Annotated in this window: 180 protein-coding genes, 4 tRNA genes, 2 pseudogenes and 1 riboswitch (1 of these 187 running past the window's edge); of the genes and pseudogenes, 60 read left to right on the top strand and 126 right to left on the bottom strand. The window is 69.6% G+C overall.

All coding sequences use genetic code 11. The annotated features are described in order from the left end of the window. Window positions 1-92: 92 nt before the first annotated feature. A pseudogene (locus ACIQPR_RS36260) lies at window positions 93-296 on the top strand (DNA-3-methyladenine glycosylase 2 family protein); the annotation flags it as partial. A gap of 160 nt (window positions 297-456) precedes the next feature. On the opposite strand, the gene ACIQPR_RS36255 reads toward ACIQPR_RS36260, so the two are convergent. Together ACIQPR_RS36255 and ACIQPR_RS36250 are read right to left on the bottom strand one after the other, a co-directional pair. Continuing rightward, complete coding sequence (locus ACIQPR_RS36255) at window positions 457-1,539, bottom strand: sugar phosphate nucleotidyltransferase (protein WP_403657274.1); 1,083 nt, start codon at window positions 1,537-1,539, stop codon at window positions 457-459. Between the two features lie 109 nt (window positions 1,540-1,648). Continuing rightward, entirely contained in the window at window positions 1,649-2,968 is a 1,320-nt protein-coding gene (locus tag ACIQPR_RS36250; protein WP_403657271.1) for a peptidoglycan recognition protein, read from the bottom strand. A gap of 128 nt (window positions 2,969-3,096) precedes the next feature. Here ACIQPR_RS36250 and ACIQPR_RS36245 point away from each other — a divergent pair, with 128 nt between their 5' ends. From ACIQPR_RS36245 to ACIQPR_RS36230, 4 genes are all read left to right on the top strand, one after another. Then, on the top strand, window positions 3,097-3,834 hold the full coding sequence (locus tag ACIQPR_RS36245; RefSeq protein ID WP_403657268.1) for a TIGR03089 family protein: 738 nt from the start codon (window positions 3,097-3,099) through the stop codon (window positions 3,832-3,834). 215 nt (window positions 3,835-4,049) lie between these two features. Further along, window positions 4,050-5,243 carry an LCP family protein gene (locus ACIQPR_RS36240; RefSeq protein WP_403657266.1) on the top strand — a complete coding sequence of 398 codons (1,194 nt, stop codon included), beginning with the start codon at window positions 4,050-4,052 and terminating at the stop codon, window positions 5,241-5,243. 207 nt (window positions 5,244-5,450) lie between these two features. After that, on the top strand, window positions 5,451-7,178 hold the full coding sequence (locus tag ACIQPR_RS36235) for an LCP family protein (RefSeq protein WP_403657263.1): 1,728 nt from the start codon (window positions 5,451-5,453) through the stop codon (window positions 7,176-7,178). Window positions 7,179-7,310: 132 nt separating this feature from the next. Continuing rightward, window positions 7,311-8,933 carry an LCP family protein gene (locus ACIQPR_RS36230; protein WP_403657351.1) on the top strand — a complete coding sequence of 541 codons (1,623 nt, stop codon included), beginning with the start codon at window positions 7,311-7,313 and terminating at the stop codon, window positions 8,931-8,933. Window positions 8,934-9,052: 119 nt separating this feature from the next. Here ACIQPR_RS36230 and ACIQPR_RS36225 read toward each other — a convergent pair whose 3' ends face one another. Next, a complete protein-coding gene (locus ACIQPR_RS36225; RefSeq protein ID WP_403657260.1) occupies window positions 9,053-10,087 on the bottom strand; it encodes a glycosyltransferase family 2 protein in 1,035 nt (344 codons plus the stop codon). A 126-nt stretch (window positions 10,088-10,213) separates the two neighbouring features. Between ACIQPR_RS36225 and ACIQPR_RS36220 the strand changes: the two genes are divergently transcribed. Next, window positions 10,214-11,674 carry an LCP family protein gene (locus ACIQPR_RS36220; RefSeq protein ID WP_403657258.1) on the top strand — a complete coding sequence of 487 codons (1,461 nt, stop codon included), beginning with the start codon at window positions 10,214-10,216 and terminating at the stop codon, window positions 11,672-11,674. Between the two features lie 19 nt (window positions 11,675-11,693). Here ACIQPR_RS36220 and ACIQPR_RS36215 read toward each other — a convergent pair whose 3' ends face one another. Next, a complete protein-coding gene (locus ACIQPR_RS36215) occupies window positions 11,694-12,218 on the bottom strand; it encodes an acyl-CoA thioesterase (RefSeq protein WP_403657255.1) in 525 nt (174 codons plus the stop codon). 119 nt (window positions 12,219-12,337) lie between these two features. Here ACIQPR_RS36215 and ACIQPR_RS36210 point away from each other — a divergent pair, with 119 nt between their 5' ends. Then, window positions 12,338-13,648 carry an LCP family protein gene (locus ACIQPR_RS36210; protein ID WP_403657252.1) on the top strand — a complete coding sequence of 437 codons (1,311 nt, stop codon included), beginning with the start codon at window positions 12,338-12,340 and terminating at the stop codon, window positions 13,646-13,648. Between the two features lie 17 nt (window positions 13,649-13,665). Here the strand turns inward: ACIQPR_RS36210 and ACIQPR_RS36205 are convergent, their stop codons facing one another. Then, window positions 13,666-14,523, bottom strand: coding sequence for a class I SAM-dependent methyltransferase (locus ACIQPR_RS36205; protein WP_403657348.1), 858 nt, complete (start codon window positions 14,521-14,523; stop codon window positions 13,666-13,668). A gap of 11 nt (window positions 14,524-14,534) precedes the next feature. After that, the gene (locus ACIQPR_RS36200) at window positions 14,535-14,984 is read right to left on the bottom strand and encodes an ATP-binding protein (protein WP_403657249.1); all 450 of its coding nucleotides are present in this window, start codon (window positions 14,982-14,984) and stop codon (window positions 14,535-14,537) included. A 234-nt stretch (window positions 14,985-15,218) separates the two neighbouring features. Here ACIQPR_RS36200 and ACIQPR_RS36195 point away from each other — a divergent pair, with 234 nt between their 5' ends. The 7 genes from ACIQPR_RS36195 to ACIQPR_RS36165 all read left to right on the top strand — a co-directional run bounded on the left by ACIQPR_RS36195 (window position 15,219) and on the right by ACIQPR_RS36165 (window position 19,118). After that, complete coding sequence (locus ACIQPR_RS36195; RefSeq protein ID WP_403657246.1) at window positions 15,219-16,070, top strand: DUF5753 domain-containing protein; 852 nt, start codon at window positions 15,219-15,221, stop codon at window positions 16,068-16,070. 10 nt (window positions 16,071-16,080) lie between these two features. Continuing rightward, a complete protein-coding gene (locus ACIQPR_RS36190; RefSeq protein WP_403657243.1) occupies window positions 16,081-16,254 on the top strand; it encodes a DUF397 domain-containing protein in 174 nt (57 codons plus the stop codon). Between the two features lie 100 nt (window positions 16,255-16,354). Then, window positions 16,355-16,582, top strand: coding sequence for a hypothetical protein (locus ACIQPR_RS36185; protein ID WP_403657240.1), 228 nt, complete (start codon window positions 16,355-16,357; stop codon window positions 16,580-16,582). Next, window positions 16,569-17,084, top strand: a complete 516-nt coding sequence (locus ACIQPR_RS36180) for a DUF6879 family protein (protein ID WP_403657345.1) — start codon at window positions 16,569-16,571, stop codon at window positions 17,082-17,084. Before ACIQPR_RS36185 ends, ACIQPR_RS36180 begins: the two co-directional genes overlap by 14 nt. A gap of 23 nt (window positions 17,085-17,107) precedes the next feature. After that, the gene (locus tag ACIQPR_RS36175) at window positions 17,108-17,950 is read left to right on the top strand and encodes a helix-turn-helix domain-containing protein (RefSeq protein WP_403657237.1); all 843 of its coding nucleotides are present in this window, start codon (window positions 17,108-17,110) and stop codon (window positions 17,948-17,950) included. A 381-nt stretch (window positions 17,951-18,331) separates the two neighbouring features. Further along, window positions 18,332-18,556, top strand: a complete 225-nt coding sequence (locus ACIQPR_RS36170; protein ID WP_403657234.1) for a DUF397 domain-containing protein — start codon at window positions 18,332-18,334, stop codon at window positions 18,554-18,556. A 94-nt stretch (window positions 18,557-18,650) separates the two neighbouring features. After that, window positions 18,651-19,118, top strand: a complete 468-nt coding sequence (locus ACIQPR_RS36165) for a hypothetical protein (RefSeq protein WP_403657231.1) — start codon at window positions 18,651-18,653, stop codon at window positions 19,116-19,118. Window positions 19,119-19,206: 88 nt separating this feature from the next. On the opposite strand, the gene ACIQPR_RS36160 is transcribed toward ACIQPR_RS36165, so the two are convergent. Continuing rightward, window positions 19,207-20,364 (bottom strand): acyl-CoA dehydrogenase, encoded by a 1,158-nt coding sequence (locus ACIQPR_RS36160; RefSeq protein WP_403657229.1) that lies wholly within the window; start codon window positions 20,362-20,364, stop codon window positions 19,207-19,209. Window positions 20,365-20,542: 178 nt separating this feature from the next. On the opposite strand from ACIQPR_RS36160, the gene ACIQPR_RS36155 reads away from it, so the two are divergent. After that, the gene (locus ACIQPR_RS36155; RefSeq protein WP_403657226.1) at window positions 20,543-21,886 is read left to right on the top strand and encodes a UDP-glucose dehydrogenase family protein; all 1,344 of its coding nucleotides are present in this window, start codon (window positions 20,543-20,545) and stop codon (window positions 21,884-21,886) included. Between the two features lie 415 nt (window positions 21,887-22,301). Here ACIQPR_RS36155 and ACIQPR_RS36150 read toward each other — a convergent pair whose 3' ends face one another. Then, window positions 22,302-22,802 carry a CGNR zinc finger domain-containing protein gene (locus ACIQPR_RS36150; protein WP_403657223.1) on the bottom strand — a complete coding sequence of 167 codons (501 nt, stop codon included), beginning with the start codon at window positions 22,800-22,802 and terminating at the stop codon, window positions 22,302-22,304. Window positions 22,803-22,886: 84 nt separating this feature from the next. Between ACIQPR_RS36150 and ACIQPR_RS36145 the strand changes: the two genes are divergently transcribed. Both ACIQPR_RS36145 and ACIQPR_RS36140 read left to right on the top strand, forming a co-directional pair. Beyond that, window positions 22,887-23,252, top strand: coding sequence for a VOC family protein (locus tag ACIQPR_RS36145; RefSeq protein ID WP_403657220.1), 366 nt, complete (start codon window positions 22,887-22,889; stop codon window positions 23,250-23,252). Between the two features lie 14 nt (window positions 23,253-23,266). Then, window positions 23,267-23,647, top strand: a complete 381-nt coding sequence (locus ACIQPR_RS36140) for a VOC family protein (RefSeq protein WP_403657217.1) — start codon at window positions 23,267-23,269, stop codon at window positions 23,645-23,647. A 10-nt stretch (window positions 23,648-23,657) separates the two neighbouring features. On the opposite strand, the gene ACIQPR_RS36135 is transcribed toward ACIQPR_RS36140, so the two are convergent. The 4 genes from ACIQPR_RS36135 to ACIQPR_RS36120 all read right to left on the bottom strand — a co-directional run bounded on the left by ACIQPR_RS36135 (window position 23,658) and on the right by ACIQPR_RS36120 (window position 27,905). Beyond that, the gene (locus ACIQPR_RS36135) at window positions 23,658-24,800 is read right to left on the bottom strand and encodes a dipeptidase (RefSeq protein ID WP_403657214.1); all 1,143 of its coding nucleotides are present in this window, start codon (window positions 24,798-24,800) and stop codon (window positions 23,658-23,660) included. A 233-nt stretch (window positions 24,801-25,033) separates the two neighbouring features. Further along, window positions 25,034-26,221 (bottom strand): dipeptidase, encoded by a 1,188-nt coding sequence (locus ACIQPR_RS36130; RefSeq protein ID WP_403657211.1) that lies wholly within the window; start codon window positions 26,219-26,221, stop codon window positions 25,034-25,036. Window positions 26,222-26,226: 5 nt separating this feature from the next. After that, window positions 26,227-26,769, bottom strand: coding sequence for a 5-(carboxyamino)imidazole ribonucleotide mutase (purE, locus tag ACIQPR_RS36125; protein WP_403657208.1), 543 nt, complete (start codon window positions 26,767-26,769; stop codon window positions 26,227-26,229). Then, window positions 26,766-27,905: a 5-(carboxyamino)imidazole ribonucleotide synthase gene (locus ACIQPR_RS36120; protein WP_403657205.1), complete on the bottom strand. Its 1,140-nt coding sequence runs from the start codon at window positions 27,903-27,905 to the stop codon at window positions 26,766-26,768. The genes purE and ACIQPR_RS36120 overlap by 4 nt, the downstream gene beginning before the upstream one ends. 177 nt (window positions 27,906-28,082) lie before the next feature. Between ACIQPR_RS36120 and ACIQPR_RS36115 the strand changes: the two genes are divergently transcribed. Continuing rightward, on the top strand, window positions 28,083-28,598 hold the full coding sequence (locus ACIQPR_RS36115) for a GtrA family protein (RefSeq protein ID WP_403657202.1): 516 nt from the start codon (window positions 28,083-28,085) through the stop codon (window positions 28,596-28,598). Between the two features lie 28 nt (window positions 28,599-28,626). Here ACIQPR_RS36115 and ACIQPR_RS36110 read toward each other — a convergent pair whose 3' ends face one another. Further along, a complete protein-coding gene (locus ACIQPR_RS36110; RefSeq protein ID WP_403657199.1) occupies window positions 28,627-29,904 on the bottom strand; it encodes an ATP-binding protein in 1,278 nt (425 codons plus the stop codon). Window positions 29,905-29,910: 6 nt separating this feature from the next. Continuing rightward, window positions 29,911-30,588 (bottom strand): response regulator transcription factor, encoded by a 678-nt coding sequence (locus ACIQPR_RS36105; RefSeq protein WP_174447603.1) that lies wholly within the window; start codon window positions 30,586-30,588, stop codon window positions 29,911-29,913. A gap of 332 nt (window positions 30,589-30,920) precedes the next feature. Between ACIQPR_RS36105 and ACIQPR_RS36100 the strand changes: the two genes are divergently transcribed. Beyond that, window positions 30,921-32,417 (top strand): oligopeptide:H+ symporter, encoded by a 1,497-nt coding sequence (locus ACIQPR_RS36100; protein WP_403657196.1) that lies wholly within the window; start codon window positions 30,921-30,923, stop codon window positions 32,415-32,417. 67 nt (window positions 32,418-32,484) lie between these two features. On the opposite strand, the gene ACIQPR_RS36095 is transcribed toward ACIQPR_RS36100, so the two are convergent. The 6 genes from ACIQPR_RS36095 to ACIQPR_RS36070 all read right to left on the bottom strand — a co-directional run bounded on the left by ACIQPR_RS36095 (window position 32,485) and on the right by ACIQPR_RS36070 (window position 37,716). After that, complete coding sequence (locus ACIQPR_RS36095; protein ID WP_403657193.1) at window positions 32,485-33,813, bottom strand: hypothetical protein; 1,329 nt, start codon at window positions 33,811-33,813, stop codon at window positions 32,485-32,487. Next, window positions 33,810-34,913 carry a hypothetical protein gene (locus ACIQPR_RS36090; protein WP_403657190.1) on the bottom strand — a complete coding sequence of 368 codons (1,104 nt, stop codon included), beginning with the start codon at window positions 34,911-34,913 and terminating at the stop codon, window positions 33,810-33,812. Before ACIQPR_RS36090 ends, ACIQPR_RS36095 begins: the two co-directional genes overlap by 4 nt. Beyond that, a complete protein-coding gene (locus ACIQPR_RS36085) occupies window positions 34,910-35,761 on the bottom strand; it encodes a hypothetical protein (protein ID WP_403657187.1) in 852 nt (283 codons plus the stop codon). The genes ACIQPR_RS36090 and ACIQPR_RS36085 overlap by 4 nt, the downstream gene beginning before the upstream one ends. A 31-nt stretch (window positions 35,762-35,792) precedes the next feature. After that, window positions 35,793-36,494 carry an LPXTG cell wall anchor domain-containing protein gene (locus ACIQPR_RS36080; protein ID WP_403657185.1) on the bottom strand — a complete coding sequence of 234 codons (702 nt, stop codon included), beginning with the start codon at window positions 36,492-36,494 and terminating at the stop codon, window positions 35,793-35,795. A gap of 174 nt (window positions 36,495-36,668) precedes the next feature. Beyond that, the gene (locus ACIQPR_RS36075) at window positions 36,669-37,196 is read right to left on the bottom strand and encodes an ATP-binding protein (protein WP_403657182.1); all 528 of its coding nucleotides are present in this window, start codon (window positions 37,194-37,196) and stop codon (window positions 36,669-36,671) included. A 148-nt stretch (window positions 37,197-37,344) separates the two neighbouring features. Beyond that, window positions 37,345-37,716: an STAS domain-containing protein gene (locus ACIQPR_RS36070; protein WP_403657179.1), complete on the bottom strand. Its 372-nt coding sequence runs from the start codon at window positions 37,714-37,716 to the stop codon at window positions 37,345-37,347. A gap of 268 nt (window positions 37,717-37,984) precedes the next feature. Between ACIQPR_RS36070 and ACIQPR_RS36065 the strand changes: the two genes are divergently transcribed. The 3 genes from ACIQPR_RS36065 to ACIQPR_RS36055 all read left to right on the top strand — a co-directional run bounded on the left by ACIQPR_RS36065 (window position 37,985) and on the right by ACIQPR_RS36055 (window position 41,406). Next, complete coding sequence (locus ACIQPR_RS36065; protein WP_403657176.1) at window positions 37,985-38,869, top strand: RNA polymerase sigma factor SigF; 885 nt, start codon at window positions 37,985-37,987, stop codon at window positions 38,867-38,869. Between the two features lie 200 nt (window positions 38,870-39,069). Further along, the gene (locus ACIQPR_RS36060) at window positions 39,070-40,557 is read left to right on the top strand and encodes a ricin-type beta-trefoil lectin domain protein (protein WP_403657173.1); all 1,488 of its coding nucleotides are present in this window, start codon (window positions 39,070-39,072) and stop codon (window positions 40,555-40,557) included. 90 nt (window positions 40,558-40,647) lie between these two features. Further along, on the top strand, window positions 40,648-41,406 hold the full coding sequence (locus ACIQPR_RS36055; RefSeq protein WP_403657170.1) for a DUF5995 family protein: 759 nt from the start codon (window positions 40,648-40,650) through the stop codon (window positions 41,404-41,406). Between the two features lie 47 nt (window positions 41,407-41,453). Here the strand turns inward: ACIQPR_RS36055 and glmS are convergent, their stop codons facing one another. After that, window positions 41,454-43,301: a glutamine--fructose-6-phosphate transaminase (isomerizing) gene (gene glmS / locus ACIQPR_RS36050; protein WP_403657167.1), complete on the bottom strand. Its 1,848-nt coding sequence runs from the start codon at window positions 43,299-43,301 to the stop codon at window positions 41,454-41,456. A 178-nt stretch (window positions 43,302-43,479) separates the two neighbouring features. Here glmS and coaA point away from each other — a divergent pair, with 178 nt between their 5' ends. Continuing rightward, complete coding sequence (coaA, locus tag ACIQPR_RS36045; RefSeq protein WP_403657164.1) at window positions 43,480-44,448, top strand: type I pantothenate kinase; 969 nt, start codon at window positions 43,480-43,482, stop codon at window positions 44,446-44,448. A 36-nt stretch (window positions 44,449-44,484) separates the two neighbouring features. Next, window positions 44,485-45,426 carry a DUF389 domain-containing protein gene (locus ACIQPR_RS36040; RefSeq protein ID WP_403657162.1) on the top strand — a complete coding sequence of 314 codons (942 nt, stop codon included), beginning with the start codon at window positions 44,485-44,487 and terminating at the stop codon, window positions 45,424-45,426. Here ACIQPR_RS36040 and glmM read toward each other — a convergent pair. The 3 genes from glmM to rplM form a co-directional block, all read right to left on the bottom strand. Next, window positions 45,423-46,781: a phosphoglucosamine mutase gene (gene glmM / locus ACIQPR_RS36035; protein ID WP_403657159.1), complete on the bottom strand. Its 1,359-nt coding sequence runs from the start codon at window positions 46,779-46,781 to the stop codon at window positions 45,423-45,425. The genes ACIQPR_RS36040 and glmM overlap by 4 nt on opposite strands. A gap of 376 nt (window positions 46,782-47,157) precedes the next feature. Beyond that, entirely contained in the window at window positions 47,158-47,685 is a 528-nt protein-coding gene (gene rpsI, locus ACIQPR_RS36030; RefSeq protein ID WP_403657157.1) for a 30S ribosomal protein S9, read from the bottom strand. 42 nt (window positions 47,686-47,727) lie between these two features. Then, entirely contained in the window at window positions 47,728-48,171 is a 444-nt protein-coding gene (gene rplM / locus ACIQPR_RS36025; protein WP_013001400.1) for a 50S ribosomal protein L13, read from the bottom strand. 343 nt (window positions 48,172-48,514) lie between these two features. Between rplM and ACIQPR_RS36020 the strand changes: the two genes are divergently transcribed. After that, entirely contained in the window at window positions 48,515-49,396 is an 882-nt protein-coding gene (locus ACIQPR_RS36020) for a hypothetical protein (protein ID WP_403657155.1), read from the top strand. Window positions 49,397-49,428: 32 nt separating this feature from the next. On the opposite strand, the gene ACIQPR_RS36015 is transcribed toward ACIQPR_RS36020, so the two are convergent. From ACIQPR_RS36015 to rpsJ, 35 genes are all read right to left on the bottom strand, one after another. Further along, a complete protein-coding gene (locus ACIQPR_RS36015) occupies window positions 49,429-50,199 on the bottom strand; it encodes a polyprenol monophosphomannose synthase (protein WP_403657153.1) in 771 nt (256 codons plus the stop codon). 52 nt (window positions 50,200-50,251) lie between these two features. After that, on the bottom strand, window positions 50,252-52,063 hold the full coding sequence (locus ACIQPR_RS36010) for a glycosyltransferase family 39 protein (protein WP_403657151.1): 1,812 nt from the start codon (window positions 52,061-52,063) through the stop codon (window positions 50,252-50,254). Continuing rightward, window positions 52,063-53,070 (bottom strand): glycoside hydrolase family 26 protein, encoded by a 1,008-nt coding sequence (locus ACIQPR_RS36005; protein WP_403657148.1) that lies wholly within the window; start codon window positions 53,068-53,070, stop codon window positions 52,063-52,065. Before ACIQPR_RS36005 ends, ACIQPR_RS36010 begins: the two co-directional genes overlap by 1 nt. After that, window positions 53,070-54,485, bottom strand: a complete 1,416-nt coding sequence (locus ACIQPR_RS36000) for a glycosyltransferase family 2 protein (protein ID WP_403657342.1) — start codon at window positions 54,483-54,485, stop codon at window positions 53,070-53,072. Before ACIQPR_RS36000 ends, ACIQPR_RS36005 begins: the two co-directional genes overlap by 1 nt. Window positions 54,486-54,904: 419 nt before the next feature. Next, window positions 54,905-55,771 carry a tRNA pseudouridine(38-40) synthase TruA gene (gene truA, locus ACIQPR_RS35995; protein ID WP_403657145.1) on the bottom strand — a complete coding sequence of 289 codons (867 nt, stop codon included), beginning with the start codon at window positions 55,769-55,771 and terminating at the stop codon, window positions 54,905-54,907. Window positions 55,772-55,926: 155 nt separating this feature from the next. Further along, entirely contained in the window at window positions 55,927-56,427 is a 501-nt protein-coding gene (gene rplQ / locus ACIQPR_RS35990) for a 50S ribosomal protein L17 (RefSeq protein WP_403657142.1), read from the bottom strand. A gap of 83 nt (window positions 56,428-56,510) precedes the next feature. After that, window positions 56,511-57,533, bottom strand: a complete 1,023-nt coding sequence (locus ACIQPR_RS35985; RefSeq protein ID WP_403657139.1) for a DNA-directed RNA polymerase subunit alpha — start codon at window positions 57,531-57,533, stop codon at window positions 56,511-56,513. A 120-nt stretch (window positions 57,534-57,653) separates the two neighbouring features. Then, complete coding sequence (gene rpsK / locus ACIQPR_RS35980) at window positions 57,654-58,058, bottom strand: 30S ribosomal protein S11 (RefSeq protein ID WP_003956432.1); 405 nt, start codon at window positions 58,056-58,058, stop codon at window positions 57,654-57,656. Between the two features lie 69 nt (window positions 58,059-58,127). Next, on the bottom strand, window positions 58,128-58,508 hold the full coding sequence (gene rpsM, locus ACIQPR_RS35975; protein ID WP_019055531.1) for a 30S ribosomal protein S13: 381 nt from the start codon (window positions 58,506-58,508) through the stop codon (window positions 58,128-58,130). 215 nt (window positions 58,509-58,723) lie between these two features. Further along, complete coding sequence (gene rpmJ / locus ACIQPR_RS35970) at window positions 58,724-58,837, bottom strand: 50S ribosomal protein L36 (protein ID WP_003998809.1); 114 nt, start codon at window positions 58,835-58,837, stop codon at window positions 58,724-58,726. 29 nt (window positions 58,838-58,866) lie between these two features. Next, window positions 58,867-59,088 (bottom strand): translation initiation factor IF-1, encoded by a 222-nt coding sequence (gene infA, locus ACIQPR_RS35965; RefSeq protein WP_003948620.1) that lies wholly within the window; start codon window positions 59,086-59,088, stop codon window positions 58,867-58,869. Between the two features lie 163 nt (window positions 59,089-59,251). Beyond that, window positions 59,252-60,088 carry a type I methionyl aminopeptidase gene (gene map / locus ACIQPR_RS35960; RefSeq protein ID WP_403657136.1) on the bottom strand — a complete coding sequence of 279 codons (837 nt, stop codon included), beginning with the start codon at window positions 60,086-60,088 and terminating at the stop codon, window positions 59,252-59,254. 117 nt (window positions 60,089-60,205) lie between these two features. Further along, the gene (locus ACIQPR_RS35955) at window positions 60,206-60,877 is read right to left on the bottom strand and encodes an adenylate kinase (protein ID WP_403657133.1); all 672 of its coding nucleotides are present in this window, start codon (window positions 60,875-60,877) and stop codon (window positions 60,206-60,208) included. Next, the gene (gene secY, locus ACIQPR_RS35950; protein WP_403657130.1) at window positions 60,877-62,190 is read right to left on the bottom strand and encodes a preprotein translocase subunit SecY; all 1,314 of its coding nucleotides are present in this window, start codon (window positions 62,188-62,190) and stop codon (window positions 60,877-60,879) included. Before secY ends, ACIQPR_RS35955 begins: the two co-directional genes overlap by 1 nt. 174 nt (window positions 62,191-62,364) lie before the next feature. Then, entirely contained in the window at window positions 62,365-62,820 is a 456-nt protein-coding gene (rplO, locus tag ACIQPR_RS35945; protein ID WP_019072278.1) for a 50S ribosomal protein L15, read from the bottom strand. 2 nt (window positions 62,821-62,822) lie between these two features. Then, window positions 62,823-63,005 carry a 50S ribosomal protein L30 gene (gene rpmD / locus ACIQPR_RS35940; protein ID WP_006376032.1) on the bottom strand — a complete coding sequence of 61 codons (183 nt, stop codon included), beginning with the start codon at window positions 63,003-63,005 and terminating at the stop codon, window positions 62,823-62,825. Next, complete coding sequence (gene rpsE, locus ACIQPR_RS35935) at window positions 63,005-63,610, bottom strand: 30S ribosomal protein S5 (protein ID WP_006376045.1); 606 nt, start codon at window positions 63,608-63,610, stop codon at window positions 63,005-63,007. Before rpsE ends, rpmD begins: the two co-directional genes overlap by 1 nt. Before the next feature lie 37 nt (window positions 63,611-63,647). Beyond that, window positions 63,648-64,031 carry a 50S ribosomal protein L18 gene (rplR, locus tag ACIQPR_RS35930; protein ID WP_019055526.1) on the bottom strand — a complete coding sequence of 128 codons (384 nt, stop codon included), beginning with the start codon at window positions 64,029-64,031 and terminating at the stop codon, window positions 63,648-63,650. A gap of 3 nt (window positions 64,032-64,034) precedes the next feature. Next, the gene (gene rplF, locus ACIQPR_RS35925) at window positions 64,035-64,574 is read right to left on the bottom strand and encodes a 50S ribosomal protein L6 (RefSeq protein ID WP_403657127.1); all 540 of its coding nucleotides are present in this window, start codon (window positions 64,572-64,574) and stop codon (window positions 64,035-64,037) included. 22 nt (window positions 64,575-64,596) lie between these two features. Then, complete coding sequence (gene rpsH, locus ACIQPR_RS35920) at window positions 64,597-64,995, bottom strand: 30S ribosomal protein S8 (protein WP_013001411.1); 399 nt, start codon at window positions 64,993-64,995, stop codon at window positions 64,597-64,599. Window positions 64,996-65,208: 213 nt separating this feature from the next. After that, window positions 65,209-65,394: a type Z 30S ribosomal protein S14 gene (locus tag ACIQPR_RS35915; protein ID WP_003948630.1), complete on the bottom strand. Its 186-nt coding sequence runs from the start codon at window positions 65,392-65,394 to the stop codon at window positions 65,209-65,211. Between the two features lie 5 nt (window positions 65,395-65,399). Beyond that, on the bottom strand, window positions 65,400-65,957 hold the full coding sequence (rplE, locus tag ACIQPR_RS35910) for a 50S ribosomal protein L5 (RefSeq protein ID WP_403657124.1): 558 nt from the start codon (window positions 65,955-65,957) through the stop codon (window positions 65,400-65,402). Next, entirely contained in the window at window positions 65,957-66,280 is a 324-nt protein-coding gene (gene rplX, locus ACIQPR_RS35905) for a 50S ribosomal protein L24 (RefSeq protein WP_327431001.1), read from the bottom strand. Before rplX ends, rplE begins: the two co-directional genes overlap by 1 nt. A 2-nt stretch (window positions 66,281-66,282) precedes the next feature. Further along, window positions 66,283-66,651 (bottom strand): 50S ribosomal protein L14, encoded by a 369-nt coding sequence (gene rplN, locus ACIQPR_RS35900; protein WP_003998823.1) that lies wholly within the window; start codon window positions 66,649-66,651, stop codon window positions 66,283-66,285. 107 nt (window positions 66,652-66,758) lie between these two features. Next, a complete protein-coding gene (gene rpsQ, locus ACIQPR_RS35895; protein WP_019072282.1) occupies window positions 66,759-67,046 on the bottom strand; it encodes a 30S ribosomal protein S17 in 288 nt (95 codons plus the stop codon). Beyond that, window positions 67,046-67,270: a 50S ribosomal protein L29 gene (gene rpmC / locus ACIQPR_RS35890; RefSeq protein ID WP_003998824.1), complete on the bottom strand. Its 225-nt coding sequence runs from the start codon at window positions 67,268-67,270 to the stop codon at window positions 67,046-67,048. The genes rpsQ and rpmC overlap by 1 nt, the downstream gene beginning before the upstream one ends. Then, window positions 67,270-67,689, bottom strand: a complete 420-nt coding sequence (gene rplP / locus ACIQPR_RS35885; RefSeq protein ID WP_010986348.1) for a 50S ribosomal protein L16 — start codon at window positions 67,687-67,689, stop codon at window positions 67,270-67,272. Before rplP ends, rpmC begins: the two co-directional genes overlap by 1 nt. A 5-nt stretch (window positions 67,690-67,694) precedes the next feature. Further along, window positions 67,695-68,546, bottom strand: coding sequence for a 30S ribosomal protein S3 (rpsC, locus tag ACIQPR_RS35880; RefSeq protein ID WP_019072283.1), 852 nt, complete (start codon window positions 68,544-68,546; stop codon window positions 67,695-67,697). Then, a complete protein-coding gene (gene rplV, locus ACIQPR_RS35875) occupies window positions 68,546-68,893 on the bottom strand; it encodes a 50S ribosomal protein L22 (protein ID WP_003974262.1) in 348 nt (115 codons plus the stop codon). The genes rpsC and rplV overlap by 1 nt, the downstream gene beginning before the upstream one ends. Window positions 68,894-68,933: 40 nt before the next feature. After that, window positions 68,934-69,215, bottom strand: a complete 282-nt coding sequence (gene rpsS, locus ACIQPR_RS35870) for a 30S ribosomal protein S19 (protein ID WP_019072284.1) — start codon at window positions 69,213-69,215, stop codon at window positions 68,934-68,936. Window positions 69,216-69,227: 12 nt separating this feature from the next. Then, a complete protein-coding gene (gene rplB / locus ACIQPR_RS35865; protein ID WP_362018944.1) occupies window positions 69,228-70,064 on the bottom strand; it encodes a 50S ribosomal protein L2 in 837 nt (278 codons plus the stop codon). Between the two features lie 38 nt (window positions 70,065-70,102). Beyond that, entirely contained in the window at window positions 70,103-70,522 is a 420-nt protein-coding gene (rplW, locus tag ACIQPR_RS35860; protein ID WP_019072285.1) for a 50S ribosomal protein L23, read from the bottom strand. Beyond that, window positions 70,522-71,178, bottom strand: coding sequence for a 50S ribosomal protein L4 (rplD, locus tag ACIQPR_RS35855; RefSeq protein ID WP_366324868.1), 657 nt, complete (start codon window positions 71,176-71,178; stop codon window positions 70,522-70,524). Before rplD ends, rplW begins: the two co-directional genes overlap by 1 nt. Window positions 71,179-71,183: 5 nt before the next feature. Further along, window positions 71,184-71,828 (bottom strand): 50S ribosomal protein L3, encoded by a 645-nt coding sequence (gene rplC / locus ACIQPR_RS35850; protein ID WP_403657118.1) that lies wholly within the window; start codon window positions 71,826-71,828, stop codon window positions 71,184-71,186. 17 nt (window positions 71,829-71,845) lie between these two features. Continuing rightward, window positions 71,846-72,154: a 30S ribosomal protein S10 gene (gene rpsJ, locus ACIQPR_RS35845; RefSeq protein WP_003948644.1), complete on the bottom strand. Its 309-nt coding sequence runs from the start codon at window positions 72,152-72,154 to the stop codon at window positions 71,846-71,848. Between the two features lie 599 nt (window positions 72,155-72,753). On the opposite strand from rpsJ, the gene ACIQPR_RS35840 reads away from it, so the two are divergent. Next, entirely contained in the window at window positions 72,754-73,926 is a 1,173-nt protein-coding gene (locus ACIQPR_RS35840; protein ID WP_403657115.1) for a right-handed parallel beta-helix repeat-containing protein, read from the top strand. Window positions 73,927-73,947: 21 nt separating this feature from the next. Here ACIQPR_RS35840 and ACIQPR_RS35835 read toward each other — a convergent pair whose 3' ends face one another. Together ACIQPR_RS35835 and ACIQPR_RS35830 are read right to left on the bottom strand one after the other, a co-directional pair. Beyond that, on the bottom strand, window positions 73,948-74,139 hold the full coding sequence (locus tag ACIQPR_RS35835; RefSeq protein WP_403657112.1) for a DUF397 domain-containing protein: 192 nt from the start codon (window positions 74,137-74,139) through the stop codon (window positions 73,948-73,950). Next, on the bottom strand, window positions 74,136-75,005 hold the full coding sequence (locus ACIQPR_RS35830) for a helix-turn-helix domain-containing protein (RefSeq protein WP_403657109.1): 870 nt from the start codon (window positions 75,003-75,005) through the stop codon (window positions 74,136-74,138). The genes ACIQPR_RS35835 and ACIQPR_RS35830 overlap by 4 nt, the downstream gene beginning before the upstream one ends. A gap of 140 nt (window positions 75,006-75,145) precedes the next feature. Here ACIQPR_RS35830 and ACIQPR_RS35825 point away from each other — a divergent pair, with 140 nt between their 5' ends. From ACIQPR_RS35825 to ACIQPR_RS35815, 3 genes and pseudogenes are all read left to right on the top strand, one after another. Further along, a complete protein-coding gene (locus tag ACIQPR_RS35825) occupies window positions 75,146-75,637 on the top strand; it encodes an ATP-binding protein (protein WP_403657106.1) in 492 nt (163 codons plus the stop codon). A gap of 206 nt (window positions 75,638-75,843) precedes the next feature. Further along, window positions 75,844-76,692: pseudogene (locus ACIQPR_RS35820) on the top strand (helix-turn-helix domain-containing protein); the annotation flags it as partial. A gap of 4 nt (window positions 76,693-76,696) precedes the next feature. Further along, a complete protein-coding gene (locus ACIQPR_RS35815; RefSeq protein WP_403657103.1) occupies window positions 76,697-77,287 on the top strand; it encodes a Uma2 family endonuclease in 591 nt (196 codons plus the stop codon). Window positions 77,288-77,296: 9 nt separating this feature from the next. Here the strand turns inward: ACIQPR_RS35815 and ACIQPR_RS35810 are convergent, their stop codons facing one another. Beyond that, window positions 77,297-77,650 carry a hypothetical protein gene (locus tag ACIQPR_RS35810; protein WP_403657339.1) on the bottom strand — a complete coding sequence of 118 codons (354 nt, stop codon included), beginning with the start codon at window positions 77,648-77,650 and terminating at the stop codon, window positions 77,297-77,299. A gap of 127 nt (window positions 77,651-77,777) precedes the next feature. Here ACIQPR_RS35810 and ACIQPR_RS35805 point away from each other — a divergent pair, with 127 nt between their 5' ends. The 4 genes from ACIQPR_RS35805 (at window position 77,778) to ACIQPR_RS35790 (ending at window position 80,813) form a co-directional block, all read left to right on the top strand. Further along, entirely contained in the window at window positions 77,778-78,101 is a 324-nt protein-coding gene (locus tag ACIQPR_RS35805) for a hypothetical protein (RefSeq protein ID WP_403657100.1), read from the top strand. 3 nt (window positions 78,102-78,104) lie between these two features. After that, window positions 78,105-78,851 carry a hypothetical protein gene (locus ACIQPR_RS35800; protein ID WP_403657097.1) on the top strand — a complete coding sequence of 249 codons (747 nt, stop codon included), beginning with the start codon at window positions 78,105-78,107 and terminating at the stop codon, window positions 78,849-78,851. A gap of 51 nt (window positions 78,852-78,902) precedes the next feature. Continuing rightward, entirely contained in the window at window positions 78,903-79,256 is a 354-nt protein-coding gene (locus ACIQPR_RS35795; RefSeq protein WP_403657094.1) for a hypothetical protein, read from the top strand. Window positions 79,257-79,415: 159 nt separating this feature from the next. Further along, entirely contained in the window at window positions 79,416-80,813 is a 1,398-nt protein-coding gene (locus tag ACIQPR_RS35790) for a S41 family peptidase (RefSeq protein ID WP_403657091.1), read from the top strand. Between the two features lie 115 nt (window positions 80,814-80,928). Here ACIQPR_RS35790 and ACIQPR_RS35785 read toward each other — a convergent pair whose 3' ends face one another. The 9 genes from ACIQPR_RS35785 to ACIQPR_RS35745 form a co-directional block, all read right to left on the bottom strand. Continuing rightward, window positions 80,929-81,312, bottom strand: a complete 384-nt coding sequence (locus ACIQPR_RS35785; protein WP_403657088.1) for a hypothetical protein — start codon at window positions 81,310-81,312, stop codon at window positions 80,929-80,931. A gap of 146 nt (window positions 81,313-81,458) precedes the next feature. After that, window positions 81,459-83,474: a hypothetical protein gene (locus ACIQPR_RS35780; RefSeq protein WP_403657085.1), complete on the bottom strand. Its 2,016-nt coding sequence runs from the start codon at window positions 83,472-83,474 to the stop codon at window positions 81,459-81,461. 73 nt (window positions 83,475-83,547) lie between these two features. Continuing rightward, on the bottom strand, window positions 83,548-83,958 hold the full coding sequence (locus tag ACIQPR_RS35775) for a hypothetical protein (RefSeq protein WP_403657082.1): 411 nt from the start codon (window positions 83,956-83,958) through the stop codon (window positions 83,548-83,550). A 13-nt stretch (window positions 83,959-83,971) separates the two neighbouring features. Then, window positions 83,972-87,019, bottom strand: coding sequence for a glycosyl hydrolase 115 family protein (locus ACIQPR_RS35770; RefSeq protein WP_403657079.1), 3,048 nt, complete (start codon window positions 87,017-87,019; stop codon window positions 83,972-83,974). A gap of 229 nt (window positions 87,020-87,248) precedes the next feature. Continuing rightward, window positions 87,249-88,442 (bottom strand): elongation factor Tu, encoded by a 1,194-nt coding sequence (tuf, locus tag ACIQPR_RS35765; protein WP_019072299.1) that lies wholly within the window; start codon window positions 88,440-88,442, stop codon window positions 87,249-87,251. Window positions 88,443-88,584: 142 nt separating this feature from the next. Then, complete coding sequence (gene fusA / locus ACIQPR_RS35760; RefSeq protein ID WP_403657076.1) at window positions 88,585-90,714, bottom strand: elongation factor G; 2,130 nt, start codon at window positions 90,712-90,714, stop codon at window positions 88,585-88,587. A 39-nt stretch (window positions 90,715-90,753) separates the two neighbouring features. Next, window positions 90,754-91,224, bottom strand: coding sequence for a 30S ribosomal protein S7 (gene rpsG, locus ACIQPR_RS35755; RefSeq protein WP_005481264.1), 471 nt, complete (start codon window positions 91,222-91,224; stop codon window positions 90,754-90,756). Between the two features lie 3 nt (window positions 91,225-91,227). Further along, entirely contained in the window at window positions 91,228-91,599 is a 372-nt protein-coding gene (rpsL, locus tag ACIQPR_RS35750; RefSeq protein WP_003948652.1) for a 30S ribosomal protein S12, read from the bottom strand. 1,211 nt (window positions 91,600-92,810) lie between these two features. Continuing rightward, window positions 92,811-93,356 carry a DUF1707 and DUF4190 domain-containing protein gene (locus ACIQPR_RS35745; RefSeq protein WP_403657074.1) on the bottom strand — a complete coding sequence of 182 codons (546 nt, stop codon included), beginning with the start codon at window positions 93,354-93,356 and terminating at the stop codon, window positions 92,811-92,813. A 241-nt stretch (window positions 93,357-93,597) separates the two neighbouring features. Here ACIQPR_RS35745 and ACIQPR_RS35740 point away from each other — a divergent pair, with 241 nt between their 5' ends. The 6 genes from ACIQPR_RS35740 to ACIQPR_RS35715 all read left to right on the top strand — a co-directional run bounded on the left by ACIQPR_RS35740 (window position 93,598) and on the right by ACIQPR_RS35715 (window position 101,988). Then, a complete protein-coding gene (locus ACIQPR_RS35740) occupies window positions 93,598-94,368 on the top strand; it encodes a Crp/Fnr family transcriptional regulator (protein ID WP_403657071.1) in 771 nt (256 codons plus the stop codon). 176 nt (window positions 94,369-94,544) lie between these two features. Further along, window positions 94,545-95,519, top strand: coding sequence for a hypothetical protein (locus ACIQPR_RS35735; RefSeq protein WP_403657068.1), 975 nt, complete (start codon window positions 94,545-94,547; stop codon window positions 95,517-95,519). Then, window positions 95,516-97,789 (top strand): hypothetical protein, encoded by a 2,274-nt coding sequence (locus ACIQPR_RS35730; RefSeq protein WP_403657065.1) that lies wholly within the window; start codon window positions 95,516-95,518, stop codon window positions 97,787-97,789. Before ACIQPR_RS35735 ends, ACIQPR_RS35730 begins: the two co-directional genes overlap by 4 nt. Window positions 97,790-97,843: 54 nt before the next feature. Further along, window positions 97,844-100,147 carry a hypothetical protein gene (locus ACIQPR_RS35725; RefSeq protein WP_403657062.1) on the top strand — a complete coding sequence of 768 codons (2,304 nt, stop codon included), beginning with the start codon at window positions 97,844-97,846 and terminating at the stop codon, window positions 100,145-100,147. Continuing rightward, a complete protein-coding gene (locus tag ACIQPR_RS35720; RefSeq protein WP_403657059.1) occupies window positions 100,144-100,704 on the top strand; it encodes a Pycsar system effector family protein in 561 nt (186 codons plus the stop codon). Before ACIQPR_RS35725 ends, ACIQPR_RS35720 begins: the two co-directional genes overlap by 4 nt. 45 nt (window positions 100,705-100,749) lie before the next feature. Next, entirely contained in the window at window positions 100,750-101,988 is a 1,239-nt protein-coding gene (locus tag ACIQPR_RS35715) for a M48 family metalloprotease (RefSeq protein WP_403657056.1), read from the top strand. A gap of 78 nt (window positions 101,989-102,066) precedes the next feature. Here the strand turns inward: ACIQPR_RS35715 and ACIQPR_RS35710 are convergent, their stop codons facing one another. The 11 genes from ACIQPR_RS35710 to ACIQPR_RS35660 all read right to left on the bottom strand — a co-directional run bounded on the left by ACIQPR_RS35710 (window position 102,067) and on the right by ACIQPR_RS35660 (window position 116,362). Next, the gene (locus ACIQPR_RS35710) at window positions 102,067-105,966 is read right to left on the bottom strand and encodes a DNA-directed RNA polymerase subunit beta' (protein ID WP_019072307.1); all 3,900 of its coding nucleotides are present in this window, start codon (window positions 105,964-105,966) and stop codon (window positions 102,067-102,069) included. A 94-nt stretch (window positions 105,967-106,060) separates the two neighbouring features. Then, complete coding sequence (rpoB, locus tag ACIQPR_RS35705) at window positions 106,061-109,546, bottom strand: DNA-directed RNA polymerase subunit beta (protein ID WP_403657053.1); 3,486 nt, start codon at window positions 109,544-109,546, stop codon at window positions 106,061-106,063. Window positions 109,547-110,095: 549 nt separating this feature from the next. Beyond that, window positions 110,096-110,479 (bottom strand): 50S ribosomal protein L7/L12, encoded by a 384-nt coding sequence (gene rplL, locus ACIQPR_RS35700; RefSeq protein WP_403657336.1) that lies wholly within the window; start codon window positions 110,477-110,479, stop codon window positions 110,096-110,098. A 124-nt stretch (window positions 110,480-110,603) separates the two neighbouring features. After that, window positions 110,604-111,134: a 50S ribosomal protein L10 gene (gene rplJ / locus ACIQPR_RS35695; protein ID WP_033279978.1), complete on the bottom strand. Its 531-nt coding sequence runs from the start codon at window positions 111,132-111,134 to the stop codon at window positions 110,604-110,606. Window positions 111,135-111,401: 267 nt separating this feature from the next. After that, window positions 111,402-112,259, bottom strand: a complete 858-nt coding sequence (locus ACIQPR_RS35690; RefSeq protein WP_403657050.1) for a DUF1396 domain-containing protein — start codon at window positions 112,257-112,259, stop codon at window positions 111,402-111,404. 202 nt (window positions 112,260-112,461) lie between these two features. Beyond that, window positions 112,462-113,406, bottom strand: coding sequence for a hypothetical protein (locus ACIQPR_RS35685; RefSeq protein ID WP_403657047.1), 945 nt, complete (start codon window positions 113,404-113,406; stop codon window positions 112,462-112,464). A gap of 157 nt (window positions 113,407-113,563) precedes the next feature. After that, window positions 113,564-114,289, bottom strand: coding sequence for a 50S ribosomal protein L1 (gene rplA, locus ACIQPR_RS35680; RefSeq protein ID WP_403657044.1), 726 nt, complete (start codon window positions 114,287-114,289; stop codon window positions 113,564-113,566). Between the two features lie 77 nt (window positions 114,290-114,366). Then, window positions 114,367-114,801 (bottom strand): 50S ribosomal protein L11, encoded by a 435-nt coding sequence (rplK, locus tag ACIQPR_RS35675; protein WP_019072313.1) that lies wholly within the window; start codon window positions 114,799-114,801, stop codon window positions 114,367-114,369. Between the two features lie 152 nt (window positions 114,802-114,953). Next, window positions 114,954-115,811: a transcription termination/antitermination protein NusG gene (gene nusG / locus ACIQPR_RS35670; RefSeq protein WP_403657041.1), complete on the bottom strand. Its 858-nt coding sequence runs from the start codon at window positions 115,809-115,811 to the stop codon at window positions 114,954-114,956. 77 nt (window positions 115,812-115,888) lie between these two features. Continuing rightward, complete coding sequence (gene secE / locus ACIQPR_RS35665) at window positions 115,889-116,176, bottom strand: preprotein translocase subunit SecE (RefSeq protein WP_019055477.1); 288 nt, start codon at window positions 116,174-116,176, stop codon at window positions 115,889-115,891. A 113-nt stretch (window positions 116,177-116,289) separates the two neighbouring features. After that, window positions 116,290-116,362: transfer RNA gene (locus ACIQPR_RS35660), tRNA-Trp, on the bottom strand. A 259-nt stretch (window positions 116,363-116,621) separates the two neighbouring features. Between ACIQPR_RS35660 and ACIQPR_RS35655 the strand changes: the two genes are divergently transcribed. Both ACIQPR_RS35655 and ACIQPR_RS35650 read left to right on the top strand, forming a co-directional pair. Continuing rightward, entirely contained in the window at window positions 116,622-117,848 is a 1,227-nt protein-coding gene (locus ACIQPR_RS35655; RefSeq protein WP_403657038.1) for a pyridoxal phosphate-dependent aminotransferase, read from the top strand. 141 nt (window positions 117,849-117,989) lie between these two features. Beyond that, window positions 117,990-119,030 (top strand): adenosine deaminase, encoded by a 1,041-nt coding sequence (locus tag ACIQPR_RS35650; protein ID WP_403657035.1) that lies wholly within the window; start codon window positions 117,990-117,992, stop codon window positions 119,028-119,030. Here ACIQPR_RS35650 and ACIQPR_RS35645 read toward each other — a convergent pair. After that, on the bottom strand, window positions 119,011-119,676 hold the full coding sequence (locus ACIQPR_RS35645; protein ID WP_403657032.1) for a hypothetical protein: 666 nt from the start codon (window positions 119,674-119,676) through the stop codon (window positions 119,011-119,013). The genes ACIQPR_RS35650 and ACIQPR_RS35645 overlap by 20 nt on opposite strands. A gap of 24 nt (window positions 119,677-119,700) precedes the next feature. After that, window positions 119,701-120,321: a TetR/AcrR family transcriptional regulator gene (locus ACIQPR_RS35640; RefSeq protein WP_403657029.1), complete on the bottom strand. Its 621-nt coding sequence runs from the start codon at window positions 120,319-120,321 to the stop codon at window positions 119,701-119,703. 104 nt (window positions 120,322-120,425) lie between these two features. Here ACIQPR_RS35640 and ACIQPR_RS35635 point away from each other — a divergent pair, with 104 nt between their 5' ends. Next, on the top strand, window positions 120,426-121,058 hold the full coding sequence (locus tag ACIQPR_RS35635; RefSeq protein WP_403657026.1) for an NAD(P)-dependent oxidoreductase: 633 nt from the start codon (window positions 120,426-120,428) through the stop codon (window positions 121,056-121,058). A gap of 19 nt (window positions 121,059-121,077) precedes the next feature. Here ACIQPR_RS35635 and ACIQPR_RS35630 read toward each other — a convergent pair whose 3' ends face one another. The 8 genes from ACIQPR_RS35630 to ACIQPR_RS35595 form a co-directional block, all read right to left on the bottom strand. After that, on the bottom strand, window positions 121,078-122,133 hold the full coding sequence (locus ACIQPR_RS35630) for a UDP-N-acetylmuramate dehydrogenase (protein ID WP_403657023.1): 1,056 nt from the start codon (window positions 122,131-122,133) through the stop codon (window positions 121,078-121,080). A gap of 172 nt (window positions 122,134-122,305) precedes the next feature. Beyond that, window positions 122,306-123,772: a DHA2 family efflux MFS transporter permease subunit gene (locus tag ACIQPR_RS35625; protein ID WP_403657020.1), complete on the bottom strand. Its 1,467-nt coding sequence runs from the start codon at window positions 123,770-123,772 to the stop codon at window positions 122,306-122,308. 96 nt (window positions 123,773-123,868) lie between these two features. Next, complete coding sequence (locus tag ACIQPR_RS35620) at window positions 123,869-124,441, bottom strand: TetR/AcrR family transcriptional regulator (protein ID WP_403657017.1); 573 nt, start codon at window positions 124,439-124,441, stop codon at window positions 123,869-123,871. Window positions 124,442-124,697: 256 nt separating this feature from the next. Continuing rightward, the gene (locus ACIQPR_RS35615; RefSeq protein ID WP_403657014.1) at window positions 124,698-125,126 is read right to left on the bottom strand and encodes a MaoC family dehydratase; all 429 of its coding nucleotides are present in this window, start codon (window positions 125,124-125,126) and stop codon (window positions 124,698-124,700) included. Between the two features lies 1 nt (window position 125,127). After that, window positions 125,128-125,580, bottom strand: coding sequence for a MaoC family dehydratase N-terminal domain-containing protein (locus tag ACIQPR_RS35610; protein ID WP_403657011.1), 453 nt, complete (start codon window positions 125,578-125,580; stop codon window positions 125,128-125,130). A 91-nt stretch (window positions 125,581-125,671) separates the two neighbouring features. Then, the gene (gene rpmG / locus ACIQPR_RS35605; protein ID WP_003948671.1) at window positions 125,672-125,836 is read right to left on the bottom strand and encodes a 50S ribosomal protein L33; all 165 of its coding nucleotides are present in this window, start codon (window positions 125,834-125,836) and stop codon (window positions 125,672-125,674) included. Window positions 125,837-125,924: 88 nt separating this feature from the next. Further along, a tRNA-Met gene (locus tag ACIQPR_RS35600) sits at window positions 125,925-125,997 on the bottom strand. Window positions 125,998-126,043: 46 nt separating this feature from the next. Beyond that, a tRNA-Thr gene (locus tag ACIQPR_RS35595) sits at window positions 126,044-126,116 on the bottom strand. Between the two features lie 267 nt (window positions 126,117-126,383). On the opposite strand from ACIQPR_RS35595, the gene ACIQPR_RS35590 reads away from it, so the two are divergent. Further along, on the top strand, window positions 126,384-127,661 hold the full coding sequence (locus ACIQPR_RS35590) for an amidohydrolase family protein (RefSeq protein ID WP_403657008.1): 1,278 nt from the start codon (window positions 126,384-126,386) through the stop codon (window positions 127,659-127,661). Window positions 127,662-127,928: 267 nt separating this feature from the next. Further along, window positions 127,929-128,585: an NAD(P)H-binding protein gene (locus ACIQPR_RS35585; protein ID WP_403657005.1), complete on the top strand. Its 657-nt coding sequence runs from the start codon at window positions 127,929-127,931 to the stop codon at window positions 128,583-128,585. 29 nt (window positions 128,586-128,614) lie between these two features. Here ACIQPR_RS35585 and ACIQPR_RS35580 read toward each other — a convergent pair whose 3' ends face one another. The 3 genes from ACIQPR_RS35580 to ACIQPR_RS35570 all read right to left on the bottom strand — a co-directional run bounded on the left by ACIQPR_RS35580 (window position 128,615) and on the right by ACIQPR_RS35570 (window position 129,979). Beyond that, complete coding sequence (locus ACIQPR_RS35580; protein ID WP_403657002.1) at window positions 128,615-128,827, bottom strand: hypothetical protein; 213 nt, start codon at window positions 128,825-128,827, stop codon at window positions 128,615-128,617. Between the two features lie 47 nt (window positions 128,828-128,874). Next, entirely contained in the window at window positions 128,875-129,687 is an 813-nt protein-coding gene (locus tag ACIQPR_RS35575) for a polysaccharide lyase family 7 protein (protein ID WP_403656999.1), read from the bottom strand. A 210-nt stretch (window positions 129,688-129,897) separates the two neighbouring features. After that, window positions 129,898-129,979 (bottom strand) — tRNA-Tyr (locus ACIQPR_RS35570). A 234-nt stretch (window positions 129,980-130,213) separates the two neighbouring features. On the opposite strand from ACIQPR_RS35570, the gene ACIQPR_RS35565 reads away from it, so the two are divergent. Then, window positions 130,214-130,702 carry a YajQ family cyclic di-GMP-binding protein gene (locus ACIQPR_RS35565; protein WP_019072335.1) on the top strand — a complete coding sequence of 163 codons (489 nt, stop codon included), beginning with the start codon at window positions 130,214-130,216 and terminating at the stop codon, window positions 130,700-130,702. A gap of 128 nt (window positions 130,703-130,830) precedes the next feature. Here the strand turns inward: ACIQPR_RS35565 and ACIQPR_RS35560 are convergent, their stop codons facing one another. The 15 genes from ACIQPR_RS35560 to ACIQPR_RS35490 form a co-directional block, all read right to left on the bottom strand. Next, window positions 130,831-131,097, bottom strand: a complete 267-nt coding sequence (locus tag ACIQPR_RS35560) for a GlsB/YeaQ/YmgE family stress response membrane protein (protein ID WP_403657333.1) — start codon at window positions 131,095-131,097, stop codon at window positions 130,831-130,833. 234 nt (window positions 131,098-131,331) lie between these two features. After that, window positions 131,332-131,898: an SMI1/KNR4 family protein gene (locus ACIQPR_RS35555; RefSeq protein WP_403656996.1), complete on the bottom strand. Its 567-nt coding sequence runs from the start codon at window positions 131,896-131,898 to the stop codon at window positions 131,332-131,334. 138 nt (window positions 131,899-132,036) lie between these two features. Next, window positions 132,037-133,209 (bottom strand): barstar family protein, encoded by a 1,173-nt coding sequence (locus ACIQPR_RS35550; RefSeq protein ID WP_403656993.1) that lies wholly within the window; start codon window positions 133,207-133,209, stop codon window positions 132,037-132,039. Window positions 133,210-133,223: 14 nt separating this feature from the next. Beyond that, window positions 133,224-133,616 carry a YccF domain-containing protein gene (locus ACIQPR_RS35545; protein WP_403656990.1) on the bottom strand — a complete coding sequence of 131 codons (393 nt, stop codon included), beginning with the start codon at window positions 133,614-133,616 and terminating at the stop codon, window positions 133,224-133,226. Continuing rightward, window positions 133,613-134,476, bottom strand: coding sequence for a zinc metalloprotease HtpX (gene htpX, locus ACIQPR_RS35540; RefSeq protein ID WP_403656987.1), 864 nt, complete (start codon window positions 134,474-134,476; stop codon window positions 133,613-133,615). The genes ACIQPR_RS35545 and htpX overlap by 4 nt, the downstream gene beginning before the upstream one ends. Before the next feature lie 189 nt (window positions 134,477-134,665). Continuing rightward, window positions 134,666-136,189 (bottom strand): NADH-quinone oxidoreductase subunit N, encoded by a 1,524-nt coding sequence (locus ACIQPR_RS35535; protein ID WP_403656984.1) that lies wholly within the window; start codon window positions 136,187-136,189, stop codon window positions 134,666-134,668. Continuing rightward, window positions 136,186-137,760 carry a NuoM family protein gene (locus ACIQPR_RS35530; RefSeq protein WP_403656982.1) on the bottom strand — a complete coding sequence of 525 codons (1,575 nt, stop codon included), beginning with the start codon at window positions 137,758-137,760 and terminating at the stop codon, window positions 136,186-136,188. Before ACIQPR_RS35530 ends, ACIQPR_RS35535 begins: the two co-directional genes overlap by 4 nt. Before the next feature lie 6 nt (window positions 137,761-137,766). Further along, window positions 137,767-139,761: an NADH-quinone oxidoreductase subunit L gene (locus tag ACIQPR_RS35525; RefSeq protein WP_403656979.1), complete on the bottom strand. Its 1,995-nt coding sequence runs from the start codon at window positions 139,759-139,761 to the stop codon at window positions 137,767-137,769. Next, complete coding sequence (gene nuoK, locus ACIQPR_RS35520; RefSeq protein ID WP_403656976.1) at window positions 139,758-140,189, bottom strand: NADH-quinone oxidoreductase subunit NuoK; 432 nt, start codon at window positions 140,187-140,189, stop codon at window positions 139,758-139,760. The genes ACIQPR_RS35525 and nuoK overlap by 4 nt, the downstream gene beginning before the upstream one ends. Further along, window positions 140,189-140,986, bottom strand: coding sequence for an NADH-quinone oxidoreductase subunit J (locus tag ACIQPR_RS35515; protein WP_403656973.1), 798 nt, complete (start codon window positions 140,984-140,986; stop codon window positions 140,189-140,191). Before ACIQPR_RS35515 ends, nuoK begins: the two co-directional genes overlap by 1 nt. After that, window positions 140,983-141,783, bottom strand: coding sequence for a NuoI/complex I 23 kDa subunit family protein (locus tag ACIQPR_RS35510; protein ID WP_403656970.1), 801 nt, complete (start codon window positions 141,781-141,783; stop codon window positions 140,983-140,985). Before ACIQPR_RS35510 ends, ACIQPR_RS35515 begins: the two co-directional genes overlap by 4 nt. Then, window positions 141,780-142,748, bottom strand: a complete 969-nt coding sequence (locus ACIQPR_RS35505) for an NADH-quinone oxidoreductase subunit H (protein WP_403656967.1) — start codon at window positions 142,746-142,748, stop codon at window positions 141,780-141,782. The genes ACIQPR_RS35510 and ACIQPR_RS35505 overlap by 4 nt, the downstream gene beginning before the upstream one ends. Next, window positions 142,745-143,938, bottom strand: a complete 1,194-nt coding sequence (locus ACIQPR_RS35500; protein ID WP_403656964.1) for an NADH-quinone oxidoreductase subunit C — start codon at window positions 143,936-143,938, stop codon at window positions 142,745-142,747. The genes ACIQPR_RS35505 and ACIQPR_RS35500 overlap by 4 nt, the downstream gene beginning before the upstream one ends. Next, window positions 143,935-144,711: an NADH-quinone oxidoreductase subunit B gene (locus ACIQPR_RS35495; RefSeq protein WP_403656961.1), complete on the bottom strand. Its 777-nt coding sequence runs from the start codon at window positions 144,709-144,711 to the stop codon at window positions 143,935-143,937. Before ACIQPR_RS35495 ends, ACIQPR_RS35500 begins: the two co-directional genes overlap by 4 nt. Continuing rightward, entirely contained in the window at window positions 144,702-145,136 is a 435-nt protein-coding gene (locus ACIQPR_RS35490) for an NADH-quinone oxidoreductase subunit A (RefSeq protein ID WP_403656958.1), read from the bottom strand. The genes ACIQPR_RS35495 and ACIQPR_RS35490 overlap by 10 nt, the downstream gene beginning before the upstream one ends. Window positions 145,137-145,439: 303 nt before the next feature. Here ACIQPR_RS35490 and ACIQPR_RS35485 point away from each other — a divergent pair, with 303 nt between their 5' ends. The 5 genes from ACIQPR_RS35485 to ACIQPR_RS35465 all read left to right on the top strand — a co-directional run bounded on the left by ACIQPR_RS35485 (window position 145,440) and on the right by ACIQPR_RS35465 (window position 152,526). Continuing rightward, window positions 145,440-146,657 carry a sensor histidine kinase gene (locus tag ACIQPR_RS35485; RefSeq protein ID WP_403656955.1) on the top strand — a complete coding sequence of 406 codons (1,218 nt, stop codon included), beginning with the start codon at window positions 145,440-145,442 and terminating at the stop codon, window positions 146,655-146,657. Between the two features lie 207 nt (window positions 146,658-146,864). Next, window positions 146,865-148,232 carry a sensor histidine kinase gene (locus ACIQPR_RS35480; protein WP_403656952.1) on the top strand — a complete coding sequence of 456 codons (1,368 nt, stop codon included), beginning with the start codon at window positions 146,865-146,867 and terminating at the stop codon, window positions 148,230-148,232. A 360-nt stretch (window positions 148,233-148,592) separates the two neighbouring features. After that, complete coding sequence (locus ACIQPR_RS35475) at window positions 148,593-149,252, top strand: LuxR C-terminal-related transcriptional regulator (RefSeq protein ID WP_403657330.1); 660 nt, start codon at window positions 148,593-148,595, stop codon at window positions 149,250-149,252. Between the two features lie 273 nt (window positions 149,253-149,525). Beyond that, entirely contained in the window at window positions 149,526-151,454 is a 1,929-nt protein-coding gene (locus ACIQPR_RS35470; RefSeq protein ID WP_403656949.1) for a 2-oxoacid:acceptor oxidoreductase subunit alpha, read from the top strand. Next, window positions 151,447-152,526 carry a 2-oxoacid:ferredoxin oxidoreductase subunit beta gene (locus ACIQPR_RS35465; RefSeq protein ID WP_403656946.1) on the top strand — a complete coding sequence of 360 codons (1,080 nt, stop codon included), beginning with the start codon at window positions 151,447-151,449 and terminating at the stop codon, window positions 152,524-152,526. Before ACIQPR_RS35470 ends, ACIQPR_RS35465 begins: the two co-directional genes overlap by 8 nt. A gap of 61 nt (window positions 152,527-152,587) precedes the next feature. On the opposite strand, the gene ACIQPR_RS35460 is transcribed toward ACIQPR_RS35465, so the two are convergent. The 3 genes from ACIQPR_RS35460 to ACIQPR_RS35450 form a co-directional block, all read right to left on the bottom strand. Continuing rightward, the gene (locus ACIQPR_RS35460; RefSeq protein ID WP_262063703.1) at window positions 152,588-152,788 is read right to left on the bottom strand and encodes a hypothetical protein; all 201 of its coding nucleotides are present in this window, start codon (window positions 152,786-152,788) and stop codon (window positions 152,588-152,590) included. A gap of 138 nt (window positions 152,789-152,926) precedes the next feature. Beyond that, entirely contained in the window at window positions 152,927-153,490 is a 564-nt protein-coding gene (locus ACIQPR_RS35455; protein ID WP_403656943.1) for a DUF6082 family protein, read from the bottom strand. A 236-nt stretch (window positions 153,491-153,726) separates the two neighbouring features. Continuing rightward, window positions 153,727-154,125: a winged helix-turn-helix transcriptional regulator gene (locus ACIQPR_RS35450; protein ID WP_403656940.1), complete on the bottom strand. Its 399-nt coding sequence runs from the start codon at window positions 154,123-154,125 to the stop codon at window positions 153,727-153,729. 90 nt (window positions 154,126-154,215) lie between these two features. Between ACIQPR_RS35450 and ACIQPR_RS35445 the strand changes: the two genes are divergently transcribed. The 3 genes from ACIQPR_RS35445 to ACIQPR_RS35435 all read left to right on the top strand — a co-directional run bounded on the left by ACIQPR_RS35445 (window position 154,216) and on the right by ACIQPR_RS35435 (window position 156,781). Next, entirely contained in the window at window positions 154,216-155,070 is an 855-nt protein-coding gene (locus ACIQPR_RS35445) for an SDR family oxidoreductase (protein WP_403656937.1), read from the top strand. Window positions 155,071-155,211: 141 nt separating this feature from the next. After that, window positions 155,212-156,222, top strand: coding sequence for an EamA family transporter RarD (gene rarD / locus ACIQPR_RS35440; RefSeq protein ID WP_403656934.1), 1,011 nt, complete (start codon window positions 155,212-155,214; stop codon window positions 156,220-156,222). An 88-nt stretch (window positions 156,223-156,310) separates the two neighbouring features. After that, window positions 156,311-156,781 (top strand): VOC family protein, encoded by a 471-nt coding sequence (locus tag ACIQPR_RS35435; RefSeq protein ID WP_403656931.1) that lies wholly within the window; start codon window positions 156,311-156,313, stop codon window positions 156,779-156,781. A 46-nt stretch (window positions 156,782-156,827) separates the two neighbouring features. On the opposite strand, the gene ACIQPR_RS35430 is transcribed toward ACIQPR_RS35435, so the two are convergent. Beyond that, complete coding sequence (locus ACIQPR_RS35430) at window positions 156,828-158,192, bottom strand: tetratricopeptide repeat protein (RefSeq protein ID WP_403656928.1); 1,365 nt, start codon at window positions 158,190-158,192, stop codon at window positions 156,828-156,830. Between the two features lie 207 nt (window positions 158,193-158,399). Here ACIQPR_RS35430 and ACIQPR_RS35425 point away from each other — a divergent pair, with 207 nt between their 5' ends. Beyond that, window positions 158,400-158,930 (top strand): DUF6668 family protein, encoded by a 531-nt coding sequence (locus ACIQPR_RS35425; RefSeq protein ID WP_403656925.1) that lies wholly within the window; start codon window positions 158,400-158,402, stop codon window positions 158,928-158,930. A 79-nt stretch (window positions 158,931-159,009) separates the two neighbouring features. Here the strand turns inward: ACIQPR_RS35425 and ACIQPR_RS35420 are convergent, their stop codons facing one another. Genes ACIQPR_RS35420 through ACIQPR_RS35410 form a run of 3 tightly spaced genes read right to left on the bottom strand, consistent with a single transcriptional unit; the run spans window position 159,010 to window position 162,127 of the window. Next, window positions 159,010-159,885, bottom strand: a complete 876-nt coding sequence (locus ACIQPR_RS35420) for an ABC transporter permease (protein ID WP_403656922.1) — start codon at window positions 159,883-159,885, stop codon at window positions 159,010-159,012. Then, the gene (locus ACIQPR_RS35415; RefSeq protein WP_403656919.1) at window positions 159,872-160,846 is read right to left on the bottom strand and encodes an ABC transporter ATP-binding protein; all 975 of its coding nucleotides are present in this window, start codon (window positions 160,844-160,846) and stop codon (window positions 159,872-159,874) included. Before ACIQPR_RS35415 ends, ACIQPR_RS35420 begins: the two co-directional genes overlap by 14 nt. A gap of 42 nt (window positions 160,847-160,888) precedes the next feature. Then, window positions 160,889-162,127 carry an outer membrane lipoprotein carrier protein LolA gene (locus ACIQPR_RS35410; RefSeq protein WP_403656917.1) on the bottom strand — a complete coding sequence of 413 codons (1,239 nt, stop codon included), beginning with the start codon at window positions 162,125-162,127 and terminating at the stop codon, window positions 160,889-160,891. A 314-nt stretch (window positions 162,128-162,441) separates the two neighbouring features. Between ACIQPR_RS35410 and ACIQPR_RS35405 the strand changes: the two genes are divergently transcribed. Further along, on the top strand, window positions 162,442-163,032 hold the full coding sequence (locus tag ACIQPR_RS35405; protein ID WP_403656914.1) for a hypothetical protein: 591 nt from the start codon (window positions 162,442-162,444) through the stop codon (window positions 163,030-163,032). 6 nt (window positions 163,033-163,038) lie between these two features. Here ACIQPR_RS35405 and ACIQPR_RS35400 read toward each other — a convergent pair whose 3' ends face one another. After that, window positions 163,039-164,049, bottom strand: coding sequence for a polyprenyl synthetase family protein (locus ACIQPR_RS35400; RefSeq protein ID WP_403656911.1), 1,011 nt, complete (start codon window positions 164,047-164,049; stop codon window positions 163,039-163,041). Between the two features lie 208 nt (window positions 164,050-164,257). Here ACIQPR_RS35400 and ACIQPR_RS35395 point away from each other — a divergent pair, with 208 nt between their 5' ends. From ACIQPR_RS35395 to ACIQPR_RS35385, 3 genes are all read left to right on the top strand, one after another. Beyond that, window positions 164,258-165,640, top strand: coding sequence for a peptide MFS transporter (locus ACIQPR_RS35395; RefSeq protein ID WP_403656909.1), 1,383 nt, complete (start codon window positions 164,258-164,260; stop codon window positions 165,638-165,640). A gap of 16 nt (window positions 165,641-165,656) precedes the next feature. Next, window positions 165,657-167,651: a CocE/NonD family hydrolase gene (locus ACIQPR_RS35390; protein WP_403656907.1), complete on the top strand. Its 1,995-nt coding sequence runs from the start codon at window positions 165,657-165,659 to the stop codon at window positions 167,649-167,651. A 231-nt stretch (window positions 167,652-167,882) separates the two neighbouring features. Then, a riboswitch (cyclic di-AMP (ydaO/yuaA leader) is annotated at window positions 167,883-168,086 on the top strand. A 3-nt stretch (window positions 168,087-168,089) separates the two neighbouring features. Beyond that, window positions 168,090-168,557 carry a transglycosylase SLT domain-containing protein gene (locus tag ACIQPR_RS35385; RefSeq protein ID WP_403656904.1) on the top strand — a complete coding sequence of 156 codons (468 nt, stop codon included), beginning with the start codon at window positions 168,090-168,092 and terminating at the stop codon, window positions 168,555-168,557. 24 nt (window positions 168,558-168,581) lie between these two features. Here the strand turns inward: ACIQPR_RS35385 and ACIQPR_RS35380 are convergent, their stop codons facing one another. The 6 genes from ACIQPR_RS35380 to ACIQPR_RS35355 form a co-directional block, all read right to left on the bottom strand. Then, on the bottom strand, window positions 168,582-169,481 hold the full coding sequence (locus tag ACIQPR_RS35380) for a ribosome-inactivating family protein (RefSeq protein WP_403656902.1): 900 nt from the start codon (window positions 169,479-169,481) through the stop codon (window positions 168,582-168,584). Window positions 169,482-169,629: 148 nt separating this feature from the next. Further along, window positions 169,630-170,448: an HAD family hydrolase gene (locus tag ACIQPR_RS35375; protein WP_403656899.1), complete on the bottom strand. Its 819-nt coding sequence runs from the start codon at window positions 170,446-170,448 to the stop codon at window positions 169,630-169,632. Between the two features lie 106 nt (window positions 170,449-170,554). Then, the gene (locus tag ACIQPR_RS35370; RefSeq protein WP_403656896.1) at window positions 170,555-171,571 is read right to left on the bottom strand and encodes a LacI family DNA-binding transcriptional regulator; all 1,017 of its coding nucleotides are present in this window, start codon (window positions 171,569-171,571) and stop codon (window positions 170,555-170,557) included. Then, complete coding sequence (locus ACIQPR_RS35365; RefSeq protein ID WP_403656893.1) at window positions 171,568-172,434, bottom strand: carbohydrate ABC transporter permease; 867 nt, start codon at window positions 172,432-172,434, stop codon at window positions 171,568-171,570. Before ACIQPR_RS35365 ends, ACIQPR_RS35370 begins: the two co-directional genes overlap by 4 nt. Further along, on the bottom strand, window positions 172,431-173,420 hold the full coding sequence (locus ACIQPR_RS35360) for a carbohydrate ABC transporter permease (protein ID WP_403656890.1): 990 nt from the start codon (window positions 173,418-173,420) through the stop codon (window positions 172,431-172,433). Before ACIQPR_RS35360 ends, ACIQPR_RS35365 begins: the two co-directional genes overlap by 4 nt. Continuing rightward, window positions 173,417-174,751, bottom strand: coding sequence for an ABC transporter substrate-binding protein (locus ACIQPR_RS35355; protein WP_403656887.1), 1,335 nt, complete (start codon window positions 174,749-174,751; stop codon window positions 173,417-173,419). Before ACIQPR_RS35355 ends, ACIQPR_RS35360 begins: the two co-directional genes overlap by 4 nt. 198 nt (window positions 174,752-174,949) lie before the next feature. On the opposite strand from ACIQPR_RS35355, the gene ACIQPR_RS35350 reads away from it, so the two are divergent. Both ACIQPR_RS35350 and ACIQPR_RS35345 read left to right on the top strand, forming a co-directional pair. After that, the gene (locus ACIQPR_RS35350; protein ID WP_403656884.1) at window positions 174,950-176,956 is read left to right on the top strand and encodes a beta-galactosidase; all 2,007 of its coding nucleotides are present in this window, start codon (window positions 174,950-174,952) and stop codon (window positions 176,954-176,956) included. 75 nt (window positions 176,957-177,031) lie between these two features. Continuing rightward, window positions 177,032-178,174, top strand: coding sequence for an arabinogalactan endo-beta-1,4-galactanase (locus tag ACIQPR_RS35345; protein WP_403656881.1), 1,143 nt, complete (start codon window positions 177,032-177,034; stop codon window positions 178,172-178,174). 131 nt (window positions 178,175-178,305) lie between these two features. On the opposite strand, the gene ACIQPR_RS35340 is transcribed toward ACIQPR_RS35345, so the two are convergent. After that, on the bottom strand, window positions 178,306-179,508 hold the full coding sequence (locus ACIQPR_RS35340; RefSeq protein ID WP_403656878.1) for an FAD-dependent oxidoreductase: 1,203 nt from the start codon (window positions 179,506-179,508) through the stop codon (window positions 178,306-178,308). 56 nt (window positions 179,509-179,564) lie between these two features. Next, on the bottom strand, window positions 179,565-180,164 hold the 3' end of the coding sequence (locus ACIQPR_RS35335) for an ATP-grasp domain-containing protein (protein WP_403656875.1). Its footprint extends 666 nt past the window's final position; 600 of the gene's 1,266 nt are visible here — the last part of the coding sequence; its start codon lies beyond the right edge, outside the window; it ends in the stop codon at window positions 179,565-179,567.

Raw genomic sequence — 180,164 nt, 5'->3', positions numbered from 1 at the left:
CTTGATCCTGCTCAGCGGGCGGACCCCCGCACGGCGGGCGCCGAAGATGCCGCGCGGGGACATCGGCAAGCTGTGAACCGGCGGGGCGGGCGGTGGGAGATCTGCATCTGCCCGGAATCGTCGGCTGGGCACTCGCCGGGGACCAGGACGCGGACGACACCATGATGCTGTCGCTGCTCGAACCCTACGCAGGACAGGAGCAGCGACACCGGGCGGTCCGCTTGATCCTGCTCAGCGGGCGGACCCCCGCACGGCGGGCGCCGAAGATGCCGCGCGGGGACATCGGCAAGCTGTGAACCGGCGGGGCGGGCGGTGGGGGGACCTGCATCTGCCCGGAATCGTCGGCTGGGCACTCGCCGGGGACCGGGACGCGGACGACACGATGATGCTGTCGCTGCTTGAACCCGCTGGTGGGGTGGGCGGGGCAGTTCCGCCCACCCCCGGGAGGACGCGCCGTCACTGGTCCGAGGAGAACCGCACCGCCCCCGCCGGGATCCGCGCGTCGCACCACACCCGCATGCCGTCGCGGAGTTCGTTGTCGGGGCCGATGACCGCGCCGTCGCCGATGACCGTGCCGGTGAGGACTGAGCGTTCGCCGACCCGGGCCCGGGTGCCGATGAGGGAGTCGGTGATGACGGCGCCGGGTTCGATGACCGCGCCGGGCAGGATCGTGGAGCCGAAGACCCGTGCGCCCTCCGCCACGAACGCGCCCTCGCCCACCACCGTGCCGCCGGTCAGCTTGGCGTCGGGGGCGACGCGGGCCGTGGGAAGGACGAGGCGGTCGCCGCAGCGGCCGGGCACCGCGGGGGACGGGGCGCGGCCCAGGACCAGGTCCGCGGAGCCCCGGACGAAGGCCGCGGGAGTGCCCAGGTCCAGCCAGTACGTCGAGTCCACCAGGCCCTGGAGGTGGGCTCCGGCGGCGAGGAGGTCCGGGAACGTCTCGCGTTCCACCGACACCGGGCGGCCCGCCGGAATCGTGTCGATGACCGAGCGGCGGAAGACGTACGCCCCCGCGTTGATCTGGTCGGTGACGATCTCCTCGGGTGTCTGGGGCTTCTCCAGGAAGGCCAGGACACGGCCCGTCGCGTCCGTGGGGACCAGGCCGTAGGCGCGCGGGTCCGTGACCTTGGTGAGGTGGAGGGAGACGTCCGCGCCGGTCGACTCGTGGGTGTCCACCAGCGCCCGGATGTCCAGGCCGGTCAGGATGTCGCCGTTGAAGATCAGGACCGGGTCGTCGGGGGCCGAGTGCAGCCGCGCGGCCACGTTGCGGATCGCGCCGCCCGTGCCGAGGGGCTCGTCCTCGGTGACGTACTCGATGTGGAGGCCGAGGGCCGAACCGTCACCGAAGTGCGGTTCGAACACCTCCGCCAGATAGGAAGTGGCCAGGACGATGTGCTCCACGCCCGCCGCTCTCGCCCGCGCCAGCTGATGCGTGAGGAACGGCACCCCCGCCGCCCTGACCATCGGCTTCGGGGTGTGCACCGTGAGCGGGCGCAACCGGGTTCCCTTGCCGCCGACCAGGAGGATCGCTTCTGTCACCTGTCGTCTCTGCTTCCTGCCGGGACCGGCCGAACTGTCCGTTTCGGCCGGCCAGTGTATGCGGACCGTGCACGCGTCCCGCAGACCCCTTCCCCGGCGTCCTCCGCCGTCAGCGGCCCTGGAACCGGGCCGACGTGGAGCGGGCCGAGCCGAGCTTGCCGTAGAGCTGCCGTCCTGGGCACTCCGTGGCGAACCCGTCCCGATGGCCGGAGATCGCATTGAGTCGTACGTTCTTTCCTTTTCGGTAGAGATTGCCACCCGCGGACTTCAGGTATGTCTTGCCGCGCGGGTTGACTCCGTAGAGTCCGAGTTTCCACGCGGCGAGGCGGGCGATGGCCGTGACCGCCGCCGAGGAGGGTTTGGCGGTGCCGAAGGTTCCGAGGACGGCGATCCCCATGCTGTCGGTGTTGAAACCGAGGGTGTGCGCCCCCATGACCGGCTTCGCCACTCCCCCGGCCCGGCCCTCGTAGATGTTCCCGCACTTGTCGACGAGGAAGTTGTAGCCGATGTCGCGCCAGCCGCTGCTCCTGACGTGGTAGCGGTAGATACCGCGAATGACCGAAGGCGCTTGCGAGCAGCTGTAGTTGTTGCCGGTGGCGGTGTGGTGCACGAAGACGGCCTTGACCTTCTTCGTGTACACGAAGCCCTTCTCGCGCAGCTTCTCGTCGGCGCCCCAGCCGCGCCGGGTGATGATGCGCGGGCGCGGGCCGATGTACGGCTGGGACCGGCCGTACATCGTGACCGCCTCCCGCTCGGTGGCCGCCCGGCTCAGCGCCGGGAGTTCGGTGGCGGCCAGCGGCGGGGCCGCGCGGCGGGCGGTCGCGCGGGCGGCCACGGCCGGGGCCTCCCCGCCCGGGTCCACGAGTTCGAGGTGCAGGCCGGCGGGGAGCGGGGACGGCCCGCCGCCCACGGCTCTTGTGGTGGCCGGGTCCGCCCGTACGCGGACGTCCACGCCGTCGGAGTCGCCCACCCACAGCGGGGCGGTGGAGCCGTGGACGCGGCCGGAGTCGCGTTCGGCGGTGCCGGGGTCGGCGCCGTGGTCCTCGTTGTGGGTGTCCACGTCCTGCCAGCCGGACCACTCCCCGGTGCCGGTGGCCCGGGTGCGGACCTGGACCCGGCCGCGGAGTTCGGTGCCGGGGTCGGTCCAGGTGACGCCGACGAGGGAGAAGCGGTGGACGGCGTCGCGGGTCAGGCCCTGTTCGGGGGCCGCGCCCAGGGTGCGGTCGCGGGTGGTGGGGGTCAGCGGCAGCGACTGGGTGCTGCCGGGGAGGTCCGGCGCGGCGGCGGGCGGCGCGGATCTCGCGCCGCTCGTCGACTGCGCCGCCCGGGCCGGTGCCTCGGCAGGCACGGCGGCTGCGGGCAGGGTGAGCGGGAGGGCCAGTGCGGCGGCGCAGGTGACGCCGATCGAGGAAGCAAGAAATCCACGCATGCCCCTGATCTTGAACATCGTCATACATATCTGTCTATTTGGGATTTGACGGACCGTCCGCTGCCGTTCGTCCGAACCGGTGGTCCCGCGCTCCGCGTCCGACGGCGCGCCCGCGTACGCTTTCGCGGGTGAACGCCACCGATCGCACCCCTGCCGACCTGCTGCGTTCCGCGCTCGCCGCGGATCCCGGCCGTCCCCTGGTGACCTTCTACGACGACGCCACGGGGGAACGCGTCGAATTGTCCGTGGCCACCTTCGCCAATTGGGTGGCCAAGACCGCGAATCTCCTTCAGGGGGATCTCGGGGCGGGGCCCGGCGACCGGGCCGTGCTGCTGCTGCCGGCGCACTGGCAGACGGCGGTGTGGCTGCTCGCGTGCTCGTCGGTGGGCGTGCTCGCGGACGTGGGCGGGGATCCCGCGGCGGCCGACGTGGTCGTCAGCGGACCGGAGTCGCTGGACGCGGCCCGGGCGTGCGGCGGGGAGCGGGTCGCCCTCGCACTGCGGCCCCTTGGGGGGAGGTTTCCGCAGACCCCCGCCGGGTTCGCCGACTACGCCGTCGAGGTGCCGGGCCAGGGTGACCGGTTCGTCCCGTTCTCGGCGGTGGATCCCGAGGAGCCCGCGCTGGTCGTGGGCGGGGTGGAGCTGACGGGCGCGGAGGTCGTCGAGCGGGCGCGGGCCGAAGCGGAGGCGGGGGCCCGGGTGCTGTCGGGGCTGTCGTACGACTCGTGGGAGGGGCTGAGCGCCGGGCTGTACGGGCCGCTCGCCGCCGGGGGGTCCGTGGTGTTGTGCAGGAACCCCGCTCAGCTGGGTGAGGAGTCCTTGGCCAAGCGGGTCGAGAGCGAGCGGGTGACGGTCACCCGGCTCTGAAGCAGCCGCGGGCGCGCCACCCGGCGGGTCACCCGAACGGCCCCCCACCGCCCGCCTCCCCGCCCCCATCCGCGCCATGGTCGTAGCAGCAGGACCACACGCAGGACCAGCACAGGACCAGCGCAGGACCACACGCAGGACCGGCGCAGGACCCCGCGCGGCAGCAGCGCGGGACCGCGCGCTCCCGCGACGGCCATCGAGGGGTGGAACCGCACGTGTTCGACGACACCGCAGGACGGGTTCTCGGGCCGGGTGCGGGACTGTCCGCCTCCGGGGCGGGCCTGGCGCGGCGGCGGCGCCGGCGGTGGGTGCGCGGGGCGGCCCTGGGGGTCGGGGTGGTCGTGCTCGGGGCGGTCGGGGCCGGGTGGGCCGTCTACGCGAAGCTCGACGGGAACATCACGCCGGACGACGCCGCCGCCGCCGAGCTCGCCCGCTACGACAAGGAGCGGCCGACCGCCCTGGTCAAGGGGGCGCAGAACATCCTGCTCATCGGGTCGGACTCGCGGTCCGGGGACGGGAACGCGGAGTACGGGCGGGACTCGGGCACCGAGCGGTCCGACACGACGATCCTGTTGCATCTGGCGGCCGACCGGCGCAGCGCCACCGCGGTGTCGTTGCCCAGGGACCTGATGGTGGACGTGCCGGCCTGTCTGCGGCCGGACGGGACTCGCACCGAGCCCATGTTCGCGATGTTCAACTACGCGTTCCAGGTGGGGGGTTCGGGCTGCACGATCCGGACCGTGGAGAAGCTGACGGACGTACGGATCGACCATCACATGGTGGTGGACTTCCACGGCTTCAAGGACATGGTCGACGCGGTGGACGGGGTGGAGGTCTGCCTCAAGGCGCCCATTCACGACAAGGCCGCCAGGCTGAGGCTGCCCGCGGGCAGGGTCACGCTCGACGGGGAACAGGCGCTGGGGTACGTGCGGGCCCGGAAGTCGCTGGGCAACGGCAGCGACACCGACCGGATGGACCGTCAACAGCGGTTCCTGGGCGCGCTGGTGAACAAGGTGCAGAGCGACGACGTGCTGTTCAATCCGGCGAAGTTGTATCCGGTGCTGGACGCGGCCACCTCGTCACTGACGACCGATCCGGATCTCGCGAGTCTGCGCGGTCTCTACGAACTGGTGCGCGGCGTACGGGACATCCCCACCGAACATGTGCAATTCCTTACCGTTCCGCGGGAGTCGTACATCTACAACGCGAATCGCGACCAACTGGTGGAGCCCGAGGCCGAAAAGCTGTTCGCCCGCATCAGGACGGACTCGGCGGTCGCGGTGGCCGGGGAGGTTCCCGGGGTTCCGGCGGACTCCGGGACGAACACCCTTGCCCCGGCGGCCGGTTCGGGGGCCACGCCCGCGCCGACGTTTCGCGGGAACACCGCCGCCGAGGACGGTTGCGGGTAAGTCGCGGACCGGGTCCACGAACTTCTGTTCCGGAAAATAGGACGGATTGACCGGTTGTAGGGACGTGGAATTTGTCACCGCCGTCACTTGACGCTCAACCGGCCGGATAGTGTGAGCGATCCGGTGTGCTCGCGCACCGGATGAACGAGACCCGAGCGCCTGAAGGGGGAAGGCGCCGCGTGGCCCCGACGGAGGATTCGGTAAACCGTGGACGCGCAAGGCCGTGGGCGGGCGGACAACATCGACCCCGCAGACCAGTGGGTACTCAATCCGAACACTGGTGAATACGAACTGCGACTGACCCCTTCCACACCGCAGTCGGCGGTGCCGGGGCCCCGGAGAGCCACCGCGCAGAACCGCGGTGTGGCGGCGCCGGAGCGGGAGACGGTCCCGAGGAGCCCCGGGCGTGAGGTGCCGGCGCCGCGCAGACGGCGGGGCGCGCCCGAGGAGCCGCCGGCCCGGCGCGGTCGCCGGCCGGTGAAGAAGAAGGCCAAGGGCAAGAAGATCCTGATGTGGACCGGCGGCGGTCTGGCCTTCGTGCTGGTCGCGGTCGCCGGTGGCGGCTACCTCTACATCAAGCACCTCAACGACAACATCACGGCCGTCTCCGACGACGGCGCCAGCACCGGCGGCTTCAGCAAGGGCAAGGCCATCAACCTGCTGGTGATCGGCACCGACAAGCGCACCGGCGCGGGCAACGAGGGCTACGGCGACGCCGGCAGCGTCGGCCACGCCGACACCACGATCCTGCTGCACGTGTCCAAGGACCGCTCGAACGCGACCGCGCTGAGCATCCCCCGCGACCTCATCACCGACGTCCCGGACTGTCCTACGACCCAGTCGGACGGCACGTCGAAGGTCATCCCGGGCTCGACCGGCGTCCGCTTCAACACCAGCCTGGGCCAGAGCGGCCGTACGCCCAGTTGCACCGTGCGGACGGTCACCGAGCTGACCGGGATCCAGCCCGACGACTTCATGGTGGCCGACTTCAACGCCGTGAAGACGCTGACCGACGCGGTGGGCGGGGTCGAGGTCTGTCTGGCGAAGAACATCGACGACGCCGACTCGCATCTGAAGCTGTCCAAGGGCACCCACAATCTCTCGGGCGAGCAGGCGCTGGCGTTCGTGCGGACCCGGCACTCGGTGGGCTTCGGCGGTGACCTGAGCCGGATCACGCTCCAGCAGCAGTTCCTCAGCGCGCTGATGCGGAAGCTGAAGTCCAACTCCACGCTCACCAACCCCTCGAAGATGCTGAAGCTGGCGGAGGCGGGCACCAAGGCGCTGACCGTCGACGACAACCTCGACTCCATCGGCAAGCTGAAGGACCTCGGTCTTGAGCTGGGCAAGCTCAATCCGAAGAACCTCACCTTCACCACCGTGCCGGTCGTCGACAACCCGGCGGAGAAGACCCCGGTGACGGTCGTCCTCAACGACACGACCGCCCCGCAGGTGTTCTCGCTGATCAAGAGCGACACCTCGTTCACCGCGGTCAAGCAGAAGGCCGCGCAGGAGAAGGCCGCCGTGGCCGCCCGGCTCAAGGGCACCAAGTCCGCCGCCTCCGCGGTGCGGGTGCGGATCCTCAACGGAGGGGCCGAGGCCGGCAGCGCACAGGAAACTCTTACGTGGCTGCAGAATGATGAGGGCGTGCTCAAGTCGGAGAACGCGGGCAACGCTCCGGCCGCCCTCGCGAAGACCACCCTTGAGTACGCGCCCGACCAGGCGGACCAGGCTCGTCGGCTCGCCGCCATCATGGGCCTCTCGGGGTCCGCGATGAAGCCGGGCAAGAGTGTGATCAACTCCCAGGGACTGCCGGCCATCACGCTGACCCTGGGCAAGGACTTCAAGGGTGCCGGAATTCCGCTCACCTCGACCGCGGGGTCGACGCCGGCGGGGGTGCAGAAGTCCACCGCGGACAAGGTTGAGTGCGCCAAGTAGGTGACCACACGGGTCCGTTCCGCGTCTGACAGGGCGCGGGACGGACCCGTGTGTCAGCAGGGCGCGGCGTGGAGGGGTGGGGACTTGACTCGGAGCAGCGTGCGCGGGGAGGGGCCGGCGATCGAGGACACGATGTCGCTCGCGCCGGCCGACCGGAGGAGACCGGCCGGCGGAAAGAGACCGGCGGACGGAGACGGAAAGAGACCCGCCGACGGAGCGGGACGCGAGGGCGGCGGCCCGCGCAAGGGCGGCAGACGCCGGGCGCTGCGCTGGTCGGCGATCGTCCTCGCGGTGCTCATAACCGGGACGGCCGGCGCCGGATACCTGTACTACGAGCACCTCAACCACAACATCAAGAAGGACCCCCTGAACATCGGGGACGAGAAGTACCGGGCGGCCGAGTCCAAGGCCAACGCGGCTGGGCAGAAGCCGTTGAACATCCTGCTGATCGGTTCGGACGCGCGGGACTCCGCGGAGAACCAGAAGCTCGGCGGCGCGAAGGACACCTTCAACTCCGCCCCCCGCGCCGACGTGCAGATGCTGCTGCACGTCTCGGCGGACCGCTCCAACATGTCGGTGGTGAGCATGCCGCGCGACACGCTGACGGACATCCCCAAGTGCACCGACCCGGACACCGGCAAGACGTACGCGGCGGAGACGGACGTCATCACGAACGACTCGCTGGGCCGCGGCGGCCCCGGCTGCACGGTGGCGACCTGGGAGAAGCTGACCGGCATCCACATCGACCACTTCATGATGGTCGACTTCGCGGGCGTGGTGTCGATGGCGGACGCGATCGGCGGGGTGCCGGTCTGCGTGGACGCCAACATCTACTCGCACACCTCCTCCGGCAAGGGCTCCGGCCTGAAGCTGAGGAAGGGCACGACGTCCGTGAAGGGCAAGCAGGCCCTCCAGTGGCTGCGTACGCGCTACGGCTTCGAGGACGACACCGACATCGCCCGCACCAAGGCGCAGCACCAGTACATGAACTCGATGGTCCGCCAGCTGCGCGAGAACGCCACGCTGAGCAGTCCGACCAAGCTGCGCGGCCTCGCCGAGACGGCGACGAAGGCGATCACGGTCGACAACGGTCTCGGGACGGTCGCCAAGCTCTACGACCTGAGCAAGGAACTGCGGAAGGTCCCGACCGAGCGGATCACCATGACGACGATGCCGTGGGAGTACTCGACGACGTACAGCGGCCGGGTGGTGCCCAGGCCGACCGACGCGGCGAAGCTGTTCCGGCTGGTCCGCGAGGACATCGCGCTGGACGGCAAGGACAAGAAGAAGACGACGACCGCGTCCGCGTCGGCTTCGGCGACGACGTCCACCGATCCGGCCGCCGCCGACGACAAGATCGCCGTACAGGTCGAGAACGGCACCCGCACCGACACGACGGCCGCGGTCCGGGGCCGGGCGACCGAGGTGGCCGAGCTCCTCGTCGGCAAGGGCTTCAAGGAGGCGGTCGCGGACTCGTCCACGGCCCCCAGCCTGGCCACGACGGTCGTCCGCTACCCGAGCGCCGACCTGGAGGGCGACGCCCGGCGGATCGCCAAGGCGCTGGGCATCCCGGCGAGCGCGGTGAAGAAGTCGACGGACGTCTCCGGTGTCACCCTGGTCGTCGGCGCGGACTGGAGCACCGGCACGAAGTACAAGGCACCGGCCCAGGACGACACGACACCGACGTCGGCGGACGCCCTCAACGGCTCGGACACCACGGCGTGCATGCACGTGGACCCGAACTACGTGTGGTGAGCGGGCAGTTGGGAGATTGAGGCGGGGGCACAACCCGGCTCGGGACACTGGCCGAGGCCACGATGACGCTCGTCGTCGTGGCCTCGGTGGTCGTCGGTGTCAGGGCGTGGCGGTGGCGTTCAGCTCCCGGTCGGGCTGAGCACCGCGGGCCGCCGGGACGCGATGACGCGCTTGGCCAGGGACTTGGGGCTGGTGAGGAAGCCGTAGCCCCAGGACATGTGCATGGTGGCGAGGGCCAGCGGGATCTGGAGGCGGGCCTTCAGGGACAGGCCCCGGCCCGCCGGGAGGGAGCCGAGCGCGATCGCCGCGAGGTAGCCGCCGGGGATCAGGAAACCCCACGGGGTCAGGGCCGCGCCGACCACGATCCCGGCCACGATCGCGCACACGGCGGTCGGCGGGGCGAGGTAGCGCAGGTTGATGGAGCCCTCGTGGTAGCGGGCGACGACGTGCCGCCAGCGGCCGTAGTCCTTGTACTGCTTGGCCAGGGCCTTCACGCTCGGCCGCGGGCGGTACGACACCTTCAGCTCCGGCGAGAACCAGATCAGGCCGCCCGCCTCGCGGATGCGGAAGTTCAGCTCCCAGTCCTGGGCGCGGATGAACTCCTCGTTGTAGCCGCCCTGTTGCTCCAGCGCCTCGCGGCGGAACACCCCGAGGTAGACCGTCTCGGCGGAGCCGGCCGCGCCGCCCGTGTGGAAGGCCGCGTTGCCCACGCCGATCTTCGAGGTCATCGCGGCGGCGACCGCGTCCTCCCAGGCGTTCTCGCCCTCGGCGTGCATGATGCCGCCGACGTTCTGCGCGCCGGTCTCCTCCAGGAGCCGTACGGCGGTGGCGATGTAGTTCGGCGAGAGCATGCCGTGGCCGTCGACGCGGACGACGATCGGATGGCGGGAGGCCTTGATCGCGGCGTTGAGGGCGGCGGGCGTGCGGCCGGCCGGGTTCGGGACGGTGTGCACGCGGGAGTCTTCCCGGACGAGCTCGGCCGCGATCTCGTCCGTGCGGTCCTTCGAGGGACCGAGGGCGAGGACGACCTCCATCTCGCCGGCGTACTCCTGCGCGAGGATCGCTTGGACGGCTCCGCGCAGATGCCGCTCCTCGTCGAGGACGGGCATGATCACAGAAACGGCGGGGAGCCGCACGTCGGGAATGGCGTTCATAGGGGGCTCACGTTACCGCGAACGGGGGACACGGACGCGCCCCGCCCGGGCGGCTGCGGTGGTATCAGATCGTATCGGCCTACGGTGCTCAAGATCCCACGTACGGCCCTAGCGGAGGTGTCCCCCATGCCCACGCCGCCCCGCCGCTCCCCCGCCGCCGCCCGCCCCCGCCCCCGCCCCCCGCAGCGCCGCCCACGGCCCCCCGTACGCCCCGTGCGGCCGAAGAAGCCGCGCTGGGCCATGCGGGCGGCGACGACGCTGTCCGTGGTCGTCCTCGCGTCCGCCGGGATCGGGCACGCGGTGGTCAGCAGCCTCGACGCGGACATCGCGCGCGTCGACCCCTTCAAGGACATGAAGAACCGGCCCCGGGCGGGCCACGGCATGAACGTCCTGCTCGTCGGCACCGACGGCCGCGACAAGATCACCGAGCAGGAGCGGCGCGCGTACCACCTGGGCGGCGCGCCCTGCCACTGCACCGACACGATCATGGTCGTGCACATCTCGGAGGACCGGGAGCGGGCCAGCGTGGTCAGCCTCCCGCGCGACTCCTACGCCGAGGTGCCGGCGGTCGCGGGCCGCCCCGCACACGCCATCAAGCTCAACGCGGCCTACGCGGAGGGCGGCCCCAACCTCACCGTCCGGACCGTCGAGAGCATGACCCACGTGAAGATCGACCACTACCTGGAGGTCGACTTCACCAGCTTCATGAAGACGGTGGACGTCCTGGGCGGGGTCAGGGTCTGCACCTCCGAGCCGCTGAAGGACTCGTACACGGGCCTCGACCTCCCGGCCGGATCGCACACCCTGATGGGCGGGCAGGCCCTCCAGTACGTCCGCTCGCGGCATGTCGACGGGGCCTCCGACCTGGGCCGGATGAAGCGCCAGCAGCGTTTCCTGGCCGCGCTGATCGACCAGGCGACCTCCTCGGGGGTGCTGCTGAACCCGCTGAAGTTCCGTGACGTGACCCGCGCGGTGCTCGGTTCGGTCCGCGCGGACAAGGGCTTCGGCACCGACGAACTCCTCGACCTCGGGCGCGCGATGCGCACCTTCTCGCCCTCGTCCTCGGAGTTCACCACCGTCCCGATCGGGCAGATGGGCTACGTCGTGAAGGGCATCGGCTCCACCCTGAAGTGGGACGAGCCGAAGGCGGCGAAGCTCTTCCAGGCCCTGCGCGACGACAAGCCGCTGACCGTGCGCCGGGCGCCGCACGCGAACGCCGTGAAGGTGGACGTGGCCCCGCAGCAGATCCAGGTCCAGGTGGAGAACGGCACCGCGACGCCCGGCCTCGGCAAGCAGGTCGACGCGGCCCTCGCGGCGACCGGCTTCCGCACGACGCGCCTCCCGGTGAGCGCCGCCGACCACGCCGTACGACGCACGGTCGTCGCCTACGACCCCCGCTGGGACCGCTCCGCGAAGTCCCTGGCCGCCGCGCTGCCCGGCAGCGAACTGCGGCCGGTGAAGGGGCAGGGGCCGCTGCTGAAGGTGATCGCCGGCAGCGACTTCAAGCAGGTCACGCGGGTGCGGGCGGCGGATGTGCAGCAGGGCGCGTTCGGTGTGGTGACCGGCGACGAGGTGGGCTGCTCCTGACCGGCCGATCCGCGCGAGGTCAGTCGCCGAAGCCCTCCGCCGCCCGTCGCTCGCGCAGTTCCATGATGGCGCGGCGGCGGGACAGGCGGTGGGTGCGGCGGATCTGGGCCTCCTGGTAGCGGCGCTCGTCGCGCTCGGTCTCGGGGACGACGGGCGGCACCGCGCGGGGCTTGCCGTCGGCGTCGACGGCGGCGAACACGAGATACGCCGAGCCGACCTGGGTGGCCGGGGTCGACTCGTTCCAGCGCTCGGCCAGGACCCGGACGCCGACCTCCATGGAGGTCCGGCCGGTCCAGTTGACCTGGGCCTTCACATGGACGAGGTCGCCGACGCGGACCGGTTCCAGGAACGCCATCTCGTCCATCGACGCGGTCACGGCCGGTCCGCCGCTGTGCCGCCCGGCGACGGCGCCCGCCGCGTCGTCGACCAGCTTCATGATCACCCCGCCGTGCACGGTCCCGAGCAGGTTCGTGTCGGCGTTGGTCATGATGTGGCTGAGGGTGGTCCGGGAGGCGGACGTCGGCTTGCCCGGCAGTTCTGTCATGGTCATCACCCTATGCCGACCGGACATCTGCGGACTTTGTGTTGGCTTCGCAACAGCAGTGCCCTGATTTTCCTACGACCCTTGTATCGGGCATGGTCGCTGCCTGCACACTGGGCCCCATGAACGATTGGCCCGAGGGATGGTCCGGCGGCAACCGCGGCAACGAGTACGGACGCGGCAGCGCGAACGCACAGCCGGAGAGCGCACGCGTGATGCGCCAGGTACGACGCGGCCCGCAGGCCCCGCCGTACGGCGCCGGAGTCCCGCCGCAGCCGTCGTACACGGGCGGCCAGGGCTATGACGAGGACCAGCACGGCTACGGCCAGAACGGTTACGGCCAGGGCGGCTACGACAACGGGTACGACAGCGGCTACAACACGGGCCAGGTCTACGGCGGCGGTGGCCCCGGCGGACCGGAGGGCCCGGACGGCGGGCGCGGTCCGCGACGGGCACCGAACTGGCGCCGCCGGATCAAGTGGACCGCGATCACCGTGGTCACCGTCCTGGTCGTGACCACCGTGGGCACCTACTTCTGGGCCGACTCCAAGCTGAACCGCGATGTCGACCTGTCGAAGGTCATCGACCGGCCGGCGGGCGGCGACGGCACCAACTACCTGATCGTCGGCTCGGACAGCCGCGCGGGCCTGACGGCCGCCGAGAAGAAGAAGCTGCACACCGGTTCCGCCGCGGGCAAGCGCACCGACTCGATGATGATCCTGCACGTCGGCGACAGCGGCGACACGCTGATCTCGCTGCCGCGCGACTCGAACGTGACGATCCCGTCGTACGTCGGCTCCACCTCGGGCAAGACGTACCCGAACACGGGCCGGCAGACCAAGCTCAACGCGGCGTACGCGGAGGATGGCCCGACGCTCCTCGTCCGCACCATCGAGTACAACATGGGCCTGCACATCGACCACTACGTCGAGATCGGCTTCAACGGCTTCGCGGACATCGTGGACGCGGTCGGCGGGGTCACCATCGACATCGACAAGGGCTTCAAGGACTCGTACTCGGGCGCCGACTTCAAGGCGGGCAAGCAGAAGCTGAACGGCGAGCAGGCGCTGGCCTTCGTCCGCACCCGGCACGCGTTCGCCGCCTCCGACCTCCAGCGCACCAAGAACCAGCAGAAGTTCCTGTCGGCCCTGGCCCACCAGGTCGCCACCCCGGGCACCCTCCTGAACCCCTTCAAGCTCTACCCGACCCTCGGCGCGGGCCTCGACTCCCTCTCCGTCGACAAGGACATGTCGCTGTGGGACCTGGCGTCCATGTTCTGGGCGATGAAGGGCGTCAGCGGCGGCGACGGCACCTCGATGAACATGCCGCTCTCCGGCTCCGTCGGCGGCAACCTCGTCTGGGACAAGGCCAAGGTCAAGACCCTGGTGAACGAACTGAACAACGACCAGAAGGTGACGGTGTCGGGCGACTGAGCCCGTGACTTGCTTCTTCAGGCCCAGGCCCTGCCGCACGCGAGCAACGCAATGTGCGGCAGGGCCAACTCGCCTTCCCCCACGGTGAATTCACCGGCGAGCCGTTCGTACTCCCGCCTGATCCGTACGACCGTCCCCGCCTCCTGCGAGGTGACGACCAGCCCCGCGGTGGCGACCCCGGCGGCGGCTCCGCCCCACCACTCGTCGACCGTGGTGCGGTGGTCCCACTCCAACTCGTTGGCCTCGGCGTCGATGAAGCCGGCCTCGCGAAGCAACTCCGCGAACCCGTCCGCCGTACGCGCGAAGTCCTCGGCCGGGTCGAGCCGCGGCAGGTCTGCGGGGATGACGGCTCCGGCCGCCGTGAAGGCCCGCCCGAACAACTCCTGACCGGCACCCCGCCGAGCACCCCACAGCGTCAGCGCGAGCCGACCGCCCGGCCTCAGCACCCGCCGCAACTCAGCGAGGGCGGCACGGGGACGGCCGACGTGGTTGATGACGAAGTTGCCAAGGACGGCGTCGAACTCACCGTCGCGGAAAGGCAGTTCAGGCAGTACGGCGACGCGCGCACCGATCCCCGCCACCCGCGCGGCGGCCACCATCCCGGCATCGGCGTCCACGGCACACACTCGCGCACCCCGCGCCAACGCGGCCAGGGCGGCAGTACCGGTCCCGGTGCCGACGTCGAGGACGTGGTCCCCGGCCACGATCCGCGCCGCGTCGAGCAACTCCGGTACGGGGTAGGCACAGAGCCGGGCGAAGCTCGCCGCGTAGGCATCGGCCCGGCCTGCCCACATGGCGCGTTCGGCGGTGTCGAAGGCGTCCAAGGTCGTCGGATCCGGATCACTTGAATCGGCATCGGCCGCGTTCGTGTTCATACGCATGGAGTTCAGCCTGCGCCACCCACCTCGAACCAGAGCAGCTTCCCGGCACGGTGGTCGAACAGGCCGTCTCCGAGGGCGACTCCGCCCCAGCAGTCGGCGTACTCCTGCACGAACCCCAGGCCGCGTCCCCCGTCGGCGTGCGCCGGGGCGATCGGGACGCGGTCATGGGGAGACGGGCCGAAAGGAGCGGGAACGTGAGGGTGGCTGTCCCAGACGCCGACGCGGAGGCGCCCGTCGGCGAGGGAGGTCAGCCTCAGGGATGAAGGGCCGTTCGCATGCCGATAGGCGTTGGTGACGAGTTCCGAGGTCAACAGCTCGACGGCGTCGAGGAGTTCGGGCCTGCCGTGGCTGGTCAGCACCGACCGTACGGTCATACGTGCGACCCGTGCCGCTCGGGGGTCATGGGGCAGGCGGAGGGCGTACACCCAGGTGGCGGACGGGGATACGGTGGCCATGAACGGCTCCTACGGTGGAGGGACTTGGTGCGCTCGAAGACCCGGTCGGGCGGTGGCAGTGGCGCGCGTGGGCATGGTTGCGCGGTGCGCTTCCGGCTTGTGGGCCGGGGGTTGAGCGGCTTGGGTTTCACCATAGACTTCAGATGCTGAAGGTTTTGCTGAAACTGGCAAATCATTCAGCAATACCCTCGTGTGGGTGACCACCACGTCAGGTGCAGGAAACGGAGTGAGTACATGGCGCCGAGGCCCGCCCCCACCGCGCGCCGCATCCGGATCGGCGCGGAACTGCGCCGCCTGCGGGAGCGCGCCGGCATGACCGCTGCCGCAGCAGCCACGTCTCTGGGCACGACACAGGCCCAGATCAGCAACATCGAGGCCAACCGCTTCGGCGTCAGCGCAGAGCGCGTGCACACGCTCGCCCACATCTACGGCTGTACGGACCAACCCCTGGTAGACGCCCTCGCCGACATGGCAGCCGACCGTACGCGCGGCTGGTGGGAGGAGTACCGCGACACCCTGCCACCCCGTCTCCTCGACCTGGCCGAGATGGAACACCACGCCACGGCAGTCCGCGTGACCCAGGTCATCAACATCCCCGGCCTGCTCCAGACACCGGAACACGCCCGCGCGCTGTTCCGTGAAGCGGTTCCCGCTCTGCGCCCCCACGAGATCGAGTACCGCATCTCCCACCGCATCAAGCGCCAGGCCATCCTCTACCGCGAGCAGCCACCGCCGTACACGGCGATCGTCCACGAAGCGGCCCTGCGTATGCAGTTCGGCGGACGCGAGGTGGCCAGGGCACAGTTGCACCACCTCGCCGAGATCAGCGAACAGCCCACCATTACCGTCCGCGTCATCCCCTTCAACGGCACCTCGTTTCCCACCACCGGCCACGCCGTCGACTACTTCCACGGCCCGGTCCCCGCCCTCGACACCGTCGAAGTGGACACGGCACACGGCAGCGAACTCATTGACGGGGTAGGACGGTTGGAGATGTACCGGCTCGTCCTGGACCGCATGGAGGCCGTCGCCCTTAAGCCCACGCCTTCGCTCGACCTCATCCACCGCATCACCGAAGACATCTGAGAGACGAACCATGACCGAATCGACTTGGCAGAAATCGACATACAGCGAACAAGGCTCCGCCTGCGTCGAGATAGCCCGCACACCGGCGATCGTCCGCATCCGCGACTCCAAGAACCCCACCGGTCCTCGCCTCACCATCCACCCCACCGCCTGGGCAGACTTCCTCTCACAACTCCCTGGCTGAGCCCTGACCGGGCCACGCGCAAGTTCTCGCAAGTTCCTGGCTTGCGTTGGTCGTTGGGCACAAGATCGAGCACAGAGGCCCGACGACAAGGGAGACAGCGATGGCTCTGATCAAACTTGGCCAGGATCCCGAAAGCCCGGACGGTAAGTCGCCCACGATTTACCTCGACGACGAGAAAGACACGTATCTGGTGCAGGGCTGGAAGGTGATCGACGACGACCGGCGTTCACAGCTGGACCTTCCGGGCCACGAGGACGTGATCGAGATTCCGAAGCGCATGGTGCGGTTCTTTCCGGAGGTGACGAACGGTGGCGGTGCCGACTCTTGAGGACCGGCTGAGGAACTGCACCCGTTCCGCCGTCCATCTGGAGATGCGCGACGAGTACATGCCCTCCGATCCCCGGTTCACCGCCTGGCGGAACGGAGCGCGAAACGATCCCGCCGACAGCGATCCAGAACGTCGGCCGTGGCTACGACTCGTCGCCGACCTCGTTGCCCAGGGGGTTGAGGTGCGCAGGGCTCGGATCGTCTCGGAGCCCGTGTCGGACTACATCAGGTTCGAGCACCATCTGACCGTCCCCACCGTGCGGGCGGGCGAGCAGGTGCGTTGGCTGCCTCGGCGTCGCGCATCCGGGCTGGCCCTTCCCGGTAACGACTTCTGGCTCTTCGACGGCACCTCGGTCGTCTTCCACCACTTCGCCGGTGACGGCGAACTCGCCCCAGACGACGAGGAGTTCACCGATGATCCTGTAGTCGTGAAGCTGTGCTCCGACGCCTTCGAGTCCGTCTGGCGCCAGGCGGTACCGCACGCGGACTACACGCTCGCCTGATCCACGAATCCACGATCCCCGGCGTGACTTCATCCAGCGTTCAGCAGGCACGGCAGGCCCTCGGTCGGCGTCTTCGCGAACTCCGCAAGGACGCCGGCCTCACAGCACGGGAACTCGCCAGGCTGGCCACCTGGCACGAGTCCAAGTGCTCACGGCTTGAGAACGGGCACACGCACCCGTCCGACGCCGACATTCGGACGTACACGACACTCTGTGCCGCCCAGGACCAGACCGCCGACCTGATTGCCACGACGCGTGGCATAGAAGGCGCGTACGTCCAATGGCGGCGCATGGAACGTGCGGGCCTGCGGCGCGTCCAACAGTCCGTGGCGCCCCTCTTCGAGCGCACCCGCCGCTTCCGCGTCTACCAGTCCTGGGTGATCCCCGGCCTGCTTCAGTCGGCCGCCTACACCCGCGCGGTGCTGAACACCGTGGCCCGGCTCCGAGACGTGCCCGACGACATCGACGACGCGGTGGCAGCCCGCATGGACCGGCAGCAGGTCCTTTACTCCGGCGACCACCGGTTCGCGATGCTCGTCGAGGAATGGGTCCTGCGCACGGTCATCGGCAGCGACGAAACCATGGCCGGAGCATTGGGCCATCTGATCTCTGTGGCGTCACTCCCGTCCGTCAGTCTCGGTGTCATCCCTCTCGGCACACCACGCGGCGCCGGCTGGCCCGTCGAGTCGTTCACCCTGTACGACGACGTACAGGTCAACGTGGAACTCGTCTCCGCGCACCTGACAGTCACCCAGCCCGGCGAGATAGCGGAGTACGCGAGAACCTTCGCCGAACTGTCAGCCATCGCCGTGTACGGCACAGAGGCCAGGTCGCTCATCACCGCCGCCATCGACGCCATCGGGTGATCGTCACGCAAGCTCATGCAAGTTCGTAGAGCCCGGTACTCGCCCCTTCCTACGGTCGGCACATCGACGCGGAATGGATCGGGAGAGTGAGGTGCGATGGGCGAGAAGGCGGCACGGGAGACCGAACCGGCCGACCGTCCGGACGGCGGTGAGGCTCGGCACTTCCTCTCCCGCCTCTCCGGAGCATTCGGGAGGGACGGCGTGCTCGTGGTCCGGAAAAGCAGCCCTGGTCCCGAGGGCGCCGACCTGGCGCCCAGTTCGGCTCTGCATTGGCCCCGCTGCGAGTGCGAGAGCCCGAAGTGCCCTGACTACAAAAGTCCGCCCAGCACAGGCGGAGGCGGTCACCCATGGCCGCAACCAGTCGAACAGGAAGGTGCAGTAATGCTGAACGGAAACGACCTGTACGCACTCGACATCGACTCGGCCTCGTTCGTGAGGGCATGCGGCGGTCCCTGCACGGAGGGGTGCGTGACCCTGGCCCGGATCGGTTCGGACGCCTGGGCGCTGGGCGACAGCAAGCGGCCGGGAGCACAGCCGCTGAGGTTCACCACGGCGGAGTTGGACGCGGCCGGTATCGACCCGGCGCGGTTCGGTCTGAACGTCTGATCCCGCCTCGCCCCTCGTCCCCTCCCGTCAGCCGGGCCGGAATCACCTACGACCCGTCCAGCCCGGCTGACCTCTCCCGAAACGGGTACGACCGGTGCACCACCACGGCTACCTGTGGACCGGCCCGAAAGAGCGCTTCGACAACGATGCCCTGCGGCGGCCTCCACACCCTGAACCGCCCCCGGCCGGGAGCAGGCCCGAACTGATCCAGCGCCATCGCGAGGTGGCGGCGGAGTTTCCGACCGTTGATCTGCCCCCACTCGAAACGGCGTACTGGCTGATCAAACCGCGCTCCTTGGTTCGTGGCACGTGGGACGAGCCGGAGGAAGCGGCGGCGTGGCTCGGGGAGCGGCTGGCGGAGTACGCGTCCCGGTTCGTCTCCGGTGGGGACCGTGCCGCCGAGCGTCGGACCGCACTGGTCAGCTCCATTACAGGGCGAATCGGTGGGGGCGCGGATGTCTCGCTCGGGTTCTATCTGGAGCGCCCCTCGTATCTGTCCCTTGCTGTCGTGGCCTGCTCGCCGAACCGGTCGATGCCCCAACTGCCGTGCCCGGGAAGGTAGAAGGCACCAGAAGGCAGTAGAGGCAAGCGAACAGCCCCTGGCGTCATGCCAGGGGCTGTTCCTTTTCCGCCGACCGGCGAACGCCGTGCTACGGCAGGTTGCGCGCCATCACGATCCGCTGGACCTGGTTGGTGCCCTCGTAGATCTGGGTGATCTTGGCGTCGCGCATCATGCGCTCGACCGGGTAGTCGCGGGTGTAGCCGTAGCCGCCGAGGAGCTGGACCGCGTCGACCGTGACCTCCATCGCGACGTCCGAGGCGAAGCACTTGGCCGCCGCGCCCTGGAAGGTGAGGTTCTTGTCGCCGCGTTCGGAGGCCGCCGCGGCCTGGTAGGTGAGGGCGCGGGCGGCCTCGATCTTCATGGCCATGTCGGCGAGCATGAACTGGATGCCCTGGAAGTCGGCGATCGGCTTGCCGAACTGCTTGCGCTCCTGGACGTAGCCCTTGGCGTAGTCGAGGGCGCCCTGCGCGATGCCGAGGGCCTGGGCCGCGATGGTGATGCGGGTGTGGTCCAGGGTCTTCATCGCGGTGGCGAAGCCGGTGCCCTCCGCGCCGATGAGGCGGTCGGCGGGGATGCGGACGTTGTCGAGGTACACCTCGCGGGTCGGGGAGCCCTTGATGCCGAGCTTCTTCTCCGGGGCGCCGAAGGAGACCCCGGGATCGGACTTCTCGACCACGAACGCCGAGATGCCCTTGGAGCGCTTCTCGGGGTCGGTCACCGCCATCACCGTGTAGTACTCGGAGACGCCCGCGTTGGTGATCCAGCGCTTCACTCCGTTGAGGACGTAGTGGTCGCCGTCGCGGACCGCCTTCGTCTTCATGCCGGCCGCGTCCGAGCCCGCGTCCGGCTCGGAGAGGGCGTACGAGAACATCGCGTCGCCCTTGGCGAGCGGGGTCATGTACCGCTTCTTGAGGTCCTCGGAGCCGGAGAGGATCACCGGGAGCGAGCCCAGCTTGTTCACCGCGGGGATGAGGGAGGAGGACGCGCAGACGCGGGCCACCTCCTCGATCACGATCACCGTGGCCAGCGCGTCCGCGCCGGTGCCGCCGTACTCCTCGGGAACGTGGACCGCGTGGAGGTCGTTCGCGACGAGCGCGTCGAGGGCCTCCTGCGGGAAGCGGGACTCCTCGTCCACCGCTGCGGCGTACGGCGCGATCTTCGCCTCGGCCAGTGAGCGGATCGCGTCGCGGAGCATGTCGTGCTCCTCTGACGGGCGGTACAGGTCGAAGTCAGCCGATCCGGCCAAGGTCTCTCACGCTCCAAGGACGCTGTGATCACAGTGCTAATTACCGTTAAGTAACCCAAATTTTAGGGGCCCGCCCACGGGAGTGATACGTGAGCTTGGCGACAGGGGGAAAGTTGCCCGGCGAAGCGTCCGACTATGCTCGGGCGCGCATCGCCCCCGTACCTCTTCTGGAGCATTCATGGCCCTCAAGATCACCGTGATCGGCACCGGCTATCTCGGCGCCACGCACGCCGCGGCCATGGCCGAGCTGGGTTTCGAGGTGCTGGGACTCGACGTCGTGCCCGAGAAGATCGCGATGCTCCAGCGGGGTGAGGTCCCGATGTACGAACCGGGGCTGGAGGACCTGCTGCGCAAGCACGTCGCCGGGATCGAGGGGTCCACCGGGCGGCTGCGCTTCACCATGGACTGGGCCGAGGTCGCGGAGTTCGGCGACGTCCACTTCATGTGCACCAACACCCCGCAGAAGCACGGCGAGTACGCCTGCGACATGTCGTACGTCGACCGCGCCTTCGAACTGCTCGCCCCGCACCTCACCCGGCCCGCGCTCGTCGTCGGCAAGTCCACCGTGCCGGTCGGTTCGGCGGACCGGCTGGCCGCGTACCTCGCCGCGCACGCGCCCGCCGGCGCGGACGCCGAGCTGGCCTGGAACCCGGAGTTCCTGCGGGAGGGCCTCGCCGTCGAGGACACGCTGCGGCCGGACCGGATCGTGGTCGGCGTGCGCAGCGAGCGGGCCGAGCGGCTGCTGCGCGAGGTGTACGCGGTGCCGGTCGGGGCCGGGTCGCCGTTCGTGGTGACCGACTTCCCGACCGCCGAGCTGGTGAAGACGGCCGCGAACTCCTTCCTCGCCACGAAGATCTCCTTCATCAACGCGATGGCGGAGGTGTGCGAGGCCGCGGACGGCGATGTCGTGAAGCTGGCGGAGGCGATCGGGCACGACGAGCGGATCGGGAAGAAGTTCCTGCGGGCCGGGATCGGCTTCGGCGGGGGCTGCCTGCCCAAGGACATCCGGGCGTTCATGGCGCGCGCCGGTGAACTGGGCGCGGACCAGGCACTGACCTTCCTCCGCGAGATCGACTCCATCAACATGCGGCGGCGCGGCCAGATGGTGGAGATGGCGCGCGAGGCGCTCGGCGGCGGGTCCTTCCTGGGCAAGCGGGTCGCCGTGCTCGGCGCGACCTTCAAGCCCGACTCGGACGACGTCCGCGACTCCCCCGCGCTGAACGTCGCCGGCCAGATCCACCTCCAGGGCGGCCAGGTCACGGTCTACGACCCGAAGGGCATGGACAACGCGCTGCGGCTGTTCCCGACGCTCGGCTACGCCGACACCGCGCTGGAGGCGGTCCGGGGCGCCGATGTCGTCCTGCACCTGACGGAATGGCGCGAGTTCCGCGAGCTGGACCCGGCGGCACTCGGCGAGGCCGTACGCACCCGGCTGGTCCTGGACGGCCGCAACGCACTCGACCCCCAACTCTGGCGAAAGGCCGGCTGGACGTTCCGCGCGATGGGCCGCCCCACCGCGTAACGGACGACCGGACGACCGACACGGCCCTGCACCACGGAACCGCGAGGCGGGGTATGTGGCTGGGCCGGGGAGGTGGTGGTGCGGGGCACGCGGCCGGACAGGGCGCGGCGGTGCGGCTCGGGCAGCGGGGCGAGGGTGGTCTCGCCGGGGCGGCGGGGAAACGCCGGACCCGGCCAAGGCAGCGGGGCAACGTCGGACGCGGCCTGGGCCCGATCCACGGATGGCCCCACCGCACGGCCCGCACGCCCCACCCGTGCCACCGCGCGACGCACACCCGTACGCCCACACGCCCGCACGCTCACAAAAGCGACGCCGGTCCGGCCGAGGCTCAGTCGGCCGGACCGGCGTCTGGGTGCATTCTGCACCACTGGGCTGTGCTCGGCGCCCGGACCGCTCAAGTCACGGCTGTCGGGGGCTACTTGGCCCGGTAGCGGCGCATCTTCGCGCGTGCCCCGCACACCGCCATCGAGCACCAGCGGCCGCGGCCCGCGGGGCTGCGGTCGTAGTACGCCCAGTGGCAGGTCGGTGCCTCGCAGGCCTTGAGGCGGGGCCAGGTGCCCGCGACGAGGGACTGGGCGATGGCCGACGCGACGCGTGAGAGCAGGGGTTCCGCGTCGGCGGGGGTCAGGCGCGCGGAGCCGTCGTGGGGGTCGAGCGCGAGCAACAGCGGGGCGTGCGCGAGGAGTTCGCCGAGCGGGGTGACGTCCTGGTGCGCGGGATGGCCCGCGTGGGCGAGCAGCGTCGCGCGCAGCGACTCGCGGAGTTCGCGGGCCCGCGGGACCTGGTGGGCCGTGAGTCCGAAGGGGGTCCGGCCGTCCGCCGTGTCCAGCGCGTCGGTTCCCGACTCGATGTCCAGCGTGTTCACCAGCGCCTCGATCAGGGCCAGGTCGCCGGGTGCGGGAACTCTCTCACTCATGCTTGCGACGTTACCTCCATTGGGGGAGTATGAGGTAACCGTTACCGGCTGACGCCCCATATGGGTAACCCGAAGGAGTTCGTCATGGCCATCGCCGAGCTGGGTACCGTCGTCCTGGACTGCCCGGACCCGCGCGCGCTCGCCGCGTTCTACGCGGACGTCCTGGGCGGCACCGTCAAGGACGAGGACGGCGGGGACTGGGTGGATCTGATCGTGTCCGACGGGCGGACGCTCGCGTTCCAGAAGGCGCCGGGGCACGTACCGCCGAAGTGGCCCGCGCCGGGCGACTCGCAGCAGTTCCACCTGGATCTGACCGTCGGGGACCTGGACGTCGCCGAGCGGGGCGTCCTGGCGCTGGGCGCGACCCCGCTGGACGCCGACGAGCGCTCGCGCGGCTGGCGCGTGTACGCCGACCCGGCGGGGCACCCGTTCTGTCTCTGCGCCTGCTGACTCAGGAGGTCATCGTGACTGCCGTCCGCTTCCGTTCGACCGTGATCGACTGCCCGGACCCGCTCGCGCTCGCCGGCTTCTACGCCGAGATCCTGGGCGGTACGCCCGTCGCCGACGACGAGGAGTGGGTCGTCCTCGGCATCCCGCAGGGACCGCGCATCGCCTTCCAGCGGGTGGAGCGGTACACCCCGCCGCAGTGGCCGAGCGCCGACCGCCCGCAGCAGTTCCACCTCGACTTCGACGCCGGGTCGACGTGGGAGGAGATCGAGGCGGCCGAGAAGGCCGTACTGGCGCTCGGCGCGCGGCTGTTGGAGCGGCGGGACGAGGAGGACTTCCGGGTGTACGCCGACCCGGCGGGGCATCCTTTCTGCCTCTGCCGGATCGACCACCCGTAGCACCGCCCGGCTACCCGTCCAGCTCGGCGATCTTCGCCGTCGACGGCTCGCGGCGCTGCTGGGCGGCGCGGGCCGTGAAGTCGGCGCCGCGCAGGGCGCGTTGGACGTTGCCCCAGCTGAGCAGGGCGAGGTCGGACTCGGACCAGCCGCGGTGCAGGAGCTCGGCGAAGAGGTTCGGGTAGCAGGAGGCGTCGGCGAGGTCCTGCGGGTGGGCGGTGCCGGCGTCGTAGGTGCCGGACAGGGCGACGCACTCCGGGCCCGCGACCCGGCGCACATGGTCGAGGTGGTCGGCGACGTCCCGGACGGACGGGCCGGTCTGCTCGGCGGTGAGCGGCACCATGCACAGCCCCTTGGCGGCGCCGACCGCGGCGAGCAGTTCGTCGGGGAGGTTCGCCGGGTGCGGGCGCAGGCTGCGGGCGGCGGAGCGGGTGAACAGGACCGGTGCCTTGGAGGCGGCGAGTGCCCGGCGGATGGTCTCCTCGGAGGCGCCGGAGAGGTCGGCGAGCACCCCGAGGCGGTTCATCTCGCGGATGACCTCCTCGCCGAACCGGGTCAGTCCGGCCTCGCTCGCCCAGGACACCCCGGACAGGGTGAGGACCCGTAGGCCGAGCGCGTGCAGGGAGCGCAGGATGCCCAGCGAGTCGCCGAGCGCGGGCGCTCCGGCGGGGCCGAGCAGCACGGCGATACGGCCGCAGTTGCGCACGTCGGTGGTCTGGCCGGCGGTGTACGCCAGGCGCAGGCCCTCGGGGTGGGCGCGGACCACCGTGTTCACCAGGTCCAGCTGCTCCAGGGTGGCACCGACCGCCCGGTCCCCGGCCAGCCCCTCGGGCAGGTGCAGCGACCAGAACAGCGCGCCGACATGCCCTTCCCGCAGCCGCGGCACATCGGTGTCCACGGAGCTCTCCCCCAGCTCCAGGTCGAACCACGGCAGATGCCGCAGCGCCCAGGGCAGCCCGCTGTAGCCGTCGGCGACGGGATGCGCGGCGAGGATGGCGTGCGCGCGCTCCAGCGGGGCCGCGGCCGGGTCGGAGACGGGGTCGTACGGTTGCGCGGTGTCCGGCGGGAACGGCCCGGCGGGAAAGGGCTCGTGGACCAAGTCGTCGAGCTCGCCGACCTCGGTCGTCGGGTGGGGGTGGTCCTGGAGGTCGGCCATGGCGGGCTCCGTACGTCGTTACGGCAGTACGGTCACCGTCGCACGGAGGGAAGGCGGCTTCCTGGTGGGTGGGGCGTTCGGGGGTACGCCGTGCGGTCGGCGCCGTCCCGCGCTCGGAGGAGGTCCGCTTCGACGACCTGTGCGGCGCGCGTTGGCGGGCGAACGCGGGAGGCAGCCGGTCTCCTGTCCGGCCTCGTACCGCACTGGTACGACCTTCCGGTACCGCCGGGCGGTCAGCCGTCCAACGCCTCGATCGTCGCGTTCGACGGCCCCCGCGTCGTCCGCAGGTCCCGCGCCACGTCCTCCGCCGCGCCGAGCACCCGTACCGCGTTGCGCCAGGTCAGTTTGGCGAGGTCGGTGCCGGACCAGCCGCGGTCCAGCAGCTCGGCGATCAGGTTCGGGTAGCCGGAGACGTCGTTCAGGCCGTCGGGGGTGAAGGCCGTGCCGTCGTAGTCGCCGCCGATGCCGAGGTGGTCGACGCCCGCGACCTCGCGCATGTGGTCGAGGTGGTCGGCGACCGTGGCGACGGTGGCGACCGGGCGCGGGTTGAGCTCCTCGAAGGCGCGGTGCACCTTCATCGCCTCTTCGGTGGTCTCCAGGTGGTGCAGCCCGTGCGCCCGCATGTTGTCGTCGGCGGCGGCCGTCCAGTCCACGGCGGCCTGGAGGACGAACTTCGGCACGAACGTCACCATCGCCACACCGCCGTTGCCGGGCAGCCGCTCCAGCACGTCGTCCGGGATGTTGCGCGGGTGGTCGCAGACGGCCCGCGAGGAGGAGTGCGAGAAGATCACCGGGGCGGTCGACACGTCCAGCGCGTCGCGCATCGTGGTGGCCGCCACGTGCGAGAGGTCGACGAGCATGCCCTCCCGGTTCATCTCCCGCACGACCTCACGGCCGAACGCCGACAGCCCGCCGACCCCCGGCTCGTCGGTCGCGGAGTCCGCCCACGCCACGTTGTCGTTGTGCGTGAGCGTCATGTACCGGACGCCGAGGGCGTACAGGCTGCGCAGCGTGCCGAGGGAGTCGGCGATCGAGTGCCCGCCCTCGGCCCCCATCAACGAGGCGATACGGCCCTGCGCCCGCGCCGCCTCCATGTCCGCGGCGGTCAGCGCGGGCGCCAGCGCCTGCGGATACCGGGCCAGCAACTGCCGTACGCAGTCGATCTGTTCGAGCGTCATCGGCACCGGATCGGGCAGGTCCGAGCGGACGTACACCGACCAGTACTGCGCGCCGACACCGCCCTCGCGCAGCCGCGGGAGGTCGGTGTGCAGATGCGCGTTCTGGTGTACGGCGATGTCGCGGGTGTCGAGGTCGTAGCCGACCTGCTTGCGCAGCGCCCAGGGCAGGTCGTTGTGCCCGTCGACCACGGGGAACTCGCGGAGCAGTTCGCGGGCCCGGTCGAGCGACGTCGTCCCCGTCATCCCGGTCACTTCCCGAAGCCGAAGCCGCTGCCGCCGCTCCCGCTGTCGACCTTGGCGCGCAGCCGCTTGCCCTTCTCGGTGGCCTGGTCGTTCAGCTCCTGCTGGAACTCCCGCATCCGGACGAGGAGTTCCTCGTCGTGGGTGGCCAGGATGCGGGCCGCGAGCAGCCCCGCGTTGCGCGCGCCCGCGACCGAGACGGTGGCGACGGGGACACCGGCCGGCATCTGCACGATGGACAGCAGCGAGTCCATGCCGTCGAGGTACTTCAGCGGCACGGGCACGCCGATCACCGGCAGCGGGGTCACCGAGGCGAGCATCCCCGGGAGGTGGGCGGCGCCGCCCGCGCCCGCGATGATCACCTTGAGACCGCGGCCGTCGGCCTGCTCGCCGTACGTGATCATCTCGCGGGGCATGCGGTGCGCGGAGACGACGTCGACCTCGTAGCCGATCTCGAACTCGTCGAGCGCCTTCGCGGCGGCCTCCATGACGGGCCAGTCGGAGTCCGACCCCATGACGATTCCCACGACGGGTCCTGCGACGGAGCTCATTCGGTGATCGTGCCTCTCAGATAGCCGGCCGCGTGCCGGGCGCGGTCCAGGACGTCGGCCAGGTCGGTGCCGTAGGTGTTGACGTGGCCGACCTTGCGGCCGGGCTTCACGTCCTTGCCGTACATGTGGATCTTCAGCTGGGGGTCGCGGGCCATGCAGTGCAGGTACGCGGAGTACATGTCCGGGAAGTCGCCGCCCAGGACGTTGCACATGACGGTCCAGGGGGCGCGGGCCCGCGGGTCGCCCAGCGGGAGGTCGAGGACCGCGCGGACGTGGTTGGCGAACTGGCTGGTGACCGCGCCGTCCTGGGTCCAGTGGCCGGAGTTGTGCGGGCGCATGGCGAGTTCGTTGACGAGGATGCGGCCGTCGGCGGTCTGGAACAGCTCGACGGCGAGATGGCCGACGACCCCGAGTTCCTTGGCGATGCGCAGCGCCAGCTCCTCGGCCTGGAGCGCGAGGGACTCCGCCAGGTCGGGGGCGGGCGCGATGACGGTGTCGCAGACGCCGTTGACCTGCTGGGACTCGACGACCGGGTAGGCGACGGCCTGGCCGTGCGGGGAGCGGACGACGTTGGCCGCCAGCTCCCGCACGAAGTCGACCTTCTCCTCGGCGAGGACCGGGACACCGGCCCGGAAGGGGTCGGCCGCCTCCTCCGCCGACTCGACGACCCACACGCCCTTGCCGTCGTAGCCGCCGCGCACGGTCTTGAGGACGACCGGGAAGCCCTCGCCCTCCGCCGCGAACGCGACCACGTCCGCCGGGTCGGCGACGATGCGGTGCCTGGGGCACGGCACGCCGATCTCGACGAGCTTCGCCCGCATCACGCCCTTGTCCTGGGCGTGCACGAGGGCGTCCGGGCCGGGGCGCACGGGAATCCCGTCCGCCTCCAGGGCGCGCAGATGCTCGGTGGGTACGTGTTCGTGATCGAAGGTGATCACATCGCAGCCCCGCGCGAAGTCACGCAGCGTGTCGAGGTCGCGGTAGTCGCCGATGACGACATCGCCGACGACCTGCGCCGCGGAATCCTGAGGGGTGTCACTGAGGACCTTGAACCTGATGCCGAGCGGGATGCCCGCCTCGTGTGTCATACGAGCGAGCTGCCCCCCGCCGACCATGCCGACTACCGGGAACGTCACTCCCCCAGGGTATCGGTCACGCGACGGGTGCCCGATTTCCGTACCTCTTACCGTTCTTTTCCGGGTCTCTTCCCGACCTGTGAGCGGCTTCACGGGCGGTGGGGGAAAGCGATGGTTAGCATGGCCGGGTCGACGAATCCGCGATGACACCCGAGATGAACAGGGGCCTGCACACCCATGGAACGTGGTTCCGAAGGGCCTTTCAAACGGCTCGCGCGCGAGGTCGCCAAGTTCGGCGCGGTGGGCGTGGTGGGCACCGTGGTGAACTTCGCGGTCTCCAACCTGCTGTGGCACCTCACCAGCCTCCAGGCCGTGCGCGCCAACGTGATCGCGACGATCGTCGCCATCGGGTGCAACTACGTCGGCTTCCGCTACTTCACCTACCGTGACCGCGACAAGAGCGCCCGCACCAAGGAACTCACCCTGTTCCTGGCGTTCAGCCTGGTCGGCCTGGTGATCGAGAACGGCGTCCTGTTCGCGGCGATCTACGGCCTCGGCTGGGACAGCTCGCTCCAGCGCAACGTCTTCAAGGTGCTCGGCATCGGCATCGCGACGCTGTTCCGCTTCTGGTCGTACCGCAGCTGGGTGTTCAAGGCGGTCCCGGCCGAGGAGGCGGTCGTGGACGCCGATGCTTTCCCTAAGCCGCCGTCGGAGCCGCAGCCGCTGCCCCGCGCCAAACAGCGGGTGAGCTGACCGGCCGTTCCCCTCCCTCCGCTCCGCCTCAGCGGACGGTGGGTTCCTCCTCGTCCGCCGACAGCCGCTTCGTCGGCGGTGTGCGCGACAGGAACAGGCCGAACACCGGTGGCTGCGCCTGGAGCATCTCCAGCCGGCCGCCGTCCGCCTCCGCGAGGTCACGCGCGACCGCCAGGCCGATCCCCGTGGAGTTGCGGCCGCTGATCGTCCGCTCGAAGATCCGCGCACCGAGGTCGGTCGGCACCCCGGGACCCTCGTCGGTGACCTCCACGACGGCCTGGTTGCCGGTGACGCGGGTGCGCAGCGCGACCGTTCCGCCGCCGTGCATCAGGGAGTTCTCGATCAGCGCGGCCAGCACCTGGGCCACCGCGCCCGGTGTGCCGACGGCCTGGAGATGCCGTTTGCCCGAGCTGACGATCGCGCGGCCCACACCGCGGTAGGCGGGGCGCCACTCGGCGAGCTGCTGCTGGATGACCTCGTCGAGGTCGAAGGAGACGGCCGAGCCGGTACGGGGGTCGCGCGCGTTGGTCAGCAGCCGCTCCACCACATCGGTGAGCCGCTCGACCTGCGTCAGCGCGATCGTCGCCTCCTCCTTCACCGTGTCCGGGTCGTCCGTGAGGGTGATCTCCTCAAGGCGCATGGACAGCGCGGTCAGCGGCGTACGCAGCTGGTGCGAGGCGTCGGCGGCGAGCCGGCGCTCGGCGGTGAGCATGCGGGCGATGCGCTCGGCGGAGGAGTCGAGGACATCGGCGACCCGGTCCAGCTCCGGGACGCTGTACCGCTTGTGCCGGGGCCGCGGGTCGCCGGAGCCGAGCCGCTCGGCGGTCTCCGCGAGGTCGGTGAGCGGCGAGGCGAGCCGGTTGGCCTGCCGTACCGCGAGGAGTACGGCGGCCACCACGGCGAGCAGTGCCACGGCACCGATGATCAGCAGCGTCCGCCCGACCTCGCGGGTCACGGTCGAGCGCGGCTCCATCACGGTGACCGTCTCGCCCTCCTCGCCCTTGGCGGTGGAGCGGATGACGTCGCCCGTGGGCTTGGTGCCGACCTCGATCACCGGGTCGCCCGGGATGCGGATGACGGCGTAGCGGTCCTCCGTGACCTGGGTGCGCAGCACCTCGGAGTCGACGATCTCCGCGCCGAGGATCCGGCTGTCCACGATGCTGGCCAGCCGCAGCGCCTCGGAGTCCACGCGTTCCTGGGCGCTGTTGCTGATCGTGCGGGTCTCGACGATGACCAGGGACACCCCGAACACGGCGATGACCACGAGCACCACGGCGAGCGTGGACTGGATGAGCCGACGGCGCACGGGCCGCTAGCTCTTCTCGAAGCGGAAGCCCACACCCCGCACGGTGGCGATGTACCGGGGGTTGGCGGCGTCGTCGCCGAGCTTCTTGCGCAGCCAGGAGATGTGCATGTCGAGGGTCTTGGTGGACGACCACCAGGTCGTGTCCCAGACCTCGCGCATCAGCTGGTCGCGGGTCACCACCCGGCCGGCGTCCCGCACGAGCACCCGCAGCAGGTCGAACTCCTTGGCGGTGAGCTGGAGTTCCTCGTCGCCCATCCACGCGCGGTGCGACTCGACGTCGATCCGGACGCCGTGCGTGGCGGGCGGCTGCGCGGGCTCGGCGGCGCCGCGCCGCAGCAGGGCCCGGACGCGGGCGAGCAGTTCGGCGAGCCGGAAGGGTTTGGTGACGTAGTCGTCGGCGCCCGCGTCGAGGCCCACGACGGTGTCCACCTCGTCGGCGCGCGCGGTCAGGATGAGGATGGGGACGGTGTGTCCCTCGGCGCGCAGTCGGCGGGCCACTTCCAGGCCGTCCATGCCGGGCAGGCCCAGGTCCAGGACACACAGGTCGATGCCGCCCTGGATGCCGGCATCGAGGGCGGTCGGTCCGTCCTCGCGCACCTCGACCTCGTAACCTTCCCGTCGCAAAGCGCGGGCCAGCGGCTCCGAGATGGACGCGTCGTCCTCGGCGAGCAGTACACGGGTCATGAGGTGATGGTAGTCCGCCTCGGACGGCGGTCGAGGTGTGATCGCCACGAGTGATTCTTACCATCGGGCGCGTCGGGTGTGCTCCGGTGAAGGATGTGGTCGGAACCTGTGCCTGTGGGATGCCATCCTGATATCCACCTTCGATTCGGCGCCCGCGGTTCCACTTCTCCCTGTGATCCGTGTCTCAAGTCCTTCCATATCCGGCGGTGTCCTGCCGTATGGTGACTGGACCGCTTGTAGTGGCACCGGGGACCTTTGGCGAGCATTTACTGCTGAAGGTCTTTTTTGTGTGCTGCCCCCGGCCGACAAGGCCCGACCAGCAAGGATCGACCATGGCGTCCAGCCTGACGAAGGACTCGGTGACTCCGGGCACCCCCGGTGCCGAGAAGACCTTCTTCGGCCACCCCCGCGGACTGGCCACGCTCTTCATGACCGAGATGTGGGAGCGATTCTCCTACTACGGCATGAGGGCCCTGCTCCCCCTGTACCTGGTCGCCCCCGGCGGCCTCCACCTGAGTGCGGCCACCGCCACCGCGATCTACTCGGTGTACCTGTCCCTCGTGTACCTGCTCGCCCTCCCCGGCGGCTGGTTCGCGGACCGGGTCCTGGGCCCCCGCAGGACCGTCGCGGTCGCCGGCGTGATCATCATGGTCGGCCACCTCACGCTCGCCCTGCCCACCTCCGGCACGTTCTTCGCGGGCCTCGGCCTGGTGGCGATCGGCTCGGGTCTCCTCAAGGCCAACATCTCCACGATGGTCGGCCACCTCTACGACGGCCCCGACGACCCGCGCCGCGACGGCGGCTTCACGCTCTTCTACATCGGCATCAACCTCGGCGCGTTCGCCGCGCCGCTGGTCATCGGCACCGTGGGCGAGAACGTCAACTGGCACCTCGGCTTCGCGCTCGCCGCGGTCGGCATGGCGCTCGGCCTCGCCCAGTACCTGCTCGGCACCCGCCACCTCAGCTCCCGCTCGGACGTCGTCCCCACGCCGCTGTCCGCCGAGGAGAAGGCGGCCACGCTGCGCAAGTCGGGTCTCTGGGCGGCCGTGGCGGTCGTCTTCTACGCGGTCGTCGGCTTCTCCGGCCACTACACGCTCAACTGGCTGCTGGTCCCGATCACCGTCGCCGGCCTGCTCATCCCGGTGCTGGTCATCGCCCGCATCAAGCGCGACAAGGCCCTCGACCGCGCCGAGCAGTCGAAGATGTCCGCGTACATCTGGTTCTTCGTCGCCGCGGCCGTGTTCTGGATGATCTACGACCAGGGCGGCTCGACGGTGTCCCTGTTCGCGGACTCCTCCGCGAAGAACACCGTCTTCGGCTGGGACTTCCCGGTCTCCTGGTACCAGTCCGTCAACCCCGTCCTGATCATGGCGCTCGCCCCGGTCTTCGCCTGGGCCTGGCTGGCCCTGGCCCGGCGCGGCAAGGAGCCGAGCACGGCGACGAAGTTCGCGATGGGCCTGATCCTGATCGGCGCGTCCTTCTTCCTCTTCCTGGCCCCGCTCGCCATCGCCGACGGCGGTCACAAGGCGGCGGCGATGTGGCTCGTGGCGATCTACTTCGTCCAGACCGTGGGCGAACTGACCCTCTCCCCCGTCGGCCTCTCCGTCACCACGAAGATGGCACCGGCCAAGTACGCCTCCCAGATGATGGGCGTCTGGTTCCTCGCGGTCACCGCGGGCGACGCGACGACGGGCCTGCTGTCCATCGCCGGGGTCGACCTGAACAAGACGGGCATCGTCGCGTTGCAGGCCGTGCTCGCGGTGCTCGCGGGCGTGGCGGTGTGGATGTACCGCAAGAAGGTGCGCGAGCTCATGGGGGACGTGCACTGACCCCGGAGTGCTGACGGTGCGGGCCGGCCGGCCGCTTCTTCGGAGCGGACGGCCGGCCCGCGCCCGTCTACCGCAGCCGCCTGCGGCCGGGCAGGAACGTGAACACCGCCACGCCCAGCAGGATCGCCGTACCGGAGACCAGGCCGAGGGCCTTGAGGCCCCCGTGGTCGGTGGAGCCCGTCTCGGCCAGGCCGCCGGAGGTCGACGTCGAGGTGCTGCCGCCGGACGCGCCGCTCGCCTGCTCGGTGGTGTCCAGGGTCAGCGAGACCTCGGTCTTGGTCGGTGTGCAAGTCGTCGTCGTACCCAGGGCGTTGACCGTCAGGACACCGGGTGACAGCGTCGACGAGCCGCTCGCGCCGGGCTTGTACGTGCCGGTCAGGTCCGGGATCTGGATGGGGTCGCCGGACTTGATGGCGCTGGAGTTCGTCGGGCCCTCCACATGGACCGTGCCCGTGTCGGCCCCGCCGAGGACCACCTCCATCGACGGCTTCACCGAGTCCGCCGGGATGTCCGCGGGGCTGTCCATCACCGACCCGTTGAACTTCACGGTGAGGTCGTAACTCCCGCCGTCCTTCGTGGCGTTGATCTGCACGGGCGAGGTCGCGTTCTTGTTGCCGATGGGGGTCACGCACGCGTACGGCACGTCGACCTGCTTGCCGGTGAAGTCGGTCTGGCCGCTGCCCGTGCCGTCCGAGGACGAAGCCGAGGCCGAGGCGGAGGAAGAGGCCGACTCCGAGTCCGACGGGGACGCCGAGGCCGAGTCCGACGGGGACGCCGAGGTCGTGTCCGACGGGGACGCCGACTGGCTCGGCGAACTCCCGTCCCCGGCGCTCACCTCGATGGTCGCGGCCGTCGGCACCGTCCCCGTGGGCGTGCACACGGTGTTCGTGCCGTAGGCGTTGACCGTGTACGCGCCCGGGGCCAGCGTCACCGCCCCCGCCGTCGTCAGCTTCAGCGTGCCCTTCATGTCGGACAGCACCATAGCGCCGCCCTTGGGGATCGCCGGGTTGGTGCGCGTACCGGTCATCGTCACGGAGGCGCTCTGCGCGCCGGCCGCCTTCAGCGTCCCGGTCGGCAGGACCGTGTTGGCGGGCAGGTCGATGATGTCGGGGTTCTTGGACGCGGCCTGGGTGAACTTCCACACGATGTCGACGGTGTCGCCGACCTTCGCCGTGGCGGGCGCGTCTATCTCGACCTTGGTGGTGCCGTCGACCGGGTCGGCGACCCCCGCGGGCGGCACGCAGTGGGTGGCGAAGGACACCTCGGCGGCCTGCGCGGGCCCGGCGGTCAGGCCGAGTGCGAGGCCGGCGCCGCCGAGGACCAGCGCGAACGTCGCCGCGCCCGCCCTGCGTGCACCTCCTCCGCCGGCCGGTATGACTCTCCTTGGCTTGCTCACGTGGGTCCCTTCCTGGTGGGAGTCGTCGGACTCGTCGGGCTGTCGTCGTGCGGTGCGGAGAGCCGACCGGCCGTGCCCGGGTCCGAGTCCGGGGTGAACCACGGCAGGGTCGAAGTCGGAGGGGCCGCCTCCGGTGCGGTGGGCGGGCCGAACCTCGGCATGCGCAAGGTGAGTCGAGTGGGCACCCGCAGGCTCCGGTGGCGGGCCGGGCCCGTGCTGCGGGCGGCCTTGCGCGGCCGTATCCGGTCCACCACGGCCATCCCGACGCGGAACACCGCCGCCGGTACGACCACGCAGAGCAGGATCCAGAACAGGGTGACGCCCCAGGGGCGGCCCACGCCCCACGGCTCCTCGGCGAGCACCCGGCCGCCGTATTTCACGGAGACGCTGTAGTCGCCGTGCGCCCCGGCGGAGAGTTCGACCGGGAGCCGGATCTCCGCCTTGCCGCCGGGCGCGATCGTGCCGCTGAACTCCTGGTCGTCCCACTGCGGTGCGAACACCCCGTGGGAGGTGCCGACTTGGAACACCGGGTTCTTGACCGGGGACGAGCCCGCGTTGCCCACGGTGAAGACCAGCGTGCGGGACGCGGGCGCCCCGAACCAGGTGAGCAGTCCGCTGGAACCGTCGAGGCGGGTGTCGGAGAGGACCGAGAGGCGTCCGGTCGACGGGTCGGCGGGCAGCGGTTCGACCGGGTGGCCCGCCACCTGGAAGACGGCGTCCGCCGAAGCGCTCGCCCCGGTCACGGTCGCCACGTGCACGACGCACGGGCAGGGCACGGGCGGCTCGGCCACCGGCAGTTTCTTGCTGAAGACGCCCTTGGCGTCGGTCGTGACGGCCCGGCCCTGTGCGTTGGCACAGGAGTTGGTGCCGCCGATGACTCCGCGCGCGGGCGTGGCCCGCCCGCAGATCAGCACCATCAGCAGGGCGTGCGTCCGCCAGCCGCTGCCGGAGACGGTGATCGAACCGCCGGTCCCCGCCTGTGCCGTGGAGAGCGTCACCTTCGGTCCGCCGGCCGCCGCGACCGGCGTCGCCCCCGCCAACGGCAGCACAAGCAGCGCGACCACCGCCACCAGCGCCGAGATCCGCACCTTGCCGCTCACATCACCGCTCCCGTCAACTCGGCTTCCGTGCGCGGAGGTTCGGCCGCGCGACCGTCGTCGTCCCTACGGCGCCGCCGGTGTCGTACGAGAAACAGCGCGACCCCCGCCGTCAGCGCGCCCGCGGTGGCCGCCGCCGCGGGCCGGGGCGCGAAGCGTGTCGACACCTGGGCCGTGTCCTGGGCGCCGCCCGGTGCCGTGACCGTGAGGCGGAGGCGGACCGCGTCGAGGGCGGGGTGGTGCCACGGTTCGGTGAGCTTCAGTCGGCGGCCGGGCGGGAGGCGGACCGGGAGGGTGCGCGGGGCGCGGTCGAGGCGGGTGCCGAGGACGCCGGTGGCGTGCACGGCGAGGCTCGGGGTGAGCGGGGTGGTGCCGCGGTTGACCAGGTCGTAGCTGATGCGGTCGCCGTGGACGGCGAGGTGTTCGACGGTCAGGGCGGTCAACTCGGGCCCCTTGACGCGCAGTCGGAGCCGTACGGTGGCCTCCCGGCCGTCCGGGGCGCGGGCCGCGATGGTGCCGGCGCGGTCGCCGGGCGCGGCGGTCGCGGGGACGGCCACGGTGAACGGGATGTCGGCCCGGGTGCGGGCGGGCACATGGACCGCCGTCGCCGCGAGGGTGATCGGCACGCCCGTGCCGCGCAGTCGTACGGTGACCGGCCGGGTGGTGGGGTTGGTCACGGACACCGTGTCCTGGAGGGTCGCGCCGGGCTCGCCCTCGGCGTAGCAGGCCGGGCGTCCGCCGCCCGCGGGCGCGAGGGACCAGCCCTCGGCGGCCGTCGCGGCCGGCGCCGCCGTCAGGACGGCGAGCAGGGAGAGGCAGGACAGGCGCAGGACGCGGGCGGTCGACAGCATGGGCGGCTCCACGGCGGACGTGCGGGGGCTGTCAACGGCGGGCGCGGGCCGTCTGGTTGCGCCGGGTGAGCCACAGGGTGCCGGCCGCGCCCGCGAGCAGCACCGTGCCGCCGAGCGTGCCGAGGGCGAGGACCGAGTCGTCGGGGCCGGTCTTGGGGAGCGTGCCGCCGGTGTCCGTACCGGTGTCGCTCCCGGTGGAGCCGCTGGATCCCGACGAGCCGCCGGCCGCGGTGACGTCCAGGGTGAGGGACGGGCCGGGGCTGTTGGTGGGGGTGCAGGTGGTGGTCGTGCCGAGGGCCTTGATGGTGAGGACGGCGGCGGTGAAGGTGACCTTGCCGCTGGCCTTCGGGGTGTACGTGCCGGTCAAGTCGTTGATCTTGATGGGGGTGTTGGCGGGGATCGCGGCGGCGTTGGCGGGGCCGGACACCGAGACGGTGCCGCTGTCGGCGCCGCCCACCTTGATGGTGGCGCTCGGGCTCATGGCGCCCTTGCCGAGTTCGACGGGGCTGGAGGAGACGCCCTTCTGCCAGGACATGGTGAGCTGGTAGCCGCTGCCGCTCTTGACGCCCTTGATGTCGATCGGCGAGACGGCGGTCTTGACGCCGATCGGCGTCTGGCACTTGTAGTTGACGTCGACCACGTCGGCCCGGGCTGCGGGGGCGGCCATGAATACCGCCGAGCCGGCCAGGGCCGCGACGGACGCGAGCGCTGCGGTTCGTTTCTGGTACGACACGGTCCCCTCATTCCCGACCGCCATTCCTGACGGCACATCAGATCGGCCGTCAAGGTACGCCCGGGGTCGTGAGGAGGGAAGGCAAAGCGCACGCCGGAGTTGTGACGATCCGGCGTGCGTCCGAGGTCGGGGAAACGATTTTCTTGTGGCGCCTTCGCGAGTGCCGCGTCCGCGTCAGGCAGGGGCTCCCAGCTCCGCCCACACGGTCTTTCCGGTGACTCCCGGAGTCCGTACGACCCCCCAGTCCAGGCACAGCCGCTGCACGATGAACATGCCGTGGCCGCCGGGGCGGCCGGCGCGGTGCGGGGTCCTGGGGGCGGGCTGGCCGGTGCCCCGGTCGGAGACCTCGACCCGGATCACCTTGTTCTCGCAGGTGATCCACATCTCGTCCGGGCCCTCGGCGTGCAGACAGGCGTTGGTGACCAGCTCGGAGACGACGAGGAGCACGTCCTCGGCGGCGGCCCGCCGGTCGGCGCCCTCGGCGGGCAGCCAGCCCCAGGCGTACAGGGCCTGGCGGGCGAAGTCGCGGGCCAGGGGGACGACCCCGCTCTCCCCCGCGAACCCGAGTCTGCGGGTGTGCCGGCCCACGGCCGGATCGGTGTCGTCCCCGGCGGACGGCACGGAAGCGCCCCCCGCGGGCGCCCCCGTAGCGCCACCGGGCTCCGGGCGGTCGCCCGGCGGGTAGGGCCGGGTGGTGCTCATCAGCGCTTCACCTCACCGATTCACCGGTTCACGAGTCAAGAGTCGGTACGTGTTCAAGAGTCAGTACGTGGTTCAGGGGCATTTTCGTCGCTCCGGTCGCCGACAGGTTCCGATGTTCTCCTGCCCGAGCGATCCGGCAAAACACCCCTTATTCGTCGGCGAGAGCCGCCTCAAGGGTGTCGTGGACGGCGAAGACCGCGTCCGCCCCGGTGATCTCGAAGACGCGCGCCACCGCGGGCTTCATCCCCACGAGGTGCACCCCGCCCTCCGCGGCCTCCGCCTTCAGACGTGCGCCGAGCAGTACGTTCAGCCCCGTGGAGTCGCAGAACTCCAGCCGTGAGCAGTCCACGACGAGTCGTGCGTACCCGTGGGCGAGCAGGTCCTCCAGCGGTTCGCGCAACAGACCGGCGGTGTGGTGATCCAACTCACCCGCCGGTGTCACGACGGCGCTGAGGCCCTGTTTCCGCACCTCGACCAGAAGCCGGCCAGACTGTGCGCTGCCGACCGTCCCGCGGTCCATGCCGTCTCTCTCTCCCGAGGTCGTGGCTGTTGACGTTCGCCCTGGAACACTACGCCTTCCTCACACTCTCCGACACCCGAACAACCGCCCACAAGCGGACATATGGGGGCGGAACGCACTTGCGGCGGGCTCCGGAAAACGGGTAGGGCTAGAAGAGACAACTCTTCGGACATGCCATACGACCGACACGACCGGCTTTGGAGGCGCCGCACTCCGCAGTGCACGCACCGGCTTCGGCAGCCATATGCCGAGAACGATGGAGGACACCATGTCACCCCGGCTCGACGCATCGCCTACCCCGGCAGCGACGTCGACACCCCCACCGGCACAACTGGATCCCAATCCCATCATCGAGGGGCTCCCCGAGATCCCCCCGTACGACGAGATCGGAGCCGTCGACGCGCGCGCTCTGTCCAAGACCCTCTTCGAACGGCTGGAATCCCTCGAAGAAGGGACGTACGAGTACTCCTACGTCCGCAACACGCTCGTCGAACTCAACCTCGCGCTGGTCAAGTTCGCCGCCTCCCGCTTCCGCTCGCGCAGCGAGCCGATGGAGGACATCATCCAGGTCGGCACCATCGGCCTGATCAAGGCGATCGACCGCTTCGAACTCAGCCGCGGGGTCGAGTTCCCCACCTTCGCGATGCCCACCATCGTCGGTGAGATCAAGCGCTTCTTCCGGGACACCTCGTGGTCGGTGCGCGTCCCGCGCCGGCTCCAGGAACTCCGGCTCGACCTGGCCAAGGCCGGCGACGAACTGGCCCAGCAGCTCGACCGCGCCCCCACGGTGGCCGAGCTGGCCGAACGCCTGAAGATCTCCCGCGAGGAGGTCGTCGAGGGCATGGCGGCGTCGAACGCCTACACCGCCAGCTCACTCGACGCCCAGCCCGAGGAGGACGACTCGGAGGGCGCCCTCGCGGACCGCATCGGCTACGAGGACCACGGGCTCGAAGGCATCGAGTACGTCGAGTCGTTGAAGCCGCTGATCGCCGAACTCCCGCAGCGGGACCGGCAGATCCTCTCCCTGCGCTTCGTCGCCAACATGACGCAGTCGGAGATCGGCGACGAGCTGGGCATCTCGCAGATGCATGTGTCACGGCTGCTGTCGCGGACACTGGTACGCCTGCGGAAGGGCCTGACGGTCGAGGAGTAGCCCGGCCGGCGGGTCCGCCCCGTCCGTAGTGAGCGCGGCGCGCGCGGGTGCGCCGCGCTCAGGCGTTCCCGGGCCCCGGCCCCGACCTCGGCGTTACCGGGTTACCCACAGAAACCTCTTTCCCCACCGGCCCCCTTCCACCACTATGGTCACCCGACAAACTGGCCGGTAGGTCAGGACGGGTCCGAGGAGGCGGGTCGATGGCGGGCTCCGACGAGTACGGCGGCACGCTCACCGACGCCTCCGACACACGGCTCACGGACCTGCTGCGCGCCGACACGGCCACCCTCTACCCGGCCCTCCAGGAACTCCGCGCCCGGCACCAGCCCTCCGTGCTGTCCTACGCCCGCCTGTGCACCACCAGCGAGTCCGCGGCCCGGCAGCTGGCCGCGCAGACCTTCACCCTCGCGGCCCGCGAGACGGCACGCGGTGTGGACCCGGGCGTCCCCTGGCGCCACCAACTCCTGCTGCTGACCGGGCGGGTGGCCGCGTCCTGGTCCCGGGACGACCGCTCGACCGGCCTGGACTCCGGCCTCCTGCTGCTCCTGAACACGACGGACCCGGCCCCGGCCATGCTCCCCGCGTTCCTCTCCCTCCCCTCCCGCTCCCAGGGCCTGGTCTGGTACGGCGTCGTCGAGCGGGAACCGGCGGCCGTGACCGCCGCCTTCCTCGGCCTCACCCCCGAGGACGTCGTCCACGGCACCGAACCCGCCCTCCAGGCCATGGCCCAGGCCTGTCTGAGGTCCCGGCTGGCCGCCTCCGAGGACCCGCGCTGCGGCGACTTCCGCCGCCTGATCGAGGAGTCGGTGCGCCCCGACCACCCCCGCGACAGCGCCGACCTGCACGCGCACATGGCGCACTGCGCCCACTGCACGGGCGCGTACGAGGAACTGACCGCCCTGCGCGACGCCCCGCGCGCGACGCTGGCCGAGGGCCTGCTGCCGTGGGCGGGAACGTCGTACGCGACGAGCGGTCGCGAGGAGACGCGGGGCGGCTCCCGTACGGCCGCCCCGGCCTGGTCGCCCTCGCGCCGGCTGGTGCTGGCCTCGGCCGCGCTGGGCGTGGCGCTGGTGCCGCTGCTGTTCCTCCTGCTGCGGCCGGACGGAACGGCACCGCGTCCGGGAGCGGCGGCCGGCACGGTGACGAGCCCCTCGGCCCCGGCGGAGGTGACGGTGACGGCGACGGTCCCGGTGACACCGACCCCCACCCCGACCCCGTCACCCTCCAAGTCGCCGTCCCCCAGCCGGAGTCCGAAGCCGAGCCGCTCCCCCGCCCCTACCACCCACGCGCCGAACGGCACCTACGCCCGGGTCGTGAACGTCTCCACCGGCCGCTGCCTGGACGTCCGGGACGGCGACCTGACCGAGGGCACGGATGTGATCACGGCTCCCTGCACCTCGTCCGGCACCCAGTTGTGGCGCGTGGACGCGGCCCGCGGGGTGGTGCAGTCGTCCGCCGACACCGACCTGTGCCTGGACAGCCGGGGCTCCGTGGACAAGGGCGTCGGCATCTGGGAGTGCGATTCGGTGGACGGGAGCCACGGCGACAACCTGAGGTTCACGGTGGACCCGGACGGGGTGATCCGCCCGGCCATCGCGATCCTGACCGGGATGGCACCGGCGGACGGGGACGGGGTCGCGCTGCTGCCGCTGACCGGGGGCGCCGAGCAGCGGTGGCGGGCGGGCTGAGCGGAGTGCGCGGAGTGCCGTACCGGAGCGGGTGTTGTCGGTGAGACTGGGCACCGGCCCGAACCGGGCTCCGCCACAAGGGAGTTGGGCATGACGGCACAGAACATCGACGAGGTCGTGGACGGGCTCGCGGAGATCGTGCGCGAGGCGACCCGCACGGGCGACCGGATCGGCTACTTCGCGGCCCTGTACCGACAGGTGACCGTCGAGATCCGCAAGGCCATCCACGAGGGGCGGTTCGAGGACGGCGCCCGCATGGACCGCTTCGACACACTCTTCGGCAACCGCTACTTCGAGGCCCGCGACGCCTGGCTCCGCGACCGCGGCGGCCCGCGCTGCTGGCGCGAGACCTTCGGCCTGCTCGACGACTCCGACACGGTCATCGTCCAGCACCTCGTCCTCGGCGTGAACGCGCACATCAACCTGGACCTGGCCGTGGCCGCCGCGCGGACCAGCCCCGGCGCGGACATCCACGACCTCCAGCACGACTACCTGCTGATCAACGACATCCTGGCGCGGGTGGTGCTGGCGGTGCAGGACTCGGTGGACGCCGTGTCCCCGCTCCTGTCGCTGCTGGACCGGGTGGGCGGTCGCACCGACGAGCGGATCCTCGACTTCAGCATCGTCCAGTCCCGCGCGGAGGCCTGGCACAACACGGTCCTGCTGGCCGGCCAGACCGAACCGGAACGCGCGGCCACCATCGACCGCCTCGACCTCCGCGCCGCCGTGCTGGCCCGTCTGATCGCCCGCCCCGGCGCCCTGGTCCGGCCGGCCCTGGAACTGATCCGGCACACGGAGAGCGACGACGTGGCGGCCGTCATCGCCCACCTCGACAGCGCGACGGGATGACACCCGCCCGCCCTCCTCGGCGGGTCACCGGTCCCGCCGGCCCCCGCTCACTCCACCGTCACCGACTTCGCCAGGTTCCGCGGCTGGTCCACCTCGTTGCCGCGGGCCGTGGCCAGTTCGCAGGCGAAGACCTGCAACGGGACGGTGGCGACGAGGGGTTGCAGCAGGGTCGGGGTCGCGGGGACCCGGATCAGGTGGTCGGCGTACGGCAGGACCGTCTCGTCGCCCTCCTCCGCGATCACGATGGTCATCGCGCCCCGGGCCCGGATCTCCTGGATGTTGGACACGATCTTGTCGTGCAGGACGGAACGGCCGCGCGGTGAGGGCACGACGACCACGACCGGCATGCCCTCCTCGATCAGCGCGATCGGCCCGTGCTTCAGCTCGCCCGCCGCGAAGCCCTCGGCGTGCATGTACGCCAACTCCTTGAGTTTCAGGGCGCCTTCGAGAGCGACCGGGTAGCCGACATGGCGGCCCAGGAAGAGCACGGTGTTCTTCGAGGCCACCGAGCGGGCCAACTCCCGTACGGGCTCCATGGTTTCCAGCACCCGTTCGACCTCGCCGGAGATCTGCGAGAGGTCGCGGATGACGGCCTGGATCTCGTCGCCCCACTTGGTGCCCCGCACCTGGCCGAGATAGAGGGCGACCAGGTAGCACGCCACGAGCTGGGTCAGGAACGCCTTCGTGGACGCCACGGCGACCTCGGGGCCCGCGTGCGTGTACAGCACCGCGTCCGACTCACGGGGAATCGTCGAGCCGTTGGTGTTGCAGATCGCCAGCACCTTCGAGCCCTGCTCGCGGGCGTGCCGCAGCGCCATCAGCGTGTCCATCGTCTCGCCGGACTGCGAGATCGCGATGACGAGGGAGCGCGCGCCCAGGATCGGGTCCCGGTAGCGGAACTCGCTGGCCAGCTCCACCTCGCACGGGATGCGGGTCCAGTGCTCGATGGCGTACTTGGCGATCAGCCCGGCGTGGAAGGCCGTACCGCAGGCGACGATGACGACCTTGTCGATCTCGCGCAGCTCGTGGACGGGGATGCGGACCTCGTCCAGCGTCAGCAGCCCGGCCACGTCGATCCGGCCGAGCAGCGTGTCGGCGACCGCCTTCGGCTGCTCGGCGATCTCCTTGAGCATGAAGTAGTCGTAGCCGCCCTTCTCGGCGGCGGAGGCGTCCCAGTCGACGTGGTAGGAGCGGACCTCGGCCGGGGCGCCGTCGAAACCGGTGACCGTCACCCCGTCCCGGCGCAACTCGACCACCTGGTCCTGGCCCAGCTCGATCGCGGACCGGGTGTGCGCGATGAACGCGGCGACGTCGGAGGCGAGGAAGGCCTCGCCCTCGCCCACCCCCACCACCAGCGGCGAGTTGCGGCGGGCGCCGACGACCACGTCCGGCTCGTCGGCGTGCACGGCGACCAGGGTGAACGCGCCCTCCAGGCGCCGGCACACCTGCCGCATCGCCTCCGCGAGGTCCGCGCACGCCGAGAACTCCTCGGCCAGCAGATGCGCGACCACCTCGGTGTCCGTGTCGGAGGCCAGGTCGTGGCCGCGCTCGGTCAGCTCGGCCCGCAGACAGGCGAAGTTCTCGATGATGCCGTTGTGCACGACGGCGACCCGGCCCGCGTTGTCGAGATGCGGATGCGCGTTGGCGTCGGTCGGCCCGCCGTGCGTGGCCCAGCGGGTGTGCCCGATGCCCGTCGACCCCGCCGGCAGCGGCCGGTCGACGAGTTCCTTCTCCAGATTGACGAGTTTCCCGGCCCGCTTGGCCGCCGCCAGCCCGCCGTCCGCGAGCACGGCGACCCCGGACGAGTCGTACCCCCGGTACTCCAGCCGCTTCAGTCCGGCCATCACCACATCGAGCGCCGACTGCGACCCCACGTATCCCACGATTCCGCACATGCGCGGCAGCCTAGGCGCCGAAGCCCTCCCGAACACGGCACTTCGCGCCCGATTCCGGAAATTCCGGCCACCGGCCGAAGCGCCTGATACGGCATCCGGACACCCGGCGTGACGCACCCCACCCGCCACCCCGTTCAAACTCCGTTAACAATGGACTGTGATCTCTCCGGTCTCCCCGATGCCCCGGAGCGCCCACCGGCACAGGCCGGAGGCGACTCCCTACGTCGACCTCACCCGGGCCGAGTGGAGCGCGCTGCGCGACAAGACGCCGCTGCCGCTCACCGCCGACGAGGTCGAGAGACTGCGCGGCCTCGGCGATGTCATCGACCTCGACGAGGTGCGGGACATCTACCTCCCGCTGTCCAGACTCCTCAACCTCTACGTCGGCGCCACGGACGGCCTGCGGAACGCGCTGAACACCTTCCTCGGCGAGCAGGGCTCGCAGTCGGGCACCCCGTTCGTGATAGGGATCGCCGGTTCCGTGGCGGGCGGCAAGTCGACCGTGGCCCGTCTGCTCCAGGCGCTGCTGTCCCGCTGGCCCGAGCACCCGCGCGTGGAGCGGGTGACCACCGACGGCTTCCTGCTGCCGACCAAGGAGCTCCAGGCCCGCGGCCTGATGTCGCGCAAGGGATTCCCCGAGTCGTACGACCGCCGGGCGTTGACCCGGTTCGTCGCCGACATCAAGGCGGGCAAGGACGAGGTCACCGCCCCCGTCTACTCCCACCTGATCTACGACATCGTCCCCGGCGAGAAGCTCGTCGTACGGCGGCCCGACATCCTGATCGTCGAGGGCCTCAACGTCCTCCAGCCCGCCCTGCCCGGCAGCGACGGCCGCACCCGGGTCGGTCTCGCCGACTACTTCGACTTCAGCGTGTACGTCGACGCGCACGCCGAGGACGTCGAGGGCTGGTACCTCAACCGGTTCAGGAAGCTGCGCGCGACCGCCTTCCAGAACCCGGACTCCTACTTCCGCAAGTACACCCAGGTGTCCGAGGAGGAGGCCCTCGCCTACGCCCGCACCCAGTGGCGGACGATCAACAAGCCCAACCTGGTGGAGAACATCGCGCCCACCCGGGGCCGCGCCACCCTGGTGCTGCGCAAGGGCCCGGACCACAAGGTCCAGCGACTGCGGCTGCGCAAGCTGTAGAACGGCGGCCCGGCGGAAGCCTGATAGAAGAGCGTCATGCTGCACCTACGCCTGATCACCCCGCCCGACAGCACCGACGACGTGGTCCGGCTGATCGGGTCGACCGTCGGGACCGCGCACCTGGTCGTCCTGCCGGGCGCCGCCCGCGACCCGGCCGGCGATGTCGTCCTGTGCGATGTCGCCCGTGAGGCCGGTGACGAACTCATCGGCGGGCTGCGGGAGTTGGGGATCGACCGGACCGGCTCCATCGCCGTCGGCGCCATCGACCTGTCGCTGTCGCGGCGGGCGGACCGGGCCGAGGAGGAGGCGCCGGGCGAGGGCGCGGACGCGGTGCTGTGGGAGCACCTGGTGGACGCGACGCACGAGGAGTCGACGCTCACCGTCACCTACGTCGCGTTCCTGACCGTCGCCACCATGCTCGCGGCCTGCGGTGTGATGCTGGACAACGCGATCCTGATCGTGGGCGCGATGGCCGTGGGACCGGAGTTCGGCCCGCTCGCCGGCATCTCCACGGCGCTGGTGCGGCGGGCGCCGCGGCTGGTGGGGCGGTCGCTGTGGGCGCTGCTCGCCGGGTTCGCGGCGGCCATGGTGCTGACGGTGGGTTTCAGCTGGCTGCTGGACGCCTTCGGACTGTTCGAGAAGTCGATGGTGCAGGCGGCCCGGCCGAACACCGCGTTCATCTGGAAGCCGGACTGGATGTCCTTCGTGGTGGCCTTCCTCGCGGGCATCGCGGGCACCCTGTCCCTGACCTCCGCGAAGTCCGGCGCCCTGATCGGGGTGGCGATCTCGGTGACGACCGTCCCGGCCGCCGCGAACGCCGCCGTGGCCTTCAGCTACCGGGACTACTCCCAGACATGGGGCTCCACCTGGCAGCTGCTCGCCAACCTCGGCGGCATCGTCGCGGCGGGCACGCTCACACTGCTGGCCCAGAAGGCCTTCTGGACCTGGCAGCGCGAGCGCGCCCCGCAACTCCCTTAACCGAGAGCCGACTTCACGGCATCGGCCAACCGTCCCGCCACCGACCGCGCCTGGTCGATGTCGGCGGCCTCCACCATCACCCGCACCAGCGGCTCGGTGCCGGACGGCCGCAGCAGCACCCGTCCCGTGGAGCCGAGTTCACGCTCCGCCTCGGCGACCGCGGCGGCCAGGTCCGCGGAGGTGCCGACCCGGGTGCGGTCCACGTCCGGCACGTTGACCAGGACCTGCGGCAGCCGCGTCATCACGGCCGCGAGGTCCCGGAGCGTACGACCCGTTTCGGCGACCCGCGCCGCCAGCATCAGCCCGGTCAGCGTGCCGTCACCCGTGGTCGCGTGGTCCAGGATGATGACGTGGCCGGACTGCTCGCCGCCGAGCGCGTAGCCGTGCTCCTTCATCTCCTCCAGGACGTAGCGGTCGCCGACCGCGGTCTGGACGAGCGTCAGCCCCTCCCGCTCCATGGCCAGTTTGAAGCCGAGGTTCGACATGACGGTCGCGACGACGGTGTCGGAGCGCAGTGCGGAACGCTCCCGCATCGCCAGCGCGAGCACGGCCATGATCTGGTCCCCGTCGACCTCCTCGCCGGTGTGGTCCACGGCCAGGCAGCGGTCGGCGTCCCCGTCGTGCGCGATGCCGAAGTCCGCGCCGTGCTCGACGACGGCGGCCTTGAGCAGACCGAGGTGGGTCGAACCGCACCCCTCGTTGATGTTCAGCCCGTTGGGGTCCGCGCCGATCGTGACGACCTCGGCACCGGCCCGCGAGAACGCCTCCGGCGAGACCCGCGCGGCGGCGCCGTGCGCCTCGTCGAGGACGATCTTCAGCCCGTCGAGCCGGTTCGGGAGCACGCCGATGAGATGGGCGACGTACTGGTCGAAGCCTTCGTTGTAGTGCCGGACCCGGCCGACGCCCGCGCCGGTCGGGCGGTCCCAGGGGGCGCCGGTGCGGTGCTCCTCGTAGACCTTCTCGATCCGGTCCTCCAGCTCGTCGTCGAGCTTGTGGCCGCCGCGCGCCAGGAACTTCAGGCCGTTGTCGGGCATGGCGTTGTGGCTCGCGGAGAGCATCACACCGAGGTCGGCGCCCAGCACACCGGTGAGATACGCCACCGCGGGGGTGGGCAGCACACCGACGAGCAGTACGTCCACTCCCGAGCTGGCCAGGCCCGCGACCACCGCGGCCTCCAGGAACTCCCCGGACGCGCGCGGGTCCCGTCCGACCACGGCCGTCGCCCGGTGGCCCGCGAACGTGCCCGCCTCGGCGAGTACATGCGCCGCCGCGACGGAGAGGCCGAGCGCCAGCTCTGCCGTCAGATCCGCGTTGGCGACACCACGCACGCCGTCCGTGCCGAAGAGTCGTCCCACTTGTCCTCCTGAGGAAGGCGAAAATCCTGCAAGGCGAAAGTCCTGCGTTCCAGGCACAGGATGCCTGTTCATCCGATCGCACAAGCCTTTGAGCGTCTTGTGCCGTTATACGCCCCGCGCTGTGATAAACGAACGCCCCGGCAGCACGACTGGCGTGCCGCCGGGGCGTTCGGAGTACTGGGCCTGTCCGGCAGATCATGTTGCAGACGCGTGGCTTGGCACGCACATCTGCGGCGTTGTCGTCGGTCGCCGACGCTCCGCGTCGACTCCCTCCTCCGCCTTGCAGCTGTACGCACCAAGCCACGCTCCCCGGAGTCCGAAAGGACGCCCGGGTTCCCTGCGACCTGATCCGCCGGACAGGCCCCGTCGGCGCGATTTAGCGCTTGCTGTACTGCGGAGCCTTGCGGGCCTTCTTGAGACCGGCCTTCTTGCGCTCGACCGCACGGTCGTCGCGACGGAGGTAACCGGCCTTCTTGAGGGCGCCGCGGTTGTTGTCCACGTCGGCCTCGTTCAGCGCGCGGGCCACGCCGAGGCGCAGGGCACCGGCCTGACCGGAGACACCGCCGCCCGAGATACGGGCGATGACGTCGTAGCGGCCGTCGAGTTCGAGCACCTTGAAGGGCTCGTTGACTTCCTGCTGGTGGACCTTGTTCGGGAAGTAGTCCTCAAGCGTGCGCCCGTTGACCTTCCACTTGCCGGTGCCGGGCACGATGCGGACACGCGCGATGGCGTTCTTGCGACGGCCCAGGCCGGCGGCCGGCTGCGGGTCGCCGAAGCGGCCGGCGAGCGACTCGGAGGTGTACTCGCCCTCGACGGGCACCTCGGACTCGGTGGTGTAGCTCTCGATGTCGACAAGCTCGGTCTCGTTGTCTTCGACCGGCTGCTCAACGGTGGTCTCGGCCACGGTTCTCCTCAGATTCTTTTCTGTTTGGGGGTGTGGCCGGAACTACTGCGCGACCTGGGTGATCTCGAACGGCACCGGCTGCTGGGCAGCGTGCGGGTGCTGGTCGCCCGAGTAGACCTTCAGCTTGCTGATCATCTGACGGCCCAGGGTGTTCTTGGGGATCATGCCCTTGATGGCCTTCTCGACGGCCTTCTCGGGGTTCTTCGCCAGCAGCTCGTCGTAGCGGACGGAGCGCAGACCACCCGGGTAGCCGGAGTGGCGGTACGCCAGCTTCTGGGTCTTCTTGTTGCCGGACAGGTGAACCTTGTCGGCGTTGATGATGATGACGAAGTCGCCCATGTCCATGTGCGGGGCATAGGTCGGCTTGTGCTTGCCGCGGAGGAGGTTCGCGGCAGTGGTGGCCAGACGGCCGAGGACGATGTCCTGGGCGTCGATGACGTGCCACTGGCGAGTCACATCGCCGGGCTTGGGGCTGTACGTACGCACTTCGCAGCCTTCTTCTTCAGTGGATGGGTGCTGAAATTGGCATCACTGAAGCGATCGTGCAGCTGGGGACGACAGTGCCGGGTCCAGCGCCCGTATGCCGCCCACTGGTAACTGCTCCAGGGAACCCGCGCATAGGCCTCTGCCTGAGTACGACCAGGCCGATACGCATAACAAACCGTAAGAGTACCCGCGCCCGGCCGGACGGGTCAAAACGCGGCGGGACCGACCGGAGCGCGCACGGAAAGCGACGGCGAAAACACTCACCGCGACATCTCAACGTCAGTTCCCACAGGCCTCGTTGAGGCGCACCAGTACCCCCGTCCCCCCGTCTAGGATGCGACCCATGAGCTTCGGGCAGGGGGGACCCCAGTCCCAGTGGGATCCCTGGAAACCGCAATCGCAGCAGCCGTGGGGCGGCAACGTCGACGACGAGACCCCGGACTGGGCCGCGCTCGCCGACCGGGCGGAGACGCGCAACCGGCGCAAGAGACTGCTGCTCATAGGCGGCGGCGCGGTCGCGACGATAGCCGTCGGGACGGCCGTCGCCATGGCCGTCATGTCCGCGAACGGCGACGACACCGCGTCCGGCAGGCCGACGAACCTGCCCGCGAGCGGGTCCCTGCCCAGCGCCGACGCCACCTCGCCGTCCTTCGCGCCGACCAGCGCGCCGCCGCCGCTGGACCCGAAGGAGTTCATCTCCAGCAAGGCCAAGGACACCGCGCCGCTCAGCGCGCAACTCCTGTTCCCCGGCACGCAGTTGACCATGGGCTCGACCGTCTACAAGAAGGGTCCGACGGCCGACACCACCAACTGCGCCTCGGCCGCCCAGTCGACCCTCCCCAAGGTCCTCACGGCCAACGGCTGCACCCGGCTGATGCGCGTCACCTACACCAGGGACGACATCGCGGTGACGGTCGGCGTGGCCGTCTTCGACAGCGAGGCCCAGGCCGAGAAGGCCAAGGCGCAGGCGGACACGAAGAGCATCATCCGGTCACTGTCCGGCAAGGGCGTCAAGCCGTTCTGCGACGGCGCGGTGTGCCGCACGACCACCAACGCCTACGGCCGCTACGCCTACTTCACGATCGCCGGGTTCACCAGCGGCAAGGACGTGACGACGAAGGACACCGAGGTCTTCAGCACCGGCGACGACCTGGCCGAGTTCGCGTTCCGCCAGATCGGCCGAAGGGGCGAGGCGCAGGCCTCGGCGGCAGCGGCGGCCGGATAGCCCCGGTCGGCCCCGGCCCTGATCAGCCCCAGTCAGCCGCGTCTGTGGCGCAGCCGCAGCCGCAGCGGCACCACGGCCGACTCCAGCTGGGTGGCGAAGTTCATCTTGGACACGCCCTCGGTGCGCTCCTCGAAGCGGATCGGGATCTCGACCGCGCTGTGTCCGGCCCGTACGGCCTTGAACTTCAGCTCGACCTGGAAGCTGTACCCGGCGCTGTCCAGCGTCGCGAGGTCCACGTCGCGCAGCGTCCGCGCCGACCACAGGTTGAAACCGGCCGTGATGTCCCGGATCTCGGTGCCGAGCACGGTCCTGGCGTAGCGGTTGGCGAACCGGGACAGCAGGACGCGGTGCCTGCCCCAGTCCTCGGCGAGCGAGCCGCCCTCGACGTACCGGCTGCCGACGACCAGTCCGGCCCCCGAGGCCACGGCCGTGTCGAGCATCCGCAGGACCGCCTCGACCGGGTGGCTGCCGTCCGCGTCCATCTGGACGACGTAGTCCGCGCCCTCCGCGAGCGCGGCGCTCATGCCCGCGACGTACGCGCGCCCGAGGCCGTCCTTCTCGGTGCGGTGCAGCACACTCATCCGGTGCCGTCCGGCGGGCCGGCCGGCGTTGTGCTTCTCGGCGAGTTCCTCGGCGATCCGGCCGGTGCCGTCCGGGCTCGAATCGTCGACGATCTTCAGGTGCAGCCCGTCGATCGGCAGACCGAGGACCAGCTCGGCCGTCCGCGGCAGATTCGCCGCCTCGTTGTACGTCGGCATCACGATGGTGACCGGTACACCGGGGTGTCTGTCGTGGTCCGTCATGTCGTTCTCTTCCCTGCCTCGGCGGCGCCGCACGGCTCCGGGGCCGACGCCGTCACGATGTCTTGAGCCAGATGCGGTACTCGCTCGTGCCGTTCGCGTTGCGGAACGGGATCTCGGCGAGCAGCCGGTAGTGCGCGTTGCCCTTGACGGCCGCGGCGACGATGTCGTCCACCCTCGGGTTGGTGAGCCCGTCGAGCACGATCAGGTCGAAGTCGCCGTCCTTGACGGCCTCCTTGTAGGCCTGGTCGCCGCTGTAGTACTTGCCCTTCGCGTCCTTGTACTCCATGCCGAAGAGGCTGTGCCACTGCCGGTGCGTGGACTTCTCCCGCAGGTAGTAGACGGGCACCTCGGGCGTGGAGGCGAGGTAGGTGCCCTTGGAGTCCACGTGGGACTGGATGGCGGCGATCATCTTGCTGGAGTTGGGCCAGATGTCGAAACGCCGGTCCGCCTGCTGGATGCCCAGGCACAGCACGGCCGTCCAGAGCATGATGCCGAGCTGCGGATAGCGGAAGTGCGCCCCCATCAGCCGGTTCACGCCCACACCGGCCATCGGCGCGGCGAAGAGCAGTCCGAAACCGACGTGCTTGAACAGCGAGACCACGGTGCCCAGATGGATCTGGTACGCCGGTGCCAGCAGCGCCGTGGCGCACAGCACCAGGCCGAGCAGGGCCCGCCAGCGCCAGCCGGGGCCGCTGAGCCGCAGGGCCTGCGGGGACTCGTTCAGGCGGCTGCGCCGGACGTAGGAGACGGCACCGCCGACGGCGGCCAGGAACATCAGCCCGCCCCACCTGGCGGACTGCTCCAGCAGGAACTCGGTGGTGTCGGTGCCGTGCGCGCGGTCGGTGGTGGTCTGCCGTACACCGTCCATCAGGTCGGTGGTGTGCATGCCCACCACGACCAGGCCGCCGATACCGGCGCCCAGCAGCACCATCCGCAGGAACGCCCTGCCGCCCTTGTGCGGCCACGCGGTGAGCAGCGCGAGCACGACGATGGTCGGCAGGTACAGCGCGGACGCGTACTTCACGCCGACCGCGAGGACGGCGACGGGCGCGGCCAGCAGCACCGTGATCACCGGCGCCCGGTCGGTGCGCACCACGATCCAGGTGGTCAGGGCGAGCAGGAACACCGCGCACGCGTCGTAGGTGGCGAAGTAGCCCATGACCGCGGTCGACTGGATCACCGCGTAGAGCGCGGCGGCGGCGAGCGCGGCCCGCTCGCTGAACAGCCGGCGGGTGAAGGAGTACAGCAGCCCGGTGGTGCACAGCATGAAGAACAGGCTCAGCGTGCGCGCCCCGGCGAGCCCGAACTTCGAGTCCACGATCGCGGCGAGCACCGGGTAGAGCTGCGGCGAGCCGGAGAAGTAGGCGGCGTAGTCGCGGGGCAGCGGGGTGCCGTGCAGCAGGTTGGCGAGTTCGGAGTGACCGGCGGCCAGGTACAGCGCCTCGTCCTGGAACGCGGTGTTGGACAGCCGCAGCGACAGCGCCGCCTGGACGGCCAGGATGCACAGCAGCACGGCCCGGCTGACCCAGGCCCGCCGCCGGCTCGCCTCCATCTCCCAGCCGGCCTCGGGCGTCTCGGGGATCCGGTAGGCGGGCTCGTCGTCCGGCACCTGCTGGTACTGGACCGTGCGCAGGGCGTACGTCGGCTGGTCGTCGTGGTCGCCGCGCGGCTGCTCCGGGATCGCGACGGCGTACGACTGCTGCTGCGGCTCGTACGGCTGCTGCGACTCCTGCGGTTGCTGGTACGGCTCCGGGTACCGCTGCTGCGGCGGGGGCGTCCCGTCGGAGTTGAACCAGCCGCCGTCGTCGTCCTCGCCGTAGGGATCGTAGGGCTGGGGCGTGTAGTGGTCGTTTCGCGAGGTCATCACGGCTTCCGTACGTCGAAGCCGAAACGGTCGTCCGCGGCCAGCCGCCTGAACTCCTTGAGTGCCAGCGGGCTCGCCTCCAACCGCCAGTCGGCACGCTTCTTTTGGTTGAACCAGATGAAGCCGAGGATGTCGTCGTCGGCCTCGACTCCCGCGAACAGGTTGCGGATGTCGGCCCGTCGCCGCTCACCCGCCATCGCCGCGGTCTCGATCAGCATCATGGGCTTCTTGGTGAAGGTCCGGATCTCGTCGACGGTGGGGCCGAAGACGCTGCTGAAGGCGTTGTCCTGGCCGAGCGTCCAGTAGCCGACGAGCCCGACCCAGTCGACGTAGGCGTCACCGGGGTAGTACGGCTTGAGCCGCACGCTCTTGACCGGGTTGACGATGTTGGGCGACCAGGCCCAGATCACGTTCGAGGCGCCGGCGTCGAGGAAGATGTCGTGGATGTGCCGCCAGGCGGCCACGAACTGCTCGGGGGTCACATGCTTGGTGCCCCACTTCTCCCAGTAGCCGTTGAACTCGTCGGCGAAGTCGATCACGACGGGCAGGTTCAGTGTGCGGACCGCCTTCGCGTACTTCTCGATGTACGGGTCCGACCTGCCGGCCGCGATGTCGGCGAGGCCGGTGTCGAAGGGCTCCCAGGACATGAGGGTCAGGGCGCCCTCCTTCCAGGCCCGGCGCACCCCGCTGGCGTCGAAACCGTCGCCCCAGGCCGCGTAGTACTCCAGGAGGTTCGGCTGCTTGCCGGTCATCGTGGTGTACGCGTCGACGGGCGCCATGGAGTTCGGGGCGCCGTCGAGGGCGGCGCCGTAGTACTTCTTCCCGGGCCTCAGCAGGCCGGTGACGTCGTAGGGGATGTCGGCGTCCGGGGTGCGCGAGGCGCCGGTGCCGGTCTTCTTCGTCTGCGCCGAGCCGTCCGGGCCGCCGAGCACCGAGCAGCCGCTGAGGACGAGCACGGTGAGCAGGGCGGCGGTGACCGCGGCACGCGCGCGGGTGCGGAGCGGCATCAGGCGACCGTCTTCGCACGCGGCTGGACCAGTACCCGGCCCACGACCAGGGCGTAGAAGAGCCCGGAGGACAGGATCAGGGCGAAGTTCGGGGCGTCCATCGTGAACGACCGGTACACGGCGGCGACCACCCAGACCAGGGCGGTGCCCCCGCTCCAGACCCACATGCCGATCCAGAACCGGCGGGTCTTGTTCGTCCTGGCGCCGGAGGAGCCGGTGGGCTGCCAGCCCATGCGGTTCTTGCGGAGGATGTCCCAGATGGCGAAGACGTGCGCCCAGCCGTACATCATGCGGGCGGCCCAGGCCTCCAGGCGGTAGGGCGCCTTGTGCCACATCGGGAAGACGATCGTCGTGTAGACGATGCTGGGCAGCACCATCAGCAGGTGCTCGACCCTGAGTTTGCCGGGCATCAGCACCAGCAGCACGATCGGGATGACCGGGGCCGCGAAGGTGAACAGCGCGGTGTGGATGTAGTAGAAGAAGCCGGACATGTAGCAGAGCCGGCTGGACAGCTTGATCTCGCGCTGCCAGAACTTCTTGCTGCCGAGCAGGCTCATCGAGCCGGAGCACCAGCGGTACTGCTGGTTGAAGAAGGCGCCGGCGGTGTCCGGGCAGACCCCGGTGGAGACGGCGACCGGCACATACCGCAGGTCCCAGCCCAGACCGCGCAGGTCGAAGCCGGTGTGTACGTCCTCGGAGTGCTCGATGAGTGTCGTACCGCCGTTGGTCTCCAGCGCGGCCCGCCGGTACACGGCGCAGCTGCCGACGCAGATCGCGCCGTCGCTGCCCTGCCGGGAGACCTGCACGGACCGGTAGAACAGCTCCTGCACGGCGCCCGCGCCGCGCTCGATCCAGTTCTGCGAGTCCAGTACCCGGAAGTACTGCGGGGACTGGACGATGCCGATGCCCGGGTCGGCCTCCAGGTAGGGCAGCAGCTCTTCGAGGAGGTCGGCGCGCGGGGTGAAGTCGGCGTCCAGGATGAGGATGTACTGCCCGTCCGACTGCCCGAACCCGAAGTGCAGGTTGCCGGCCTTCTTGAACCAGCCGCGGTTCTCCCGGGTGCCGTAGCGGAAGCCGAAGTCGCGGGCCATGGCCGCGAGCCGGGGGTCGGCGCCGTCGTCGAGGACGAACGGGACGCAGACGCCGGGGTAGTGGTCGGCCATCTCCCGCACATGGCGCCAGGTGTTGTGCAGCACCTCGATGGGCTCACCGCACACCGGCAGGAACACGTCGACCGTGGGGTAGGTCTCGGGCCGCCAGTCGTGGACCAGCCGCTTGTGCCGGGCGATGTCGAAGTCCCTGCTGAAACCATTCACCCGGAGCGAGATCAGGTAGTAGACGACCGTGAAGACCAGCAGCGGGGTGTAGATCCACAGCACCGGCGTGGCCCGGGCGAGCTCGAACTGGCTCACCACCAGGCAGCAGAAGCTGATCAGCGAGCTGACCGTCAGGATCCACAGACGCCGGCGGGTGTAGGAGTACTTCTCCCGGTCCGTGGGCGGCAGCGGCAGCAGTCCCAGCGCGGGAGCGTCACCTCGCCCGGCCTTCCGCCGCCCGCCGCTCTGTCGCGCGGCACGACGGCCCCCGGTCCGCACCGGACCCACTGAACTCATGAAGAAAACCACCCGTGGCCTGATCGGCCTGTCAATCCCCGCCGGTGCTCGGCCTCCCCTGTCGAACCGCTGGCCGAGCTGCGAAAGAATATACGAGAGGTTGTGAAACAGGTAAGAGACGGACAGAGGCTTACGTCCGCTATGTCCATAAACGCCGGACATCTTTATCGAAAAGCTACGTAACCAACAGGTTTCACGTCCGAGATTTCGGGCACAAGCCTCTAATCCCCTTCAGTACCCGCTCCCGCCGACAGCGTCCGCCGGTTCCGCGCCTCCTTGTTCCGCGCGGCCAGCAGCCCGTCCGCCGGATACGCGACCTCCTCCAGCGTCAGCCCGTGCGGCCGTACGACATGCACGGCACTGTCCCGCACCCCCGCGTCCAGCACCTTCCGCGGCCACTCGGCACCCCGGTGCCCGTCGCCGACGAACAGCAGCGCGCCGACCATGGACCGCACCTGGTTGTGGCAGAAGGCGTCCGCGCGCACCTCGATCTCGACGACACCGTCCTCCCGCCGCCGCACCCCGAAGTCGAGGATCTCCCGGATCGTCGTCGCCCCCTCGCGCTTCTTCGCGTAGGCGGCGAAATCGTGCTCCCCCACCAGTGACCCGGCGGCGGTGTCCATCGCCTCGACGTCCAACTCCCAGTCGTGCCACAGCACATGGTTCCGCAGCAACGGGTCCACTCCCCCCGGCCGGTCCCCGACCCGGTAGACGTAGCGCCGCCACAGCGCCGCGAACCGCGCGTCGAACCCGACGGGAGCCTCCGCCAGCGACCACACCCGCACATCCCTCGGCAGCCGCCCGGCCAGCCGCTTCAGCAGCTTCTCCCGGTGCTCGGCCCAGAGCGGGACCGGCAGATCGACATGAGCCACCTGCCCCCGGGCATGCACCCCGGCATCCGTCCGCCCGGCCACGGTCAGGTCGTACGTCACGTCCCCCGCCCGCGTCACGGTCCGCAACGCGTCCTCGACCTCCCCCTGCACGGTCCGCCGCCCCCCGGCCTGCTTGGCCCACCCGGAGAACGCGGTCCCGTCGTAGGAGAGATCGAGCCGGACACGGACATGACCGGACGCTACGTCATCACTCACACCGAGATCCTTTCAGGTACACAAAAGCGGGCCCGCCCCTCGAAAGGAACGGACCCGCCAACACGCCCGCTTTTTGGGGCGCGGGACTGCACTGATATGCGGCTACCGCCGCGCGAGCGCGACCAGCCACGACGGCGGGTCGGCCAAAAACGGTGTTACGCGTCCTTGGTCTCTTCGTCGGCCTCGACCTCGGCCGGCTTCGTGTCCTCGACGACCTCGGCCGGAGCCGCAGCCTCGGCGTCCTTCGCCGCACGCTTCGTCGCGGCCTCGGCCTCACCCGTCGCGGCCTGCGCGACAGTCAGCGCCTCGACCAGCTCGATGACAGCCATGGGCGCGTTGTCGCCACGACGGTTACCGATCTTGGTGATACGGGTGTAGCCACCGGGACGGTTCTCGTAGCGCGGGCCGATCTCGGTGAAGAGCGTGTGGACGACGCTCTTGTCCGTGATCACCTGGAGCACCTGACGGCGGTTGTGAAGGTCGCCCTTCTTCGCCTTGGTGACCAGCCGCTCGGCGTACGGCCGCAGCTTGCGGGCCTTCGCCTCGGTGGTGGTGATACGGCCGTGCTCGAAGAGCGACTTCGCGAGGTTCGCGATGAGCAGCTTCTCGTGCGCGGCGCTGCCGCCCAGACGGGCACCCTTGGTGGGCTTCGGCATTTCTTTCTCCTTGGTATCTGCCCCGGCCGTATGAGGTACCGGAGTCAGGACCCGGTGAGCGGACGCTCACCGGCAACAACCGATCAGTACTGCTCGGTCTCCACGAAACCCGCGTCCATGTCGTCGTCGGCACCGAAGGCGTCGGCGGCGGCGGTCGGGTCGAATCCGGGCGGGCTGTCCTTCAGGGCCAGGCCCATGCCGGCCAGCTTCGCCTTGACCTCGTCGATGGACTTCGCGCCGAAGTTGCGGATGTCCAGGAGGTCGGCCTCGGAACGAGCCACGAGCTCACCCACGGAGTGGATGCCCTCGCGCTTGAGGCAGTTGTAGGAGCGGACGGTGAGTTCCAGCTCCTCGATCGGCAGGGCGAGGTCGGCGGCCAGGGCGGCGTCCGTGGGGGACGGGCCCATGTCGATGCCCTCGGCGTCGATGTTCAGCTCGCGCGCGAGACCGAACAGCTCCACCAGGGTCTTGCCGGCCGACGCCATCGCGTCACGGGGACGCATCGCCTGCTTGGTCTCGACGTCGACGATCAGCTTGTCGAAGTCGGTGCGCTGCTCGACACGCGTCGCCTCGACCTTGTACGTCACCTTCAGCACCGGCGAGTAGATCGAGTCGACCGGGATCCGGCCGATCTCCTGACCCACCTGCTTGTTCTGCACGGCGGAGACGTAGCCGCGGCCACGCTCGACCGTGAGCTCCATCTCCAGCTTGCCCTTGCCGTTCAGCGTGGCGAGGACCAGGTCGGGGTTGTGCACCTCGACACCGGCCGGGGGCGCGATGTCGGCGGCGGTGACCAGACCCGGGCCCTGCTTGCGCAGGTACATCACGACCGGCTCGTCGTGCTCGGACGACACGACGAGCTGCTTGATGTTGAGGATCAGGTCGGTGACGTCCTCCTTGACGCCCGGCACGGTGGTGAACTCGTGCAGGACACCGTCGATCCGGATGCTGGTGACAGCGGCTCCGGGGATCGAGGAGAGGAGCGTACGGCGGAGGGAGTTGCCGAGGGTGTAGCCGAAGCCGGGCTCCAGCGGCTCGATCACGAACCGGGAACGGAACTCGTCAACGACCTCTTCGGTCAGAGACGGACGCTGAGCGATCAGCATGAGGTGATTCCTTCAGTCATGGACACCCACTATTTGATGTCCTGCTGCTACTGCAAGGGTACGGGCGATACGCCTCCGAAGAGCCGTACCGCCCGAAAGCCCAGAACTACCGGCCGTGCGTCAGACGCGGCGGCGCTTCGGCGGACGGCAGCCGTTGTGCGGGGTGGGGGTGACGTCCTGGATGGAGCCGACCTCAAGACCGGTGGCCTGGAGGGAGCGGATCGCGGTCTCGCGACCGGAGCCCGGGCCCTTCACGAAGACGTCGACCTTGCGCATGCCGTGCTCCTGCGCGCGACGGGCGGCCGACTCGGCGGCCATCTGCGCGGCGAAGGGGGTGGACTTGCGCGAGCCCTTGAAGCCGACGTGGCCGGCGGAGGCCCAGGAGATCACGTTGCCCGAGGGGTCCGTGATCGAGACGATCGTGTTGTTGAACGTGCTCTTGATGTGCGCGTGGCCGTGAGCGACGTTCTTCTTTTCCTTGCGGCGCACCTTCTTGGCAGCGCCCTGACGACCCTTGGGGGGCATCTATTACTCCTACGGGGAGGTGGTCGGTCCTACAGCGAAGACCGCTGGTGAAGCGTTGTCCGCTGCGGACTACTTCTTGCCGGGCTTCTTCTTGCCGGCGATGGCGCGACGCGGACCCTTGCGGGTACGAGCGTTCGTGCTGGTGCGCTGACCGCGGACGGGCAGACCACGACGGTGGCGAAGACCCTGGTAGCAGCCGATCTCCACCTTGCGGCGGATGTCGGCCTGGATCTCGCGACGGAGGTCACCCTCGGTCTTGATGTTGGCGTCGACGTACTCGCGGATCGCGACGAGCTGCTCTTCCGAGAGATCGCGAACGCGGGTGTTGGGGTCGATGCCGGTCTCGGCCAGCGTCAGCTGGGAAAGGGTCCGACCAATGCCGAACACGTAGGTGAGGGCGACCTCCACGCGCTTTTCGCGCGGGATGTCGACACCGGAAACGCGTGCCATTCAATGGCTCCAGTTGATCTTCGGAGGTCTTCCACAGAACCGGATCCCGCCCGCCGGCCCCTTCTTTCGAAGAGTTGGTACGAACCGGGTCCCCGGCCTCCGAGCCGGGGGTGTCGGACGAGCTGCTGCCCGTCCGGGTCCTGCGTATGAACAAATTCAGCTCGCGTCGCGCGAATCTCTGCGATGTCGATGCAGAGGGATCGGTCGATCGTGCGTCAGCCCTGGCGCTGCTTGTGGCGCGGGTTCTCGCAGATGACCATGACCCGACCGTGACGGCGGATCACCCTGCACTTGTCGCAGATCTTCTTGACGCTCGGCTTGACCTTCATGAGATTGAGGTTCTCCGAGTCAGAGGGATCTACTTGTAGCGGTAGACGATCCGGCCACGCGTGAGGTCGTACGGAGACAGCTCCACCACGACCCGGTCGTCAGGGAGGATACGGATGTAGTGCATACGCATCTTGCCGCTGATGTGTGCCAGGACCTGGTGGCCGTTCTGGAGCTCGACCTTGAACATGGCGTTCGGAAGAGACTCGACGACAGTGCCCTCGATCTCGATGGCACCTTGCTTCTTGGCCACGCTTCGCCCTTCGAATCGACTACCTTGATCGACTCAGTGCGCCCCCGCACGGGGTACGTGCGGGATGCATGCGGACATGCGGGTGCACGAGAGCCGACGAGTCAGTCTACGTCAGGGCCCTCGGAAAGACGAATCGAGGAAGGATGCCCCACCTGCATGATCGTTAAGCAAGGGGATCCGGCGCGGCCGTGATCCCGAACTCGGCCAGCTTCGCCCGGCCCCCGTCGGGAGAGGTGAGCACCAGCGGCCCCTCCTCGGTCAGCGCGACCGAGTGCTCCCAGTGCGAGGACCAGGTGCCGTCCGTGGTGATGACCGTCCAGTCGTCCGAGAGGACCTCGGTCTTCGGCGTACCGAGCGACACCATCGGCTCGATCGCCAGGCAGAAACCGGGGATCAGCTTCGGCCCCTTGCCCCGCCGCTTCTCCACGTAGTTCAGCAGATGCGGGTCCATGTGCATCTCGGTACCGATGCCGTGGCCGCCGTAGTCCTCGACGATCCCGTACTTGCCGCCGCCGGGCTTCGGCTGGCGGCGGATGTACGTCTCGATGGCGCGGGAGATGTCGACCAGGCGGTTGCCGAGCTTCATCGCGGCGATGCCCGCCCACATCGACCCCTCGGTCACCCGGGACAGCTCGATGAGTTCCGGGGCGTGGCCGGAGCCGACGAAGGCGGTGTACGCGGCGTCGCCGTGCCAGCCGTCGATGATCGCGCCGCAGTCGATGGAGATGATGTCGCCGTCCTTGAGGACCACCTCGTCGGAGGGGATGCCGTGGACGACGACCTCGTTCACCGAGGTGCAGATGGTGGCCGGGAAGCCGCCGTAGCCCAGGAAGTTGGGCTTGGCGTTGTGGTCGGCGAGGACCTTGCGGGCCACCTCGTCCAGATCCTTCGTGCTCGCGCCGGGGACGGCCGCCTCACGCGTGGCCGCGTGGATCGCGGCGACGACCAGCCCCGCCTCGCGCATCTTGGCGATCTGCTCGGGGGTCTTGATCTGCACCATGGGGGCCTGCGCTCTCCGTCTTCCGCGTCACGTGGGAATGGCCGTACAAGAAACGGCTGTACACAACAGTACGGCCGCGACGCCCCTGGGGGCACCGCGGCCGGAACTGGTGGGCGACTACTTGTCGTCGTCGCCGTCGTCGTCGCGCTTCAGCGCGTCCAGCGCGCGCTGGGTGATCTCGTCCACCGGGCCGAGCGAGGAGATCGTGACCACCAGGCCCTGGGCCTTGTAGTAGTCGATGATCGGCTCGGTCTGCGTGTGGTAGACCTCCAGCCGGGTGCGGACCGTGTCCTCGGAGTCGTCGTCGCGCTGGTACAGCTCGCCGCCGCAGACGTCACAGACGCCGTCCTGCTTGGCCGGGCTGTACGTCACGTGGAAGACGTGACTGGAGTCCTTCCGGCAGATGCGGCGGCCGGCGATGCGCTTGACCACCTCGTCCTCGGAGACCTCCAGGTCCAGCACCGCGTCCAGCTGGATGCCCTCGGTCGTCAGCAGCTCGTCCAGCGCCTCGGCCTGCGACACATTGCGCGGGAAGCCGTCCAGCAGGAAGCCGCCGACGGCGTCCGGCTGCTCCATGCGGTCCTTGGCCATCGCGATGGTGACCTCGTCCGGGACCAGGTTGCCCGCGTCCATGTAGGACTTCGCCAGTTTGCCGAGTTCCGTGGCCTGACTGATGTTGGCACGGAAGAGATCGCCGGTGGAGATGTGCGGGATGTGCAGCGTCTTGGCCAGTCGCACAGCCTGCGTTCCCTTACCGGCGCCCGGCGGCCCGACGAGGACGATTCGCATCAGCGGAGGAACCCTTCGTAATTGCGCTGCTGGAGCTGGCTCTCGATCTGCTTCACCGTCTCAAGACCGACACCCACGATGATGAGGATGCTGGTCCCGCCGAAGGGGAAGTTGCCGCTTGCGTTGAAGCCGACCAACGCCATCGTCGGTACGAGAGCGATCAGACCCAGATACAGCGAACCCGGCCAGGTGATCCGGTTGAGTACGTAGCTCAGGTACTCAGCGGTGGGCCGGCCAGCCCGGATGCCCGGGATGAAGCCACCATACTTCTTCATGTTGTCGGCGACTTCCTCGGGGTTGAACGAGATCGCCACGTAGAAGAACGCGAAGAAAACGATCAGGAGGAAGTAGCTGACCAGGTAGATCGGGTGGTCGCCCTTGGTCAGGTTCTGTGTCACCCAGTTCTTCCAGGCGGAGTTGCCGCTGGAGAACTGCGCGACCAGGGCCGGGATGTAGAGCAGCGAGGACGCGAAGATGACGGGAATCACACCCGCCTGATTGACCTTCAGCGGGATGTAGGTCGACGTACCGCCGTAGGAACGGCGGCCGATCATGCGCTTCGCGTACTGGACCGGGATGCGGCGCTGGGCCTGTTCGACGAAGACCACCAGGCCGACCATGACCAGGCCGACGAGGATAACGGTGCCGAACTCGATCCAGCCGTCGGCCAGCGTGCCCTGCTTCTTGATGGCCCACAGCGCGGAGGGGAAGGTGGCCGCGATCGAGATGAACATCAGGATCGACATGCCGTTGCCGATGCCGCGGTCGGTGATGAGCTCGCCGAGCCACATCACGACGCCGGTGCCGGCGGTCATGGTGACGACCATGGTGATCGTGGTGAAGATGGCACGGTCCGGGACGATGTTCGTCGCGACCGTGCAGCCGGAGAAGAGGGCGCCACTGCGGGCGGTGGCCACCAGGCCGGTGCCCTGGAGGATGGCGAGCGCCACGGTCAGATAGCGCGTGTACTGCGTGATCTTCGCCGTACCGGCCTGGCCCTCCTTCTTGAGGGCTTCCAGACGCGGGATCACCACGGTCAGCAGCTGCAGAATGATGCTCGCCGTGATGTACGGCATGATGCCGAGCGCGAAGACCGTGATCTGCAGCAGCGCACCGCCGGAGAACATGTTGACCAGACCGAAGAGGCCCTGGTTGCCGGAGGCCTCGGTCACACACTGCTGTACGGCCGTGTAGTTGACGCCGGGGATCGGGACGTGGGTACCGACCCGGTAGACCACGATGATGCCCAGCGTGAAGAGCAGCTTCTTGCGCAGGTCGGGCGTCCTGAACGCCCGGGCGAACGCGGTGAGCACGGTGCCTCCTGCGACCCCCGCGCCAGTGCGTCAAGGGTGACGGTCTTGAGGTTCGACGAATACGGAAGAGAACAGTGCAGGCCACCTTACCGGCGACGCTGCCCCCGTGGAACGACCAACCGGGGATACCCCGTTATGGGGTATCCCCGGTCGGGATCGTTTACGTCATCGCGCTCAGACGAGCTCGGTGACAGTACCGCCGGCGGCGGTGATCTTCTCCTTGGCGGAGCCGGAGACGGCGTCCACCGTCACCTGCAGCGCCACCGAGATCTCGCCCTGGCCGAGGACCTTGACGAGGCTGTTCTTGCGCACCGCGCCGTTGGCGACGAGACCCTCTACGGTGACCTCGCCACCCTCCGGGTACAGGGCCGCCAGCTTGTCGAGGTTCACGACCTGGTACTCGGTCTTGAACGGGTTGCGGAAGCCCTTCAGCTTCGGGAGACGCATGTGGAGGGGCATCTGGCCACCCTCGAAGCGCTCCGGAACCTGGTAGCGGGCCTTCGTGCCCTTGGTACCACGACCGGCCGTCTTACCCTTCGACGCCTCACCACGACCCACACGGGTCTTGGCGGTCTTGGCGCCGGGGGCGGGACGGAGGTTGTGGATCTTGAGCGGGTTGTTCTCCGCCATGATCAGTCGACCTCCTCAACCGTCACGAGGTGGCGGACGGTGTGCACCATGCCGCGGAACTCGGGGCGGTCCTCCTTGACGACCACGGTGTTGATGCCCTTGAGACCAAGGGACCGCAGTGTGTCACGGTGGTTCTGCTTGCTGCCGATGTACGACTTCGTCTGCGTGACCTTGAGGCGAGCCATTACGCACCCGCCCCGGCACGCGCACGCAGCAGGGCCGCGGGGGCGACGTCCTCAAGGGGCAGACCGCGGCGGGCCGCGATCTCCTCGGGACGCTGCAGGCCCTTGAGGGCCGCCACGGTCGCGTGCACGATGTTGATCGCGTTGGACGAGCCGAGCGACTTCGACAGGATGTCGTGCACGCCGGCGCACTCCAGGACGGCTCGCACCGGACCACCGGCGATGACGCCGGTACCGGGGGAAGCAGGCTTGAGCAGGACGACGCCCGCGGCCTTCTCGCCCGTGATCGGGTGCGGGATGGTGCCCTGGATACGGGGGACCTTGAAGAAGTGCTTCTTGGCCTCCTCAACACCCTTGGCGATGGCGGCCGGCACCTCCTTGGCCTTGCCGTAACCGACACCCACGGTGCCGTCACCGTCGCCCACCACGACCAGCGCGGTGAAGCTGAAGCGACGACCACCCTTGACAACCTTGGCGACGCGGTTGATCGCGACTACGCGCTCAACGTACGCGGTCTTCTCGGCGGCAGCAGCGCCGCCGTCACGGCCCTTCCGGTCCCGCCGCTCGCCGCCACCGGCACCGCTTCCACGGCGCTGGGGTCCAGCCATTGGATTACCTCTCTCTTTCCGCTAGCTACGGAAGCGACTAGAACTTCAGTCCGGCTTCGCGGGCGGCGTCCGCCAGGGCGGCGATGCGCCCCGCGTACTGATTGCCACCGCGGTCGAATACGACAGCCTCGACACCGGCGGCCTTGGCGCGCTCGGCGACCAGGGCGCCGACCGACTTGGCCTGCGCGGACTTGTCGCTCTCGCCGCCGCGGATCGAGGTGTCCAGGGTCGACGCCGACGCCAGGGTGTGACCCTTGATGTCGTCGATGACCTGGGCCACGATGTGGCGGTTGGAGCGGGTCACGACCAGGCGCGGACGCTCAGCCGTACCGGAAATGTGCTTCCGGATGCGGATGTGACGACGCTTGATGGCAGCACGCTTGTAAGCGTCGCCCTTAGCGATCTTCGTACCGTATGCCATGGCTTACTTACCCGCCTTTCCGACCTTGCGCCGGATGACTTCGCCCTCGTACTTGACGCCCTTGGCCTTGTACGGGTCGGGCTTGCGCAGCTTGCGGATGTTGGCCGCAACCTCGCCGACCTTCTGCTTGTCGATGCCCTCGACCGAGAAGTGCGTCGGGTTCTCGACCTTGAACGAGATACCCTCGGGCGCCTCGACCGTGATCGGGTGGCTGTAGCCGAGCGCGAACTCCAGGTTCGATCCCTTGGCCGCCACGCGGTAACCGACACCGCTGATTTCGAGCTTCTTCACGTAACCCTCGGTCACGCCGGTGATCATGTTCGCCACCAGCGTGCGGGACAGGCCGTGCAGGGCCTTGTTCTGACGCTCGTCGTTGGGGCGGGTGACGTTGAGAACGCCGTCCTCACCCTTGGCGATGTCGATCGGCGAAGCGACGGTGTGGGTCAGGGTGCCCTTGGGGCCCTTGACCGAGACCGTACGGCCGTCGATGGTGACGTCCACGCCGGCGGGAACCGTGATGGGGAGCTTGCCAATACGCGACATAGCTTCTTCCGATTCCTTTCCGCTACCAGACGTAGGCGAGGACTTCTCCGCCTACGCCCTTCTTGCCGGCCTGCTTGTCGGTGAGGAGACCGTGCGACGTGGAGATGATCGCCACGCCGAGGCCACCGAGCACCTTGGGCAGGGAGGTGGACTTCGCGTACACCCGGAGACCGGGCTTGGAGATCCGCTTGATGCCCGCGATGGAGCGCTCACGGTTCGGGCCGAACTTCAGCTCAAGGACGAGGTTCTTGCCGACCTCGGCGTCCTCGACCTTCCAGCCCGTGATGAAGCCCTCCTGCTGGAGGATCTCCGCGATGTGAGACTTGATCTTGGACGCCGGCATCGTCACGGAGTCGTGGTATGCCGAGTTCGCGTTTCGCAGACGCGTAAGCATGTCTGCGATCGGATCAGTCATGGTCATGAATTGGCCTTCGGCCTCTCTCGCCGGGGTTTCCAGGTGCCCATCCCTCTCCTCGATCCGAGACGAGGCGGGTGCGGTGCGGTGGACCTACGGCGTAGTAAGTCGTATGGGCGGCAATCAGGCGCCCAACCCCCCTAGCCTAAGCCATGGAGGGGTGGGCACCTGACCGTGCCCTCTGCTTACCGAGAGCTTCGGGAGTCCGGAACTACCGGACTACCAGGAGCTCTTGGTCACGCCCGGCAGCTCGCCACGGTGAGCCATCTCACGAAGGCACACGCGGCAGAGGCCGAACTTGCGGTACACGGAGTGCGGACGGCCGCAGCGCTGGCAGCGGGTGTAGCCACGCACACCGAACTTGGGCTTACGAGCAGCCTTGGCAATCAGAGCCTTCTTCGCCATCTCGCTTACGCCTCCTTGAAGGGGAAGCCGAGGTGACGGAGAAGGGCACGGCCTTCGGCGTCGTTGGTCGCCGTGGTCACCACGGTGATGTCCATACCCCGGACGCGGTCGATCTTGTCCTGGTCGATCTCGTGGAACATGACCTGCTCGGTGAGACCGAAGGTGTAGTTGCCACGACCGTCGAACTGCTTGGGAGACAGACCGCGGAAGTCGCGGATGCGCGGGAGCGCGAGCGACAGGGTGCGGTCCAGGAACTCCCACATACGGTCGCCACGGAGCGTGACGTGGGCACCGATCGGCTGACCCTCGCGCAGCTTGAACTGCGCGATGGACTTGCGGGCCTTGGTGATGGCCGGCTTCTGACCGGTGATCGTGGTCAGGTCACGGACGGCACCGTCCATGAGCTTGGAGTCACGGGCGGCGTCGCCGACACCCATGTTGACCACGATCTTGACGAGGCCGGGGATCTGCATGACGTTCTCGTAGGAGAACTCTTCCTGCAGCTTGCCCGCGATCTCCTCGCGGTACTTCGTCTTGAGACGCGGAGTGGTGGTGGTAGTCATCAGATGTCCTCACCCGTCCGCTTGGCAACGCGGATCTTGTTGCCCTCGTCGTCGAAGCGGTAGCCGACGCGCGTGACGACCTTGTTGCCGTCCTTCTCAACGACCAGCTGGACGTTGGAGACGTGGATCGGCGCCTCGGTCGTGACGATGCCACCGGCCTGCGAGCCCTTGGCGGTGGGGCCGGCCTTGGTGTGCTTCTTGACCCGGTTGACACCCTCGACCAGGACGCGCTCGTCGCGCGGGTAAGCGGCAATGACCTTGCCCTGCTTGCCCTTGTCCTTGCCGGTGATGACCTGAACCGTGTCACCCTTCTTGATCTTCATGCTTACAGCACCTCCGGAGCCAGCGAGATGATCTTCATGAACTTCTTCTCGCGCAGCTCACGCCCGACCGGGCCGAAGATGCGGGTGCCGCGAGGGTCGCCGTCGTTCTTCAGAATGACGGCGGCGTTCTCGTCGAAGCGGATGTACGAGCCGTCCGGACGACGGCGCTCCTTCACGGTGCGAACGATGACGGCCTTGACGACGTCACCCTTCTTCACGTTGCCACCGGGGATCGCGTCCTTGACGGTGGCGACGATGACGTCACCGATGCCCGCGTAGCGGCGACCGGAGCCACCGAGCACACGGATGCAAAGGATTTCCTTCGCACCAGTGTTGTCGGCGACGCGCAGTCGCGACTCCTGCTGGATCACGTCTATCTCCTGTTTGTCTGCCGGTTCCCGGCAGGGGCCGCCTCTTCACGAGGGGAGGCCCCTGCCGAGCCTGGCGGAACTGTCCTGCGGGGGTGCCCGCAGGAGATTTACTTGGCCTTTTCGAGGATCTCGACGATGCGCCAGCGCTTCGTCGCGGACAGCGGACGCGTCTCCATGAGGAGGACGCGGTCGCCGACGCCTGCGGCGTTCTGCTCGTCGTGGGCCTTGAGCTTGTTCGTACGGCGGATGACCTTGCCGTACAGCGCGTGCTTGACGCGGTCCTCGACGGCGACGACGACGGTCTTGTCCATCTTGTCGCTGACGACGAGACCCTCACGGGTCTTGCGGAAGCCGCGGGAAGCGGTCTGCTCTTCAGTCACGTTGCTCTCGCTCATCAGGCGCTCTCCACCGTCTCGATGCCCAGCTCGCGCTCACGCATCAGGGTGTAGATCCGCGCGATGTCCTTCCGGACGGCCTTGAGCCGACCGTGGTTTTCGAGCTGACCGGTCGCCGCCTGGAAGCGGAGGTTGAACAGCTCTTCCTTGGCTTCGCGGAGCTTCGCGAGAAGCTCCTCGTCACCCAGTTCGCGCAGCTCGGACGCCTTGGTACCGGCCGACATCACGCTTCACCTGCCTCGCGCTTGACGATCCGGCACTTCATCGGCAGCTTGTGGGCTGCGCGAGTGAGGGCCTCACGGGCGATCTTCTCGTTGGGGTAGGACAGCTCGAACATGACCCGGCCCGGGTGCACGTTCGCGATCCACCACTCGGGAGAACCCTTACCGGAACCCATGCGGGTCTCGGCGGGCTTCTTCGTGAGCGGGCGGTCCGGGTAGATGTTGATCCAGACCTTGCCGCCACGCTTGATGTGGCGGGTCATCGCGATACGGGCGGCCTCGATCTGGCGGTTCGTCACGTAGGCCGGCGTGAGGGCCTGAATGCCGTACTCGCCGAACGAAACCTGCGTACCGCCCTTGGCCTGACCACGACGCTTGGGGTGGTGCTGCTTGCGGTGCTTGACCCTACGGGGGATCAGCATGTCGGTCAGGCCTCCGTTCCGGTGCTCTCAGCCGGAGCGGCAGCGGCGGCGGGAGCCTCGGCCTTGGGGGCCTCGGCAGCCGGCGCGGACTGCTGCTGCGGCTTGCGGCCGCGGCCGCCACGCTCGCCACCGCGGCCACCGCCGCGGGCCGGGCGGTCGCCGCCCGGGCCGCCACCGCGCGCCGGGCGGTTACCCGCACGGGCAGCGGCGTTCTCGGCGCGGACCTCGGCGATGTTCTTGACGTCGCCCTTGTAGATCCAGACCTTCACACCGATGCGGCCGAAGGTCGTCTTGGCCTCGAAGAAGCCGTAGTCGACGTTCGCGCGGAGCGTGTGCAGGGGCACACGGCCCTCGCGGTAGAACTCCGAGCGGGACATCTCGGCGCCGCCGAGGCGGCCACCGCACTGGATCTTGATGCCCTTGGCGCCGGCCTTCATCGCCGACTGCATGCTCTTGCGCATGGCACGGCGGAAGGAGACGCGGGAGGACAGCTGCTCGGCGACGGCCTGGGCCACCAGCTGAGCGTCCGTCTCCGGGTTCTTGACCTCAAGGATGTTCAGCTGGACCTGCTTGCCGGTCAGCTTCTCCAGGTCACCGCGGATGCGGTCGGCCTCGGCGCCGCGGCGGCCGATGACGATGCCCGGGCGAGCGGTGTGGATGTCCACACGCACACGGTCACGGGTGCGCTCGATCTCCACCTTCGAGATGCCGGCGCGCTCCATGCCGGACGTCATCATCCGACGGATGGCGACGTCTTCCTTGACGTAGTCCTTGTACAGCTTGTCGGCGTACCACCGGGACTTGAAGTCCGTGGTGATGCCGAGCCGGAACCCGTGCGGGTTAACCTTCTGGCCCATTACCGGGTTCCTTCCTTGCTGCTGACGACCACGGTGATGTGGCTGGTCCGCTTGCGGATCCGGTAGGCGCGGCCCTGGGCACGCGGACGGAACCGCTTCAGGGTCGGGCCCTCGTCGACGTACGCCTCGGAGATGAAGAGGCTGTCGGCGTCGGTGTGGTCGTAGTTGTGCGCGGCGTTGGCAATGGCGCTGTCCAGCACCTTGCCGACCGGCACGCTCGCGGCCTGCGGGGCGAAACGCAGGACCGCCTGAGCCTCCGTGGCATCCATGCCACGGATGAGGTCCACCACGCGGCGGGCCTTCATGGGCGTGACGCGGATGTACCGCGCCTGGGCCCTGGCTTCCATGGTTGTCCCTTCAGTGTTTGTCATGGTCGTTCACCCCGCGTTAGCGGCGCTTCGACTTCCGGTCGTCCTTGACGTGACCCCGGAAGGTGCGCGTCGGCGAGAACTCGCCGAGCTTGTGGCCGACCATCGACTCGGTGACAAACACCGGGATGTGGGTCTTGCCGTTGTGCACCGCGATCGTGTGGCCGAGCATGGCCGGGACGATCATCGAGCGGCGGGACCAGGTCTTGATGACGTTCTTGGAACCGGCTTCGTTCTGGGCGTCCACCTTCTTGATGAGGTGTCCGTCGACGAAGGGCCCCTTCTTGAGACTGCGCGGCATCTAAACCCGCTCCTAGCGCTTCTTGTTCGTCTTGCGGCGGCGGACGATGTACTTGTTCGAAGCCTTCTTCGGCGAACGAGTACGACCCTCCTTCTGACCCCACGGGGAGACCGGGTGGCGACCACCGGAGGTCTTGCCCTCACCACCACCGTGCGGGTGGTCGACCGGGTTCATCGCGACACCGCGGACGGTCGGGCGTACGCCCAGCCAGCGCTTGCGGCCGGCCTTGCCCCAGTTGATGTTGCTCTGCTCGGCGTTGCCGACCTCGCCGACCGTGGCGCGGCAGCGCTGGTCGACCAGGCGGATCTCACCGGAGGGCATGCGGAGGTGGGCCATGGTGCCCTCCTTCGCGAGCAGCTGCACGGAGGCACCGGCGGAGCGGGCGAACTTGGCGCCGCCACCGGGACGGAGCTCGATCGCGTGGATCGTGGTACCGACCGGGATGTTGCGGAGCGCCAGGTTGTTGCCCGGCTTGATGTCGGCCCCGGGACCGTTCTCGACGCGGTCGCCCTGCGACAGGTTGCGGGGGGCGAGGATGTAGCGCTTCTCGCCGTCCGCGTAGTGCAGCAGCGCGATGCGCGCGGTGCGGTTGGGGTCGTACTCGATGTGCGCGACCTTCGCCGGCACGCCGTCCTTGTCGTGACGACGGAAGTCGATCACTCGGTAGGCGCGCTTGTGTCCGCCACCCTGGTGGCGAACGGTCACACGACCGGCGTTGTTACGGCCGCCCTTGCTGTGCAGCGGGCGGACCAGCGACTTCTCCGGCGTGGACCGCGTGACCTCGACGAAGTCGGCGACGCTGGAGCCACGACGGCCCGGCGTAGTCGGCTTGTACTTGCGGATTCCCATTTCTCAGTCCTCGTCCGATATCGGACGATCCGACCCGCTTACGCGGCCGGACCGCCGAAGATGTCGATACGGTCGCCCTCAGCGAGGGTCACGATCGCGCGCTTGGAGCCCGCGCGCTGACCGAAACCGGTCTTGGTGCGCTTGCGCTTGCCCTGGCGGTTGATCGTGTTGACCCCGGTGACCTTGACCGAGAAGACCGCCTGGACGGCCTGCTTGATCTGGGTCTTGTTCGCGCCCGGGGCGACGATGAAGGTGTACTTGCCCTCGTCGAGGAGCGCGTAGCTCTTCTCCGAGACGACCGGCTTCAGCAGCACGTCACGGGGGTCCGTGTACGACTTGCTGATCGGCGTCTCGACGGTGTTCTTGCCTTCGGCCTCGTGGCGCTTCGCCTTGGCGACGCGCGCGGCCTTGGCGGCCTTGGCCGCCTTGGAGGCGATGCTCGGGTGACGCGTAGCCATCAGGCTTCGCTCCCTTCGGTGTCAGCGGCCTGGGGGCCAGACACGAAGGACTCGAAAGCGGCCTGGGTGAAGACCACGTCGTCCGAGACGAGAACGTCGTACGTGTTCAGCTGGCCCGGCTCCAGGATGTGGACCTGGGGCAGGTTGCGCGCGGAAAGCAGCGCGGCCTCGTCGGAGCGCTCGATGACCAGGAGCACGTTCTTGCGCTCGCTGACCTTGCCGAGGAAGCTCTTGGCGGCCTTGGTGGAGGGGGTCTCGCCCTCGATCACGCCGGTGACGACGTGGATGCGAGCGTTGCGGGCCCGGTCGGTGAGGGCGTGGCGCAGGGCCGCGGCCTTCATCTTCTTCGGGGTCCGCTGCGAGTAGTCGCGCGGCGTGGGGCCGTGCACGACACCACCGCCGGCGAACTGCGGGGCGCGGGTCGAACCCTGGCGGGCGCGGCCGGTGCCCTTCTGGCGGTAGGGCTTCTTGCCGCCACCGCGGACCTCGCCACGACGCTTGACCTTGTGCGTGCCCTGACGGGCGGCGGCCAGCTGTGCGACGACGACCTGGTGGAGCAGCGGAACGCTGATCTTCTCCACGTCGAAGATCTCGGCCGGGAGCTCGATGGTCCCGGCGGTGTCGCCGGAGGGCGACAGAATGTCAATGGTGCTCATAGTCCTCAGGCCCCCTTGGCCGCGGTGCGGACCAGGACGAGGCCGCCGTTCGGACCAGGAACCGCGCCCTTGATGAGGAGCAGGCCCTTCTCCGCGTCAACGGCGTGAACGGTCAGGTTCTGGGTGGTGACCCGCTCGTTGCCCATACGACCCGCCATGCGGAGGCCCTTGAACACACGGCCCGGGGTGGCGCAGCCACCGATGGAGCCGGGAGAGCGGTGCTTGCGCTGGGTGCCGTGTCCGGCGCCGAGGCCCTTGAAGTTGTGACGCTTCATGACACCGGCGAAGCCCTTGCCCTTGCTCTTGCCGGTCACGTCCACCTTGACGCCGGCCTCGAAGGTCGCGGCGGTGATCTCCTGGCCGAGGGTGTACTCGCCGGCGTCGGCGGTACGGATCTCGACGAGGTGGCGGCGGGGCGTGACGTCGGCCTTGGCGAAGTGGCCCTTGAGGGGCTTGTTCACCTTGCGCGGGTCGATCTCGCCGAAGGCGATCTGGACCGACTCGTAGCCGTCACGGTCGTTCGTACGGACCTGGGTCACGACGTTGGGGCCGGCCTTGACGACGGTGACCGGAACAACACGGTTGTTCTCGTCCCACACCTGCGTCATGCCGAGCTTCTCGCCCAGGATGCCCTTGATCTGCTTTGCCATCTTCAGCTCACCGACCCCTAGAGCTTGATCTCGATGTCGACACCGGCCGGGAGGTCGAGTCGCATCAGAGAGTCAACGGTCTTGGGGGTGGGGTCGAGGATGTCGATCAGGCGCTTGTGGGTGCGCATCTCGAAGTGCTCGCGAGAGTCCTTGTACTTGTGCGGCGACTTGATGACGCAGTACACGTTCTTCTCAGTGGGCAGCGGCACCGGGCCCGCGACCGACGCACCAGTGCGGGTCACCGTCTCGACGATCTTCTTCGCCGAGGAGTCGATGACCTCGTGGTCGTAGGCCTTGAGCCGGATGCGGATCTTCTGTCCCGCCATGGCTACTCAGTAGTCCTGTCTCTTCGTACGCTCTGCACCTTGGTGGGCGCTTCCGTTCTCTTCGCTTCCTCCGACCCACGCGGTCGGGTGTGTCGCGCTCTCACCGACACAGAAGTCCCATGGTCGGAACTTCCCAGTTGGGAAAGCACGGCCCTTCCGGAACCGCAAGCCGAGGGCGAAGAGGCCCACCGGGTGCCTGGCCGGCGCCGCACCACACTTCCCGAAAGATTCCCGTACGTCCGCCCCAGCGCTGCCGTTAAGGCAGTTGGGACGACGAGTACCGTGGGACTCGCTTCCGGTCCTCCCGACGGGAGGCGCGCAGCATCAACACTCGACCGAGCAACTCCGACAGTCTGCCATATGGCGCAGGCGGCTGGCCAATCGGGGCGTAGAGATTACCCCCGGAGTGACGCAGGTCAAACACGCGCGCCAGTGAACCCCTCCGGCGAGTTCACCTCCATGAACAGGAATCAAGTACGCACACCTTGACGCGTCCATAGCAAGCGCTTACGTTCCCTCACGAGAAGACGGGAAAGCGCTTTCTCCTGCACGTGCACCCCTGGATTCCCTGGTCATGGGACGACCCTGGAGGCAGAACGATGCAAGCGAGACCAGTCATCGCGTGCGTCGGCCTGATGGCCGGCACACTCGTCGCCCTGTCCGGCACCCCGGCACAGGCCGCGAGTGCCACGCAGTACGTGTCACCGACCGGCACCGCGAGCGCGGCCGGCACCCTCGCCGCCCCCACCACCCTCGCCACCGCGATCAGCCGCATCGCGTCCGGCGGCACGATCTACCTGCGGGGCGGGACGTACACCTCCGCCTCGACGATCACCATCCCGGCGGGAAGCGACGGCACGGCGTCCGCCCGTACGACCCTCACCGCGTACAACGGCGAGACCCCGGTCCTGAACTTCGCTTCCCAGACCGAGAGTTCGTCGAACCGCGGCCTCCAGCTCTACGCCAACTACTGGCACCTCTACGGCCTCACGGTGTCGCACGCCGGCGACAACGGCATCTACGTCGGAGGCAGCAACAACGTCATCGAACGCACGGTCACGTCGTACAACCGCGACACGGGCCTCCAGTTGGGCCGCATCTCCTCCAGCACCCCCAGCTCGTCCTGGCCCTCGAACAACCTGGTGATCAGCTCGGAATCACACGACAACGCCGACGCGGACGGCGAGGACGCGGACGGCTTCGCCGCGAAACTGACGACCGGCACCGGGAACGTCTTCCGCTACGACGTCTCCCACAACAACATCGACGACGGCTGGGACCTCTACACCAAGACCGACACCGGCGCGATCGGCCCGGTCACCATCGAGTACAGCCTCTCCTACGGCAACGGCACGCTCACCGACGGCAGCCAGAGCGGGGACGGCGACCGCAACGGCTACAAGCTCGGCGGCGACGACATCGCGGTCGACCACGTCGTCCGGCACGACATCGCCTACGGCAACGGCCACCACGGGTTCACCTACAACAGCAACCCCGGCACGATGACGATCTCGAACAACGTCGGCATCGACAACGCGGAACGCAACTACTCCTTCGACAAGGGCACTTCGGTGTTCCGCACGAACACCTCGTGCCGCTTCGCGGTCACCGGCTCGAACGACAAGACGGTGGGCGACGCGGACAGCACGAACCAGTTCTGGACCGGGACGAACGGCTCCCGGTGCTCGTCGTACAGCGGCACGCTGGGGTGGTCGTTCGCGACGAGCGGGACGTTGAGGGTGACGTTCGGGGGGACGGTGGTGAATCCGTAAGGGAGGGGCCCTGTCCGGCGGCTACTCGACGGCGTAGGCCAGGAAGTCGGTCCAGGCGGTGGGGGCGAGGGCGAGACGGGGGCCGTGGGTGTGCTTGGAGTCGCGGATGTGGATGGTGTGGGCGCTGGTGGCTATCTCGACGCAGTCGTTGCCGTTACTGCTGTCGCTGTAGCTGCTCTTGAACCACAGCAGCTCGGAAGGCTCGCGGATCATGTTTCTCCCAGCACTTGCTCGATAAAGGCCAGCGACTCCTCTGGCGTGAGAGCCTGAGCCCGGATGATGCCATACCGCAGTTCCAGGACCCGGAGCTGCCTCGGGCTCTCGACCGGTCGGCCCCCGAAATCGTCGTCCATCCGCCCCGCCCCCGAACCGTCCACGAACTTCAGCACCTGGATCCGCCCGCCCGTTCCAGGGTGGTTCGCACGGGCCGTTGGCATGACTTGGAGTTCCACGTAGGGCAACTGCGCTACCTCCAGCATGTGTTCGAGCTGTCGGCGCAACACCATTGTGCCTCCGACCGGACGACGTAACGTCACCTCTTCCTGCACGAAGCTCATTTCAGGCGCGGGGTCGCGCTCGAAAATGGACTTGCGAGCCATACGCCCTGCCAGCATGCGTTCCAACTCGCCCTGCGAATACGTCGGCCTCCATGTCCCCAGCAGCGCCCGCGCATACTCAGGTGTCTGCAACAACCCATGGATGTTGTGGTTGCTGTACAGCTGAAGCTCGACCGCCATGTCCTCCTTCTTCTTCAGGTCCCGCACCTTCTTCGGGTACTGCGCCTTCTCCACGTCCTCCCGGAATGCCCGCAGATGCCCACCCGCGTTCAGGACGTCGTCGGCCCGGTCCAGGAACTCCACCCGAGGAATCCGCACCCCGCGTTCGATCTTGCGGATCATGTCCTCGCCGTACCCCATGACGCGGGCGAAGTCGGCCACCCGCATCCCGGCCTGCTCCCGGCAGAACCTGACGAGCCGCCCCACCGCCTCCACCAACGGCGCACTCTCGTCGCCGGGTTCGAGGTCCCAGCCGGCCTCGTCCACACCCTCGTTCTCGTTGCTCACGCTGTCGTCATTCATGGCCACCCACCTCCAACGCGCACCGGTACCCGTACGTCGTCGGAGACAGCCGAGACAACGCGAGACAACGACGGGACAGAGCGGATACGTACAGGCGTCATCGCACGTCAAGGCAAGCACGGTCGGCCACGCTGAGTGACATGAACCAAGAAACCTCCACCCACGAAACCCAACCCACCTACTCCACGCGCAACTTCACCGTGCGGCTGTCCTCCACCCCCAGAGGCGCCCGCCTGGCCCGCCTCCTGGCGACGGAACAACTCCGCTCCTGGGGAATCCCGTTGGACCCGGCCCGCCAACTCGTCGCCGAACTAGCCACCAACGCGAGCACCCACGGCCGCGTCCCCGGCCGGGACTTCGGACTCATGCTCTGCGTCATCGACAACACCCTGCGCATCGAGGTCACCGACACCCGCGGTGACTGCCCGCCCCACCGCCAAGACCCCACGCAGGACGGGGAGTCGGGCCGCGGCCTGCTCCTGGTCGACGCGCTCGCCGACCGCTGGGGCTGGTCCCTGGGCCGCCGCCCCCGTAAGACGGTCTGGGCGGAACTCGCACTCGACCACGCACCGAACTCCGGAAACCCGAACTCCGGTGCAAGTGGCGCCTTTTCCCAAGAACCACGACGGTGAAAGCACCCCCGCCAAGCCCCACCCCACCCTCCCGCCGGCTCCGTCCGCCACTCACCCATGTGGGTGAACATCGCCAACTGGGCTGGATTCCGGACGGGTTGCGTGATCTACGCTCAGCGCAAACAACTCCAGACATACGACGGCCCTCGCCGGGACTGGCATCCCAAGGCGAGGGCCTGACCACCAAGGAAGAGAAGAGCTTCCCGATGGATACGCACGACACTACCGCGCCCTCGCCCGCCCGGTCCCGGCACACCGCCGACAAACACCCGATTCAGCGGACGGGTGGGTTGACCCACGACAACTCCCGCCACACCGCCCGTTTCACGGTGATCGGCAACCACCTCGCCCAGCACCGGGAGTTGTCGGCCCTGGCGATCGGCCTCGGCGTCCACATCCAGTCCCTCCCGGCGGGCGCCCAGGCCGACATCAAGACCCTCGCGGCCCGCTTCCCGGAGGGCACGACCCGAATCGCCGCCGCGCTACGGGAGTTGGAGACCCACGGCTACCTCCGCCGCGAACGCCACCGCGTCCCGGACGGCCGCATCATCACCCGCACGATCTCCTGCAACCAGCCCGGCCACAACCGTACGGACCCGACCCCCACGCACACCCCGGCGACGCCGAAGAAACGCACGCCTCGCAAACCCCTCCCCGCCGTACCGCGCCCCGCGTACCCGGCCCCGGCCCTCCTCCAGACGGCCACCGACCTGCTGGCAGACCTCCGCCGCCACGCCCCCGACCTCCTCCTGTCGACCTGCGACACGGCCCACCTGGCGCCAGGAGTAGCGGCCTGGCTGGAACGGGACGTGTCCCCCACGGCCGTACGCCACGCGTTGACGTCCGACTTGCCCCCCGAGGGCCTACGCCGCCCCGCAGCCCTCCTGGCCCACCGCCTGACGGCGCAGCTCCCGCCCCCACCACCGTTCCGCGCCCCCGTGCCGCCACCGGCCGTACGGCACCCGCTCCAGAACTGCGACGGTTGCGAGCGCGCCTTCCGCGCGCCCACCCCAGGCCGCTGCCACGACTGCCGAACCGATCTTCCGGAGGCCGCCCGGCATGAGCGGGACAAGCAGGTACCGATCCATGAGGCACTTTCTGGAGTCCCGGTCCCGGTCCATGGACGACACCCTTCCCGGCAGGTTCGAGATCACCAAGGAAGGGATCGTCCACGACATGACGGCGGGCATCGCTCCGCACGAACTGACCACGCTGCGTCTTCGCAAACGCCTGGAGAAGGTCATGCCGGATGAGCTGGTCGCTCACACGGGCGCACCGGATGTGGAAGCAGAAGACGAGGGCATCCTGCGCCGTCCCGATGTGATGGTGATCGCGTGGTCAGATATGGACGTGCCGGGTTCGTTCGACCCGCGCACACTGATCGCCGCCGTCGAAGTCGTCTCCCGCTCCAACCCGGACAACGACTGGGTTGGCAAGATGCGCGACTACCCAGTGATCGGGATCCCCACTTACGCCATCTTCGACCCCCGCACCGCCACAGGCGCCGTCCTCACCGACATCCACGCCACCCCCGACGGCCCCCGCTACGCCACCCGCAAGGACTTCGTCTACGGCGAGGACGTCACCATCGCCGAGTGGACCATCTCGACGGAGGGGTTGCCGCGCTATTCGGCGTCCGGCAGCTCATGAAACCCCCTGCTAGATCCGGGCGACGAGGGCCATGAGGACCATCCAGCCGACACAGCCCCCGCAAGCGATCACCAGCGGCAACCACCTCTGAACACGCCGAGCCCGAACGACCAACCACACCGCGACCGCATCCACCGCGAGCCCCATGACGGCCGCAGTCATCTGAAGACCGCCGGGCGCCTCCCCCTGCCCTGTCGCGGCCCGGCGGAGAACCGCCAGCAGCCCTACGGCGAGCAGTGTCACGAAGATGCAGGTGAGACCGGCGAACAGGCTCCGACCTCGGTCGTCGACCGCAGCCAGCGCGTCCGTGCGGTCGCCGAGGTGGACTCCGTCGTCGGGATTTGCCCTGTTATCGCGGTTCATCACGGCGTGCACCCTATCGGGATCGATAGCCCTGTTTGCTCACTACTTCCGGCGAATCGCGAAACGTACGCACCCACGCGGGAGTTGGCAGTGCAGGCAACCCGGCCTCGAGCGCGGAAGGCACGAAGTGAATCTCCGAGTCAATCCCTGGGACCTCAGCGGATATGCGAGGCAGATCAGCCGCGCGGCGCACGACGCGGCGGACTTCAAGAGCCACTGCACCCGGTACACCGGTATCAGCGTCTCGGATCAGGGCGTGCTGAGCCTCTTCCTGACCACGCACACATCGACGGTGGAGACGGTCAACCGGGCGATGGACAGACTGCAAGAGGTCCTGAGAGCGGCGAGCTCGGAACTGGAACGCAACAAGAGGTACTACACGCACACAGACCTGGCTGTAGCAGCGCGCGTCGACGCGACCTATCCCCTCGTGAAGCGCCCGGTCGACTAGCCCGTGTCCGACTTCATCGACGTCACCGAACCAACGAGTCTGCTCAGGGCTCCGGCCACACCTGGCGAGTACTCCCAGGGACCGATCCTCGACGTCTTCAACGATTGTGGCGACCTGGCAAGTCCGACGTACTGGGTGATGGAGGCGTGCAACACGGTATTCGGCTTCAACCCGCTGGACGAAGTGATCCAGTGGTTCGCCGGCGACTGGGAGTCGTTTGCCAAGTGCGGTGATGTCTGGGACCAGTTGGGCAGAGCCGTCGACGCGGTCGCCGGCAACATCAGTTCCGGCAACAAGACCCTCGACTCCACGTGGAACGGGCACGCCGCCGACGCGGCGTACACCTATTTCCACACCTGCGCGTCGAAACTCGAAGAGATCAGGGACGAGTTCGGCAAGCTGCGGACCGAGTACGACCACCTGGCACACTCCGCCTATTCCACGGCCGAGGCCATCAACGGCTGTCTGAGCGGCATCATCGACGGCCTGTTGATCACGGCCGTCGAGATGGCGGCCGGGACCGCACTGTCGTGGACCGGCGCCGGCGCGGCGGTGGGCTACGGCCTCGCGGCACTGGAGATCGCCAACATGCTCCGCCTCTGGGGCCAGGCGACCGAGGCCATCGGCAATGTCCAGGGCATCGTGAACGGGGCCGTCGGTGCGGTGGAAACCATCGGCGCGACCCTCTACGGAACGATCTCGGAGTTCACGAAGATCGGCGAGTACGACCACCCGAGTCCGGCGATCTGACACTTCGACCGGTCCCCGCCAAACCGCCCTCACGCCGCAAGGAGAACGCGCATGCCCTACGAACCACGCATCGGCGACGCGGACTTGATGAACATCACCGGCGGCGACCAGGCCCGCGCCCGGTCGCTCCGCAAGGCCCTTCAGAAACTCGCCGACGACCGTGCCCCCGACGATCCGCTGCGCGAGATGGCCCGCGAGGTCCTCAGCGGCCGGACGGGCCTGCGCGAGGCTGCCCGAATCCCCTCTTACGCGGAAGCACTGGGCGATCGCATGGCTCAGGGCTTCCGCGAGTACGACCGCCTCTCCCCCGACGAACGCTTGAGCCAGGAGGCGGCGGCACGGGCGTATCTGACAGAACAGGCGGCGGAGATCGACGAGGAACACCCGGGTCGAAGAGCTTCCTGATGCGCGCGGTCGGCATCCCGGGGGTTTCCCTCACTCCGATGCTCGGGTGTGCCGGATGGCAGCGGCGGTGGTCGACGGGTCAGGGTTGTAAGACATGCAGGTCACGCAGGTCATGCGGGTCACGCAGGCCGGACCGCCGCACCACGGGGAGATCAGAACGTGCGTATCGCCACTGCTACCGCTACCGCGACCGCCACCGTTGTCGCCTTGGCTCTCGCCGCGGGTATCACCGCGCCGGCCGCGTCCGCCTCCGGCGCCGGTCCGGGCGTCGACGGCATCTGGCGTACGGACGGCTACGGCACGGTCCTCGCCCTCCATCACGGGACGTACCAGGAGTACCAGACCACGTCCGTGAGCTGCCTCAAGGGCGACACAGCACGACGGATCGGCCCCGGGACGTACACCGTGGGCGGCGACGTCCTGACCGTACGGCTGGGCCATGACGGCGACCACGCCACGCTCGGCACGGCCGGCGACGTCGGCCACCGCAAGCTGGTCCGCGTCCCGGCCCTGCCGACCGCCTGCACCCGCCCGACCCCCAAGGACCCGCTGACCACCTTCGACGTCTTCTGGCAGTCCTACGAGGAGAACTACCCCTTCTTCGCCGCCAAGGGCATCGACTGGCACGCGGTACGCGACCAGTACCGCCCGCAGGTGCGCAAGGACACGACCAGGGCGGAACTGTTCGACGTCTTCAGCAGGATGGTCCGTCCGCTCCACGACGCCCACGTCGCGGTCCAGGACGGCGACCACGTGTTCGCCGAGGGCCGCCCCGGCACCGAGGTGCCCGACGAGGAACTGGACGCGAAGGTCAAGAAGTTCGTCGTGGCGCGGGACCTGGCGGGCGCTCCCTACCGACGCGACTTCGCCAACGGCCGCATCACGTACGCGGATCTGGCGGGCGGCGACCGTATCGGCTACCTCCGTATCTCCGGCTTCGCCGGCTACCTGCCCGACGACGACGCGCCGTACGCGGCCCAACTGGCGGAGTTGGACCGGGCGTTGAACACCGTCCTCACGCCGGAACGGACATGTCACCTGCACGGCCTGATCATCGACCTGCGCATCAACGGCGGCGGCTCCGACGCCCTCGGCATCCACATCGCGCAACGCCTCACCGACACCCCCTACATCGCCTACGCCAAGCGCGCCCGCAACGACCCGAAGGACCCCGGCCGCCACACCCGCCCCGAGCCGATCCCGGTGCTCCCGGCCCACGCCCCGCGCTACACCGGCCCGATCACTGTCCTCACCTCCGGCTCCACGGTCAGCGCGGGCGAGACCTTCACCCAGGCCCTCATCGACCGCCCCGGCCGCACGATCCGCATAGGCCGCCCCACCCAGGGCGTCTTCTCCGACGTCATGGAACGCGAACTCCCCAACGGCATGACGGCCTGGCTCCCGAACGAGGAGTACCTCACCGACTCGGGCCACACGTTCGACGGCACGGGAATCCCACCGGAGGTGACGGTCCCGGTGTTCACGAAGGAGGAGTTCGCAACGGGGCGGGATTCGGCGTTCGACCAGGCGGTACGGCTGCTCGGCACCGGCCACTGAACTGAACCCGGACAACAGGACTCACCGCGTGCTGAACGGGCTCTTGGCGCGAGGGAGTCAGTTCCGCGGCGACCATCGGGCTGTGGTACGGCTTCGACCCGCTTCCACCTGAAGTTCAGGACACAGCTCCGCACCCCAGGGTCTTGAGCGTCGCCGGGAAGTAGGCCCGCCAGAACTTCTCGATGTCCTTGCGGTGAGTCTGGTCCGTGAGGGGGATCTGGGGGACTTGGAGGGTGAGGGTGAAGTAGTTGCCGCCCTTGGTTTTGCAGGGGGCAACGGAGATGGCTCCATCTGTGCCGACGATTGTCTTGTATGCGAAGTCGACCTCCCGTGGTTCTCTAACTCCCGAGACCGAACCGGTGTTCGTCGCCAGGTACATGAGGTCTCTCGCCGTGTCATCCCAGGAGAAGCGGAAATCGAGAACGGGGTCGCGCCCGGAGAGAAGCACACACGGTGCGGTGATTGCCTCGGCCCGATCGACTCGAGTGAACTCGCTCAAGTCATCCGTGGACGCCAAGAGCGGACGAGTCACAGCGGGATTGATTGGCGTACCACAAATAGATCCCGGGAGTTCATGACTGCTGGCGGAGCTGCACGACACCACGAGAACGGACATCGCCAACGCGGTCAGGAACTGGCGAACATTCACTTCGGCTGCTCTCCGGACATGCCCGTTGCCTGCGCGATTCCTTCTCGTGCCGACTTGTTGACCTCAGCCTTGGGGTCGTAGTAGGAATCGCCATCCGTATGGTGAGTCCGCTTCCACTCTTCCGCGAGTGCCATCAGTTGGCCGTTCCTCTTGGTGTACGCCTCGACGTTGGCATCCGCCCGCTTATCGTCCAGCCGCCGCTGCTCATCAGCCAGCCACTGGTCTGTCACATAGTCGAACCCCGTCTGCACATCACCACTGACGACAGGGATATAGCTGATCGCTTTGTCGAAGAACGGCTTGGTCTGGAACTCGGCGACCTTCGGGTCGCCCGCAGCCTGCCTCCGCGCCTCCTCCAGGAAACCGACGGTTCGGCCGGCACGGTTCAAGGAAGCCGGTGAGTTCGAGTGGTCGTGGTGGATGTCCGACACCAGTGACTGGTTCATCCCGCCGTTCAACACTCCGTACGCTCCCTCGTCCTTGGACACCTGCTTCGCGACCTCGAAAAGCCGATGCTGGTCCAGGGGTGATTGGGCGACGTCGACCTCGCTCATGGCAGCATGCACAGTCCCCCCGTGATTGACCAGAATGTTCGCCATCGGCCTCCGCAACGAAGGCGGAAACTCATCCCCGCTGTCAGACAAATACGTGAGAGCCGACCTGAACACCGCATCATTCGTGGCCCGATCCCCATGACGCACTCCACCCGGATCCGCAGGATCAATCCCCGTCGCCCCCGCCTGCAACGCCGCCCCGAACCCAGCCCTGTCATCCCCGTCCAACCGCGGCACATGATGACCGCCCTTAGAAACCCCCTCGTCATTCAAGGTCACATTCCAGTCCCGGTCCTTCATGAGGTATTTCATGTGCGCGTCGGAATGGAGATAGCGCGCCGCCTCGGCGGGGTCACGGCTCATGATGCCGAGCATGCCGTCGACGGGGTCGTTGGCGAACCAGCCACCCCGCGCGCCGGCGTACGTGCCCTTCACCCGCCAGATCCCGGGGTGTTTCTTCTCCGCCGCGATCATGTCGTCGGTGAGGTCCTCGACCATCCCGGGCGCGTACCCGTGGCCGTGCCGCATCAGCGTGACCAGCGACTGGTAGCCGACCGCCTTGTCGAGGTGGAGCCCCTGCGCGTCCGTGGCGTAGTGGTCGACGCCCGCGTGCCGCATCCCGGCACGCCACTTCCGGTACCACGCCGACTTCGTGTCCTTCGTCGCCGTGGCGAGCGCGTTCGCCAGCCCCGTCTCGATCGTCGAGTACGTACCCGCCCCCGCCCCGCCATGGACGTGAATGCGGTCGTTCAGCTCGTTGGTGAGCTTGAGCGTGCCCTCCGAACCCAAGTCGTCCAGGACCATCCGTGAGAAGCCCGTGTCCTCGGTGTTGTCTCGGAACGACCGTTCCAGCTCGTTGAGTTGAGAGGTCGTCAAGTCGCCGCCCCCGCTCAGTTTCCGCAGGTAGCCCTCCGCCTCCACCGCCTCGTACGTCTCCACGTCACCGATCGCCCGACCGTTGAACCCCCGCCCGCCGGCCAGCAGTTCGGAGTCGACCACCACCCCGGCCAACGCGACCCGGACCCCCTCGTCCGCGTCCGTCACATCGCGCACCGCCTTGGCGATCCGGTCCTGCCACTGTTCTACGGCCCTGGGGTCGCCGGGGGTGTCCGGCCGGTCCGGACTCGGGCTCACCACACCGGAGTCGGAGACGTGCATGCCCGCCCGGACGGCGTCCTGCCGTGCCGCCACCACCCGGGCCCGCAACTCCACGAACTGCTCGTGCGCGTCCCGCAGCAGCGAGGCGATGCCCTTGGCCTCGGTCTGCGCGTACTGGAACTCCTTGAGCGTGGTGTCGAAGCGGGTGTTCGCCGCGTCGGCGCTGAGCCCCGTCCACGACGTGCCCATCGTGATGCCGTGCACGTCCCGCCGGTACGCCGTCTCCTGCTTCTCGAACTCGCCCGCCATGCCGTCCCAGCGCTCGGCCGCCGTGGTCAGCACGGCGAGGTCGGTGGTCATGATCTCGTGATACGTCGGCATGCGCCCAGTCGCCCCAATGGTCCCGATGGCCTCAACACGTGTCCGGCCGACGTCAGTACGTGTCCAGCGAGGACTGCTGCCGGAGCGTCGAACCCACCGCCAGATCCGTGCTCGTCAGCACCGCGTTCCCGCTCCGCAGCGCGTCCTTCTCCGAGCCGAGCCGGTCCATCAGGTTCTTCACCTGGTCCGCCCACGCCCCGTGCGCCTTCTTGAGCGCGGCCGAGGTGCACCACCCGTCCCCGTCCTTCGCCGCGAACTCCCGTACGGCGGCGCCGTTCTCCTCGTCCGCCCAGCGTCCCGCCACGAGCGTGTCAGGCTCGATACGCTCCTCGATCGCCCCCGCCGCCGCCCGTTTCTCCCCCGGCGAGGACGCCAACCTCCCCGGAGCCGAAACCCCCAACTCCCTCGGCGCACCCGACACATCCAGCACACTCAGCGCACCCGACACACTCGCCCCGCTCACCGAGGTCCCTTCGCTACATCCGCCGACTCTCCAACGGCCCCAGATACAGCGCCGGCAGACCCCCCGTGTCGATCACGAGCCGCTGCAACACCACCGTCGGGTCCACCATCCAGAACCTCAACCGGTGGACCCCGGCCTTCGTCACGGAGTGTTTCGTCGCCGTCGCGTTGACGTTGTCGGAGGTGTTGCGGGCCCACACCGCGTTCAACAGCCCGTCATCAGCACCGACGTTGATGTCGACGGTCTCGATCGGCCCGTCGTCCAGGGAGACGCCGTAGCGCAGACCGCCTGTCGGCAACGCAGGGTTACGAGGGGACAGGTGCGCCCACACCGTCACCTCGCCCGCCGCCAGCAGACTCACCTCGTACTCCAGGCGCGGTGAACCCGGCCCGCCCGGCGTCTGCCGGGGCAGTGTCACCGGCCACGGTGTCATCCCCGCCCCGGTGCGCCCGATGCCGTCGAGGCGCCGCCATCCGCCGACCGTCCGGTCGTAGTGCTCCGCGTCGATCGCCACATAGCCGCCCGCCTCCACGAAGCCGCGCAGCCCACGGGCCGGCGGCTTCTCGGCGACGCAGTCGACCGTCACCGACGTCCCCGCGCCGGTCACCGTCAGTACCCCCTCGGCGCGGCCGACCGGCGCCTTCGCCCAGTCCACCCCCACCTCGACCCGCACCTGCCGCCCCACCCGCCCCCGCGGCCGGTCCACGGTCAGCCACGGCACCGAGGCCTCAATCCGGTAGTCGAAGGCGGTACGGCCCCGGTTGAACACCTCCACGAACTGCTGCGGTCGGGTCTGGTGGGGACTGAACGGCGGGAGTGCCGCCGGTCCGGCGTCCGTCCCGCCGGGCCACGCGCTCTCCGAACCGTCCACCGCCACCCCCAGCTCCGCCGCCTCCCCCACCTCGATCCGCCGCACCGCCGGAAACAGCACGTCGGGCAGCGCCACGTTGTCCCGCTCCGGCTGCTGCCAGCCGGCGTTGGGCCCGTACCGGTCCACATCCCCGTAGTCGATGTGTGGCTGGGTCTGGAAACCGGCCCATTTCCCGCCCGCCACAGCCGAGTTGAAGCGTTCGGCCAGGGCGAAGTCCCGCGCGAGGGCCGTCTCCGCCGCGTCCGCAAGGGAGTTGGTCGCGGCCCGGCCCTGCGCCGCGTAGAGCAGGTTGGTGAACTCGGCCGAGCGCAGTTCGTAGAGGTTGGCGGTCGCCAGCACCTCGTACCCGACGAGTTCGAACCACGCGTCCCGCACGCCGGCACCGCTCGGCAGCCGCCGCTCGATCCGCTCGGCCCGTCGCCCCAGTTCCCTCCATTCCTCCGTGACCCGTTCCAACTCCCGGTGTCCGAAGGCGAACGGCGTCTGCCGGTCGTCGTAGACCACCTGGCCGTCGGTGAGAGTGATCCGCCGGTTCAGTAGTTCCGGCTTGCGGCGCGCCTGCAAACGGCCGTATTCCGCGAGGATCGCGGCGGCCTCCTGCGCGGGACCGGCTCCGAAGTTCTGGTGTGCGTACCGGCGTTCCCAGTCGCCGAGCCGCGCGAGGTCCCAATCCGCCGGATTCCAGGCGTAGTCGAGGAAGAACTCGGTCGGCAGTTCGTTGCCCTTGAGGTCTCCCACGTTCGCCACCCACAGGCCGTGGTTCCCGTACGCGTGGGCCGTGTGGAGCTGCTCCCACACGTTCCGCAGGTTCGCCGTGTCCACCCACTTGTAGTTCCGTCCGGCGCCCACGTAGTCGAAGTGGTAGTACAGGCCGTAGCCGCCGGCCCGACCGTCCTCCGCCGGATCCGGGTGCTTGCGGATGTTCCCCCAGTTGTCGTCCGTCAGTACGACCGTGACGTCGTCCGGTGCCCTCAACCCCCGGTCCCAGTACCGCTGGACCTCCTTGTAGAGCGTCCACACCTGGGGGGTCTCGGCCGCCGGGCGTCCCGTCTCCTCCTCGATGATCTGGCGTTGCGCCGCGATGATCTCCCGCATCAGCTCGATGCCGTCGCCGTCGGGGAGGCTCGTGTCGCCGTTGCCGCGCATGCCGAGGGTGACGACGCCCTCGAAGCCCTGGTCGACCATGCGGCGCACGCCGGCCCGCCAATAGGCCCGGACGGCCTGGGAGTTGAGCCGGTACGACCACTCCCCCGTGCCGCCGTACGGGTCGTGGCCGGGGGTCACGATCGCGCCGGAGGAGTCGCGGACTGCGGCCACCGCGTGGCGGTTCCACTCCTCGATGCCCCGCATCATCGGGGCCTCGTGGGACGTACCCATGACAACCCCGTATGCGGCGGCGCGCCGGTGGTTCTCCGGGTCGTCCTCCGCGAAGGCCCGGCCCCACACCGCCGGCCAGAGGTAGTTCCCCTTCAGCCGCAGCAGCACCTCGAAGACCCGGCCGTAGAAGTCCGCGGTGAAGCCGCCCGGGTAGCCGGGGGCCTTGCCGGGGCCGAAGTACGCCGGTGCCCAGGTCCCCAGCGCCGGGTTCTCGTCGTTGATGAAGAAGCCTCGGTACCTCACCACCGGCGTGCCCTGCGAGTACCGGCCCGGCCGCACCCACACCTGGTCGCGGTGGGTCGGCGGTACGTCGTCCCACCAGTGCCAGGGCGAGACACCGATGCCGTACGAGACGTCGTAGGCACCGAAGATCGTGCCGCGCGGGTCGCTGCCCGCGACGACGAACGCCCGGTCGACGCCCGGCAGCGGGCGCTCGACCACGGTCTGGAGCGAGGTCTCCCATCGGCCGCGGATTCCGGAGACGTCGAGTTTTCCGGCGGCCACCAGGTCGTCGATCAGCGCGCTGCGGCCGATCGTGCCGACCAGAACCGCCAGGCGGGCGGGGGCGGTTGAGGGGCGTACGCCGGTGACGCGTTCGATGTCGGAGCGCAGGTCCTCCGCCACCCGTACGACTCCGGGGTGGTCGTCGGGGTCCACCACGACCGGGGCGCCGACGAGGGGGAAGGCCCCGGTGGTGGGCGAGAAGGAGATGTACGCGGCCTGCTTCACGGATCGCGGGAGGCCCGAGGACAGCACCGGTACCGCGGCGAGTCCCGCTCCCAGAACCGCTCTTCGGCTGACGGACGCAGACATGGCACACCCCTCCGTACTCTCCGGACCCCATTTGGTCAGCGGCATGACAAATGGTGGGACGGGCGGCGGGAGGGGACAACGGGTCGGGCGGGCCGAATAGTTTCGTAACAGCCGCCCCGCGACGACACGGCCGCCCCGCGACGACACGGCCGCCCCGCGACGACGAAGAGGCCCGTACGACCGAAGTCGTACGGGCCTCCCCGGAAACTACAACCGGGTCAGATCGGAACTACTTGTTGATCTTGGTGACCTGGCCGGCGCCCACCGTGCGACCACCCTCGCGGATGGCGAACTTCAGGCCCTCTTCCATGGCGACGGGCTGGATGAGCGAAACCGTCATCTCGGTGTTGTCGCCCGGCATGACCATCTCGGTGCCCTCGGGGAGGGTCACGACGCCGGTCACGTCCGTGGTGCGGAAGTAGAACTGGGGACGGTAGTTGTTGAAGAACGGCGTGTGACGGCCACCCTCGTCCTTGGACAGGATGTACGCCTGGGCCTCGAACTCCGTGTGCGGGGTGACCGAGCCGGGCTTGATGATGACCTGGCCGCGCTCGACGTCCTCGCGCTTGATGCCACGGAGGAGGAGACCGACGTTCTCACCGGCCTGGCCCTCGTCGAGCAGCTTGCGGAACATCTCGATGCCGGTGACCGTGGTGGTGGTCTTCTCCTGCTTGATGCCGATGATGTCAACGGTCTCGTTGACCTTCAGGACACCACGCTCGATACGGCCGGTGACGACCGTACCGCGACCGGTGATCGTGAAGACGTCCTCGACGGGCATGAGGAACGGCTTGTCGACGTCACGCTCGGGGGTCGGGATCGACTCGTCGACGGCGGCCATCAGGTCCAGGACCGTCTGGCCCCACTCCTTGTCGCCCTCAAGAGCCTTGAGCGCCGAGACCTTGACGACCGGCAGGTCGTCGCCCGGGAACTCGTACTCGGAGAGGAGCTCACGGACCTCAAGCTCGACGAGCTCCAGGATCTCCTCGTCGTCCACCATGTCGGCCTTGTTCAGGGCGACGACGATGTACGGAACGCCGACCTGGCGGGCCAGGAGCACGTGCTCCTTGGTCTGCGGCATCGGGCCGTCGGTGGCCGCGACCACGAGGATGGCGCCGTCCATCTGCGCCGCACCCGTGATCATGTTCTTGATGTAGTCCGCGTGACCGGGGCAGTCGACGTGGGCGTAGTGACGCGTCTCGGTCTGGTACTCGACGTGCGCGATCGAGATCGTGATACCGCGCTGGCGCTCCTCAGGAGCCTTGTCGATCTGGTCGAAGGCCGAGGCCTCGTTCAGGTCCGGGTACGCGTCGTGCAGCACCTTGGTAATGGCGGCCGTGAGGGTCGTCTTACCGTGGTCGATGTGACCGATGGTGCCGATGTTGACGTGCGGCTTAGTCCGCTCGAACTTTGCCTTCGCCACTGGGGTCCTCCTGCGGAGTGGTTCTGGTACGCCTTACTCATCGGCGCCAGGTGATCTTTGCTGGGATGCCGCCCGCCGGGGTTTTCCCTCCCGGGTCCCCCCGGCGGTCGGTGTCAAGCCTAAAGCGTGTAAACGGGGTGTGTTACTCGCCCTTGGCCTTCGCGATGATCTCCTCGGCGACGTTCCGGGGAACCTCGGCGTAGGAGTCGAACTGCATCGAGTAGCTTGCGCGACCCGAGGTCTTGCTGCGGAGGTCGCCGACGTAGCCGAACATCTCCGAGAGCGGCACGAGGCCCCTCACGACGCGGGCACCGGCACGCTCCTCCATGGCCTGGATCTGGCCACGGCGGGAGTTGATGTCGCCGATGACCTCGCCCATGTAGTCCTCGGGCGTGGTGACCTCGACGGCCATCATCGGCTCAAGGAGCACGGGAGACGCCTTGCGGGCGGCCTCCTTGAACGCCTGCGAACCGGCGATCTTGAACGCGAGCTCGGAGGAGTCGACCTCGTGGTAGGCACCGTCGAGCAGCGTGATGCGGACGCCCGTCATCTCGTACCCGGCGAGGATGCCGAACTGCATGGCCTCCTGCGCACCGGCGTCCACCGACGGGATGTACTCCCGCGGGATACGGCCACCGGTGACCTTGTTCACGAACTCGTACGCCGGACCGTCGGTCTCGGTGATCGGCTCGATCGCGATCTGCACCTTGGCGAACTGACCGGTACCACCGGTCTGCTTCTTGTGGGTGTAGTCCACGCGCTCGACGGCCTTGCGGATCGTCTCACGGTAGGCGACCTGCGGCTTGCCGACGTTGGCCTCGACCTTGAACTCACGGCGCATCCGGTCGACCAGCACCTCAAGGTGCAGCTCGCCCATACCGCCGATGATCGTCTGGCCGGTCTCCTCGTCCGAGTGGACCTGGAAGGAGGGGTCCTCCTCCGCGAGACGCTGGATGGCGACACCCAGCTTCTCCTGGTCGCCCTTGGACTTGGGCTCGATCGCGACCTGGATGACCGGCGCCGGGAAGTCCATGGACTCCAGGATCACCGGGTTCTTGTCGTCGGACAGCGTCTCACCGGTGGTGGTCTGCTTCAGGCCCATGACGGCGACGATGTCGCCGGCGCCCACCGACTCGATCTCCTCACGCTTGTTCGCGTGCATGCGGTAGATCTTGCCGATGCGCTCCTTCTTGCCCTTGACCGAGTTCAGCACTGCCGAACCCGCCTCCAGGCGGCCCGAGTAGACCCGGACGAAGGTGAGCTTGCCCAGGTGCGGGTCGCTCATGATCTTGAACGCGAGCGCGGACAGCGGCTCGTCCACGGACGGCTTGCGCTTGACGACGACCTCGGGGTCCTTGACGTCGTGGCCCTCGATGGCCTCGACGTCGAGCGGGGTCGGCAGGTAGCGCACGACCGCGTCGAGCAGGGGCTGGACGCCCTTGTTCTTGAACGCGGTACCGCAGAACACCGGGGTGACCGTGGTGTCCTTGGACTTGCCGGACGCGATGGTGATACGACGGATCGCGGCGTACAGCTGCTCCTCGGTGGGCTCCTGGCCCTCCAGGTACAGCTCCATGATCTCTTCGTCGTTCTCCGCGACGGCCTCGACGAGCTTGTTGTGCCACTCCTCGGCGGCCTCGGTGTGCGTGGCCGGGATGTCGACGACGTCGTACATCTCGCCCTTCGCCGCCTCGGCGGACCACACGAGCGCCTTCATGCGGACCAGGTCCACAACGCCCTTGAAGTCCATCTCGGCACCGATCGGCAGCTGCATGACGAGCGGCTGGGCGCCCAGGCGGTCCGAGATCATGTCCACGCAGCGGTGGAACTCGGCGCCGGTACGGTCCAGCTTGTTCACGAAGCAGATGCGCGGCACGCCGTAACGGTCGGCCTGACGCCACACCGTCTCGGACTGCGGCTCGACACCGGCGACACCGTCGAACACCGTGACGGCACCGTCGAGGACGCGCAGCGAGCGCTCCACCTCGACCGTGAAGTCGACGTGGCCCGGGGTGTCGATGATGTTGATCGTGTAGTCGTTGTCCTCAAGCGGCCAGTGACAGGTGGTGGCAGCAGAGGTGATCGTGATGCCACGCTCCTGCTCCTGCTCCATCCAGTCCATGGTGGCGGCGCCGTCGTGGACTTCACCGATCTTGTAGCTGACGCCGGTGTAGAAGAGGATCCGCTCGGTGGTGGTCGTCTTGCCCGCGTCGATGTGGGCCATGATCCCGATGTTGCGGACCTTGGCCAGGTCAAGTGAAGTGGTAGCCATGAGGCTTTCGTCTTCTCTCGGTCTCGTCGTGGGTAGCGACTACCAGCGGTAGTGCGCGAAGGCCTTGTTGGACTCGGCCATCTTGTGGGTGTCCTCGCGCTTCTTGACGGCCGCACCGAGGCCGTTCGAAGCGTCGAGAAGCTCGTTGAGCAGACGCTCGGTCATGGTCTTCTCGCGACGGGCGCGGGAGTAGCCGACCAGCCAGCGCAGCGCGAGCGTGTTGGCGCGACCGGGCTTGACCTCGATCGGCACCTGGTACGTGGCGCCACCGACGCGGCGGGACTTGACCTCAAGCGTGGGCTTGATGTTCTCCAGCGCGCGCTTCAGCGTGATGACCGGGTCGTTGCTGGTCTTCTCGCGCAGGCCCTCCATGGCGCCGTACACGATGCGCTCGGCGGTGGAGCGCTTGCCGTTCAGCAGCACCTTGTTGATCAGGGAGGTGACAAGAGGAGAACCGTAGACCGGGTCGATGATGACCGGGCGCTTCGGGGCGGGGCCCTTACGAGGCATTTTCTACTTCTCCTTCTTGGCGCCGTAGCGGCTGCGGGCCTGCTTGCGGTTCTTCACACCCTGGGTGTCAAGCGAACCGCGGATGATCTTGTAGCGAACACCGGGCAGGTCCTTCACACGGCCGCCGCGCACGAGCACGATGGAGTGCTCCTGCAGGTTGTGTCCCTCACCCGGAATGTAAGCGGTGACCTCGATCCCGCTGGTCAGACGCACACGCGCGACCTTACGCAGGGCCGAGTTCGGCTTCTTCGGGGTGGTCGTGAACACACGCGTGCAGACGCCACGACGCTGAGGGGAACCCTCAAGTGCGGGCGTCTTGTTCTTCTCGACCTTGTCCTGCCGGCCCTTGCGGACCAGCTGCTGGATCGTAGGCACTACTTCTCCGGTTTCTGTGTGCCGATGGTGAAGCTAACCTGGAACGTCGCCGACCCACGCGGTCGGGTGTGTCGAATCCCGCAGACTTTCGCCGGGTAGCAAAAGGGGCGCAGATTGCGGTGGCCAGTGTCGGCCCCCTTAGTGCGGTTCAAGGCACGCACGAGGGCCAGGGCACACCCCAGGCACAAGGTCTGAGCGTACCTACCTCATTCGCTGCGGTCAAAACAAATGGATGTCACCCACGGCCGACCACGCAACATGCCGAAGCCACACCGCACCCGCGATCTTCGAATCTACGGCTTGCGGGACGTCTACGGGTTGTCTGCCGACGGCTTGCGGGTGGTTTGCGGGTTGTCTGCCGACGGCTTGCGGGTGGCCTGCGGGCGACCTACGGACGGTTCGGGCGGTCTACCGCCGGTCTCCGGGCGATCCTCGGGCCAGTCCTGCGGGCGATCCTGGGCCGCCTGCGCAGGTCTATGGGCGGCCTGCGGACGACCTAAGGGCCGCCTGGGGCGCTCCACGGCCAGCCTGCGGGCGGCCTGCGGGCGATCCGACGGTCTGCCAGCGATCTACGAAAGGCCTGAGGACGGTCGGCGGCCGACGGGCGGGCGGGCAGCGGGCGATCCGCGGCCGGTCTATGGACGGTTCGGGCGGTCTACCGCCGGTCTGCGAGCGATCCTCGGGCAGGCTGCGCAGGTCTACGACCGGTTTGCGGGCGCTCCACGGACGGCCTGAGGACGGCCAACGGGCGACCGGCGGACGGTCTGCTGGCGATGGGCGGACGGTCTATCGCCGGTCTGCGGACGATCCTCAGGCGGTCCACAGTCGGTCTACGGACGGCCTAAGGGCGACCTGCGGGCGACGGACAGTTCGGGCGGTCCACGGCCGGTTTACGGACGGCCCAAGGGCAGCCTGCGGGCGACCTGCGGACGGTTCGGGCGGTCTACCGCCGGTCTCCGGGCGATCCTCGGGCAGCCTGTGCAGGTCTACGACCCGTCTGCCGGCGATCCGCGGGCGGCCAGCGGGCGACCTGGGCGCAGACGGCCTGGACGCAGGCGGTCTACGGACGGCCTGCGGCCGGTCTGCGTCCCGCTCGCCCTCCTCGGCGCCCCCACGGCCCGCTGGCAGCGCGGACGATCTGCGGGCAGCCCGCGGGCGATCCGCAGGCGATCCGGCCAGCCCGCAGGCGGCCCGCACGCGGCCCGCAGGCGTCACGTGGAGCTCGCGCCTGCCACCACCAGGAGCATCAGGAGCAGGGTCCAGGCGCTGACCGCGAGCCAGCCGAAGATCAGGCCGGTCAGGGCCAGGCCGTCGCCGCCCTCGTCGGTCCGCCGTATTTCCGCGCGGGCGGTGTGGCCGAGGATCACCGCGGGGATGCCGGTCAGGCCCAGCGTCGGCACGATCAGCAGGCCGCAGACCAGCGCACCGACCGCCTTGCCGTTCGTCGGCGGCGGAGCCGGCAGGAAGGTCGGCGGCACCGGACGGAATCCCGGCGGCGGCATGTGGACGACCGTCGCCTGCGGCCCCTGGGGCAGATCGGCGACCAGCAGCATCAACTCGCCGACCGTACGGGCGTCGTAGGCCCGCGCGATCCGCTTCTCCAGCTCGTCCTCCCGCAGCCGGCCCTCGGCGAAGCCGGCCCGGAGCACGTCCACCGCGCGCTCGCGGTCGGCGGTCGCGGCCAGCATGGACGCTCCGCTGTGCGGCTGCCACGGCTGCTGCGGTCCCTGCCCCTGCCACGGTGTCGGGTACGACACTGAGCACCTCCCCCGGCGCCGGAGACCGAATGCCTCCATGATGCTCCAACGCGTCGAAAACGGCACCGGTTCCCCACCCGATCCCCGCCCGGTCCCGGGCCGACGGTCCCGGTCCCGTTGGCGTGAACCGGCATGTTGACGTACGCGCTTCCGCCAGTGGCCTGTTTCCGCGCTTTCACTCTCCGCGACTCCGTGCTTTCAGTACGTTGATCCACCCACTGTCGGAATTCGGGGGATGTAAATGACAACGGGGATATGGGCGTACACGTCGGACGACGGAGGTCTCGACGACCAGGTGCCGTTCCTGGCCCGGCTGGAGCGCGAGGACCGCTCGGCGCTGCTGGCCCTGGGACGCGCGCTGGACTTCACCCCCCGGACGGTCCTGGTCCGCCAGCACGAACCCTCCGCGCACGTGCTGTTCCTCCTGCACGGCTGGACCAAGGTCACCGCCTCGGCGGCCAACGGCTACGAGGCCCTGCTCGCGCTGCGCGGCCCCGGCGACATCGTCGGCGAGTCGGCCGCGCTGACCGGGCGCCCGAGGTCGGCGACCGTGACCGCGCTGGAGCCGGTGCGCGCGGTGGCGGTGGATCGCGGCCAGTTCAAGGACTTCCTCAACCGTTCGCCCGCCACCAGCTTCGCCCTCCTCGGCCTCACCACGGACCGCACCCGCGCGGCCGACCGGCGCCGGCTGGAGTTCGCGTCGATGAGCGTGCGGGAACGGTTCGCCGTACTGCTCCTGGACCTGGCCCGCACACACGGCCGCCGCACCCGCGAAGGCATCGAACTGGCCGTCCCCCTCAGCAAGCAGGAACTGGCGGGTTCGGTCGGCGCGTCCCGCGAGATGGTCCAGCGCCTGCTGAAGGAGTTACGCGACAAAGGCGCCGTGTCCACCGGCCGCCGCACGATGCTGATCATGCGCCCGGACATCCTCCGCCGCATCGCCTCGGCCGGGCCCACGGCGGGGATTCCCTCGCAGCCGGGGCCGGTGGAGGAACGGGAGCCGGAAGCCTGACGAAGATCCTGCCGAAGCACCGCCCGGCGGACCCGGTCTCGGAAGATCCGCGGTGCCCGATCCGCGCCGGACTGTGAACCCCTTCACAGTCCGAGTGCGTCATCCTCCCTCACCGCTGAGGTCCCGTCAGCCTCACGCTGCTGCTCTGCACAAGCACGCCCCCGTGAAAGGCGACCATGAGCGACCCCGTGAGCCGGACGATCCTGTTGCTGGACATCGAGAGGTACAGCGACCGGGACGACGTGGAACAGTCCTATCTGCGCCGCATGCTCTACGACATCACCGACCGCACGCTGGAGAGCGCGGGCATCGACGAGACCCGGCGGCTGCGGGCCGACCGCGGTGACTCGGTGATGGAGCTGATCGACGCGAGCGCTCCCGTCACGGCGCTGCTGCGGGCCCTGCTCATCGAGGTGCCGGTCCGGTTGAAGGCGGTCAACCGGATGGCGTCCCGTTCCGCGCAGATCCGGCTGCGCGGGGTCCTCGCCACGGGGTACGTCGCCGTCGACCAGCACGACGGCTGGGTCGGCTCCGACCTCAACCACGCCTGCCGGCTGCTGGACGCGGACGTCCTGCGCGCCGCCCTGCGCGAACGGACCGCCGACTTCGCGCTGTGCGTCTCGGACGCCCTGTACGCGGGGGTCGTCCGCCACGACCACCTGGGCATCCCGGCCGTCGACTTCCACCGGGTCACGGTCGCGAGCAAGAACGGGCCCCTGGAGGCCTGGCTGCACGGACCGGTCCCCGGCGGGGCGACCGGCGAGAACCACGGTGACGCGGGGAAAGGGGAGGGGGAGGGGGCGACGCAGGGCGGATCGGGGGACCGCCCTGCGCCGCCCACGACTTCGGACACACCGACCTCGGACACCCCAGCCGCAGATGCCCCCACAACCTCAGAAGCCCCCACCTCAGAAGGCCTCACCTCAGACACCCCCCAAGAACGGGTGCCCCCGCAAGGCGGGTCACCGGAGAGCCGCCCGGCGCCGGACGGAACACGGGGAGCCCCGGCGCCGGGTGTCGTCTTCAACTTCAGCGGCGGTTCGCCGTCCTTCGGCGGCAGCCTGGTCGGCCACGACCAGCACGGCGTCAGCGGCGGCCAGGTCACCGGTGACGTCCACCTCGGCGGCAACGAGCGGGGTGACGGGGCGTGAGCGACCAGGAGCAGCCGGACAACCCGGAGAAGCCGAGAGCCGCGGCCGGCGGCCCGGCCGACGCCAAGGACCAGAAGGGTCCCAAGGACCAGAAGAACGCCAAGAACGCCAAGGGCGCCAAGGGTTCCGGTGATCCGAAGCAGGGCGAGTCCACCCCCGACGACACCGCGCAGCACGGCACCGGCGGCGACGACGAGGAACGCGACCAGCCGCAGACCGCCTGGGCGGCCCGCCGGGACCTGATCGACCACAGCCCGCGCAGCATGCACGTCGGCGACCGCTCCCGCTTCGGCGGTGGTCTGGTCGGCCACGACCAGCACGGCGTCAGCGGCGGCCGGGTCACCGGCGACGTCATCATGGGCAGCAAGACGGAGATCCACTACGCGATACCCGGCCTGTCCGCGCCCGCCTCCGCCTCCGGCGAGGTGCCGCGGATCGTCCTGGAGCGGCTGGCCGAGACCTTCGTCGCCGACGAGGAGTACATGGCCGGACTCCTCGAACGCCTGCGCGCCGACCGCGTCCTGGTCCTGTCCGGCGCCCGCTTCACCGGCCGCCACACCGCCGCCCTGATGCTGCTGCACCGGCTCGGCGCCGACCCCGTGCGCACCCTGATACGCGACACCAGCCCGGCCGCCCTCGCCGACGGCTTCGACGCCGAGGACAAGGCCGGCGGCTACCTCGTCAGCGACCTCGCCACCCGCCGCGACCGCCCGCTGTGCGAACCGCATCTGCTCGCCGCGAAGGACCGGCTGGTCGAGCAGGACGCCTATCTCGTCGTCACGGTCGGCCCCACCGCCGTACTGGAGGACGTGCCGAAGGTCGAGTGGCGGCCACCGAGCGCGGCCCAGGTGCTCGCCGCGCATGTGCGTACCCGCGCCGACGAGCAGACCGCGGCCAAGCTGCTGGACCTGCCGGATGTCGTCGAGTTCCTCACGCGTGATCACCAGCTGCGCGAAGTCGCCGCTTTCGCCGTGCAGTTGGGCCGGTACGCGGCCGGTGAGGTGGCCGCGGACGCCATCGCGCAGTTCTCGCTGATCTCGCTGGAGAACCAGGTGCGGGAGTGGTTCGAGGAGGACGAGCGCGCGATCCATCTGCGGGACAAGGCGTTCCTGGTCGCGCTCGCCGCCTTCGACGGCGGCCCGTACCCGCTCACCGCCGAACTCAGCGACCTCCTCTACCGGTTCCTCCAGGAGACCGAGAATCCCACCCGTGTCGCCGAGGTCCCCGTCTTCGGCACCCACATCGGCAAGCGCCTCCAACTCGCCCGCGCCACACGGTACGAGGAGGACGAGCACACCGAATGGGGCCCGGTCGCCCAGCAGAAGGCCCGGTTCCTGGACGAACGGGCCTCGCTCGTCCTGCTGCGCGAACTGTGGACCGGCCATCCGTCCGCCCGCCCGGCCCTCATCAACTGGCTGCGCCGGCTGGCCGACGACGGCCGTCCGCTGGTGCGCACCCGTGCCGCGTCCACCGTAGCGATCCTGGCCCGCACCGACCTGCCCTCCGCGATGGCCCTGGTCATCGAGGTGTGGGCCACCTCCAAGCTGTTCCGGCACCGGCTGGTCGCCGTCAACTCGCTGACCCTCGCCCACCTCATCGACACCCCCAACATCCCGCGCATCCTCGACGACTGGTGCGAGGGCGACGACGAGCGGCGCCGCTGGGTGGGCGTGCGGTCGTACGGCCTGATCGGTTCCGAGCGCCCCGAGCAGGCACTCGCCGCACTGCGCAAGGCGGTACGCCGGCTCTACGAGAACGACCAGGACCTGGACCTGGAGATCGGGCGCGAACTCGCCGACGCCGTAGGGCTGTTGCTGCTCTCCTCGGCCGAGGAACGGGTGCTCGCCGAACTGCGGCAGCACCTCGACGACGACCGTGCCGTCCGCGACCTCACGCTCGCCGGCTTCGTCAACGCCTGCGGGCGCACCGAGGGCGACGAGCGCTACGGGATCCCGCTGGTCCTCGACTGGTACGCCCGCGCGGTGTCCGCCGGCAGCGCCTCCGCGTACGGCATCCCGCAGCTCTGGCGGGCCGCGCTCGCCGATCTGCGCACCACCCGGCCCGCGCTGGACGCGCTACGGGCGTGGGTGCTGATCGCCGACCGCGCCACCGCCACCGAGTGGGCGCTCGCCGCGCTGCTCCCGGCGCTGGTGGCCACGCCCGAGGACCACCAGCGGCTCAGCCACCTGCTGCGCACCATGTCCGGCGAGGACGGGAAACCACCGCCCCGGGTGGCGGCCCGCCTGCTCACCACGCTCCCCATCCGCTGACCCACATCGGAACGACCCGCGCACGCCGGGTGGTACGTCCGAGGAGACACGCCCATGCCCACCTTCCGCCAGCCCGAGTGGCAGCAACCGGCCGACCGGCACACCGAGATCGTCGACCCCGTCCTCACCGTCCGTCAGCTGTCGCGCTTCGAGTTCAACCTCAAGTCCTACGTCCGTATCGACCACGCCCTCGTCTTCGCCACCGGCAAGGGCGGTTACGTCGCCTACCTCCCGCCGCAGCGGCCGACCCGCGGGGACATCGCGACGAACCGCTACACCGCCGTGTACGAGGTGGACATGGGCGTGCATCCGCACACCTGCGAACTCGCGCTGCCCAGCGACAACGACGCGTTCGAGTTCACGGCCGCCGTCGACCTGTCCTGGCAGGTCCTCGACCCGGTCCGGTTCGTGGCCAGCGGCCACCGGGACGTGCCCGGACTGCTGCTGGGCGAACTCCAGCAGGCGGCCCGGCCGGTGACCCGGCGGTTCACCATCGCCGACAGCGCGTCGGCCGAGGTCGAACTGCTGGAGCGGATGAACCTCCTCGGCCCGCTCGGCGCCCCCGCCGGACTCCAGGTCACCTGGACGCTGCGGCTCAAGCGCGACGAGGCCAACATCGAGCACGAGCTGCGCAAGCAGGCCATCGAGCACTCCGCCGACGAGCAGATCCGGGCGGCCCAGCGGGGCATGGAGATCGACGTCGAGGTCGACCGCCGCCACCGCCAGAGCGACTCGCTCCAACTGGACCGGGCCATGCAGTACGGCACCCATCAGCAGGAACTGCTCCTCCAACAGCAGCGCTGGCAGCACGCGCAGGCGTTGCTCGCGGGCCAACAGCAGCTGGAACTCCAGCGGTTGGAGGAGGAGAAGATCAACTTCTACCAGTTCCACCTCCAGCAGGGCGGCGTCCACCAGTGGGCACTCCACCTCGCCCAGCACCCGGAGGACTCCCACATGGTCATGAACAGCATGCGGGAGGACCAACTCCGCATGATCCAGGCCCAGATGGAACTGGTCCAACAACTCCTCAACGGAGACACGGCCGAGAACTGGGAACTGGAAGGCCCCAAACAACTGGCCCTGCGCACGGTCAACGACATCCTCACCCAACGCCTCCCCGGAGTCCCCCAGCCCCCACCCCCACCACTCCCTCCGGGCGCGGGCCCGGAATACCCCGGCACAACGATCCCCGGCGACCCGGTACCTCCTTCCCCGGGCAACACGATCCCGGGAACAGCCATGCCCCCAACTCCGGGAACCCAGCCGACAGACGGGTACGGCTTCGGCGACGGGCAAGGGGCGTACGGGCCGGGGCCGGCAGCGGGGCTGGGGCCGGGCACGGCGACAGGGGGTTATGGCGGTGGGCAGGCTCCGGCGCCTGGGGGGTACGCGGGCGGACCGGGCGCCGTGCCGGGGGCTTACGGCGGTGGGCAGGCTCCGGTGCTCGGGGGTTACGCGGGCGGGCCGGGCGCGGCGCCTGGAGCGTATGGGGGTGGGCAAGGCCCGGCGCCCGGAACCTCTACGGCGGGGCAGGGCGCGGCGCCAGGGGGCTATCCCGGTGGGCCGGGCGCGACGCCGGGACCTTACGCAGGTGGGCAGACCTCGGCACCTGGGGCGTACGTCCCTGGGCAGCTGCCGGCGCCGGGACCGTACGGGCCGCCGGGGCAGCCGCCGGCAGCGGGACCGTATGGGCCCGGACAGTCCCCGGCGACGGAAGCGCACGGGCCCGTGCAGGCCGCGAAGACAGGGCCCTACGGAACCGGGCACGCCCCCGGACCGGGACCGCACGCACCTGGGCAGGCGTCGGCATCGGGACCGTACGGGCCCGGACAGGCACCGGCGCCAAGCGCGTACGCCCCCGGGCAGTCCTCCGCACCGAGCCCGTACGCGCCTGGACAGGCACCGCCATCAGGCCCGTACCCGAGCGGGCCCCACCCCGGCGATCCCTACCCCAGCGGGTCCCATCCCAGCGGCCCGTACCCGAGCGGATCCCACCCCAACGGCCCCTACCCCAGCGGGTCCCACCCGAGCAGCCCTCACCCGGGCACGCCCACCGCGGCCCCCGCTCAGGCTGGGCCAGACGTACAGCGCACCGCCCTGGCCCGACCGGCCGAATCCGACATACCGAGCACTGCCCTGGCCCGACCGGCCGAACCCGACGTGCCGGGCACCGCCCCGGCCCCAGCCCCCGGCGCCGTGGCCAGGGAGCCGGGCGACCGGGATTCGCTCGGCGCGCCCGACGTGTCCGGCTGGGAGCCGCCGCCCGGGTACGGCCGTACGCCGACCCTGCCCGCGCGGGAGCTGTCGGACGCGGGGGCGGAGGAGGGAGCCGACGGGGCGGAGGGTGACGGCGTATGACCACGCTCGGTCCCGCTCCCGACCCGGCTGCCGCACCGCCCCCACCGCTCCCCCGCCCCGACCCCGCCGACCTCGTTCCGCTCTGCGAGCGGCTGCTCTCGGAGTTGCGCAACGAGGTGTCCCGGGCCGATGGCAAGGCGTCCGTGCTGGTGGGGGCGTTGGGGATGACCGGGGGTGTGTTCAGTGGGCTGTTGGCCGGGCGGGGGTGGACCCCGGGGCGGCTGTCGGCCGTAGGGACCCTGCTGTGGTGGGTCGCTCTCGCGTCCCTCGCGGTCTCCCTGTTCGCGCTGCTGCTCGCCGTGCTGCCCCGCTACCGCTCCGAGCCGTGGGCGCCCGGCCGGCCCCTCTCCTACTTCGGCGACATCCAACAGGCCGTCCGGCAGGGGCAGTTGGAGACCGCGCTCGGCGACACCGGGCGGGACCCCACGACCGGGCTGACCACCGCCCTCGCCGAGCTGAGCCAGATCGTCACGCGCAAACACCAGTGGATCCGTACCGGCCTGATCGCGTTCTGCGCCGGCACGGTCCTGCTGCCCGCCTCACTGCTGATCGGCTGACCGCCGCACCGGCATCCGTCCCCGCCTTCGAAGGAAGCAAGCACCATGACCCAACCGCCACCGGGATACCCGGAGTACCCCGAGTACCCGCAGTACCCCCAGCCCCAGCCCCAGCCCCAGCCCCAGCAGCAGCCCCAGCAGCCGCCCGTCTATCCACAGGCCCCCTACTCCTACCCGCAGACCCCGCAGACCCCACAGGCCGCCGCTCCCATACCTCCGCAGTACCCCATGACTCCCCCGATGCCGACCCCGGCACCGGCACCGGCACCGGCACCGGTCCCCGCTCCGGCCCCGGTCGCCCCGCCCGCCCCCTCCGACGACCCCTCCCACCCGAACCACATCAACACCGACGCCCGCCGCGTCCACATCGCCAGCCAGCAGCGGCACACCGACGCCACCGCGGTCGGGAATCTGCTGCTCTACCTGCCGAACTTCCTGTGCAGCCTCTGCGTCGTCGGGCTGTTCTCGCTCTTCTTCGGGAACCTCGCCTTCGTGGTCATCCTGCTCTGGCTGGCCAGCGGCGCACTCGTCTTCCACCGCCCCACGGAAAGCGCCCTCGCGCGCCGTCTGCTCCACCTGCGCCACCCCACTCCGCAAGAACGAGCCAAAATCGAACCGGTCTGGCGCGAGGTCACCGCCCGCGCCGGCGTCGAGGGCCGTAACTACGAGCTGTGGGTCGAGGACAGCGACGGCCTCAACGCGGTCGCCGCGGCCGGCCACATCGTCGGGGTCACCCGCTTCGCCCTGAACGAGCTGCCCAACGGCGAGCTCGCCGCCGTCATGGCGCACGAACTCGGCCACCACGTCGGCGGTCACGCCTGGTCCGGGCTGCTCGGCTACTGGTACGCGCTGCCGGGCCGGATGGCCTGGCGGGTGCTGAAGGCGCTGTCCGTGGTCGCCTTCCACGTCTCGCGGGCCTTCGGCTGCTTCGGCGTCGCCTTCGTCGTGATGATCTTCGGCGGTATCGCGGTCGCCACCATCAGCACGCTCTACGGACTGCCCCTGCTGATCCTGGGTGTGCCGTACGCGCTCGCCGCCGTGGGTCGGCGCGCCGAGCTGCGCGCCGACGGACATGCCGCCGCCCTCGGCTTCGCCCCGATGCTGGTGTCCGTGCTCGACAAGCTGCACCAGGGCGAGCAGCACGAGCAGGCCGCGCAGACCGCGCGCAACGGCGGTGTGGCCGTCGAGGAGAGCGCGCTGAGCAAGCTGCTCTCCTCCCACCCGGACTACCACACACGGCTGCACCACCTACAGCAGTACCTCCAGCCGCAGCGGCCGTACTGAGCACGCGGGTACGACCGAGGGCGGCCACCCCGTACGAAACGGGGTGGCCGCCCTCGGTGTTTCCGAGCCGACTACTGCTTACTGGTTGTACGGACCGTAGTCGTAGTCCTCCAGCGGGACGGCCTGGCCGGAGCCGGTGCCGAACGGGGAGTAGTCGATGTCGTCGTAGCCGACGGCCGAGTACATCGCGGCCTTGGCCTCCTCGGTGGGCTCCACCCGGATGTTGCGGTAGCGGGACAGACCCGTACCGGCCGGGATGAGCTTACCGATGATGACGTTCTCCTTGAGGCCGATGAGGCTGTCGGACTTGGCGTTGATCGCCGCGTCCGTCAGGACTCGGGTCGTCTCCTGGAAGGAGGCGGCCGACAGCCAGGATTCCGTCGCCAGCGAGGCCTTGGTGATACCCATCAGCTGCGGACGACCGGAGGCCGGGTGACCGCCCTCCTGGACCACACGACGGTTCTCCTGCTCGAAGCGGGAGCGCTCGACCAGCTCGCCGGGCAGCAGCTCGGCGTCGCCGGACTCGATGATCGTCACGCGGCGGAGCATCTGCCGGATGATGATCTCGATGTGCTTGTCGTGGATCGACACACCCTGCGAGTTGTAGACCTTCTGGACCTCGCCGACCAGGTGGACCTGGACGGCACGCTGACCCAGGATGCGCAGCACGTCGTGCGGGTTGGTGGCACCCACGGTGAGCTTCTGGCCCACCTCGACGTGCTCGCCCTCGCTGACCAGGAGTCGGGCGCGCTTCGAGATCGGGAACGCCGTCTCGTCGCTGCCGTCGTCCGGGGTGACGACGATCTTCTTGGTCTTCTCGGTCTCCTCGATCCGCACGCGGCCCTGGGCCTCGGAGATCGGGGCGACACCCTTGGGCGTACGAGCCTCGAAGAGCTCGACGACACGGGGCAGACCCTGGGTGATGTCGTCACCGGCCACACCACCGGTGTGGAAGGTACGCATCGTCAGCTGCGTGCCGGGCTCACCGATGGACTGGGCGGCGATGATGCCGACCGCCTCACCGATGTCGACCAGCTTGCCGGTGGCCAGCGAGCGGCCGTAGCACATGGCGCAGGTGCCGACGGCGGACTCGCAGGTCAGGACCGAGCGGGTCTTGACCGTCTCGATGCCGTGCTTGACCAGCTCGTCGATGAGGACGTCGCCGAGGTCGGTGTTGGCCGGGGCCAGCACCTTGCCGTCGACGGTGATGTCCTCGGCCAGCGCACGGGCGTACACGCTGGTCTCGACGTTCTCCGCCTTGCGCAGGACACCGTCCGCGCCGCGCTCCGCGATGTGCAGCTTGAGGCCGCGGTCGGTGCCGCAGTCCTCCTCGCGGATGATGACGTCCTGGGAGACGTCGACCAGACGACGGGTGAGGTAACCCGAGTCGGCGGTACGGAGGGCGGTGTCGGCCAGACCCTTACGGGCACCGTGGGTGGAGATGAAGTACTCCAGCACGGACAGGCCTTCACGGAAGGACGCCTTGATGGGACGGGGAATCGTCTCGTTCTTGGCGTTCGACACCAGACCGCGCATACCCGCGATCTGGCGCATCTGCATCATGTTTCCTCGGGCACCCGAGTCGACCATCATGAAGATGGGGTTGGTCTTGGGGAAGTTCTCGTTCATCGCCTCGGCGACCTCGTTGGTCGCCTGGGTCCAGATCTGGATGAGCTCCTGCGTGCGCTCTTCCTTGGTGATCAGACCGCGCTCGTACTGCTTCTGGACCTTCTCGTCCTTGGCCTCGTAGCCGGCGACGATCGCCTTCTTCGCCTCGGGCACGACGACGTCGGAGATGGCCACGGTGACACCGGAACGGGTCGCCCAGAAGAAGCCCGCCGCCTTCAGGTTGTCGAGCGTCGCCGCCACGATGACCTTGGGGTAGCGCTCGGCCAGGTCGTTGACGATCTCGGAGAGCTGCTTCTTGCCCACCGAGTAGTCGACGAACGGGTAGTCCTCGGGCAGCAGCTCGTTGAAGAGCGCGCGGCCCAGGGTCGTCTTCAGGCGGAAGGTGTCACCCTGCTGCCACTCCGGCTCGCCCTCCTCGCGGACCGGCGGCACCCAGCCACGCGGCGGGATGGTGCCCACCGGGAAGCGGATGTCGACGGCCGACTGGAGCGCCAGCTCGCCGGCGTCGAACGCCATGGTCGCCTCGGCCGTGGAGCCGAACGCGCGGCCCTCGCCCTTGACGTCACGCAGCTCGCCGTCGGTGGTGAGGAAGAACAGGCCCAGCACCATGTCCTGGGTCGGCATGGTGACGGGACGACCGTCGGCCGGCTTCAGGATGTTGTTCGAGGACAGCATCAGGATGCGGGCCTCGGCCTGCGCCTCCGCGGAGAGCGGCAGGTGTACGGCCATCTGGTCGCCGTCGAAGTCCGCGTTGAACGCGGTGCAGACGAGCGGGTGGATCTGGATGGCCTTGCCCTCGACCAGCTGCGGCTCGAAGGCCTGGATGCCGAGGCGGTGCAGGGTGGGCGCACGGTTCAGCAGCACCGGGTGCTCGGCGATGACCTCTTCGAGGACGTCGTAGACGACCGTACGGCCGCGCTCGACCATGCGCTTCGCCGACTTGATGTTCTGCGCGTGGTTCAGGTCGACCAGGCGCTTCATCACGAACGGCTTGAAGAGCTCCAGCGCCATGGCCTTCGGCAGACCGCACTGGTGCAGCTTGAGCTGCGGGCCGACGACGATCACGGAACGCGCGGAGTAGTCCACGCGCTTGCCGAGCAGGTTCTGACGGAAGCGGCCCTGCTTGCCCTTGAGCATGTCGGACAGCGACTTCAGCGGACGGTTGCCGGGGCCCGTCACCGGGCGGCCGCGACGGCCGTTGTCGAAGAGCGCGTCGACGGCCTCCTGGAGCATGCGCTTCTCGTTGTTGACGATGATCTCGGGGGCACCGAGGTCGAGAAGGCGCTTCAGGCGGTTGTTGCGGTTGATCACACGGCGGTACAGGTCGTTCAGGTCGGAGGTCGCGAAGCGGCCACCGTCCAGCTGCACCATCGGGCGAAGGTCCGGCGGGATGACCGGGACGCAGTCGAGAACCATGCCCTTGGGGCTGTTGGAGGTCTGCAGGAAGGCAGACACGACCTTCAGCCGCTTCAGGGCGCGGGTCTTCTTCTGGCCCTTGCCGGTGCGGATGATCTCGCGGAGGCGCTCGGCCTCCTCTTCGAGGTCGAAGGACTCCAGGCGCTTCTGGAGCGCCGCGGCACCCATCGAACCGTCGAAGTACGTGCCGAAGCGGTCGCGCAGCTCGCGGTAGAGCAGCTCGTCGCCTTCGAGGTCCTGGACCTTGAGGTTCTTGAACCGGGTCCACACCTCGTCCAGGCGGTCGATCTCGCGCTGCGCACGGTCGCGCAGCTGCTTCATCTCCCGCTCGGCGCCTTCGCGCACCTTGCGGCGCACATCGGCCTTGGCACCCTCGGCCTCCAGCTCGGCCAGGTCGGCCTCAAGCTTCTTGGCGCGGGCTTCGAGGTCGGAGTCACGCCGGTTCTCGACCTGCTGGCGCTCCACGGAGACGTGCGCCTCCAGGGAGGGCAGGTCGCGGGTGCGGCGCTCCTCGTCGACGAACGTGATCATGTACGCCGCGAAGTAGATGACCTTTTCGAGGTCCTTCGGGGCGAGGTCGAGCAGGTAGCCCAGCCGGGACGGGACACCCTTGAAGTACCAGATGTGCGTGACGGGCGCGGCCAGTTCGATGTGGCCCATCCGCTCGCGGCGCACCTTGGCGCGGGTCACCTCGACGCCGCAGCGCTCACAGATGATGCCCTTGAAGCGGACGCGCTTGTACTTGCCGCAGTAGCACTCCCAGTCCCGGGTCGGACCGAAGATCTTCTCGCAGAAGAGTCCGTCCTTTTCGGGCTTGAGGGTGCGGTAGTTGATGGTCTCGGGCTTCTTGACCTCGCCGTGGCTCCACTGACGGATGTCGTCAGCGGTGGCCAGACCGATCCGGAGCTCATCGAAGAAGTTGACGTCGAGCACTATGCGTCAATCCCTCTCAGGGTTGTAAGTCTTGGGGTCTGAAACGGGGGTCCTGGGGCCGGAGACCTGCTGGGCGCAGGCCTCCGGACTCCCGTCAGACCTCTTCGACGCTGCTCGGCTCGCGCCGGGACAGGTCGATGCCGAGCTCCTCCGCTGCGCGGAAGACATCCTCGTCGGTGTCACGCATCTCGATGGACATACCGTCACTGGACAGCACCTCCACGTTCAGGCAGAGCGACTGCATCTCCTTGATGAGCACCTTGAAGGACTCGGGGATGCCGGGCTCGGGGATGTTCTCGCCCTTGACGATGGCCTCGTAGACCTTCACGCGGCCGGTGACGTCGTCGGACTTGATGGTCAGCAGTTCCTGGAGGGCGTAAGCGGCGCCATAAGCCTCCAGCGCCCACACCTCCATCTCGCCGAAGCGCTGACCACCGAACTGCGCCTTACCACCCAGCGGCTGCTGGGTGATCATCGAGTACGGGCCGGTCGAACGGGCGTGCAGCTTGTCGTCGACCAGGTGGTGCAGCTTCAGGATGTACATGTAGCCGATCGAGATCGGCTCCGGGAACGGCTCGCCGGAGCGGCCGTCGAACAGGTTCGCCTTGCCGGAGGCCTGGACGAGGCGGTCGCCGTCGCGGTTCGGGATCGTGGCCTCGAAGAGACCGGAGATCTCGTCCTCGCGGGCACCGTCGAAGACCGGGGTCGCGACGTTGGTGCCGGGGGCGACCTGGTCGGCGCCGATGACCTGGAGGCGCCGCGCCCAGTCCTCGCTGAGCCCGGAGACGTCCCAGCCGCGGCTGGCGAGCCAGCCGAGGTGGATCTCCAGGACCTGTCCCGGGTTCATTCGGGACGGGACACCCAGCGGGTTGAGGATGATGTCGACCGGGGTGCCGTCCTCCAGGAACGGCATGTCCTCGATCGGCAGGATCTTGGAGATGACGCCCTTGTTGCCGTGGCGGCCGGCCAGCTTGTCGCCGTCGGTGATCTTGCGCTTCTGCGCAACATACACACGGACCAACTGGTTGACGCCGGGCGGCAGTTCGTCGCCCTCCTCGCGGTCGAAGACGCGGACGCCGATGACCTTGCCGATCTCGCCGTGCGGCACCTTCAGCGAGGTGTCGCGCACCTCGCGCGCCTTCTCGCCGAAGATCGCGCGGAGCAGGCGCTCCTCGGGGGTCAGCTCGGTCTCGCCCTTGGGCGTGACCTTGCCGACGAGGATGTCACCGGCGACGACCTCGGCACCGATCCGGATGATGCCGCGCTCGTCGAGGTCGGCGAGGACCTCCTCGGAGACGTTCGGGATGTCCCGGGTGATCTCCTCGGGGCCGAGCTTGGTGTCACGGGCGTCGACCTCGTGCTCCTCGATGTGGATCGAGGAGAGGACGTCGTCCTGCACGAGGCGCTGCGACAGGATGATCGCGTCCTCGTAGTTGTGACCCTCCCAGGGCATGAACGCCACGAGCAGGTTCTTGCCGAGCGCCATCTCGCCGAACTCGGTCGCGGGACCGTCGGCCAGCACCTGGCCGGCGACGACCCGGGCGCCCTCGTCCACCACGACCTTCTGGTTGACGGAGGTGCCCTGGTTGGAGCGGGAGAACTTGGCGAGGCGGTACGTGGTGTACGTGCCGTCGTCGTTGGCGGTGGTGATGTAGTCCGCGGAGACCTCCTGGACCACACCGTCCTTCTCCGACTTCAGGACGTCACCGGCGTCGACCGCGCAGCGGTACTCCATGCCGGTGCCGACCAGCGGCGCCTCGGACTTGATGAGGGGCACGGCCTGACGCATCATGTTCGCGCCCATGAGGGCACGGTTGGCGTCGTCGTGCTCCAGGAACGGGATCATCGCGGTCGCGACGGACACCATCTGGCGCGGGGAGACGTCCATGTAGTCGACGTCGTCACCGGGGACGTAGTCGACCTCGCCGCCGCGGATGCGGACCAGGACGCGGGACTCCTCGAAGCGGAACTCCTCCGTCAGCGGCGCGTTGGCCTGCGCGATGACGAATCGGTCCTCTTCGTCGGCCGTCAGGTAGTCGACCTCGTCGGTGACGACACCGTCGGTGACCCGGCGGTACGGCGTCTCGACGAAACCGAACGCGTTGACGCGGCCGTAGGAGGCGAGCGAGCCGATCAGGCCGATGTTCGGGCCTTCCGGGGTCTCGATCGGGCACATGCGGCCGTAGTGCGAGGGGTGCACGTCACGGACCTCGAAGCCGGCCCGCTCACGGGAGAGACCACCCGGGCCAAGGGCCGAGAGACGGCGCTTGTGGGTGAGACCCGACAGCGGGTTGTTCTGGTCCATGAACTGCGACAGCTGCGAGGTGCCGAAGAACTCCTTGATCGACGCCACGACCGGGCGGATGTTGATCAGGGTCTGCGGGGTGATCGCCTCGACGTCCTGCGTGGTCATGCGCTCGCGGACGACTCGCTCCATACGCGCCAGACCCGTACGGACCTGGTTCTGGATGAGCTCGCCGACGTTGCGCAGACGGCGGTTGCCGAAGTGGTCGATGTCGTCGGTCTCGACGACGATCGTGGTGCCGTTGTCACCGACCGTCTCGGTCTCGCCGGCGTGCAGCTTCACCAGGTACTTGATCGACGAGATGATGTCCTCGACGGTCAGCACACCGGCGTCCAGCGGGGCTTCGCCGCCCAGCTTCTTGTTGACCTTGTAGCGGCCGACCTTGGCGAGGTCGTAGCGCTTCGGGTTGAAGTAGAGGTTCTCAAGCAGCGTCTGCGCGGCCTCGCGGGTCGGGGGCTCGCCCGGACGCAGCTTGCGGTAGATGTCGAGGAGCGCGTCGTCCTGGCCCTGGGTGTGGTCCTTCTCCAGGGTGGCGCGCATGGACTCGTACTCGCCGAACTCCTCAAGGATCTGCTCGGTCGTCCAACCGAGGGCCTTGAGCAGGACGGTGACGGACTGCTTGCGCTTGCGGTCGATACGGACGCCGACCATGTCGCGCTTGTCGATCTCCATCTCCAGCCAGGCACCCCGGGAGGGGATCACCTTGGCGGAGAAGATGTCCTTGTCGGACGTCTTGTCGATGGAGGAGTCGAAGTAGACACCCGGCGAACGGACCAGCTGCGACACGACGACACGCTCGGTGCCGTTGATGACGAAGGTGCCCTTGTTGGTCATGAGCGGGAAGTCGCCCATGAAGACCGTCTGGGACTTGATCTCGCCGGTCTCGTTGTTGGTGAACTCAGCGGTCACGAAGAGCGGGGCGGCGTACGTGAAGTCGCGCTCCTTGCACTCGTCGATGCTGTTCTTCGGAGGTTCGAAACGGTGGTCGCGGAAAGTCAGCGACATCGACCCGGAGAAGTCCTCGATCGGGGAGATCTCCTCGAAGATCTCCTCCAGACCGGACTTGGTGGGGACGTCCTGACCCGACTCCAGAGCCGCCTCGACCCGACTCTGCCAGGCGGTGTTGCCGAGCAGCCAGTCAAAGCTCTCGGTCTGCAACGCGAGCAGGTTGGGAACCTCAAGGGGCTCCTTGATCTTTGCAAAGGAGATGCGCAGCGGGGCGGTGCTGGCGCCGTTGTTCGTATTCGCGGTCGAGGCAGTGCGCGAGGCGGCCAAGAGGGGGTCCTTCCGAGGGCTCGGACTCACTACGCGCGTACCGGCCCCCCACTCGCGCACAGAGACAGAAGTCCCAGCTCAGGGACGGTCCGATCGTCGGTGCTAAAGCGAGGGCATGCCCCTGGTGACGGGCAGGGAGCAGCTAACAGGCAGCGCAAAGGGTCAGTGTAGCCACTTGGCGCACTGATGTCCAGCCCCGCTTTTTTGAGACCCTCGTCGTGCTCAACACCCTCGGCAAGCTCACGTCCTCAACGCGTTGATACTGCCCTCTTCGCCGTCGATCCATGCCTCGGATTCGGATCGTTGTGACGACGCGTCCTGAGAATTGCGCGCTGCGTGCGGTTCGTCAAGGCCTCCATGGCCCACACCACATGCCACCAGGGTGCTCGGAGGCACGAAGAAGATCACCATACTCCGCGAACCCCTGGCCGCAAGGCAGCCGCTCGCCCGACCCAGGAACGCCGAAGAGCGACCACCCAGATGGATGATCGCTCTTCGGTACTCAGGCGTTACAAGGTCCTTGGGACCCCGTCCACGACCTGGAAGGTGTTACTTGACCTCGACGGAGGCACCGGCGCCCTTGAGGGACTCGGCGGCCTTCTCGGCGGCCTCCTTGGCGACCTTCTCAAGGACCGGCTTCGGAGCGCCGTCCACGAGGTCCTTGGCCTCCTTCAGACCCAGCGAGGTCAGCTCACGCACGACCTTGATGACCTGGATCTTCTTCTCGCCGGCGCCGGTGAGGATGACGTCGAACTCGTCCTGCTCCTCGACGGCCTCGGCGGCGGCGGCCGGACCGGCCGGGCCGGCGACGGCGACCGCGGCGGCGGCGGTGACGTCGAACTTCTCCTCGAACGCCTTCACGAACTCGGAAAGCTGGATGAGGGTCATCGTCTCGAACTCGGCGAGCAGTTCGTCCTGGGTGAGAGCCACGATGGCTTCCTTCCACTAATTTTCGGCTGGTGCCGGGGTGTACATGTCTGGCGGGCGTACGTTCGGCCCGCTACGACCGATGCCGTGCGGCGCGGAGCCTCAGGCGGCGGTCATGCTGCGAGCCGAATTACTCGGCACCGCCCTGCTCTTCTTGCTTGGCGCGAAGGGCGTCCACGGTGCGGACGAGCTTCGACGGGAGCGCCTGGAAGAGCTGCGCAGCCTGAGTCTGCTTGCCCTTGAAAGCACCCGCCAGCTTGGAGAGCAGAACCTCGCGGGACTCAAGGTCCGCGAGCTTCTTGATCTCGTCGGCGGACAGCGCCTTGCCGTCAAGGACACCGCCCTTGATGACGAGGTTCGGGTTGTCCTTGGCGAAGTCACGAAGACCCTTCGCCGACTCCACCGGGTCACCGGTGATGAAGGCGACCGCCGTCGGACCGTTGAACAGGTCGTCGAGCGTAGAGATCCCGGCCTCGTTGGCCGCAATCTTGGTCAGCGTGTTCTTCACCACGGCGTACTGGGCGTTCTCACCGAGCGAACGACGCAGCGTCTTGAGCTGCGCCACGGTGAGACCCCGGTACTCGGTCAGCACGGCGGCGTTCGAGTCGCGGAACTGTCCCGCGAGCTCGGCTACCGCGGCAGCCTTGTCGGGCCTTGCCATAGAGCGTCGGCCTCCTTCCGGGTGATGAGGACCGCTCAGAAGGGGCTGGGACAGAGAAAACGCCCCGGCGCGGGCGCACGGGGCGTAGCTCGACCGGGAAGAACATCCTCGGGAGCACATCCAGTCCACCTGCGCGGGTCGTCCACTGTTCAGCGGATCCTTCGGTCACCGCGCCCTCTCACGAGCACACGGCAACGACCAGCGGTCTTTGGCTTCTCCCGAAGAGTACGGGACCCCTACAGTCCCAAGCAAATCCGCCCGTACGGCTCAGCCCTGGGCGTCCTTCATCAGCTGGGCGAGGTCGGTGGTGTCGGCGGCCGGCGGGGCGGTGACCGTCACCGGCTTGTCGACGTCGACGAAGGTGACCGTCATGTCGAGCGGGCCCTTGTCGCCCTCGCCGCGCATCCGGAACCGCTTGGTGTGGTGGTCGCCGTCGACCCACATGTCCATGGTGAGCGCGTCGACGCCCATCTTCTCGTAGCCCTCGACGCTCTTCTCGCGCCGCTCCCGCGCGGCCTTGTCCTCGCCCTTGGCCGCGGCGGCCTTGACGTCGGCGAGGCTGACCCGGCCCGCGTAGTGCGTGGTCCGTACCCCGTCGACGGTCTCGGTGCCGACCTTCTTCACGTCCTTGGCGCCGGTGAGGAAGGCGGCCTCGGCGGCCGGGTTCTTGTCGGCCTCGGCCGCTCCGGTCCCGTTGGCGGCGAGGTTGTCCCCCAGGCCGCCGAGGGCGGACATGTCGAGCTTCAGCCAGCTCTTGCCGCCCAGTTCCTTGGCCGCCTCGGGGCCGCCGTTGAGGTAGAGCGCCTTGTCCACGACGCGCAGCTGCACCGTGGAGCCGGTCTTGGACGAGGTCATCCGCATGCTCATGGCCTGCGGCTTCATGCTCATGGCCGCCTCGGCCGTGATCTTCCCCTCGCCGGGCATGGTGCCGGCCATCCGGTAGCGCAGCGAGGTGATGTCCTGCGTCTTCTTCGCCGCCTCGGCCACGGCCGCCGCGGGCGCCATGCCCGGCGAGGAGTCCGAGGCGGCCCTGGAGCAGCCGACCGCTCCCCCGGCGAGCAGCAGGGCGGCGAGCCCGGCACCGGCCGCTCTGCGGCGCGTGACACGACGTACGGAAGACGGCATTCGATTCCCCCCAAGGAACCCGACGGCACACGGAACGCACGGAACACGCAGTACGTGCGGATCACTCAGCACGTACGAAACACTCAGCGCGTACGGAACACATGGAACGCATGGCCGATTCACAGCGGAAGCCGTGAGCTTAACCTCGGGGCGGCTCGCCGGTCTCTCGAATTCCCGTGCCCCTGGGGCCGGTTGGGGCGCCTCAGGAGCTGGTGCCGGACCCGGTCGCCGTGTCGCCGCTGCCCGGTGTCACGCCCTGCTTCTTCAGCAGCGCGGTGAAGTCCTCGGTGTCGCTCGCCGGGGGCACGGTGGCCTCGACCTTCACGCCGTAGTCGCTGTAGTAGGCGGTCTGGCTGTACTGGCCGGACGTCATCTGGCCCTTCTCGACCTTCTTGACCAGCAGGTCCTTGGAGTTGATCCAGATGTCGACCTGCTCCGTGGAGACACCGGCCGAGGTGAGCTGCTTCTTCAGGCCTTCGAGCTGGCTCGCGGTGAGGTTGGAGTTCTTGGAGGCGAGGTCGGCCACGTTCACCGTGCCCGAGTAGTGCGTGGTCTGCTGGCCGCGGACCGACTCCGTGCCGACCTTCTTGACGTCCCCGGAGGCGAGCAGGAGCTTCACCGACTGGTTCGGGGTGGAGTTCTGCATCTGGTCCTTGAGGTACGCGCCGGAGCTGCCGCCGAGCTTGGCGAGGTCGTCGTACGCGTACCTGACCCAGTGCTTGCCGTCGGCCTGGGCGGCGAACTTCTCGCCCATCTTGGCGTAGTAGGCGTCGGGCAGATAGCGGGCCTCCATCGACGTGCTGCCCGTCGCGCGCATCGCGTCGGCCATCGTCCCGCCGGTGTAGTTCATCGTGAGGGTGCCGGTGATGCCGTCGCCCCAGCCGAGGTTGCCCTTGGCGTCCATGGACATCAGGGAGCCGAGCACCGTCGAGGACTCGACCTTGGCGGAGTCCGCCTTGTCGGTGGACTGCTCGGCGCTGCGCAGGGCCGCTATGGGGCTCACCCGGGTCGCGCCCTTGCCGACCGCCTTGTCGTCCTTGCCGGAGCCCCCGGAGGAGCCCGAGGACCCGCACGCGGCCACCGAGGCCAGCGCGGTCCCCACCGCGATCGAGAGGACCGCCCTGCGTACGGTCGTCCTGCTGTTCATCCGTCCCCCACCCCTGAGCGATTGCTGTGCCTGCCACAAACGCTAGCGCAGCCCACTGACACCCGTACGAAAGAGGACGGGCCCCGCACCTCGAAGGTTGCGGGGCCCGCCCAATTCTGACGCGTACGCGACGCGGCTACCGGGGTGAGCGCGGGGCTCAGACGGCGGCCGGGTCCTCCTCGACGAGGAGGTTGCGGGTGCGGTTCGGGTCGAGCGGAATGCCGGGGCCGATCGTGGTGCTGATCGCGGCCTTCTTGATGTAGCGACCCTTGGCGGCAGACGGCTTCAGACGGAGGATCTCCTCCAGGGCCGCGCCGTAGTTCTCCACCAGCTTGGAGTCGTCGAACGACGTCTTGCCGATGATGAAGTGCAGGTTCGAGTGCTTGTCGACGCGGAACTCGATCTTGCCGCCCTTGATGTCGTTGACAGCCTTGGCGACGTCCGGGGTCACGGTGCCGGTCTTGGGGTTCGGCATCAGACCACGGGGACCGAGCACGCGGCCGAGGCGGCCGACCTTGCCCATGAGGTCCGGGGTGGCGACGACGGCGTCGAAGTCCAGCCGGCCCTTCGCCACCTCGTCGATGAGTTCGTCGGAGCCGACGATGTCGGCGCCCGCGGCGGTCGCGGCCTCGGCACGGTCACCGGTCGCGAAGACCAGGACCCGGGCGGTCTTACCGGTGCCGTGCGGGAGGTTCACGGTGCCACGGACCATCTGGTCGGCCTTGCGCGGGTCGACACCCAGGCGGAAGGCGACCTCGACGGTGCCGTCGAACTTGGTCGTGGAGGTCTCCTTGGCGAGACGGACGGCCTCAAGCGGGGCGTAGAGCTTGTCCCGGTCGATCTTGGCGTCCGCAGCGCGGAGAGACTTGCTGCGCTTGCTCACTACTGCTCCTGTGTGTTCTGAGGAGTCGTGGTACGGACCGAGCAGGTCCCACCACAATCACTTCTACGGGGTGAAGGTCAGCCTTCGACGGTGATGCCCATGGAACGGGCGGTGCCGGCGATGATCTTCGACGCGGCGTCCAGGTCGTTGGCGTTCAGGTCGGGGAGCTTGGTCGTGGCGATCTCACGGACCTGCGCCTGGGTGATCTTGGCGACCTTGGTCTTGTGCGGCTCGCCCGAGCCCTTCTCGACACCCGCGGCCTTGAGGATCATCTTCGCGGCCGGCGGCGTCTTGGTGACGAAGGTGAAGGAACGGTCCTCGTAGACCGTGATCTCCACCGGGATCACCCAGCCGCGCTGCGACTCGGTGGCCGCGTTGTAGGCCTTGCAGAACTCCATGATGTTGACGCCGTGCTGGCCGAGCGCGGGGCCGACCGGCGGGGCCGGGTTCGCCGCACCGGCGTTGATCTGGAGCTTGATGAGCCCCGTGACCTTCTTCTTCTTGGGAGGCATTTGGGGTCCTCTCCCACTTCCTAGTCGATTTCCTTGTGCCTGAAGGCAACCGCACAACCTTAACGGGTAGTGCTGTGCGGCCAAAAACCGAGCAGGTCAGACAGGCTGCGAGAGCCCGTCTGACCTGACCGGTGGCTTGATCGCCGAAGGCGTCAGTTCTTCTGGATCTGGTCGAAGCTCAGCTCGACCGGAGTCTCCCGGCCGAAGATCTCCACCAGGCCCTTGACCTTCTTGGAGTCGGCGTTGATCTCGTTGATCGTGGCCTGGAGGGTGGCGAAGGGGCCGTCGGTGACGGTGACCGAGTCGCCGACCTCGAAGTCCAGCACCTGGACCTCGACCTTGCGCTGCGGAACCGGCTTACCCTCGGCCTCGGCGGCCTCGCGGGCGGCCTTCTCCTCGGCCTCCGGGGCGAGCATCTTGACGATCTCGTCCAGGGTCAGCGGGTACGGGTCGTAGGCGTTGCCCACGAAGCCGGTGACGCCGGGGGTGTTGCGGACGACGCCCCAGGACTCGTTCGTCAGGTCCATGCGGACCAGGACGTAGCCCGGGAGCTTGTTCTGCTTGATGGTCTTGCGGTCGCCGTTCTTGATCTGGACGACCTCTTCCTGCGGCACCTCGGCCTGGAAGATGTAGTCCTCGACGTTCAGCGAGACGGCGCGCTGCTCCAGGTTGGTCTTCACGCGGTTCTCGTAACCGGCGTACGTGTGGATGACGTACCACTCGCCGGGGAGGGTGCGGAGTTCCTCGCGCAGGGCGGCCACCGGGTCGACGGGCTCGGCCGGCTCGGCCTCTTCCTCGTCGTCCTCGGCCGCGGTCTCGTCGTCGAGGTCCTCGGCGGCTTCCTCGTCCTCGTCCTCGACGTGCAGGGCGGCTTCCTCGGCGGGCTCGCCCGCGTCGGCGTCGGCAGCCTCGACCTCGTCCAGCTCCTCGTCCGCGCCCTCGACGATGTCGAGTTCGTCTTCCACGGACTCGTCCGGCTCGACGGCCTCGTTCAGGTTCGGGTCAGACACGTGGCTGCTTCTTCCTGGATACATGGGGGTGGAACACGCGAAAGGGGCGCCGGTCAGGGCGCCCTTCGCTTCCGGCCTCAGCCGAAGACGTACTTCGCGGCGTGATTCAGTCCGTAGTCAATCACGGTCACCAGACCGATCATGATGACGACGAAGACGATCACGACGGTCGTGTACGTCGTCAGCTGGTTGCGCGTCGGCCAGACGACCTTGCGGAGTTCCGCGACGATCTGGCGATAGAAGATGCCGAGTCGCTTCAGCGGGCCCTTCTTGGCGCGCTTGCCGCCCTTGCGGGCCTTCTTCTTGGACTCCGACACCTCGTCCTGGGCATCAGGCATGTCGATGGAGCCCACGGCGTCCGCCATTCATCCTCACCTGTTCCCGGGTCGTGGCCGTGCCGCGCCCGGTCTGAGCCGCACGGCGGTGCATTGCTGTACGTACATGCGCTGCGCACACATCCTGGTGAAGGTGTGTGTAGCAGGGCCGGAGGGACTTGAACCCCCAACCGCCGGTTTTGGAGACCGGTGCTCTACCAATTGAGCTACGACCCTTTGTGACGTCCCCAACGTACCGCATCCACCCGGGTGCTCGGTGTGCACCAAGTAGGGCGCGGCTGATGAAGGCCAACGAGGTAGGAGTGTACGTGCTCCTGAGGCGGCCGTCGAACAGAAAGTGCCTGTACGGGGATCGCCGGCGGAAGATCGCCCAGGCCGGAGCGGGAATCCGGACGGTTGTTCAGTACTCGCCCGATCCTGTTCAGTCTGTGAAACCGGTGTGCCGGGCGGGTTTCCGGTCTGAAACGATGGGTCCATGAGCGCCTCAACCCCTCCCACCGAGCGCCGGGTCTCCGCCCGAGTCGGCGCGATCTCCGAGTCCGCCACCCTCGCCGTGGACGCCAAGGCCAAGGCCCTCAAGGCCGCCGGGCGTCCGGTGATCGGCTTCGGCGCGGGTGAACCGGACTTCCCGACTCCGGACTACGTCGTCCAGGCCGCGATCGAGGCCTGCTCGAACCCGAAGTACCACCGCTACACGCCGGCCGGCGGTCTCCCGGAGCTGAAGGCCGCCATCGCCGCGAAGACGCTGCGTGACTCGGGCTACGAGGTGGACGCCTCCCAGGTCCTGGTCACCAACGGCGGCAAGCAGGCCATCTACGAGGCGTTCGCCGCGATCCTCGACCCGGGCGACGAGGTCATCGTCCCCGCGCCGTACTGGACGACGTACCCGGAGTCGATCCGTCTCGCGGGCGGTGTCCCGGTGGACGTCGTCGCCGACGAGACGACCGGTTACCGCGTCACCGTCGAGCAGCTGGAGGCGGCCCGCACCGAGAACACCAAGGTCGTCCTCTTCGTCTCGCCCTCCAACCCGACCGGCGCCGTCTACAGCGAGGCCGAGGCCGAGGCGATCGGCCGCTGGGCCGTCGAGCACGGCCTGTGGGTCATGACGGACGAGATCTACGAGCACCTCGTCTACGGAGACGCGAAGTTCACCTCGCTGCCGGCGATCCTCCCGGAGCTGCGCGACAAGTGCATCGTGGTCAACGGCGTCGCCAAGACCTACGCCATGACCGGCTGGCGGGTGGGCTGGATCGTCGGCCCGAAGGACGTCGTCAAGGCCGCGACCAACCTCCAGTCGCACGCCACCTCGAACGTCTCGAACGTCGCCCAGGTCGCCGCGCTGGCCGCCGTCTCCGGTGACCTGACGGCCGTGGCGGAGATGCGCGAGGCCTTCGACCGCCGCCGCAAGACGATCGTGCGGATGCTGAACGAGATCGACGGCGTGCTCTGCCCGGAGCCCGAGGGCGCGTTCTACGCCTACCCGTCGGTGAAGGCCCTGCTCGGCAAGGAGATCCGCGGCAGGCGCCCGCAGGACTCGGTCGAGCTGGCCGCGCTGATCCTGGAGGAGGCCGAGGTCGCGGTCGTCCCGGGCGAGGCCTTCGGGACCCCCGGTTATCTGCGGCTGTCGTACGCCCTGGGTGACGAGGATCTCGTCGAGGGCGTCAGCCGTATCCAGAAGCTGCTCGCCGAGGCCACGGACTGAGTCAGGGACTGAGTTTTCGTACCTCCACGCGTGCGTGCGGGCCGTTTCCCTCCGGGGAGACGGCCCGCTGCTGTGTGCGACCGGCGCCACTATCGGGGAAAGCGGTACCGGGACGGCCGGAACGTACGGCAGGATTCCCGGATGGAGCGTGTACGTGATGTCTCTGAACTGCCGAAAGCCCATCTGCACCTGCACTTCACCGGGTCGATGCGGCCGGCCACCGTGCTGGAGCTGGCCGACAAGTACGGCGTACGCCTGCCGGACGCCCTGACCGACGCGCTGACCAGCGGGGAGCCGCCGAGGCTGCGGGCCACGGACGAGCGGGGATGGTTCCGTTTCCAGCGGCTGTACGACGCGGCGCGGTCGTGCCTGCGGGAACCCGAGGACATCCAGCGGCTGGTGCGCGAGGCCGCCGAGGAGGACGTCAGGGACGGCTCGGGCTGGCTGGAGATCCAGGTCGACCCGACGTCGTACGCGCCGCGCCTGGGCGGGCTGATCCCGGCGCTGGAGGTCATCCTCGACGCGGTGGAGACGACCTCCCGGGAGACCGGGCTCGGGATGCGGGTGCTGGTGGCCGCGAACCGGATGAAGCATCCGCTGGACGCGCGCACGCTGGCCCGGCTCGCGGTGCGGTACGCGGACCAAGGGGTGGTCGGTTTCGGCCTCTCGAACGACGAACGCCGGGGTATGGCACGGGACTTCGACCGGGCCTTCGCCATCGCCCAGGAGGGCGGCCTGCTGTCCGCCCCGCACGGCGGCGAACTGGCGGGCCCGGCCTCGGTGCGGGACTGCCTGGACGACCTGCACGCGACCCGGATCGGCCACGGCGTACGCGCCGCGGAGGACCCGCGGCTGCTGAAGCGGCTCGCCGACCGGGGCATCACCTGCGAGGTGTGCCCCGCGTCGAACGTGGCCCTGGGCGTCTACGAGAAGCACGAGGACGTACCCCTGAGGACCCTCTTCGAAGCGGGCGTCCCCCTGGCGCTCGGCGCCGACGACCCGCTCCTGTTCGGCTCCCGGCTGGCGGCCCAGTACGAGATCGCCCGCCGCCACCACGCCTTCTCGGACCGCGAACTGGCCGAACTGGCCCGGCAGTCGGTACGGGGTTCGGCGGCCCCGGAGGACATGAAGACCAAGCTCCTGTCCGGCATCGACGACTGGCTCAGCGCCCCGGTCGCTTGAAGTGCGCGTAGGGCGGATACGGCTTGAAACAGATCAGGACCTCGGCAGGGTGCCCGCCGCCGCGCGTGGGCTCCAGTTCGTACTGAAGGCCGGCCATGAACGCCGACCGCCCCTCGGCGACCCTCTTCTGCCGCGGCCCCCAGCCGGCCGCGTAGGAGAAGGCGGTCGCCGCGTAGGAGAACGCCTCCCGGCCGCCGATGAGGAAGTACGTCCGCGCGTGCGTGGTCTGCCGCAGCAGACCGCGGTCGTACGGCCGCGCGAGCCACGCGCGCGCGTGCCGCTCGGTACGGGCCTCGTCCGTGCGCACGGTGAGCGGTGTGCCGCGCCCCAACGCCCGTCTCAGTTCGGGCCACTTGGAGGGCCGCAGCCCGGTCTCCGAGTGCGCCAGCACCAGGTCGACGAGTTCCCCGTGCCCTTCGTCGGGCGGTACGCAGTCCCGCAGCGGAACGTGCACGACGGTGTGCCGCGAGTGGGCGGCGAACGAGAACAGCCCCGCGAGCCGGCTCAGCCCGTCGTGGTCCCCCATGAGCATGCCGATCGGTGCCGGGTCGCGCAGTGAGGTGTGGCGCAGCGGTGTCCTGGGCCGCACGACCCGGTGTTCGCGCGGACCGGTCCTGGGCCTGAACTGGGTGAGTCTCAGCTCCACTTGGTGTGCCTCATACGGCAAGGATCACGGTCCGGAGGGGGCCTCGGCAACGGAGATTCCGCCCAGCAGGGTCCTGGCGATGCGTGGCGCGAACTCGTCCACGGGCGGGCGCAGGCCGGTCGGTGTCGCCGCGTAGGCGAACACGCGCTGGGCGCAGGCGCCGAGGAGGAGGGACGCGGCGGCGAAGGTGTCCACGTCCGGGCGGACGCGGCCCGCGGCCTGTTCGGCGCGCAGGTAGGCGTCGAGGCCCTCGATCGGCTTGTGGGGGCCGGAGCCGAGCTCTCTCAGCGCCTCGTCGTGGCGCCGCTTGAGCTGGGTCTCGGCGTACAGGGAGGCCGCGATCGGGAAGCTCTGCTCGTAGAAGAGCGCCGCCTGGCGGGCGATCTCGGTGAGGTTGTCCTCCAGGGAGTGCGCTCCGGGCTCGGCGGTGAGGCTGTGCAGCAGCGGGGTCAGCTGGGGCAGCCGTTCCGCGAGGACGCGGATGAACAGTTCCTCCTTGCTCGCGAAGTACTTGTAGAGCGCGGCTTCGGAGCAGCCCGCGGCCTTCGCGATCTCCTTGGTGGTCGCCCGGGCCAGCCCGACGGTGAGCATCAACTCGTGGGCGGCGTCGAGGATGCGGACCTGGGCGGGCTTCGTGGATTCCATGAACGGTCCGTTCGGGCTTGACGAGTAGGTGAGTGCTTACCCACTCTAGGGGGAGACAGGGGTGAGTAAATGCTCACCCACCTCGTCGGGCTGAGGAGCAGACCATGAAACTCACCGTTTTCGGTGCCACGGGAGGCATCGGCCAGGAGATCGTCCGCCAGGCACTGGCCTCGGGCCATCAGGTCACGGCGGTCGTCCGGGACCCCGCGCGGCTGACGGTCCGGGGCACGGGCCTGGAGGTGTTCCGCGCGGACCTCAGCGCCCCGGAGGCGCTGCGCCCCGCGCTCGCGGGCCGGGACGCGGTCCTCTCCGGGCTCGGCGCCCGCAGCCGCAAGGACGCCGGGGTCGCCACCCGGCTCACGCGGACGGTCCTGTCGGCCATGGAGGCGGAGGGGGTGCGCCGGGTGCTGGTGGTGAGCGCCGGTCCGGTCGGCCCCGCCCCGGAGGGCGCGGGCCTGCTCGACCGCACCGCGCGCGGGCTGATCTCGGCCCTCCTGAAGGACGTGTACGCCGACCTGCGGGAGATGGAGGCGGAACTGGCCCGCAGCGCGACCGACTGGACCTCGGTCCGCCCGCCGCGCCTCCAGAACAAGCCGCTGACCGGCACGTACCGCGCGGTCGTGGGCGGCTTCCCGGACAAGGGCCGCTTCATCGCCCGCGCGGACGTGGCCCACGCGATGCTGTCGATGACCGACGATCCGGCGACGGTGAAGCAGGGGGTGGGGGTGGCCTACTGAGCCCCTCTGGAGGGCGCCTTCAGAGGCTGACGCCCACCGTCACCGGCTCGTTGACGAGGGTGATCCCGAAGGTGTCGTGGACTCCGGTGACCACCTCGCGGGCCAGTGCCAGCAGGTCGGCGGTGGTCGCCTCGCCCCGGTTGGTGAGGGCGAGGGTGTGCTTGGTGGAGATGCGGGCGGGCCCGCTGCCGTACCCCTTGGTGAAGCCCGCCTTGTCGATCAGCCAGGCGGCGGAGGTCTTGGTGTGGCCCTCCCCCGCCGGATAGGCGGGCGGCTCCGCGCCCTCGCCGAGGCGGTCCCGCACGCGCGCGTGGAACGCGGTGAACTGCTCCTCGGTGAGGATCGGATTGGTGAAGAAGGAACCGGCCGACCAGGTGTCGTGGTCCTCGGGGTCCAGGACCATGCCCTTGCCCGCGCGCAGGGCGAGGACGGTCTCGCGGGCCCGCGCGAGCGGCACCCGGTCGCCGGGCGCGACACCGAGGGCGCGGGCCGTCTCGGCGTACTTGAGCGGCGCCGACAGCCCGTCCGCGTCCTCCAGTTGGAAGCGGACACGCAGCACCACGTAGCGCTCGGGCTCGGCCTTGAAGCGGCTGTGGCGGTACGAGAAGGCGCACTCCTCGTTGGTGAGGGTGACCGTCTCCCGGGTGGTGCGGTCGTAGGCGACGACCTCGGTGATGGTGGCGGAGACCTCCTGGCCGTACGCCCCCACGTTCTGGATCGGGGTCGCGCCCGCCGATCCGGGGATCCCGGCGAGGCACTCGATTCCGGCGAGGCCGGCCTCCACGGTGCGGGCGACGGCGTCGGTCCACACCTCGCCTGCCGCCAGCTCCAGCCGCGTGCCGTCGAGCACGAAGCCGCGCGTGGCGATGCGCAGGGCGGTGCCCTCGAACCCCTTGTCCCCGATGACGAGGTTGGAGCCGCCGCCGATGACGAGCAACGGCGTCCCGGTGTCGTCGGCCGCGCGGACGGCGTCGATCACCTCGGCGTCGGTGCCGGCGGTGATCAGACGGGTCGCGGGACCGCCGAGCCGGAAGGTGGTCAGCGGGGCGAGGGGAGCGTCGTGGAGTTCCTGCACGGGGCCAAGACTACGAGACGGCACCGACAACGCCGGGCGCGGTGGGGCGGTGGGGCGGTGGGGCGACCGGCACGCGCATGTGGGGCCCCACCGAAATGAGTGGGGCCCCACACGCGCGTGCCAGTCGCGTTCTTCGTCGCTCGTTCTCTCGTTCTCTCGTTCTCTCGTCCGCTCAGCGGCCGACCGGCTCCATGACCGTCTCGGACCCGGCGCTGTCGGCCGCCGACTCAGCCGACCCGGCCACCTTCGCGAGCTCCGCCGCGCGGCGCCGCGTCGGGATCAGCAGGGTGGCGATCCCGGCGAGAGCGACCACTCCGGAGCCGGTGACCAGCGCGGGCTTCAGACCGTCGACGAAGCTCTGCCCGGTCTCGTAGCCGCCCTGTGCCGAGAAGATCGACGCCATGATCGCGACACCGAGGGCGCCGCCGACCTCGCGGAGCGCGTTGTTGGCGCCGGAGGCGATGCCCTGTTCCGACGGGCGGACGCTGGACATGACCAGGTTGGCGGCCGGCGCGAAGAACAGGGCCATGCCGATCCCGCTGAGGATCAGACCGGGCAGCTGAGCGGCGTAGGAGACGTCGGTGGTGACGATGTACGCCATGTAGCCGAGACCGGCGGCCTGGAGGAAGAGGCCGGCGGCGACGACCGGACGGCCACCGACGCGGTCGGACAGGATGCCGGCGACCGGCGCGACGAGCATCGGCATTCCGGTCCAGGGCAGCATCCGCAGGCCCGCCTCGGTGGGCGAGTAGCCGAGCACGCCCTGCATGTACTGGCTGAGCAGGAAGATCGACCCGAACATCCCGAGGAACATCAGCAGGCTCGCGGCGTTGATCCCGGAGAAGGCGCGGGAGCGGAACAGCCGCATCGGGAGCATGGGGTTCTTGGCGTTGACGCTGTAGACGATGAAGCCGGCGAAGAGCGCGCCGCCGGCGAAGAGCCCGGTGAGGACGAGGGAGCTGGTCCACCCGTCGGCGGGACCGCGGACCAGGCCGTAGACGATCCCGAAGAGGCCGCCGCTGGCGAGCAGGGTGCCGGGGAAGTCGAGCGGGGCGCCGGTGCCGTGGGACTCGGAGAGGCGGAGACGGGCGAGCGGGATCAGGGCCAGGCCGAGCGGGACGTTCAGCCAGAAGATCCAGTGCCAGGAGACGTGCTCGGTGAGGCTGCCGCCGATGAGCGGTCCGGAGGCGACGGCGAGTCCGTTGACGGCGCCCCAGATGCCGTAGGCCATACCGCGCTTGGCGGCGGGCACGGCCGCGGTGAGCAGGGTCAGCGTCAGGGGCATCATGATCGCCGCTCCGACACCCTGGACCGCGCGGGCCGCGATCAGGGAGTCGATGCCGGTCGCCATGGCCGCGGCGGCGGAGGCGCCGGTGAATATCGTGATGCCGACGAGGAAGAGCCGTCGCCGGCCGAACCGGTCGCCGAGCGCCGCGCCGAACATCAGCAGGACGGCGAAGGTGAGCGTGTAGGCGCTCACGGTCCACTCCAGGTCACCCAGCGCGCCCCCGAGGTCCTTGCGGATGGAGGGCAGGGCGGTGGTGACGACGAGGTTGTCGAGGGCCGCCATGAATCCGGCGACGCTGGTGATGACGAGGGCCCAGACCATGCCCCCGCGCGGTGCGGTCTTTTCTGACATCGCTCCCCCAGAGTGGGTGATCGTCACTGATGATTAGTTATTGATAACTAACTTTTGCGGCCACGAAAAGGCGCAGAATCCGCCTCTCGCCCGCTGCTACGACTTCTCCAGCCGACCGGTGACACGGGCCTCCGGGTACAACCCCTCCCAGACCCGGTGCTCCGGCGGAAAACCCATGGCCGCAAGGGTGTTGATCAGCATTCCGTACGCCAGGAAGGTCGTGGTCTGGTCGACGTCCGCCCCCAGGGGCACATGCACGACGTCCCAGAGCCTCATCCAGCCCTTGCGCACGACCTCGCCGAACTCGTGGTCACCCTCGGCCTCTGCGGCGGCCACCGCGATATACGTCTGCATCTGCATCTGGAGCTTCTCGGGATGCTCCGTGATCAGCCGCACATAGCCGTTGGCCATGGCGTGCAGGGCCTCTTCGCCCTCCAGCCCCTTGGACGACTCCTCCATGACCCGGCACACGTCCTCGACACACCTGAGCGAGGCCGCCGCGAAGATCGCCTTCTTGCCCGGGAAGAGCCGGAAGAGATACGGCTGCGAGACACCGACGCGCTTGGCGATCGCCTCCGTGGAGGTGCCGTAGTACCCCCGCTGCGCGAACTCGGCGACCGCCGCGCGGACGACGCTCTCGCGCCTCTCTTCTGCGCTCATCCTGACCATGCGAGAAAGTTAGTACTCAATCACTAACTAGGTCAAGGGGTGGCCCGGGAGGAGTTCCGGGCGGGGCGCGGGGCCGTTCGGTGTGCGGCACGACACACGCGCGGGGCGGCCGGTGTCACCAGGGGTGACCGTCGTCCGCCCGGGTCGGCCCATGCGTAAGGGGCGCCCGCAATGGCGAACACCCCTTACATCGGTACCGCGGCTCATGCGGTCCTACGACTCATGCCGGTCGCACGACTCACGCCGGCCGCACGGTTCACGCCAGTCGTACGACCGCTCGTGACATCCCGAGCACCTTCTGCCCGGCGCTGGTCGCCGTGAGGTCCACGCGGACCGTGTTGTCGTCGAGCTTGGCCGCGACCTTGGCGCTGACCTCGACGGTCGCGCCCTGGTCGTCGTTCGGGACCACGACGGGCTTGGTGAAGCGGACGCCGTACTCGACGACCGCGCCCGGGTCGCCGGTCCAGTCGGTGACCACGCGGATCGCCTCGGCCATGGTGAACATGCCGTGCGCGATGACGTCGGGGAGCCCGACCTCCTTGGCGAACTTCTCGTTCCAGTGGATCGGGTTGAAGTCCCCGGAGGCGCCCGCGTACTGGACGAGGGTGGCGCGCGTCACGGGGAAGCTCTGGGCCGGGAGTTCGGTGCCGACCTCGATGTCGTCGTAGGCGATCTTCGCCGTCATGTCAGTTCCCCTCCGCCGCGCGGGCCACGAGCTTGGTCCAGGCGGTCACGACATGCTCGCCCGCCTCGTCGTGGACCTCGCCGCGGATGTCCAGGATGTCGTTGCCCGCCATCGACTTGATCGCCTCGATGGTGGAGGTGACCGTGAGACGGTCGCCGGCGCGCACGGGACGGACGTAGACGAACTTCTGGTCGCCGTGCACCACGCGGCTGTAGTCGAGGCCGAGTTGCGGGTCCTGGACGACCTGCCCGGCGGCCTTGAAGGTGATGGAGAAGACGAAGGTCGGCGGGGCGATCACATCGGGGTGTCCGAGCGCCTTGGCGGCCTCCTGGTCCGTGTATGCCGGGTTGGCGTCCCCCACCGCCTCCGCGAACTCACGGATCTTCTCCCGGCCCACCTCGTAGGGGTCGGTGGGCGGGTAGGTCCGCCCCACGAAGGACTGGTCGAGCGCCATGACTCGGCACCTCCTGATGTGTCTTGCTCAGCTGAATAACGACACGAGGCCGCCCCCAACGTGCGGGGGCGGCCTCGTGTACGAGCCTGATTTATCGCGTTTCGCGGTGCGCGGTGTGCGCGTTGCAACGCGGGCAGTGCTTCTTCATCTCCAGTCGGTCCGGGTTGTTACGCCGGTTCTTCTTGGTGATGTAGTTCCGCTCCTTGCACTCCACGCAGGCCAGCGTGATCTTCGGGCGGACGTCGGTGGCAGCCACAGGAGTGCTCCTTGACGAACGGATGGGACTATGAACGCATAACAGAGTAGCCGATCGAAGGACCGACCCCACAATCGGCTACTGTCAGTAGCGGTGACCGGACTTGAACCGGTGACACAGCGATTATGAGCCGCTTGCTCTACCGACTGAGCTACACCGCTGTGATGGGATTGGTTCCCGCCTTGCGGCAAGAACCTCTCACACCAGAGCCCCAATGCGGAATCGAACCGCAGACCTTCTCCTTACCATGGAGACGCTCTACCGACTGAGCTATTGGGGCGAGCGATGAAGACATTACACGCTCCGCCGCCGTTCACCCAAATCCGTTTCGTGGCACCGCTCCAGCCCCTTCCGCGGCCTTCCCGAAGGCCTCTCGGGCCCCTCCCGCACGGCGGACCACACCGGTACGACTATTGCGCTCCTCCCCGCCGCGAGCGGATCACCGCCCTAGGCTCGACTCACTCTGCGTGATCTTGCGCCCCTTGCGCAGCCCCCCGCCGTGAGCCCCCGAAGCCGAGCCCGCGAAGCCCTGAGCCCCTGGAGCGCGATGCCCGACAGCCAGCCCCAGCCGTCCCACTCGTCCTCGGGTCCGTCGGGTTCCTCCGGCTCGTCGGGACCGGTCGACCCGGCCGCGCTCCTGCTGTGCGGGGCCCGGCTGACCGACGGCAGGACCGTGGACGTACGGCTGGGCGGCGGGCGCATCGAAGCGGTCGGCACGGCGGGCAGCCTGGCGACGGAGGCCACGCGCGCGTGCGGCGCGCGCGTGGACCTCAGCGGCTATCTCCTCCTCCCGGCCCCGGCCGAGCCGCACGCGCACAGCGACACCGCGCTGTCCGCCGAGCACGGCGGACCCGTCTCCTACGACCCCCAGGACGTCCAACGCCGGGCCACGGAGGCCGCGTTGCTGCAACTCGGGCACGGGGCGACCGCGCAGCGCGCGCACGTGCGCGTGGGGGACGTCCAAGGGCTGGGCGCGCTGGCCGCCGTACTACAGGCGCGGCGGGCGCTGCGCGGGCTGGCGGAGTTGACGGCGGTGGCGATGCCCCGGCTGCTGACCGGGGTGGCGGGGGCGGACGGGCTCGCCATACTGCGGGACGCGCTGAAAATGGGTGCCTCCGTAGTGGGTGGTTGTCCAGATTTGGACCCGGATCCTGCGGGGTACGTGGAGGCGGTCCTGGAGGTCGCGTCCGAGCACGGCTGCCCGGTCGACCTGCACACGGACGCCGCCGACCCGACCAAGCTGGCCCGGCTGGCGGCGGTCGCGGGCGGGATGCGCCCCGGGGTGACGCTCGGCCCGTGCGGCGGTCTGGGGCGGCTGCCTGCGGACACGGTCACCCGGATCGCGGACCAACTGGCCGCGGCCGGCGTGACGGTGGTGTGCCTGCCGCAGGGCGGCTGCGGCGGCGTCGACCGGCGGGGCACGGCTCCCGTACGGCTGTTGCGCGCGGTCGGCGTCCAAGTGGCCGCGGGCAGCGGCGCCCTGCGCGACGTGTCCAACCCCGTGGGCCGCGGCGACCCCTTGGAGGCGGCCTACCTGCTCGCCTCGCGGCACGGCATGCGGCCCGAGGACGCGTACGACACGGTGAGCGCGTCGGCACGGGCAGCGCTCGGTCTGCCCGAGGTACGGGTCGAGGCGGGATTTCCGGCCGAGTTGCTCGCGGTACGCGGCGACCGGCTCGCGGGCGCGCTCTCACTGGCGTACAGCCGGATCGTGGTGCACCGGGGGCGCGTGGTGGCACGGACGAGCGCGGTACGGGAGTACTGCAACACGGCGGCGGGCGCGGAGTTGGGGCTGCCCCGGCAGGGACGGGGCGAGGTGTCGTGAGCCGGGCCTGAGGCGGGGCACGCGGTGCGCGAGCCGCTCGACGAAACCGGAGACGGGGGCAGGGCGTGGGGGCAGGGCCCGAAGCAGGGCGTGGTGCGTGGGTCGCTTCCGTGCGACCCGTTGTCCGTTCGAGGGCGTGCGCCTGGGGCGTGAGTGTCCGTGTGCGGCCCTGTTCGCGCGCCCGGCGCGTGCGCCGCGTGGGTGTGCTGCTGGGACGCGGCTGAAGTCGTGCGGCGCGTGCGGCCGTCCGGGCGTACGGTCGAAGGCATGCGCATTGTCATCGCTGGAGGTCATGGTCAGATCGCGCTGCGGCTGGAGCGTCTGCTCGCCGCGCGTGGTGAAGAGGTCGCGGGCATCATCCGCAACGCCGGACAGAGTGACGATCTGCGGGCGGCCGGCGCCGAACCGCTCGTGCTCGACCTGGAGTCGGCCTCGGTGGAAGAGGTCGCGGCGCTGCTGCGGGGCGCGGACGCGGCGGTGTTCGCGGCGGGCGCGGGTCCGGGCAGCGGTACGGCCCGGAAGGACACGGTGGACCGGGGTTCAGCGGTGCTGTTCGCCGACGCGGCGGTCCTGGCGGGCGTACGACGTCATGTCGTCGTGTCCTCGATGGGCGCGGATCCGACGCACTCCGGGGACGACGTGTTCGACGTGTATCTGCGGGCCAAGGGCGAGGCCGACGCGTATGTGCGCGGACTGGACGCGCTGGACTGGACGATCGTGCGCCCCGGTTCGCTCACGAACGACGCCGGCACCGGCCTGGTCCGCCTGGAGGCCCACACCGGGCGCGGCGCGATCCCGCGCGACGATGTGGCCGCCGTACTCGCGGAGTTGGTGGAGACTCCGGCGACGGCCGGTCTGACGCTGGAGCTGATCGGCGGATCCGCGCCGGTGTCGGTCGCGGTGAAGTCGGTGGCGGGGAACTGAGGTTCCCCGCCGGACGTTGGTCCTGTTGGCTAGAACAGTGGCATCTGGCCGGGGAACTCCGGCACCACGTAACCGTCCAACGCGGGCTGGGCGGCGCCGAGTTCCGCCGGTCGGCGCGAGCCGGGGCACGAGACGAGTTCGCCGCTCTCCCGTGCGCCGGGCGGGTCGTGTCGCGCGTACCGTCCGGCGACGACGGCGATCTCGCGACGGCACTCGGGGCAGCTTCTGCGGCGTGACGACATGGGATCAGTCTGCCCCGCCGCAGGCCGCGTCGGCCGTCGAGGCTCGCTCAGCTGTGGGAGACGGTGAGTCCGTAGAAGGCGACCCGGGCGCCCTTGGTGGTGCTGCTGGAGGACGACTGGTTGTACGAACCGGCCTTGAAGTACTGCTTGTAGGCGTTGAAGGACGACGGGATGGCGTAGTGCGTGGTGCTCCCGTTGACCGTCAGGTTGATGGTGTTGCCGCCCGAGACGCCGATCGTGTAGTTCCACGTCTTGCCGACCGCCACGTTGCCGACGGTGTGCAGCGTCTGTCCGCCGTCGGGCGAGTTCTCCGTGCCGAGGACGATGTCCCCGCTGGACCGGTAGTAGAGCTCCAGCAGCGGCTTGGTGGAGCTGCCGCCCGTGCCGAGGTGGATCTGGCCGACGCAGACGTTGGACGTGACGGAGACGACCCGGAGCGTCGCCTTCATCGTGTGGGTGCCGCTGAGCGACCAGTTGGCGGCGCTGCCGCTGCGGTTCATCTCCCGCAGTTCGGAGCGGGCGTAGTTCGAGTTGGGCGTGGTGACGCCTTTCTCCGGCGCCCAGAAGGTCATCGCGCCGTCACGGGTGTCCGTGTAGAAGTACGCGTCCTGGAAGCCGTTGGCCCCTTGGAGCCGGGCCGACGAGATCGTCGTGGGCGAACCCGGGGAACCCACCGGCTCCTGGAGCTGCCAGACCCCGAGGTCGAAGTTCCCGCCGGGCGCGACGGTCGGATCCACGAGGGGTGAGGCGCCGACGCCGTTGACATGGGTACTGCCCGACGCGGCCGGAGCGGCGAGGGCCAGCGCTCCGGTGACGGCGGTGACGGTGGCCAGGGAGGTGAGCAGCGTACGCATGCGCATGGGGGGTGCCTTCCTGTCTGCTCTGTGGACTCGGCCGGCAATGCGTGTTCACGTAGATGAACTTTGTGTTTCAACATGAACGCAGTGCCGTGACAGTAGGGCTGTGGCGCGGGCACGTCAATACTGGTGACGGAGCGACAGAAGGCTCCGGGGAACGACGAAAGGGTCGGTGCTCAGCATTGCTGCTGAGCACCGACCCTTTCGATCATGTGGCGGCGCCAGGGTTCGAACCTGGGTAGGCTGAGCCGGCAGATTTACAGTCTGCTCCCTTTGGCCACTCGGGCACACCGCCGGGTTTGCTGCCCCTCGAACCGCTTTTCGGCGGTGCTCCGTGGCAACGACGTAAACGATACCCGATGCCCAGGGGTGCTTCGCCACCCGATAGATCGGCGCCCGGAGGGGAGGGGATGGCTAGGCTTATACGGATGCGGCCCGGCGCCTACACCGGGCTCGGCGGCTGTCCCCAAGCACGCCGATACGCAGTGACACGCATCGCTACGCACCCCGATACAAGGAGCCACAGGACATGGCCGACTCCAGTTTCGACATCGTCTCGAAGGTCGAGCGGCAGGAGGTCGACAACGCCCTCAACCAGGCCGCCAAGGAGATCTCGCAGCGCTACGACTTCAAGGGCGTGGGTGCCTCGATCTCATGGTCCGCCGAGAAGATCCTCATGGAGGCGAACTCCGAGGAGCGGGTCAAGGCGGTACTCGACGTCTTCCAGTCCAAGCTGGTCAAGCGCGGCATCTCGCTGAAGGCGCTGGACGCCGGTGAGCCTCAGCTCTCCGGCAAGGAGTACAAGATCTTCGCGTCCATCGAGGAGGGCATCTCCCAGGACAACGCGAAGAAGGTGGCGAAGATCATTCGCGATGAGGGTCCCAAGGGCGTGAAGGCCCAGGTGCAGGGTGACGAGTTGCGGGTCAGCTCCAAGAGCCGCGACGACCTTCAGGCCGTGCAGGCCCTGCTCAAGGGCAAGGACTTCGACTTCGCGTTGCAGTTCGTCAACTACCGGTAGAACCACGGCTCGCGTGCCCGGCGCGCGGCGGTACGAGGCACGCGGTCACGGTACGAGGAAGGGTGGGTGCCCGTCGGCACCCACCCTTCTCCTCTGCCGGCTGCGGTGCGGGCGCGCCGGGACAGCTCCTACTTGCGCGAGTTGCCGAAGAAGATGCGGTAGGCGATCAGGAGGACGAGCGCGCCGCCTATCGCCGAGGCCCAGGTGGCACCGTCGTAGAAGTTCTTGGCGACCGGATGGTCCAGCCAGCGGGCCGATATCCAGCCACCGAGGAACGCGCCGGCGATGCCGATGACGGTCGTTCCGATGAAGCCGCCCGGGTCGCGGCCCGGCAGCAGGAATTTGGCGATGGCTCCGGCCAACAGTCCCAGGATGATCCAGCTGATGATGCCCATGCCGTGAACCTGCCCTTTCCCGCTGTGCTTGCACTCGTCCGGAGCTGTGAGTTCCGCCCGGACAGGCTGTGTTCGTAGGTCCCTGCCCACGGCCTGCCGATCCATGTTCCGCACATGGTCCGCCGTGTCGATGAACAGGACGTCACGGATGCGTGTGGTGGTTGCAGGCATCGGCGGGAGGGTGGCGGCGGCGGGAGGTGCGGGACCGTCTGCCTCCCCGGTGGGGGACGTCGGTCAGGACGCCTGCGTCGTGGTGCGTATGCGGAAGTCGGCCCATGGTTCGGGCTCGATGCCGATGTTGGCGTCGACGTACCAGCCGGTGCCGTCGAGCCAGCCTTGGAGCCAGTCGGTGAGGCTGGGCGCGTCCACGTACCACGCGTGGTCCGCCTCGTCCGCGTTCGGTTCGTAGAGCAGCACGGTGGCCTGCGGGGTCCGGCAGTCCACGCACGCGTACATCGCGCAGCCCCAGTGGGATATCGGCAGGACGCCCTCGGGCCAGGGCCAGTCGGGGTCCTTGCGACCGCTCTCGCGGTTGGCGAGGTACTGCGTGACCGCGGCGGGCTCACCGGCGGGCGGGCTGTCGAGCAGGGGCAACAGGCCGTACTCCGGGCCGAATCCGCCGTCGCCTATGCGCGAGTAGAGCGCCGCGAGCAGTGGGGGCAGACTGAAGCCCAAGGCGGCCTCGGCGCGGGTCACCGTGGCCTCGTCCACCGGCGCGGGGACTGAAGTCCAGCCCCACGGCAGGGTGTTGCGGGCCTCGGCGGCCACCCGGGCCAGCAGTCGCTGCTCGTTCTCGGTCATGGCTTCATAGTGCAACGCGCCACTGACAATCGGGCCGGCCTGTGGACAACCCGGCGGTTGTGGACAACCGGCTCACCGGGAGCGGGTGACGGCTCGCCAGGAGTCGGTGAAGACTCGCCGGGAGCCGGTGACGAACGGTCAGGCCAGGCGGACGTCGACGTGCCTCTCGGCGAGGAGCGCGAGCAGTTCCCCGAACGTCGGTGGATGCGGGCGAGGGCCGGTGTGCGGGGTGAGGCCGAGGCAGGCGCGGGCGACGGTCGCCTCGTGCCAGACGAGGGTGAAGGGCGCGGCGGCTCCCCAGCGGCCACGCAGGCAGTCGGTCAGGGCGTCGATGCCCCAACCGAAGTATCCGCCGGGGCCGTTCACCGCCTCGCCGAGAGCGCAGAAGAACCCCTGCGGGTCGGTGACGTGTCTGCCGTCGAGGTGGTAGGTGGTGCCCGGCGGCCGGTCCGGGGCGCCGTGGGGATGGTTCGCCAGCGCGGTGCCGAGCCAGAACCGGCGGCCCTCGGTGTCGCAGTCGGCCCAGCGGCCGGGCTCGGAGGGGCGGCCCTCGCCCCACAGGTCCCACACCGCCCGGGCCGCGAGCGGCGGTCGTTCGGTCCAGGGTTCGAGAGTGAGATCGACCAGGCCCGGGCCGCGCGCGGAGGGGATCCAGGCCCGCAACTCGCCCTCGACCACGAGTTGCAGGGGCCGGCCAGAGGAATCGATCCGCAGCATCTTGGCGTGGCCGAGGTCCTCGTCGCCGCCGTCCAGGGCCGCCCGCAGCGCGCCGCGCGGGGAACAGCCCAGGAGGCGCACCGGAGGGTCCAGCGGTTCGGTCCGGTCCTCCTGAGGACGGGCCAAGTCCCGGCAGTGGCCCCAGGGTTCACCGTCCGGGCCCAGCAGCCGGTAGCCCGGGGAGAGCGGCGGGCGGTGCGGGTGGTCGTAGGGGTTGTCGTCGGACGGCAGCCCTTCGACGGTGACGTCCCTCAGGGACAGGTCACGCGCGCAGGGGCGGTCGCCGACGACGCGTACGTCCTCCAGCCACCAGTGGCGCTCCGTGCCCGTACCGGTGCCGGTCTTGTCGAGGGTCTCCAGGGTGAGCCGACCGAGCGGCGCCGAACCCTCGGCACGCGCGCGTGCGAGAGCCGCGGCCAATCCGCCCTCGGGCGCGCAGCCGAGGAGTTCGCAGGTCTCCCGCGCGGGTGGGGACGGGTCGGCGAAGAGGTCGTCGGCGTCCTGGCACAGTGCCCAGGTCTGCTCCTGCACGTGCTCGCCGAGGGGCTCCGAGCCTTCGTCGTACGACAGCAGAAGGTACTTCGGCGCCCCCACCGGGGTCGTCCGTGTCAGCGGGTGGCGAACGGCTGGTCCGTGGGCACGATTTCGCGACCCAGGGGGAACAGGGAGACCGGGATCAGCTTGAAGTTGGCGATGCCGAACGGGATGCCGATGATCGTGATGCACATGGCGATGCCGGTGACGATATGCGCCAGGGCCAGCCACCAGCCCGCGAGGACCAGCCACAGGACGTTGCCGATGCAGGAGGGCGCGCCGGCGTCGCGGCGCTCGACCGTGGTGTACCCGAAGGGCCACAGGGCGTAGACGCCGATGCGGAACGCGGCGATGCCGAACGGGATACCGATGATGGTGATGCACAGCAGCGCGCCCGCGAGCAGGTACCCGAGGAACAGCCAGAAGCCGCTCAGGACGAGCCAAATGACGTTCAGGATGGTTTTCACTGAGGGCGACCTGCCATCTTCTCTAGCCGGGCGATCCGCTCCGCCATGGGCGGGTGCGTCGAGAACATCTTGGAGAGTCCCTGGCCCGGGCGGAAGGGGTTCGCGATCATCATGTGGCTCGCGGTCTCGATGCGGGGCTCCGGAGGCAGCGGAAGCTGTTTGGTGCCCGCGTCGAGCTTGCGCAGGGCGCTCGCGAGCGCGAGGGGATCTCCGGTCAGCTGCGCGCCGGAGGCGTCTGCCTCGTACTCCCTGGAGCGGCTGATGGCCAACTGGATGAGGCTGGCCGCGAGGGGCCCCAGGATCATGATCATCAGCATGCCCAGGATGCCGGGCCCGTCGTCGTCGTTCGAGCGGCCGACCGGGATCAGCCAGGCGAAGTTGACCAGGAACATGATCACCGAGGCGAGGGCGCCTGCGACGGACGAGATCAGGATGTCGCGGTTGTAGACATGGCTGAGTTCGTGGCCGATGACGCCGCGCAGCTCGCGCTCGTCCAGGATGCGCATGATGCCTTCCGTGCAGCACACGGCGGCGTTGCGCGGGTTGCGGCCCGTGGCGAAGGCGTTGGGGGCCTCCGTGGGCGAGATGTACAGGCGCGGCATGGGCTGGCGGGCCTGGGTGGAGAGCTCGCGGACCATGCGGTACAGGGCGGGGGCCTCGAACTCGCTCACCGGGCGGGCGCGCATCGCGCGTAGCGCCAGTTTGTCGCTGTTCCAGTACGCGTACGCGTTCGTGCCCAGCGCGATCACGACCGCTACGACGAGCCCCATGCGGCCGAAGAAGCTGCCGATGACGATGATGAGTGCGGACAGTCCCCCGAGGAGAACTGCGGTCCTGAGCCCGTTGTGCCGGCGGTGCACGGTACGCCCTCCAAATCGTGCAGCAGGGGAACCCTTTGCTTGCTGATCTCTGATGCCACTGGTCTCGTGGTGTCACGTCCAGTGGACCCTTCCGCACTGGTCAACGCCAGGCGGGGGCCACTAGTTCCCTTGTGTGCGCGGCGCCGGGTGTGGGCCGTCCGGGTGAGGACGGTGGTATGTGCCGGTGGCTCAGAAGAGTCCGGTGGCGGCGAAGCGCAGGACCAGTTGGGGTGCTCCGGAGAGGGCGATTCCGAGCGCGCCGGTGAGGGCGAGGGCGGCGGTGAGGGGGGCCGGGACGCGATGCTTCTCGTGCTCCCCCTCGGGGGCGCGGAACAGCAGGGCCGTCCACTGGAGGTAGTAGAAGAGGGCGATCACCACGTTGACGGCCATGACGACCGCGAGCCAGCCCAGTCCGGCGTCGACGGCCGCCGAGAAGACGGTGACCTTGGCGAAGAGCCCGATGACCCCTGGCGGCAGTCCGGCGAGGCACAGCAGGAAGAAGGCCAGGAGGAGGGCTGCGAGCGGGTTCGACGCGTACAGGCCGCGATAGTCGCCGACACGGTTGAGTGCTCTGCTACGGCCCACCAGTGCGGCCACCGCGAAGGCGCCGAGGTTCACGGCCGCGTACATGAGGGCGTAGGCGACGGTGGAGCCGATCGACTTCTGGGCGTCCTTGGAGTAAGCGGCGGCGGCGATCGGCACCAGGAGGTAGCCGGCCTGCCCGACGGAGGACCAGGCGAGCAGCCGTACCGCGCTGTACGCGCGCGTGGCCTGTTGGCGCAGGGCCCCGAGGTTGCCGACCGTCATGGTGAGGGCGGCCAGTGCGGCGAGCGCCGGGCCCCATACGTCGGCGTACGACGGGAAGGCCACGACGGTGACGAGGATCAGGCCGGAGAAGCCGACCGCCTTGCCGACGACCGACAAGTAGGCGGCGATCGGGAGGGGCGCTCCTACGTAGGTGTCGGGAACCCAGAAGTGGAAGGGGACGGCGGCCGTCTTGAAGGCGAAGCCGATGAGGGTGAGGACGACCCCGGTCTGGGCGAGGGTGTGGAACTGGCCGTCGACGTGCTGGATGCGGTCGGCGATCTCGGTGAGGTACAGGGTGCCCGTGGTGGCGTAGACGAAGCTGACCCCCATCAGGCTGACGGCGGTCGCGGTGACCGAGGACAGGAAGAACTTGAGGGCCGCTTCGGCGGACTTCTTGTCGCCGTGCCGGATGCCGACGAGGGCGAAGGCGGGCAGGGAGGCGACCTCCAGGGCGACGATCAGGGTCGCGAGGTCGCGGGAGGCGGGCAGGAGGGCGGCGCCCGCGGCGGAGGACAGCAGCAGGAACCAGTACTCCCCTTCGGGGAGTCCCTTGTCGGCGTCCTTCAGCGTGGTGATCGACAGGAGGGCCGCGAGGAGGGCCCCGCCGAGGACCAGGAACTGGATGACCAGGGTGAAGCGGTCTGCCGTATAGCTGCATGCGGTCGCGTCGCCGGTGAGGCAGAAGGTGGCTCGGTCGCCGTCCAGTAGGGGCAGCAGCATGAGCGCGGAGGCGGCGAGGCCCGCGACCGACACCCACCCCAGGAGGGCCTTTTTGGCGTCCGGGAGGAACAGGTCGGCGACGAGGACGATCAGGCCGACGACCGCCGCGATGGTGGGCGGTGCGATCGCGAGCCAGTCGACGGACTGGACCATCGACTCCGCGAGGGGCTGGGCCAGGTAGCTCATCGGGTGCCTCCTGCGAGGAGCTGCTGCACGGCCGGGTCGGTCAGGCCGAGGAGTGCCTTCGGCCACAGGCCGGCGGCGACGGTGAGCGCGACGAGCGGGGTCCAGGCCGCGAACTCGTACGTGTGGACGTCGGCGAGCTGCGGCGCCTCCTGCGCCACGGCGCCCATGCAGACGCGGCGGACCACGGCGAGCATGTAGGCGGCGGTCAGCAGGGTGCCGAAGGCCGCGACGGCCATGAAGGTGAGGAAGGCCGGGCGGCTGAGATCGGCGGCGGGCTTGAACGCGCCGAACAGCGCCAGCATCTCGCCCCAGAATCCGGCCAGTCCGGGGAGTCCGAGCGAGGCGACGGCGGCGAACGCGAGCAGGCCGCCGAGGCGCGGGGCCTTGCCGTAGAGGGCGGCGCCGCTCTCCTCGGCGAGGGTGTCCAGGTCGGTGGTGCCCGTGCGGTCCTTGAGGGCGCCGACGAGGAAGAACAGGAGGCCGGTGATGAGGCCGTGGGCGATGTTGGCGAACAGGGCGCCGTTGACGCCGGTCGGGGTCATCGTCGAGATGCCGAGCAGCACGAAGCCCATGTGGCCGACTGAGGAGTAGGCGATGAGGCGCTTGAGGTCGCCCTTCGCGCCCTGTTTCGCGAGGGCGAGGCAGGCCAGGGAGCCGTAGATGATCCCGACGACGGCGAACGCGGCGAGATAGGGCGCGAAGGTGTGCATGCCGTCCGGCGCGATCGGCAGCAGAATGCGGACGAACCCGTACGTGCCCATCTTCAGCATCACGCCGGCCAGCAGGACCGAGCCGACGGTGGGGGCGGCGGTGTGGGCGTCGGGCAGCCAGCTGTGCAGCGGCCACATCGGCGTCTTGACCGCGAGCCCGATCCCGACCGCCAGAACGGCGATGACCTGCACGGATGTGGTCAGCGAGCGGCCGTTGTCAGTGGCGAGTGCCACCATGTCGAATGTGCCCGCCTTGATTCCGATCAGGAGCAGGCCGAGGAGCATGACGACGGAACCGAGCAGCGTGAAGAGGATGAACTTCCAGGCGGCCTGGGTCCGCCCGGCACCGCCCCAGCGGGCGATGAGGAAGTACATCGGGATGAGGACGGTCTCGAAGGCGAGGAAGAACAGGATCAGGTCGAGGACGGCGAAGGTCGCGAGGGTGCCGGACTCCAGGACGAGGATCAGGGCGACGAAGGCCTTCGGGGACGGGCCCGCAGGCATCTTGAAGTAGGAGTAGAGCGCGCACAGGAAGGTCAGCAGCGCGGTCAGGACCAGGAGGGGGAGGGAGATGCCGTCGATGCCGAGGTGGATGCGCACATCGAGTGCGGGGATCCAGCTGATGTCGGTCGTGGCCTGCATCTTCGACGGGTGGTCGTGGTCGAAGCCGAGCGCGAGGACGACCGCGGCGATGAGGACCACGCCGGTCACGGTGACGCCGTGCCGCAGGACGGCCTGCTCGGGCGACTTCCCCTTCAGTCCCGGCGGGGCGGGCAGGAGAGCGGCGACGGCGCCGAGGAGCGGGCCGACGACGACGAACGCCAGAAGGACCTGCATCACGGACTCGTTGATATCGATCACGCCTGCTCACGCTCCCGTGGCGACGAGGAGGACGGCGACCGTCAGGACGACGGTGCCGGCGAGCAGCGCGCTCACATAGGTCTGAAGATTGCCGGTCTGGGCGCGCCGTACGGCGGCTCCGAGGAGGCGGGGCAAGGTGCCCGCGCCGCGTACATAGGTGTCGACGACCTCGCGATCGAGGAACCTGACGAGGCTCGCCGCCGCCAGTACGGGGCGGACGAACAGCGCCCCGTAGACGGCGTCCAGGTGGAAGCCGGTGGCCGCGTGGCGGTGCAGCGGGCCGAGCAGGAGGCGGCCCGGGTCCGCCGGATCGGGTGCCGAGGCCACGTCACCGTAGGCGGGTGTATGGCTCGCGATGGCTTCGGCCTCGACGAGTCCGGCGTCGCCCTCCGGGTGGGCCGCGACCGCACCCAGTGGCGTGCGGGCCGCGAGCGCGGTGGTGTGCCGCCACGCTCCGTAAGTGACGATGCCGCCGACGAGCGCGACGCCCGTGCCCAGGACGGACGTGGTGAGCGTCGGGGTCAGGTCCCGGCCGTCGAACCAGTCGGGGAGCACACGGTAGGCGAGCCCGCCGAGGGCGAGGGACGGGACGGCGAGCACCCACAGCACGGCGTTCATCGCCACGGGCTGCCTGCCGTGGTCGGGGGCCTCGACTCCCTTGCCGTGGAAGGCGAGCAGCCACAGGCGCGTCGCGTACGCGGCGGTGAGCAAGGCCGCGAGCAGGCCGGCGACGAGGACGATCCAGCCCGCGGCACCGGGGATGTGCGAGGTGTGCCCGGTGGCCGCGTGTTCGGCGGCGCCGAGGACGGACTCCTTGGAGAAGAAGCCGCTGAACGGCGGGATCGCGGCGAGCGCGAGGAGCGCCACGGTCATCGTCCAGAAGGCGTCGGGGACGCGGGCGCGCAGGTTGCCCATGCGGGACATGGCGGCCAGCGAGTTGGTGCCGGAGGCGTGGATGATCACGCCGGCGGCGAGGAAGAGCAGCGCCTTGAAGGCGCCGTGGGACAGGAGGTGGAAGACGGCGGCACCGCGGTCGCCCACGGCTAGGGCGCCGGTCATGTATCCGAGTTGGCCGATCGTCGAGTAGGCGAGGACGCGCTTGATGTCGTCCTGGGCGAGTGCGGCGAGGCCGGACCCGGCCATCGTCACGGCGGCCATGACGGCGAGGACGACCATCGCGGCCGAGGACGCCTCGAAGACCGGGAGGAGACGGGCGACGAAGTAGACACCGGCGGCGACCATCGTCGCGGCGTGGATCAGCGCGGAGACGGGCGTGGGGCCCGCCATCGCGTCGGGGAGCCAGGTGTGCAGCGGGAACTGCGCCGACTTGCCCGCCACTCCGGCCAGGAGCAGCAGGGCGATCAGCGTCGGATGGTGCAGCTCGCCGCTCGCGACGGTGCCGAGGACCTTGGTGATGCGGAAGGACCCGGCGTCGGTGGCGAGCGCGAACAGGCCGATCAGGAAGGGGACATCGCCGAGTTTGGTGACGAGGAAGGCCTTCATGGAGGCGGCGCGGGCCTCCGAGGTCTCCCAGTAGTGGCCGACGAGGAAGTACGAGCAGATGCCCATGACTTCCCAGCCGAGCAGCAGCACGATCAGGTCGCCGGAGTAGACGACCAGGAGCATCGCGGAGGTGAAGAGGGAGACGAGCGCGGCGTACGACGGGTAGCGCGGGTCGTCGCGCAGGTAACCCGTCGAGTAGATCTGCACGCAGGTGGCGACGAAGGCGACGAGTACGGCGACGAGGGCGGCGAAGCCGTCGATGTGCAGGGCGAGTTCGACGGGGACCGAGCCGGTGGGCGTGAGCTCCGTGGCGGAGTCGACGGCCGCGTCACCACCCTGGCGTACGGCGACGATCGCGGCCAGCGCGAGCGCGGTGAGCGTCGGCAGCACGGCGAGCGGGCGGACGAACCCGGGGGCGGTGCGGCCGAGGAACAGGCCTGCCGCGGCGCCCAGGAACGGGAGGAGGGGGACGAGGACGGCGAGGGTGGTCGTGGTCACGCGGTGGCCTCAGCCTTCTCGGCCGCGGGGGGCTCGGTGCGGTCGCCGCCGGCGGGGTCGCTGCCGGGACTGTCGGGGCCGTCAGGACCGTCGGGGCCGTCAGGTTCGTGGCCCTCGGCGGAGTCACGGAGCTTGTCGATGTCCGAGGTGCCGCGGGCGCGGTAGACGGCGAGGACGATCGCCAGGCCGATGCCGATCTCGGCGGCGGCGATGGCGATGGTGAACAGGGTCAGGGCCTGGCCGGAGTGCAGCTTGTCCTGGGCGGTGCGGCTGAGCCAGACGTCGAAGGCGACCAGGTTCAGGTTGACGGCGTTGAGCATCAACTCGACCGACATCAGGACGAGGATCGCGTTGCGGCGGGCGAGAACGCCGTAGAGGCCCGTGCAGAAGAGGAGGGCGGCGAGCACGGCGGGATAGACGAGATGCATCAGCGGGCTCCCTTCTGCTCGGTCCGGGTGTCCCGGTCGGTCGGAGTGCCCTGACCGGTCGAGGTTCCCTGGCCGGTCGAGGTACTCCCGGTGGGCGGATTGCTCTCGGTGGTCGGATCGTTGCCTTGCGACGGGCTTTTTCGCCGGATCGGGTGATTACGGGAATCCGGGACGGATGGGGAACTACCGGTCGCGGGCCGGGAGTTCACAGGGGGAGAGCTCGACTCCGCCTTCGCCTTGCGGGACAGGACGATCGCGCCGACCAGGGCCGCGAGGAGCAGGACGGAGAGGGCCTCGAAGGGCAGGACCCAGTGCTGGAACAGGCTCGCGCCGGTCACCGCGGTCGAGCCGGCGGCCGGACCGTCCAGGTCCGTCCAGGTCGCGCGGAAGGCGTCGACGACGACCCACACCAGGGCCGCCGCGGCGGCGACGGCCACGGTGAGGGCGGCCCAGCGGTTGCCGGAGTCCGCGTCCGGGGACCGGCCGATGGGGGCCTTGGTGAGCATCAGACCGAAGAGAAGGAGGACGACGACGGAACCGACATAGATGAGGACCTGCACCCAGGCGATGAACTCGGCGGTGAGCAGGAGGTATTCGACGGCGAGGCCCCCGAGGGCCACCACGAGCCACAGGGCGGCGTGCACCAGCTGCTTGGTGGTGACGGTGACGAGGGCGGCGCCGAAGGTGACCAGGCCGACGAGGAGGAAGGCGATCTCCACACCGGTCGGGGAGAGGAAGCCGTGGGTCTGGGTCGCGGCGAGGCTTGCCGTGACGCTGGCGGTGACGGCGAGGGTCACGACTGTCCCTCCGGCGGCTCGGTGGGGTTGGCCGGGGCTGTGGGGTCGGCCGAGGCAGTGGGGCTGGCCTGGTCGGTGAGGTTGGCCGAGTCCGTGGAGTCGGTGGGCACCGCCTTGGCGGACTCGGGTGCGGGCTGCGCCGCCTCGGTGACCTCTGCCGCCTCGCTGACTTCTGCGGCCCCGGTGACCTCTGCGGCCTGAGCTGCCTGGCCGGCCTGAGCGGTCTGGTCCGCCTGGCCAGCCTGTGCGGCCTGGTCGGCCTGCGCCGCAGCCTGAGTCGCGGCCAGTTTCTCGGCGGTCTTGCGGGCGGCGGCGATCTCCTTGGGCTCCTCCGCGCCGGGGTCCAGAGCGGGTGGAGCAGGCACCGTCCACATCCACTCGCGGAGCTTGTCGCGTTCGTGGGTGAGTTCGTGGATGTCGGTCTCGGCGTACTCGAACTCCGGGGACCAGAACAGGGCGTCGAAAGGACAGACCTCGATGCAGATACCGCAGTACATGCACAGGGAGAAGTCGATGGCGAAGCGGTCGAGGACGTTGCGGCTGCGCTCACGGCCACCGGGGGCCGCCGCCGGGACCGTCTCCTTGTGGGAGTCGATGTAGATGCACCAGTCGGGGCACTCACGGGCGCAGAGCATGCAGACCGTGCAGTTCTCCTCGAACAGGCCGATGACTCCGCGGGTGCGGGGCGGCAGGTCTGGCTGGGTGTCCGGGTACTGCTCGGTGACGGTCTTCTTCGTCATCGTGCGGAGGGTGACGGCCAGGCCCTTGGCCAGGCCGGAGCCGGGGAACGGGGTCACAGGAGCACCACCTTCACGATGCCGGTGAGGGCGATCTGAGCGAGGGAGAGGGGGACGAGAAGGGTCCAGGAGAGCTTCTGGAGCTGGTCCTCGCGCAGGCGGGGATAGGTGACGCGGAGCCAGATGACGACGAAGGCGAGGAGCGCGGTCTTCAGCAGGGTCCAGACCCAGCCGAGGCCGTCCGCGCCCCACGGGCCGTGCCAGCCGCCCAGGAAGAGGACGGTGGTCAGGCCGCACAGGACGACGATCCCGGCGTACTCGGCGAGGAGGAAGAGCGCGAAACGGAGACCGGTGTACTCGGTGTAGGCGCCGAAGATGATCTCGGAGTCGGCGACGGGCATGTCGAAGGGGGGTCGCTGGAGTTCGGCGAGGCCCGCCACGAAGAACACGATCGCGCCGACGATCTGCCAGGGCAGCCACCACCAGTGGAAGGCGTCGAGGATGCCGGGGAGGGAGACCGTGCCGGCCGCCATCGCCACGGAGGCGGCGGTGAGCAGCATGGGGAGTTCGTAGGCGAGGAGCTGTGCGGCGGTACGGAGACCGCCGAGGAGGGAGAACTTGTTGGCGGAGGCCCAGCCGGCCATGAGGGAGCCGAGGACTCCCACGCCCATCACCGCGAGGACGAAGAAGATGCCCGCGTCCAGGACCTGGCCGACCGCGCCCTCGCTCGGGCCGATCGGGATGGCGAGAAGGACGAGCAGGTACGGGAGGAGGGCGACGGCGGGGGCGAGTTGGAAGACACGGCGGTCCGCACCCGCCGGGACGATGTCTTCCTTCTGCGCGAACTTGACGCCGTCCGCGACGAGTTGGGCCCAGCCGTGGAAGCCACCGGCGTACATCGGGCCGAGGCGGCCCTGCATGTGGGCCATCACCTTGTGCTCGGTCTGACCGACGATGAGGGGGAAGGTGAGGAAGACGACGAAGACGATCAGGAGTCGCAGGGCGACGTCGAGCACGTCGTTCACTGCGGGCCTCCTGCGGGGGTGCCGGGGGTGGGGTCTTCGGGGGTTGAGCCTTCGGAAGCTTGGCCTTCGGAGGTTGGATCTTCGGAGGCTTGGCCTTCACGAGTGGGGCCCTCGGCGGCTGGGACGGCTGCGCCTGACGGGCCGTCGGCCGGGCTCGTGGTGGAGTCCGGTTCCGGACCGGGCTCAGGCGTCGATTCCTCGAAGGCTGGGCGCGCTTGGTGCCAAGGTGCGTCCGGGCTGCGGGGGGTGGTTGGCGGCTGGGCAGGGGTGCCTTCGCTTGCCGGTTCCACTGGAGGCGCCGACGCAGGCACAGGCGCCTGGGCCTGCTGTGACGCTGAGCCGTCGCTGGCGCTGCGTGAGCGTCGGGGAGTTGCCGTGCCCGGCGACTGTTGGCTCGCCGAGCCCTCGCTCGCGCTGCGTGCCCGGCGCGGCCCCGCCGAAGGCACCGCACCGGTGCCCTCGGGCGACGGCACCTCGCCGCCGGCCGGTGTCGTCTGGCTCGCCGAGCCCTCCGATGCCGTACGAGCGCGTCGTACCGGGCGCTCCGCCGCGGCTGCTCGCGCCGGGCGATCGCCCGCCGCTCGGGCCGCGCCTCGGGCGGGGCGTGCGGGGGCCGGTGGGAGTTGGCCCTTCAGGGGGCCCCACTCGTTCGGGTCGGGGACGCCCGGGGGGAGCATCTGGCGGCGCTTGGGGCCGCCGTGGTCGGACTCGCCCGGTTCCTTCGCGCCGGGCCAGGCCTTGGCCACGCGGGCCGCCAGGACGAAGTCCTTGCGGAGGGGGTGGCCCTCGAAGGTTTCCGGGAGGAGGAGGTGGTCGAGTGCCGGGTGGCCCTCGAAGTCGACGCCGAACATTTCGTGGGTCTCGCGCTCGTGCCAGGCGGCGCCCGCGTAGATGTCGACGGCGGTCGGGAGGGCTGGGGTCTCGTGCGGGACCGTCGTACGGATAAGGAGTCGGCGTACCGGTGACAGCGCCACGACGTGGGCCGAGACGCGGAAGCCGATGCCGGGTTCGTCGACCGCGCTCAGCCAGTCGAAGTAGGTGCAGCCGAGGTCGTCGCGGGCGGTGCGCAGGGCGGCGAGCCAGGCGGTGGGCGGTACGTCGACCGTGAGGAGGTCGTAGGACTCCTCGGCCGTGGCCTCCGTACCGAACAACTCCTCGGTGGGCGCGGGCAGCCAGCCGACGGCGGTCATCGGGCATCCTCAGAGCCGGAGCCGGAGCCGGAGTCCGCGCCGGAGCCAGAGCCCGCGCCGGAACCGGAGCCGGAGCCGGAGGGAGGCTCCTCGGTCCCGGCCGGATTTCCACCAGGCACCGGCACTGACGCCGATGTCGGCATCGACGGCGCTGTCGGCGCCGACGTCGATGCCGGCGCCGACGTCGATGCCGGCGCCGCCACCAACCCGCTCTGGAGTGCCGTCGTCGAAGGCCGGGCGCCGGCGACTCCGTACCGCTCCCCCAGCGACTCCCGGGCGATCTTCTCCTGGAGTTTGAGGATGCCCTGGAGGAGGGCTTCGGGGCGGGGCGGGCAGCCGGGGACGTAGACGTCGACCGGGATGATCTGGTCGACGCCCTTGGTGACGGAGTACGAGTCCCAGTAGGGGCCACCGCAGTTGCTGCACGCACCGAAGGAGATGACGTACTTGGGCTCGGGCATCTGCTCGTAGAGGCGCTTCACGGCGGGCGCCATCTTGTCCGTGACCGTGCCGGAGACGACCATCAGGTCGGCCTGGCGCGGGCCGGGGGCGAAGGGGATCACACCGAGGCGGATGAAGTCGTGGCGGGCCATGGACGCGGCGATGAACTCGATGGCGCAGCAGGCGAGGCCGAAGTTGAAGACCCAGAGGGAGTAGCGGCGGCCCCAGTTGAGGACGACCTTCATCGGTTCGGGGGCGAGGCGGGCGAGGGTGCCCAGCCGTTTCGGCTCCGGCAGCGGGACGGGCTCGCGGGGCTCGGGGGTCACGTCCACGTCAGGACGCCCTTCTTGTATGCGTACAGCAGGCCCACGGTGAGGAAGCCGAGGAAGATGAACATTTCGACGAGGGTGGTCGCGCCGTAGCCCGGGGCGGCGAAGACCGTGGCCCAGGGAAAGAGGAAGATCGAGTCGACGGCGAAGATGACATAGAGGAACGCGTAGACGTAGTAACGGACTTGGGTGTGGGCCCAGCCCTCGCCGACGGGGTCGACGCCGCACTCGTAGGTGAGGAGTTTCTCGGGGGTGGGGACGACCGGGCGCAGCAGGCGGCCGGCGCCGAAGGCCACGGCGACGAAGAGCACGCCGACGACGGTGAGCAGTCCCACGACGGAGTAGGACCGGAAGTAGTCCGCGGCGACGACCACGGCCGGTTCCCGCGCGGCCGTCGGCGGACCGGCTGGCAAGATCCCCTGCACCATCTCCCGCAAGTCCGGCCCCTCCTGTTCCCCACGGGCCCGGCGCAGGCCCGTTCCGATGGCCCGACGCGATGCCCCGATGCCTGATGTCCCAGCGCGTCGGTGCCTCGGTGACCCGTGTGAACTCTGTGTTCGACGATGTGTACGCACGGGAGTCTAGGCCCTGTTAAAGGGGTGGTAAGCAGCCCGTCACGGCTTGAGATCCGCTCGAAATGCCGGAAGGGACACGGTGGTGGGGTTTTCCCCCGGGAATCGGGGCGGCGGACCTCATGGCGCCGGGGCCGCCCGCGCGGCACGCTGGCCCATATGACCGTACGCATCCCCTACGCCGACCCGGCGGCATCCGGCGGAGACAAGCTCGACGAGCCGTTGCCGCCGGCCCGCTTCGCCTACGACAGACACACGTGGAAGGAGATCGCGCACCTTCTGACGAATCTGCCGGTGTCGGTGTTCGGCTTCGTCTATGTGGTGACGATGCTGGCCATGAGCGCCGGGCTGACCGTGACCGTGGTCGGGTTCCCGCTGCTCGCGCTGGGGTTGATGGGCGCGCGGCTGATCGGGAGGTTCGAGCGGGGGCGGGCCCGGCGGCTGCTCGGGGTGCGGATCGAGGAGCCGAGCCCGTTGCCGTTGCGCAAGGGCGGCGGGCTGCTGCAACGGGTGTGGATGGCGCTGAAGGACCCGGTGGGCTGGCGGACGGTGCTGTACGACGGGATGCGGTTGCCGTGGGGCATCGTGACGTTCACGGTCACGCTGGTCTCGTTGGTGGTGCTGTGGCCGGTGCTGCCGTTCATCGCGCGCGGGCTGGCGAACGCGGACCGGGCGATGGTGCGCGGTCTCCTCTCGCCCTCGGACGAACTGGAGCGCCGTATCGCCGAGTTGGAGTCCGACCGGGGGGTCGTGGTCGACACGGCCGCGGCCGACCTGCGGCGCATCGAGCGCGATCTGCACGACGGGGCACAGGCCCGGCTGGTGAATCTGGCCATGGGGCTCGGGCTGGCCAAGGAGAAGCTGCTCGAAGGCCAGGCCGACGAGCATGTCGCCGCGATGGTCGACGAGGCGCACGGCGAGGTGAAGCTTGCGCTTCAGGAGCTGCGGGACCTGGCGCGCGGCATCCATCCCGCGGTGCTCACCGACCGCGGGCTCGACGCGGCCCTGTCCTCGGTCGCCTCGCGCTGCACGGTGCCGGTGAAGGTGACGGCCGAACTGGGTGCGCGCCCAGCCGCCGCCATCGAGGGCATCGCGTACTTCACCGTGTCCGAGCTGCTCCAGAACATCAGCAAGCACAGTGGGGCCCGTTCGGCGTCGGTGGACGTGTGGCGGGCGGACGACCGGCTGCTGATCCAGGTGTGGGACGACGGCCGCGGCGGCGCGCGCCTCGACGGCGGTACCGGGATGCGCGGCCTCGCCGAACGGCTGGACGCCGTGGACGGCCTGTTCGTCCTGGACTCCCCGCCCGGCGGTCCCACGACGGTCACCGCCGAACTGCCCTGGCGCGAGCGGACCGCCGAACCGGGGCGGGGCTGAGCGAGGAAGACAGCCAAGGCAGCCGGGCAGCCAGGGCCAGCCGGGGCAGTCGGGGCAGCCGGGGGGTAGGGAAAACCCCCCTCCGAGGACGCCGACGGCCTCCATGGTCCCCGGACCTGCGGCCGAGCAGTCTGGAGGTACGACAGCACGGCTGCGGAAACCACCCGACTGCGCGAGCAGGCGGACGACTAGGACAGGACTACGCCGATGGCCACGGAGTTCGGGCAGGACTACGGACAGGGGTACGGGCCGGAGTACCGATCGCGCGGGGCGGTCGCTGCCGGGGAGCGGACGGGGCACCGGCTGCCGGCCGCGTTGCGCGCGCCGTTCGCGGCGCGCAGCTGGCGCGAGTTCGGCTACGTCCTGCTGAGCCTGCCGATCAGTGTCCTGCTCTTCACGTACGCGGTCACGATGGTGGCGCTGGGCGCGGGTCTGCTGGTCACGTTCCTCGGGGTCCCGGTGCTGGCGGGCGCGCTGGCGGGCTGCCGCGGTTTCGGCGCGCTGGAGCGGGCGCGGGCCCGCCGGCTGCTCGACCTGGACATCGCCGACCCCGAGCCGCTGCGGACGAAGAAGAACGGCCCGATGGCCTGGATGGGCGCCGTCCTGAAGTCCGGCACGTCCTGGCGCAACCTGCTCTACGCCGTCCTGCACTTCCCCTGGGCGGTCTTCTCCTTCGTCGTCGCCCTCACCTTCTGGGCCTACGGCTGGGCGCTGCTGACGTACCCGCTGTGGTTCTGGGTGTTCCCGATGTACGGCGGCCAGGGCGGCCTTCAGCTCTACGGCGACGCGCAGCACCGGATCTACCTGGACAACCCGTTCGAGATCACCGTGACCGCGCTGGTGGGACTGCTGTTCACGCTGGCCACGCCGTGGATCGTGCGGGCGCTGACGACGGTGGACCGGGTGATGGTGCACGGGCTGCTCGGCCCGTCGAGGCTGGCGACGCGGGTGGTGGAGCTGGAGTCGGACCGGGGGGTCGTGGTCGACACGGCGGCGGCGGACCTGCGGCGCATCGAGCGGGATCTGCACGACGGGGCGCAGGCCCGGCTGGTGGCGCTGGCCATGGATCTGGGGCTGGCGAAGGAGAAGCTGGCGGAGGACCCGGAGGCGGCGGCGCGGATGGTGGGCGAGGCGCACGGCGAGGTGAAGACGGCGTTGCAGGAGCTGCGGGACCTGGCGCGCGGCATCCACCCGGCCGTGCTCACCGACCGCGGGCTCGACGCGGCCCTGTCCTCGGTCGCCTCGCGCTGCACGGTGCCGGTGAAGGTGGACGTGGACCTGCCCTCGCGGCCGGCCGCCGCGATCGAGGGCATCGCGTACTTCACCGTCTCCGAACTGCTCCAGAACATCAGCAAGCACGCGCGGGCCACCTGGGCGGCGGTGGACGTGTGGCGGGTGGAGGACCGGCTGATGCTCCAGGTCGTGGACAACGGGGTGGGCGGCGCGGATGCCTCCGGCGGTTCCGGGCTGGCCGGTCTCGCCGGCCGGCTGGACGCGGTGGACGGCATCCTGGTCGTCGACTCCCCGGCCGGCGGACCGACCCGGATCACCGCGGAACTCCCCTGGCGCGGCTGAGCCCCCTGTCCCGTGCCGGGGGCTCCCCTTAGCCCCCGGCATCCCTCATCCCGCACCCCGCACCCCGCGCTCCCGCCCGTGCCCGGTGATCGGGACTCGGGCGTGCGGAAAGCCGTAGCCCGCGATCTCCTTTCCCCAGTCACCGTTCCTTCCGCGGTCACTGTTTCTTCCGCGATCACTGTTCGTTCCGCAGTCACTGTTCGTTCCGCCCCTCCGGGAGCCAGGCCCGGTCCGAATTCCGCTCGCCCCGACGCACCGGGGTCCGAATACTGGAATGCTGGACTTGTCGTGCGGACGGACCCGGACAGGGCGTGGACGGGCAGGGCGGGCAATGGGGGGCCGAACATCGTGGAGGACAGGGTGCGGGTGGTCATCGCCGAGGATTCGGTGCTGCTGCGGGAGGGTCTGACCCGGTTGCTGACCGACCGCGGGCACGAGGTGGTGGCCGGGGTGGGTGACGGGGACGCGCTGGTCAAGACGATCACCGAGCTGGCCGACCAGGGCACGCTGCCGGACGTCGTGGTCGCGGACGTACGGATGCCGCCGACGCACACCGACGAGGGCGTGCGGGCGGCGGTCGAGCTGCGGAAGGCGCATCCGGGTCTCGGTGTGCTCGTGCTGTCGCAGTACGTGGAGGAGCGCTACGCCACCGAACTGCTGGCCGGTTCCACGCACGGTGTCGGCTATCTGCTGAAGGACCGGGTGGCCGAGGTGCGGGAGTTCGTCGACGCGGTGGTGCGGGTGGCCTCGGGCGGTACGGCGCTGGACCCGGAGGTGGTCGCGCAGTTGCTGGGGCGCAGCCGCAAGCAGGACGTGCTGGTGCGACTCACCCCGCGGGAGCGCGAGGTGCTGGGGCTGATGGCGGAGGGGCGGACGAACTCCGCGATAGCCCGACAGCTGGTGGTGAGCGACGGCGCGGTCGAGAAGCACGTCAGCAACATCTTCCTGAAGCTGGGGCTGTCGCAGAGTGACGGAGATCACCGGCGTGTTCTGGCCGTCCTCACCTACCTCAATTCCTGACAAACTGACACCGTGTCAGCCGTTCACCGCCAGCACTACCAGTTGTCCGGTTTCAGTCGAGCCCAAGAACCGGACAACACAAGAGGAGCGTCTTCACCAGAAGCGTCGGGGGGCGAGAAGTCATGACAAGTCAGGGCGTCCGGCCGTCTCAAAACAGCGTCCATCATGCGAACGGCCCAAGGAAGGCGACCCTTACGGACGTAGGGTTGATCCTGGGAGGGTCGGCGGTTCGACCATGCCCGGACAGCGTCCTCGAAGAGGAGGTCCAGTTCAGTGACCAGCCAGGTCAGTAGCCCAGCGGAGCAGGCCGACGGTGCCGTCGTCGGGGAACAACGCAAACCGGCGGGGGTGAAGGACGTCCACCGCCTGGACCGGGTGATCATCCGGTTCGCCGGTGACTCGGGTGACGGGATGCAGCTCACCGGCGACCGCTTCACCTCGGAGACGGCGTCCTTCGGGAACGATCTCTCCACTCTGCCGAACTTCCCGGCCGAGATCCGCGCCCCCGCAGGCACTCTGCCGGGGGTTTCGTCGTTCCAGCTGCATTTCGCCGACCACGACATCCTGACTCCGGGCGACGCGCCGAACGTGCTGGTCGCGATGAATCCGGCCGCGCTGAAGGCGAACATCGGTGACGTCCCGCGCGGGGCGGAGATCATCGTCAACACGGACGAGTTCACCAAACGGGCGTTGCAGAAGGTGGGTTACTCCGCCTCGCCCCTCGACGACGGTTCGCTGGACGGCTACAGCCTCCACCCCGTCCCGCTCACGACCCTCACCGTGGAGGCCCTCAAGGACTTCGGCCTGACCCGCAAGGAGGCCGAGCGCAGCAAGAACATGTTCGCGCTGGGCCTGCTGTCGTGGATGTACCACCGGCCGACCGAGGGCACGGAGCGGTTCCTCACGTCGAAGTTCGCGAAGAAGCCGGAGATCGCGGCGGCCAACATCGCGGCGTTCAGGGCGGGTTGGAACTTCGGCGAGACGACGGAGGACTTCGCGGTCTCCTACGAGGTCGCCCCGGCCGCCACCGCCTTCCCGACCGGCACCTACCGCAACATCTCCGGGAACCTCGCCCTGTCCTACGGTCTGGTCGCCGCGTCCCAACAGGCGGACCTCCCCCTCTTCCTCGGCTCCTACCCCATCACCCCGGCCTCCGACATCCTGCACGAGCTGAGCCGCCACAAGAACTTCGGCGTACGGACCTTCCAGGCGGAGGACGAGATCGCGGGCATCGGCGCGGCGCTGGGGGCGGCCTTCGGCGGCTCCCTCGCGGTGACGACCACGTCCGGCCCGGGTGTGGCGCTGAAGTCCGAGACGATCGGTCTCGCCGTCTCCCTCGAACTCCCGCTCCTCATCCTGGACATCCAGCGCGGCGGCCCCTCCACCGGCCTGCCGACCAAGACCGAACAGGCCGACCTGCTCCAGGCGATGTTCGGGCGCAACGGCGAGGCGCCGGTCCCGATCGTCGCCCCGTGCACACCGGCCGACTGCTTCGACGCGGCGATCGAGGCGGCCCGGATCGCGCTCACCTACCGCACCCCGGTGATGCTCCTCTCGGACGGCTACCTGGCCAACGGCTCCGAGCCCTGGCGCATCCCCGAGATCGACGAACTCCCGGACCTCACCGTCCAGTTCGCACAGGGCCCCAACCACACCCTGGACGACGGCACCGAGGTCTTCTGGCCCTACAAGCGCGACCCGCAGACCCTGGCCCGCCCCTGGGCCATCCCCGGCACCCCCGGCCTCGAACACCGCATCGGCGGCATCGAGAAGCAGGACGGCACGGGCAACATCTCCTACGACCCCGCCAACCACGACTTCATGGTCCGCACCCGTCAGGCCAAGATCGACGGCATCGACGTACCGGATCTGGAGGTCGACGACCCGCACGGCGCGCGGACGCTGGTCCTCGGCTGGGGTTCGACGTTCGGCCCGATCACCGCGGCGGTCCGCCGCCTGCGGGGCGCGGGCGAGTCGATCGCGCAGGCGCATCTGCGCCACCTCAACCCCTTCCCGCGGAATCTCGGCGCGGTCCTGAAGCGCTACGACCGGGTGGTGATCCCCGAGATGAACCTCGGTCAGCTCGCCACGCTGATCCGGGCGAAGTACCTGGTGGACGCGCACTCGTACAACCAGGTGAACGGTATGCCGTTCAAGGCTGAGCAGCTCGCCACGGCTCTCAAGGAGGCCATCGATGGCTGAGACGTCCACGGAAGGCACGGGCACGATCGAGGCGCTTTCACTCGTCCCCAAGGCCGAGGCAGTGCAGTCCATGAAGGACTTCAAGTCCGATCAGGAAGTGCGCTGGTGCCCCGGCTGCGGTGACTACGCGATCCTGGCCGCCGTGCAGGGCTTCATGCCCGAACTCGGCCTCGCCAAGGAGAACATCGTCTTCGTCTCCGGCATCGGCTGCTCCTCCCGCTTCCCGTACTACATGGACACGTACGGCATGCACTCCATCCACGGCCGCGCGCCGGCCATCGCGACCGGACTCGCCACGTCCAGGCGGGACTTGAGCGTCTGGGTGGTCACGGGCGACGGCGACGCCCTGTCGATCGGCGGGAACCACCTGATCCACGCCCTGCGCCGCAACGTCAACCTGAAGATCCTCCTCTTCAACAACCGGATCTACGGCCTGACGAAGGGCCAGTACTCCCCCACCTCCGAGGTGGGGAAGATCACCAAGTCCACGCCGATGGGTTCCCTGGACGCGCCCTTCAACCCGGTGTCCCTGGCCATCGGCGCGGAGGCGTCCTTCGTCGCCCGCACGATCGACTCGGACCGCAAGCACCTGACCCAGGTCCTGCGCGAGGCGGCGGCCCATCCCGGTACGGCCCTGGTGGAGATCTACCAGAACTGCAACATCTTCAACGACGGCGCCTTCGACGCCCTGAAGGACCGCCAGCAGGCGGAGGAGGCGGTGATCCGCCTCGAACACGGGCAGCCGATCCGCTTCGGCGCGGGGGGCGCGCGGGGCGTGGTCCGCGACCCGGCCACGGGCGACCTGGAAGTGGTCGACGTGACGCCGGAGAACGAGTCCCGGATCCTGGTCCACGACGCCCACACCACCTCACCGACGACGGCCTTCGCCCTGTCCCGCCTGGCCGACCCGGACACCCTGCACCACACACCGATCGGCGTCCTGCGCTCCGTGCGGCGCCCGGTCTACGACACCCAGATGGCCGACCAGCTCGACTCCGCGATCGTCCAGAACGGCAAGGGCGACCTGGCCGCGCTTCTCGCCGGCGGAGACACCTGGACGGTGGTGGGCTGACGGTCCCCGAAACAGCCGTGAGGGCCTGGGCTGCACGCCCAGGCCCTCACGTGCGTTCACGTCACGCGTCGGGGATGTCCCGCTTGGCGCGGAGCAATGTGTCACGGGTGATGACGACGATTCGCTCGTAGTCCGCTCGGGCGGCGTCGGCCGGGAGAAGGGCATCGAGTTCTTCGGTGCGATCCGTACCAATAACGGCAAAATTACCGTCACTGAGTTCGAATAGATCGGGGCAGGTCTCGTTGGTGTGACTGCCCCTCATACGAGGCGGGTCTCCGAGGCGACGGATGATAGCAGCTGCGGAATAATCGCTGAGCACTCGGAGAGCCTTCTGTCGGTCGGAAGAGTTATTTTTCCGGCCATTTTAATTGTGCCACACCACACGGGGTGATGCCGCACGTCAGGGGCACGGCGGCTCCCCTAAATGCCCTACAACCCACCATTCATCTGGATCATCCGCGAGCTCTTCCATAATGCTGTCGACGGCCTCACCCACCCGCCGTTCCACGGAGTCGGCCGGAAGACTTCTGCGATGCTCGCCCGTCCGGTCCCAATATTCCGCAAAAAGTGAATTCCTACAGAGAATCCTCAGGTGACCGAGGAGTTCACCCCAGCCGAACGTCCCTATGCGATAGGACAGCAGGAGAGACGCGTACTGACGGTTGGCGAAGATCATCTGTCGGCGCTTGGCCTCGGAGATACCGGCCAGCGTGCTCCGCGCATCGGCCAGCGAAGGATCGTCGATCGTCCGGTCCATCTGCTCCATGGCGATGCGGTATTCCTGGATGAGGTTGGCGCGGTGCATCTCCTCGGTCATGCGCGCCAATTGCCGCAGAAGTTCCGCGCGGAACTCGTCCCGACGGTCGCGCCGGGCGGCACCGCGAGTGAAGGGAGAACGCAGCCGGGCCAGCCCCGCCACCATTGCAGAACCGATACTTCGCGCGGCCGAATTCCGTGTGGGCATGTGACGGCATCCCCCTGATCTGGTGACCCGCGATCCGACCAGGGGAAACGCAGGCTGGGTACAGCAGTCGCGCACCCCACCCCAAGCGTGCCCGGGAACTCAAGGCGGAGTGGGAGGCGGAGAGGGGGCGCATGGATGGTTGGGTCTCACATGTCGACCAGCACCCTGACACATGTGTGCCCCCTGGCGCCGTGCACATGCCCTCAGCCTCCCCGGGCACACGACATCGCTCCTGTTCAGAGCGCCCTCTTCGCCGAGTCATAGACCTCCCGCGCCTTCTCCACCTCCCCCATCCGCGTCTCCGTCCACAGCGCCAGCCCCCGTACCTGTTCCGCTGCCTCGCGGCCCAGGGCGGTCAGGGAGTAGTCGACTCGGGGTGGGATGACCGGCTTGGCGTCGCGGTGTACGAAGCCGTCTCGTTCCAGGGTCTGGAGGGTCTGGGTCAGCATCTTCTCGCTGACCTGTTTCACCTGGCCGACCGCCCGCCGGAGTTCGCTGAAGCGGTACGGGCGGTCGAGGAGTTCGATCAGGACCAGGACGCCCCAGCGGGATGTCACGTGTTCCATCACCAGGCGGTACGGGCACATCGCCTCGCCCGCGGCGTTCCTGGTCGCCACCTCGTCACTTACCGTCATGCCAGTACCTTACTTCAAAGTGGGTACTTTCGCAGAGTTAGCGCAACCCCTAGGGTAAGTGCCATCGCACCCCACAAGGAGTTGTCACCCATGAGCATCGTCGTCACCGGAGCCACCGGACACCTCGGCCGTCACGTAGTGGAGCAGCTGCTGGAGAAGGTTCCGGCCGACCAGATCACCGCCGTGGTCCGCACCCCGGAGAAGGCCGCCGCCTTCGCCGAGCGCGGTGTACGGATCGCGGTCGCCGACTACAACGCCCCCGAGACCTTCGACACCCTCTTCGCCGCCGGCGACAAGGTGCTGCTGATCTCCGGCAACGAGTTCGACAAGGGCCGCGTCGAGCAGCACAAGGTCGTCATCGGGGCCGCCAAGGCCGCCGGTGTCGCGCTCCTCGCGTACACCAGCGCCCCGGGCTCCCTGACCGCCGCCCTGGCCGACGACCACCGCGGCACCGAGGAGGCCCTGCTCGCCTCCGGTCTGCCGTACACCCTGCTGCGCAACGGCTGGTACAACGAGAACTACACCGAGCAGCTGGCCCCCGTCCTGGAGCACAGCGCCGTCGTGAACTCCGCCGGTGACGGCCGGGTCTCCTCCGCCTCCCGCGCCGACTACGCCGCCGCCGCCGTCGCCGTACTGACCGGCGAGGGCCACGAGAACCAGACGTACGAGCTGGGCGGCGACGAGGCCTGGGGTTTCGCCGAGTACGCGGCCGAGCTGAGCCGGCAGACCGGCAAGGAGATCGCCCACACCAACGTCCCCGCCGAGGCCCTCATCGGGATACTCACCGGCGCCGGGCTGCCCGAGCCGTTCGCCGCGATCCTCGCCGGTGTCGACGCCTCCATCGAGAAGGGCGAGCTGGTCGTCGCGACCGGTGACCTGTCCCGCCTCGCCGGCCGTCCGACCACGCCGATCAGCGAGTCGATCGCGGTCGCGCTCAAGGGCTGACACCCCCCGCACACAGCCGCACCCCCGCCTGTCATGACCGTATAGCGATACGGGCATGACAGGCGGGGGTGCTCGGCGTTACCTTCGTGCTGGCCGCACGGACGCGACGGCCCGGCAGGCAGGCACGCGAAGGAGGGGCCCGTGAGCGGGAGGCCGAAGGGCGAACAGCACCGCACAGGACTGCTGAACGGCTTCGCGGCATACGGCATGTGGGGCCTGGTCCCACTGTTCTGGCCGCTGCTCAAGCCGGCCGGCGCCGCCGAGATCCTCGCCCACCGGATGGTGTGGTCGCTCGCCTTCGTCGTCGTGGCGCTGCTCGTGGTCCGGCGCTGGGCCTGGATCGGCGAACTGCTGCGCCAGCCGCGCAAGTTGGGGCTCGTCACGATCGCCGCGGGCTTCATCACCGTCAACTGGGGCGTCTACATCTGGGCCGTGAACAGCGGCCATGTCGTCGAGGCCTCGCTCGGCTACTTCATCAACCCCCTCGTCACCATCGCGATGGGCGTCCTGCTCCTGAAGGAACGGCTGCGTCCGGCGCAGTGGGCCGCGGTCGGTGTCGGTCTCGCCGCCGTGATCGTGCTGACCGTCGGCTACGGGCAGCCACCCTGGATCTCCCTCTGTCTCGCCTTCTCCTTCGCGACCTACGGTCTGGTGAAGAAGAAGGTCAACCTCGGCGGCATCGAGTCGCTGGCCGCCGAGACCGCGATCCAGTTCCTGCCCGCGCTCGGCTATCTGCTGTGGCTGAGCGCGCACGGCGAGGCGACCTTCGCGCAGGAGGGCGCCGGGCACGCCGCGCTCCTCGCCTCCACCGGCATCGTCACCGCGCTCCCCCTCGTCTGCTTCGGCGCGGCGGCGATCCGGGTGCCGCTGTCGACGCTGGGCCTGTTGCAGTACCTCGCACCGGTCTTCCAGTTCCTGCTCGGCATCCTCTACTTCCACGAGTCCATGCCGCCCGCGCGCTGGGCGGGCTTCACGCTGGTGTGGCTGGCGCTGGTGCTGCTGACGACGGACGCGTGGCGCACGGCACGGAGGGGGAAGGTCGCAGCAGCGGCAGCGGCGGTATCGGCCGCATCCGTCGCAGTTCCTGCGGACCAGGACTCGGAGCCGAGGCCGCAGCCGAAGCCGAAGCCGGTGGACCCGGTGGAGGCCTAGCCCAGCGCGCGCGACGGGCGCTCGCGACGGACGCGCGCGACTCGAACCTCAAGGGCGATTGTCAGTGCCGGGTGCGACAGTGAAGGGCATGACACAGACCTCCGCATCCACCCCCCTGCACTGGAAGCTGGTCATCGACGCCGCCGACCCGCACGCGCAGGCGGACTTCTGGGCCGCCGCGCTGCACTACGAGGCCGAGGACAACAGCGCGCTCGTCGAACAGCTCCTGGAACTCGGCGCGTTGCCCGCCGCCGCGACCGTCGACTTCCACGGCCGCCCGGCCTTCCGCGACCTGATGGCCGTACGACATCCCGACGACCCGTACGACAAGGAGCGCGGCACCGGGCTCGGCCGGCGGCTGCTGTTCCAGCGGGTGCCGGAGGCGAAGACCGTCAAGAACCGGCTGCACATCGATCTGCATCCGGGGGACGGACGCCGCGAGGCCGAGGTGGAACGGCTGGCGGGGCTGGGCGCGAGCGTGCTGCGCCGGGTGTCGGAGCCCGCCGGCGCGTGGGTGGTGATGGCGGACCCGGAGGGCAACGAGTTCTGCGTGTCGTAGGCCGTTCCCGCAGCCGTTCCTACGGCCTTCCGGCGACCGACCGGGTTCAGTCGGTGGTCCGGCGGGCGCGTTCGGTGAGGCGGCCCATGCGGGCGCGGGCGGACTCCAGCTGCTCGATGTCCTCCACGGCGGGACCGTCCTCGGTGGCGAGTTCGGTCCACAGGTCGAGCAGGGCGCGGCCGAGGGACAGGCCCTGCCCGGGGTCGCGCACGGCCCGCCAGGCGGTGGCCGCGCTCTGGACGTTGCCGTAGGCGCCCTCGGCGTCGTGGGCGCGGTGGCGGATGTGGGCGAGGTCGAGGGAGAGGTGGAAGGAGCGGACCGGGTCACCGGCCAAGTACGCGATGTAGGCGGTGAGTTCGCGCAGCCGCAGCACTTCGGAGTGGTCCGGCCCGAGGGCCCCGGCGGCCTCGTCCACGGTCCGTTCCGCGAGCCCGGCAGCCTCCTCGATCCGGCCCGCCTTCACGGCCTCGTTGATCCGGGCCATCGGCTCCGCGAGGAACGCGGCGCTCTCCCCCGCGGTCACCACCGGATCGTCCCCGAGCACGGCCTCGGCCACCGCGTCGAACCCTCGGGCGGGCGTCGGCTTGGGATCCGGTTCGGGCGCGGTGAGCGCGAGGTCGGGGATGGGTGCGGCGGGGACGGGCGCGGCGGGGACCGGCGGAGCGTCCACGACCGGCGGGAGGGCGGGCAGGGGTCGCGGCGGAGCGTCCATGCTCGGCGGCGGGCCGAACTGCCCGGTCGGCGGCTGCACCGAACCGAGCGGCACACCGGTCCCCGCCGACTCCGGTACGGCGGACAACGGGAAAGTGGGCGCCGTCTCCCCCACGGACTCGGGCACCGCCCGCAGCGGGAACGTCGGCACCACCGGCCCCGCCACCCCGCCCTCGTGCTCCGGCTCGGACACGGACTCGGACACCGGCTCCGACACCCGCACGGCCCGCAGCCGATGCGTCACCGGATCCCCGGCAGGAAGCCGGTCCTCGGGCTCCGCCACGTCGGCCACATCGGCATCGGCTACGACCACTGCGGGCGGCGACGGCGGGAAACCCGGCGGAGGACCCGCCGGAGCACCTGTCGGAACCCCCGTCGGAGCGCCCGTCGCCTGCGGCTCCGCCGTGAAGTGGGTGGAGCCGTCCAGTTCCATCTGGAGGGGGACGACGTAACCGATGCGGTCGTCGTGGATCGTGGCGTGGACGGGGTGACCGGTGGCCGTGGCGATGCGGTGGAGGTGGGTCAGGACCACGTGCTGGACCTCCTCGCCGGGAGGCACGGTGACCGGCACGCCGCCGATCGACGCGCCGCCCGCGCCCGGGCCGTCCGCGGGGACGCGTACCTCGAAGGGTGACGCCGCGGGTGCCGAGCGTGCCGCTCGCTTCTGTTCCCGCTTCTTCTCGCGGCTGAGTCGAGACATCGGTTCCCTCACTAGCATGCGTCGGGGAGCAGGCCGGCGCTCCCCAGCGTCAAGATCCGTTCGTACGCGTACTGTTGAGTCTCGCCGTTCCCTTCCGGTACTCAGGTCACCGCGACGTCACAGCCTCGTCCCAGGAGTTCCCGGACCCGTCGCGCCCGTTCGGAGACCGTGAGGATCCGGTGGGGGCCACGAAGGAGGAGCTCGGTCATGCAGACAGGTGAACGGCGGGGGCCGGAGATCTGGCTCCGCGGACCGGTGGCGGACGGTCCGCACGCGGGGGCACCTGAAGCACCCGAGCGCGTCTCCAGTATCCCCGCCTCCCCGCGCCGCTTCTCCTGGGTGGCCACCCACGGCGGCGCCGGCGTCACCACCCTCACGACGCTCTACGGCGGCCAGGACTGCGGACGGGACTGGCCCCGGCCCGAGGACCCGCCGTCGGTGCTGTTCGTGGCCCGTACGCACGCGGCCGGGCTGGCGTCCGCCTCGCGGGCCGTGGAGGTGTTCCGGCGCGGTGCGGCCCCGGCCGGGCTCGACCTCGACGCGGTGGTCCTGGTCGCGGACGCTCCGGGGCGGCTGCCGCGGCAGCTCGCCGCGCACGTCAGGGCGATCGAGTCGGTGATCGACGTGTACCGGGTGCCCTGGGTACCGGCCTGGCGGCTCGGCGACCTGAGCGAGGGACCGCCCCGGGAGACCGAGGCCCTGATCCGGCTCACGGCGACCGACCGACACGCCCGCTGACGGCGGAGCAGCGGACCAGTGGGCCGCCAGGCCGCCGGGGGCCGGGCCGCCGGGCGCCACTGCTCGACGTCCCTGACCGCTACGCCGTGATGTCCTTCGCCGTGAACCTCGCCCACGCCGCCGAGCCGAACACCGCCGCGTAGAGGGCTTGCAGGCCGAGGTTCTTCACCAGGTCGTCCCAGTAGACCGGGTCGCGCATGAGGTCGGCGAAGGACAGCCAGTAGTGGGAGAAGAAGTACGGCTGGAGCGCGTGCAGTTGGGGGATCTGGTCGAGGATCTGGACGGTGATCAGCAGGCCCACGGTCGTCGCCATCGCCGCGATGCCGCTGCTCGTCATCGTCGAGACGAAGAGCCCCAGGGCGGCGATGCCGATGAGGGAGGCGGCGACCACCAGCGCGATCAGCAGCGCCCGGCCCAGTCCTTCCGCGAAGCTGATCTGGGTGCCGGAGATCGTCGTCAGGTCGCCCAGGGGGAACAGGAGTGCCCCGACCGTCAGTGCCGACAGCGCCACGACCAGGGTCGCGACCAGGCAGAACGTCATCACCGTCGCGTACTTGGTGAGCAGCAGGCGGGTCCGGCCCGCCGGGGCCACCAGGAGGTAGCGCAGGGTGCCGCCACTGGCCTCGCCCGCGACGGCGTCGCCCGCGACGACCCCGATGGCCATGGGGAGGAAGAAGGGGAGGGTCGCGGCCAGGGCCGTGAACACCAGGAACAGACCGTTGTTGGTGATCTGCGCGATGAACGCGGGCCCGCCCCCGCCGTCCCCGCGGCCGGGCCCGGACCCGTCCCGCGTCTCCAGTTTGACCGCGATGCCGACCAGGATCGGGACGGCGGCCAGCACGGCGAGCAGTGCGAGGGTGCGCCAACGGCGGAACGTGGTCACCAGCTCGCTGCGCAGCAGTCCGAAGGTCCAGATCAGGCGCGGCGCCCGTACGGCGAGGTCAGCCTGCGACATCGAAGCCCTCTCCGGTGAGTGCCACGAACGCGTCCTCCAGGGAGGCCCGTTCGACGCCGAAGCCGCGGACGCGGACCCCGGCGGTCACCAACGCCTTGTTCACCTCGGCGAGTTCACGGTCCGGCGGCTCGGCCGTGACCCGTTCCTCCGCCACGACCACGTCCGCCAGCCCCTGTTCCTTCAGCACCCGTGCCGCCTCGCCGGTGTCGGGGGTCGCGACGAACAGCCGGCCCCGCGTCCCGGCCGCCAGTTCGGCCACCGAGCCCTGGGTGATCAGCTTGCCCTGGGCCATCACGGCCGCGTGGGTGCAGACCTGCTCGATCTCGTCCAGGAGGTGGGAGGAGAGGAAGACGGTGGTGCCGTCCGAGGCCAACTCCCGGATCAGGGAACGGATTTCACGCATGCCCTGCGGGTCGAGGCCGTTGGTCGGCTCGTCCAGGACGAGCAGGCGGCGGGGCTGGAGCAGTGCGGAGGCGAGGCCCAGCCGCTGCTTCATGCCCAGGGAGTAGGCCTTGGCCTTCTTGCCGGAGGCCGCCGTCAGTCCGACCCGGTCGAGCGCGGCGGCGACGCGGGTCCGCCGGGTGCGCGGGTCGGCGGTCGGGTCGGCGGCGTCGTAGCGCAGGAGGTTGTCGCGGCCGGAGAGGAAGCCGTAGAGGGCGGGGCCCTCGATCAGGGCGCCGACGTGCGGGAGGACCGTGCGGACGGATCTCGGCATGGGGCGGCCCAGGACGCGGGCGGTGCCGGAGGTGGGTTCGATCAGGCCCATCAGCATGCGGATGGTGGTGGTCTTGCCGGAGCCGTTGGGGCCGAGGAAGCCGAAGACGCTGCCCGCCGGGACGGTCAGGTCGAGACCGTCCACGGCGAGCTGTCCGCCGCGGAAGCGCTTGGTCAGACCGCGGGTGGCGATGATGCCGTCACCCGTCTCCACCCGTTCCGTCTGCTCGGCGGACGGTTCGTCCATCGGCTCCCTCGATTCGTCCGACTCGTGTTCCCCGGAGGGTACTTACTTCGCCGCGTCGGCCGCCTTCACCAGCGCGCTCTTGGTGACGGCGCCGACGTAGACCTTGCCGTCGTCGGTGACCAGGGCGTTGATCAGGCGGGTCGAGTAGACCGTGCCCGAGCCGAACGAGCCCTTCACCTGGTCGCCGAGCGAGCTGAGGAAGCCGCCGAGGTCGCCGCCGCCGGAGGAGCCGGAGGAGGAGCCGGACGGGATGCCCTTGCCGCCGGTGTCGAAGACGGCGATGGAGTTCCAGCCCTTGCCGAGGACCGTCGGGTCGTCGGCGCTCTTGCCGAGGTCCTTGCCGGGCTTGCCGGACTTGTCGGGCCGGGTCGAGTGGTCCGGGGCCGGGGTGGTCTTCGAGGCGCTGTCGCCGCTCTCCGTGGTGACCTTCGCGCCCTTGGGCGTCTTGAAGTCGAAGGTGGAGGCGGCCGGCTTGGCCAGGCTGAGCTGGGTGAAGCCGACGTCGACGACGGCCGCGCCGCCGCTCGCCGGGGTGAGCGTGAACTTGAGCGGCAGGCCGGTCCTGGCGTCCACCGCGACGCTGATGGTGCCGACCGTCGTGCCGGACTGCTTGGGCTTGATCAGCAGCTTGTAGGCGTCGCGGCCCGCGACGTGCTCGGTGCCGTCGACGGTGACCGAGGTGGTGTCGTCGACGGACTTCAGGGCCTCGTCGGTGAGGCCCTTGGGCGTGGCCCTGGTCTCGTCGCTCTTGGCGGGGGCGACGGAGGTGGTGGCGTGGTAGACCTCGTTGGACTGGCTGTCGTAGCCCCAGACGTCCTTGCCGTTGTGGATGAGGCTGTACTCCGCCGCGTTCTCCAGCAGGGAGACCTTCTGCTTGTCGGGGCCGTCGGCCGCGACGCGCAGGGTGTGGGTGCCGGTGGCCAGCTCGGTGAGCTTGGCGGTCGGGTCGGCGGAGGAGCCGTCGCCCGACCTGGTGGCGCCGGACATCAGGCTGCTCTCCAGGCCGCCGAGGTCGGGCAGGCCCAGGTCCGTGCTGATCTTCACGGTGCCGGACAGCTGCTGGACGTCCGACTTGGCCACCTTGTCGAGGAGCTGCTGTGCGGTGATCTTGGGGAGACTGGGGTCGCCGGAGTCGGCCAGTGCGGGGACCAGTCCGATCGTCGCCGCCGCCACCCCCACCACGGTGACCGGGACGATGTACCGCGCCGCCCTGCGCCGCCCGGACCGGAGCTCGTCGGCCTCTCCGGTGTCCGTGCTGTCGTCGGTTTCGTACGGTGCCATGTCTGCCTTACCTCCGTCGTCGGCGGCGGCCGGTCCGTCCTCTGCGCGTCCCACCCTGTGCCGCCATTCTCACCCGAATCGGTGAGGAGTGGTGATTTCCGTGTTCTCCATCTGACCAAATCCGCCGGGGATAAGCGTCAGACCCGGGAGGCAACTCGGCGTACGCCTGGGGTATGACACCCGCGGACCGCGCCGCGCCGAAACCCCTAGGGGAAGGCGCCCCTGGCGCAGGTCAGTTGACCGGGATCGAGTAGAAACCCTCCCGAATCCGTACGTATGGGTGGCAGCAGACAGCATCGACCAAAGGGGTCGCCATGCACGCCATCCAGCACCTCACCGGATACACCGGATACGCGGCCACGGGCGCCGCGGTCCTGGCACTCGCACTCGCCGGATGCGGCAGCGGAAACAGCAGCGGAAGCAGTGGGGGCGGCACCTCGGCCGGCGCTCCGGCCGCCGCCGCCGTCAGCACGTCGTCGACCCTGATGACCGCCGAGGTCGGCAAGGTGGGCACCGTCGTGACCGACGGCAAGGGGTACGTCCTGTACCGCTTCGACGCCGACTCCGTCCACCCGACGAAGGTCAGCTGCTACGGCACCTGCGCCGTGGTCTGGCCCGCCGCGACCGCCAAGGGCTCCGTCACCGTCAAGGGCATCGACAAGAAGCTCGTCTCGACGGTGAAGCGCTCGGACGGCACCTCGCAGCTCACCCTGGCCGGCTGGCCGCTGTACCGGTACGCCGACGACCACAAGCCCAAGGAGGCCCATGGCCAGGGCGTGGACGGCACCTGGTGGGCGGTGACGCCGACCGGGGCGAGGGCCACCGCCTCCGGCCGCGCGGGAAGCGGCTCGGGAAGCGGCACGGGCGGTGACTCGGGCAGCGGCTCAGGAGTCGGTGGCTACTGACCGCGCTCAGCCCGCGCGGTGCACCACCGCGTCGCACATCTCCAGGAGGGCGACCTTGGCGTCGCACTCGGGGAGCGGGGCGAGGGCCGCGCGGGCGTCCTCCGCGTAGCGGACGGTGTCGCGGCGGGCCTGCTCCAGGGCCGGGTGGTCGCGGAGCCGGGAGATGGCCTCGGCGAGGCGGGCGTCGTCCGTGAGGTCGGAGTCGAGGAGTTCGCACAGGGCGATGTCCTCGGCCAGGCCCAGCCGGTCCGCGCGCTCCCGGAGCCGTAGCACCGGGAGGGTGGGGATGCCCTCGCGCAGGTCCGTGCCGGGGGTCTTGCCGGACTCGTGGCCGTCCGAGGCGATGTCCAGGACGTCGTCGGCGAGCTGGAAGGCGACGCCGAGCCGCTCGCCGTACTGGGTGAGGACGTCCACGACCGTGTCGTCGCAGCCGGCCATCATGGCGCCGAACCGGCAGGCGACCGCGACCAGGGAGCCGGTCTTGCCGCCGAGCACGTCGAGGTAGTGCTCGACCGGGTCGCGCCCGTCCGAGGGCCCCGCGGTCTCCAGGATCTGGCCGGTGACCAGCCGTTCGAACGCCTCGGCCTGCACGCGCACCGCCTCGGGGCCGAGGTCGGCCAGGGTGTGCGAGGCGCGGGCGAAGAGGAAGTCGCCGGTGAGGACCGCGACCGAGTTGCCCCAGCGGGTGTTGGCGCTGTCCACGCCCCGGCGCACGGCGGCCTCGTCCATGACGTCGTCGTGGTACAGCGTGGCGAGATGGGTCAGTTCGACGACGACCGCCGAGGGCACGACACCCGGCGCGTAGGGGTCGCCGAACTGGGCGGCGAGCATCACGAGGAGCGGCCGGAACCGCTTCCCGCCCGCGCGCACGAGATGCTGGGCGGCCTCCGTGATGAAGGGCACCTCGCTCTTGGTGGCTTCGAGCAGACCCTCCTCGACTGCCGCCATTCCGGCCTGGACATCGGCTTCCAGAGCCTGGTCCCGCACGCTCAGCCCGAACGGCCCGACGACGGTCACGAGGGGTCTCCTGTCTGCTGGTGTCCCTGGGCGGTCACACGGATTGTCGATAGGTCGCTGCCATCACTCAAGTCAGCGTATCCGGTCGGCATTCGATCACCCATGCCGCCCACCCCGTCCACCCCAGGCGGTAACGGATCATGACCGGTATGTTTTTGATCACCTGATAAGAACGGATATTTATCGACTCGGGTGGAAGCGGTGAACCGTGTCCCGTACCGCGCTCGAAGCCGGGCCCGACGGCCGGCCGCCTCCCGAGGACGACCGTGCCTTCCTCTGCCGGCCCAAGGGGCTGCTCACGCTCTCCGGGCTGGAGGTCTGGGAGCGTTTCTCGTTCCTGGGCATGCAGGCCATCCTCGTCCTCTACTTCGCGGACACCGTCGCGCACGGCGGCATGGGCATGTCGCCCGGAACGGCCGCGTCCGTGTCGGCAGCCTACGGAACGCTGGTCCATCTCGTCTCGGTCGCGGGCGGCTGGCTCGCCGACCGCGTCCTCGGCCCGTACCGCGCGGTGCTGTGGGGCGGTGTCCTGATCGCCTGCGGGCACTACGCGATGGCCGTCCCGACCGGCACCGCGACCTGGGCCGGCCTCGGGCTGATCAGCGCCGGAACGGGCCTGCTCAAGCCCAACGCGGCCACCATGGTCGGCAAGCTCTACCGCACCGACGACGAGCGCCGGGACGCCGGTTTCGCGCTGTACTACATGGCGATCAACATCGGCGCCTTCGCGGGCCCGCTGATCACCGGCTGGCTGGGCGACCACGAGGGCTGGCACTGGGGTTTCTCGGCCGCCGCGATCGGCATGACCCTCGGGCTGATCCAGTTCGTCGCCGGCCGCCGTCACCTCGCGGGCCGCGGCGGCGCGGCCGAGTTCGCGCTCGCGCCGGACGCGCTGCGCCGCGCGGTCCGGCTGATCGTCGCGGGCGCCCTGGTGGCGGCGGTGCTCGCGACCGCTCCCGCCGTCGCCGGGTGGCTGACGACAGGCCGGTTCGTGGACCTGCTCACGGTCGTCTCGGTCGTCGCGCCCGTCGGCTACTTCGCGGTGATGTTCACGAGCCCCCGGGTGACCGCCGGGGAACGCGGCCGACTGCGCCCGTACATCGTGCTCTTCCTGGCCTCCACGGTCTTCAACTTCGTTCTCTTCCAGGCCTATTCGACGATGATGCTGCTGGCCGCCTCGAACGCCGCGACGACCATCCTCGGCTTCGGCTTCCCCGCGAGCTGGTACCCGTCCGCGCTCGGCGCCTTCGAGATCGCCCTCGCGCCCGTGGTCGCCGCGCTGTGGGTCCGCATGGGCCCCCGCCAGCCGCACGCCTCCGACAAGATCGCGATCGGCGTCGTGCTCGGCGGCCCGTCCTTCCTGCTGATGGTCCTGCCGACCAGCGGGCACGGCGACGACGCGTACCGGATGTCCCTCTGGTTCCTGTCCCTCGCCCTCGCGAACGGCATCCAGGCCCAGACGGTGAAGCTCTACGACGACGTCTCCAAGCCGGCCTACTTCGGCGTCAACGGCGCCGTCGCGGTGGCCGCCGGCCTCGCCGTGACGGCCGCCGCGCCCTGGCTGCGCCGCACCATGCACCCGGTCCACTGAACCCAGGGGTCCCCTCATGCGCATCCGTACGTCCTTCCCCCACGAGACGGCCCACGAGGACGTCCGCATCCCGATGCGCGACGGGACACGCCTGTACGCGCGTGTGTGGCGCCCGTTGACGGACGAACCCGTACCGGCGCTCCTCGAATACCTCCCGTACCGCCTGACCGACTGGACCGCGCCCCGCGACGCCCAGCGCCACCCCTGGTACGCGGGCCACGGCTACGCCTCCGTCCGCGTCGACGTCCGGGGCCACGGCAACAGCGAGGGCACGCCCGGCGACGAGTACGACGCGCAGGAACTCGCCGACGGCGTCGACGTCGTCAACTGGCTTGCCGCGCAACCCTGGTGCACTGGCGAGGTCGGCATGTTCGGCATCTCCTGGGGCGGCTTCAACTCCCTCCAGATCGCCGCCCTCGCACCCGAACCGCTCAAGGCGATCGTCACCGTCTGCTCCACCGACGACCGCTACGACAACGACGTGCACTACACGGGCGGTTCGGCCCTCGCCGTCGATCTGCACGCCTGGGCCGCCACCATGCTCGCCTTCGCCGCCCGGCCGCCGGACCCCGAGTACGCGGGCCTGGTCTGGCGCGACATGTGGATCGAGCGCCTGGAGCGGATCGACCCGTTCATCCACACCTGGCTGTCCCACCAGCTCCGCGACGACTACTGGAAGCACGGCAGCGTCCGCGAGGACTACGGCGCGATCCGGGCGGCCGTCCTGGCGGTGGGCGGCTGGCACGACCCGTACCGCGACACGGTCCTGCGGCTCGTCGAACACCTCCCGCCGGACCGGGTGCGCGGCCTGATCGGCCCGTGGTCCCACCAGTACCCGGACCGGGGCCTGCCGCCGGGCCCCGCGATCGGCTTCCTCCAGGAGACCCTGCGCTGGTGGGACCACCACCTCAAGGGCATCGACACGGGCGTCATGGCGGAACCCGCGCTGCGGGCCTACGTCAGCGACTCGCATCCCCCGGCCACGGTCTACGACACGCTGCCGGGCCGCTGGGTCGGCGAACCCGCGTGGCCCTCGCCGCGCGTGAAGACGACGACGTACGGCCTCCGGGGCGCGCCCGTGCCGGTCCGCTCCCCCATGCACACCGGGCTGGACGCGGGCCGTTTCTTCCCCTTCGGGAACGATGCGGACCTGCCTCCCGACCAGCGGGACGAGGACGCGCGGTCGGCGTGCTTCGAGTTCGAGGTGCCGGCCGAGACGTGGGTGCTGGGGCGGCCGAGGGTGCGGCTGCGGCTGACCTGCGGGGTGGAGCGCGGGCAGGTGATCGCGCGGCTGTGCGATGTCGCCCCGGACGGTGCCTCGACGCTGGTCACCCGGGGGGTGCTGAACCTGTCCGCGCGGCACGGCCGGGACCGGGCGGTGCGGTGGACCCCCGGTGCCACGGAGGACGTGACGTTCGAGCTGAACGGGATCGGGCACGCGTTTCCGCCGGGCCATCGGATCCGGCTCGCGGTGTCGTCGGCGTACTGGCCGTGGGTGTGGCCGCAGCCGGGGTCGGCGGCGGGGTTCACCCTGGACCCGGAGGGCAGTGCGCTGGAACTCCCGGTGCGGGAGCGGGAGTTGACCGACGACATCCGCTTCGAGGAGCCGGAGGAGGCGGCGCCGCTCGGGGTGCACCACCCCGTCACGCTGGACGAGCCGCGGCCCGAGCGGCTCGTCGTACGGGATGTGGCGAAGGGCGAGTGGCGGCTGGAGGTGGACCCCCGGTACGGCGGCACGCGCAGGTATCCGGACGGCCTGGAGTTCACAGAGGACGGGCGGGAGACGTACACGATCGACGAGGCGGACCCGCTGTCGGCGCGGACGCGGTCCGACTGGTCGATCCGGCTGCACCGGCCGGAGCAGGCCTGGGACACGACCGTGCGCACGCGGTCCGAGATCGCCTGCGACGAAACGGACTTTATTACCTCGAACGAGGTGATCTGCACCGAGAACGGTGAAGTGATCTTTCACCGCACTTGGGAGAAAAGGATTCCGAGAACTGCCAGTTGAGGATGAATGCCCGATTTGCCGCGCTTAATCCTCCCGTGAGTTGGGTCACGCATTTCTGTGTGCGACCTGTGCCCCGATTCGTTCGCGTTTCCCCTTGCGGCGATTGACAGTTGACCCTTGGCTCGCGCAAAGGATCAAGTGCCCCATACGCCTCAGATCAAGGTCAATAGGGGTCAGGTGTGATTCCGCCACTTGTTCCGGACATGTGCTCTCGCATACGTTCCCGGCCTGTCGAGCGGAACGCCGAATCCTGCCGCCGCCCGGCATCCCAGTCACGAACTTCTCGCACGGCAGGAGCGGGGGACCCAGGTAAGTCGCCGGACCGGTCGGCACGACCGGAACGGCTAGGGGTCAAGTCACGTCCGCAAGGGCGCGGCCGGGCACCTCCCAGCCCGAACCCGACAGCTCACCTCGCAGGCGCCGGAGAGGAACCTCGTCATGCCTGCAACCGCTCAGTCCCGCCGCGCCCGCCTCGTCCGCCGCCTGGTCGTCGCCGGTACCGGTGCCGCGATCCTCGCCCTCCCGGTCGTCGGGGCGACCACCGCCTCGGCCGCCACGACCTCGTCGACCACGCTCGCCGGGTACCCCAACACCCTCGACGGGTGGATCCGCGAGTCGCTCGCGATCATGGCGCAGAAGGGGATCCCGGGCACGTACAACGGGATCTACCGCAACGTGATCCGTGAGTCGTCCGGCAACCCGTACGCGATCAACAACTGGGACTCCAACGCGGCGGCCGGCACCCCGTCGAAGGGCCTGCTCCAGGTCATCGACCCGACGTTCAACGCGTACCACGTGGCCGGAACCTCGTTCGACCCCTACGACCCGGTCGCGAACATCACCGCCGCGTGCAACTACGCGGCGGCGGTGTACGGGTCGATCGACAACGTGTACGGCGCCTACTAGAGGTCCGCGCGTTCGCCGTGACGGTCAGGAGCCGCCCGCGCGGTTCTGGTTCCTGATCATCACGTACACGATTTCCCTCATGATGCCCGCCAGCGTGAAGTACTCGACGCCGTTCAGGGTGATGGGCGGCGCCGTTCCGGCGTTCACCAGGCCGTGGATGAAGTCGGAGATGTGGCCCCAGTTGTTCTCCAGAACGACGTTGTCCGCGCCCATCGCGTTGCCGACCCCGTTGCGCAGGTTGTCGGTCACGAGATTGCGGACGGTGCCGAACCGGGCGGCCTCCGACAGCGCCTGGATCAGGCGGACCATGTGGCGGGCGAGGGCCGTGCGCTGTTCGTTGGTCCCGTTGAGGGCGTTGACCATGTCCGCCACCGCGTTGACGGCGTTGTTGAGCTGGCCGCCGCCGTAGGTGAGGGTCGCGCGTTGCGTGCCCCCGGGGATCGTGGCGTAGTTGCCGGTCCAGGGCAGGCGCAGGGGTTGCGCGATGCCCATGATGTCGGCGGCGGCGTTGTTGGCCGGATCGTCGAAGAACCGGTAGCCGTGCGGCTCCCAGAACCCGATCACATAGAGGCTGCGCGCCCAGAGGAAGACCCGCCCCACAAGCAGGTTGTTGCGGTTCAGGTTGATCCCGATGATCTCGTTGCCCGTGGCGGTCGTCTCGCCCACGGCATTCGCGTACGTATGGCCGGCGTAGCCTCGCAGCTGGTCGATGACGGCCGTGTAGGACTGCGCGGCACTGGTCCGGCCACCCGGGGTCTGCGCGGTCAGGTCGGTGATGTCCCACGTGATGTAGTCGACCTTCGCGGCGGTCGGATCCGCGCTGGCGACGCCGGTGGTTCCCGGGACGAGTCCGGCGCACAGTGCCAGCAGGATCGTCGCCAGTACGACGCAGCGCGACAGCCTGCGCCTCAGGAAGCTGGTCATCTCTTCAGGGGCCAATCTGTTGTGCGATGCGTGGAGGAAGAACGTAACTCCGCGCTGTGGAGGACCAGTTGACGCGGACAGCCACTTGGTCGACACCCGCGCGCGGTACCGGGAACCGCCTCCACCGATCGTCAACAGAGGACGGCCCCTAGAAGCCCGCCGCGAGCAGCAGTCCTTCGAGGACGACCGCGATGCCGTCGTCCTCGTTCGACAGGGTCACCTCGTCGGCCACCGCCTTGAGTTCGGGGTGGGCGTTGGCCATCGCCACTCCGTGGGCCGCCCAGTCGAACATGGGGATGTCGTTCGGCATGTCGCCGAAGGCGATGGTGTCGGACGGGGCGAGGCCCAGGTGGCGGGCGGCCAGCGCCAGGCCTGTCGCCTTGGTGATGCCCAGTGGCTGGAGTTCGACGGTCCCGGGGCCCGACATGGTCACCGAGGCCAGCGAACCGACCACCGAGCGCGCCGTGGCCGCCAACTCGTCGTCCTCCAGGGCCGGGTGACGGAGCAACACCTTGCTGATCGGCTCGCACCACAGGTCGTCGCGCTTGCTCACCCGTACGGCGGGGAGCGTGGGGTGCGGCATCAGGTAGCCGGGCTCGATGAGGGTGAGGCCGTCGACCCCGTCCTGGTCGACCGCCGCGTACACCTGCCCCACTTCCGCCTCGATCTTGCCGAGCGCGGTCTCCGCCAGCTCCCGGTCCAGGGTGACCGACCAGAGCAGCCGGTCCGCGCCGGCGTCGTACAGCTGCGCGCCCTGCCCGCAGACCGCGAGCCCTCTGCTGCCGAGGTCTTCGAGGAGCGGGCGCACTCTCGGCGCGGGCCTGCCGGTGACGACCAGGTGCCGGGCGCCGGCCGCCGCCGCCCTCGCGAGTGCGATGCGGGACCGGTCGGAGAGTGTGTCGTCGCCGCGCAGCAGCGTTCCGTCCAGGTCGGTGGCGATCAGTGCATATGCGAGGGGTGCGGCCATGATCAGAGAATACGGATGGAACGCCCCACCGACTCGACACGAACCGGACGGCTGCTGCCTTCACATGCGTTGACCGGTGTTCCGCTTGGCTTGACAGTCAAGGCCCTCATGCCGACTCCCGGATCACCAGTTCGGTGGGCAGGATCACGCCGGCCGTGTCCTCGCCGGCGGTCTGGGCGAGCAGCATGCGGACCATTTCGGCGCTGATGCGGTCGTAGGGCTGGCGCATGGTGGTGAGGGCGGGGGTGATCGCGGTGGCCGCCGCCGAGTCGTCGAAGCCTCCGACAGCGATGTCATCGGGGACCGAACGCCCGGCTTGCTGAAGGGTGTTGACCACTCCGAGGGCCATCAGGTCCGAGGCCACGAACACCGCGTCGATGTCGGGGGCCTGGGCCAGGAGTCGGCGGGCCGCCTCCTCGCCGCCGGTGCGGCGGTAGTCGCCCTCGACCACGAGGGCCGGGTCGTGGGGCAGACCCGCCTCCGTGAGGACGTCGCGGTAGCCGGCCAGGCGGTCGGGGCCGCCGGGGGCGTCGAGCGGGCCGGTGACCATGGCGATACGGCGTCTGCCCCGGGAGATGAGGTGGCGGACCATCTCCTGGGCGCCGTCGCGGTCGGCGGCGGCGACGTAGCTGTACTTGGAGGCGGGGCCGAGCGGTTTGCCGCAGGCCACCAACGGGATGCCGGCGTCCCGGAGTTCGGCCGCGACCGGGTCGCCGCTGTGGTTGGAGACGAGCAGGACGCCGTCGACGTGGCCCGAGGTGATGTACCGGGTCAGGCGGCGGCGTTCGTCGCGCGAGGAGGCCAGCATCAGGAGCAGCGGGATGTCGTGGCGGGCCAGGTGTTCGGTGCAACCCCGCAGCAGGACATTGAAGTTGGGGTCCTCGAAGAACTTCTCCTGCGGCTCGGTGAGGAGGAACGCCACCGAGTCGGACCGTCCGGTGCTCAGCGAGCGGGCGTGCCGGTTGACGACGTAGCCCGTCTTCCTGATCGCCGTCTCCACGGCGGTGCGGGCGGCCGGTGAGACGTAGTGGCCGCCGTTCAGGAAGCGGGAGACGGTGCCCCGGGAGACGCCCGCCTCCCGGGCCACGTCGTGGATGGTGGGGGGTTTTCGCCGCACGCTCACGCCTTGACCGAACCGCTCAGCAGGTCCAGCGACCAGAAGCGCTGGATCACCAGGAACAGCGCGATCAGGGGGAGGATCGCGAGGAAGCAGCCCATGATGACCAGGGTGTAGAGCGCGGGCTGGGAGGCACCCTGGTTGAGCAGGGTGTAGAGGCCCAGCGTGAGCGGGAACTTGTTGTCGTCCGCGAGCATCACGTACGGCAGCAGGAAGTTGTTCCAGATGCCGACGAACTGGAACAGGAACACCGTGATGAGCCCCGGCATCATCATCGGCACCGCGATCCGCGAGAAGATCCGCCACTCGCTCGCGCCGTCCATGCGGGCCGCTTCGAGGAGTTCGCCCGGCACCGAGGCCGCCGCGTAGATACGGACGAGGTAGACGCCGTAGGGGGAAAGGATCGACGGGAGGAGCATCGACCAGTAGGAGTCGGCCAGGCCCAGCTTCGACAGCAGGAGGTACTGCGGGACGGTCAGGACGATGCTCGGGACCAGGACGCCGGCCAGCATCAGCTTGAAGACGAACTCCCGTCCCCGGAAGGCGAATCGGCCCAGCGCGTAGCCGCCGGCGGCCGAGACCGCGGCGGACAGCAGGGCGCCGCCGCCCGCGTAGACGAGGGAGTTGACCATCCACTGCCAGTAGATGCCGTTGCGGTAGGAGCTCAACTCCTTGAAGTTGTCGAGGAATCCGGTGCCGGGGGCGAAGGTGAAGGTGGAGAAGAGCTCGCCGTGGCCCTTGCTGGCCGCGATGACCACCCACGCCACCGGGATCAGGCAGTACAGCGAGCCGAGGATCAGCACCAGGGTGGGTATCCAAGCGGTGCGCTTGGCCGTGGAGTTGGTGGCGCTGAGGGTGAGGGGGGTCATGCCCGGTCCTCCCGGGTGTAGCGGTCGGAGACGCGCAGCAGCGTGAAGGAGAGCGCGAAGGTCGCCAGGGCCAGCACCACGGCGGTGGCGGAGGCGCCGTAGATGTCCGACCTGAGGAAGGCGGCGTCGTAGATGGCCATCAGCGGACTCCAGGAACTGGAGAGGCCGTTGGTCAGCGGCTTGAGGGCCATGGGCTCGGTGAAGACCTGGAGGGTGGCGATGACCGAGAAGAAGAACGTGAGCACGAGGGAGGGCAGCACGATCGGGATCTTGATCCGCAGGGCGATCTTCAGGTCGGAGGCGCCGTCGATGCGGGCGGCCTCGTAGATCTCCTGCGGGATCGCGCGCAGCGCGGTGTAGATGACGATCATGTTGAAGCCGGTGCCGCCCCACACCGCGATGTTCGCGAAGGACAGGTACAGGTTGCCGCCGTCGAACAGGTCCGGCTGCGGGAGGTGGAACTCGCGCAGCAGGTAGTAGAAGGGGCTGACCGTCGGCAGGTAGAGGAAGCCCCACATCAGGGCGGCGATGATGCCGGGCACGGCGTACGGCAGGAAGATCGCGAGGCGGGCGAACTTGGCGCTGCGCGCCCGCGGGGTGTCCAGCATCAGCGCGAAGACCAGGGCCAGGCCGAGCATCGTGGGGATGACGATCAGGCCGTAGCCGAAGGCGCGCAGGACGCTGTGCCCGAACTCGGAGTCCTCGAAGACGGCGGTGTAGTTGCCGATGCCGTTCCACACCTGCTCGCGGGCGCCCTTGCCGAGGCCGAGGCCCTTGACCTGGACCTTGTGGAGGCTGAGCCACACCGCGTACCCGATGGGGACGACGGTGAAGGCGGCGAACAGGAGCACGGCCGGCAGGAAGAACCAGTACGGCGCGCTACGGCCACGGCGGCGGGGGCTGCGGGGGCGGACGGTGGTGGCGGTGCCGTCCGCCAAGGGCCCGGCCGACGCGCGGCCGGAGCCCTTGAGCGGAGTGGCGGTCATGCCTCGGTCACCTTGAAGCCCTGCTTCTTCATGTCGGTGAAGGTCGCCGACTGCATGGTGGCGAGCGCGGTGTCGAACTGCGCGGCCTTCTTCGCCTTGGTGGCCGTGCCGAAGGCGTCGCTGAAGGTGTCGTAGGCGACCTGGACGTTCGGGCCCCAGGCGGAGGCCGCCGTGGTCGCGGCGATCTTCGCGGCCGTGTCGTAGAAGTCGGTCTGGTTCGGGAAGAACGCGGGGGTGGTGAGGACCGAGCCGGACTGGCCCTTGGTGGCCGCCGGGTAGATGCCGGCCTCCTTGACCAGGGCGGCCAGCGCCTCGGGGTCGGTGTTCAGCCAGTTGGCGAACTTGGTCGCGGCCTCGGCGTGCTTGGAGTCGGTGGAGACACCGGTGGAGGAGCCGCCCCAGCTGCCGGTGACGTCCTCGCCCGCGCTCCACTGCGGCAGCGGCGCCATCCGCCACTTGCCCTTGGTGTCGGGGGCGGAGCTGACCAGCACCCCGGGCGCCCACACGGCGGAGACCCAGGCGAGGTGGGTGCCCTTGTTCAGCGCGTTGTTCCAAGCCGGCGTGTACATCGGCTGGTTGTCGATCACGCCCTCCTGGACGAGCCCGCCCCAGAAGTCGGTGACCTTCTTGGTGGCCGCGTCGTCGATGCCGACGGTCCACTTGCCGCCGCTGCCCACGGTCCACCACTTGGCGCCCGCCTGCTGCGCCAACCCCGCGAACAGACCGGGGTCGTTGGAGGAGAACGTCGTCAAGTAGGCGTTCGGTACGGCCTTCTTGGCGGCGCGGGCGGTGGTGGCGAACTGGTCCCAGGTCGTCGGGACCGTCAGCTTGTGCTGCTTGAAGAGGTCCTCGCGGTAGAAGAACATCAGCGGCCCGGAGTCCTGCGGTATCGCGTACACGGCGTCGGTGCCGAGCGTGACCATGGCCCAAAGGCCCTCCGCGAACTGGGACTTGGCGGACTTGGCGTACTTCGAGATGTCGGCGAGGACGTCGTTCGAGACCAGCGTCGGCAGCGACTGGTACTCGACCTGGATCAGGTCGGGGGCGTTGCCCGCCTTCTTCGCGGTGATCAGCTTGGAGACGATGTCCTTGCCCGCCGCCTGCTTGGACACGGTGACCGTGATGTCCGGGTTCTTCTTGTTCCAGATCGCGGCGACCTTGTCCATGTTCGGCGCCCAGGACCAGTAGGTCAGCTTGACCGGCCCGCTGCTCTTGCCGGAGTCGTCGTCGGAACCGCCGCAGGCGGCGAGGGTGCCGGTGAGGCCGACAGCCGCTGCCCCGGCAAGGATGCTGCGCCTGCTGAACTGGTGGCGGTGGATCGACATCTTCATCTCCCCTGACTGAGTGCGAGCCGGTCACGGCTCTGTGACCGTGCACAGTAGAGAATTGTTTCGGACCCTTGTCAATGGCTGTCGCCTGGGGTTACCTACTTGTTGCTGATGGGTGCGAGCCGTGAACATCCATGTGCACGATCACAGAATCACTCGCTTTTACGTCGCCTCAGTCGCCGATCCCCCGGGAGTGAACCCATGCCGTCCCCCGTCCCCCACGACCGTCTGCCGCTCGCCTTCGGAGGTGACTACAACCCCGAGCAGTGGCCGCGCGAGGTCTGGGAGGAGGACGTACGGCTGATGCGGGAGGCCGGGGTCACGGCGGTCTCCCTCGGCGTCTTCTCCTGGGCCCGCCTGGAACCGCGGCCGGGCGTGTACGACTGGGAGTGGCTCGACACGGTGCTCGGTCTGCTGCACGGCGCGGGCATCGCGGTGAACCTCGGCACCCCGACCGTCGTACCGCCCGCGTGGTTCTACCGCGCGCACCCCTCCGCGCTGCCGGTGACCCGCGAGGGCGTGCGCCTCGCCTTCGGCTCGCGCGGCGCGATCTGCCACTCGAACCCCGACTACCGGGCGGCGGCGACCACGATCACGACAGCCCTGGCCGAGCGCTACGGCGACCACCCGGCGGTGGTGCTGTGGCACGTCCACAACGAGTACGGCGCCCCCGTCCTCGCCTGCTACTGCGATGTCTGCGCGGCGGCCTTCCGGGGCTGGCTGCGCGAGCGCCACGGCACCCTCGACGCCCTCAACCACGCCTGGGGAACGGCGTTCTGGGGCCAGCAGTACGGCGACTGGGAGGAGATCACCCCGCCGCGCGCGACCCCGTCCGTATGCAATCCCGGCCAGCAACTCGACTACCACCGCTTCGCCGACGCCCAGGCCCGCGCCAACTTCACCGCCGAGCGGGACATCCTGCACCGGCTCTCCCCCGGCGTGCCCGTCACCACCAACTTCATGGTCGCGCCGAGCCAGGGCCAGACCGTCGACTACTGGGCCTGGGCGCGGGAGGTCGACCTCGTCACCAACGACCACTACCTGATGACGGACGGCCGCCGCACTCATGTGAACCTGGCGCTCGCGGCGGACCTGACCCGCTCGGTGGCGGGCGGCGGCCCGTGGCTGCTGCTGGAGCACGCCACGTCCGGGGTCAACTGGCAGCCGTACAACCCGGCGAAGCGCCCCGGCGAGATGGCCCGCAACTCACTCGGGCACGTGGCGCGCGGCTCCGAGGGCGCGATGTTCTTCCAGTGGCGGCAGTCGCAGTCCGGCGCGGAGAAGTTCCACACGGCGATGCTGGCGAACTCCGGTACGGACAACCGGGGTTGGCGCGAGGTGACGGAACTCGGCGGCCGGGTCGCGGAGTTGGGCCGGGCCGGGCTGCGGGGCACCCGGACGCGCGGTGACGTGGCGATGGTGTGGTCGTGGGACTCCTGGTGGGCGCAGAGCCTGGAGTGGCGGCCGAGCCGGGACCTGGACGCGCGCGAACGCCTGGACTCCTTCTACGAGGCGCTCTACGACCGGCACTTGACGGTGGACTTCCTGCCGCCGACCGGCTTGGGGGACCTGGACCCGGCGCGGTATCCGCTGCTGGTGGTACCGCAGTTGTACTCCGCCCCGGCCGGGGTGGGGGCGGACCTGGAGCGGTACGTGTCGCGGGGCGGGACGCTGCTGGTGTCGTTCTTCTCGGGGATCGTCGACGAGAACGACACACTGCACCCGGGCGCGTATCCGGGGGCGCTGCGGGACGTACTGGGCCTGACGGTCGAGGAGTTCGACCCCCTGCTGCCCGGGGAGACGGTCCCGGTCCGGGGCGCGGACGGTTCGTCGTACACGGCGGATCTGTGGTCGGAGGTGGTGATCCCGGGTGCGGGCTGCGAGACCATCGCGGTCTTCGCGGACGGCCGTACGGCGGGCGGGGCGGCGCTGACCCGGCACGCGGTGGGGTCGGGGGCGGCGTGGTACCTGGCGACCCGGTTGACGGGGGCCGATCTGGCCGCCGTGGTGGACCTCGCCCTCGCGGACGCGGGGATCACACCGGTCGATCTGCCGCGCGATGTCGAACTCGTCGTACGGGAGGGCGAGTCGGGCACGTTCCGCTTCGCGGTGAACCACACCGACAGCGAGGTGAAGGTGGTGCTGCCGGACGGCAGCAGGGCTGCGGTACCGGCGGGCGGGGTGGAGGTCTTCCGCGACCCGCGCTGATCAGCCCATTGATCGACTTCCTTGTTCTGAAGCTCAGTCGCTTCTTTCTTTCTGCCAGTGAAGGGGAACTTCGTAATGCGCAGACGCAGTGTTCTCGCGGCGGCCGGTGCGGCCGCGCTCGCGGTGCCGGTGCTGGGTGCGACGCCCGCCGTCGCCGCCGACCGGCGCCGCCTGGAGATCCGGGGCATGGACATCTCGTCGCTGCCGAAGGACGAGGCCTTCGGCGCGGTGTACCGCCGTGCCGACGGCCGCCGGGACGACCCGATCCGCATCCTGGCCGACGCCGGTGTCACCCACGCCCGGCTCAAGGTCTGGGTGAACCCGGCCGACGGCTACAACGACAAGCGGCACATCCTGCCGCTGGCCAAGCGGCTGCGGCGCGCGGGCATCGGCATCTGGGTCGACTTCCACTACTCCGACACCTGGGCCGACCCCTCGCACCAGACCAAGCCGGCGGCCTGGGCGGACCTGGACGTGGCGGGCCTGACGCGGGCGGTCTACGACCACACCGCCGACGTGCTGGGCGCGCTGCGCCGCCAGGGCACACCGGCCGACCTCGTCCAGATCGGCAACGAGATCAACGGCGGCCTGCTCTGGCCCACCGGCAAGAACTGGGGTGACGACGCCGGGGGTTGGGGCAACCTGACGGCCTTCCTGAAGGCGGGCCTGTCGGCGGCGCGTGACACCACCCCCCGCATCCGCACGATGCTGCACATCGCCTCCGGCGGCGACAACGGCACGTCCCGCTGGTGGTACGACAACGTGGTGGCCGACGGGGTCGACTTCGACATCATCGCCCAGTCGTACTACCCCTTCTGGCACGGCGCCCCGGCCGCCGCGGCGGCCAACCTGGCCGACCTGGCCGCCCGTTACGACAAGCCGGTGCTGATCGCCGAGACGGCGTACCCGTTCACGCTGGAGAGCGAGGACGCGACGAACGACATCATGTACGACCCCTCGCAGCTCACCGAGGGCTACCCGGCGACCCCGGCGGGCCAGGCGGCGTGGCTGCGCACGGTGGCCGACCTGATGGCGAACGTCCCGGACGGCAAGGGCCTCGGCCACTGCTACTGGGAAGGCGTCTGGACCTACCGCAAGGGCGACGGCTGGGACCCGACCGACCCGACGTCGGGCAACGCGTGGGAGAACCTGGCCCTGTTCGACTTCCAGGACCGGGCGCTGCCGGGGCTGCGGACACTGGGCCGGTACCGGTCGTAGCACCCGCCCGCGCCCCACAGCGGGAGGGCGGAGGGGCCCGGGGACGGGGGCGAACCGGGGTGGGCGGTGGATCCGGACGGCGAGTGGGCCTCGCCCTCCGGATCGCCCGCACACACCTGACGGTCCGTCACCTACCCGTGTGCCGACGCCAGATGCTTCGCCAGCCGCGGTGACGCGAACTCCGTGCCGCACACGAACCGCATCACCGGCCCGTACGACGACGCGGCCGGGAGTCCGGTGAAGTACAGGCCCGGCACCGACGACACATACCCGGCGCCGAGCTTCGGCGTGCCCCGGCTCACCGCCAGCCGGGTGCGCAGTTCGTGGCCCAGGAAGTCCATCGCCGCGATGTCGACCCGATAGCCCGTCGCCGCGATGACGTGGTCGGCGGTGAGCTGCTCGGTGCCGCCGCCGTACGGGGCGACGGTCAGCGCCGGGCTGCCGTTCGCCGCGTCCGCCCGTACGATCCGGTCGACCTCGCTGACCTGCACCTTCCCCTCGAACCGCGCGCGCAGCCACCACGCGCCGAGCGGCCCGAGCACCCGGCGCACCAGGTAGTGGCGGCTCGCCTCGGGGAGGCGGCGGTACGGCTGGGGGTAGTAGCTGAGCGCCCACAGGGACCAGGCCCGGCCGAAGGGCGACTCGGGGCGCAGCTTGGGCTGGTCCCAGGGGGCCGCGCCGAACGCGACCCGGCCGTGTCCGCGCGAGACGATCCGGACCCGCGCGCCCGCCTCCGCCGCGAGGACCGCCGTCTCCAGCGCGGACTGGCCGGCGCCGACGACGATCAGTTCCCTGTCCTTGAACCCGCTGAGGTCATGGTGCTGGGAGCTGTGCGAGACGGGACCGGTGGGCGCGGGCCCGTCGGCCGCCGCTGCCGCCAGCTCGGGCGGGAGGTGGGCCAGGCCGGACAGCCCCGTCGCCACCACGACCGCCCGGGCCGTGAACAACTCCCCCGAATCCAGCTTGAGTTCGAAGCCGCCGCCCTTGTTCCGGTCCACCGACACGACCCGGACCCGCTCCAGCTCGGGCACCAGCTTCTGCTGGAACCACTCGCCGTACCCGATGAAGGTCTCGACGGGGATGATGTCCTCGTCGGTGACCAGGCGGGGTATGCCGGCCGCGTCGCAGTAGTCGACGAGCTTGTGGCCGGGCTGCGGGGCGTCGAAGCTGGAGGCGGCGGGGGTCGACTTGAGGAGCATCCCGACGGGCATGTGCTCGCGCCAGCTGACCATGGGCTCGCCGAAGACCCGGACCGGGATGCCGCGCGCCCTGAGATGGGCGGCGGTGGACAGGCCGAACGGGCCGGCGCCGATGACTGCTACCGGTTGAATCACGAAGTCCCTCCCCAGGACGTCAATTCGTCACTTCGTGGTGGAGCCGCGGCCAACGGTCACTGGCCGCCGGTGCTGCTGCCGCGCCGGTTGCTGCGCCACAGCTGATACAGGTGTTTCGCGCCCGGCCGCACGAAGCGGGCGAGCATCGTGAAGAACGGCCGCAGGTCGTCACCCGCGAGCCAGGCCAGCTCGGTCCCGCTCGCCCGCGCCGGCGCGTGCGGCGTCGTATAGCCGCTGCGGCGGTAGGCGAGGAGGGCGGGCAGGTCGATGTTCTCCACGATGTACCGGTGGCCGGCGCGCTGTTCCCCCTCCGGAACGGGGCGGCCGGTCAGGTCGAGGTGCATGGCGCGGACGACGTCCACTCCCCACTCGTTCTCGAAGAGCCGGAACTGGGCGCCCATGCGGGGGTTGAAGTCGAGCAGTTTGTACTGGCCGTCGCGCCGGTCGAAGCGCAGGTCGAGATCGACGATCCCGGTGAAGCCGATCTCTTTGATGAAACGGGCGGCGAGGTCCGAGAGTTCCGGATTGTCGACGACGTACGCGTTCGCCGTCATTCCCGCGTGCGGCGGCCAGGAGCGCACCTTGACGCCGGTGAACATGGCGAGGGGGGTGGAGTCCCGGTCGAAGTAGGCGTGCACGATCCAGTCCTCGGCCTC

The organism is Streptomyces sp. NPDC091280 (assembly GCF_044768565.1).
In the GTDB taxonomy this organism is placed as follows: Bacteria; Actinomycetota; Actinomycetes; order Streptomycetales; family Streptomycetaceae; genus Streptomyces.
The sequence above is the reverse complement of the archived record's forward strand: the minus strand, read 5'-3'. Positions and strand labels throughout refer to the sequence as shown.

Excerpts from the sequence above, each read along its gene's own strand:
- ACIQPR_RS36250 (WP_403657271.1), bottom strand. The coding sequence starts at position 2,968 with ATGCGTGGATTTCTTGCTTCCTCGATCGGCGTCACCTGCGCCGCCGCA.
- ACIQPR_RS36230 (WP_403657351.1), top strand. The coding sequence starts at position 7,311 with ATGTCGCTCGCGCCGGCCGACCGGAGGAGACCGGCCGGCGGAAAGAGA.
- ACIQPR_RS36225 (WP_403657260.1), bottom strand. The coding sequence starts at position 10,087 with ATGAACGCCATTCCCGACGTGCGGCTCCCCGCCGTTTCTGTGATCATG.
- ACIQPR_RS36220 (WP_403657258.1), top strand. The coding sequence starts at position 10,214 with ATGCCCACGCCGCCCCGCCGCTCCCCCGCCGCCGCCCGCCCCCGCCCC.
- ACIQPR_RS36215 (WP_403657255.1), bottom strand. The coding sequence starts at position 12,218 with ATGACAGAACTGCCGGGCAAGCCGACGTCCGCCTCCCGGACCACCCTC.
- ACIQPR_RS36210 (WP_403657252.1), top strand. The coding sequence starts at position 12,338 with ATGAACGATTGGCCCGAGGGATGGTCCGGCGGCAACCGCGGCAACGAG.
- ACIQPR_RS36205 (WP_403657348.1), bottom strand. The coding sequence starts at position 14,523 with ATGAACACGAACGCGGCCGATGCCGATTCAAGTGATCCGGATCCGACG.
- ACIQPR_RS36200 (WP_403657249.1), bottom strand. The coding sequence starts at position 14,984 with ATGGCCACCGTATCCCCGTCCGCCACCTGGGTGTACGCCCTCCGCCTG.
- ACIQPR_RS36195 (WP_403657246.1), top strand. The coding sequence starts at position 15,219 with ATGGCGCCGAGGCCCGCCCCCACCGCGCGCCGCATCCGGATCGGCGCG.
- ACIQPR_RS36190 (WP_403657243.1), top strand. The coding sequence starts at position 16,081 with ATGACCGAATCGACTTGGCAGAAATCGACATACAGCGAACAAGGCTCC.
- ACIQPR_RS36185 (WP_403657240.1), top strand. The coding sequence starts at position 16,355 with ATGGCTCTGATCAAACTTGGCCAGGATCCCGAAAGCCCGGACGGTAAG.
- ACIQPR_RS36170 (WP_403657234.1), top strand. The coding sequence starts at position 18,332 with ATGCTGAACGGAAACGACCTGTACGCACTCGACATCGACTCGGCCTCG.
- ACIQPR_RS36155 (WP_403657226.1), top strand. The coding sequence starts at position 20,543 with ATGGCCCTCAAGATCACCGTGATCGGCACCGGCTATCTCGGCGCCACG.
- ACIQPR_RS36150 (WP_403657223.1), bottom strand. The coding sequence starts at position 22,802 with ATGAGTGAGAGAGTTCCCGCACCCGGCGACCTGGCCCTGATCGAGGCG.
- ACIQPR_RS36145 (WP_403657220.1), top strand. The coding sequence starts at position 22,887 with ATGGCCATCGCCGAGCTGGGTACCGTCGTCCTGGACTGCCCGGACCCG.
- ACIQPR_RS36135 (WP_403657214.1), bottom strand. The coding sequence starts at position 24,800 with ATGGCCGACCTCCAGGACCACCCCCACCCGACGACCGAGGTCGGCGAG.
- ACIQPR_RS36130 (WP_403657211.1), bottom strand. The coding sequence starts at position 26,221 with ATGACGGGGACGACGTCGCTCGACCGGGCCCGCGAACTGCTCCGCGAG.
- purE (WP_403657208.1), bottom strand. The coding sequence starts at position 26,769 with ATGAGCTCCGTCGCAGGACCCGTCGTGGGAATCGTCATGGGGTCGGAC.
- ACIQPR_RS36115 (WP_403657202.1), top strand. The coding sequence starts at position 28,083 with ATGGAACGTGGTTCCGAAGGGCCTTTCAAACGGCTCGCGCGCGAGGTC.
- ACIQPR_RS36105 (WP_174447603.1), bottom strand. The coding sequence starts at position 30,588 with ATGACCCGTGTACTGCTCGCCGAGGACGACGCGTCCATCTCGGAGCCG.
- ACIQPR_RS36100 (WP_403657196.1), top strand. The coding sequence starts at position 30,921 with ATGGCGTCCAGCCTGACGAAGGACTCGGTGACTCCGGGCACCCCCGGT.
- ACIQPR_RS36085 (WP_403657187.1), bottom strand. The coding sequence starts at position 35,761 with ATGCTGTCGACCGCCCGCGTCCTGCGCCTGTCCTGCCTCTCCCTGCTC.
- ACIQPR_RS36075 (WP_403657182.1), bottom strand. The coding sequence starts at position 37,196 with ATGAGCACCACCCGGCCCTACCCGCCGGGCGACCGCCCGGAGCCCGGT.
- ACIQPR_RS36070 (WP_403657179.1), bottom strand. The coding sequence starts at position 37,716 with ATGGACCGCGGGACGGTCGGCAGCGCACAGTCTGGCCGGCTTCTGGTC.
- ACIQPR_RS36065 (WP_403657176.1), top strand. The coding sequence starts at position 37,985 with ATGTCACCCCGGCTCGACGCATCGCCTACCCCGGCAGCGACGTCGACA.
- ACIQPR_RS36060 (WP_403657173.1), top strand. The coding sequence starts at position 39,070 with ATGGCGGGCTCCGACGAGTACGGCGGCACGCTCACCGACGCCTCCGAC.
- ACIQPR_RS36055 (WP_403657170.1), top strand. The coding sequence starts at position 40,648 with ATGACGGCACAGAACATCGACGAGGTCGTGGACGGGCTCGCGGAGATC.
- glmS (WP_403657167.1), bottom strand. The coding sequence starts at position 43,301 with ATGTGCGGAATCGTGGGATACGTGGGGTCGCAGTCGGCGCTCGATGTG.
- coaA (WP_403657164.1), top strand. The coding sequence starts at position 43,480 with ATGCCCCGGAGCGCCCACCGGCACAGGCCGGAGGCGACTCCCTACGTC.
- ACIQPR_RS36040 (WP_403657162.1), top strand. The coding sequence starts at position 44,485 with ATGCTGCACCTACGCCTGATCACCCCGCCCGACAGCACCGACGACGTG.
- ACIQPR_RS36020 (WP_403657155.1), top strand. The coding sequence starts at position 48,515 with ATGAGCTTCGGGCAGGGGGGACCCCAGTCCCAGTGGGATCCCTGGAAA.
- ACIQPR_RS36015 (WP_403657153.1), bottom strand. The coding sequence starts at position 50,199 with ATGACGGACCACGACAGACACCCCGGTGTACCGGTCACCATCGTGATG.
- ACIQPR_RS36010 (WP_403657151.1), bottom strand. The coding sequence starts at position 52,063 with ATGACCTCGCGAAACGACCACTACACGCCCCAGCCCTACGATCCCTAC.
- ACIQPR_RS36005 (WP_403657148.1), bottom strand. The coding sequence starts at position 53,070 with ATGCCGCTCCGCACCCGCGCGCGTGCCGCGGTCACCGCCGCCCTGCTC.
- rplQ (WP_403657142.1), bottom strand. The coding sequence starts at position 56,427 with ATGCCGAAGCCCACCAAGGGTGCCCGTCTGGGCGGCAGCGCCGCGCAC.
- ACIQPR_RS35985 (WP_403657139.1), bottom strand. The coding sequence starts at position 57,533 with ATGCTGATCGCTCAGCGTCCGTCTCTGACCGAAGAGGTCGTTGACGAG.
- rpsK (WP_003956432.1), bottom strand. The coding sequence starts at position 58,058 with ATGCCCCCCAAGGGTCGTCAGGGCGCTGCCAAGAAGGTGCGCCGCAAG.
- rpsM (WP_019055531.1), bottom strand. The coding sequence starts at position 58,508 with ATGGCACGCGTTTCCGGTGTCGACATCCCGCGCGAAAAGCGCGTGGAG.
- rpmJ (WP_003998809.1), bottom strand. The coding sequence starts at position 58,837 with ATGAAGGTCAAGCCGAGCGTCAAGAAGATCTGCGACAAGTGCAGGGTG.
- map (WP_403657136.1), bottom strand. The coding sequence starts at position 60,088 with ATGGTGCAGATCAAGACCCCCGAGCAGATCGCCAAGATGCGCGAGGCG.
- ACIQPR_RS35955 (WP_403657133.1), bottom strand. The coding sequence starts at position 60,877 with ATGCGAATCGTCCTCGTCGGGCCGCCGGGCGCCGGTAAGGGAACGCAG.
- rplO (WP_019072278.1), bottom strand. The coding sequence starts at position 62,820 with ATGGCGGAGAACAACCCGCTCAAGATCCACAACCTCCGTCCCGCCCCC.
- rpmD (WP_006376032.1), bottom strand. The coding sequence starts at position 63,005 with ATGGCTCGCCTCAAGGTCACGCAGACGAAGTCGTACATCGGCAGCAAG.
- rpsE (WP_006376045.1), bottom strand. The coding sequence starts at position 63,610 with ATGGCTGGACCCCAGCGCCGTGGAAGCGGTGCCGGTGGCGGCGAGCGG.
- rplR (WP_019055526.1), bottom strand. The coding sequence starts at position 64,031 with ATGGCATACGGTACGAAGATCGCTAAGGGCGACGCTTACAAGCGTGCT.
- rplF (WP_403657127.1), bottom strand. The coding sequence starts at position 64,574 with ATGTCGCGTATTGGCAAGCTCCCCATCACGGTTCCCGCCGGCGTGGAC.
- rpsH (WP_013001411.1), bottom strand. The coding sequence starts at position 64,995 with ATGACCATGACTGATCCGATCGCAGACATGCTTACGCGTCTGCGAAAC.
- ACIQPR_RS35915 (WP_003948630.1), bottom strand. The coding sequence starts at position 65,394 with ATGGCGAAGAAGGCTCTGATTGCCAAGGCTGCTCGTAAGCCCAAGTTC.
- rplE (WP_403657124.1), bottom strand. The coding sequence starts at position 65,957 with ATGACTACCACCACCACTCCGCGTCTCAAGACGAAGTACCGCGAGGAG.
- rplX (WP_327431001.1), bottom strand. The coding sequence starts at position 66,280 with ATGAAGATCAAGAAGGGTGACACGGTTCAGGTCATCACCGGCAAGGAC.
- rpsQ (WP_019072282.1), bottom strand. The coding sequence starts at position 67,046 with ATGAGCGAGAGCAACGTGACTGAAGAGCAGACCGCTTCCCGCGGCTTC.
- rpmC (WP_003998824.1), bottom strand. The coding sequence starts at position 67,270 with ATGTCGGCCGGTACCAAGGCGTCCGAGCTGCGCGAACTGGGTGACGAG.
- rplP (WP_010986348.1), bottom strand. The coding sequence starts at position 67,689 with ATGCTGATCCCCCGTAGGGTCAAGCACCGCAAGCAGCACCACCCCAAG.
- rpsC (WP_019072283.1), bottom strand. The coding sequence starts at position 68,546 with ATGGGCCAGAAGGTTAACCCGCACGGGTTCCGGCTCGGCATCACCACG.
- rplV (WP_003974262.1), bottom strand. The coding sequence starts at position 68,893 with ATGGAAGCCAGGGCCCAGGCGCGGTACATCCGCGTCACGCCCATGAAG.
- rpsS (WP_019072284.1), bottom strand. The coding sequence starts at position 69,215 with ATGCCGCGCAGTCTCAAGAAGGGGCCCTTCGTCGACGGACACCTCATC.
- rplB (WP_362018944.1), bottom strand. The coding sequence starts at position 70,064 with ATGGGAATCCGCAAGTACAAGCCGACTACGCCGGGCCGTCGTGGCTCC.
- rplW (WP_019072285.1), bottom strand. The coding sequence starts at position 70,522 with ATGGCTACGCGTCACCCGAGCATCGCCTCCAAGGCGGCCAAGGCCGCC.
- rplD (WP_366324868.1), bottom strand. The coding sequence starts at position 71,178 with ATGAGCACCATTGACATTCTGTCGCCCTCCGGCGACACCGCCGGGACC.
- rplC (WP_403657118.1), bottom strand. The coding sequence starts at position 71,828 with ATGGCAAAGCAGATCAAGGGCATCCTGGGCGAGAAGCTCGGCATGACG.
- rpsJ (WP_003948644.1), bottom strand. The coding sequence starts at position 72,154 with ATGGCGGGACAGAAGATCCGCATCCGGCTCAAGGCCTACGACCACGAG.
- ACIQPR_RS35840 (WP_403657115.1), top strand. The coding sequence starts at position 72,754 with ATGCAAGCGAGACCAGTCATCGCGTGCGTCGGCCTGATGGCCGGCACA.
- ACIQPR_RS35835 (WP_403657112.1), bottom strand. The coding sequence starts at position 74,139 with ATGATCCGCGAGCCTTCCGAGCTGCTGTGGTTCAAGAGCAGCTACAGC.
- ACIQPR_RS35830 (WP_403657109.1), bottom strand. The coding sequence starts at position 75,005 with ATGAATGACGACAGCGTGAGCAACGAGAACGAGGGTGTGGACGAGGCC.
- ACIQPR_RS35825 (WP_403657106.1), top strand. The coding sequence starts at position 75,146 with ATGAACCAAGAAACCTCCACCCACGAAACCCAACCCACCTACTCCACG.
- ACIQPR_RS35815 (WP_403657103.1), top strand. The coding sequence starts at position 76,697 with ATGAGCGGGACAAGCAGGTACCGATCCATGAGGCACTTTCTGGAGTCC.
- ACIQPR_RS35810 (WP_403657339.1), bottom strand. The coding sequence starts at position 77,650 with ATGAACCGCGATAACAGGGCAAATCCCGACGACGGAGTCCACCTCGGC.
- ACIQPR_RS35795 (WP_403657094.1), top strand. The coding sequence starts at position 78,903 with ATGCCCTACGAACCACGCATCGGCGACGCGGACTTGATGAACATCACC.
- ACIQPR_RS35780 (WP_403657085.1), bottom strand. The coding sequence starts at position 83,474 with ATGACCACCGACCTCGCCGTGCTGACCACGGCGGCCGAGCGCTGGGAC.
- ACIQPR_RS35770 (WP_403657079.1), bottom strand. The coding sequence starts at position 87,019 with ATGTCTGCGTCCGTCAGCCGAAGAGCGGTTCTGGGAGCGGGACTCGCC.
- fusA (WP_403657076.1), bottom strand. The coding sequence starts at position 90,714 with ATGGCTACCACTTCACTTGACCTGGCCAAGGTCCGCAACATCGGGATC.
- rpsG (WP_005481264.1), bottom strand. The coding sequence starts at position 91,224 with ATGCCTCGTAAGGGCCCCGCCCCGAAGCGCCCGGTCATCATCGACCCG.
- ACIQPR_RS35740 (WP_403657071.1), top strand. The coding sequence starts at position 93,598 with ATGACAACGGGGATATGGGCGTACACGTCGGACGACGGAGGTCTCGAC.
- ACIQPR_RS35735 (WP_403657068.1), top strand. The coding sequence starts at position 94,545 with ATGAGCGACCCCGTGAGCCGGACGATCCTGTTGCTGGACATCGAGAGG.
- ACIQPR_RS35725 (WP_403657062.1), top strand. The coding sequence starts at position 97,844 with ATGCCCACCTTCCGCCAGCCCGAGTGGCAGCAACCGGCCGACCGGCAC.
- ACIQPR_RS35720 (WP_403657059.1), top strand. The coding sequence starts at position 100,144 with ATGACCACGCTCGGTCCCGCTCCCGACCCGGCTGCCGCACCGCCCCCA.
- ACIQPR_RS35715 (WP_403657056.1), top strand. The coding sequence starts at position 100,750 with ATGACCCAACCGCCACCGGGATACCCGGAGTACCCCGAGTACCCGCAG.
- rplJ (WP_033279978.1), bottom strand. The coding sequence starts at position 111,134 with ATGGCAAGGCCCGACAAGGCTGCCGCGGTAGCCGAGCTCGCGGGACAG.
- ACIQPR_RS35690 (WP_403657050.1), bottom strand. The coding sequence starts at position 112,259 with ATGCCGTCTTCCGTACGTCGTGTCACGCGCCGCAGAGCGGCCGGTGCC.
- ACIQPR_RS35685 (WP_403657047.1), bottom strand. The coding sequence starts at position 113,406 with ATGAACAGCAGGACGACCGTACGCAGGGCGGTCCTCTCGATCGCGGTG.
- rplK (WP_019072313.1), bottom strand. The coding sequence starts at position 114,801 with ATGCCTCCCAAGAAGAAGAAGGTCACGGGGCTCATCAAGCTCCAGATC.
- secE (WP_019055477.1), bottom strand. The coding sequence starts at position 116,176 with ATGGCGGACGCCGTGGGCTCCATCGACATGCCTGATGCCCAGGACGAG.
- ACIQPR_RS35655 (WP_403657038.1), top strand. The coding sequence starts at position 116,622 with ATGAGCGCCTCAACCCCTCCCACCGAGCGCCGGGTCTCCGCCCGAGTC.
- ACIQPR_RS35650 (WP_403657035.1), top strand. The coding sequence starts at position 117,990 with ATGGAGCGTGTACGTGATGTCTCTGAACTGCCGAAAGCCCATCTGCAC.
- ACIQPR_RS35640 (WP_403657029.1), bottom strand. The coding sequence starts at position 120,321 with ATGGAATCCACGAAGCCCGCCCAGGTCCGCATCCTCGACGCCGCCCAC.
- ACIQPR_RS35635 (WP_403657026.1), top strand. The coding sequence starts at position 120,426 with ATGAAACTCACCGTTTTCGGTGCCACGGGAGGCATCGGCCAGGAGATC.
- ACIQPR_RS35625 (WP_403657020.1), bottom strand. The coding sequence starts at position 123,772 with ATGTCAGAAAAGACCGCACCGCGCGGGGGCATGGTCTGGGCCCTCGTC.
- ACIQPR_RS35620 (WP_403657017.1), bottom strand. The coding sequence starts at position 124,441 with ATGGTCAGGATGAGCGCAGAAGAGAGGCGCGAGAGCGTCGTCCGCGCG.
- ACIQPR_RS35615 (WP_403657014.1), bottom strand. The coding sequence starts at position 125,126 with ATGACGGCGAAGATCGCCTACGACGACATCGAGGTCGGCACCGAACTC.
- ACIQPR_RS35610 (WP_403657011.1), bottom strand. The coding sequence starts at position 125,580 with ATGGCGCTCGACCAGTCCTTCGTGGGGCGGACCTACCCGCCCACCGAC.
- ACIQPR_RS35590 (WP_403657008.1), top strand. The coding sequence starts at position 126,384 with ATGCCCGACAGCCAGCCCCAGCCGTCCCACTCGTCCTCGGGTCCGTCG.
- ACIQPR_RS35585 (WP_403657005.1), top strand. The coding sequence starts at position 127,929 with ATGCGCATTGTCATCGCTGGAGGTCATGGTCAGATCGCGCTGCGGCTG.
- ACIQPR_RS35580 (WP_403657002.1), bottom strand. The coding sequence starts at position 128,827 with ATGTCGTCACGCCGCAGAAGCTGCCCCGAGTGCCGTCGCGAGATCGCC.
- ACIQPR_RS35575 (WP_403656999.1), bottom strand. The coding sequence starts at position 129,687 with ATGCGCATGCGTACGCTGCTCACCTCCCTGGCCACCGTCACCGCCGTC.
- ACIQPR_RS35565 (WP_019072335.1), top strand. The coding sequence starts at position 130,214 with ATGGCCGACTCCAGTTTCGACATCGTCTCGAAGGTCGAGCGGCAGGAG.
- ACIQPR_RS35560 (WP_403657333.1), bottom strand. The coding sequence starts at position 131,097 with ATGGGCATCATCAGCTGGATCATCCTGGGACTGTTGGCCGGAGCCATC.
- ACIQPR_RS35555 (WP_403656996.1), bottom strand. The coding sequence starts at position 131,898 with ATGACCGAGAACGAGCAGCGACTGCTGGCCCGGGTGGCCGCCGAGGCC.
- ACIQPR_RS35535 (WP_403656984.1), bottom strand. The coding sequence starts at position 136,189 with ATGAGCTACCTGGCCCAGCCCCTCGCGGAGTCGATGGTCCAGTCCGTC.
- nuoK (WP_403656976.1), bottom strand. The coding sequence starts at position 140,189 with ATGCATCTCGTCTATCCCGCCGTGCTCGCCGCCCTCCTCTTCTGCACG.
- ACIQPR_RS35500 (WP_403656964.1), bottom strand. The coding sequence starts at position 143,938 with ATGACCGCCGTCGGCTGGCTGCCCGCGCCCACCGAGGAGTTGTTCGGT.
- ACIQPR_RS35490 (WP_403656958.1), bottom strand. The coding sequence starts at position 145,136 with ATGGTGCAGGGGATCTTGCCAGCCGGTCCGCCGACGGCCGCGCGGGAA.
- ACIQPR_RS35485 (WP_403656955.1), top strand. The coding sequence starts at position 145,440 with ATGACCGTACGCATCCCCTACGCCGACCCGGCGGCATCCGGCGGAGAC.
- ACIQPR_RS35480 (WP_403656952.1), top strand. The coding sequence starts at position 146,865 with ATGGCCACGGAGTTCGGGCAGGACTACGGACAGGGGTACGGGCCGGAG.
- ACIQPR_RS35465 (WP_403656946.1), top strand. The coding sequence starts at position 151,447 with ATGGCTGAGACGTCCACGGAAGGCACGGGCACGATCGAGGCGCTTTCA.
- ACIQPR_RS35460 (WP_262063703.1), bottom strand. The coding sequence starts at position 152,788 with ATGAGGGGCAGTCACACCAACGAGACCTGCCCCGATCTATTCGAACTC.
- ACIQPR_RS35455 (WP_403656943.1), bottom strand. The coding sequence starts at position 153,490 with ATGCCCACACGGAATTCGGCCGCGCGAAGTATCGGTTCTGCAATGGTG.
- ACIQPR_RS35450 (WP_403656940.1), bottom strand. The coding sequence starts at position 154,125 with ATGACGGTAAGTGACGAGGTGGCGACCAGGAACGCCGCGGGCGAGGCG.
- ACIQPR_RS35445 (WP_403656937.1), top strand. The coding sequence starts at position 154,216 with ATGAGCATCGTCGTCACCGGAGCCACCGGACACCTCGGCCGTCACGTA.
- ACIQPR_RS35435 (WP_403656931.1), top strand. The coding sequence starts at position 156,311 with ATGACACAGACCTCCGCATCCACCCCCCTGCACTGGAAGCTGGTCATC.
- ACIQPR_RS35430 (WP_403656928.1), bottom strand. The coding sequence starts at position 158,192 with ATGTCTCGACTCAGCCGCGAGAAGAAGCGGGAACAGAAGCGAGCGGCA.
- ACIQPR_RS35425 (WP_403656925.1), top strand. The coding sequence starts at position 158,400 with ATGCAGACAGGTGAACGGCGGGGGCCGGAGATCTGGCTCCGCGGACCG.
- ACIQPR_RS35420 (WP_403656922.1), bottom strand. The coding sequence starts at position 159,885 with ATGTCGCAGGCTGACCTCGCCGTACGGGCGCCGCGCCTGATCTGGACC.
- ACIQPR_RS35415 (WP_403656919.1), bottom strand. The coding sequence starts at position 160,846 with ATGGACGAACCGTCCGCCGAGCAGACGGAACGGGTGGAGACGGGTGAC.
- ACIQPR_RS35410 (WP_403656917.1), bottom strand. The coding sequence starts at position 162,127 with ATGGCACCGTACGAAACCGACGACAGCACGGACACCGGAGAGGCCGAC.
- ACIQPR_RS35405 (WP_403656914.1), top strand. The coding sequence starts at position 162,442 with ATGCACGCCATCCAGCACCTCACCGGATACACCGGATACGCGGCCACG.
- ACIQPR_RS35390 (WP_403656907.1), top strand. The coding sequence starts at position 165,657 with ATGCGCATCCGTACGTCCTTCCCCCACGAGACGGCCCACGAGGACGTC.
- ACIQPR_RS35385 (WP_403656904.1), top strand. The coding sequence starts at position 168,090 with ATGCCTGCAACCGCTCAGTCCCGCCGCGCCCGCCTCGTCCGCCGCCTG.
- ACIQPR_RS35380 (WP_403656902.1), bottom strand. The coding sequence starts at position 169,481 with ATGACCAGCTTCCTGAGGCGCAGGCTGTCGCGCTGCGTCGTACTGGCG.
- ACIQPR_RS35375 (WP_403656899.1), bottom strand. The coding sequence starts at position 170,448 with ATGGCCGCACCCCTCGCATATGCACTGATCGCCACCGACCTGGACGGA.
- ACIQPR_RS35365 (WP_403656893.1), bottom strand. The coding sequence starts at position 172,434 with ATGACCCCCCTCACCCTCAGCGCCACCAACTCCACGGCCAAGCGCACC.
- ACIQPR_RS35360 (WP_403656890.1), bottom strand. The coding sequence starts at position 173,420 with ATGACCGCCACTCCGCTCAAGGGCTCCGGCCGCGCGTCGGCCGGGCCC.
- ACIQPR_RS35355 (WP_403656887.1), bottom strand. The coding sequence starts at position 174,751 with ATGAAGATGTCGATCCACCGCCACCAGTTCAGCAGGCGCAGCATCCTT.
- ACIQPR_RS35350 (WP_403656884.1), top strand. The coding sequence starts at position 174,950 with ATGCCGTCCCCCGTCCCCCACGACCGTCTGCCGCTCGCCTTCGGAGGT.
- ACIQPR_RS35345 (WP_403656881.1), top strand. The coding sequence starts at position 177,032 with ATGCGCAGACGCAGTGTTCTCGCGGCGGCCGGTGCGGCCGCGCTCGCG.